General features: G+C 62.1%; 157 protein-coding genes, 6 tRNA genes, 2 rRNA genes, 1 other RNA gene, 4 pseudogenes and 1 riboswitch (2 of these 171 only partly in view). Of the genes and pseudogenes, 62 read left to right on the forward strand and 108 right to left on the reverse strand.

Translation table 11 applies throughout. The annotated features are described in order from the left end of the window. Positions 1–1,433: the 5' portion of an energy-dependent translational throttle protein EttA gene (gene ettA / locus BDD18_RS03415; RefSeq protein ID WP_044401746.1), read on the reverse strand. Its footprint begins 229 nt before the window's first position; only the first 1,433 of its 1,662 coding nucleotides appear in the window; the start codon lies at positions 1,431–1,433; its stop codon lies off the left edge, out of view. A 246-nt stretch (positions 1,434–1,679) separates the two neighbouring features. On the opposite strand from ettA, the gene BDD18_RS03420 reads away from it, so the two are divergent. The 7 genes from BDD18_RS03420 to BDD18_RS22255 all read left to right on the forward strand — a co-directional run bounded on the left by BDD18_RS03420 (position 1,680) and on the right by BDD18_RS22255 (position 9,364). After that, positions 1,680–3,434: a DEAD/DEAH box helicase gene (locus tag BDD18_RS03420; RefSeq protein ID WP_142081402.1), complete on the forward strand. Its 1,755-nt coding sequence runs from the start codon at positions 1,680–1,682 to the stop codon at positions 3,432–3,434. Positions 3,435–3,695: 261 nt separating this feature from the next. Next, on the forward strand, positions 3,696–5,564 hold the full coding sequence (locus BDD18_RS03425; RefSeq protein WP_142081404.1) for a M14 family metallopeptidase: 1,869 nt from the start codon (positions 3,696–3,698) through the stop codon (positions 5,562–5,564). Positions 5,565–5,753: 189 nt separating this feature from the next. Continuing rightward, positions 5,754–5,830: transfer RNA gene (locus BDD18_RS03430), tRNA-Arg, on the forward strand. A gap of 534 nt (positions 5,831–6,364) precedes the next feature. Then, positions 6,365–7,711 carry a tyrosine-type recombinase/integrase gene (locus tag BDD18_RS03435; protein WP_142081405.1) on the forward strand — a complete coding sequence of 449 codons (1,347 nt, stop codon included), beginning with the start codon at positions 6,365–6,367 and terminating at the stop codon, positions 7,709–7,711. Positions 7,712–7,767: 56 nt separating this feature from the next. Then, positions 7,768–8,046, forward strand: a complete 279-nt coding sequence (locus BDD18_RS03440; RefSeq protein WP_142081407.1) for a BrnT family toxin — start codon at positions 7,768–7,770, stop codon at positions 8,044–8,046. Next, complete coding sequence (locus BDD18_RS03445; RefSeq protein WP_142081409.1) at positions 8,033–8,314, forward strand: BrnA antitoxin family protein; 282 nt, start codon at positions 8,033–8,035, stop codon at positions 8,312–8,314. Before BDD18_RS03440 ends, BDD18_RS03445 begins: the two co-directional genes overlap by 14 nt. Positions 8,315–8,416: 102 nt before the next feature. Beyond that, positions 8,417–9,364, forward strand: a complete 948-nt coding sequence (locus tag BDD18_RS22255) for a hypothetical protein (RefSeq protein WP_211360659.1) — start codon at positions 8,417–8,419, stop codon at positions 9,362–9,364. A gap of 118 nt (positions 9,365–9,482) precedes the next feature. Here the strand turns inward: BDD18_RS22255 and tnpA (BDD18_RS03455) are convergent, their stop codons facing one another. Then, positions 9,483–9,914 (reverse strand): IS200/IS605 family transposase, encoded by a 432-nt coding sequence (gene tnpA / locus BDD18_RS03455; RefSeq protein ID WP_026437438.1) that lies wholly within the window; start codon positions 9,912–9,914, stop codon positions 9,483–9,485. 218 nt (positions 9,915–10,132) lie between these two features. Between tnpA (BDD18_RS03455) and BDD18_RS03460 the strand changes: the two genes are divergently transcribed. The 11 genes from BDD18_RS03460 (at position 10,133) to BDD18_RS03515 (ending at position 17,161) form a co-directional block, all read left to right on the forward strand. Further along, entirely contained in the window at positions 10,133–10,393 is a 261-nt protein-coding gene (locus BDD18_RS03460) for a hypothetical protein (RefSeq protein WP_142081411.1), read from the forward strand. Beyond that, on the forward strand, positions 10,390–10,791 hold the full coding sequence (locus tag BDD18_RS03465) for a hypothetical protein (RefSeq protein ID WP_142081413.1): 402 nt from the start codon (positions 10,390–10,392) through the stop codon (positions 10,789–10,791). The genes BDD18_RS03460 and BDD18_RS03465 overlap by 4 nt, the downstream gene beginning before the upstream one ends. Next, positions 10,788–11,243: a hypothetical protein gene (locus BDD18_RS03470; protein WP_142081415.1), complete on the forward strand. Its 456-nt coding sequence runs from the start codon at positions 10,788–10,790 to the stop codon at positions 11,241–11,243. The genes BDD18_RS03465 and BDD18_RS03470 overlap by 4 nt, the downstream gene beginning before the upstream one ends. A 1-nt stretch (position 11,244) precedes the next feature. Continuing rightward, the gene (locus BDD18_RS03475) at positions 11,245–12,477 is read left to right on the forward strand and encodes a plasmid recombination protein (RefSeq protein ID WP_142081417.1); all 1,233 of its coding nucleotides are present in this window, start codon (positions 11,245–11,247) and stop codon (positions 12,475–12,477) included. A 16-nt stretch (positions 12,478–12,493) separates the two neighbouring features. After that, on the forward strand, positions 12,494–12,943 hold the full coding sequence (locus BDD18_RS03480; protein WP_142081419.1) for a hypothetical protein: 450 nt from the start codon (positions 12,494–12,496) through the stop codon (positions 12,941–12,943). Positions 12,944–12,953: 10 nt separating this feature from the next. After that, positions 12,954–13,265: an HGGxSTG domain-containing protein gene (locus tag BDD18_RS03485; RefSeq protein ID WP_244938973.1), complete on the forward strand. Its 312-nt coding sequence runs from the start codon at positions 12,954–12,956 to the stop codon at positions 13,263–13,265. A 676-nt stretch (positions 13,266–13,941) separates the two neighbouring features. Then, the gene (locus tag BDD18_RS03495) at positions 13,942–14,373 is read left to right on the forward strand and encodes a hypothetical protein (protein ID WP_142081422.1); all 432 of its coding nucleotides are present in this window, start codon (positions 13,942–13,944) and stop codon (positions 14,371–14,373) included. Positions 14,374–15,113: 740 nt separating this feature from the next. Next, the gene (locus BDD18_RS03500) at positions 15,114–15,317 is read left to right on the forward strand and encodes a hypothetical protein (RefSeq protein WP_114654915.1); all 204 of its coding nucleotides are present in this window, start codon (positions 15,114–15,116) and stop codon (positions 15,315–15,317) included. A 2-nt stretch (positions 15,318–15,319) separates the two neighbouring features. Then, on the forward strand, positions 15,320–15,529 hold the full coding sequence (locus tag BDD18_RS03505) for a hypothetical protein (RefSeq protein WP_114654914.1): 210 nt from the start codon (positions 15,320–15,322) through the stop codon (positions 15,527–15,529). A 3-nt stretch (positions 15,530–15,532) separates the two neighbouring features. Beyond that, positions 15,533–16,321: a hypothetical protein gene (locus tag BDD18_RS03510; protein ID WP_142081424.1), complete on the forward strand. Its 789-nt coding sequence runs from the start codon at positions 15,533–15,535 to the stop codon at positions 16,319–16,321. 3 nt (positions 16,322–16,324) lie between these two features. Continuing rightward, on the forward strand, positions 16,325–17,161 hold the full coding sequence (locus BDD18_RS03515; protein ID WP_211360661.1) for a hypothetical protein: 837 nt from the start codon (positions 16,325–16,327) through the stop codon (positions 17,159–17,161). Between the two features lie 326 nt (positions 17,162–17,487). Here the strand turns inward: BDD18_RS03515 and BDD18_RS03520 are convergent. The 11 genes from BDD18_RS03520 to BDD18_RS03570 all read right to left on the reverse strand — a co-directional run bounded on the left by BDD18_RS03520 (position 17,488) and on the right by BDD18_RS03570 (position 28,994). Beyond that, positions 17,488–17,563: transfer RNA gene (locus BDD18_RS03520), tRNA-His, on the reverse strand. Positions 17,564–17,623: 60 nt separating this feature from the next. Then, a complete protein-coding gene (locus BDD18_RS03525) occupies positions 17,624–19,537 on the reverse strand; it encodes a SurA N-terminal domain-containing protein (protein ID WP_142081426.1) in 1,914 nt (637 codons plus the stop codon). Positions 19,538–19,598: 61 nt separating this feature from the next. Further along, positions 19,599–19,674, reverse strand: a tRNA-Val gene (locus BDD18_RS03530). A gap of 14 nt (positions 19,675–19,688) precedes the next feature. Then, positions 19,689–19,961, reverse strand: coding sequence for an HU family DNA-binding protein (locus BDD18_RS03535; RefSeq protein ID WP_044396762.1), 273 nt, complete (start codon positions 19,959–19,961; stop codon positions 19,689–19,691). A 315-nt stretch (positions 19,962–20,276) separates the two neighbouring features. After that, complete coding sequence (gene pgsA, locus BDD18_RS03540; protein WP_044396763.1) at positions 20,277–20,843, reverse strand: CDP-diacylglycerol--glycerol-3-phosphate 3-phosphatidyltransferase; 567 nt, start codon at positions 20,841–20,843, stop codon at positions 20,277–20,279. Between the two features lie 487 nt (positions 20,844–21,330). Continuing rightward, the gene (locus tag BDD18_RS03545) at positions 21,331–22,374 is read right to left on the reverse strand and encodes an IS110 family RNA-guided transposase (protein ID WP_066695817.1); all 1,044 of its coding nucleotides are present in this window, start codon (positions 22,372–22,374) and stop codon (positions 21,331–21,333) included. A gap of 256 nt (positions 22,375–22,630) precedes the next feature. After that, positions 22,631–24,628, reverse strand: coding sequence for an excinuclease ABC subunit UvrC (gene uvrC / locus BDD18_RS03550; RefSeq protein WP_142081428.1), 1,998 nt, complete (start codon positions 24,626–24,628; stop codon positions 22,631–22,633). Positions 24,629–24,739: 111 nt separating this feature from the next. After that, positions 24,740–25,720, reverse strand: coding sequence for a Bug family tripartite tricarboxylate transporter substrate binding protein (locus BDD18_RS03555; protein ID WP_142081430.1), 981 nt, complete (start codon positions 25,718–25,720; stop codon positions 24,740–24,742). A gap of 50 nt (positions 25,721–25,770) precedes the next feature. Then, entirely contained in the window at positions 25,771–26,748 is a 978-nt protein-coding gene (locus BDD18_RS03560) for a Bug family tripartite tricarboxylate transporter substrate binding protein (RefSeq protein WP_066697658.1), read from the reverse strand. Between the two features lie 42 nt (positions 26,749–26,790). After that, entirely contained in the window at positions 26,791–27,771 is a 981-nt protein-coding gene (locus tag BDD18_RS03565) for a hydroxymethylglutaryl-CoA lyase (RefSeq protein ID WP_142081433.1), read from the reverse strand. After that, the gene (locus BDD18_RS03570) at positions 27,768–28,994 is read right to left on the reverse strand and encodes a CaiB/BaiF CoA transferase family protein (RefSeq protein WP_067513379.1); all 1,227 of its coding nucleotides are present in this window, start codon (positions 28,992–28,994) and stop codon (positions 27,768–27,770) included. Before BDD18_RS03570 ends, BDD18_RS03565 begins: the two co-directional genes overlap by 4 nt. Positions 28,995–29,138: 144 nt before the next feature. Between BDD18_RS03570 and BDD18_RS03575 the strand changes: the two genes are divergently transcribed. From BDD18_RS03575 to BDD18_RS03590, 4 genes are all read left to right on the forward strand, one after another. Then, positions 29,139–30,023, forward strand: coding sequence for a LysR family transcriptional regulator (locus tag BDD18_RS03575; protein ID WP_067513376.1), 885 nt, complete (start codon positions 29,139–29,141; stop codon positions 30,021–30,023). A 120-nt stretch (positions 30,024–30,143) separates the two neighbouring features. Then, complete coding sequence (gene earP, locus BDD18_RS03580; protein WP_142081436.1) at positions 30,144–31,310, forward strand: elongation factor P maturation arginine rhamnosyltransferase EarP; 1,167 nt, start codon at positions 30,144–30,146, stop codon at positions 31,308–31,310. A gap of 140 nt (positions 31,311–31,450) precedes the next feature. Continuing rightward, positions 31,451–32,005: an elongation factor P gene (gene efp / locus BDD18_RS03585; RefSeq protein ID WP_066697648.1), complete on the forward strand. Its 555-nt coding sequence runs from the start codon at positions 31,451–31,453 to the stop codon at positions 32,003–32,005. Positions 32,006–32,179: 174 nt separating this feature from the next. After that, positions 32,180–33,511, forward strand: coding sequence for an IS4 family transposase (locus BDD18_RS03590; protein ID WP_125958944.1), 1,332 nt, complete (start codon positions 32,180–32,182; stop codon positions 33,509–33,511). Positions 33,512–33,590: 79 nt separating this feature from the next. Here BDD18_RS03590 and rimO (BDD18_RS03595) read toward each other — a convergent pair. The 7 genes and pseudogenes from rimO (BDD18_RS03595) to BDD18_RS03625 form a co-directional block, all read right to left on the reverse strand. Continuing rightward, positions 33,591–34,577, reverse strand: a pseudogene (gene rimO / locus BDD18_RS03595) (30S ribosomal protein S12 methylthiotransferase RimO); the annotation flags it as partial. A gap of 111 nt (positions 34,578–34,688) precedes the next feature. After that, positions 34,689–35,120: an IS200/IS605 family transposase gene (tnpA, locus tag BDD18_RS03600; RefSeq protein ID WP_026437438.1), complete on the reverse strand. Its 432-nt coding sequence runs from the start codon at positions 35,118–35,120 to the stop codon at positions 34,689–34,691. Positions 35,121–35,203: 83 nt separating this feature from the next. Beyond that, positions 35,204–35,647: pseudogene (rimO, locus tag BDD18_RS03605) on the reverse strand (30S ribosomal protein S12 methylthiotransferase RimO); the annotation flags it as partial. Positions 35,648–35,739: 92 nt separating this feature from the next. After that, positions 35,740–36,273, reverse strand: a complete 534-nt coding sequence (gene phaR, locus BDD18_RS03610; protein ID WP_044396772.1) for a polyhydroxyalkanoate synthesis repressor PhaR — start codon at positions 36,271–36,273, stop codon at positions 35,740–35,742. A gap of 198 nt (positions 36,274–36,471) precedes the next feature. Beyond that, positions 36,472–36,548, reverse strand: a tRNA-Val gene (locus tag BDD18_RS03615). Between the two features lie 77 nt (positions 36,549–36,625). Further along, entirely contained in the window at positions 36,626–38,836 is a 2,211-nt protein-coding gene (locus tag BDD18_RS03620; RefSeq protein WP_142081439.1) for a RelA/SpoT family protein, read from the reverse strand. Continuing rightward, complete coding sequence (locus BDD18_RS03625; RefSeq protein ID WP_142081441.1) at positions 38,833–39,801, reverse strand: alpha/beta fold hydrolase; 969 nt, start codon at positions 39,799–39,801, stop codon at positions 38,833–38,835. The genes BDD18_RS03620 and BDD18_RS03625 overlap by 4 nt, the downstream gene beginning before the upstream one ends. Before the next feature lie 155 nt (positions 39,802–39,956). Between BDD18_RS03625 and BDD18_RS03630 the strand changes: the two genes are divergently transcribed. Then, the gene (locus BDD18_RS03630) at positions 39,957–40,739 is read left to right on the forward strand and encodes a 3-hydroxybutyrate dehydrogenase (protein ID WP_142081443.1); all 783 of its coding nucleotides are present in this window, start codon (positions 39,957–39,959) and stop codon (positions 40,737–40,739) included. Positions 40,740–40,862: 123 nt separating this feature from the next. Here BDD18_RS03630 and BDD18_RS03635 read toward each other — a convergent pair whose 3' ends face one another. From BDD18_RS03635 to BDD18_RS03650, 4 genes are all read right to left on the reverse strand, one after another. Then, on the reverse strand, positions 40,863–44,015 hold the full coding sequence (locus BDD18_RS03635) for an efflux RND transporter permease subunit (RefSeq protein WP_142081445.1): 3,153 nt from the start codon (positions 44,013–44,015) through the stop codon (positions 40,863–40,865). A gap of 33 nt (positions 44,016–44,048) precedes the next feature. Continuing rightward, positions 44,049–45,368: an efflux RND transporter periplasmic adaptor subunit gene (locus BDD18_RS03640; RefSeq protein ID WP_142081448.1), complete on the reverse strand. Its 1,320-nt coding sequence runs from the start codon at positions 45,366–45,368 to the stop codon at positions 44,049–44,051. Positions 45,369–45,707: 339 nt separating this feature from the next. Further along, positions 45,708–46,154 carry a ribonuclease HI gene (rnhA, locus tag BDD18_RS03645; RefSeq protein WP_142081451.1) on the reverse strand — a complete coding sequence of 149 codons (447 nt, stop codon included), beginning with the start codon at positions 46,152–46,154 and terminating at the stop codon, positions 45,708–45,710. 76 nt (positions 46,155–46,230) lie between these two features. Next, the gene (locus BDD18_RS03650) at positions 46,231–47,049 is read right to left on the reverse strand and encodes a class I SAM-dependent methyltransferase (protein WP_142081454.1); all 819 of its coding nucleotides are present in this window, start codon (positions 47,047–47,049) and stop codon (positions 46,231–46,233) included. On the opposite strand from BDD18_RS03650, the gene gloB reads away from it, so the two are divergent. Then, the gene (gloB, locus tag BDD18_RS03655; RefSeq protein ID WP_142081457.1) at positions 47,048–47,824 is read left to right on the forward strand and encodes a hydroxyacylglutathione hydrolase; all 777 of its coding nucleotides are present in this window, start codon (positions 47,048–47,050) and stop codon (positions 47,822–47,824) included. The two genes, BDD18_RS03650 and gloB, sit on opposite strands and share 2 nt — an antisense overlap. Beyond that, positions 47,821–49,341, forward strand: coding sequence for a transglycosylase SLT domain-containing protein (locus tag BDD18_RS03660; protein ID WP_066693999.1), 1,521 nt, complete (start codon positions 47,821–47,823; stop codon positions 49,339–49,341). Before gloB ends, BDD18_RS03660 begins: the two co-directional genes overlap by 4 nt. Before the next feature lie 91 nt (positions 49,342–49,432). Here the strand turns inward: BDD18_RS03660 and BDD18_RS03665 are convergent, their stop codons facing one another. The 6 genes from BDD18_RS03665 to dnaX all read right to left on the reverse strand — a co-directional run bounded on the left by BDD18_RS03665 (position 49,433) and on the right by dnaX (position 54,868). Continuing rightward, positions 49,433–49,585 (reverse strand): DUF3096 domain-containing protein, encoded by a 153-nt coding sequence (locus BDD18_RS03665; protein WP_082758696.1) that lies wholly within the window; start codon positions 49,583–49,585, stop codon positions 49,433–49,435. Between the two features lie 62 nt (positions 49,586–49,647). After that, on the reverse strand, positions 49,648–50,661 hold the full coding sequence (locus tag BDD18_RS03670) for an ABC transporter substrate-binding protein (protein WP_244938974.1): 1,014 nt from the start codon (positions 50,659–50,661) through the stop codon (positions 49,648–49,650). Between the two features lie 250 nt (positions 50,662–50,911). Beyond that, positions 50,912–51,346 (reverse strand): MAPEG family protein, encoded by a 435-nt coding sequence (locus tag BDD18_RS03675; protein WP_142081459.1) that lies wholly within the window; start codon positions 51,344–51,346, stop codon positions 50,912–50,914. A gap of 102 nt (positions 51,347–51,448) precedes the next feature. After that, positions 51,449–52,039 carry a recombination mediator RecR gene (gene recR, locus BDD18_RS03680; RefSeq protein ID WP_142081462.1) on the reverse strand — a complete coding sequence of 197 codons (591 nt, stop codon included), beginning with the start codon at positions 52,037–52,039 and terminating at the stop codon, positions 51,449–51,451. Between the two features lie 234 nt (positions 52,040–52,273). Continuing rightward, positions 52,274–52,606, reverse strand: a complete 333-nt coding sequence (locus tag BDD18_RS03685) for a YbaB/EbfC family nucleoid-associated protein (protein ID WP_015013601.1) — start codon at positions 52,604–52,606, stop codon at positions 52,274–52,276. Between the two features lie 252 nt (positions 52,607–52,858). Next, positions 52,859–54,868, reverse strand: a complete 2,010-nt coding sequence (dnaX, locus tag BDD18_RS03690; RefSeq protein WP_142081464.1) for a DNA polymerase III subunit gamma/tau — start codon at positions 54,866–54,868, stop codon at positions 52,859–52,861. Between the two features lie 102 nt (positions 54,869–54,970). On the opposite strand from dnaX, the gene ffs reads away from it, so the two are divergent. Continuing rightward, an RNA gene (gene ffs, locus BDD18_RS03695) (signal recognition particle sRNA small type) lies at positions 54,971–55,067 on the forward strand. A 111-nt stretch (positions 55,068–55,178) separates the two neighbouring features. Here ffs and BDD18_RS03700 read toward each other — a convergent pair. The 4 genes from BDD18_RS03700 to BDD18_RS03715 all read right to left on the reverse strand — a co-directional run bounded on the left by BDD18_RS03700 (position 55,179) and on the right by BDD18_RS03715 (position 63,054). Further along, entirely contained in the window at positions 55,179–55,367 is a 189-nt protein-coding gene (locus BDD18_RS03700) for a hypothetical protein (RefSeq protein WP_142081466.1), read from the reverse strand. Positions 55,368–55,466: 99 nt separating this feature from the next. Continuing rightward, positions 55,467–56,888, reverse strand: coding sequence for a TIGR03862 family flavoprotein (locus tag BDD18_RS03705; RefSeq protein ID WP_276490455.1), 1,422 nt, complete (start codon positions 56,886–56,888; stop codon positions 55,467–55,469). A gap of 50 nt (positions 56,889–56,938) precedes the next feature. Beyond that, entirely contained in the window at positions 56,939–60,457 is a 3,519-nt protein-coding gene (locus BDD18_RS03710; protein WP_142081468.1) for a UvrD-helicase domain-containing protein, read from the reverse strand. Beyond that, positions 60,454–63,054 (reverse strand): PD-(D/E)XK nuclease family protein, encoded by a 2,601-nt coding sequence (locus BDD18_RS03715; RefSeq protein ID WP_142081470.1) that lies wholly within the window; start codon positions 63,052–63,054, stop codon positions 60,454–60,456. Before BDD18_RS03715 ends, BDD18_RS03710 begins: the two co-directional genes overlap by 4 nt. Before the next feature lie 110 nt (positions 63,055–63,164). Between BDD18_RS03715 and trxA the strand changes: the two genes are divergently transcribed. The 5 genes from trxA to BDD18_RS03740 all read left to right on the forward strand — a co-directional run bounded on the left by trxA (position 63,165) and on the right by BDD18_RS03740 (position 68,782). Beyond that, positions 63,165–63,497, forward strand: coding sequence for a thioredoxin TrxA (gene trxA / locus BDD18_RS03720; protein WP_066694851.1), 333 nt, complete (start codon positions 63,165–63,167; stop codon positions 63,495–63,497). A gap of 251 nt (positions 63,498–63,748) precedes the next feature. Beyond that, positions 63,749–65,011, forward strand: a complete 1,263-nt coding sequence (gene rho / locus BDD18_RS03725) for a transcription termination factor Rho (protein ID WP_044396828.1) — start codon at positions 63,749–63,751, stop codon at positions 65,009–65,011. A 159-nt stretch (positions 65,012–65,170) separates the two neighbouring features. Then, on the forward strand, positions 65,171–65,425 hold the full coding sequence (locus BDD18_RS03730) for a type B 50S ribosomal protein L31 (RefSeq protein WP_044396829.1): 255 nt from the start codon (positions 65,171–65,173) through the stop codon (positions 65,423–65,425). Between the two features lie 105 nt (positions 65,426–65,530). Next, positions 65,531–67,234, forward strand: a complete 1,704-nt coding sequence (locus tag BDD18_RS03735) for a hypothetical protein (RefSeq protein ID WP_142081473.1) — start codon at positions 65,531–65,533, stop codon at positions 67,232–67,234. Between the two features lie 159 nt (positions 67,235–67,393). Beyond that, positions 67,394–68,782 (forward strand): MATE family efflux transporter, encoded by a 1,389-nt coding sequence (locus BDD18_RS03740; RefSeq protein WP_142081475.1) that lies wholly within the window; start codon positions 67,394–67,396, stop codon positions 68,780–68,782. On the opposite strand, the gene phoR is transcribed toward BDD18_RS03740, so the two are convergent. From phoR to pstS, 7 genes are all read right to left on the reverse strand, one after another. After that, positions 68,774–70,099, reverse strand: coding sequence for a phosphate regulon sensor histidine kinase PhoR (gene phoR, locus BDD18_RS03745; RefSeq protein WP_142081478.1), 1,326 nt, complete (start codon positions 70,097–70,099; stop codon positions 68,774–68,776). The two genes, BDD18_RS03740 and phoR, sit on opposite strands and share 9 nt — an antisense overlap. A 165-nt stretch (positions 70,100–70,264) precedes the next feature. Continuing rightward, entirely contained in the window at positions 70,265–70,972 is a 708-nt protein-coding gene (gene phoB / locus BDD18_RS03750) for a phosphate regulon transcriptional regulator PhoB (RefSeq protein WP_044396835.1), read from the reverse strand. Positions 70,973–70,987: 15 nt separating this feature from the next. Next, positions 70,988–71,692, reverse strand: a complete 705-nt coding sequence (phoU, locus tag BDD18_RS03755) for a phosphate signaling complex protein PhoU (RefSeq protein WP_142081480.1) — start codon at positions 71,690–71,692, stop codon at positions 70,988–70,990. Positions 71,693–71,701: 9 nt separating this feature from the next. Further along, positions 71,702–72,487 (reverse strand): phosphate ABC transporter ATP-binding protein PstB, encoded by a 786-nt coding sequence (gene pstB / locus BDD18_RS03760; RefSeq protein WP_066694838.1) that lies wholly within the window; start codon positions 72,485–72,487, stop codon positions 71,702–71,704. A gap of 15 nt (positions 72,488–72,502) precedes the next feature. Beyond that, positions 72,503–73,384, reverse strand: coding sequence for a phosphate ABC transporter permease PstA (gene pstA, locus BDD18_RS03765; protein ID WP_044396838.1), 882 nt, complete (start codon positions 73,382–73,384; stop codon positions 72,503–72,505). After that, positions 73,381–74,307: a phosphate ABC transporter permease subunit PstC gene (gene pstC / locus BDD18_RS03770; protein ID WP_244938975.1), complete on the reverse strand. Its 927-nt coding sequence runs from the start codon at positions 74,305–74,307 to the stop codon at positions 73,381–73,383. Before pstC ends, pstA begins: the two co-directional genes overlap by 4 nt. Before the next feature lie 166 nt (positions 74,308–74,473). Further along, entirely contained in the window at positions 74,474–75,514 is a 1,041-nt protein-coding gene (gene pstS, locus BDD18_RS03775) for a phosphate ABC transporter substrate-binding protein PstS (protein WP_066690084.1), read from the reverse strand. A 300-nt stretch (positions 75,515–75,814) separates the two neighbouring features. On the opposite strand from pstS, the gene BDD18_RS03780 reads away from it, so the two are divergent. The 3 genes from BDD18_RS03780 to BDD18_RS03790 all read left to right on the forward strand — a co-directional run bounded on the left by BDD18_RS03780 (position 75,815) and on the right by BDD18_RS03790 (position 79,149). Further along, on the forward strand, positions 75,815–77,041 hold the full coding sequence (locus tag BDD18_RS03780; protein ID WP_082758750.1) for an ABC transporter substrate-binding protein: 1,227 nt from the start codon (positions 75,815–75,817) through the stop codon (positions 77,039–77,041). A gap of 78 nt (positions 77,042–77,119) precedes the next feature. After that, positions 77,120–78,598, forward strand: a complete 1,479-nt coding sequence (locus BDD18_RS03785; RefSeq protein ID WP_142081482.1) for a Ppx/GppA phosphatase family protein — start codon at positions 77,120–77,122, stop codon at positions 78,596–78,598. Further along, the gene (locus BDD18_RS03790) at positions 78,598–79,149 is read left to right on the forward strand and encodes a hypothetical protein (protein ID WP_338071780.1); all 552 of its coding nucleotides are present in this window, start codon (positions 78,598–78,600) and stop codon (positions 79,147–79,149) included. The genes BDD18_RS03785 and BDD18_RS03790 overlap by 1 nt, the downstream gene beginning before the upstream one ends. Before the next feature lie 122 nt (positions 79,150–79,271). On the opposite strand, the gene BDD18_RS03795 is transcribed toward BDD18_RS03790, so the two are convergent. The 11 genes from BDD18_RS03795 to BDD18_RS03845 form a co-directional block, all read right to left on the reverse strand. After that, positions 79,272–79,733, reverse strand: a complete 462-nt coding sequence (locus tag BDD18_RS03795; protein ID WP_066695212.1) for a SixA phosphatase family protein — start codon at positions 79,731–79,733, stop codon at positions 79,272–79,274. Between the two features lie 10 nt (positions 79,734–79,743). Next, the gene (ppk1, locus tag BDD18_RS03800) at positions 79,744–81,825 is read right to left on the reverse strand and encodes a polyphosphate kinase 1 (RefSeq protein WP_142082507.1); all 2,082 of its coding nucleotides are present in this window, start codon (positions 81,823–81,825) and stop codon (positions 79,744–79,746) included. A 125-nt stretch (positions 81,826–81,950) separates the two neighbouring features. Beyond that, entirely contained in the window at positions 81,951–83,036 is a 1,086-nt protein-coding gene (locus BDD18_RS03805; RefSeq protein ID WP_142081484.1) for a glycosyltransferase family 4 protein, read from the reverse strand. Further along, positions 83,033–83,866 carry a UDP-2,3-diacylglucosamine diphosphatase gene (locus BDD18_RS03810; RefSeq protein ID WP_244939022.1) on the reverse strand — a complete coding sequence of 278 codons (834 nt, stop codon included), beginning with the start codon at positions 83,864–83,866 and terminating at the stop codon, positions 83,033–83,035. Before BDD18_RS03810 ends, BDD18_RS03805 begins: the two co-directional genes overlap by 4 nt. Before the next feature lie 41 nt (positions 83,867–83,907). Then, a complete protein-coding gene (locus tag BDD18_RS03815; protein ID WP_082759243.1) occupies positions 83,908–84,747 on the reverse strand; it encodes a GNAT family N-acetyltransferase in 840 nt (279 codons plus the stop codon). Between the two features lie 175 nt (positions 84,748–84,922). Further along, a protein-coding gene (locus BDD18_RS03820) for an IS5 family transposase (RefSeq protein ID WP_125958937.1) occupies positions 84,923–85,677 on the reverse strand; the annotation gives its coding sequence in 2 pieces (ribosomal slippage) (positions 84,923–85,344 and positions 85,344–85,677; 756 coding nt in all). 210 nt (positions 85,678–85,887) lie between these two features. Then, positions 85,888–87,222, reverse strand: a complete 1,335-nt coding sequence (gene glmM, locus BDD18_RS03825; RefSeq protein ID WP_066788393.1) for a phosphoglucosamine mutase — start codon at positions 87,220–87,222, stop codon at positions 85,888–85,890. Positions 87,223–87,267: 45 nt separating this feature from the next. Beyond that, the gene (gene folP / locus BDD18_RS03830; RefSeq protein WP_066788388.1) at positions 87,268–88,110 is read right to left on the reverse strand and encodes a dihydropteroate synthase; all 843 of its coding nucleotides are present in this window, start codon (positions 88,108–88,110) and stop codon (positions 87,268–87,270) included. Positions 88,111–88,181: 71 nt separating this feature from the next. Then, complete coding sequence (gene ftsH, locus BDD18_RS03835; RefSeq protein ID WP_066788385.1) at positions 88,182–90,101, reverse strand: ATP-dependent zinc metalloprotease FtsH; 1,920 nt, start codon at positions 90,099–90,101, stop codon at positions 88,182–88,184. A gap of 248 nt (positions 90,102–90,349) precedes the next feature. Next, the gene (locus tag BDD18_RS03840; protein WP_011171689.1) at positions 90,350–91,387 is read right to left on the reverse strand and encodes an IS630-like element IS1471 family transposase; all 1,038 of its coding nucleotides are present in this window, start codon (positions 91,385–91,387) and stop codon (positions 90,350–90,352) included. Positions 91,388–91,447: 60 nt separating this feature from the next. Then, positions 91,448–92,110 (reverse strand): RlmE family RNA methyltransferase, encoded by a 663-nt coding sequence (locus BDD18_RS03845; RefSeq protein WP_066787099.1) that lies wholly within the window; start codon positions 92,108–92,110, stop codon positions 91,448–91,450. A gap of 32 nt (positions 92,111–92,142) precedes the next feature. Between BDD18_RS03845 and BDD18_RS03850 the strand changes: the two genes are divergently transcribed. Beyond that, positions 92,143–92,616 carry a YhbY family RNA-binding protein gene (locus BDD18_RS03850; RefSeq protein ID WP_066787103.1) on the forward strand — a complete coding sequence of 158 codons (474 nt, stop codon included), beginning with the start codon at positions 92,143–92,145 and terminating at the stop codon, positions 92,614–92,616. A 4-nt stretch (positions 92,617–92,620) separates the two neighbouring features. After that, the gene (locus tag BDD18_RS03855) at positions 92,621–93,370 is read left to right on the forward strand and encodes a glycosyltransferase (RefSeq protein ID WP_066695193.1); all 750 of its coding nucleotides are present in this window, start codon (positions 92,621–92,623) and stop codon (positions 93,368–93,370) included. Between the two features lie 78 nt (positions 93,371–93,448). On the opposite strand, the gene BDD18_RS03860 is transcribed toward BDD18_RS03855, so the two are convergent. The 21 genes from BDD18_RS03860 to rpsB all read right to left on the reverse strand — a co-directional run bounded on the left by BDD18_RS03860 (position 93,449) and on the right by rpsB (position 114,756). Next, positions 93,449–93,919, reverse strand: a complete 471-nt coding sequence (locus BDD18_RS03860; RefSeq protein ID WP_066787105.1) for a DUF4149 domain-containing protein — start codon at positions 93,917–93,919, stop codon at positions 93,449–93,451. Between the two features lie 10 nt (positions 93,920–93,929). Then, complete coding sequence (gene greA, locus BDD18_RS03865) at positions 93,930–94,406, reverse strand: transcription elongation factor GreA (protein ID WP_044396857.1); 477 nt, start codon at positions 94,404–94,406, stop codon at positions 93,930–93,932. 193 nt (positions 94,407–94,599) lie between these two features. Further along, on the reverse strand, positions 94,600–97,866 hold the full coding sequence (carB, locus tag BDD18_RS03870; RefSeq protein WP_066787106.1) for a carbamoyl-phosphate synthase large subunit: 3,267 nt from the start codon (positions 97,864–97,866) through the stop codon (positions 94,600–94,602). A gap of 10 nt (positions 97,867–97,876) precedes the next feature. Continuing rightward, complete coding sequence (locus tag BDD18_RS03875; RefSeq protein ID WP_142081488.1) at positions 97,877–98,290, reverse strand: hypothetical protein; 414 nt, start codon at positions 98,288–98,290, stop codon at positions 97,877–97,879. 28 nt (positions 98,291–98,318) lie between these two features. Further along, positions 98,319–99,491 (reverse strand): glutamine-hydrolyzing carbamoyl-phosphate synthase small subunit, encoded by a 1,173-nt coding sequence (gene carA / locus BDD18_RS03880; RefSeq protein WP_142081490.1) that lies wholly within the window; start codon positions 99,489–99,491, stop codon positions 98,319–98,321. A 240-nt stretch (positions 99,492–99,731) separates the two neighbouring features. After that, positions 99,732–100,505, reverse strand: a complete 774-nt coding sequence (locus BDD18_RS03885) for a TrmH family RNA methyltransferase (protein ID WP_142081492.1) — start codon at positions 100,503–100,505, stop codon at positions 99,732–99,734. Beyond that, a complete protein-coding gene (gene rnhB / locus BDD18_RS03890; RefSeq protein ID WP_044396863.1) occupies positions 100,502–101,143 on the reverse strand; it encodes a ribonuclease HII in 642 nt (213 codons plus the stop codon). The genes BDD18_RS03885 and rnhB overlap by 4 nt, the downstream gene beginning before the upstream one ends. Next, positions 101,115–102,272, reverse strand: coding sequence for a lipid-A-disaccharide synthase (gene lpxB / locus BDD18_RS03895; RefSeq protein ID WP_142081494.1), 1,158 nt, complete (start codon positions 102,270–102,272; stop codon positions 101,115–101,117). Before lpxB ends, rnhB begins: the two co-directional genes overlap by 29 nt. A 10-nt stretch (positions 102,273–102,282) precedes the next feature. Then, positions 102,283–103,071 (reverse strand): acyl-ACP--UDP-N-acetylglucosamine O-acyltransferase, encoded by a 789-nt coding sequence (lpxA, locus tag BDD18_RS03900; protein ID WP_044396866.1) that lies wholly within the window; start codon positions 103,069–103,071, stop codon positions 102,283–102,285. Positions 103,072–103,083: 12 nt separating this feature from the next. Beyond that, positions 103,084–103,524, reverse strand: coding sequence for a 3-hydroxyacyl-ACP dehydratase FabZ (gene fabZ, locus BDD18_RS03905; RefSeq protein ID WP_044396868.1), 441 nt, complete (start codon positions 103,522–103,524; stop codon positions 103,084–103,086). Between the two features lie 16 nt (positions 103,525–103,540). After that, a complete protein-coding gene (gene lpxD, locus BDD18_RS03910) occupies positions 103,541–104,521 on the reverse strand; it encodes a UDP-3-O-(3-hydroxymyristoyl)glucosamine N-acyltransferase (protein ID WP_066695209.1) in 981 nt (326 codons plus the stop codon). Positions 104,522–104,545: 24 nt separating this feature from the next. Then, complete coding sequence (locus BDD18_RS03915) at positions 104,546–105,058, reverse strand: OmpH/Skp family outer membrane protein (protein ID WP_066695178.1); 513 nt, start codon at positions 105,056–105,058, stop codon at positions 104,546–104,548. Continuing rightward, entirely contained in the window at positions 105,058–107,355 is a 2,298-nt protein-coding gene (gene bamA, locus BDD18_RS03920; RefSeq protein WP_142081496.1) for an outer membrane protein assembly factor BamA, read from the reverse strand. Before bamA ends, BDD18_RS03915 begins: the two co-directional genes overlap by 1 nt. A gap of 23 nt (positions 107,356–107,378) precedes the next feature. After that, positions 107,379–108,761 carry an RIP metalloprotease RseP gene (gene rseP, locus BDD18_RS03925; RefSeq protein WP_142081498.1) on the reverse strand — a complete coding sequence of 461 codons (1,383 nt, stop codon included), beginning with the start codon at positions 108,759–108,761 and terminating at the stop codon, positions 107,379–107,381. 25 nt (positions 108,762–108,786) lie between these two features. Continuing rightward, positions 108,787–109,965 (reverse strand): 1-deoxy-D-xylulose-5-phosphate reductoisomerase, encoded by a 1,179-nt coding sequence (ispC, locus tag BDD18_RS03930; RefSeq protein ID WP_142081500.1) that lies wholly within the window; start codon positions 109,963–109,965, stop codon positions 108,787–108,789. Next, positions 109,962–110,816 (reverse strand): phosphatidate cytidylyltransferase, encoded by an 855-nt coding sequence (locus BDD18_RS03935; protein ID WP_142081503.1) that lies wholly within the window; start codon positions 110,814–110,816, stop codon positions 109,962–109,964. The genes ispC and BDD18_RS03935 overlap by 4 nt, the downstream gene beginning before the upstream one ends. 8 nt (positions 110,817–110,824) lie before the next feature. Next, positions 110,825–111,556 (reverse strand): polyprenyl diphosphate synthase, encoded by a 732-nt coding sequence (uppS, locus tag BDD18_RS03940; protein ID WP_142081505.1) that lies wholly within the window; start codon positions 111,554–111,556, stop codon positions 110,825–110,827. Between the two features lie 32 nt (positions 111,557–111,588). Beyond that, positions 111,589–112,149, reverse strand: a complete 561-nt coding sequence (gene frr, locus BDD18_RS03945) for a ribosome recycling factor (protein ID WP_066695166.1) — start codon at positions 112,147–112,149, stop codon at positions 111,589–111,591. Between the two features lie 43 nt (positions 112,150–112,192). Beyond that, positions 112,193–112,915, reverse strand: coding sequence for a UMP kinase (gene pyrH / locus BDD18_RS03950; RefSeq protein ID WP_044396902.1), 723 nt, complete (start codon positions 112,913–112,915; stop codon positions 112,193–112,195). A 53-nt stretch (positions 112,916–112,968) separates the two neighbouring features. Continuing rightward, entirely contained in the window at positions 112,969–113,895 is a 927-nt protein-coding gene (tsf, locus tag BDD18_RS03955; RefSeq protein WP_044396877.1) for a translation elongation factor Ts, read from the reverse strand. 108 nt (positions 113,896–114,003) lie between these two features. Then, entirely contained in the window at positions 114,004–114,756 is a 753-nt protein-coding gene (gene rpsB, locus BDD18_RS03960; protein WP_044396879.1) for a 30S ribosomal protein S2, read from the reverse strand. Positions 114,757–114,929: 173 nt separating this feature from the next. On the opposite strand from rpsB, the gene BDD18_RS03965 reads away from it, so the two are divergent. The 3 genes from BDD18_RS03965 (at position 114,930) to BDD18_RS03975 (ending at position 119,192) form a co-directional block, all read left to right on the forward strand. Next, positions 114,930–116,276 carry an amidase gene (locus tag BDD18_RS03965; protein ID WP_142081507.1) on the forward strand — a complete coding sequence of 449 codons (1,347 nt, stop codon included), beginning with the start codon at positions 114,930–114,932 and terminating at the stop codon, positions 116,274–116,276. Beyond that, positions 116,273–117,553 carry an FAD-dependent oxidoreductase gene (locus tag BDD18_RS03970; RefSeq protein WP_338071797.1) on the forward strand — a complete coding sequence of 427 codons (1,281 nt, stop codon included), beginning with the start codon at positions 116,273–116,275 and terminating at the stop codon, positions 117,551–117,553. The genes BDD18_RS03965 and BDD18_RS03970 overlap by 4 nt, the downstream gene beginning before the upstream one ends. Before the next feature lie 91 nt (positions 117,554–117,644). Then, the gene (locus BDD18_RS03975) at positions 117,645–119,192 is read left to right on the forward strand and encodes an NAD(P)H-hydrate dehydratase (protein ID WP_142081512.1); all 1,548 of its coding nucleotides are present in this window, start codon (positions 117,645–117,647) and stop codon (positions 119,190–119,192) included. Between the two features lie 80 nt (positions 119,193–119,272). Here BDD18_RS03975 and rnr read toward each other — a convergent pair whose 3' ends face one another. After that, the gene (gene rnr / locus BDD18_RS03980) at positions 119,273–121,612 is read right to left on the reverse strand and encodes a ribonuclease R (protein ID WP_142081514.1); all 2,340 of its coding nucleotides are present in this window, start codon (positions 121,610–121,612) and stop codon (positions 119,273–119,275) included. 19 nt (positions 121,613–121,631) lie between these two features. Between rnr and BDD18_RS03985 the strand changes: the two genes are divergently transcribed. Both BDD18_RS03985 and BDD18_RS03990 read left to right on the forward strand, forming a co-directional pair. Then, positions 121,632–121,716 (forward strand) — tRNA-Leu (locus tag BDD18_RS03985). A 162-nt stretch (positions 121,717–121,878) separates the two neighbouring features. Beyond that, a tRNA-Leu gene (locus BDD18_RS03990) sits at positions 121,879–121,963 on the forward strand. A 78-nt stretch (positions 121,964–122,041) separates the two neighbouring features. Here the strand turns inward: BDD18_RS03990 and BDD18_RS03995 are convergent. Further along, positions 122,042–122,479 (reverse strand): GNAT family acetyltransferase, encoded by a 438-nt coding sequence (locus BDD18_RS03995; protein WP_142081516.1) that lies wholly within the window; start codon positions 122,477–122,479, stop codon positions 122,042–122,044. 15 nt (positions 122,480–122,494) lie between these two features. Further along, positions 122,495–125,224: a DUF349 domain-containing protein gene (locus BDD18_RS04000; RefSeq protein WP_142081518.1), complete on the reverse strand. Its 2,730-nt coding sequence runs from the start codon at positions 125,222–125,224 to the stop codon at positions 122,495–122,497. A gap of 990 nt (positions 125,225–126,214) precedes the next feature. Here BDD18_RS04000 and BDD18_RS04005 point away from each other — a divergent pair. The 3 genes from BDD18_RS04005 (at position 126,215) to nrdR (ending at position 129,096) form a co-directional block, all read left to right on the forward strand. After that, complete coding sequence (locus BDD18_RS04005; protein WP_142081521.1) at positions 126,215–127,081, forward strand: lytic transglycosylase domain-containing protein; 867 nt, start codon at positions 126,215–126,217, stop codon at positions 127,079–127,081. A 116-nt stretch (positions 127,082–127,197) separates the two neighbouring features. Beyond that, a riboswitch (ZMP/ZTP riboswitch) is annotated at positions 127,198–127,348 on the forward strand. Positions 127,349–127,384: 36 nt separating this feature from the next. Continuing rightward, complete coding sequence (glyA, locus tag BDD18_RS04010; RefSeq protein WP_044402743.1) at positions 127,385–128,629, forward strand: serine hydroxymethyltransferase; 1,245 nt, start codon at positions 127,385–127,387, stop codon at positions 128,627–128,629. A 17-nt stretch (positions 128,630–128,646) separates the two neighbouring features. Continuing rightward, a complete protein-coding gene (gene nrdR / locus BDD18_RS04015) occupies positions 128,647–129,096 on the forward strand; it encodes a transcriptional regulator NrdR (protein ID WP_044402746.1) in 450 nt (149 codons plus the stop codon). A 168-nt stretch (positions 129,097–129,264) separates the two neighbouring features. Here nrdR and BDD18_RS04020 read toward each other — a convergent pair whose 3' ends face one another. Genes BDD18_RS04020 through aroC form a run of 3 tightly spaced genes read right to left on the reverse strand, consistent with a single transcriptional unit; the run spans position 129,265 to position 133,369 of the window. Further along, on the reverse strand, positions 129,265–131,043 hold the full coding sequence (locus tag BDD18_RS04020) for a bifunctional metallophosphatase/5'-nucleotidase (protein WP_142081523.1): 1,779 nt from the start codon (positions 131,041–131,043) through the stop codon (positions 129,265–129,267). Beyond that, the gene (locus tag BDD18_RS04025) at positions 131,040–132,248 is read right to left on the reverse strand and encodes an MFS transporter (RefSeq protein WP_142081525.1); all 1,209 of its coding nucleotides are present in this window, start codon (positions 132,246–132,248) and stop codon (positions 131,040–131,042) included. Before BDD18_RS04025 ends, BDD18_RS04020 begins: the two co-directional genes overlap by 4 nt. Positions 132,249–132,271: 23 nt before the next feature. Further along, positions 132,272–133,369 carry a chorismate synthase gene (gene aroC / locus BDD18_RS04030; RefSeq protein WP_142081527.1) on the reverse strand — a complete coding sequence of 366 codons (1,098 nt, stop codon included), beginning with the start codon at positions 133,367–133,369 and terminating at the stop codon, positions 132,272–132,274. A gap of 189 nt (positions 133,370–133,558) precedes the next feature. Between aroC and BDD18_RS04035 the strand changes: the two genes are divergently transcribed. Next, the gene (locus BDD18_RS04035; protein ID WP_244938976.1) at positions 133,559–135,715 is read left to right on the forward strand and encodes a bifunctional diguanylate cyclase/phosphodiesterase; all 2,157 of its coding nucleotides are present in this window, start codon (positions 133,559–133,561) and stop codon (positions 135,713–135,715) included. Positions 135,716–135,739: 24 nt separating this feature from the next. Here BDD18_RS04035 and BDD18_RS04040 read toward each other — a convergent pair whose 3' ends face one another. Further along, positions 135,740–136,192, reverse strand: a complete 453-nt coding sequence (locus BDD18_RS04040; RefSeq protein ID WP_066691606.1) for a CBS domain-containing protein — start codon at positions 136,190–136,192, stop codon at positions 135,740–135,742. Positions 136,193–136,291: 99 nt separating this feature from the next. On the opposite strand from BDD18_RS04040, the gene BDD18_RS04045 reads away from it, so the two are divergent. The 3 genes from BDD18_RS04045 (at position 136,292) to BDD18_RS04055 (ending at position 138,935) form a co-directional block, all read left to right on the forward strand. Continuing rightward, on the forward strand, positions 136,292–137,602 hold the full coding sequence (locus BDD18_RS04045) for an O-acetylhomoserine aminocarboxypropyltransferase (protein ID WP_142081529.1): 1,311 nt from the start codon (positions 136,292–136,294) through the stop codon (positions 137,600–137,602). A gap of 2 nt (positions 137,603–137,604) precedes the next feature. After that, entirely contained in the window at positions 137,605–138,423 is an 819-nt protein-coding gene (locus BDD18_RS04050; RefSeq protein ID WP_142081531.1) for an alpha/beta fold hydrolase, read from the forward strand. A 164-nt stretch (positions 138,424–138,587) separates the two neighbouring features. Next, positions 138,588–138,935 carry an Mpo1-like protein gene (locus tag BDD18_RS04055; RefSeq protein WP_142081533.1) on the forward strand — a complete coding sequence of 116 codons (348 nt, stop codon included), beginning with the start codon at positions 138,588–138,590 and terminating at the stop codon, positions 138,933–138,935. 99 nt (positions 138,936–139,034) lie between these two features. Here the strand turns inward: BDD18_RS04055 and BDD18_RS04060 are convergent, their stop codons facing one another. Continuing rightward, complete coding sequence (locus tag BDD18_RS04060; protein ID WP_066698339.1) at positions 139,035–140,279, reverse strand: YihY family inner membrane protein; 1,245 nt, start codon at positions 140,277–140,279, stop codon at positions 139,035–139,037. A gap of 247 nt (positions 140,280–140,526) precedes the next feature. Between BDD18_RS04060 and BDD18_RS04065 the strand changes: the two genes are divergently transcribed. Continuing rightward, positions 140,527–140,943, forward strand: coding sequence for a DUF2069 domain-containing protein (locus BDD18_RS04065; RefSeq protein ID WP_142081535.1), 417 nt, complete (start codon positions 140,527–140,529; stop codon positions 140,941–140,943). Between the two features lie 48 nt (positions 140,944–140,991). Next, the gene (locus tag BDD18_RS04070) at positions 140,992–142,410 is read left to right on the forward strand and encodes an FAD-binding oxidoreductase (RefSeq protein ID WP_142081537.1); all 1,419 of its coding nucleotides are present in this window, start codon (positions 140,992–140,994) and stop codon (positions 142,408–142,410) included. A 14-nt stretch (positions 142,411–142,424) separates the two neighbouring features. On the opposite strand, the gene gcvA is transcribed toward BDD18_RS04070, so the two are convergent. Beyond that, the gene (gene gcvA / locus BDD18_RS04075; RefSeq protein WP_142082511.1) at positions 142,425–143,339 is read right to left on the reverse strand and encodes a transcriptional regulator GcvA; all 915 of its coding nucleotides are present in this window, start codon (positions 143,337–143,339) and stop codon (positions 142,425–142,427) included. 116 nt (positions 143,340–143,455) lie between these two features. Between gcvA and BDD18_RS04080 the strand changes: the two genes are divergently transcribed. The 3 genes from BDD18_RS04080 to BDD18_RS04090 all read left to right on the forward strand — a co-directional run bounded on the left by BDD18_RS04080 (position 143,456) and on the right by BDD18_RS04090 (position 146,514). Further along, positions 143,456–144,130, forward strand: coding sequence for a cupin domain-containing protein (locus BDD18_RS04080; protein WP_142081539.1), 675 nt, complete (start codon positions 143,456–143,458; stop codon positions 144,128–144,130). A 20-nt stretch (positions 144,131–144,150) separates the two neighbouring features. After that, positions 144,151–145,224: an FAD-dependent oxidoreductase gene (locus tag BDD18_RS04085; protein ID WP_066693320.1), complete on the forward strand. Its 1,074-nt coding sequence runs from the start codon at positions 144,151–144,153 to the stop codon at positions 145,222–145,224. An 84-nt stretch (positions 145,225–145,308) separates the two neighbouring features. Beyond that, positions 145,309–146,514, forward strand: a complete 1,206-nt coding sequence (locus BDD18_RS04090; RefSeq protein WP_066693316.1) for an MFS transporter — start codon at positions 145,309–145,311, stop codon at positions 146,512–146,514. 542 nt (positions 146,515–147,056) lie between these two features. Here the strand turns inward: BDD18_RS04090 and BDD18_RS04095 are convergent. From BDD18_RS04095 to BDD18_RS04140, 10 genes are all read right to left on the reverse strand, one after another. Further along, the gene (locus BDD18_RS04095) at positions 147,057–148,079 is read right to left on the reverse strand and encodes a PfkB family carbohydrate kinase (RefSeq protein WP_066693313.1); all 1,023 of its coding nucleotides are present in this window, start codon (positions 148,077–148,079) and stop codon (positions 147,057–147,059) included. A 59-nt stretch (positions 148,080–148,138) separates the two neighbouring features. Then, positions 148,139–149,656, reverse strand: a complete 1,518-nt coding sequence (xylB, locus tag BDD18_RS04100) for a xylulokinase (protein WP_142081541.1) — start codon at positions 149,654–149,656, stop codon at positions 148,139–148,141. A 317-nt stretch (positions 149,657–149,973) separates the two neighbouring features. Further along, the gene (gene tnpA / locus BDD18_RS04105) at positions 149,974–150,405 is read right to left on the reverse strand and encodes an IS200/IS605 family transposase (protein WP_026437438.1); all 432 of its coding nucleotides are present in this window, start codon (positions 150,403–150,405) and stop codon (positions 149,974–149,976) included. A gap of 324 nt (positions 150,406–150,729) precedes the next feature. Beyond that, complete coding sequence (locus tag BDD18_RS04110; RefSeq protein WP_142081542.1) at positions 150,730–151,662, reverse strand: helix-turn-helix domain-containing protein; 933 nt, start codon at positions 151,660–151,662, stop codon at positions 150,730–150,732. A gap of 39 nt (positions 151,663–151,701) precedes the next feature. Further along, positions 151,702–153,114, reverse strand: a complete 1,413-nt coding sequence (gene dalD / locus BDD18_RS04115) for a D-arabinitol 4-dehydrogenase (protein WP_211360663.1) — start codon at positions 153,112–153,114, stop codon at positions 151,702–151,704. Positions 153,115–153,143: 29 nt separating this feature from the next. After that, entirely contained in the window at positions 153,144–153,890 is a 747-nt protein-coding gene (locus BDD18_RS04120) for an SDR family oxidoreductase (protein ID WP_142081544.1), read from the reverse strand. Between the two features lie 5 nt (positions 153,891–153,895). Beyond that, the gene (locus BDD18_RS04125) at positions 153,896–154,939 is read right to left on the reverse strand and encodes an ABC transporter ATP-binding protein (RefSeq protein ID WP_142081546.1); all 1,044 of its coding nucleotides are present in this window, start codon (positions 154,937–154,939) and stop codon (positions 153,896–153,898) included. Between the two features lie 150 nt (positions 154,940–155,089). Next, complete coding sequence (locus BDD18_RS04130) at positions 155,090–155,929, reverse strand: carbohydrate ABC transporter permease (RefSeq protein ID WP_142081548.1); 840 nt, start codon at positions 155,927–155,929, stop codon at positions 155,090–155,092. A gap of 13 nt (positions 155,930–155,942) precedes the next feature. Beyond that, positions 155,943–156,803: a carbohydrate ABC transporter permease gene (locus tag BDD18_RS04135; RefSeq protein ID WP_142081550.1), complete on the reverse strand. Its 861-nt coding sequence runs from the start codon at positions 156,801–156,803 to the stop codon at positions 155,943–155,945. Positions 156,804–156,945: 142 nt separating this feature from the next. Continuing rightward, positions 156,946–158,277, reverse strand: coding sequence for an ABC transporter substrate-binding protein (locus BDD18_RS04140; protein WP_142081552.1), 1,332 nt, complete (start codon positions 158,275–158,277; stop codon positions 156,946–156,948). A gap of 461 nt (positions 158,278–158,738) precedes the next feature. On the opposite strand from BDD18_RS04140, the gene BDD18_RS04145 reads away from it, so the two are divergent. The 6 genes from BDD18_RS04145 (at position 158,739) to BDD18_RS22395 (ending at position 162,535) form a co-directional block, all read left to right on the forward strand. Continuing rightward, positions 158,739–159,593, forward strand: a complete 855-nt coding sequence (locus BDD18_RS04145; RefSeq protein WP_142081554.1) for a thymidylate synthase — start codon at positions 158,739–158,741, stop codon at positions 159,591–159,593. A gap of 115 nt (positions 159,594–159,708) precedes the next feature. Continuing rightward, positions 159,709–160,323 carry a DUF4337 domain-containing protein gene (locus BDD18_RS04150; RefSeq protein WP_044402785.1) on the forward strand — a complete coding sequence of 205 codons (615 nt, stop codon included), beginning with the start codon at positions 159,709–159,711 and terminating at the stop codon, positions 160,321–160,323. A 23-nt stretch (positions 160,324–160,346) separates the two neighbouring features. Continuing rightward, positions 160,347–160,850 carry a dihydrofolate reductase gene (locus BDD18_RS04155; protein ID WP_142081556.1) on the forward strand — a complete coding sequence of 168 codons (504 nt, stop codon included), beginning with the start codon at positions 160,347–160,349 and terminating at the stop codon, positions 160,848–160,850. A gap of 202 nt (positions 160,851–161,052) precedes the next feature. Continuing rightward, on the forward strand, positions 161,053–161,247 hold the full coding sequence (locus BDD18_RS22385; protein ID WP_244938978.1) for a hypothetical protein: 195 nt from the start codon (positions 161,053–161,055) through the stop codon (positions 161,245–161,247). A 36-nt stretch (positions 161,248–161,283) separates the two neighbouring features. After that, a complete protein-coding gene (locus BDD18_RS22390) occupies positions 161,284–162,057 on the forward strand; it encodes an FAD-binding oxidoreductase (RefSeq protein WP_244938979.1) in 774 nt (257 codons plus the stop codon). Continuing rightward, positions 162,023–162,535, forward strand: a complete 513-nt coding sequence (locus BDD18_RS22395; RefSeq protein WP_244938980.1) for an FAD-binding oxidoreductase — start codon at positions 162,023–162,025, stop codon at positions 162,533–162,535. Before BDD18_RS22390 ends, BDD18_RS22395 begins: the two co-directional genes overlap by 35 nt. 51 nt (positions 162,536–162,586) lie before the next feature. On the opposite strand, the gene BDD18_RS04165 is transcribed toward BDD18_RS22395, so the two are convergent. Beyond that, positions 162,587–163,921, reverse strand: coding sequence for a diguanylate cyclase domain-containing protein (locus BDD18_RS04165; protein ID WP_170207372.1), 1,335 nt, complete (start codon positions 163,919–163,921; stop codon positions 162,587–162,589). 185 nt (positions 163,922–164,106) lie between these two features. On the opposite strand from BDD18_RS04165, the pseudogene BDD18_RS22705 reads away from it, so the two are divergent. The 3 genes and pseudogenes from BDD18_RS22705 to xth form a co-directional block, all read left to right on the forward strand. Beyond that, a pseudogene (locus BDD18_RS22705) lies at positions 164,107–164,646 on the forward strand (IS630-like element IS1471 family transposase); the annotation flags it as partial. A gap of 115 nt (positions 164,647–164,761) precedes the next feature. Further along, positions 164,762–165,256 (forward strand): annotated as a pseudogene (locus tag BDD18_RS22710) (IS630-like element IS1471 family transposase); the annotation flags it as partial. 217 nt (positions 165,257–165,473) lie between these two features. Beyond that, positions 165,474–166,253, forward strand: a complete 780-nt coding sequence (gene xth, locus BDD18_RS04180; protein WP_142081560.1) for an exodeoxyribonuclease III — start codon at positions 165,474–165,476, stop codon at positions 166,251–166,253. Positions 166,254–166,372: 119 nt separating this feature from the next. Here xth and BDD18_RS04185 read toward each other — a convergent pair whose 3' ends face one another. The 15 genes from BDD18_RS04185 to BDD18_RS04260 all read right to left on the reverse strand — a co-directional run. Further along, on the reverse strand, positions 166,373–167,350 hold the full coding sequence (locus tag BDD18_RS04185) for a ferritin-like domain-containing protein (protein WP_142081562.1): 978 nt from the start codon (positions 167,348–167,350) through the stop codon (positions 166,373–166,375). 214 nt (positions 167,351–167,564) lie between these two features. Next, positions 167,565–169,178 (reverse strand): nitrogen regulation protein NR(I), encoded by a 1,614-nt coding sequence (gene ntrC / locus BDD18_RS04190; protein WP_142081564.1) that lies wholly within the window; start codon positions 169,176–169,178, stop codon positions 167,565–167,567. A gap of 310 nt (positions 169,179–169,488) precedes the next feature. Further along, complete coding sequence (locus tag BDD18_RS04195; protein WP_125958942.1) at positions 169,489–170,538, reverse strand: IS110 family RNA-guided transposase; 1,050 nt, start codon at positions 170,536–170,538, stop codon at positions 169,489–169,491. Positions 170,539–170,912: 374 nt separating this feature from the next. After that, entirely contained in the window at positions 170,913–171,944 is a 1,032-nt protein-coding gene (gene glnL / locus BDD18_RS04205) for a nitrogen regulation protein NR(II) (RefSeq protein WP_044402831.1), read from the reverse strand. 63 nt (positions 171,945–172,007) lie between these two features. Continuing rightward, a complete protein-coding gene (locus tag BDD18_RS04210) occupies positions 172,008–172,529 on the reverse strand; it encodes a hypothetical protein (RefSeq protein ID WP_044402801.1) in 522 nt (173 codons plus the stop codon). 186 nt (positions 172,530–172,715) lie between these two features. Continuing rightward, entirely contained in the window at positions 172,716–174,023 is a 1,308-nt protein-coding gene (locus BDD18_RS04215; protein ID WP_142081566.1) for an IS4 family transposase, read from the reverse strand. A 118-nt stretch (positions 174,024–174,141) separates the two neighbouring features. Then, complete coding sequence (glnA, locus tag BDD18_RS04220) at positions 174,142–175,557, reverse strand: type I glutamate--ammonia ligase (protein WP_142081568.1); 1,416 nt, start codon at positions 175,555–175,557, stop codon at positions 174,142–174,144. A 167-nt stretch (positions 175,558–175,724) separates the two neighbouring features. Beyond that, positions 175,725–176,546 carry a competence/damage-inducible protein A gene (locus BDD18_RS04225; protein ID WP_142081570.1) on the reverse strand — a complete coding sequence of 274 codons (822 nt, stop codon included), beginning with the start codon at positions 176,544–176,546 and terminating at the stop codon, positions 175,725–175,727. Positions 176,547–176,551: 5 nt separating this feature from the next. Beyond that, positions 176,552–177,451, reverse strand: a complete 900-nt coding sequence (locus tag BDD18_RS04230; protein ID WP_142081572.1) for an EI24 domain-containing protein — start codon at positions 177,449–177,451, stop codon at positions 176,552–176,554. Between the two features lie 41 nt (positions 177,452–177,492). Continuing rightward, complete coding sequence (locus BDD18_RS04235) at positions 177,493–178,506, reverse strand: sterol desaturase family protein (protein WP_142081574.1); 1,014 nt, start codon at positions 178,504–178,506, stop codon at positions 177,493–177,495. Between the two features lie 39 nt (positions 178,507–178,545). Next, positions 178,546–179,343 (reverse strand): polysaccharide deacetylase family protein, encoded by a 798-nt coding sequence (locus BDD18_RS04240; RefSeq protein WP_066695607.1) that lies wholly within the window; start codon positions 179,341–179,343, stop codon positions 178,546–178,548. Positions 179,344–179,355: 12 nt separating this feature from the next. Continuing rightward, the gene (locus BDD18_RS04245; RefSeq protein ID WP_142081575.1) at positions 179,356–180,342 is read right to left on the reverse strand and encodes a YncE family protein; all 987 of its coding nucleotides are present in this window, start codon (positions 180,340–180,342) and stop codon (positions 179,356–179,358) included. Positions 180,343–180,395: 53 nt separating this feature from the next. Continuing rightward, complete coding sequence (locus tag BDD18_RS04250; RefSeq protein WP_142081576.1) at positions 180,396–181,139, reverse strand: 16S rRNA pseudouridine(516) synthase; 744 nt, start codon at positions 181,137–181,139, stop codon at positions 180,396–180,398. Between the two features lie 106 nt (positions 181,140–181,245). Then, a 5S ribosomal RNA gene (gene rrf, locus BDD18_RS04255) occupies positions 181,246–181,358 on the reverse strand. Positions 181,359–181,499: 141 nt separating this feature from the next. Next, a 23S ribosomal RNA gene (locus BDD18_RS04260) occupies positions 181,500–183,078 on the reverse strand (it continues 1,300 nt past the right edge of the window).

The raw sequence follows: 183,078 nt of genomic DNA on the forward strand, positions 1-183,078 counted from the left end.
GTTTCCACGTCCAAGTCGTTCGATGGCTCGTCCAGCAGCAGCACGTTGCCGCCCTGGATCAGCGTTTTGGCCAAGTGCAGACGACCGCGCTCACCACCGGAGAGCATGCCCACCTTCTTTTGCTGATCTCCACCGTTGAAGTTGAAGCGGCCCGCGTAAGCACGGCTGGCCATCTGGAACTTGCCGATGTTGATGATGTCCAGACCGCCGGAGATGTCTTCCCAGACGGTTTTATCGTCCGACAACGAATCACGCGACTGGTCTACGTAGGCCATTTTCACGGTAGAGCCAATGATGACTTCGCCTGCGTCAGGCTGCTCACGGCCTGCAATCAGCTTGAACAACGTGGATTTACCGGCACCGTTGGGGCCGATGATGCCGACGATGGCGCCTGCAGGGATGTTCATGCTCAGGTTGTCGATCAGGACGCGATCACCAAACGACTTGGTAACGTTCTTGAACTCGATGACCTGGGTGCCCAAGCGGTCGGCCACAGGAATGAAGATTTCCTGCGTTTCGTTGCGCTTTTGGTATTCGAAATCGCTCAATTCCTCGAAGCGGGCAATACGTGCCTTGCTCTTGGCCTGGCGGCCCTTGGCGTTCTGGCGCACCCATTCCAGTTCCTTCTTCAGGGCCTTGGCGCGGGCTTCTTCACCCTTTTGTTCAGACTCCAAACGGGCCTGCTTCTGGTCCAGCCAGGTGCTGTAGTTGCCCTTGTACGGAATGCCGTGACCACGGTCCAGTTCCAGAATCCACTCGGCGGCGTTGTCCAGGAAGTAGCGATCGTGGGTGATGGCCACCACGGTGCCGGGGAAGCGGTGCAGGAACTGTTCCAGCCAGTCCACCGACTCAGCGTCCAAGTGGTTGGTGGGTTCGTCCAGCAGCAGCATGTCAGGCTTGGACAGCAACAGGCGGCACAGCGCAATGCGACGCTTTTCACCGCCGGAGAGCACGCCCACCTTGGCGTCCCACGGAGGCAGGCGCAGGGCGTCAGCTGCGATTTCCAGTTGGTGCTCGGAATCTGTGCCAGCGGTGGCAATGATGGCCTCCAGACGGGCCTGCTCTGCAGCCAGGGCGTCAAAGTCAGCATCGGGCTCAGCATAGGCGGCGTACACCTCTTCGAGCTTGGCCTTGGCAGCAAAGACCTCGCCCATCGCCTCTTCCACGCTTTCACGCACGGTGTGCTCTGGATTGAGTTGAGGCTCCTGGGGCAGGTAGCCAATCTTGATGCCAGGCATCGGGATGGCTTCACCCTCGATCTCCTTGTCCACGCCGGCCATGATCTTGAGCAGCGTTGACTTGCCCGAGCCGTTCAGGCCCAGCACACCAATCTTGGCGCCGGGGAAAAAGCTCAGGGAAATGTCTTTCAAGATCTGGCGCTTGGGGGGCACCGTCTTGCTGACGCGATTCATCGAATAAACGTATTGGGCCATTGCTTGTCTAACCTGCGAAAGTGGGCAGAAATTCTGCGTTCAAACCGAGATTATCGGCCCATGCGACAATAGACGCCGTAATGGGCTCCAGTTGCTCATCACATCAGCAGTTTGCTGGGGACGATGGAATCTCTCTTTCCGGGCTCCCACCTTTGAACCTCATCTGCCTGAGACTGGCTCGGCAACCCTCTCGCGGTTGCGACGACAGGCCGATACCCCGCGCCCCGGACGGGTGCAATCAATGACATGAAATTTGAAGAACTGAATCTGGCCCCTGCCATCCTGAAGGCTGTGCTCGAACAAGGCTATGAGACACCGACCCCCATTCAGGCGCAGGCAATCCCCGCCGTGCTTGAAGGGCATGACCTTCTGGCCGGGGCGCAGACCGGCACCGGCAAGACGGCTGCGTTCACCCTGCCGATGCTGCATCGCCTGAGCCAGGGCACAGCCCCCAAGAGCAAATTTGGCGGCAAGGGCATTCGTGCGCTGGTACTCACACCCACCCGTGAACTGGCCGCTCAGGTCGAAGAGTCGGTGCGCGATTACGGAAAATACCTGGACATCAACTCGACCGTGGTGTTTGGTGGTGTGGGCATGAACCCGCAGATCGACCGCATCAAGCGCGGGGTGGATGTACTGGTTGCCACACCCGGGCGTTTGCTCGACCTGCAGCAGCAAGGTTTCCTGGATCTTTCCACGGTTGAAATTCTGGTGCTGGACGAAGCGGACCGCATGCTCGACATGGGGTTCATCCATGACGTCAAGAAGGTGCTGGCTTTGGTGCCCAAAGACAAGCAAAGCCTGCTTTTCTCTGCCACGTTCAGCGATGAAATCCGCGAGTTGGCCAACACGCTGCTCAAGAACCCCCAAAGCATCCAGGTCACGCCCAGCAACACCACGGTGCAGCGCATCACCCAGGTGATTCACCCCGTGGGCCGTGGCAAGAAAAAGCAGGTGCTGTTGCACATCATCCAGCAGCACAACTGGAGCCAGGTGCTGGTGTTCACCCGCACCAAATTCGGCGCCAACAATGTGGCTGAGTTCCTCACCAAGAATGGCGTGAGCGCGATGGCGCTGCACGGCAACAAGAGCCAGAGCGCCCGCACCCAGGCATTGGCAGGCTTCAAGAGTGGCGAGATCCGCGCCCTGGTAGCCACAGACATTGCTGCCCGCGGGATCGACATCGACGACCTGCCACACGTCGTGAACTACGAGATTCCCAACGTGTCCGAGGACTACGTTCACCGCATCGGCCGCACGGGCCGGGCGGGCGCCACTGGCGAAGCAGTCAGCCTCGTCTGCATGGACGAGGAAGGCTTCATGATGGACATCGAGCGCTTTACCAAGCAGCAAATTCCCGTCCAGGTCATTGAAGGCTTTGGCCCTGAGCCAGGCGAAAAGGCCGAGCCTATCGCCATGGGCCGCCAGACGATCTGGGGTGGTGCAGGCAAGCCACCGAGCCGCGAAGTGATGCAGGCCGCAGCCAAGGCCGCTCGCTCTGAAATGATGGACCGCATTCGCACCAACAAGGCAGCCCAGGGCCAAGGCGAACGCAGCCCTCGCCAAGGCAATGGCGGCGGTGGACGGTCTGGGAATGGCAGCGGCCCACGCGGCCAAGGCCCGAACGCAGGCGGAGGCCGTGCTGGCCAAGGTGGTGGTGCAGGTCGCGGCAACGCTCAACCGGCATCTGCACGCAGCCGTGGCCCACGCCCAGACAATTCCCCTCGCTACGACGATGCACAGCCTCCACGGGCCAATGCGCATCTGGGAACCCACCTCGGACATAGCAACCCCGTCCATCGCAATGGAGGCCACGGCGCGGGTGGACAACCCGACCCCATGCGTACCAGCGTAGACAGCATGGCCGAACGCGGTCGCCGTGGCGGCGGAGGTGGATACCGTAGCGGCGGAGGCGGGTACGGTGGTGGCGGTGGCGGCGGCGGCGGCCGAGGCAACGGACCACGTGGCTCTGGCGGCCCTCGCGGTTCATTCAATCGTTAACCACTCCCCCCGATCAACGCGCCCAGCTCCCATTTTTGTGTGGGAGTTGGGCGCAGTTACATTGGGAGAGGCTTTCACACCAGTGCACTCAGAGCCTGCCTTCGTTCCACAGCAATCAAATGAAGCCATCCAAACCATGAGGCTCATAGCTGAATGGAGGAGCACAAGATAGTGAAGACGCGCAGCGAGGGCGCGCCCAGCGCCAACAGGTAACATCCACAAAACCATGACGACACCAGCGCCCACAACGGCCCTCGAACCATGACCTTGCGTGATCCCTCCCCCGCCCTCAACCAACAACCCGTCACCAAGGCTCCCTATCGCCTCAGCGCTAGGCGACTCAATGTCATGGCCGCGCTACTCGGGGCGGCGACACTCCTTGGTGCATGCAGCAGTACCCCGCTACCGCCCTGGCCTGCAAACCCTTCGTCGGCTCCACAAGCCCAGGCCCCCGCACCGCTTCCACGAACAGCAGCGAAGCCCGCACCACAGCCCTTGGGCGCACCTGCCCGCGTCGCAGAGCCAGTCGCAACGCCCGTTGCCCCCACGCCAGTCATCGTCAGCCGCAACGAAGATTCGCTGACGCCGCCGTACAACGCGGCAGTAGCGGCTCGTTTTCCTGAACCGACCATCCAATACAGCACCCCTGGCCTGGGCAAAGACCGCCGCGCTTTCACAACCAATGCCGAATTGGCCCAATGGCTGAAAGACTTGGCTGGCATGCGCCCAGCCAATGAGGCCCGCCCTCACCTGATCAATCTAGGTACCTCCCAACGCGGCACACCCATCCTTGGATTGCTGCTGACGCGAGCCAAAAGTCCCACCCCAGCGGTCCTGGAATCCGCCGGTCGTCCTACGGTGGTACTGGTGGGGCAGCAACACGGTGATGAACCCGCAAGCGCCGAGGCGCTGCTAGTTCTGGCCAGAGAGTTGGCACCAGGCGGTCTGATGGAAACACTGCTGGACAAAATCAATGTGATTGTTGTGCCACGAGCCAACCCTGACGGAAGTGAAGCGGGCACGCGCGTCACCGCCAATGGGATCGACATGAACAGAGACCATCTGCTCTTGCACACACCAGAAGCCAGAGCCATTGCGCGTCTGGTACGCGACTATCGCCCCATACTGGTCATCGACTCGCATGAATACACAGTGGTCGGCCGATTCCTTGAAAAATTCAACGGCATCCAGAAGTACGACGCACTCCTGCAGCACACCACCACAGCCAACTATCCAAAATTCCTGACCAAGGCCTCGCTGGAGTGGTTTCATGGCCCCATGGTTGCTGCATTGAAGGACCAGGGCCTGAGCAGTGAGTGGTACTACACAACCTCCACCAACCGGGACGATAAATCCATCTCCATGGGTGGTACCCAGCCAGATACCGGGCGCAATGTGCATGGTCTGAAAAATACCGTCAGCCTGCTGGTAGAAACGCGGGGAGTAGGCATCGGTCGCCTGCATGCCCAAAGACGTGTGCACGCCCAGGTCGTGGCCATGACAAGTGCTCTGCGCAGTGCTTCAGAAAAAGTGGGACCCTTGGAGCAGGTTCGCTCCTTTGTCGTCAAAGACACATCTGCCCAAGCCTGCCGCGACCAAATCATCGTGAATGCGGCGGCAACACCCACTCAACGAGATCTCACCTTTCTGGATCCCACGTCGGGCGAAGACCGAACTACACGCGTCGATTGGAACTCATCGCTGACGCTGCGAACCCTTCAAGCCAGAGCTCGGCCTTGTGGGTACTGGCTCGACGCCAGTGCGACTTCTGCAGTAGAACGCTTCAAGCTTCTGGGCATTCAGGTCATGCGCGTGGCAGAGGCTGGCTCACTTTTAGTTGAAAAATACGAAGAAACTGCCCGTGAAGTGAGCGAACGGCGCGATGTGCGTGGAGGTATCGCTGGAAACGGTGAAATCATCCGAGTCAAGGTCAACCCGGTGCGCGCAGCGATGGATGTTCCTGCGCAGAGCTATTACATTCCTCTGAATCAGCCCCTTGCAAACCTCGCTGTCGCGGCACTGGAGCCCGACACGCAAAACAGCTATTTCGCCAACCGCCTAGTGGACGACTTGAACCACACTGCCCGCGTGATGGCGACGCCAGCATTGGTGTTTGAGGAAATCGACTGAACGAAAGACTACCAGGCGCAGGTTCCACAACCTGGTGATCCATTGACGGATTGTTTAGGGCTGCACTCACCGCTGGGCTTGCTTCGGTGGTGCCTGTAGCGGGTTATCATCGCAGCTTGCGACGGTAGAGCAAACTTGCTCCATCTTGGAGAATTTGGATTATCCCCAAGTCCACCGCCACATCCCAAACTGCCCGTAGCTCAACCGGATAGAGCAATTGCCTTCTAAGCAATAGGTCGGGGGTTCGAGTCCCTCCGGGCAGGCCAAGAGCCTTCTACGCTTCAAACCAAAACCCGCACACCTCAGGCGTAGCGGGTTTTTTTTGCGCCTCACCATGTTCAATGTGATGACCGTTCACCGTTGGCAGAGCATGGAGAGACAACACGCAGGACCAAAGAACTGTGGCGTTGCGATTGGAACAACTCATGAAGCACAGTCACGCCAGTCGAGATGTCAGAAATTACATCACGCCCATACCCGACGATGCGATGAGCCCGTAAAGCGAAGCTAAAAACAAAAAAGCCTCTGTGGGGTACCACAGAGGCTTTTGATCGCTACATTTCACATCCTAGTGAAACAACATATTTTGGGGTGGCTGATGGGGCTCGAACCCACGACAACAGGAATCACAATCCTGACTTTTTAGTATTTCACCCCGTTGATTGATGCTGATAGAATCAATACAAATCAACAACTTAGACGTAAAGCACTGGACAAGTAAACAGCCTTATCGTTGATTGAAATTCGGTAATTTCTACTGAATTTGCCTACAGATTGCCTACAGATTTCAAGGGGGCACCATGAGCAAGCCACAAAACCGCGTGAGGCTTACCGCTGGCAGGGTTGACGCCTTCACCTGCCCGGCTGGTAAATCCCAGGCTTTTCTATGGGACACCGAAGCCCCAGCACTGGCGCTGCGTGTGACGCCTACGGGCCGTAAAACCTACGTGTTTGAATCGCGCTTGAACGGGGCAACCTTGCGCCTGAGCATCGGCACTGCCGCCGACTGGCCGCTTGAAAAGGCCAGAGGCGAGGCACAGCGTCTAAAGGTGCTGGTGGACAGTGGTACAGACCCCCGAGAGCTAGAGCGCCAGCAACAGGCCGCCCAGGCCGCCGAAAGGGCCGCAGCCGTTGCAAAGGTGAAAGCCGACAAAGTGGCCGCCGTAACCGTGGGCGAAGTCTGGGCGGACTACCTAGAAAAGCGCCGCCCGTTTTGGGGTGACCTGCACTACCGTGACCATATCGACAAGGCAAAGGCCGGTGGCCTGCCATCGGGCCGCCGTGGTGGTGGCAAGCAACTGACCAAGCCGGGGCCGCTGGCCGCACTGATGCCGCTGGCGCTGAAAGACCTTGACCAAGCCACGATAGAGCGATGGGCCGCCAATGAAGGCAAGACCCGCCCCTCATCGGCCCGGCTGGCATGGCGACTGCTGACGGTGTTTTTGACGTGGTGCGCAGAACAGCCGGAATATGCCAACCTGCTGCCCGACAAGAACCCCGCCAAAACCAAGAAGGCCCGCGAGGCATTGGGCAAGGCCGGGACGAAATCGGACGTGCTACAGCGTGAGCAACTGGCCGCATGGTTTGCCGCTGTGCAGCAGATACAGAACCCGGTTATTGCCGCCTGCCTGCAAATGATGCTTCTGACGGGTGCCCGCCCTGGCGAAGTGCTGGCGCTGCGCTGGGAGGACGTGAACACGCAATGGAAGGGAATCAGCATCCGCGACAAGGTGGAAGGCACACGCGAGATTCCCGCAACGCCTTATATGCTGCACTTGCTGGCCGCCCTGCCCCGCCGCAATGAATGGGTGTTCTCCAGCCCCACAAGCGCCAGCGGGTGCCTGACCGAACCAAACAACCCGCACACACGCGCCTGTGCCGCCGCTGGCCTGGAGGGCTTGACCCTGCATGGCCTGCGCCGCTCCTTTGCCAGTCTGACCGAGTGGCTGGAGGTGCCCGCCGGAGTGGTGGCGCAGATTCAGGGCCACAAGCCCAGCGCAACCGCTGAAAAGCACTACAAGGTGCGACCGCTGGAACTGCTGCGCGTACACCATGAGCGCATCGAGGCGTGGATTCTGGAACAGGCCGGGATTGTGTTTGATGCCAAGGCCGAACCGGGCAAGCTGCGCGTAGTAGGTGCTGCTTGAAATAACGCAACTACAAATAATCCTTGAACTTCAAATAAACGTAGCTACACTAAACCATGAATGTGACGTTCGACCCGGCAAAAGATGCCGCCAATATGGCAAAGCATGGCGTCTCACTGACCGAGGCAGCAGGCTTTGAATGGGGAACCGCCGTAGTGTGGCCGGACACGCGCCGGGACTATGGCGAGGCCCGCATGGTGGCGCTGGGGTACATCGGCCTGCGCATCATGGCGCTGGTGTTTGTTGACCGGCCCCCAGAGCAGCCGACCGAGCGCCGCATCATCAGTTTGAGAAAGGCCAACAGCCGAGAGGTGAAACGCTATGCCGAAACTTAAAGCCGGAACCATCCTGCCCACCCCTGCCGAGGATGCCGCAATTACTGCCGCTGCGCTGGCAGACCCTGATGCCGTACCTTTCACCGATGCCGAATGGGAGCAGGTCAAGCCGCTGGTGCGTCGTGGCCGCCCGCTGGGCAGTGGCACCAAAGCCCAGGTAACGCTACGCCTGGACGTGGAGGTGTTGGAGAAGTTCAAGGCATCGGGTGATGGCTGGCAAACCCGCATCAATGAGGCCCTGAAAAGCTGGGTGCGCACGCACGCCTGACCGTTTCGCCCCAGATAGGCCGGGCCGCAATCCTGCCGAAAAGCCAGTCCCCCCGCTGGCCTGCTGGGGCTCCTGATACCGGGGTGCATCGGGGGATGCTCAGTGGAATTGCAGTTCAGCAAAACAGACCTTGGACGCCTGGTTCGCGGGGATTGGGAGCTTGTTTGTGGTCGCTGGGAGCAGGCAGACCGCATCGGGAAGTGGCTGACCATCAAGAGCGACGGGCTGTACCTGAACGACTGCGAAAAGGCTCCCAAGCCTTGGGTGCATCCTGGCCGCGAAGGGCTGGTGTTGCCACTGCCAACCTTCACCTTGGAGCAGTTCAAGGCGTTTTGCGATTGGCACCCGACGTTTGAATGGGAAGCCATCGAATCGGTGTTTACGAACGACGACGGCACACTTGATGAGGGTGCGCTGAAAGAGCTGGCGAGTCGTGGCGAGGCTGCTGCTGCCATGGTTTGTGGTGTGCTGGCAGGCGCGGACGATGAGTACCTGACAGCGTGGGAAACAAGCTGCCAGATTGATGAATGCAGAGCGGAGATTGCCGAGCTGAAAAGCCTCAAGCCGACCACAATCACCGAGCGAGCGATTGCCAAACAGGAGTTGGAGAAACTGGAAAGCAGGCTGACTGCGCTGCTGAACCCCGATGCCGAGCCGAGCACAACCGAAAGCCTAGAACCCGCAGTACCAGCGCAGCAACAGCCCGAGCCCGCCGCAGTAGAGGCTTCGCCAGTGCAGCCCCAGGCCGCACCGCCCGCGCCAGTGGTGGCAGACAGCGCCAGCACTGCGCCCGATTGGACAGTTAGGAAGCCCCAGCGATACAACGGATATGCCGCACCCCTGCATCGCCTGCTTGCCGCCGCGCATCGGGACGGCAATCCGTGCCCGACCGCCCGCGATGTGGTGGAGGCGTGGCGCAACAACGCCCCCGCCGAAATTGCAAAAGTGCTGCCGGACGGGTTCGATTACTACGACGCCAAAGGCAACACAAAAACAGCCGACCTTGAAGCAATCCGTAAGGCAATCGGACGGATGAAAATCGCCCGGTAAGCGCCCGGTAACCATCCCCCGGCAAAGCCGGGGGCATTCGGGATGTGAGCCGCTCAAAGCGGCTGTAAGGGGTCGCTAACGCGGCCCCTCATTCTTGGGGCCACCTATCGGTGGCTACTCACCTCCATAGACCGAGTTGGTCCAACCTCTCGTCTTCCTTCTCCTGGTTTCGGATGTACTCCCGTATCACCGCTTCGTCGCGTCCCACCGTCGAGACGAAGTACCCTCGCGCCCAGAAGTGCTGACCCACGAAGTTGCGCTTTCGCTCTCCGTACACCCGCGCAAGGTGGATTGCGCTCTTGCCTTTGATAAAGCCCACCACCTGCGACACCGAGTACTTCGGTGGGATCGACAGCATCATGTGCACGTGATCGGGCATCAGATGCCCCTCTTCAACCCTGCATTCCTTTTGCGCGGCCAACTTTCTGAATACCTCACCCAGGTGTTCGCGTAGCTGCTTGTACAGCGTTCGCCTTCGACACTTGGGGATGAAGACCACGTGATATTTGCAATCCCAGGCCGTGTGACTCAAACTTTCATACTTGTCCATCGTGTTTCTTCCTTTCGTTTGCTTGGCGGCTCACGATTGAAAGTCTCTACGGTGGACAACCTCCTGAAAAGTCAAACTTCTACTGCCTCCCCGGCAGAGCCGGGGGGCCTCCTTTTGGTAGCTAGAGCCGATAAGCGCCCGCCAGAGCCGACAGGATAGGGGAAACACACACCCCAGAAAAATCATCGCTGCATACCAACTTTACGGAATGCAAAGCGATGAAAGCCAGCACAACCCAACACAGCGCAGACACCCGCAGCGCTGTCACTGAGCCCCAACAGTTCCCCCCGCTGGAACAGGTCAACCGCCCCACGGTGCCGACCGAGCAAGCCGCCCATTACCTGCTGCGCCGCCCGCAGACCTTGAGGGGCTGGGCCTGCGCCGAAACATTCCCTGATGGCCTGCGCCCGGTGCGCATCAATGGCCGCTTGGGCTGGCCGGTAGCTGGCATCCGCGCCGCGCTGGGGGTGGCAGCATGAGCACGACCACCATCTACACCCACCCGGACGGGCACGAAATCACCGTGGGCGATGGACTCCTGACCGCCTGCACAAGCGACGGGTTTGCACTGTCTATGCCCATTGGCCCGGCTGGCCTGCGCGATGTGGCTGCAAAGCTGCTGGCGCTGGCCGATGCAGACGAGGCCGATGGGGCTGAACGTGCCGGTGCAGCATTGGGCGGCGAGTTGCTGGCCGAACTGCTGGCGCTGCGTTGCAGCCCCCAGGCCGATGCACTGCGCCACGTTCACGGCAAGCTGCTGGCCCTGCACAAGCTGGAGCACTTCGACCGCGCCGCTGGTGGCTTCGCAGTGGCACTGGTTGCCGTGCTGGTGCTGGGCATTGCGAACCTGCCGAAGTTTGAAGGGGCGAAGCAATGAAAAAAGCCCCCGCTATGAAGCAAGGGGCCGCCGTGGCAGGCACTCCGATTTTCCCTCAAAGAACCAACACCGTTATCGCCGAAGTTTTGGCCCGGCTGCTGCGTGGCGAAGTGCTCACGTCACTGGATTCTGTTTTTGATTCCAGCACCACGCGCCTGAGCGCATTCATTTTCACCCTCAACGGGAACGGCTGGGAGATTGAATCGGAGCCCTTCGCCGCCGGTTGCAAAGATGGCCGGGTTTCGTGGCCGCACAAGTACTACCTGCGCACAGAGGTGATTGCGAAGGCTGGCCCAGGCGCTGCCGCATGGTGCGCCGCCGTGTTCAAAGCCCGGCGCGATTTACGTCGCAAGGCCGCCCAGGCCGAGCGCGAGGCCGCACGGCTGAACGCCATGCGACGCGCAAGCCGTGTGCATCCGGGGCAGCAGGGGTTGTTTGAGGCGGGCTTCTGACATGGCCGCAGACATTGCCTACTTCGCGGCAAAGACTGTCAGCATGAGCAAGGTCAACGGGCGCAAGCCCTGCGACCTGCTGACTGCCGCCCGCCACAACCTGCGCGAGATTCAGGCAGAGCTTGGCAGCGTGGGCCGGATTGACCCAGGCCGCAGCGCCACGAATGCCATCCTGGCAGGCCCAGCCGAGGCCGCCCAGGTTCAGGCCCTGGCCGTGGACTTGCTGGCCGCTGCTGGGCTCAAACCTGCTGCCATGCGCCGCGACCACGTTCAGGCGCTGGAGTTTGTTTTCAGCCTGCCGCCATCGTGTGGGGTTGACCCTGCCACCTACTTTGCCCGCTGCCTTGCGTGGCTGATGGAGGCTCTGCCGCTGCCGGTGCTGTCTGCCGTGAGCCATGCCGACGAGCTTGCGCCGCACCTTCACGTTCTGCTGCTGCCGCTGGCTGATGGCGTGCATGTGGGGGGCAAACCCGTGGAACGCCCCAAGCTGCTGCGATTGCGCGATGGCTTTTTCAACGTGGTGGCCGGGCCTGCCGGATTGCAGCGCGAGTCGGCCAAGCTGCGCGGACAGGCCAAACGCTGGGCAGTTACCGCCGTCCTGACCCGCTGTGAAGCGATGGGACTGCCTGCCGTCAATGGCCCGCTATGGCCGGTGCTGATGGCCGCCATCGAGCGCGACCCGACCGCCGCCGTGCGTGCGTTGGGGATTGAACTGAGCGCCCAAAAAGACCGCCAAACCCAGGCCGAGCCAAACCCTATAGGGATTGAAGGAACCACGATGAGCAGCAAAGCAAACCCTATAGGGATTGAAAAACAGGGCGAAAAAATCCAATCCCTATCCTGTGTAGGGATTGACTCAAAAACCCCCCTCAAAACAGCCCCTGCGTCCCGCCCAGGCCGAGCACCAGCGATGCCAGAACCGGCCCACAAAGACAGTTCGGGCGCTGGTGCTGATGGCATCGGGAAGCGCAACGTCATCGAATCGCTGGACGACCTTTGGCAGCGTGTCGGCATCCGTGCGATGGCTCTACCCAAGATTGGCCGCGCCGGGGCTCTGCTGGCCGACAAGACCGCCGCCGGACGCACCGACCGCCTGAGCGTGGCGCGGGCCGCCCAGCTTGAGGCCATCGCCCGGCAGACCCGCAAGCAGCCTGCGCCCGTGCTGGCCGACCCAGACGACGACCGGCATGTTGACCGCAGCGAAGCCCAAGACCTGCACGCCTGGAACGATTGAACCCGAGGACACCACCATGACCACCAAACTGACCCACCACCACTTGAGCGCCGAGCAGGTAAACGACGAGCACGGCACGGCCATCATGCTGACCCAGCAAGACGGGATTGAAGAACCGCAATCCGTGCTGGTGCATCCGTTCCAGCTTCGGGCAGTCTGTGAACAGTTCGGCATCATCGCCAGTGACACCCGTGCGGCAAAGACCATCGCCACATTGCAGCGCCGCATGGTGGGACTGCGCGACCGTATCGACAACTTGGCCGACTGGATGGCAAATCACAGCGACCACGCGCACGCCGACCTGAGTTATGAAACGACCCAGCTACGTGCGCTGCAAGACCTGGCGGGCGAGTGGTGTGCGGACTTCGAGGAAGGCTTACCCGAAGGCTTTGGCGAAGGCCCGCAACAACAGACCACGCCGCCCGAGTGCACCAGTGCACCCGCCGCCCAGGCTTCATTGCTCTGAGGAACTGGACATGACCGATGCAGAACGACGCCGCATGTGGCGCAGCTACGTGGACGCCTACTTTCGAGCGCAAGGGGCGTGGGAGGCCGCAGGAAGGCCCTTTCCGCGCCCGCCCATGCCTACCCAGCCAGAAGCGGTGCAGGGGCTCCAATGCGGTGCTACGACGCGTGCAGGCACCCCATGCAAACTGACCGGGCTCTACAAGTCGGGCCGCTGCAAGCTGCATGGGGGTATGTCCACCGGGCCGAAAACCGATGCAGGCCGGGAGCAATCGCGCATCAACGGGGCCAAGGGTGGCAGGCCGCGCAACCCAAGCCCGTGAAGGGTTATGGAAAGCTCACTTTGGGGTCACTGCTGCGTTACAGTGTCTGTGACGCTTAGTTTTCCTTTGCTTTTATGCCACTCCAACCAACCAGCAAAGGCCGTAGCCCTGAGCCCGCAGAGGCAGTGACTCATGGGAATTACGGCCCTGCGAGTCACAAGCCGCAAGTACCAGCAGGCGATACGCAATACGACTCTGGTTGGTACAAACGGAATACTGAAATAGAGACGCGCAAGTGTGGGTTGCTGAATAGAGCCATCGATGTGTTTTGTGATTTCATCGGCATTCACCGTGCTGGCGCACCGTTTAGAAACCGATTGCGGGATTGAAAAGACTTGCTTTAAGGGGCGGTATCGAGCCCAGGTATCCACGGAAAAACACTTTCCTGAAAACCGTAACTTCCGCTGTAGCAGCAAATGCGCTACTTGCGTATGTGTTTCCAGTCCTAGTTTCGAAGGTGTTTCCACAAAAAAATGATGTTCCTGCCGGTACGCATCGACCAAATACGCGAGGCCGGTACGCATGAAAGCATCACTTTGGCATCACCGCCCGGTCACCGCTTGGTTTCCCGTGGGTGCCACTGGGTTGCCACTGGGTTTACAGACTGCACAAAGCCTAAGCAGGAAATCACGCTCTGCTTAAAATTTAGGCACCCAAACCAACCCGAAGCAAAGCGATGCGCCTGAACCTGTCCGATGCTGTGGATGACCTGGCACCGCCGCCTCCGCCGTGCTTTTTCAACCGCAGCAGTTGGATGCTGTACCTCAAGAGCGCAGCCGCAGCGCAGAACCACAAGGGTAGCCAGCCCGTCATCATCGTGGCCGCTGATGGCGAACCGGCATTCAATACCCGCCTGAACTACTGCGCGGACTGCACCCAGGCAAAGAGCCTGGAGATGCAAGGCAAGGGCCGGTGCAACCCCTACCACCTGAGCGATGACCCCGAGCCGGTGCCTGCTGGAGGGTGGCAGGCCAGCGACACGGCAGCACCACCGCGCACCAAAACGCAACAGGCCCAAGACCTACCCGTGAGCCAAGCACTGCGCTGGCAGGATGCCTTTGAGCGGCTGGTGACGCACCTGCTGGCGCTGGGTGCCCGCACGGTGTGAGCATGTTCCGCGCATGGCCCAGGCATGATTCGAGCGTGGGGCAACAGTTGCCGCCGATGCCCAGCGCCCCTATCGAGGCTGGCTTTGCGCCCATAACACGCCGAGAACGATGATGTGGAGTCCGATGGTGCCACTGCGGGTAACGCAGACGGCACCTACGCACCTGAGTCCTCTGGTATTCGGAATCAGGAGGGAGCGGACCGCCCCAACTCTACCCCAGGCAACCACATATGTCAGATTGGGTTTCGCTTTTTGGCGCTGCCAGCAAAGCGGTAATCCAGACTTTGGGTTGCTCCGAGTGCGACGACTGGCACCACTCGGTATGTGGTCAGAATTCGCCTGACCGGCAAAGCAATGTGGTGTGCCCCTGGCGCGACGATGAACACCGCCAAGTATGTGAACCGGGTGACACAACTCGCCGGTTCGGCACGGCCAGCAGTTTACGAGGTTCGATATTGGCCGACACAACTTGCCGTGCTACAGTTCGCTCAAGCCGAAAGGCTCGGTGCGTTCAAACACCACATCCGAAGCGGTAGCAGCCCCCACCGATAAGCGGGGTTTTGTCATGCCCAAATTCTGGGGCCGGTGCGCCTGCACTTGTCTCCCATGGTTTCGGGCGGGATGGGCTTACCCGCAAGGATGGCCGCACGGCTTCGGACGTGTTTGAAACATCCCGCCCACCTGCTGCGCGTTCAAACGCAAACGGTGGATTCCTTGCCACTCCCGAAGGAGCCAAGACCATGACCGCAATCACTGAGCGCAAACCCGCGCCCAGCACGTCCACACCGGACACCATCCCCACCGCCAACCTGACCGCCGTTCTGGCCGCCTTCAACGCGGCAAACCTGGCATCCAACTACATCGAGCGCGGCAACTTCGCCGCTGCCCGCCGCAAGCTGGTGCAGGCGCTGGCATCCATCGGCCAACTGCAAGCGGGGGGCTGACCATGAGCAGCACTACCCACACCGCCCACCCCCAGGGCGAGGCCGCCGCATTGCGTGAAGCCCTGCGCCTGGCACTGGCCGCGCTGGAGAAGGCCCTTGATGACGGCTGCGCCATCGAAGCGCACGACCGGATGACGATTGACGGCGACACCTGGACTTTTGGCGGTATCTGCGCCCTGGCCCATGACGCCCTGACCAGAAAAGGGGATTGAGCCATGGCGTACTTCATCCCCGCAGATACCCCACTCAACCCGACCGAGGCCAGAGCCCCCGCAGCACCCGCCGCTGGGCCATGGACGCCCGCCAACCACATCAAAGATGGGGTGACCAAGCCCATTCGCTTGCTGGCGCTGGGCACAGGGGAATACGGAAAGACCGCGCTGCTGGAGTTCCCTGGCGGCTGGCAGCGCACGATTGACCTGCCCACCGAGGCAGACGCTTGGCACCCGTTGTTCTCTGAGCTGCCACAGGCAGATGTGCAGCGACTGCGCAAGCATGTGGCCCACCCCATCATCCGCCACCCAGACGGCACCCGCACGCGCCGAGGGGCTCTGTCCTTTGTCACCGAGGAAGTCGGCCCAGCAGGCGGATACAAAGCAGAGCGCTGCTTTGATGTTCCCCAAGAGGACTTCTACTCTGGGTGCGTCACGGGCTACCGCTGCGCCGCTGAACTGCTGGAGGCCCTGGCGCGTGGATACGGGCCGCACATCATCAAGCAACACGTCATCAAGGAAGCACTGCAAGCCAGTGGTGAACCCTACAGCAAGCCATCCCGGCGCGGTGCAGGTTCCGCTTTCATGGAGATTGTCGGTGAGGCCCTGACTTTCATGGCCCGACACTCCCTGCACGGGCAATACATGGCCGCAAAGATTGCCGAGGCCGAGCGCTTGCAAGCAACCATGGCGGAGCTGGACGCAAAAGAGAAGGCCGCTTTCGTGGAGCGCATGAAGGCCGTCAGACTCAGCAAAGCACAGCGTAGAGTCAGCACCACGGCGCAGCACTGAGCCATGGCGAACGGACGCAACAAGCTACGCCGGGGCGATGCGGGCCGGGACGCTGGCGGGTTCGTGGCCCTGCCGTGGTCGGTGCTGGACTCGCCCGCCTACTCAGGCTTGAGCCATCCGGCCAAGGCTTTGCTGCTGGAGTTCGCCCGCCAGTTCGTGCGTGACAACAACGGGAGGTTGCTGTGCAGCATGACCTACCTTGGCCCGCGTGGCTGGAAGTCCAACGACGTCATTACCCGCGCCGTGCGCGAGCTGGTGGCCGCTGGGTTCGTTCACCAGACCGCGCAAGGGCACCGCCCGAGCAAGGCGAGCTGGTACGCCGTGACCTGGCGAGCGCTTGACCGGCACCCAGGCTACGACGTGGGCACCATGGAGAGCTTCCAGCGTGGTGCGTACCGGCTTTGGGTAGCAGCCCAGCGCCCTACCGAAATTGCCCCGCCTACACCGTCTCCCGGTGCAGAGAAAAACGCGAGCCTTACACCGTCTCCCGGTGTAGAGAGGGCTTCGCGTGCACCGTCTCCCGGTGTAGGAGCGCTGCCTACTGCACCGTCTCCCGGTGCTGTAGAGGGGGGTTTTGGTACTTTCTCTACACCGGGAGACGGTGACCATCTAGAGAAACCATCTACAGCACAGCGCAGCGGGGATGTTCAGGAGGTTGAAGGGGTGCAAGAGAGGTGGGCCAACATTGAGCAGGAAGACGACGCCGCCAGCAGTAGGCGCGAGGCAGCACCGCGACCCACCAGACCCAGGAGAAAGCCAAAGGGGCCGGGGCTGGATGATGCCCAGCACGTACCGCAACCGCCCGACCCAACTGCGCAGCTTGAGTTGCTGTTGCCGTAGGGGCATCCGCTGGGTGACGGTTACGCAGGCCATGGTTACGGCGATGGTTACACCCTGGCGCTGCATTCAAACGGGCACTAAGTACCCGATTGCAGAGAGCAGCGCTGAGGGTGGGTACTGAGTGCCCACCCAGCAGAACGACCTACAGACCCGCCGCGAGCGGGTTTTCTTTTGCTGGCGCTGGTGGCCGAGTGCCTGCCGCCGTGGGGCTTTTTCTGTGCCGTGACCGGGGCTGGATTTGGGTAAGTTGCCTACAGATTGCCTACAAGCAACAGAAAAGAAAAAACCCCACTACCAAATTGATAGCGGGGTTTCCTTTGTTTACTTGGGGTGGCTGATGGGGCTCGAACCCACGACAACAGGAATCACAATCCTGGACTCTACCAACTGAGCTACAGCCACCGTAGACATAAATTATAACCCAAATTCCCGCACTAATTTCAACGCGAGAAACTTAAATGATCAAATATTGGAAGACTGGGGCCGGGCAGGTTTTATTTGAACCTTGAAACGCTCTTTGAGCATTTCGTAGTAAGCAAACCCTTCGGCTGTGGTCCACCACTGCTGCAACTGCTGACGTTGCTGAGCAGCTTGCTGGGCATCCACCCCTTCGCGAGGAATGATCCGCAACACCTTCACCACTGCGGTTCCCTGCGATCCCAGATCTGCACTCACCCAGGCGGGCAAATTGTCGGGCGAGGCACGCAAGGCTGCATCCACCACAGCACGAGGCAGGTTCTGCGTCTGATCGCGGGACACAACTACCGCCGGTGCCAGCCCTGCAGCAGGCGCGGCATTGCCCATCCACGCGGCCTTCTTGGCTTCTGCGTCCTTGCGGGCCAACTCTGCCGACTTTTCCGCGATCAGCAAAAGACGTACGCGATCGCTGACCTCTTGCAGGGCAAGCGTACGTGTAGGGGTGTAAGTCGAGATGCGCCCGGCTACCAGCTGGCTTGGACCGACTTCGATCGCACTGGTATTGCGCTTACCTTCCACGGAATCGTTGGCAAACAGTGCTTCCAAAAACTTGGGGTTGGCCAACGGGCCGCTGGCGCCAGGACCAGGAACGCGCGTGACACCTTCAGCCGTCTGGATTTTGAGCTTCAGGCTGTCAGCCACAGGCTTGAGACTGTCTGGTTGCTCGTACACGCTGTTGGTGAATGCCTCAGCCACTTCCGCAAACTTGCGTTGCGCTTGCTGCTGCTTGAGTTCAGCTTCCAAAGACGGACGCAGTTCTTCAAACGAAGGTTGGCGTGGAGTCTTGATATCCGTCAGCAAAATGATGTGGTAGCCAAAGTCAGACTCCACCACGTCGCTGATCTCACCCTTTTTCATCGCAAATACAGCATCTTCAAAAGGCTTCACCATCGCACCGCGGCCAAAGAAGTTGAGATCTCCACCCGCTGGCGCCGACCCGGAGTCCTGCGATGACTTCTTGGCAACCTCCGCAAATGACGCTGGAGACTTACGCACTTGCGCCAGCAACTCTTGCGCACGTGCCTTGGCTTGCTCGCGGTCAGCAGCCGGTGCGTCTTTAGCGGCGTTGATCAGGATGTGGCTGGCACGGCGCTCTTCTTTCGCGGCCAGACGCGTCAGATTTTCCTTGTAGTAAGTACGCAGGTCATCTTCGTTCACACGGATGCCCGAGCGGACGCTGTCCAGGTCGAGAACGACATATTCCACGGCAGCTTGCTCCTGCTGCTGGAAACGCTGGGCATTGGCCTTGTAGAAGGCTTCGATGTCCGCCTCGGTAGGGTTGACCTGCTTCGCGTAGTCGGTGGCATTGAAGCGAGCCACTTGAATTTCGCGGCGCTGGTAGAGCGAATCGAATGCCAGCTTGGCGGCAGCGTCGGTAGCGAACGCCGTACTCATCACGCCACCCATCACTTGGCTCACCGACAATTCGCGGCGGACGTTTGCTTCGAACCCTTCAGGTGTCAGGCCTTGGGCGCCGACCAATGAACGATAGGCTTCGGTATCGAGCGAGCCGTCGGGACGCTTCAACGCGGCGATGGCTGGGATATCTTGAAGGGCACGGGCCAGACGAGCGTCGCTGGTGATCAGGTGCGAGTTCTGCGCTGCCGCGGCAAACACGCGGTCACGAACCAGCCGCTCCAGCGTGGCATAACGCGCTTGGGGGGTGTCCAGCTGCTTGGGATCCACATTGGGGGATTGGGCGCGGATGCGGTCCGTTTCTTCCCTGTGGGCGTTATCCCAGTCCGCCTGCGTGATCTTGTGCCCATCAACGCGCGCCACCACTGGGCTCTTTTCAGAGAAGTAGTTGCTGTCGATACCCACCAGGACAAACGAAGGAATGACCAGCAAGAACAACAAGAACATCACGATCTTGGAATGCTTGCGGATGGCTTCAAACATGGTCTCGATCTTTCAGTGACAAAAACAAAAGGCGAACTTTCGTTCGCCTTTGTTTGTATGGTGGTGGGTCCTGACGGTCTCGAACCGCCGACCTACTCCGTGTAAAGGAGCCGCTCTACCAACTGAGCTAAGGACCCGCCTAAAACAATTTTCAGTTCACAGCATCTTTCAATGCTTTGCCTGGACGGAACTTCGGAACTTTAGCAGCTTTGATTTTAATCGCAGCGCCGGTACGGGGATTGCGACCTGTGCGAGCTGCGCGCTTGCCCACTGCGAACGTACCAAAACCAACCAGAGAGACAGTGCCACCCTTCTTCAGGGTCTTCTTGACGGCTTCAATGGTCGACTCCAGAGCGCGTGCAGCGGCTGCCTTGGAGATGTCGGCATTGTTAGCGATGTGCTCGATCAGTTCGGTTTTGTTCACAAGAAGCCTCTCGGGAATAGCGTTGATGGAATGTCTCGGGTATCTGGCCTTCACACGTCAAAGCGCTTCGCTGAAGAGCGTTAGCTTAGGACGGGGGAATGACTGGGGTACGCAGCAGGGTCTGCTGCGTCAGATTAAAGCCATCGACTTCCGGGGTGTCAATACAACACGCCGTTTTGCGGCGGCGCTGCGTGAATTCTAGTCTCATTTCTGCGCCCCGCCGGGCATGCAGCGCGTTTTTGTCGCCCCCATGCCGCATGAGCGGCTTCACCGATTGACACCTGCCAGACACTGTGAGGCTGCGCCAGATCGCGCTCAGCGAACCCGGGCGCGAATTTCAGGAAGGGCTTTTTGCAGGTAGTAAACCATCGACCAGACGGTGAGCACTGCAGAAGCCCAGATCAGCCAAGTTCCCCACACGCCCGTGTCGATCACGCCAAACAAGCGCCCGTCGTACAGCAGGAAGGGGATCGCCAGCATCTGCACCGTGGTCTTGACCTTGCCGATCATGTGAACGGCCACACTCTTGCTTGCACCGATTTGGGCCATCCATTCGCGCAGGGCCGAGATCGCGATTTCACGGCCGATGATGATGAGCGCCACGAACACATCGGCGCGCTGCAAGTGCACCAAAACAAGCAAGGAGGCGCAGACCAGAAACTTGTCAGCGACCGGATCCAGAAACGCACCAAACGATGAGGTTTGATTGAGCTTGCGGGCCAGAAATCCGTCCAGCCAATCGGTGGCGGCAAACACCACAAACATCACCGTGGCGATGAGATTGCGGGTGGCCGGATCGATGGGTGCGTAGAACACCCCCACGATCAAAGGTATCGCGACAATGCGCGTCCAAGTCATCAGGGTGGGGATAGTCCAAAACATGGGCGCAATTGTGTCATGCACCCGACGTCCCGGGCGTGATCTCTGGCGAGCGCTGGCTTTTTGCAAAGTCGGTGCCTGCGGGCGTCAAAGTCTCAACGCGGGCAAATCCACAGGAGGCGCATAGCCCAAGCCACTGACGGAACCAGCCCACCCCTCTGTGGCGGCGGCGCCACGGCCTCGACGACAGAGGAATCAACCCTAGGGATCCCCTTACATGGACGTCTCCAGAAGAGCAAGATTCGGCGGCGTGAAGGTCTGAAGGGTTTGCAGTCTTACATACGGCCTGTCGGTGCAGGGTGTTCGTCCTGCTGGCCCTGATGGCATTCGCGGGTGAGGCTCCTGTCTGCACATCGGGCTTGATGCCCTGTATCCCTATCGGATTGCCCCCACCCCGGTTTGACCTGTTGACCCATCACACAAGCTTCTTGCATGCTCTCCTTCAAAACGGTTTCCTAGCGTTTGGTGTTCTCAGTTCATTGTGGTGGTCTCAGGCTGCGGCGAGGTCGACCGGATTCCATCTCACCTGGTCAAAGGCCTTGCCTTTGACCAGGACTGCCCAGACTGTTCGGGCCAGCTTGTTGGCCAGCGCCGCGACCACCACGCTGTATGGGCGGCGCAGTAACAGTCTCTCGATCCAGCCGCTTCGCTGACTCCTGGCAATCACGGCGCGAGCGCCGTGCATCAGCATGGTCCTCACATAAGGGTCTCCGCGTTTGGATATCCCCAACTGCCGGGTCTTCCCTCCGGTGCCAGTCTGTCGGGGCGTCAGTCCCAGCCAGGCGGCGAATTGCCTGCCGGACTCGAAGCTGGACAGGTCGGTTGCAGTAGATACCAAGGCTGTCGCCGTCAACGGACCGATGCCCGGTATGGCTTGCAGTGCCAGCATGTGCTGGTTTTGCTTGACCATCGAGGCCAGCCGTTTGTCCAGCTGATCGATATCGCACTGCAGGCTGTCGATACGACGCAGTTGATCCTGAATGCTGACGACCACCACTTCTGGCAGCCGCTGTTCCTGGGCTTTGGCCAGTGCGTCCTGAACGAGCTTGAGCAATGCCCGGTGCCCCTCAGGCAGCACGATTCCGAACTCGTAGAGCAACCCGCGCAGCGCGTTGGTTTGCATGATGCGCACCTTCATGAGCTGAGCGCGCATACGGTGCAGTGTCAGGCAAGCTTGCTGCTGCTCGTTCTTGACAGGCACGGCCTTGATGTGAGGTTGCTGGGCCGCTACCCAGATGGCCTGGGCATCACGGGCGTCAGTCTTGTCGCGCAGCACAAAGGCGCGAACATGCTTGGCGGGCAGCAGCTTGACCTCATGTCCCAGCGTCTGCAGCGTTCTGGCCCAGTGGTGCGCACCGCCACAAGCCTCCATCGCGACGAGGGACTTCTGACGATTGGCAAAGAATGCGGTTACTCGATCACGCCTGAGCTTGTGCCGGGTGACCTCGCCTGTCTGGGCATCCACGACGTGCAGCTGGAACACGTGCTTGGCAATATCCATTCCGATGACTGGCAGCGTTGCAGTAAATTGCATGGTGGGGCCTCCGGTTCAAAGGTGGTTGCGACGAACTTCCACTTTGGCACTTTGATGCCGTTACCGCCAGGCCCCACCTTGTATCGGGTAACAGGCCGACGGCGCCAACGGCGGTGTAGGTGGAGACGTCCATGCCATCTGCACAAATCACCGCGCCGTGTGCATCTGCGGCCTCGGGCGGTCTGCTGCGTTTTGCGCCTGGCAGCCCATCCCGATCCGCAGCGCTCACTTGCCGCTCGATTCGTGCAGAGGATCCCTAGCGCAAGGCGCGGTAAATCTCTTCCGCCAGCTCGCGCGAAATGCCCTCCACCGTGGCCAGGTCTTCCACACTGGCCGCAGCCACGCCGCGCACCCCGCCAAAGCGCTGCAGCAGACGCGCGCGCTTCTTGGGGCCAACCCCCGCAATTTCTTCGAGCTGACCGCCACCCACCCGCACCTTGGCCCGCGCAGCCCGCATGCCGGTGATGGCAAAGCGGTGTGCCTCGTCGCGGATCTGCGCCACCAGCATCAGCGCGGCAGAGTCTTTGCCCAGGTAGATCTTTTCGCGCCCATCGGCAAACACCAGTTCTTCCAGGCCCACCTTGCGGCCCTCGCCCTTCTCCACGCCCACGATGCGTGCCAGGTCCAGGCCCAGGGTGGTGAACACCTCACGGGCCACACCCACCTGGCCCTTGCCACCGTCGATGAGCACCAGGTCGGGCAGGCGCGCGGCCCCTTTGCGCTGTGGCGCTGCGCCATCGGCCCCTGCCGCGGCAAAGTCGATACCGCCCTCTTCGCGCTGGGCTTCAACCACCTTGCTGTAGCGCCGCGTCAGCACCTGGCGCATGGCGGCGTAGTCGTCGCCACCGGTGATGCCTTCGATCTTGTAGCGCCGGTACTCGCTGCTTTGCAGCTTGTGGTGATGGAACACCACGCATGATGCCTGGGTGGCTTCGCCCGCAGTGTGCGAAATGTCGAAGCACTCGATCGTGAGCTGGTCCAGGTCCTCAGGCGGCAAGTCCAATGCCTCGGCCAAGGCACGCGTGCGGGCCTGTTGCGAGCCCTCTTCCGCCAAAAGGCGGGCCAGTTGCAAGTCGGCGTTCTTTTGCGCCATGTCGAGCCAGGCACGGCGCTGCTCGCGCGGCTGGTGGATGGCATGTACGCGCACACCGGTTTGCTCGGTCAATGCGTCCATCAGCGCCTTGTCCACCGCCACGCTGGTGACCAGCAAGGGCGGCACCGGCACGCCGATGTAATGCTGGGCGATGAAGGCTTCCAGCACCAGTGCCTCTACCGGGCGCGCGACAGGCGCGGGATGGGATGCGGCTTCGTCAGAGCCATCACCGCCCTCTTCCTCAAACACGGCGGCGGCATCCTCTACGTGCACGGGGAAGTAAGGCCGGTCACCCAGGTGGCGGCCACCGCGCACCATGGCCAGATTGACGCAGGCGCGCCCGCCTTGCACACGCACGGCGAGGATGTCCACATCCTTGTCGTCCACCGTTTCAATGGCCTGCTGGTGCAGCACCCGCGACAGCGCCTGGATCTGGTTGCGCACCTCGGCCGCCTGCTCGAATTCGAGCTTGTCAGAGTGCGCCATCATGCGCACCTCCAGCGCCTGCAGCAGCTCCTGCGTTTCACCACGCAGCAGCGCCTCAGCATGCTGCACGTCGGCGGCATAGGCTTCGGGCGAAATCAGGTCCACACAAGGCCCGGTGCAGCGCTTGATCTGGTACAGCAGGCAGGGCCGCGTGCGGTTGGCAAACACCGTGTCTTCGCAGGTGCGCAGCCTGAACACTTTTTGCAGAAGCTGAATGCTCTCCTTCACCGCCCAGGCGCTGGGGTACGGGCCAAAGTAGCGGTGCTTTTTGTCCACCGCCCCACGGTAGTACGCCATGCGCGGAAAGACTTGGCCCGGCGCGTCACCAGTGCCCCCAGCCGTGCCGGTGATCTTGAGGTAAGGGTAGCTCTTGTCGTCGCGGAACAGGATGTTGAACTTGGGGTTCAACGTCTTGATCAGGTTGTTTTCCAGCAGCAGCGCCTCGGCCTCGGAGCGCACCACCGTGGTCTCCATGCGCACGATCTTGCTGACCATGTGGCCAATGCGCGTGCCGCCATGGTTCTTCTGGAAGTAGCTCGATACCCGGCGCTTGAGGTTGAGCGCCTTGCCCACGTACAGCAGCGCATCCTGCGCGTCGAAATAGCGGTACACGCCCGGCAGCGCAGGCAGCGCAGCCACCTGGGCCAGAAGTTCTTCGGAATGCACATCAGACATGCAGCGTATTGTGGCCGCGCCACAACGGTGCAGCAGCAACGTGACTCCTATAGCTACATTTTTTATAGCTTGCAGCGCTTATCCAACAAGCGCTACAAGCCATTTTTATGCTTATTCCGCCTCGATCTTCGAGGTTTTCACCACCGTGGCCCAGTTGGCCAGGTCAGCACGCACCTTGTCACCCAGCTGCGCGGGCGTCTGGTAATCGGCCGTCGCGCCCTGCTCCTGCGCCTTTTGCTGGAATGTGGGGCTTTGCACCACGGTGCGGATGTCCGCTGTCAGCTTGTCCACCACGGCCTTGGGCACGCCGGCTGGGGCAAACACCGCAAACCAGGACGTGGCATCAACCTTGGGGTAGCCCGCCTCGGCCGTGGTCGGCACATCCGGCAGGCTGGGCAGGCGCTGCTTGCCCGTCACCGCCAGCACGCGCAGCTTGCCGCTGGCGATGTGCGGCATGAACGGAGGCGCGGTGCCAAAAGTCAGGTCCACCTGGCCGCCCAGCAGGTCCTGCAGCGCGGGGCCGGTGCCCTTGTAAGGCACGTGCACCATCTTGATGGCACCCTGCTGCTCCAGCATGGCACCCGTGACGTGCTGCAGCGAGCCGTTACCCGACGAGGCGTAGTTGAGCTTGCCGGGGTTGGCCTTGGCGTAGGCGATCAGCTCAGGCAGCGTTTTCACCGGCAGGTCGGCCCGTACCACGATGATCTGCGGGGCCGAGATGATGTTGGCCACAGGCTGGAAGTCGCCCTGGTCCCACTGCTTTTGCTTGGTGATGTGGGGCGAGATGACGTGGTAGCCCGAGTACTGCATCAGCAGCGTGTAGCCATCGGCCTCGGCGCGCTTGACGATGCTGGCGGCAATGTTGCCGTTACCACCGCCCTTGTTGTCCACCACCACCGTCTGGCCCAGCACGGGGCCCAGGGCCTGCGCCAGCATGCGGGCCGACAGGTCGGTGGTGCCGCCAGCGGCGGTAGGCACCACCATGGTCACGGTCTTGCTGGGGTAGGCAGATTGCGCTGTGGCGCTGCCCAGAAAGCCTGTGGCCAGGGCCGCCAGGGCGAGGGTGGTGAATTGCTTGCGATGTAGCTTCATGGGGTCTCCGTCGTTGATGTTGTGAATGGGGGACTGTGGTGCGGCAGGGTTCAGTCCACCGTGGCGCCGGTGTCTTTCACCACCAGGCTCCACTTGGGCAGGTCTGCCTGCACCAGGGCCGCCAACTGCGCCGCCGTGCCCTTGAAGGGCTCGCAGCCCACGGTGGCCAGTTTCTCGACCACGTCCTTGTGCTCCAGCGCGCGGGCCACTTCGGTTTGCAACTGCGCCACGATGGCAGCAGGCGTGCCTGCGGGCGCAAACAGCGCGTACCAGGGCGCCTGGCCAAAGCCCTTGATGGTTTCGCCAATGGTGGGCGTATCGGGCAGCGCGGCCACGCGCTTTTCGTTGACCACGCCCAGCACCTTGAGCTTGCCCGCCTTGATGAACGCAATGGCCGACGGCAGGCTTTGCACCGACAGCGGCACCTGCCCGCCCACCACGTCGGTGGCGGCTGCGGCCGAGCCCTTGTAGGGGATGTGTTGCAGCTGGATGCCGGCAGCCTTTTGCAGCATCTCGCCAATCAGGTGGTTCAGCGTGCCATTGCCCGCCGAGGCAATCGAATACTTGCCAGGGCTGGCCTTGGCCAGGGCCACCATTTCGGCCACGGTGTTGGCAGGGAACGATGGGTGCGCCACCAGAACATAGCCCGCTGTGGCCACCGGGGCCACGGGTGCAAAGTCTTTCACCGGATCAAAGCCGGGGTTCTTGTACAGCGCGGGGCCAATCACATGGGCGCTGTCGGCCGTCAGCAGCAGGGTGTAGCCGTCGTTGCGCGCGCGGGCCGTGGTGCCTGTGGCCAGCGTGCCACCCGCGCCAGGGCGGTTTTCCACGATCACGCTCTGGCCCAGTTGCTCGCCCAGCTTTTGCGCCACCACCCGCGCAATCGCGTCATTGGCACCACCAGCCGCCTGCGGCACCACCAGGGTGATGGGCTTGGAAGGGTATTTGTCCTGCGCGCCCGCGGTGAAAGCAGCAGAGCACAGCACGGCCACCGTGAAGATGCGGCGTGACAGAGTGGGGAAAGTCATGGCGTTGTCTCCTGGTGTTATGGATGAGAAAAAAGGTGCAGGTCAGCGTGCCAGTGCCCGCTGGCGAATCGCTTCAAAGTCGGCCGGTACCGGATGCAAGGCCAGGCGCGGCCCGGCCTTGGCGATCTGGCTGGGGATGTCGTGGCCGATCAGTGCGGGCAACTGCTGCGCCGCCGCCACCAGCTGGGCGAGGTCCACCCCCGTGTCATAGCCCATGCAATCGAGCGCATGCACGATTTCTTCGCTGCACACGTTGCCGCTGGCGCCCGGCGCGTAGGGGCAACCGCCCAGGCCACCCAGCGACGCGTCAAACCGGTCTGCCCCCGCGTCTATGGCGGCCAGCACATTGGCCAGCCCCATGCCGCGCGTGTTGTGGAAATGCAGGGTGAACTCCACCCCCGGCCAGCGCGCGCGCGCTGCTGCCGTGAGCCGGTGCACCTGCGTGGGGTAGGCCATGCCCGTGGTGTCACACAGCGTGATGCCGCGCACGCCCACATCCACAAAACGCTGCACCCAGCCGAACACATCGGCCTCGGGTACATCGCCTTCCATGGGGCAGCCGAACACGCACGACAGCGACACATTCACCGCTACCTTGGCGCCCTGCGCCAGGGCCACTACCTGCGACAGTGCGGCGAACGACTGTTCCTGCGTCATGCGCAGGTTGGCCAGGTTGTGGGTGGCACTGACGGACATGACCAGGTTCAGCTCGTCCGTGCCCGACTCAATGGCGCGCTCCGCACCGCGCAGGTTGGGCACCAGCGCGGTGTACACCGTTCCGGGGCGGCGCGTGATCTCGCGCATCACAATTTCAGCGTCTTTCAGCGCGGGGATGGCCGTGGGCGACGTGAACGAAGTCACCTCGATCTTGGACAGGCCCGCTGACGACAACGCATTGCACAGCGCGATCTTGTCTTCAGTGGGCACGAAGGCCTTCTCCATCTGCAGGCCATCGCGCAGGCCCACTTCCTGCATGTGGATGCGGCGGCCTGCGCCTTGCCAAACGGTGCTGGGTGCGTTCATTGCACGACTCCTTTGCTGCGCAGCAACGCAATCTGCTCGGCATTGAGCCCCATTTCTGCCAGCACGGCATCGGTGTCATCACCCAGGTGCGGTGCACTGCTGCGAATGGTGCCCGGCGTGGCCGAGAGCTTGGGCACGATGCCCGGCACTTCCACGCTGTAGCCATCGCGCGTCTCTTGCGTCAGCAGCATGTCGCGGGCTCGGTAGTGTGGATCTTCGGCAATGTCCTTGGCGGTGTAGACCTTGCCCGCGGGCACGCGGGCGGCGCCCAGCGCGTCCAGCACCTGCTGCACGGTGCGCTGCGCGCTCCAGGCGCCAATGGCCGCGTCGATTTCCTCCACACGCGCCACGCGGCCGGTGTTGTTGGCCAGGTCGGGCGCCGCGCCCAGGTCCGGCCGGCCGATGGCGTCCATCAACCGCTTGAAGATGCTGTCGCCATTGCCCGCCACCAGCACCCAGCCGTCGGTGCAGGGGTAGGCGTTGCTCGGTGCAATGCCCGGCAGCGCACTGCCAGCCGCCTCGCGCACCACACCGAAGGCGCTGTATTCGGGGATCAGGCTTTCCATCACGTTGAACACCGCCTCGTGCAGCGCCACGTCAATCACCTGGCCTTTGCCGCCGTTGACCTTGCGGTGGTACAGCGCAGTCAGCACGCCGATGGTGCCGTGCAGCGCGGCCAGCGTGTCGCCAATCGAGACACCGACGCGCACCGGCACGCGGCCGGGCTCGCCCGTCAGGTGGCGCAGGCCGCCCATGGCCTCGCCGATCGCGCCAAAGCCGGGCAGGTCGCGGTAGGGCCCTGTCTGGCCATAGCCAGAAATGCGCAGCATCACCAGGCCGGGGTTGAGTTGGTGCAACTCTTCGGGCGACATGCCCCAGCCTTCGAGCGTGCCGGGGCGGAAGTTTTCCACCAGCACATCGGCCTCGGCAATCAGCTGGCGGGCTATTGTCTGCCCTTCGGTCTGGCGCAGGTCCAGCGCCACCGAGCGCTTGTTGCGCGACTGCACTTGCCACCACACCGAGGTGCCTTCCTTGATCAGGCGCCAGTTGCGCAGCGGGTCGCCAGTCTCAGGCGCCTCAATCTTGATCACATCGGCGCCAAACTCGCCCAGCGTCTTGCCGCAAAACGGCCCGGCGATCAGCTGGCCCATTTCAATGACGCGCACGCCTTGCAGTGCGGCGGGGCTGGGTGGAAGGGGCGGTGCGGCGGGCGGCAAAGCCATGCGGTGGTTCTCCTGCAAACAATCAATGCGTTGGGGTTTGGCGGGCATCATGCGCAAGGGCGGGCGCACCGCAAAACGCTGATGCACGAAGCCGCCATCGCAAACGGGCATGGCTGGGTCGCTCGGCAGTACCATCGGCAGACCATGAAACTTGATCCCGTGTCCCTGCGGCTTTTCGTAGCCGTGATGGAAGAAAGCACCATCGCTGCCGCGGCAGAGCGCGAGCACATGGCGGCCTCGGCCGTCAGCCGCCGCCTGGCCGACCTTGAAGAGGCCTTGCGGGTGGAGCTGTTCACCCGCAGCAATCGGGGCGCCACCCCCACGGCCGCCGCCTTTGCCTTGCTGCACCTGGCGCGGGGCGTACTCAACGATCTGGACGGCATTGCCAGCCAGATGCGCGAATACGGCACCGGGGTGCGCGGCCATGTGCGGGTGGTGGCCAACATCTCGGCCATCACGCAGTTTCTGCCGGCCCAGCTGCAAAGCTTCATGGCGCTGCACCCGCAGGTAGATGTGCGGCTGCAGGAACAGATCAGCACGGCCATTGCCAATTCGGTGGCCGAGAACGCGGCCGACATCGGCATCCTGAACGATGGCGACTACGGCGACCGGGTGGCCCTGCTGCCTTACCGCACCGATGAGCTGGTGCTGGTCATCCCCTCTGAACACCCCCTGGCGCGGCGCAAGGCCGTCAAGCTGTGCGATGCACTGGCCTACGACTTTGTGGGCGCCCACCCTGGCAGCGCCATCAATAACCAGCTCACCCAGGCTGCCGCACAAGCCGGGCTGCCGCTGAAGCTGCGCATCCAGGTCACCAGCTACGACGCACTGTGCCTCATGGTCAACGCCGGGCTGGGCGTGGGTGTCATGCCCAGGGGCAGCGCGGCGCTGTACAAAGGCACGCTGGGCATCCGCACCATCACCTTGAACGAGCCGTGGGCGCACCGCCACCTCAAGCTGTGCGTGCGCTCGGAAGAGTCTCTCTCCAGCGTGGCGCGCCTGCTGGTGGACCACCTGCGCATGCCATGAAACGCCCCCTGAGGCCCTGCGGGCCATCCCCCCGCTCTCGCAGCGCCTTGCGCGGCGGCCCTGGCGTGGGCAGCACCAGTTTCATGGGCCATGGGTGTGCTCGCAACTTTAACCACTGATATGAGCCGAACCCACTTCCCCACTTGGACCACCCAGCCCACACTGCAGTGGGACGTGTTCTGCCGCGTGATCGACAACTTTGGCGATATTGGCGTGTGCTGGCGCCTGGCAACCCAGCTGGCCGGCCAAGGCCAGCGCGTGCGCCTGTGGGTGGACGACGCCTCGGCCCTGGCCTGGATGGCACCACAGGGCTGCCCCGGCGTGGAGCTGCGCGACTGGCACGCCCCGCCCCCTGGCGCGCAAGAAGCACCCACGGATGTGATGGTGGAGGCCTTCGGCTGCGAAATTACTCCTGAATTCATAGCTAGTGCCGCTTACCAGGCAAGCGTCAGAGGCCAAAAACCTGTATGGATCAACCTGGAGTACCTGTCGGCAGAGCGCTATGTGGAACGCAACCACCGCCTGCCCTCGCTCCTCTCCTCAGGCCCAGCCCAGGGCTGGACGCGGTGGTTCTTCTACCCAGGCTTTACCGCCGCCACCGGCGGCCTGCTGCGCGAACCCGACTTGATGCAGCGGCAAGAAGCCTACGACGTGGCCGCATGGCGCAACGCCCACGCGCACCCCAGCCTGCCAGTGCCAGCCGGCGCCGCCGGTGCGGCCGTGCGATGGATGTCGCTGTTCTGCTACGAGCCCGCCGCCCTGCCCCAATGGCTGCAGCTTTGCGAGGCCGCCAGCACGCCCACCCACCTGCTGGTAGCCCCTGGTCGCCCCGCGCACGCGGTGCGGCAGGCGCTGGGAATTTCAAGCAAAAATGTGCTCCAGGGCACGACAGATAAGCGCGGGCAGCTATATATTTCATACCGCACGCCGTGCCCCCAGGCGGTTTTTGATGAAATGCTCTGGGCTTGCGACCTCAATGCCGTGCGCGGAGAAGACTCCCTGGTGCGCGGCCTGTGGGCCGGCAAGGCGCTGATCTGGCACATCTACCCGCAGGACGACGATGCGCACCATGCCAAGCTGCAGGCGTTTCTGGACTGGCTGCAAGCCCCCGCATCGCTGCGCCAGTTTCACCACACCTGGAACGGCCTGGATGACTTGCCCCTGCAGTGGCCCGATGACGGCACGCTGCGCGAATGGACGGCCTGTGTGCAGGCAGCCAGGGCCCGACTGCTGATGCAGGACAACCTTGTTGCACAGCTTTTAGGCTTCGTAATGGAAAAACGGTAAAATCCAAGGCTTTGCGCAATTCCTACGCGGCACACCCGTGCCCCGCAACAGCGCACTTCCGCCGCGGAACATGCACCGGCGGGCCCCGCCTTCATCAGCAGCCCGTCCGCATTGAGCGGCCCCAACCCAAGCAATCAGCTATGAAAATCGCTCAAGAAATCCGCGCCGGCAACGTCATCATGCACGGCAAGGACCCCATGGTCGTCCTGAAGACCGAATACGCCCGTGGCGGCCGCGGTGCTGCCACCGTGCGCATGAAGCTCAAGAGCCTGATCGGCAACTTCGGCACCGAAAACGTGTTCAAGGCCGACGACAAGATCGACAACGTGATCCTGGACAAGAAAGAGTGCACCTACTCTTACTTTGCCGATCCCATGTACGTTTGCATGGACGCTGACTACAACCAGTACGAAGTCGAAGCCGAAAACATGGGCGACGCACTGAACTACCTAGAAGACGGCATGGCCCTGGAAGTCGTGTTCTACGACGGCAAGGCCATCTCGGTGGAACTGCCCACCAGCGTCGAACGCGAAATCACCTGGACAGAACCCGCCGTCAAGGGCGACACCTCTGGCAAGGTTCTGAAGCCCGCCAAGATCGCTACCGGTTTCGAAGTGGCCGTGCCCCTGTTCGTGTCGCAAGGCGACAAGATCGAAATCGACACCCGCACCGGCGAATACCGCAAGCGCGTCTAAGGTCTCGCTGGCCGCTGTGCCAGCCACCTCACTTGCGAGGTGGCGCAGACCATAAAAAAGGAGTCTTCAAGGCCAATGCCAGTAAGTTAAGCAAAGGCCCTTCGGGGTCTTTGTTGTTTGTACAGTGCAGGCTTGATCAATTGAGCTTTGGCCATAGAGGTCAAGCGATAGCCAATGCTGCTGCAAGAGTACCTGAACGATACCCATGAGTTTGCGAGCCCCGAACAATGGGGTGTCGTTCAAAGCAACATACCCCAGCAGTGGATTGAACAGGCCTTGCAGATGACGGGTGTAGCCACGCTGCGCAAGCGGCGACTGCCCATGGAGCAGGCACTTTGGCTGGTATTGGGTGTGGCCTTGCTTAGAGACCGCTCCATCGTGAACGTGGCCGAGGTACTGGAGCTGGCACTGCCTGGGCAGCACAATGAACCCATCAGCTCCAGCGCGCTGAGCCAGGCGCGCCAACGGCTGGGCAGTGAGCCCCTGCAATGGCTGTTTCGCCACACTGCTGCCCATTGGGCGCACCAGCAGGCCGCTCGCCACCGCTGGCAAGGCTTGGCGCTGTACGCATTGGATGGCGTGGTCTGGCGTACCCCCGACACACAAGACAACCGCCAGCACTTTGGTTGCCAGCGCAACCACGCAGACCACCAAAGTCCCTTCCCCCTGGTGCGCATGGCCTGCTTGCTCGATGCCAGAGCTCGTTTATTGGTAGATGCCAGCCTGGATGCCTACGACACCAGTGAGTACGCATTGGCTGAACGCTTGTGGCCGAAGTTGCCGCCTGACTCGCTGGTGATTGTGGACAAAGGGTTTTACTCGGCAAGTCTGCTGTGGCCGCTGCAACACCGCCAGGGACGTCACTGGCTGATCCCTGCGCGTGCCGGACTCAGGGGCGAGGTGGTGCAAACGCATGGCCCTGGCGATGTGAGCTTGCGCATGAAGGTCTCGCCCCAAGCTCGCAAGAAAGACCCCGGCTTGCCGCTCACGTGGGAGGTGCGCGCCATCACCCGTGAACTCGATGGCAAACCCAGAACCTTGTTCACGTCCCTGATGGATCCGGCACGCTACAAGGCCGAGGAGGTGTTCGCGCTGTACCACGAACGCTGGGAGATTGAGCTGGCCTATGGAGAGATGAAGACGGACATGCTGGGCCAGGCGATGACGTTGCGCAGCCAGCAACCCGATGGGGTCAAGCAAGAGCTGTGGGCAACCTTGCTGATGTACAACCTGATCCGCTTGGAGATCACGCGCATCGCAGACGAGGCCAAAGTGCAGCCCTGTCGCATCAGCTTCATCACGGCGCTGCGCTACATCGTGGATGAGTGGCTGTGGAGTTCAGGATCACACACCCCTGGGGCCATCCCGGCCAAGCTTGCGGCCATGAGAAAGAACATCCGCCGCTTCGTGCTGCCGCCTCGCAGATCCCACAGGCGGTATCCGCGTGAGGTTCGTATGACCAAGACCCAGTATCCCGTCAAAAAAATGCCGCTCAGACTTAACTGAGCGGCATTGGTCTTCAAGGCTCCTTTTTTATGTCCTGCTTGCTTTGACTGGAGGCCATCGCCCCCAGCCAAAGCAGTCATCAAATCGGCAAGGCCACCAGGTCGTGCCCCTGCACCGCCACGATGCGGGCCTTGGTGAATTCGCCCACCTTGAGCTGTTTGCTGATCTTCTCGGGCGGCAGCAACTGCACGGTACCGTCGATCTCTGGCGCGTCGGCGTAGGTGCGGCCCACCCCGCCCTTGCGGCCCATGGCCGGGGCATGGTCCACCAGCACCTGCATGGTGGCGCCCACGCGGCGTTGCAGCTTGGCAATCGACACTTCTTCGGCCACGGCCATGAAGCGCGCACGGCGCTCCTCGCGCACTTCCAGGGGCAGCATGCCGGGTAGCTCGTTGGCCACAGCGCCCGTCACGTCGCTGTAGGCAAAGCAGCCCGCACGGTCGATCTGCGCTTCGCGCACAAAGTCCAGCAGGTGCTGGAACTCTTCTTCCGTCTCGCCGGGGAAGCCTGCAATGAAGGTGCTGCGGATCACGATCTCAGGACAGGCCTCGCGCCAGCGCTGGATGCGCTCCAGATTGCGCTCGCCGCTGGCAGGGCGCTTCATGCGCTTGAGCACATCGGGGTGGCTGTGCTGGAACGGTACATCCAGGTAAGGCAGCACGCGGCCTGTGGCCATGAGCGGAATCACTTCATCCACGCTGGGGTACGGGTACACGTAATGCAGGCGCACCCAGGCGCCGTAGGGCTCGGCAATCTCGCCCAGGGTCTGCACCAGTTCCAGCATGCGGGTCTTGACGGGCTTGCCGTCCCAGAAGCCGGTGCGGTATTTCACGTCCACGCCATAGGCCGATGTGTCCTGGCTGATGACCAGCAGCTCCTTCACGCCGCCTTCAAACAGAGCCTTGGCTTCCTTGAGCACATCGCCCACAGGGCGCGAAACGAGGTCGCCACGCATCGAAGGGATGATGCAGAAGGTGCAGCGGTGGTTACAGCCTTCGCTGATCTTCAGGTACGCATAGTGGCGCGGCGTGAGCTTGATGCCCGCCTCGCCAAAGGCGCCGGGCAGGTAACCATCCCCCGGCAAAGCCGGGGGCATTCGGGATGTGAGCCGCTCAAAGCGGCTGTAAGGGGTCGCTAACGCGGCCCCTCATTCTTGGGGCCACCTATCGGTGGCTACTCACCTCCATAGACCGAGTTGGTCCAACCTCTCGTCTTCCTTCTCCTGGTTTCGGATGTACTCCCGTATCACCGCTTCGTCGCGTCCCACCGTCGAGACGAAGTACCCTCGCGCCCAGAAGTGCTGACCCACGAAGTTGCGCTTTCGCTCTCCGTACACCCGCGCAAGGTGGATTGCGCTCTTGCCTTTGATAAAGCCCACCACCTGCGACACCGAGTACTTCGGTGGGATCGACAGCATCATGTGCACGTGATCGGGCATCAGATGCCCCTCTTCAACCCTGCATTCCTTTTGCGCGGCCAACTTTCTGAATACCTCACCCAGGTGTTCGCGTAGCTGCTTGTACAGCGTTCGCCTTCGACACTTGGGGATGAAGACCACGTGATATTTGCAATCCCAGGCCGTGTGACTCAAACTTTCATACTTGTCCATCGTGTTTCTTCCTTTCGTTTGCTTGGCGGCTCACGATTGAAAGTCTCTACGGTGGACAACCTCCTGAAAAGTCAAACTTCTACTGCCTCCCCGGCAGAGCCGGGGGGCCTCCTTTTGGTAGCTAGGTCGAGGAACGGGTCGTGCGGCTTGGGCAGGTGGGCGTGTACCGCCTCCATCACCTCTTGCGTGGCGTGTGGGCCGGTGACGGCCAGCACGCTGGGGTGCACGTCTTTGACCAGATTGCCGCCGCTTTCGCCAGCGCGTGCACCCAGGCAGCCCGTGACGATGACCTTGCCGTTTTCGGCCAGGGCCTCGCCAATCGTGTCCAGGCTTTCCTTCACAGCGTCGTCAATGAACCCGCAGGTGTTGACGATGACGAGGTCCGCGCCCTCGAAGGTCTTGGAGGTTTCGTAGCCCTCGGCGCTGAGTTGCGTGAGGATGAGTTCGGAGTCCGTCAGAGCCTTGGGGCAGCCCAGGCTGACGAATCCGACTTTGGGTGTTTTTGTGGGGGAGAGTGCTTCGCTCATCCCCCTATTGTCCCAGTTCCGCGAGGCGGACGCCTATTGCCACCCCACATCGGGCCAGAAAGCACTGGATGCAGGTGCAAAAAATCGTGCGATCAGCGCTTGAGCCCGAATGCGCCCAGCATCTGCTCGGTCTGCTTTTGCATCTGCTCCTGCATTTGCGTGAGCATGGACTGGGACTGCTCCACGTAGTTGCCCATCATGCCCTTGAGCATGGGCGACTGCAGATTCATGAACTGCGCCCACATTTCGGGCGTCACGCTCTGGGATTGCTCTGCCAGCTTCTTTTGCACATCAGTGAACGCCTGCACATTTTTTTCGAGGTACGCCCCCATGAAACCCTGCATGGCATGGCCATAGAAGCGGATGATGTTGGCAAGTACCGCCTCGCTGAACATCGGCGCCCCGCCCGCTTCCTCTTCCAGAATGATTTGCAGCAGGATGCTGCGGGTGAGGTCTTCTCCCGTCTTGGCATCGCGCACCACCACGTTCTGGTTGTCGATCACCAGCTGCCGCACTTCAGACAGGGTGATATAGGTGGAAGTGTCGGTGTCGTACAGGCGACGGTTGGGGTATTTTTTGATCACGCGCTGCGTAGTCTTGTGAGCGGCGCTGGTGGATTCGGGCAAAACGGAACTCCTCGGGCAGAACACCCATGTGTGTATTGCAGTGCAACACATTCTAGAGAGCCGCAGGCAAGCCCCTCTCCGAGGAATACCCTGATGAATCGCCTGAACGCAAAGTCCACGACGCGCGACAGAGCGGCCCGGAAAATAAAAAAGCCTTCCAAGCGATTTGCTTTGGAAGGCTTTTTACCAATGGTTAGTTGGTAGGCGCGATTGGACTCGAACCAACGACCCCCACCATGTCAAGGTGGTGCTCTAACCAGCTGAGCTACGCGCCTGTTTGTATTCGAGAATGCGATTATAGCATCAGTTTTTACGCCGAATCAATAAATCCAAGTTCAAGATCGCCCGAAGCTCAGCGCCTGCGCGCCGAACGCACGCCGGCCACGCTGGCCACAATGCCCAGCACCTTGTTGAGACGGCCCGAATCAGCCACCTCCACGGTGAATGTCATCCACGCCGTACCCTTGACCGACTGGGTCTGCACCCCGATCACATTGGTTTTCTCACGGGCAAACACTTCAGAGATGTCACGCAGCAGGCCCTGGCGGTCGGCAGCTTCCACAGCCACATCCACCGGGTACACCGCAGCGGCAGCGGCCTTGGGGGTGCCCCACTCCACATCGATCACGCGCTCGGCACTGCGGGCGGCCATTTCGCGGAAGTTGCTGCAGTCGGCACGGTGAACGCTCACGCCCTTGCCCCGGGTGACAAAACCCCGGATGACGTCGGGTGGCGCGGGCTTGCAGCATTTGGCCAGCTGGGTCATCAGCGAATCGATGCCCACCACCAGCACCCCGCCTTTAGGTGCAGATTCATTGGTGCGGGTTTTTTTGAGCAGCAGATACTCGTCCGGTTGCAGCACAGGCTCTGGCGGGCGCAGCAGGTTTTCGATGTTGCGCAGCGAGAACTCGTCCTTGCCCACCACTTCAAACAGCGCATCGGCCGACTTGAAGCCCAGCTGGGTGGCCAGGTCATCCAGCTTCATCGCCGTCTTGCCCTCGCGCTGCAGCAGCTTTTCCACCGCCTCGCGGCCACGGGCCACGGTTTCATGCGTGGCCTGGGCGTTGAACCAGGCGCGTACCTTGGCCTTGGCCCGGTTGCTGGTGAGGTAGCCCAGCTCGGCATTGAGCCAGTCGCGCGAGGGGCGCCCTTCCTTGACGGTGGTGATCTCCACCGTCTGCCCGTTTTGCAGCGGGGTGTTGAGCGGCACCATGGCGCCATCCACGCGCGCGCCCCGGCAGCGGTGGCCCACGCTGGTGTGCACGGCGTAGGCAAAGTCTACCGGGGTGGAGCCTTGCGAGAGCTCAATCACCGCTGCGTCGGGCGTCAGCACGTAGATGCGGTCTTCAAACAGGCCACGGTTGGGCACGGCGCCTGCCAGGTCACGCTCCCACGCCAGCAGCTGGCGCAGCACGGCGATCTTGGCGTCGTACTCTCCTGCGGCAGACACGCCCGCGTAGCCCTTGCTGCCCGCCTCTTTGTAGGCCCAGTGCGCGGCCACGCCATGCTCGGCATGTTCGTGCATGGCCTGGGTACGGATCTGGATTTCCACCGGGCGGCCCTGCTCGTCGCGCACGATGGTGTGCAGCGACTGGTAACCGTTGGGCTTGGGCTTGGCGATGTAGTCGTCAAACTCTTCCACGATGGGGGTGAACTGCTCATGCACCCAGCTCAGGGCGGCGTAGCAGTCCTTCACGGTGGGCACCACCACGCGCAGGGCGCGCAGATCCAGCACCTGGTCAAAATTCAGCGACTTGCCCCGCATCTTCTTGACGATGCTGTAGATGTGCTTGGGCCGGCCCTGCACGGTGGCGCTGATGCTGCGGCTGCGCAGTTCAGACTCCAGCCGCAGGCGCAGCTGCTGCATGTACATCTCGCGCTCGCCGCGCTTTTCATCGAGCAGGCGGGCCACTTCCTTGTAGGTGTCCGGCTCCAGAAAGCGGAAGGACAAGTCCTCCAGCTCCCACTTCATCTGCCAGATGCCCAGGCGGTTGGCCAGCGGCGCAAACACCTGCAGTGACTCGCGGGCCAGGCTGGGCGACACAGGCCGCTTGCTGGCCGCATGAAAACGCAGCGTTTGCAGGCGCGACGCCAGGCGCAGCATGACCACCCGCAGGTCGCGCGAGAAGGCCAGCAGCATCTTGCGCACGTTCTCGGTCTGCACGGCAGGGTCGTCCACCTGCTCGGCTGCCAGGGCCTGGCGCTGCACGCGCATGAGCTTGGTGGTCTCGACGGCCAGGGCCGCAAAGCTGTCACCAAAGGCTTTGGCAATGACCTCTTCAGGCTTGTTCAAATGCACGCAGGCGTACACCAGATAACTGGCGGCCTGCATGGCTTCAGACCCGCCAATGCCTTTGAGGATGGCGGCCACGGCATCGGCATGGACCAGGGTGTTCTCGCCCGAATCCAGCGTCTCGCAGGCCAGCAACGGCTCGGCAAACGCGCGGGCGCGGGCCAGGGCATCAACCTGCTCGGGCAAGGCGTTGGCGGTGGCCGCAATCAGTTGCGGCAGCGGCTCGGTCTGCGTGAGGGCGGGGGCTTGGGTAGCGGGGTTTGTCTTCATCCTGCCAATGCACTTTCTGCGACAGGGGCAGCCAATAGGAAATTCTGGACGACGGCCACCTGGTCGGCAGCGATCAAGGTGGGGGCGTGTCCCACACCTTCAAACTCCACGCAACGCGCCTTGGGCCCACGGACCTGCATGGCCTGGGCCGTTTCGCGCGACAGCAGGTCGGACTGCGCCCCGCGCAGCAACAGCGTTTGGGCCTGGATCTGGTCGTACAGCTGCCACAGCACAGATTCGCCGGCGGCTGCGGCTTCCTGGGTCAAGGCCCGGAACGGCACGGCAATCGCTGGGTCGTAGTGCAGCGTCAAGCCGCCATCGGGCAAGCTGCGCAGCATGGGCTTAGAAAGCTCCAGCCACTGCTGCTGCGTGTGCGGCCCAAAGCTGGTGGAGATGGCCCACATCGCATCGGCCGCCTGCTGCAGCGAATCAAACCTAGCCGGGTAGCCCAGGTACTGGCCAATGCGCTGCAGCGCCTCCCACTGGATGACGGGGCCCACATCGTTCAACACCAGCCGACGCAAAGGTGCGGGCAGCGGCAAGCCGGGCTGCCCCGCCACCGCCATGCCGATGAGCCCGCCCATGCTGGTGCCCACCCAGTCCAGGGTGGTGATGGGCGCTTGCTGGTGCACTTGCGCCAGCAGGGCCAGCATGTCGGCAGCGTAGACGGGCAATTGGTAACCCAGGGGGTCGGCCAGCCAGTCGCTTTGGCCACGCCCCACCACATCAGGGCAGATCACGCGTGCGTGGGCACTCAGGCTGCGCGCCAAGGTGTCAAAGTCCCGCCCCTGTCGCGAAAGGCCGTGCACACACACCACCACATGGGGGTGGGCCGGGTTGCCCGTGGCATTCCATTCCCAGTAGGCCATGCGGTGCTGCGCAGCGGCGGCGTCGGCATGGGTTGCTGGTGCCGAGGCGGCCGCAGGGCCTGGGCACGGTACGTAGTTCAGCGTAGGTTCAATCATGGGTGCGAAATCCGGGAGCAGCGCTTGATAATGGCCGCGTTGCATCGTAATTCATTCGGACTTGCGCAAATCAGGATGCAACCAAAGCTTTTGCCCTGCCAAGGGGTGTCTGGCCCCCACGCTGCGCAAGTCATGCTCATTACGGAGAGACTCTCATGCTGAAAGGCAAAACGGCCCTCGTCACCGGCTCGACCAGCGGCATTGGTTTGGGCATTGCAAAAGCGCTGGCGCGCCAGGGGGCCAACATTGTGCTCAATGGCTTTGGCGATGTGGACACCCCCCGCGCTGAAGTGCTGGCCGCCGGCCAGGCCAGCGGGGCACAAGTGGCGTACCACGGTGCCGACATGAGTCGCACCGCAGACATCGAAGACCTGATGCGCTACAGCGAGGCGCAGTTTGGCCAGGTGGACATTCTGGTGAACAACGCAGGTATCCAGCATGTGGCCAATGTGGAGGATTTCCCCGTCGAGCGGTGGGACGCCATCATCGCCATCAACCTGACCAGCGCCTTCCACACCTCGCGCCTGGCCCTGCCCGCCATGCGCCGCGCCAACTGGGGCCGCATCATCAACGTGGCCTCAGTGCACGGCTTGGTGGGGTCTGCGCAAAAATCGGCCTATGTGGCCGCCAAGCACGGCATCGTGGGGTTGACCAAGGTGACGGCGCTGGAGACCGCCACCACCGGCATCACCGCCAACGCCATCTGCCCCGGCTGGGTGCTGACCCCGCTGGTGCAAAAGCAGGTGGACGCCAAGGCTGCCGCCCATGGCCTGACCAACGAAGAAGCCACGAAGCTGCTGTTGGGCGAAAAAGAACCCTCCATGCAGTTCACCACCCCCGACGAGCTGGGCGAGCTGGCGGTGTTCTTCTGCTCCACAGCCGCCAACAACGTGCGCGGCGTGGCATGGAACATGGACGGTGGCTGGGCTGCGCAGTAAGCCCAAACGCTATTAATTTAATAGCTACCAGCGCTTACCTATAAAGCGCCAGAGGCCAATTTCATCAAAAAGGCCCTTTGCATTGCGCAAAGGGCCTTTCTCATTCTGGAGGCAGTGTGGCGGTCAACCGTGCGCTGGTGCGGACCCTGCAGGCCCATCAGCGTGCGGGGCTGCCGAATCCACCGCCACCGTGGTCTTGGCACCCGGTACGGCTTTGCGGGCAAACAGCGTGTACATGGTGGGCACCACAAAAATGGTGAGCAAGGTGCCCAGCGACATGCCGCCCACAATCACCCAGCCAATCTGCGAGCGGGTCTCGGCCCCGGCGCCGGTGGCCAACGCCAGCGGCACCGCGCCCAGCACCATGGCACCCGTGGTCATCAGGATGGGGCGCAGGCGCTGGGCCGAGGCCTTGACCAGAGCATCCACCATCTCCACGCCCTCTTCACGCAGTTGGTTGGTGAACTCCACAATCAAGATGCCGTGTTTGGTGATCAGCCCCACCAGCGTGATGAGCCCGATCTGCGAATACACGTTGAGCGAGCCCCCGCTCCACTGCAGCGCCAGCAGCGCGCCAATCATGGACAGCGGCACCGACACCATGATGACCAGCGGGTCGATGAAGCTCTCGAACTGCGCGGCCAGCACCAGGAAGATGAACACCAGCGCCAGCACGAAGACCACGCCCAAGGCCCCTTGCGAGCTCTTGAACTCGCGCGAGGTACCGTTCAAGTCGGTGGTGTAACCGGGTTTGAGCACCTTGGCAGCCGTGGCGTCCATGAAGTTCAGCGCTTCGCCCAGCGAATAGTCGGGCGACAGGTTGGCGGTGATGGTGACCGAGCGGCGCTGGCCGAAGTGGTTCAGCTCGCGCGGGCTCACGCTTTCCTTCACGTTCACCAGGCTGGAGAGCGGAATCATGGCGTCGTTGCGGCCCCGCACGTAGATGCTGTCGATGTTCTCGGGCGTGGTGCGGCCCCGGGCCTCGGTTTGCACGATCACGTCGTACTGCTCGGCATCGCGCTTGTAGCGCGTCACGGTGCGCCCGCCCAGCATGGTCTCAATCGCCCGGGCCACCACGTCCACGCCCACACCCAAGTCGGCTGCGCGCTCGCGGTTCACGCTGATGCGCAGCTCGGGCTTGTTCAGGCGCAGGTCTGCATCAGGTGCGATGATGCCGGGGTTCTTGGCCATCTCGGCCAACATCTGCCGGGTCACGGCGTTGAGGTTTTCGTAGCTGTCCGAGGTCTGGATCACATACGTCAGTGGCCGCGACCGAAAGCCCTGGCCCAAGGACGGCGGCGTGATCAAAAAGGCATTCACCCCCGGCAGCGCGCCCACCTTGGGCTGCAGCTCGCGGGCCATATCGAGCGTGCTGCGCTCGCGCTGCTCCCAGTCCACCGTACGGTAGATCACGCTGCCTTGCGCCACGGTGGGGTTGCCAATGTTGGCGAAGATGCGGTCAAACTCGGGGTAGTCGCGCCCGATCTTCTCCAGCTCCAGCGCATAGCGGTTGGTGTAGTCCAGCGTGGCACCATCGGGTGCGGTGACGTTGACGAGAATGGTGCCCCGGTCTTCCAGCGGCGACAGCTCTTGCTTCATCTTGGGGTACACCAGCGCCAGCCCCACTGCGCTGGCCAGCATCACACCCACCACCAGCCAGCGGGCCTGGAACAGCGCGCCCCGCAGTCCGCCACCACGGCCCCAACGGGCCGTGACCACCCAGCGCAGCAGCCGGCCATAAGCGTCCGACATGGCGGTGAGCCAGCGTTCCATGGATCGGTCGAACCAGTTGGGCTTGGGGTTGTGCTTGAGCAGCAGCGAGCACATCATGGGCGACAGCGTCAGCGCCACAAAGCCGGACACCACCACCGCACCGGCCAGGGCCAGCGCAAATTCCACAAACAGGCGCCCGGTGCGGCCGGGTGTGAAGGCCAGCGGCGCATACACGGCCACCAGCGTGAGTGTCATGGCAACGATGGCGAAGCCGATTTCCTTGGCACCCTTGATGGCGGCAGAGAACGGATCGAGCCCCTCTTCGATGTGCCGGTAGATGTTCTCCAGCATCACGATGGCATCGTCCACCACCAGCCCAATCGCCAGCACCAGCGCCAGCAAGGTGAGCGTGTTGATGGAAAAGCCGGCCAGGGCCATCAGCGCAAAAGAGCCCACCAAGCTGACCGGAATGGTGATGATGGGAATGATGGACGCGCGCAGGGTGCGCAGGAACACAAAAATCACCAGCGCCACCAGCACCACCGCCTCGGCAATGGTCTGGTACACGCTCTTGACCGAGCGGTCGATGAACAGCGAGTTGTCGTTGGCGATGTCGATGGTGATGTCTGCAGGTAAATCAGCCTTCAGGGTGGGCAGCATCGCGCGCACACCGGCAGACAGCTCCAGTGGGTTGGCCGTGGCCTGGCGAATCACGCCCATCGAAATGGCATCGCGGCCATTGAGGCGCACGCGGCTGCGGTCGCTGGCGGCGCTTTCTTCCACGCGCGCCACATCGCGCATGCGCACGGGAAAGCCGTTCACGGTGCGGATCACAATGTCGGAGAACTGCGCCGGGCGGGCCAGTTCGGTCTGCGAAGTCACGCTGAACTCGCGCTGCTGCGATTCGATACGGCCCGCGGGCAGCTCCAGGTTGTTGCGGCGAATGGCGTCTTCCACGTCCTGCGTGGTCAGGCGGTAGCCCGCCATGCGCTCGGGGTCCAGCCAGATGCGCATGGCGTAGCGGCGCTCGCCGTAAATGGGCACATCGGCCACGCCGGTCACCGTCTGCAGCCGGGGCTTGACGATACGGTTGAGCAGGTCGTTGATTTCCAGCGGGCTACGCGTGTCGCTGCTGAAAGCCAGCCACATCACGGGCGAGGCATCGGCCTCCACCTTGGCAATCACGGGTTCATCCACCGCATCGGGCAGGCGGTTACGCACCCGCGCCGTGCGGTCGCGCACCTCGGCGGCGGCGTTGTCGGCATCTTTCTCCAGCCTGAAGCGCACGCTGATCTGGCTTTGCTCGGCACGGCTGATGGAGGTGATCACGTCCACCGCATCAATGCCCGCAATCGAGTCTTCGAGGGGCTTGGTGACCTGGGATTCAATCACCTCGGCCGAGGCCCCGGCGTAGCGCACGCTCACCGTGACCACAGGCTCGTCGATCTTGGGGTACTCACGCACCGTCAGGCGGGTGAAACTCACGGCCCCTACCAGCAAGACCAGCAGGGACAGGACGGTGGCGAACACCGGCCGGCGGATGGAGATTTCAGCAAGTTGCATGGCGAGCGTCGGGCAATGTCAGAAATGCAGAACTCAGGAAGACTGGCCGCCGCGCACCGGCGTCGGCTGCGTGGTGGCGCTCAGCGGACTCTGGCACGGATTGGCGCCCGGCAAAGGTGGCAAAGCGGCTGGGGCAGCTGCCGTGGCCGCACCCGATACTGGCTGGGACGCAGCGGAAGATGCCGTGGCAGGAGCTTCCGCGCCTGCGGCAGAGCGCCCGGCAGAAGGCTGGCCCAGCTCCACCACGCGCACCGCCATGCCATCGCGCTGCAAGCGCTGCTGCCCCGCCGTTACCACCACATCACCCGGTGCAAGCCCTTCCACCACCTCCACAAACCCTGGAGTGCGTGCGCCCAGCCGCACGGTGGTGCGCTTGGCCACCTGGCTGCCCTCTTCCGGGCCAGCCACCACTCGCAACACATAAGGCGCTGCACCATCGGGAACGATAGCCTCCTCAGGCACCACATTGGCGTCAGAGCGTTCACCAAACACCGCCGTGACGCGTGCAAACATGCCGGGGCGCAACTGCAGGCGGCGGTTGTCGATGCAGCCGCGCACGGCGAGCGAGCGGCCATCGGCATCGATCTGCGGGTTGATGGCCAGCACCACGGCCGAATACTGCACGCCCGGCAGCGCATCAAAGGCCACGCGGGCCGTCTGGCCGGTTTTCACCTTGTTCTGCAACCGCTCGGGCAGGCGGAAGTCCACGTACACCGCGTCCAGGTCTTCCACGTTGACGATGTCGGCGCCATCCTTGAGGTAGTCGCCCACGTTCACGCCGCGAATGCCTGCAACGCCATCAAACGGAGCCAGGATGCGCAGGCGCTGCGCTGTGGCTTCGGCCAGGGCGAGCTTGGCCTCAGCCACCTCAAGGTTGGCGGCACTTTCGTCCACCGATCGCTGGCTGATGAACCCCTGCGCCACCAGCTCCTGGTTGCGCTTGTGGTTGGCGCGGGCGATTGACAACTCGGCGCGGCTTTGCTGCACCTGGGCGCGGGGCAGCTGGTCGTCGAGCTGCACCAGCAGCTGCCCCTTGCGCACGCGCTGCCCATCGCTGAAATTGAGCTGCGTGATGCGCCCGCTGATTTCAGGCCGCAGCACCACGCTGCGCCGCGAACGCAAGCTGCCCACAGCCTCTGCATCGTCGCGCATGGTCATCTGGCGCACCTTGGTCGCTTCCACCATCACGGGTTTTGCAGGGCTTTGCGCACCAGGCTTGGCCGCTGCGTTGCCCTGCGGTGCGGGAGCACCGGCGCGAGAAGACCGCGCAGGCGATTGAAACCACCAGGCGGCGCCTGAAGCAACCGCCAAACCGAGAACAGCAAAAACGACGTATTTGTTCTTGAGCGCCATGAAATCACAGACCTGGGATGAGCGAAATGCAGCCAAACAATGTATCAGCGAGCTGTGGCCTGCGCAGGCGCCCCGCGCTTAACCCCGCCAGCCATTCCCTGAGATTTACGCAAGCTTTACACGAACGCTGTACGAGAAAACACTGCGCCGTCGCCTGGCCATCACCATGGGGACGGAAGGCGCGAGTGAGCCGCCGTCAGAAAGAGGGTGACGGGAGTCTGCACAAAGGCTGCCTCATCGCTATCAGCCGCCAATGAAAGCCGCAGGCAAGCAACCATGCCCACAGTCTGGCTGGCGGGCTTGGCACTGTGGCGAGATGCCAGGCAGGTCAGAGGCCTCTCAGCGCCCCATCGCCTTGTCAACGCCCAGGTTGGCCAGCGCGTCAGCACGCTCGTTGCCGGGGTGACCCGAGTGGCCCTTCACCCAGCGCCATTCAATGCGGTGCCCGCCCGTGTTCACCAAGGTGTCCAGCCGCTTCCACAGCTCCACGTTTTTCACAGGCTGGTTGGACGCGGTACGCCAGCCCTTGGCCTTCCAGCCGTGAATCCACTCGGTAATGCCCTTGCGCACATATTCACTGTCCAGAAAAAGCGTCACGGCACAAGGGCGCTTGAGGGCCGACAGCGCCTCAATCACGGCCATCAGCTCCATGCGGTTGTTCGTGGTGCCCAACTCGCCGCCAAACAATTCTTTTTCCAGCGCGCCAGAACGCATCAGCACGCCCCAGCCGCCGGGGCCGGGATTGCCTTTGCACGCACCATCTGTGTAGATCTCAACCTGATTCAAACCGGATTCCTGCCAATTGATTAAAAAGAGTCGCGAGCCGATGCTTGAGCGCGACGCGCAGCGCCGCCCGGGGTGATCATCGCGGCGGCATGGGGCCATGCGGCCCAGACTTTCGCGCCACCGGCACCGTGGCAGCCACCCGCTTGCGGCCCGAGCGCCATGCGGGCTCCAGCAGACGCATGCCATGCACACGCTTGACGGCCACCAAAAAGTAGCCAGCCCCAAGAATGGGCCACCACTTCTCGCCCAGGGGATCAACCCACGAAAAGCGCTCCAGCCATTCGGCACTGCGCACTGCTGGACGATAACAGCCAAAGCGGACGGTCTCGACCTCGAAGCTCAACAAACGCAGCCAGTCGCGCATGCGCCGAACACCGATGAACTCCCCCACATCGGGCAAATAAAGAGGTTCCTGTGTCCAGCGCTGGCACAGCCGTACACGCATCTGCCGCAGGCCCCACAGGCTCAGGGGGTTGAGCCCGGCAATCACCACCCGGCCCTCGGGCACCAGCACACGCTCCACTTCACGCAGCGCCATGTGCGGGTCCACGCTCAATTCCAGGGTGTGGGGCAACACCACCAAATCCAGACTGGCATTGGGAAACGGCAGGGCCTCGGGCTCAGCCCACAGGGCCGCCGCACGCGGCGCATGGGACGTGCCAGCGTCCGAGGGCTCTTCAGTGCGCGAGAGCATGGCATCCGCCCCCAGCGCCAGCCACTGGTGCGGCATACGGTTGGTGCGCAGACCTTCGATGCGCGGCATACCCAGCTGCAGCGCGTGGTAGCCAAAGATGTCGGCCACGGCGTCGTCCATGCAGGCCTGCTCCCAGGCAAGCAGGTAGCGGCCTGGGGCAGAGTCGAACCACTGGTGCAAATCTATAATTTCAGAGCTCATGAAACTGCTGCCGCTACCCGCCTTCACCGACAACTACATCTGGATGCTGCATGACGGAACGCATGCCGTGGTGGTGGACCCTGGGGATGCAACCCCGGTGCAGCACGCATTGCAGTCGCTGGGGTTGACGCTGCAGGCGATTCTAGTCACCCACCACCATGCGGATCATGTCGGTGGCGTAGGGGCTTTGCAGCAGCAAACGGGGGCGACCGTCTACGGCCCTGCAACCGAAAAAATCACGCCCCAACCCATCGGGCTCACGGAAGGCCTGCAGGTACAAGTGCTGGGTCTTACCCTGCAGGTACTGGACGTGCCGGGGCACACCGCTGGGCACATCGCCTACTACTGCGCAGACTCGCCCGAAGGCCCCTTGCTGTTCTGCGGCGATACACTGTTCTCCGGCGGGTGCGGTCGCCTGTTTGAGGGCACGCCTGCGCAGATGCATGCATCGCTGCAAAAACTCAGCGCATTGCCCGACCACACCCAGGTGTGTTGTGCGCATGAATACACACTCTCTAACCTGAAATTTGCCTTGGCGGTGGAACCCACCAACGAGGCATTGCTCAACTACAACGCCTGGTGCGCGGCACAGCGCGCCAGTGGCCGCCCCACGCTGCCATCCCACATGGCGCAGGAGCGCGCCATCAATCCGTTTTTGCGGGTTCAGCAACCGGCAGTCGCACAAGCCGCCCAGGCTTATGCACCGCAGACCGATGTCAACGACGCAATTGCCGTACTGGCGGCCTTGCGCAATTGGAAGAACGAGTTTCGATGAAATTTCTGCACATTGTCAGCCTGGTAGGCATGCTCTGGTTGACGGGCTGCGCCACCACCGGCGGAGCCCCTGGGGTGGTCAGCAACGCCCCTGACGACACACCCACCAGCAGTCGCCCTGCGCACACCCCCATCATCCCCAAGGGCCCCCTGCAGCCCATCAAGGCGGCCAATGCCAGTAGCCAGGAGGTCGCATCGCTCTCCACCCCGGCAGACCTCTGGGACCGCATCCGGCGTGGCTTTGCCATGCCCGACCTGCAGCACGAACTGGTGCAGGACCGCGAGCAGTGGTACGCCAGCCGCCCCGACTACATGCAGCGCATGACAGAGCGCTCCAGCAAATACCTGTTCCATATCGTTGAAGAGCTGGAGCGGCGCGGCATGCCCACCGAACTGGCCCTGCTGCCTTACATCGAAAGTGCCTTCAACCCCCAGGCGGTCTCCAGCGCCAAGGCGGCAGGCATGTGGCAGTTCATGCCGGCCACCGGCAGTTACTTTGACTTGAAGCAGAACGCGTTCCGTGATGACCGGCGCGACGTGCTGGCCTCCACCCGCGCCGCGCTGGACTACCTGCAAAAGCTCTACGGCATGTTTGGCGACTGGCACCTGGCCCTGGCGGCCTACAACTGGGGTGAAGGCAGCGTGGGCCGTGCCATTGCCCGCAACCAGAAACAGGGTCTGGGCACCAGCTACACCGACCTGAACATGCCGGCAGAAACACGCATGTACGTGCCCAAGCTGCAGGCCGTGAAAAACATTGTGGCCAACCCGGAAGCCTTCAAAACCGAGTTGCCGGTGATTGAGAACCACCCCTACTTCCAGACGGTGGACATCACCCACGACATTGACGTTGCACTGGCGGCCAGCCTCGCGGGGATTCGCGAATCAGACTTCCGGGCACTGAACCCCTCCTTCCACAAGCCGGTGATCCTGGCAGCGGGCACGCCGCAGATTCTGCTGCCCTGGGACAACGCCAAGGTGTTCCAGCGCAACCTTGAAGCCCACAAAGAGGGGCAATACGCCAGCTGGACGGTGTGGCCCGTTCCCACCACCATGACCGTGGCCGAGGCTGCGCGGCGCACGGACATGAGCGAAAGCGACCTGCGCAGCGTGAACAACATCCCACCGCGCATGATGATCAAGGCGGGCTCGGCACTGATCGTTCCACGCAGCGCCACCACCCGCCAGGACGTGTCTTCACACCTGGCCGACAACGGGCAGGTGGCCCTGGCGCCCGAGATCGTCACGCGCCGCGCCTCGGTGCGGGCGGGCAAGGGCGAAACCGTGGCCACACTGGCCAGGCGCTACAAGGTCAGCGCAGCGAACGTGGCCGACTGGAACGATGTGAAACTGAACGCAGCCTTCAAGGCGGGCCAGCAAGTCGTGATGTACCTGCCGGTGCGCCAGGCATCAGCGCCTGCGCCACGGGCACAAGCACGCAGTGCCCCTGGCAAGGTGGTCTCTGCATCAACCCCCAAGCGCCGTGGCGGTACGCCATCAAAGGTGCGGAGGCGCTGACACAGTCGTTCGGGCGGGCTGGCCAGTCACCAGCCTTGCCTTGATTGAGTGTGTGCGGAGCAACAACCCCCACACCGACACCTCTAGGTGCTCAGAGGCGCATGGACGCCATGCCCATCAGGCCCAAAATTCCCATGATGATCAGGTACAGCGCCACGATGGTGCTGAGCAGGCGTGGCATGACCAGGATGAGAATGCCGGCGATCAAGGACACCAACGGGCCGATGCTGATACTGAGCGACATGCGCGGTTCTTTCTGCGAGTGGAAAAACCGCTATCTTGCCCCAGCCCAATCGCCCGGCGGCATCAAACGTTGAATTTTTGCCGCGCCTTGCGCACCCAGTCGTTCGAGAAGGTGCGAGCCAGGTCCACCTTGGTGGCGGCAAGCTCCGGGTAGGCCAGCGTGAGGGCACGCAACGCCACTGCGGGGGCATCGTCCGGCATCATCCCGTTGGGCGAAAACGTTTCGCGGATACGGTGGAACGCTGCCAGATACAAAGGTCGGTCGGTGGCCAAATACGAGGCGGGCAATGCTTTGACGATATCGGCTGGCTCGGCGGTCTGCAGCCATTTGAGGGCGTGGACCATGGCGTTCACCAGGGCCTGCACCTGATCGGGGCGCTTGTGTACAAAAGGCTGCGAGGCGTACAGGCAGCTGGCCGGCATGGTGCCGCCAAACAGTTCATGAGAAGCCTTGATCGTTCGCGCGTCCACCACCACACGCAAGCCCTGCTTCTGCTCGGCCTGCGCAATGATGGGGTCGGAGTGGCACAGCGCATGGATCTGCCCTGCGCGCAGCGCGGCCATGGCCGCCGTGGCAGAGGCCATTGACACATACGTCGCACCCTGCGGGTTCAGCCCTTCCCGAGCCAGAATCCAGCGGGCAAACGAGTGGGTGGAGGAACCCGGTGCAGACACGCCAATGCGCTTGCCCGCCAGATCACGCACCGATTCATACTGGGGCAGCATGCGCGGCAGAATGCCCAGCGCAATCTGCGGCGCCCGTCCGTGCAGCACCACCGAGCGCAATACGTATCCATTCAGCTGCTGCCGGATGGTGTGCTCGTAAGAGCCCGAGACCACATCTACCGAGCCATCCTGCAACGCCTGCAGGGCCAGAGCACCGGCAGAAAAGTCGCGCAGCACCACATCCAGCCCCTCGGCCTTGAAGAAACCCAGCTGCTCTGCCAGCAGCACGGGCAAGTGGTACATCTCGCCTTGCCCCGCCACCGCCAGCGTCAGGCGATCACCGAGCGCCGCAGCGCGCGAACGGGCCGCCAGCAGGGGCGCGAACACGCCCGCTGCACAGGCGGCAGACATGATCCCGAGAGTACGGCGGCGAATCAAAGCACGCGGCATGAAGGTAAAGATGTGAAGGGAATGAATTGCTGCACCGCAACAATTGTGCAAGCACCCAGCAAACGAAGCATCAGGGAACACCCCTGAGGACTTTTACGTACTGCCGTGCTTTTTCAGCCAGTGAGGGCAAGTAACCATCCCCCGGCAGAGCCGGGGGGCCTCCTTTTGGTAGCTAGTGCCCATGGCATGCAAAAAACCTGCCCACCGCAACTCAGCGATAGCCCACGAACAAGATCGCGACATTCACCATGAACGCCCCGGCCCACACAGCGCTGCGGGCTGTGGGCATGTTGGAGACATACACCATGACGTAGAACATGCGCAGCATGACGAACAGCATGGCCAGCAAGTCCAGCAAGTCCAGCCAGGTCTGCCGCGCCCCAAGCTGGTGCGCAATGATGACGGCGCCAATGAAAAAGGGCAGCGACTCAAAGCTGTTGGCCTGCGCGGCGTTGGCGCGGGCGCGCCAGTCACCCTGGCGTGCAAGCCAGCTGCGCGGGTCACTGTTGTCATAGCCACCCTGAGCGGGCGGCTTGCCCAGGGTGCCGCTCTTGGCGATCCAGGCGCACACGATGGGCAGCAACGCCGCCACCAAAACGCACCAATAAGCCACGGTGAATCGGGCCACTTGCAGGGATGTATTCATTTGTAAGCCTTTTAGGGCCCAAAGCCCCTGTTTATCAGCGCGAGCCGCTATGATTTTGGGAGTATTCTACCTGCGACAAGCGGGGCCAAATGCCCTGCCAATTCAGCGGCGATCGACCAGCGCGTGCGCAATCGTGCCCAGGTCCACATACTCCAGCTCGCTGCCCACGGGCACGCCGCGCGCCAGCCGCGTCACATGCAAGCCCCGGCTCTTGAGGGCTTCGCTCAACACATGGGCCGTGGCCTCGCCCTCGGCATTGAAGTTGGTGGCCAGAATCACCTCCTGCACCACGCCATCGCTGGCGCGCTCCATCAGCTTGTGCAGGCCTATCTCTTTCGGGCCAATGCCATCGAGCGGGCTCAGCCGCCCCATCAGCACAAAGTAAAGCCCTTTGAACGCCCCCGTACGCTCCAGCGCCGACTGGTCAGCCGGGCTCTCCACCACGCACAGCCGCGATGCATCGCGCTCCGGGTTCAGGCAGGTGCTGCAGATATCGTCTTCGGTGAACGTGTGGCAACGCGCGCAGTGGTGAACGTTTTGCACCGCATCGTGCAGCGCCACCGACAAAGCCTCGGCCCCCGCACGGTCATGCTGCATCAAGTGAAACGCCATGCGCTGCGCAGACTTGACCCCCACCCCCGGCAAACGGCGCAGCGCCTGGATCAAGACCTCAAGGGCGTTGGTGGAAGACATGGGAGAAGATTTGAGAAAAAAGTGAGCGCAGTTAACAACCCGTTGTAGGCACGCCCGGCCCAAACGCAGACGCAAGATTGGCTTTTCCGGCCTTTCACACCCCACCCTCAAGGGCGTAGCGAGCGGGATGAGCTGCAAGGCGGCCGGAGCACAGCAACCGGAACGTACTTGAAGTACGTGAGGATTGCGAGCACCGCCCAACAACGCAGATCGCCCGCTCGGTAGCCAACCCCCTCAGAAAGGGAATTTCATGCCGCCGGGGAGGCCTGGCATCCCTGCGGTGAGTTTGCCCATCTTCTCCGCCGAAGTCTCTTCAGCCTTGCGCACAGCCGCATTGAACGCAGCCGCCACCAGGTCTTCCAGCATGTCCTTGTCTTCGGCCAGCAGGCTGGGGTCGATGGTGATGCGCTTGACGTCGTGCTTGCAGGTCATCACCACCTTGACCAGGCCCGCGCCCGATTCGCCTTCCACTTCGATGAAAGCCAGTTCGTCCTGGGCCTTCTTGAGGTTGTCCTGCATGGCCTGGGCTTGCTTCATCAGGCCGGCGAGTTGTCCTTTATTGAACATGGATGGTTTCCTTTGCTTTCTTTCTGGTTGATCGATTCCCACGTAGGGACGGAAATTCAGTATCCGAAATTCACGGTATTGTGCTTTGCGCCGTTAGCGGCCATCGAAACCGCCGCTGCCCAGACCAGTGCTCCCGCGCAAGGGCCGCCAAGCCGCGTAGGCGGCGCTTCGCTCGCGTGCGCTGGGAGCGTCCCCCTCCCGCGAAGCGAGAGAGGGGGAAGGCGCCGAAGGCGACTCAGGGGGTGTTTCATCTCACGCGGGCTTGATGCTGCCCGGCACGATCTTCGCGCCGTGCTCACGCATCAGCGTCTGCACATAGGGGTCGTTCATCACGATCTCTTCGGCCAGTCGCTGGCGCTCGGCAGCAGCGGCGGCGTTGCGGCGGGCGGGGCTGTCGATGACGCGGCCCACTTCCACGCTGATCTGCGTGGCGTAGCCCGCAGCCTCCAGCGCGGCGCGCAGGCGTTCGCGGGCGGTGGGCTGGTTCAGCGATTCGCGCTCCACCCGCAGCAGCCAGTGGGCGCCGTCGCGCGCCACCAGTTGGGACTGCAAGGCCAGCTCGCGCACCAGGGCAGTAATGGCCTCAGCCGCCACCAGCTGCTGCACCGTGGCGTGCCACACGTCGCCCTCTTCCGTGGGCGTGTAGCGCGCGGAAACCGGTGTGGGCGCCGACAGGGGCAAGGGCTGCAAACGCTCGCTGGGGTCGGACGCCTCGCGCACCGGAATTGCTACCAATTCAGGAGCTGCCTGCGCTTTTTCTGCTTGCGCTGGAGGCAGATTTTGCTCTACCTTTTCAGCCATACGCACAGGCGGCACGGCCGGGGTGGTGGGCACCGACCCATCGTCCGCGTCGGGCCATGGAGGGGGTTCGCTGCTGCTGTCTTCTTCCCAAGGCGGCACAGACTCTGCCACCGAGGCGGGTGCTGCAGCGGGCTGCACAGGCGCTGGGACCGGGGGAGCGGGTTCGGGTGGCTGCGCAACGGCCGGGGCCACAGATACCACTGGGGCTGCAGCAGCAGAGGGAGCTGGCGCCAGGGCAGGCGCCGGTGGCAGCGCCACTGGCGAAGGGGTCGCTGCAGGCTGCGCCGCAGCCACCGGAGCAGGTGCGGGCGCCGCCTCAGGCCGCGTCAGAGTTTTTTTTTCAGCCGGGTCTGCAGGGGCTTTGAAGGCCAGCAGGCGCAGCAGCACCATGGTGAGCGCCGCGTACTCGTCGGGCGCCAGGCCCAGCTCGGCCCGGCCGTGCAGGCACAGGCTGTAAAGCAGCTGAGTTTCGTCCGCGGGCATCTGGCTGGCCAGGCGGGCGGTTTCCATGGCTTCAGGGTCGTTCGCATCCACCGCCTGGGCCATCTGCGGCACGGCCTGGTACACGGCCATGCGTTGCAGCACGGCGCTCATTTCTTCCAGCGTCGATGCGGCCGACAGACCGTTCATGCGCAAGGCATCGGCGGTTTCCACCACCGTTTTGCCGTCGCCCTGGGCCAGCGCATCGATGAGGCGGAACACGTAAGAGCGATCCACCGCGCCCAGCATCTGGCGCACTCCCGCTTCCTGCAGCTGGCCGCTGCCAAAGGCAATGGCCTGGTCGGTGAGCGAGAGCGCATCGCGCATGGAGCCCCGCGCGGCGCGCGAGAGCAGGCGCAGCGCCTGTGGCTCGGCAGGCACGTTTTCGTTGCCCAGCACGCGGGTCAGGTGGTCCAGCACCGTCTCGGGGGCCATGGGGCGCAGGTTGAACTGCAGGCAACGGCTCAGCACCGTGACCGGCACCTTTTGCGGGTCCGTCGTGGCCAGTACAAACTTGAGGTATTCGGGCGGCTCTTCCAGCGTCTTGAGCATGGCGTTGAACGCCGTGTTCGTGAGCATGTGCACCTCGTCGATCATGAAGACCTTGAAGCGCCCTTGCACCGGCTTGTACACGGCCTGCTCCAGCAGGCTTTGCACCTCATCCACGCCGCGGTTGGAGGCCGCGTCCAGCTCGGTGTAGTCCACAAAGCGGCCGCTATCGATGTCGGTGCACGCCTGGCACACACCACAGGGCGTGGCGGTGATGCCGCCGTTGCCATCAGGCCCCTGGCAGTTCAGCGACTTGGCCAGAATGCGCGACACCGTGGTCTTGCCCACGCCGCGCGTACCCGTGAACAGGTAGGCGTGGTGCAGGCGCTGCTGGGTCAGCGCATTGGACAGGGCCTGAACCACATGCTCCTGCCCCACCATTTCGGTGAAATTGCGGGGGCGGTACTTGCGGGCGAGCACGAGATAGGACATGGGGCCGGATTCTACGGGCTGGGCAGGGGTCGCCCTTTTGACGGCAGCGATAAATCCCCGCGCTGGTCGATGGGGCCCGGCAACCGCAGTACAATGCGCAGTGACGGGCCTCCCCGCATGGCAAAGCAGCCAACCGGGTCAGGTGGGGAACCAAGCAGCCCTAACTGTAGAGTCAGTGCCGGGGGTAAGGCTCGTCACCTCATTGATCGGATGCCACTGCATCCACGCCAGAAGGCACCGACAGGTGTCGAATTTCTCCCCCCACTTCCTGATATCGCGGATACCGCACCTGGCTTCAGGTGCGCTGGGCTCAGCCGCGCCGCACGCCGGATTCGCGCATGAACTTCTCCATCTCCTGCAGCGTGGAGACGATGGTCTTTAGCTCGGTTTCCTTTTCACGCAACTCGGCGATGGCGACTTCGTGGGTGCGGATTTGCTCCTGCAACTGCGCAATCTGCGCCTGCATCTCGGCAATGGCGGGGCCGTTGGACGTGGTCATGCGAAAAATCTCTTTCCGTTGGGCCAGGGACATCGTACCCGGCCATTCTGCTCGTTTGGCTCACACGCTATCAAATCGATAGCTTCTAGCGCGCGCCCATCAAGCGCTGCGCCCCAAAAACGCTAAAACCCCCTGCCCCGCACGCACGCCGCTGGCCAAGCACGCCGTCAGCAGGTAGCCGCCGGTCGGGGCCTCCCAGTCCAGCATTTCGCCCGCACAGAACAGACCGGGTAAGGCCTGCGCCATGAGGTGCGCGTCCAGCGCCTCAAAGGTCACGCCCCCGGCGGTGCTGATGGCCTCGTCGATGGGCCGGGGGGCCACCACGGTGATGGGCAGCGCCTTGATGGCGTGGGCCAGGGCCACGGGGTTGTTCATGCCATCTTTGCCCAGGTGCTCGTACAGCACGCCCGCCTTGATGCCATCAAGCCCCAGGCGGCTTTTGAGGTGGCTGGAGAGTGAACGCGAGCCACGCGGGTGGCGCACCTCGACCAGCACGCGCTCGGGGCTGTGGTCAGGCAGCAAGTCGAGATGAAAGGTGGCGTGGCCGTGGGCCTCGATCTCATCGCGCAACAGATGTGACACGGCGTACACCAGGCTGCCCTCCACGCCCGTGGCCGTGGCCACAAACTCGCCCCGGCGTTGAAAGTGCTGGCCGGTGCTGCTGATAAAACTCAGCGCCACAGACTTGAACGGCTGGCCCGCAAAGCGTTCTGCGAAATGCGGCGTCCAGCCCACCGGCACGGCGGGCGTGCGGCCCAGCAGCTCTTGCAAAAAGGCGCGCCGCGTTTCGCCCGCAGGGGCGTTCATGCCCGCCACATCAAAGCCGCAGTTCGATGGGCGCAGCGGGGCCACGGCCACGCCTCGCTCGGCCAGCAGGGGCACCCAGGCCCCATCGGAACCGAGCCGCGCCCAGCTGCCACCACCCAGGGCCAGCACCACGGCGCGGCAGGTCACCTGGCACTCGCCCGCAGGGGTGGCAAAGCGCAGGACATGGGCTGACGATGGCGTGAAATCAAGCGCTTGCTGCGCAGGCTGCGCGGCTTGCGCGGCATCGTGGTCGTTGGCCCAGCCCAGCCAGCGGTGGCGCATGTGCAGCTGCACGCCCTGCCCGCGCAGGCGGTGCAGCCAGGCGCGCAGCAAGGGGGCGGCCTTCATGTCGGTGGGGAAGACGCGGCCCGACGTGCCCACAAACGTCTCCACCCCCAGGCCCTGCGCCCAGGCGCGCACCTCGGGGCTGCCAAAGGCGCGGATCAGCGGCTCAATCTGCGGCTGGCGCGCGGCATAGCGGCTGGCAAAAGGCTCGTGCGGCTCAGAGTGCGTGAGGTTGAGCCCGCCCTTTCCCGCCAGCAGAAACTTGCGGCCCACCGAGGGCATGGCATCAAACAGATGCGCGGCCACGCCGCTTTGGGCCAGCACTTCTGCCGCCATGAGCCCGGCCGGGCCACCGCCAATGATGGCCACATCGCAAGAGATTGCGGAAACGGCAGAAGTGGCGGGGGCGGAGGATGGGGCTTGGGACACGGGAGGCCTTTGGGTCAACGTCGAGAAGATGGCGAGAGCGGATGCGCGGATCAGAACAGGGAACCCTGCCTGGAATCGGGCACCGTTGGTGCAGCTTTGGCGGCACCAGGACGAGCGGCAGGCGCTGCGGGCAGCGCGGGCACATCCGTCGCCGCAGCGCCGGGGGCGGGAGTATGCCCCATAGCGGCGGAGGCGTCGGCCCCACCCACCATCACCATGCGCCCATCGCCCGTGAGGAACGCGGCATGCACCACCTCGCCGGGCATCAACACAGACACGGCCTCGCGGTAGCGCTGCAGCTGCGCCACCAAAGCCTGCTGGCGCTGGGGCTGCGTGGCGCTTTTGTAGTCCAGCACCCACCAGCCCGCCAGGGCGTCATCGGCCTGGACGGCGCGGCGCTGCACCAGCCGGTCAATGCGCAGGCTCTGGCCCTGGTAGTGCAGCGGGGCTTCGTTGATGGCGGTCTGGATCAGTGCCGCATCCCACGCCCAGGCGCCCTCGCCCGCCAGAATGGCCTGCGCCATGCGGGCGGCCTGCTCGGCGGCGGCGGGGGTGATGTCGTGGTCTGCAGCCAGGCGGGCCAAGCGCGCGGCGGGCCAGCCATGGGCACGCACATCGGCCAGCGGGGCACCGGCCACACCGGCCTGCTCCAGCAGCTGGTGCATGGCATCGCCCTGGCGCGACAGCGGGGTCGATTCCGCATCGCCCGGCATGGCCACGGGGGCATCGCCCTCCAGCCCGGCGGCGGTGTGCACGCGGGCGGTCTGCAGCGCCTCAGGCAGCGCGGGCAGGCTGGGGATGGTGAAGGTTTCCGGTGCATCAGTGGGGGCAGCGGCTTCTGCGCCATGCGCCGCCGGGGCCTGGGCTTGCAGATCGACTTCCGTGACCAGCGGAGCCAGCCGGTTCCACCAGCTGCCGGGGGCCGAGTTGCTGGGCTGCACCGACGACAGCGCCAGGCAGTGCTTGGCGCGCGTCATGGCCACGTAGAGCATGTTCAGCTCCTCGCGGCTGCGGGCCTGCTGCTCGGCGGCCAGCGTGGCCTCGGCACTGGGGGGCGGGTTGGACTCGCTGGCCAAAAAGATGAACGCTGAGGGCGCAGGCTGCTCGCCCGGCCAGTCCACCAGCACGCCCATGGTTTCGGCCTTTTGCGGGCGGGTGTCGGTGTCCAGCAGCAGCACGCAATCGGCCTCCAGCCCCTTGGCACCGTGCACCGTCAGCAGACGAATGGCCTGCGCATCGGCCCGGCCGGGGGCGCGCACGCCGCCCTTCTTCATGGCGCGCACAAACGCATAGGGCGTGAGGTAGCGCCCCCCGTCGTGCTGCAGCGATGCCGCCAGCAGCGCCCGCAGGTTGGCCTGCACGGCCTGGCGCTGGGTGGCGGGCGCAGCGGCGGCAAAGCGGGCCAGCACGTCGCCGTGCTCGTAGATGGCGTGCAGCGCATCGTGCGGCGGCAGGCGCTGCACCCAACCCTGGTATTGCATCAAAATAGGCCCCAGCGCTTGTAAATCGGGCGCAAGCAGCTCACTTTTCAATAGCAAATCAAACCAGCTGCAGCCCGCATGCTCGGGCTGGCGGCGCAGCACGGCCAGGGCCACCAGGGCATCGTCGCCCAGACCGAACAGCGGCGACTTGAGCGCACGGGCGAGCGACAGGTCGTGCGTGGGCGAGACCAGCACATCGAGCAGCGCCACCATGTCCTGCACCTCGGGTGCGTCGAACAGATCGGCCTTTTCCGGTTGCACGCAGGGCAGGTGCAGGGCGCGCAGGGCGTCTTGCATGCTGGCCAGGCGGTCGCGCTTGCGGGCCAGCACCAGCACCTCTTTGGGCGGTGTGCCGCTGGCGATTTGGGCGGCCACCCAGGCAGCGGCCTGTGTGCATTCGCGCATGCGCTGGGTTTCTTCGGCCTCGTGGCGGGGTTCGGTCAGGCTGTCGCGCCAGGCCAGCGGGTCGCGGGCGGTGCTGCTTCCATCGCTCGCATCGTCGTCATCGGTGATGGCGGGCAGGCGCAGCAACTGGCCTGGGTGTTTCGATTCGGTGGTGTGGTCGCGGAAGCCTGTGGTCTCGTGCTGCGCCTGGGCCTGCCCCATGACGGCGTTGACGGCGGCAATCACGCCCTGCGCGTTGCGGCGCGTGTGGTCGCAGCTGAGCAGGTCGCCGCCCAGCCCATCGCGCACAAAGGCCTGCGCGGCGATGAACACCTGCGGCTCGGCCCGGCGAAAGCGGTAGATGCTCTGCTTGGGGTCACCCACGATGAACACGCTGGGCGCGGCAGACCCGCCGCCCGATCCCGCGTAGCCCGCCAGCCACGCGTGCAGCGCCTGCCACTGCAGCGGGTTGGTGTCCTGAAACTCATCGACCAGCAGGTGGCGAATGCGCGCATCCAGCCGCTCTTGCACCCAGCCAGAAAGGACGGGGTCGGCCAGCATGACCAGGGCCGTGCGCTCCACGTCGTTCATGTCCACCCAGCCATGCTGCTGCTTGACGGCCACAAACTGCGCAATCAGGCAGCGCGCCAGCCGGGCCATGCGCTGCTGGTGCTGCCAGGCCTCGTGCTGGCGGCGGGCGGTGAGCAGGCGCTGCAGCTCGGGCTCGGCCTCTTGCGCGGCGGGGAACTTCTCCAGGTTCTTGGAGAGGCGGTCTTCCTTGGCGACGAACATGGCTTTGCGCAGCATGTCCAGGCGCTGGTTCAGGTCGGTGCAGGCCAGCGCGTCGATGATGGCATCTGCGGCCTTTTGCGGGGTCTTGTTGGACTCGGCCCCCAAAGCGCTGGCACGGCTGCGCCAACGCTGCTGGCAGGCTGCATCCTGCAAGGCCTCGGCAGGCTCGGCCCACGCGGCCAGTTCAGGGTAGGCCTGCTGGAACGGTGGCACCGAGGCATCGACTACGCCCGCGTCGTCGGCCAGATCAAACTCCACCCGCTTGGCCAGTGCCGCCGCCAGCGCCTTGTGCGTTTGCGATCGGCCATGGCGGGCCACCACGGCTTCGTAGTCGGCGCGCAGGCTGGCGCTCTCGGCCACGGCCTGCAAAAACGGGGGCCACACCTCACGCACGGCCTCGGCATCGTCCTCCAGCAACTCAAAGTGCGCGGGCAGCCCTTGCTGCTGCAACAGCGCCAGCGGGGCCGTGCCCAGCAGCGCGGCAAACCAGCTGTGGAAGGTGCGGATCTGCACCGGGCGGCCCGCCTCCAGCAACTGGCGGTATAAATTTTGTAGCGCCTCGCGCTTTTCCAGTGCGCCTTGGGGGCTGATTCCGCGTGCAATCAGCTCGGCAGTGAGTTCATCGAGCGGCTTGTGGCTGAACTGCTCCAGCCACTCTTGCAGGCGCTGGCGCATCTCGCCCGCGGCCTTTTTCGTGAAGGTGATGGCCAGGATTTCGTGCGGCGCGCAGCCATCGAGCAGCGCCCGCAGCATGCGCGAGACCAGCATCCAGGTCTTGCCCGCGCCCGCGCAGGCCTCCACCGCCACGCTACGGGCAGGGTCGCAGGCAATGGCGTAGAAGGCCTCGCGCGAGACGGGGCGGCCGTTGTGTTCGTAGGCGGCCTGGGTGGGCGATGAAATGCTCTCGGTCATGGCGTCTCTGGCGCGGGCAGTGCCTGTTCGGCATCTGCCCAATAGTCTTTGCGGCACAGGCCGCGCACGGCGCAGAACTCGCAGACCGAGCCCTCGCCCAGCGCGGGCAGGGGCGCTCCGGCGGCAATGCGGGCCATGTCGTGCTGTATGCCTTCAATCAGCACATCGCGCAGGTGCACCACTTCGTCCTGTTCGTGCAGTTGCGTCTCGCCGCGCTCGCCCACGTTGACGTAGGCGGCGCGTAGCGTGTCGTGGTGCAGCAGCGCAGCGTAGAACGGCAATTGCGTGTCCTCCGCACCACTCTTGATGCGCTGGCGGGTGACGCTGTCACTTTCGGTCTTGTAGTCAATCACCAGCACCGTGGGCTCGCCGGTGCTGGACACGCCGTCGATGCGGTCGATGGTGCCGATCAGCTCCAGGTCGCCCAGCGGTTGGCGGGTCTTGACCTCGGCCTCGCGGAACATTGCGCCCTGCTGCTCGTGCCCGGCCAGCCAGTGCAGGTAGCCATCGCGCAGTTGCGTCCAGCCTGCGGCAAAGGGCAAAAAGTCACCTTCTTGCAGGCGCTGCTGGCGCGTGACGGCTTCGGCGGCGGCATCCATACGGGCGCTGCGTTCGCCCGCGTCGTCAGTGGGCTGATCGCGCAGGTCTTCATGAAAGCGCTGCAGCACGGCATGCAGCCAGTTGCCAAAGTCGCGCTTATCTACTTCGGCGTCCAGCTCGTCGGCTTCACGCAGGCCGAGCTGGCGCTGGGCAAAGAAGCGATAGGGGCAGTGGCGCAGGTCAGAGTACGCGGTGGACGAAAGCTGCTGCACGGGCAAGGCCTGGCCCACGGGCAAGGGGCGCAGCGTGGGGGCGGCCTGCACGGTGCGGGGCGGGCGGGCGTCAGCACCCTGGTCTGCGTCGCCTTGCAGTTGCAGGGCCAGCACCAGGGCGCTGGCCAGCAATGGCTCCCCGCCCTCATCGCTGGTGCGCCACAGCACATCGATCACGGGTGTGCGCAGGGCGTTGGCCCAGGCGGCGCGCTGGGCAGCCTCCAGCGTCTGGCGTGTGGGCAGGCCCCAGGCCTCGCGCTGGGCCTGGGACCAGTCGCCCGAGGGTTCGGGCGCGGGTTGCAGGCGCTTTTCATCGCTGCCGGGCAGCACAGCGGCGGCAAACGGGCGGCCCAGCAGCTGGGGCATGGGCAAGACCACCACGGGCGCCTCAGCCGACTGCGCTGCCACGTAGCGCCCGGCCTCCAGCACATCCTTCACCCAGCGGGTGAACTCCGCGAGCGTCATGCGGCGGCCCGCACTGTCACCCCAGCTTTGCAGCTCCGCTTGCTGGCCGTCTTGCAGGCGCAGCGCCGCCAACACACGCATGCCTGCAGGGTCGGCCTGCAGGCCCTGCCATTGCCCCGCTTGCTCCAGCACCGAGCGCAACGCCAACAGCCACTGCGGCAGGGGCCGTGCGGTGCGCAGGGCATCCCGCCAGCCTTCCACCGTGGCCACGGTGCGGGCCAGGGCGGGCTGGGCGCTGAAATCACGCGCTGCGGCGGCGCTCCACTGCGGCACCACGTTGCGGCGCAGCCATTGCTCCAGACGGTTGACATCGGCAGGTGGCAGCGCGGGCGTGTGCTTGAGCCAGTCGAGCACGGCGTTGGACGATGCGTTCCACGCAGCCGCCTCCAGCGCGGCCATCAGCCTTGCGGCCGAACGGGTGGTGGAGAGAATCCAGCCGCTTTCATCGCGCACCAGCACGCCCTGGCTGTCCAGATGGGCCAGCACGCGACGGATCAGGGCCCGGTCGGTGGCGGCCAGCGCCACGGGGATGCGGCCCTGCTCGATGTGGCGCAGTACGCAGGCGGCTGCACGGTGGGCTTCGTCTTCGGCGTCTGCCGCCGCGTGCAGGGCCATCTGCGATGGGGGTTGTGCAGAGGCAGACTCCGCATCCCACAGCCCTACGCAGCAGGCGCTGGCACCCCAGTGCTGCACCAGGGCGAGGTTGAGGGCGTCGGACTGAAACCCCTCCAGCACCACCAGCGCATCCACTGCGGCGCGCACACCGGGCTCAAACAGCACATCAGTGGCGTGGCGCGATGCCAGCACCCATTCCAGTGCCAGGCGGGCTACCAGGGCTTCATAGTGCAGGGCACTGCCTTCGTCGGTGGTGGCCAGCAGGGCACGGGCCTCATCGCCCCAAGCGGCGCGGCGCTCGGGCGGCACAGCAGCCACCACCGGGGCCAGCTGGGCTGCAGCCTCTTGCAAAGGGGTGGCCAGCACATCACGCAAAGCGCCCTGCCCCACACGCTCGAGCAACGCCCGTGCCGTCAGGGTGTCACGCGCCACGTCGCCCGCAAAGTCATCACCCGTGGGCTCAGAGCCTTGCAGCTGCCCGGCCCAGTTGCGCGTGGTTTCAAAACGCGGGGCAAACCCCTGCGGAAACTGCTGCGCCCAGAAACGCTGGGCCCAAGGCATCAACTGGGCGTAGGGCACCAGCACCACGGTGCGCGCCAGATGCGCGCCCTGGGCCTGCGCATGGGCCGCCACCTGGGCCAGAGCGCGGTGCCATACAGCAGCGCACGGAGCGGTGTACCGATCACTTTTCGCTATGACAGTCATAGCATCGCGAGACCCGGCCACACCGGTGAACGTGGAATTGGTTTCTGTCACAATGCCTGAACTTTAAACGTACACCGGTCCCAACCCGCTGAAAAACAAGGAATCCCGCCATGGCCAGCGAACTCATCAAACATGTCTCCGACGCCAGCTTTGAAGCCGACGTGCTGCAACCCGGCACCCCGGTGCTGGTGGACTACTGGGCCGAATGGTGCGGCCCCTGCAAGATGATTGCCCCCATCCTGGACGAAGTCGCAGGCGCCTACCAGGGCAAGCTGCAAATCGCAAAGATGAACGTGGACGAAAACCGCGAAATCCCCGCCAAGTACGGCATCCGCGGCATTCCCACGCTGATGCTGTTCAAGAACGGCCAGCTGGCAGCCACCAAGGTGGGCGCCATGAGCAAGGCCCAGCTGACAGCCTTCATCGACCAACAATTGGCTTGATGCGCAGACGCCGCCCGAAGGCTCGGTCGGCGTCCGCTCTTTTTGTGCGAGCGCAATGCCATGGCAGGCATTGCGCAACAGCCCAGGATCCCCGCATTTTTTTCCTGTCATAATTTCGCCAGATCACCGGCTTGCACGCATTGGCAACCGGCCCGAGATCTCCCAGGCGCGCCCGGACTGCAAACAGCAGCTCCCGTGGCACCAGCCCCACTCCCCCAAGATACCTACTTACTCCGCCAAGGAGTCTTTCCATGCACTTAAACGAACTCAAGGCACTGCACGTGTCTGAAGTCCTGAAGCAGGCCGAAGAACTCGAAATCGAAAACACAGGCCGGATGCGCAAACAGGAGTTGATGTTTGCCATCATCAAGAAGCGCGCCAAGGCGGGCGAACAGGTGTTTGCGGATGGCGTGCTGGAAATCCTGCCCGATGGCTTCGGCTTTCTGCGCAGCCCTGACACCAGCTTCACCGCGAGCACGGACGACATCTACATCAGCCCCAGCCAGGTGCGCCGCTTCAACCTGCACACCGGCGACATGATTGAAGGGGAAGTGCGCACGCCCAAGGACGGCGAGCGTTACTTTGCCCTGACCAAGCTGGACAAGGTCAACGGCGGCCCACCCGAGCAGAACAAGCACAAGGTGATGTTCGAAAACCTGACGCCCCTGTTCCCCAAGGAACAGATGCGCCTGGAACGCGACATCAAGGGCGACGAGAACATCACCGGCCGCATCATCGACATCATCGCCCCCATCGGTCGTGGCCAGCGCGCGCTGATCGTTGCGCCGCCCAAGAGCGGCAAGACGGTGATGATGCAGCACATCGCCCACGCCATCACGGCCAACAACCCCGACGTGCACCTGATGGTGCTGCTGGTGGACGAGCGCCCTGAAGAAGTGACCGAAATGCAGCGCACGGTGAAGGGCGAAATCATTGCTTCGACCTTCGACGAGCCCGCCGCCCGCCACGTGCATGTGGCCGAAATGGTGATCGAGCGCGCCAAGCGCCTGGTCGAATTGAAGAAGGACGTGGTGATCCTGCTGGACTCGATCACCCGCCTGGCCCGCGCCTACAACAACGTGGTGCCGTCTTCCGGCAAGGTGCTGTCGGGTGGTGTGGACGCCGCTGCGCTGCAGCGCCCCAAGCGCTTCTTCGGCGCGGCCCGCAAGGTGGAAGAAGGCGGCTCGCTCACCATCATTGCAACGGCGCTGGTCGATACCGGCAGCCGCATGGACGAAGTGATCTTTGAAGAATTCAAGGGCACCGGCAACTGCGAAATCCACCTGAACCGCCGCCTGTACGAAAAGCGCGTGTTCCCCGCTATCGAGCTCAACAAGAGCGGTACACGCCGCGAAGAGTTGCTGCTGGCGCCCGAGATCTTGCAGAAGACCCGCATCCTGCGCCAGTTCATGTACAACATGGACGAAATCGAGTCGATGGAGCTGATGATCAAGAACATGAAGGCCACGAAAACGAATGTGGACTTCTTCGACATGATGCGTCGCGGCGGCTGATTTTTGGCTCCCCGCCTTGCCCCTAACTGGCTTCAAAGCGATGAACGGGGCATCTGAAAACAAGGCAAACAACAGTCTGTGCAATAATGGCGGGCTTTTTCTTGCGGAAAGTACATCGGACTGGCCGATGCGGCTCCCGCAGCTGACTCAAGGAAGATCATGAAAGAAGGCATTCACCCCAATTACCGCGAAGTGCTGTTCGTGGACCTGTCCAACGGCTTCAAGTTCGTGACCCGTTCCTGCGTGAACACCAAGGAAACCGAAACCTTCGAAGGCAAGGAATATCCTCTGTTCAAGCTGGATACCTCCTCTGAATCGCACCCCTTCTACACTGGCACACAAAAGTCGGTGGACAACATGGGTGGCCGCGTGGAGCGCTTCCGCAACCGTTTCGGCAAGACCGCAGCGAAGTAATTCGCCGCAATCCGCCAAAAAGGCAGCCCGGGCGACCGCGCTGCCTTTTTCTTTGGTTTTCCCTATATTCTTGGCAACCGCTCTGCCCGTTGCCCCGCACTCCCCGTGACTCCACCCAACCCCGCCATCGTCAGCCAAAAAGCAGTACAGGCATTGCCCCGCTGGGCGCTGTTGCTGCTGTGCCTGGCGTATGTGGTACCCGGTTTTGTGGGTCGTGACCCGTGGAAAAGCGCGGACGTCACCGCGTTCGGCTACATGCTGGAACTGGCCCAGGGCACAACCTCTTGGTGGAACCCTCTGCTGGGCGGCATGGCTCCAGAAACGGACGGGCTGCTGCCCTATTGGCTGGGAGCACTGGCAATCCAATGGGCGCCTGCAGGGCTCACCCCGGACATGGCAGCACGGCTGCCCTTCGCAGGGATGCTCGCCCTCACGCTCATAGCCACCTGGTACGGGGTGTATTACCTGGCCCGAAGCCCTGCGGCGCAGCCCGTGGCGTTTGCTTTTGGCGGCGAGGCCCAGCCTACCGACTATGCCCGCGCCATGGCCGACGGGGGGCTGCTGGCCCTGCTGGCCTGCCTGGGGCTGGCCCAGCTGTCGCACGAAGCCACCAGCTACCTGGTGCAACTGTGCGGCACCACGCTGGTGTTCTTCGGATTTGCCGCGCTGGGCTTCCATACCGTAGCCCCCGCCCTGGCGCTGGCCGCCGGGCTGGCCGGGCTGACCCTGGCGGGTGCCCCTGCCCTGGCGGCCATGCTGGGCCTGGGCGGCGCCTGGCTGGTATGGCGCAGTGCCAGTGTGGACATTGCCCACCAGCGCAGATGGGTTGCGGCAACTTTGATTCTGGTGGCAGCTGCGGCGCTGATGGCGTGGCAGCTCGACCTGTGGCGCTGGCGACTGGTGGGCTCGGATGCCGGCGGCAAAGAGTGGGCCAGCCTGGCCCGGCTGCTGCTGTGGTTTGGCTGGCCTGCGTGGCCCCTGGCCATCTGGACACTGTGGCGCTGGCGCAAACAAATTGCCAGCACCCAGTGGCACCGCCACCTGTGGTTGCCACTGTGGTTCTCGCTGGTATCGGTGGGCGCCACCATCAGCACAGCACCGGCAGACCGGGCTTTGCTGCTGGGCCTGCCCGCCATGGCCACGCTGGCAGCTTTTGCACTGCCTACACTGAGCCGGGCGGTGGCTGCGCTGATTGACTGGTTCACCCTGCTGTTTTTCAGCATCTCCACCTTGGCCATCTGGGTCATCTGGATCGCCATGCAGACCGGTGTACCGGCCAAACCAGCGGCCAACGTGGCCAAGCTGGCGCCTGGGTTCAGCCCATCGTTCTCGCTGTTCGCACTGCTGGTGGCGCTGGCAGCCTCGGTAGCGTGGTGCAGTTTGGTGTGGTGGCGTGCATCGCGCGACCGTGCCCCCATCTGGAAGAGCCTGGTGCTGCCCGCCAGCGGCGCTACCCTGGGTTGGCTGCTGCTGCTGACGTTGTGGCTACCCCTGCTCAATTACGCGCGCAGCTACGCACCGCAGGTGCAAAACGTGGTGCGCTTGATGAACAACGCGCCCCAAGGCTGCGTACAAACCTACGGCCTGAGCCGTGCACAGATCGCGGCCTTCCAGTACCACGGCGGCATGAACCTGCAAGTGGCAGACCCCCAGGCCCACTGCGACTGGCTTCTGGTGGATTTGAACGCCTGGCCCGCGCCCCCAGGCATTGCGAAGACCAGCGACTGGGCAGAAGTGGCGATCGTGCCGCGCCCCACGGACAAGAACGACCAGCTTGTGCTGCTGCGCCGCGCGCAGGCCCCGCAATAAGCCGGGGCAGCTGCCGATCAGTAATTGCGGTAGCCCCATGGGCGAGCCTGCACCGACATTGCGCTGAAAATCAGCCGCTGCCATTCGCCATTGAGAACACAACCAACGCGCGCCCTTCCGCAGACCAAGGGGCTGCCAGCGCAGCCATTGAACCAACGCATGACAACGCCCCATCCGCACCTCACCGACCAGTCTGCCGATCTGCCCAGCATTGCGCGCCATGCGGCCACCGTGCTGGCAGGCCAGTTGGCGGTGATGGCCTTTGGCGTGACGGACACCTTGGTGGCAGGCCGCGATGGAGAAGCCTCGCTGGCGGCGCTTTCGGTGGGATCGGCCATCTTCATCAGCATCTATGTCGGGCTGATGGGTGTCTTGCAGGCGCTGATGCCCGTGTGGGCCCAACAACGGGGTGCAGGGGATCTGCAGGGCATGGGTTTTTCGGTGCGGCAGTCGCTCTACCTGTGCATGGGGGCGTCGGCACTGGGCATGGCGGTACTGCTGTTTCCCGCACCGCTGCTGCGCTGGACAGAAATCCCCCCTGCCCTGCGTGCCGAGGTGGAGCAATACCTGGCCGTACTGGCCTTTGCGCTGCCCGCAGCACTGCTGTTTCGGGTCTACAGCACGCTCAACCAGGCGCTGGGCAAACCCCAGCTGGTGACCTGGCTGCAGGTCGCATCGCTGTTCATCAAGGTCCCTTTGTCCATCTGGTTCACGCTGGGCGGCGCAGGCTTGCCCGCACAGGGCGTAGTGGGCTGCGCCTGGGCCACGCTGTTGGTCAACTACACCATGCTGGCGTTGGCGGTATGGCTGCTGCGCACCCAAAGCATCTACCCCCCCTTGCAGCTCTGGCGCCCGCTGGAGCGGCCCCATGCCCCAACCCTGTCCGGCTTTTTGCAACTGGGCGTGCCTGCGGGGCTGGCCATCATGGTGGAAGTCACTTCCTTCACGCTGATGGCCTTGTTCATTGCACGCCAGGGCACCACGGCCGCCGCAGCACACCAGATCGCCGCCAACATGGCCGCATTGCTGTACATGGTGCCGCTGTCGCTGGCCATCGCCACCAGCACCCGCGTGAGTTACTGGCTGGGCGCTGGCCAGGCTCTGCGTGCGCAGCGCGTGGTTTATATAGGTTTTAGGCTTGCAGCGCTTACTGGAATTGCGCTAGCAGCTATATTATTTATAGCAAACCAGGAAGTTGCGTCTGTTTATTCCGACAGCCCCGCCGTGGTCGGTGTGGCGTCAGGGCTGCTGCTGTGGGTGGCGGCCTATCACCTGGCAGATGCGTCGCAAACGCTGTGCGTCTTCGTGCTGCGAAGCTATCGCATCACCGTCGCCCCCTTGGTGGTGTATTGCGTATTGCTGTGGGGGCTGGGGCTAGGCGGCGGCTACCTGGTGGCCTACAGCGACACGGGGGTGTGGAGCAGCATGGCAGCATCACCCGCTGCGTTTTGGGCGTGCAGTGCCTTGGCACTGCTCGTCACCGCAGCGGCGTTTATGGTGATGCTGGCCAAAGCAGCAGCGCGTTCAACGCACCACGCATCAGCGTAGGCGGTTGGCGGGGAAGGTGACCGTAAAGGTGGAGCCTTTGCCCAGCTCGCTGGTGATATCGAGCGATGCGCCATGGCGTTGCAGTACATGCTTCACGATGGCCAGCCCCAGGCCCGTGCCACCCGTTTCGCGGGAGCGGCTGCGGTCCACGCGATAGAAGCGCTCCGTCAAACGCGGAATGTGCTCAGGCGCGATGCCCGGGCCCGTGTCGCGCACGGAAAACCGCGCCGCTCCATCATGGGCCCGCTCCCAGACCACGGTGATGGTGCCACCCGCAGGTGTGTAGCGAAGGGCGTTGCTGATGAGATTGGACAGCGCACTTTGCAGCTCTGTTGGAACGCCAGCGATCTCTCCCAGCGCACGCAACTGTTCGGCTGGCGGAAATTCCAGCACATGCGGGCGCGCCTGGCTCTGTGTGAGCAATGCGGAAAGCCCACGCGCCTCGTCCTCGCAGCGCTGCATCAGCGCCAGCACGGGCGTCCATTCAGTCATGCCCGGCAACGGGCTACCTTCCAGCCGGGATAGCGTGAGCAAGTCCTGCACCACGCTTTGCATGCGCGAGGCTTGCTGCGACATCATGCCCAGGTAGCGGGCCCGCTCCTGCGGAGAGAGCGGCAGCGTCTGCAGGGTTTCGATGAAGCCGATGAGCACCGTCAAAGGGGTGCGAATCTCGTGCGACACGTTGGCCACGAAATCGCGGCGCATGGCGTCAGCCTGCTCCAGCGCAGTGACGTCGCGTGAGAGCAGCAGCTTGCGCCCGTCGCCATACGGATGCAGGTGCACCGAAATGCGCACGGGCCTGGAAGGCTTGCTGTCGCGCCCCTGCAGCACCACGTCATGAGAAAAATCATGCGCCGCGTAGTAGGCGCTGAAGTCAGGATCGCGCACCAGATTGCCAATGGACTGCATCACATCGCGCTGCGCGTCGATGCCAAACTGGCTGGCAGCAATCTGGTTGCACCACTCGATGTGGCCTTCACTGTCGAGCAGCACCACCCCGTTGGGCGTGGCCTGCAGGGCCGCCAGAATCTCCTGCAAGCGGCTGTGGCTGTCTTGCTCCTTGGCCTCGCTCTGGCGCAGCAAGCGGCGAGCGCGGTCTGCAGCCTCACCCCACATGCCGCGCATGGAGGGCGCCGTAGCCAAGTCACCCGTCCGCAGCCACCGCAGCACCCGGGCGCCGCGCGACAAGTCCCACAAAAACCAGGCCCATGCGGCCACGGCAGCCCCCAGGGCCGCACCCCAAGGCCCCGCGCGCCACCAGCCCAAAGCACCACCTGCCAGCTGCCAAGTCAGAAAAAATACGAAACGCCAGAACATGGGGGACGCACAGCTTTCTCAAAAATACGCACAACCTCTACAGGGGCGCTTCCACCGTCCAATACTCAGGCCCGCAAGCACCACCGCGCCGAGAGGCCATGCCCCTGGCAAGCCATGCGCCCAACCGTGGTGATGAAGCACCCCAACAAAGGCCGCTGGGCCTGCTCAGGCGCGCAATAACGCCTGGGGTTGGGCGGTCAGGCGGTAACCCGCGCCCCGCACCGTCTCCACCATGGCCCCTGCGGCACCCAGGGCCTCGCGCAGACGCTTGACGTGAACGTCCACCGTGCGCTCTTCAATGAAGACGTGGTCGCCCCACACCTTGTCGAGCAACTGTGAACGGCTGTGCACACGCTCGGAGTGCTTCATCAGAAAGTGCAGCAGTTTGAACTCCGTGGGGCCCACCTTGAGGGGCTGTCCCTGGTAAGTCACGCGGTAGGTGGCCGCGTCCAGCACCAGCTCACCAATCGTCACACTGTCGTTGACCTGCTCAGGCGCACGGCGGCGCAGCACGGCGCGAATGCGGGCAAGCAGTTCCTGCGTAGAGAACGGCTTGGTGATGTAGTCGTCCGCACCCGCATCGAGCCCAGCCACTTTGTCGGGTTCATCGCCGCGCGCGGTGAGCATCAGGATGGGAATGGGCTTGAGACGGCTGTCAGCACGCCACTTGCGGGCCAGTTGCAACCCGCTTTGGCCGGGCAGCATCCAGTCCAGCAGGATGACGTCGGGCAGCACGGCGTCCAGCTCGCGCTGGGCCGATTCGCCATCTTCCGACCAGATGGGCTGGAACCCGTTGTGCCGCAGGTTCACGGCAATCAGCTCGGCAATGGCGGGTTCATCCTCAACGATCAAGACCCGGGGCATTTTCTTCATGGCGACGCCCTTCCCTTACTGCAGCACAGCCGATTCAATATCGTTCATCGCGGCGTGGCGCACGTCCTTGCCCTTGACCAGATAAATGATGAGTTCGGCCACATTTTTCGAGTGATCGCCAATGCGCTCAATGGCCTTGGCCAAAAAGAGCAGGTCCAGGCTGGCCGAGATGGTGCGGGGGTCTTCCATCATGTAGGTGACCAGCTTGCGCACAAACCCGTCGAACTCCTTGTCGATGAGGTCGTCTTCTTTCAGGATGTCCAGCGCCGCCTTGGTATCGAGGCGAGCAAAGGCATCGAGCGCCTTGCGCAACAGGCCGGAGGCAAGATCAGCTGCCATGCGCAGGTCGCTGGAGGGCAACGAACGGGCGGCACCGCTTTCGATGATGGACTTGACCATGCGGGCCATCTTGTGCGCTTCGTCGCCCATGCGCTCCAGGTTGGCCGTGGCCTTGGAGAAGGCGATCAGCAAACGCAGATCGCGCGCTGTGGGCTGGCGGCGGGCGATGATGGAGGAGAGTTCGTGGTCGATCTCCACTTCCATCGCGTTCACACGCTGCTCCATGGTGGCCACTTGTTCCACGGCTTCCATGCTGAATTGGGACAAGGCGTAAATCGCCTGGCGAATTTGCGACTCCACCAGGCCGCCCAGCTCCATCACGCGGGAAGAAACGCTGTTGAGTTCGCTGTCAAACTGGGTGGAGAGATGTTTTTCTGGCATGGTGTCTCCTCAGCCGAAACGGCCGGTGATGTAGTCTTCGGTTTCCTTGCGCTGGGGCTTGAAGAACATCTGCTCTGTTTCTCCAAACTCCACCAGATCGCCCAGGTACATGTAAGCGGTGTAGTCGCTGCAACGCGCAGCTTGCTGCATGTTGTGCGTCACGATGACCACGGTGTAGTCGTTCTTCAGCTCGGCAATCAGCTCTTCCACCTTGGCGGTAGAGATCGGGTCCAGCGCCGAGCAAGGCTCGTCGAGCAGCAACACTTCGGGCTTGATGGCAATGCCGCGCGCGATGCACAGGCGCTGCTGTTGGCCGCCCGAGAGGCTGGAGCCGCTCTGGTTGAGCTTGTCCTTCACTTCATTCCACAGTGCCGCCTTGCGCAGGGCCCACTCCACGCGGTCATCCATGTCGGTGGCGTTGAGGCTTTCGAACAGCTTCACACCAAACGCAATGTTGTCGTAGATGGACATGGGGAACGGGGTGGGCTTCTGAAACACCATGCCCACCTTGGCCCGCACCAGAGCTACGTCTTGCTTGCTGGTGAGCAGGTTTTCGCCGTCCAGTACGATCTGGCCTTCAGCGCGCTGCTCGGGGTACAGCTCGAACATGCGGTTGAACGTACGCAGCAAGGTGGACTTGCCGCAGCCCGATGGGCCAATGAAAGCCGTGACCTTGTTTTCGGGGATGTCCAGGTTGATGCCCTTGAGGGCGTGGAACTTGCCGTAATAGAAATTCAGATCACGTACCGTGATCTTGGCGTTGGCGGGAGCGGATGCTTGGATGGTGGAGGGCATGAATGTCTTCCTTGTTTATTTCTGGCGGGTCAAGACGCGCGCCAGGATGTTGAGACCGAGAACCGCAACCGTGATCAGGAACACGCCGGCCCATGCCAGTTCCTGCCAGTTCTCATACGGGCTCATCGCAAATTTAAAAATCGTGACCGGCAAGCTGGCCATGGGCTTGGACAGGTCAGCATTCCAGAACTGGTTGTTGAGGGCCGTAAACAGCAAAGGCGCTGTTTCACCCGCAATGCGTGCCACAGCCAGCAACACCCCGGTGATCACGCCAGCGCGAGCGGCACGCAAGGTAACCATGGTGATGACGCGCCACTTGGGTGTGCCCAGGGCGTAAGCCGCTTCGCGCAGGCTGGCAGGCACCAGCAACAGCATGTTCTCGGTGGTGCGGATGACCACCGGAATCACGATCAGCGCCAAGGCGAGAACGCCTGCGTAGCCTGAGAAGCTCTTGAAACGGGCCACCACCACGGCGTAGACGAACAGACCGATCACGATGCTGGGAGCAGACAGCAGAATGTCGTTCACAAACCGGGTCGTGGCCGCCAGCCAGCTGCGCGACTCGTACTCGGCCAAGTAGATGCCGGCCATGATGCCGATGGGCGTGCCCACGAATGTGGCCAGCAACACCATGACCACGGAGCCGAAGATCGCATTGGAGATACCGCCGACCTCATTGGGGGGCGGCGTCATCTGCGTGAACAGCGCCACGCTCAGACCACCCAGACCCAGGCGAATCGTCTCCCACAAAATCCACACCAGCCAGAACACGCCGAACAGCATGGCGGCCAGCGACAAGGTCAAGGCGATCTGGTTGACACGCTTGCGGCTGTTATAGCGAGCCAAGCGCGTTTGCGACAGCTCTGCCGCAGAAATCAGGCGTTGAGAAGTACTCATGAGCGCGCCCCTTCACCCTTCTTGAGCTGCGAGAGCAACAACTTTGACAAAGACAACACCACGAAGGTGATGAAGAAAAGAACCAGACCCAGGTAAATGAGCGAGGCCTGGTGGAGGCCCTCGCCAGCTTCTGCAAACTCATTGGCCAGCGCCGACGTGATGCTGTTGGCGGCTTCAAACACCGACAAGGAATCGAGCTGGTTCATATTGCCGATGACGAACGTCACGGCCATGGTCTCACCCAATGCGCGCCCCAACCCCAGCATGATGCCGCCGAGCACGCCAGTCTTGGTGAAGGGAAGCACCACCTTCCACACCACTTCCCAGGTAGTAGCACCCAGACCGTAGGCAGATTCTTTGAGAAGCGCAGGCGTGACCTCGAACACATCACGCATCACTGACGCAATGAAGGGGATGATCATGATGGCCAGAATGATGCCGGCCGACAAAATGCCGATGCCCACCGGTGGGCCAGACACAAAAGCACCCAAATACGGAATGCCGCTGAAAGCGGCTTGCAATGGCTGCTGCACAAAACGCGCCAGAATCGGGCCAAACACCATGAGCCCCCACATGCCATACACGATGGAGGGCACCGCCGCCAACAATTCAATGGCTGTACCCAAGGGGCGCTTGAGCCAGGCGGGCGAAAGTTCTGTCAAGAAAAGCGCGATGCCGAAACTCACCGGCACCGCAATCAGCAAGGCAATGGCCGAGGTGGCCAGGGTGCCGTAAATCATCACCAGGCCGCCGTACTCATTTTGTACGGGGTCCCAGACGCTTCGGGTCAAAAAGCTCAGACCATATTTTTCAATCGATGGCCAGGCCCCAAGCACCAACGAGACAAGAATGCCAATCAGCAACAACAGGGTCAGCACGGCAGCGCCACGGGCCAACCAGCCAAAAATGCGGTCGGCCAGCATGCCGGAAATCAGGGGGCGTGGGCGGGGTGGAGTGGTCCGTTGAGCACCACGTTCCGCCTGAGACGGGGGGGTTTGCGGGACCGGCAAGATAGTGGACACGTTGAGAGCCTTCTATGAACGCAATCAAGGGACTGGCCGGGCTCAATGCCCAGCCAGCCCGCACAGATCACTTGTAAGCGATAGCCTTGCCAGAAGTATCCTGGATGGCCGTCCAGGACTTCAGGATGGCTTCCTTCACGCTGTCAGGCATGGGCACATAGTCCAGATCAGAAGCTGTCTTGTCACCTGTCTTGTAAGCCCATTCAAAGAACTTCAACGATGTAGCAGCTTGCACAGGCTTTTCTTGTGACTTCTGCATCAGAATGAACGTAGCACCAGTGATGGGCCACGATTCCTTGCCAGGCTGATTGGTCAGGATCTGATAGAAGCTCTTGGCCCAATCAGCGCCCGCAGCGGCAGCCTTGAATGCGGAGTCATCAGGCGAAACAAACTGGCCTTCAGCATTTTGCATCTGCACGTAAGTCATCTTGTTTTGCTTGACGTATGCGTACTCCACATAGCCAATGGAGTTGGGCAGACGGCCCACAAATGCAGCCACGCCTTCGTTGCCCTTGCCACCCGCGCCGGTAGGCCAGTTCACAGCCGTGCCCTCACCCACTTTGGACTTCCACTCAGCGTTTACCTTGCTCAGGTAGTTCGTGAAGATGAAGCTGGTGCCGGAACCGTCAGCGCGGCGAACCGGAGCGATCGAAGCGTCTGGCAGAGCCACGCCAGGGTTAAGCGCCTTGATCGCTGGATCGCTCCAGTTGCTGATCTTGCCCAGGTAAATGTCACCCAGCACTTGGCCGCTGAGCTTGATCTGACCAGGAGCAATGCCCTTGATGTTGACCACAGGCACAACACCACCGATCACCGTAGGGAACTGAACCAGGCCCTTCTTGTTCAGGTCTTCGTCCGTCAGAGGAGCGTCAGAGGCGCCAAAGTCCACTGTCTTCGCCTCGATTTGACGCAGACCAGCACCAGAGCCCACCGATTGGTAGTTGATCTTCACACCGGTGGCCTTGTTGTAATCAGAGGCCCACTTGGAATACAGAGGGGCAGGAAAGCTGGCTCCCGCGCCTGTTGCCTCTTGTTGCGCGAATGCGCTGGAAAAAGCTCCTGCAGCAACCACACCGGCAACCAGAACTCGAATCGCGGACAGTTTCATGGATAAACCTCTTGAGTAGGTAAGTTGGGATATCCGTACTCTAGGAGCGCTCTATGACAGTGTTGTGACACAAAAAATGGATGTCACAAACTTTCGCTGCCGCATATTGCCCTGCAGCCCCCTCCTTCGAAAGCTTGCATCCTATCCAACCGAGCACCGTCAGCCCTCTTCCACAGCCGGCAGGCGTCACGCTACTGACACAAAGCCTCACTAACCTGCCGCCTATAGCCAAGCCCTCCCGCAGCGGAAGGCGTTGTGCCCCCCCAACCCTCCTTCGGCTCTTCCAAAGCACGCCACCCCATGCCCCACGTTGAGCACCCTCTTCCTCGCGCCGTCGCGCAGAACACTGCATCGCAAAAAACCTTGAACAACCGGAACACCCCCGCACCCAAGGGAAAAGACGCAGGCACCCGCGCACCCCTTTGGGGACGACGAGACTGGCTGCGCAGCACTTTGGCGATAGGAACCACCACTTTTGGCAGCAGTGCCTGGAGCCAAAGCGATAGCACCCGCAGTATTACCGTGGCGCAGGTGGTGGATATGTCGGCCACCCAGCAGGACATCAGTCGTGACTTTCTGACGGGTTCGCGTGCCGCGTGGGTGGACCTCAATGCCCGAGGCGGGGTACAGGGCAAGCCCGTGCAGCATCTGGTGCTAGAAACCGACGGCACCACAGCCCAACTGCAATCGGCATGGAAAACGGCACACCAGCAAGCCTCATGCGTTGCCTTGTCGGGCTGCGTGGGTAACGCAGCGGCGCAGACGTTGGCACGCCATCAACTCGCGAGCGAAACCGCCTCCCCGCTGCCCTTGGTTGCCCCCTGGCTGCACCAGGCCGTGGAGGAAAAATCGACAGACACTGTTTTCGATGTCTTTGCCGACCTGAGGGCCCAAATCACCCATGCATTGAAGTCTCTGGCCTCCATGGGCGTACCAGAACTGGGCGTGGCCTATGCGACAGGCCAGGACACAGCCCTGGCGCAGGCAGCCGTTCGGCAGGCGGCGCAGGAGCAGTCTGTCAAGGTCCAGCGCGTCCACAGCGCAGCTCAACTGACGCAGCCCATCGTGCTCTTTGTCGGGGGAACCCCAGAACTGCATGCTTTTGTGGGGCAACTGAAATTGCCAGCAGGGCGGCAGTGTTACGTGATTGCGCTGGCCGACGTCAATCTGCAGGTGCTGGCACAGATGGGCAACCTGCCAAAGCGGGTGTCAATCATCGCCACGCAAGCCGTTCCTCTGGTCTCGGCCAGCCTGCCCGTGGTACGCGCCTACCGCGAAGCGCTGGCCAAGTTGTACGACGAACCCCCCTCGCCCCAAGGCTTGGCAGGCTTTATTGCAGCGCGGTACACGGCGGAGGTGCTGCAACAAATGACAGCACCTCTTACCAGGGCGAATGTTCTGGCTGCCTTGCAGCAGCGTAAAGCACTCAATGTGGGCGGGTGGATACCCCCTTACCAAGACAAAAAACGCTCGGCAGCATTTGTCACCCAAAGCATGCTGTCGTCTGACGGCCGCATCGTGGGCTGAGCCGGGGAAGCTCGTATAGCCCAGGTGCTATGCTGGCTGACATCAACGCCAGAGAGACTTCGCGCACTGCGCCACCCCATGCAAAACGGAACACTGCTCGCCGCTGTGGATCTTGGATCCAACAGCTTTCGCCTGGAAATTGGCCGCTTCGAGCACGGTCACATACAACGTGTGGAATACCTCAAGGAAACCGTTCGCCAGGGCAACGGACTGGATGAAAACCGCAACCTGACGCAAGAAGCCATGGAGCGTGGATGGGCATGCCTCGCAAGGTTCGCGGAGCGACTGGCAGGCTTTCCCCGGGAGCATGTCCGGGCCGTGGCCACGCAAACCCTGCGCGAAGCACGCAATCGCGAGGAATTTTTGACACGCGGCAGCGCCCTTCTGGGCTACCCGATTGATGTGGTTTCGGGTGTGGAGGAAGCACGCCTGATCTACCAAGGGGTGGCCCACATGCTGCCCCAGTCTGACGAACGCCGTCTGGTGGTGGACATCGGGGGACGCTCCACGGAGTTCATTCTGGGACAGCAGTTCTCAGCCAATGCCGTTGCATCCTACCGAGTGGGTAGCGTGGCATGGTCTTCGCGGTATTTTCCTGACGGAGCATTCACCCCGCAGGCCTTCCTGGCTGCAGAAATTGCTGCCAAGGCGGTAATGGACGAAGCACTTTCCGTTTTCCAAAGAGATGCCTGGGAGGTTGCTTATGGATCTTCGGGCACAGCAGGTGCGGTTGGGGACATCCTGACGGCCATGGGTGGCCCCAAAGGACTGATCACCCGAGCGGGGTTGAATGCTCTGCAAGAAAAGCTCCTGCGCGCCCAAAGTGCCGACCGCGTGCGCTTGGAAGGGCTAAAAGACGATCGACGCGCGGTGATTGGCGGGGGTATCAGTGTGCTCCGCGCCGTGTTTGATTTGCTCGAAATCGAAGAAATGCAAGTGGCTCAAGGAGCATTGCGCCAAGGCGCACTCTACGACTTGCTGGATCGCGAGCAACCGGAAACAGACCTGCGCACCGCCACCGTGAATGCGCTCATGCAGAGATTCGCAGTAGACACCGCCCATGCTGAGCGCGTGGCAGCCACGGCCTGCGCGCTGTTCAGGCAAGCCGCCGCCCCAGGCAGCGAAAGGGCCGAAAGAAAACTGGAGTGGGCAGCCAAGCTCCACGAAGTGGGGTGTCGTATTTCGCACAGCGACTACCACCGGCATGGCGCTTACATCCTGGACAACACCGATGCGGCAGGCTTTGCCTTGCCGGAACTGCACCGTTTGGGCATCCTGGTGCTGGGGCAGCGCGGCAAGGTGCGCAAGCTGGAAGCAGATCTTTCGGACGCCTCCTTTGCTTTGCAATTGATCTGCCTGCGACTGGCAGTAGCGCTGTGCCACGCCAGGCGCGCGCCCGACATCACAGAGATGCAGTTGCTCATGGAGCCAGGGACCTTCACCCTGAAGATACCTTCGCGATGGCCCCAGGCATTCCCGCAATCAGCGCATTTGTTGCAGGAAGAAATGGTGGCCTGGCAAAAAACGCCGTGGGAGCTGCGCGTGCAGGCTGATTGATGCGAAGCTTTAAACGGTATAAACTGTTTATACCGTTTAAGGAGAATAAGATGACTACTACGCCTGCGACAGCACCCGCAATTGCTGACAAGGAGCCCGTCAAGGTGGCGAAGCCCGTCGCTGCGGCCAAGCCAAAGCACATTTCACCGGTCACCACGCAGCCCAAAGTTACCAAAGCAGCAAGCAGCAAGGTGACTACCGCCAAGAAGCCGTCGGTAGAAGCCAAGGAAAGTCCTGCCAAGGATGTGAAAGCCAAGAAGCCCAAGCTAGTGCGGGACAGCTTCACCATTCCCAAAGACGAATACGCGGTCATCGATGCTTTGAAAGAGCGCGCAGTGCGTCTTTCCCGCCCCGTCAAAAAAAGCGAACTGCTTCGCGCTGGACTGAAGCTGCTGGCAGGCCTTTCAGACACAGCGCTGTTTACCGCACTGGAGTCTGTGCCATCCATCAAGACCGGTCGCCCTACCAAAGAGCCAGAGGCCACAGCGCAAGTCAAGCCTGGCAAGGCAGCCGCCAAAGCCAAGGCTACATCCAAAGCGCGCTCGAAGTAACAAGGGCTGGACTGGGCCAGTTAAAAAGCTGGCCCGGCACTCCAGTCCTGTTCACGCACTGACGGGCGTTGGGCGAAAAAGAGGACTCACCGGCCTTTGAGGTCTTTCCGGGCCCTTTGCACTCAAAGATACTCCGGCGACTGCACTGTCATCAGCACGGTCTGGCTCTGCTCAAGGCGCTGCCGCTGGCGCAGCCACCACACCGCCCCCTTTCGCACAGCGCATTCTGGCGCTTGCATGCCCAGCAACTGCGCAATCACCTGCCCGAGCATAGGCTGATGGCCCACGATGAGAATCGAGCCCCGGGCGTTGGGCCACTGGGCCAAGTCGAGCAGGTCTTGCGCGGTGCCACCTGGCAACAGTTCTGCACGCATTTTGAATTTACGGCCTAGTGCGGCCGCGGTTTGCTCCGTACGGCGTGCAGGGCTTGCAATGACCCTCAGGCCTTCTGGCAACTGCCGATCCAGCCAAGCCGCCACCTTCGCCGCCTGCTTTTCACCGCGAGGGGTCAACGCACGGGTCAGGTCATCCATGCCCTCACCCAGTTCTTCCGCTTCGGCATGGCGCCACAAAATCAGGTCCATTCGCGCTCCTTCATGCTGCAGCAGACGCTGCAGGGCCATAGCGCCCCATCAGCGCGTTCTGCGCCCCGCGCCCTGTCGTGGGATGTGGCGCCCGTTGGTACACACCATTGGCCGCCTGTGTCCAGGCATCGCGGTCATCGTGCAAATAGGCCACCAAACACTCGTCAATGATCTGCTGGCGCAAGGCTGGATCGTTGACAGGCCACGCCAGCTCCACCCGCCGCATCATGTTGCGGTTCATCCAGTCAGCACTGGAAAGGTACAGGTCTTCTTGCTGAGCCACCCTGAAATAGAACACCCGGGTATGCTCAAGAAAGCGGCCAATCACGGATCGCACGCGGATGTTTTCGGTCAGGCCCGGAACCTGGGCGGCCAGCATGCAGGCGCCCCGCACAATGAGATCAATGCGGACGCCGCATTGCCCTGCCCTCACCAAAGCACGGATCAAGGCCTCGTCCGTCAAGGCGTTCATCTTGACGACTATGCGCGCATCCTCGCCACGGCTGGCTGCCTGGGCCACTTGATCAATTTTTTCCAGCATGCGCCGCTGCAGATGAAAAGGCGCCAAGATCAGCTGGCGCAACTTGGGCGGACGATTCTGACTGGCCAGATGGCTGAAGACGCCATCCATGTCCGCAGTGATTTCCTCATCGGCCGTCAAGTAGCTCAGATCCGTATACAGACGCGCCGTGCGCACGTTGTAGTTGCCGGTAGATAGGTGCCCATACCTGCGTAAACGGTTGCCCTCGCGGCGGGTCACCAGCAGCATCTTGGCGTGCGTCTTCAACCCGACGACACCGTAGACCACCTGGGCGCCAACCGACTCCAACGCCTCCGCCCAGTTGATGTTGGCTTCCTCGTCAAAACGCGCCTTGAGCTCCACCACCGCCATGACTTCCTTGCCCCTGCGCACCGCTTCCGCCAGCAACTCCATCAGTTCGGAATCAGCACCCGTTCTGTAGATCGTCTGCTTGATCACCAGCACATGGGGGTCGTTCACCGCCTCGCGAAGGAACGCCAGCACCCCGTCAAAGCTCTCGAAGGGCTGGTGGATAAGCACATCCCGCTGACGCAATTGCTCCAGAATAGACACGCCCGATTGCAATTGGCGAGGCCATGAAGCGCTCCAGGGCGGGAACAGCAATGCTGGATCGTTGACCAAATCCACCAACTGACTCAGCCGCACCAGATTGACAGGCCCAGGGACGCGAAACAGAGTAGCTGGTGGCAGCGCAAATTGCTCTAGCAAAAAGTCTGACAAAAAGGCGGAGCAGCCTGCCGACACTTCCAGGCGCACGGCCTGACCGTAGTGCCGTTGCTGCAGCCCTTGCCGCAAGGCGGTTCGCAGGTTGCGCACGTCTTCTTCGTCCAGCGCCATGTCTGAATGACGGGTCACACGGAACTGTGAAAACTCGGTCACTTCACGGCCAGGGAACAAATCATCCAGATGGGCGCGCACGATGCTGGACAGACTGACAAAGCACATGCCAGTCGGTGTCACCTTGTCAGGCAGACGGACCAGCCGCGGCAGGGAGCGAGGCACCTTCACAATGGCGACCTCGTTCTCGCGCCCAAAAGCATCAGGGCCTCGCAGGCGCACAATGAAATTCAAGGACTTGTTGGCAACCTGCGGGAAAGGATGGGCGGGATCCAGCCCCACTGGAATCAGGAGAGGACGTACCTCTTTTTGAAAGTACTCCTGCACCCACCGCCGCTGCACTGCGCTGCGCTCCCCGTGGGGAACGATGCGAATTCCGTGGGCCGCAAACGACGGGCTCAATACGTCGTTGTACAGCGCATATTGACGCATGACCAGTTGGTGAACAGCTGCCGAAAGCGACTCCAGAGAAGCCGGGCTGTAGATGCCTTTGGTGTCACCGGTCTTGGCCGCCGTGACATGCGGGGCCACCCGCACCTCAAAAAACTCATCCAAGTTGGATGAAACTATGCACAGATAACGCAGCCGCTCCAAAAGCGGCACGTCGGCACGCGCTGCCCAATCGAAGACACGTTCATTGAACGCCAGAATGCTCTGATCCCGATCCAAAAGCACAGGCAAAAGATCGGAAGCTTTACGGCTGGCCGCCGGCATACCTCCATCGCTCGACCCCCCTGCTTCCACCTCACCTTTGTCTCTGGGTTTATTCAAGGGCTTGTCCAAGGGCAGAGGAAGCATGGCGAAGGTAATCGAAAGCAGTCAATCCAGTGCAGTATTGGCTATTCAGATGACAAGGGTGTGACAGGTTTTGTGACGAATTTTTTAGATGTCACAAAACCATTTGCTGGCACGAGATGATCCAAAAACTGCTCTGCCGCAGTCTCCCAGGTGAAATGCATGGCACGCTGACGGGCTTCATGGCGCGGTACTCGCAGCGCTTGTTGACATGCTTGAAGCAGGTCTTCGTCTAACACCCCACCCTGAGGCTTGGTGCCTTCGTGAGCACCAAGGACTTCCCTGGGCCCTTCTACGGGAAAAGCTGCCACGGGCGTTCCGCAGGCCATGGCCTCCAGCATCACCAAGCCAAAGGTTTCAGACCGACTCGGAAAGACGAAGACATCGGCGCTCGCGTACACCTCAGCCAGCGCTGTCCGATCAAGAATTCCCAGCCACCGGACGTGCGGGTATCGGGCACGCAACCCTGCTTCGAGCGGCCCCACACCACACACCACCTTCGTACCGGGCATCTCCATTTGCAAAAAAGCTTCAATGTTCTTTTCGTACGAAACCCGCCCGACATACAAACACACTGGATGTGCGAGCGGCCCAGTCAACGTAGACACCTTAGGGGCTGGCTCAAAAGGAAACAACTGGGTATCTACCCCATGCGTCCATGAACGCAAGTGGCGAAAGCCGCGCCGCGCCAACATGCTCATTACCTCCCGTGTGGGAACCATAACCCCTGCAGACGGGCGGTGAAAGTGTCGAAATAACGCATAGCCCCAGGCAAGCGGAATCCGCAAAGCAGCGTGCAAAATTTCGGGGAATCGGGTGTGAAAAGCCGTGGTGAACGAAAGCCCGTTGCGTATGCAGTACTTGCGCCCGGCCCACCCCAAGGGTCCTTCTGTGGCCAGGTGGATGGCATCAGGGCGCCATTCCTTCAATTGGATTGCCAATTTTTTGAACGGTCGCACGGCAAGATCAATTCCCGCGTAGCCTGGGCATGGGCGCGTACGAAAGAGACCCGGATGAATGACCAGCACCTCATGCTCACGCTGCTGTAGCTGTCGCACCAACTCCACCAGCGTGGTCACCACGCCGTTGACCTGGGGCATCCATGCGTCTGTGACCAGAGCGATTTTCATACCGACACCCCTTGCCCCACAGGGGCTGTGAATCCGCCCGCCAGGTGCTGATGCCAATGCACCAACTCCAGGCGTCCATCACGGTGCTCTACCAAAGCCGTACAGCTCTCGACCCAGTCACCATCATTGCAATAGAGCACACCGCCAATTTCGCGCATCTCCGCGCGGTGAATATGGCCGCAAACGACACCCTGGTGCCCTCGGCGAAGCGCCTCGGCAGCCACGGCTTCCTCAAAATCGGTCACGTAGTTCAACGCCTTCTTTACCTTGCCTTTGAGGTACGCAGACAAGGACCAATAAGGTAAGCCCGCCCTTGCTCGCAAGCTATTGAAATAACGGTTCAGCTTGAGAGAAAACTCGTACAGGTTGTCACCGAGATAGGCCAGCCACTTCGCACACTGGATTACCCCATCAAAATAATCGCCATGGATGACCCACAGGCTGCGCCCATCGGCAGTGGTGTGTACGGCTTCGTTGACCACCTGGATGCCGCCAAAGGAGTGCCCCTCGAACGCACGCGCAAACTCGTCGTGGTTTCCGGGCACAAACACGATGCGACAGCCTTTTCTAGCTTGCCTGAGCAACTTTTGTACGACGTCGTTATGCAACTGCGGCCAAAACCAGCGACGGCGCAACTGCCAACCATCCACGATATCTCCCACCAAGTACAGAGAATCACAAGTGTGGTGGCGCAAAAACTCAAGCAATGCTGCCGCCTGACAGCCAGGCGTTCCCAGGTGCAAGTCTGAGATGAACACGGCCCGATATCGGGGATTTGATTCGCACTCTTTGCTTGACTCTTCCGGGAGCTGGTGCTGCCGAAATGCCATGCCCGAATCCCAGCCACCCTGCAAATCCCAGGGCGCACGCATCAAGCACCCAGAAAGTGCTTGCGATACCGGGGATGCAGATCGCCCAAGCGCATTAGCATGGGCAAATCGGCGGTGTTGAAATCGGGGTCCCAGGCAGGAGCCCCCAGCACACGAGCGCCCAGACGCAGGTAGCCTTTGATCAATGCGGGGGGTTCTGTGGCGATGGAGCTGTCAAGCCGCTCCACCGGCAGAGGCAGGCGAGGCCGAACGTGGTATTCGATGGGGGCCAGATGCGTTTGGCGTAATTGGTGCCAGATGCTAGCGGCCACATCCCCACTGACCACACCGTTGTGCAGCATGGGAATGCTGGCGCACCCAATCATGGTGTCCAGTTGGTTGCGAACCATGAAGTCAGCCAGCGCACCCCACAAAGCCATGATGACACCCCCATGGCGATGGTCTGGATGCACACAGCTACGCCCGAGCTCTACCATCCGGGAACGTAGACTGCGCAAGCGTGTCAGATCAAACTCGGTGTCGCTGTAAGTGCTGCCTACCCGCTGAGCCTGCGCTGGAGTCAAGACGCGGTAGGTTCCAATCACCGCCTGGCTGGCTTCATCAAGCACCAGCAGATGCTCACAAAAGTCATCAAACAAATCAATGTCATGCCCCGGGACGGTGGTGGACAGCCGAGCCCCCATTTCCAAACCGAAGACCTCAAAACGCAGCTTTTGAGCCTGCCTCACCTCATCAAGGTGACGGGCCCACCGGACCTGGATGCCCGCAGACGCAGGCTTTGCGATACCCCATGTGGCACTACTGGATCCAGAGGAAGAAACGGAGCCACTGGTGGCAGTATCTGAAATAGACAATAAGCCTTTGAGTGAGGGCTCTTGCATGAGTAGGCTCCTTCGTTCGACCCAAGAATCTGAAGCCAGGCTGGAGCACCAACCTGACATGTCTGAACTTGAGTGTGAAAGAGCCTCGTGACATCGCTGTTGCAATATCGAGGCGGAATGATGACAGACTGAACCGTGAGCAGGAGGGAAACTGCCGACTAGGGCGTGTTGAGAATCAACGGGAGTTGATAACCCCAGCTGCGAGATAGATCATCGCTGCGAAGCTGCTATCCGTCTTGTCGCTGCGCATTGCGATACGTTTGAACTCCTTGAGCTTGCAAAAGAAGTTCTCGATCAAGTGGCGCCATTTGTAGACCTCCAGGTCAATCTCCAGTGGCGCTCTCCTGCGGGGCATCTGTGAGATCACCACCTGCGCCCCGCGCTTACCCAACTCCTGGATCAGCCAATTCACATCGAAGGCCTTGTCGGCAAGCAAGGCATCAAAGCGCACATCGGCAATCAGCTCTCTGACCCCTTTGGTGTCGTGGCGCTGCCCTGGCATCAAGACGAACTTCACCAGATTGCCCAATGCATCCGTCAGCGCCAGTATCTTCGTGGTCATGCCGCCCCTCGAGTGGCCTATGGCCTGGCCCGAAGTCCCCCTTTTGCCCCCTGGCCGTGCCGATGCACTTTCACAATCGTGGCATCCACCATCGCATATTCCATGTCCGGCTGCTCGCTCACTGCATCGAACAGACGTTGGAACACATCGGCCTTAACCCAGTCTCTAAAGCGTTTGAACACCGTGTTCCACTTGCCGAACTCTGGCGGCAGGTCTCGCCAGGGGCTGCCTGTGCGGGCAATCCACAGCACTGCCTCAACGAAGCGGCGGTTGTCTGTGCCGCTGCGTCCAGGATCACTTGGCTTGCCAAGGCATTGAGGCTCCATCTTGGCCCATTGCTCGTCTGTCAGTACCCATCGAATGCTCATGCGCCTATTGCATCACATCCTTTCACACCTCTCAGAATGATTCTCAACAGGCCCTACAGCAAGACGAGAATTTTCACGCGGTCGGTGGTCATCCCTGAAGCATTGCAATACTGCTTTAGCGGTAGATGGTCACCACGTGCTATGCGAGCGCGGCCGCGAAGTCCAACCGTCCAGCAGCGCATACCCAGTGCGTATCCCAGTCCAGCTCACTCACCCGGCCTTCGCCGCATCGGCGAGTTTCTGAGCGCAGCGGTTGGCCTGCTCCGCATCACGCGCCTCAACCATTACGCGCAGCAGGGGCTCGGTTCCACTGGCACGAATCAGAACCCGCCCTGACTCGCCCAATTCGTTTTCCACTTCTCGAATGGCAGCAGATAGCAATGGGTTGTTCTTCCAGTCCTGACCAGGCAAGAGTCGAACGTTGAGAAGCACTTGCGGAAAGAGGACAACCTCCCGCAAAAGCTGGGGCAGGCTGCTGCCGCTACGAACGCAGGCCTGCAGTACCTGCAAGGCACTCACCAAGCCGTCTCCGGTGGTGTGCTTGTCCAGAGCCAGCAAGTGGCCCGAGCCTTCACCGCCCAGAATCCAACGGTGTTTGGCCAACTCTTCCAAAACGTAGCGGTCACCCACCTTGGCTCGTTCCAAACGGACGCCACGTTGCTTTAACGCGACCTCAACCGCCATGTTCGTCATCAATGTACCGACAACCCCTGGCACGTGCTCGTCACGCCCCATACGGTCAGCAGCCATCAAGTAGAGCAGTTCGTCACCGTTGTAAAGCCGCCCCGTGGCGTCCACCATCTGCAGTCGGTCGGCATCTCCGTCCAGTGCCACACCGTAATCGGCATGGTTCGCGCGCACAGAGCGTACGAGTGCATCAGGGTGGGTGGCGCCGACTTCGTGGTTGATGTTCAAGCCATCGGGTGCACAGCCGATGGAGATCACCTCGGCACCCAACTCGTGGAACACCTTGGGTGCCACTTGGTACGCAGCGCCATGCGCGGCATCCACCACAATTTTGAGACCCTTCAGGGTGAGGTCTTGAGGAAACGTGCTTTTGCAGAACTCGATATATCGCCCTGCTGCATCGTCCAGTCGGCGCGCCTTGCCCAGGCTGGAAGAATCTGCCCAAACAGGCGCCTCATCCAGCGCAGCCTCTACATCCAGCTCCCAAGCGTCGGGTAACTTGGTGCCCTGGGCACTGAAGAACTTGATACCGTTGTCTGGATAGGCGTTGTGGCTGGCACTGATGACCACACCCAGGCTTGCACGCTGCGCACGCGTCAAGTAGGCAACTCCTGGGGTCGGCAACGGCCCCAGCAACACGACGTCCACGCCAGCGGAGTTGAATCCAGACTCCAAAGCACTTTCCAGCATGTAGCCAGAAATACGGGTGTCTTTTCCGATCAGCACCGTTGGGCGCTCTTCCGTACGGCGCAGTACACGGCCCACAGCGTGGGCGAGCCGCAATACAAAATCTGGGGTGATGGGGTACTGGCCCACTGTTCCACGAATACCGTCAGTGCCGAAATACTTGCGTGTCATTTTTTGCTTTCCTTGTGCTTGAAGGCATTGTGCAATGCCGTCCCCTCACCTCGCCAAACTCGCTGACGGACGCGCGGCCGAACATACAGACAGGGCAGCGACAGTCTCCCGAACATCATGCACGCGAACAATGTGCGCGCCACGCTCTACCGCCAGCAGGGCTGCGGCAACGCTGGGCACCATTCTCTGATCGACCTCCATGCCAGTCACGGCACCCAACGAAGATTTGCGCGACCACCCTGCCAGCAAGGGGTAACCGTCAGCCAAAAACTCCGCCTGGTGTGCCAGCAGCGAGAAATTTTGCTCTACTGTTTTACCGAAACCCACTCCAGGGTCCAGCACGATGCGATCTGGCTGTACGCCCATCGCGCACAGTGACTCCGCAGACTCCTGCAGGAAGCGCCGCACCTGAAGAACAATGTCGCCATCCATGGGCGAGGCTTGCATGGTCTGCGGATCGCGGTGCATGTGCATCAGGCAGACACCGCAAGCAGGGTGCGAAGCCACGACCGCCTGTGCACCCGGCTGACGCAGCGCCCAGATGTCGTTGATGATGTCGGCGCCCAGGTCAAGCACAGCCCGCATCACCTCAGGCTTGTAGGTATCAACGGAAACGGGAACGCCCATCGAGACCGCACCGCGCACCACAGGCAATACCCGCGACAACTCTTCTTCCAAACCCACTGCTGGACTGCCGGGGCGTGTGGACTCGCCTCCGATATCCAAGATATCAGCGCCGTCCTTGATCAATTGCTCGCAATGCTGCAACGCCCGAGCGGACTGCGCGTAACGCCCCCCGTCCGAAAAAGAGTCAGGCGTCGCGTTGACGATACCCATGACCAAGGGGCGATTCAGAGCAATGGAGAAGCGGGAAGTTTGCCAGTTCATGCGTTCACGACTGTAATGAAACAGTCAAAAAGAAACGGGGCAAAAGCCCCGTTCTTGGTTTCAGTAGCCTATCAGGCTACGGTGGGTGCCGTGTCTGCCGCTACGGCGGGAGTTCCGCCTCCAGATCCATCACCACCCGAGGAGGGAGTGCGGGGCGTCCAGTCCTTCGGAGGACGCGGTTCTTTGCCAGCCATGATGTCATCCAGTTGCTCGCTGTCGATGGTTTCCCAATCCAACAGGGCCTTGGCCATGGCATGCATCTTGTCGCTGTGCTCTTCAATGAGGCGGCGGGCAAGGTTGTATTGCTCGTCAATGATGCGACGCACCTCGCTATCAACCTTTTCCATGGTCTGCTCACTCATGCTGGTGGTCTTGGTTACCGAGCGACCCAGAAACACTTCGCCTTCGTTCTCGGCATAGACCATGGGGCCCAGCGCTTCCGTCATACCGTAACGGGTCACCATGTCACGCGCGATGTGGGTGGCTCGCTCGAAGTCGTTACTGGCACCAGTGGTCATCTGGTTCATGAACACTTCTTCGGCGATACGACCACCAAACAGCATGCTGATCTGGTTGAGCATGTACTCGCGGTCATAGCTGTAGCGGTCCTGAGCCGGCAAGCTCATCGTCACACCCAGGGCTCGACCACGGGGAATGATGGTGACCTTGTGCACGGGGTCGCACTTGGGCAGCAACTTGCCGATCAGCGCGTGGCCCGCCTCGTGGTAAGCCGTGTTGCGACGCTCTTCCTCTGGCATGACCATGCTCTTGCGCTCTGGCCCCATGAGGATCTTGTCCTTGGCCTTTTCAAAGTCCTGCATTTCCACCGTGCGCGCATTGCGACGCGCAGCCATGAGGGCAGCTTCGTTGCAGAGATTGGCCAAATCGGCTCCGCTCATACCGGGCGTGCCACGGGCGATGATGGCAGGAGCCACATCTTGGCCCAGTGGAATCTTGCGCATGTGCACGTTCAAGATCTGCTCACGACCCCGAATGTCAGGCAGCGTGACATAGACCTGGCGGTCAAAACGGCCTGGGCGCAGCAATGCAGCATCGAGAATGTCGGGGCGGTTGGTCGCAGCCACGACGATCACGCCGAGGTTGGTTTCGAAACCGTCCATCTCGACCAGCATCTGGTTCAGAGTCTGCTCACGCTCATCATTACCGCCACCCAGGCCTGCACCACGCTGGCGACCTACGGCATCGATTTCATCGATGAAGATGATGCAGGGCGCATTCTTCTTGGCGTTTTCAAACATGTCGCGTACGCGGGCAGCCCCCACACCGACGAACATTTCCACGAAATCAGAGCCCGAGATACTGAAGAACGGCACTTTGGCTTCACCGGCGATGGACTTGGCGAGCAAAGTCTTACCGGTGCCCGGAGGGCCCACCAGCAGCAAACCGCGTGGAATACGACCACCCAACTTTTGGAATTTTTGCGGGTCTTTCAAGAAGTCCACAACTTCTTTGACCTCTTCCTTCGCCTCGTCGCAGCCAGCCACATCCGCGAAGGTGACCTGGTTGGTGTTTTCGTCGAGCATGCGGGCTTTGCTTTTGCCAAAACTGAACGCACCACCCTTGCCACCGCCCTGCATCTGGCGCATGAAGTAGATCCATACGCCGATCAACAACAGCATTGGCCCCCAGCTGACCAGCAACGTCATCAAGAGGGAACCCTCTTCGCGAGGCTTCACATCGAACTTGACCTTGTGCTCAATGAGATCACCCACCAGTCCGCGATCCAGCACGGAAGCATTGGTGCGGATCTTTCGATCATCGGTGGTGGTGGCGATGATTTCGCCGCCGCTCAGCCCCTCGGGGATCACGGCACTCTTGATACGGTTATTGCGAACTTCATCCAGAAATTCGGAATAGCCCACCGTCGTCGCACCGGCGCTGCCTCGGGTATCAAACTGTTTGAATACCGTGAACAACACCATGGCGATGACCAGCCACACGGCAAATTTCGAAAACCACTGATTGTTCAAGCGGAACTCCAGTTACAAGGGAGAAGAATGGCCAGTTGCCAGTACGGCAGTAGCTTTGGGTGATTTTAGGTCTTTCAAGGCGCGGCCACCTGTTTATCCCCCCCTGGACCCATGGGCGCCGTGTGGAAATTGGGTGAAGTCTGCGCCCTGAATTGACCTGAGGCAAGTTGGAGCTCGATTTTGTTCCCAAGCCCCATGCCCCATGCCCCAAGACTGGAAACCCACTATTGATCCGGCCCTGTGAAGTATTAAGCCGCGTAGCGAACGTAACGATCTTGGAAGTAGCCAATAACGCGCTCAGGGTTTTGCTCCAGCATCGCCATGTGATCATTGGCAGCCTCGCGTAACTTGGCCTTGGTTCTTACCGGCACTCGCTTGCCTATCTCTTGCTTGAGATCCGCATTCAGACGCTCCTCTGGATTGAGCTGGGGGCTGTAGCTGGGTAAGTAAAACAGCTCAATCTGGTCTTGATGTTCGGCCACCCAAGCCTTCACAAGTTTGCTGTGATGCACGCGCAAATTGTCCAGAATCAAAAAGACTTTTTTCCCAGCATCCTTGATCAAGGCTTGCAGGAATTCAATGAGCTTGTCGGCGTCAAATGCTTCATCAATGATCATCCAGCGTGTCTTGCCCTGGTTGGTCACTGTTGCAATCATCGATAGCTTCTGACGCGTGCCACCGATAGCCATGGTCACCGGAGTTTTGCCTGTCGGCGCATAGCTTCTGCCGCGCACGTCGGTGTTAACCAACGCCGTCTCATCGCCCCAGTGAATTTCCGCCCCTTCAGCTCTGGCGCGCTGCTCGATACCGGGATACTCGCCCTCCAACCAAGCTTGTACTGCGGCAGGGCTTTGCTCATAAGCTCGCTTGATGGGCTTTTGCGGCGTGAAGCCCCAGCGGGTGAGGTACTTTCCGGTACTTCGAGTCTGTAGCTTTACGCCAAATTCTTGCTCGATCAATTGGCTCACGGCAGCTCGGCTCCACAGATGAAAGTCCATCTTGAGTTGCTCGGGCCGCTTGTCAATAATCATCCGCTGAATCGTCTCTTCTTGCGCTGGGCTGAGCACACGGCCATCCCCTGGGCTGCGCCCTCGCAAGGCTGGTCGGATGGCGCCCCAGCCACCAGCTTCAAACAGATCAATCGTGGCGCGCACTGGCGGGTAGCTCAGCCCTGTCATCTCCACGATTTGCATGATCTTGATGCCCTTCTTGTGCAGCCGAACGACTTGCTTGCGGCGCTCGTGAAGTTGCTCCAGCGTTTGCTTTCTTGCGTTTTCTTTTTCCATCAATCTCTGACCAGAAAACGCAGAGAAAATTCATACTTTATTGGGCCTTATCTATAAGTGCTATGACTTGGCTTTGAGCCCCATGCCCACCAAGAAAGTTTCGGAGGATTTATCCCGCGATGCTTTCGGCTTCAAGGGCTTCACCGCCTTGAAGGTCTGCTTGAACAAGTTCACCAGATCGCTGTACCCACTGCCATGAAACAGCTTCACCACCAATGCGCCATCGGGCTTGAGGTGGGCACAGGCAAATTCCACCGCCAGCTCCACCAGATGCGCAATGCGCGCCGCGTCTGCCGACTCGATGCCGGACAGATTGGGAGCCATGTCAGACACCACCACATCCACCACGCGCCCAGCCAGCGCCTGCTCCAGCCTTTCCAGGACTTCAGGCTCACGAAAATCGCCGTTCAGAAACGTGACGCCTTCAATGGGCTCCATGGGCAAGATGTCCAGCGAAATGATGCACCCATTGAGTTGCCCCGCTGCCGCACCTGACGGGGACAAGCGGCGGCGCACATATTGACTCCAGGCCCCGGGGGTAGAGCCCAGATCGACCACGGTGTACCCGGGTTTGATCAGGCCAAGTTGCTCGTCAATTTCCTTGAGTTTGTAGGCTGCGCGGGCACGGTAACCTTCTTTCTGGGCCAATTTGACATAGGTGTCGTTGACGTGGTCGTTGAGCCATGCCTTGTTGACCTTCTTGCTTTGGGTTTTTACTTTCATTGCATTTTTCTTCCTGCCTCGATAATACGGCCATGCCCCAAATTCAATTGACTCCCGCAGAGCGCCGGGAACACCGCGCCAATGCCCACCATCTGGACCCTGTGGTCCTTGTCGGTGGAGATGGCCTGACCCCTGCGGTCAAAAAAGAAATCGATGCAGCCCTGAATGCCCATGGTTTGATCAAGGTTCGCGTGTTTGGTGACGACCGCGCCGCCCGCGAACTGATGTACCAGGAACTGGCCGCTGAACTCAATGCCGCCCCCATCCAGCACATCGGCAAACTACTGGTGTTTTGGCGCCCCATTCCTCCCAAGGAACGCAGCGTGGACGAAGACCGCATGCCCGGCCCCCGCGATGTGAAGGTGCTCAAATTCAGCAAACGTGGCGGCCAGCGCCCTGAAATCAAACAGCTGCGCGTGCTGGGCAACCAACGCCTGACGTCTGGCGGCCAGATCAAGCGCGCAAAGCCCAAGCAAAAGTCCATCAAAAAGCGCCAAGCCGACTGACCCCATGCCAGGACACGGACAAGCGGGTCACGAGCGCCACATCATCTGCATGAAGTGGGGCAAGAAGTACGGCCCCGAATACGTCAACCGGCTGTACGCCATGGTTCGCCGCCACCTGAGCGGCGACTTCCGGTTTGTATGCCTGACCGATGATGCCAGCGGCATTCGCAGCGAAGTGGAATGCAAGCCCATTCCTCCTCTGGATTTGCCCCCCGGCATTCCAGAGCGTGGCTGGACCAAACTCGTCACCTTCAGCGCAGACCTTTACGGCCTGCGAGGCACCGCCCTGTTCCTGGACGTAGACGTGGTCGTCACCGGAAGCCTGGATGACTTTTTTACCCAGCCGGGCGAGTTCCTGATCATTCACGATTACAAGCGCCCATGGCGCATTACCGGCAATTCGTCGGTGTACCGTTTTGAATTGGGCGCGCACCCCGACGTTCTTGAATACTTTCGCGGCCACTTTGCCGAAATTCGCCAGAAGTTCCGTAATGAACAGGCCTACCTGTCGGACTTTTTGCACAAGCAAGGCAAGTTGCAGTACTGGCCTGCAAGCTGGTGTCCCAGCTTCAAATACCACGGCATTCCTGCCTGGCCCACCAATTATTGGAAGGCGCCGTTTGTGCCACCGGATGCGCGCATCGTGATTTTTCACGGTGAATGCAACCCGCCTGACGCACTGGCAGGGCGACGCAACCGCAGGTTCCGTTACATCAAGCCTGCCACCTGGGTTGCAGAGCACTGGAAAGAATGAGTTGATGAAACTCACCAAAAAAAACCGCCTGAACGGCGGTTTTTTTATGGTGCCAAGCCTACTTGGCCAAAGGTGTCTTCAAGCGCCTGCCGGTTCATCGGGGCTGCCCGATGGCAGCGCTGCACTGTCATGCGATACCGCACCCAGCAGTCGCATCTTCAGTAGCACCACCAAAGCACACATCCACTGCAAGCCATACAGCACCGAACCCACGGTGTGCCAAAGCCGTAAATCCTGCCTCGCCACGATGCGGGGGGCTACGCCGTATTGCGACACCAAGGCGAGCAGCATACCACCCACTATGAAAAGCATAGCTGCTTGCGCCCATGGATAGAGCGCTACAACCCCTTTTGGTCTTGAAAGCAGTAACAGGAGCAAAGCGCAGCAGACAGACACCCAAGTCTGCGCCGCAAACAGCTTGGCAGCCATGGTTCCCGCCGTGGCAGGCGTTGGCAGGTGTGCAAACAACATGGGCACCACCAGCAGCCCCACCGTGGTGAGGCTGCCCCACCACAAGGCGGCGGCAAGGAATGAAAGGCGCCCTGTCACAGCCCTAGCCTCACACGTAGCTGACCGCCACAACCTCGTAGCGGCGGATACCGCCGGGCGCCTGCACTTCAGCGGTGTCGCCCTCTTCCTTGCCGATCAACGCGCGGGCGATGGGGCTTGAAATGTTGATCAGACCCTGCTTCAGATCGGCCTCGTCTTCCCCCACGATCTGGTACTTCACCAGGTCGCCCGTGTCTTCATCTTCCAGCTCCACCGTGGCACCAAACACCACCTTGCCGCCGCCATCCACGGCACTGGGGTCGATCACCTGGGCGACCGAGAGCTTGCCTTCAATCTCCTGGATGCGGCCTTCAATGAAGCCTTGGCGATCCTTGGCGGCATCGTAATCGGCGTTTTCGCTCAAGTCGCCTTGCGCACGGGCTTCGGCAATGGCGGTGATCACGGCAGGACGCTCGATGGTTTTGAGGCGGTGCAGCTCTTCCTTGAGCTTTTCAGCGCCGCGCTTGGTAATTGGAATGGTGGCCATTCTTGTCACTCTCCATAAATCGAATGCAGCCCAATTCAAAGGGCTGCAGCAATAGGTTCCGCCCGCAAGGCCCAACAGCCTGTAGACATGGACGACCCTAAAAAGGAAACCGCCGCACGTTGCCGCGCGGCGGTGTTTGTTCAGCGGCGATTATGCCGTGTTTGCGGCGGCAAAAGCCACCGCGAAAACCCGGTCAGGCTGCCAGCTGAGCGTGCAGTTCTTGCACCGAATACACGTCGAGTTTGTCCATGTACTTCATGCCCTCGACAGCCGCCTCGGCACCAAAAATGGTGGTGAAGGTGGTCACGCGGGCCAGCAGCGACGATGTACGGATTGCGCGCGAATCCGCAATGGCATTGCGGCGCTCTTCCACCGTGTTGATGACCATGACAATCTCGTTGTTCTTGATCATGTCCACGATGTGCGGACGGCCTTCGGTCACCTTATTCACCACCGCCACGGGCACACCAGCCTCGGCAATCGCGGCTGCAGTGCCTTTGGTGGCCACCAGTTCAAAGCCAAGGGCCACCAGCTGGCGGGCGATATCCACCGCGCGTGGCTTGTCGCTGTTTTTCACCGTGAGGAACACCCTGCCTGAGGTGGGCAGCTTGGTGCCCGCGCCCAGCTGGCTCTTCACGAAGGCTTCACCAAAGGTTTTGCCCACGCCCATCACTTCACCGGTGGACTTCATCTCGGGGCCGAGGATGGTGTCCACGCCAGGGAACTTGACGAACGGGAACACGGCTTCCTTCACGCTGAAGTACGGCGGTGTGACTTCCTTGGTGATGCCTTGCGAAGCCAGGGTCTGGCCGGCCATGCAACGTGCCGCCACCTTGGCCAGCTGAATGCCCGTAGCCTTGGAAACGAACGGAACCGTGCGCGAAGCGCGGGGGTTCACTTCCAGCACGTAGATCACGTCCTTGCTATCCACTTCCTGGATGGCGAACTGCACGTTCATGAGGCCCACCACATTCAGGCCGGCAGCCATAGCTGCAGTCTGGCGCTTGATCTCGTCGATAGTCGACTGCGACAGGTAATACGGGGGCAGCGAGCAGGCGGAGTCGCCCGAGTGCACACCAGCTTGCTCGATGTGCTCCATCACGCCACCAATGAAGGTCACACCAGCGGAGTCACGCACGCAGTCCACATCGCACTCAATGGCGTTGGACAGGAAGCGGTCCAGCAGCACAGGCGAGTCGTTGCTTACCTTGACGGCTTCGCGCATGTAGCGCTCCAGGTCGCGCTGCTCGTGCACGATTTCCATCGCGCGGCCACCCAGCACGTAGCTGGGGCGCACCACGAGGGGGTAGCCCAAAGCGGCTGCTTTTTCCAGGGCTTCGGCTTCGGTGCGGGCAGTGGCGTTCGGTGGCTGCTTCAGACCCAGGTCGTGCAACAGCTTCTGGAAGCGCTCGCGGTCTTCGGCGGCGTCAATCATGTCGGGCGTGGTGCCGATGATTGGTACGCCTTCGGCTTCGAGACCCAAAGCAAGCTTGAGCGGCGTCTGGCCGCCGTACTGCACGATCACGCCGACCGGCTTTTCCTTGTCCACGATCTCCAGCACGTCTTCGAGCGTGACGGGCTCGAAGTACAGGCGGTCGGAGGTGTCGTAGTCGGTGGACACGGTCTCAGGGTTGCAGTTGACCATGATGGTTTCATAGCCGTCTTCGCGCATGGCAAGCGCGGCATGCACGCAGCAGTAGTCGAACTCGATGCCCTGACCGATGCGGTTCGGGCCACCGCCCAGCACCATGATCTTCTTGTTGCCGGTAGGTGCGGCTTCGCACTCCGCGGCGGCGCCGTAAGGCGCAGCCTCGTAGGTCGAATACAGGTACGCCGTGTTGGTAGCGAACTCTGCGGCACAGGTGTCCACGCGCTTGTACACAGGGCGCACTTGGTGTGCACGGCGTGCTTCACGCACCGCCTTTTCGGTGGTCTTGAGCAGCTTGGCCAAGCGGCGATCCGAGAAGCCCTTTTGCTTGAGGGTGAGCAGCGTGCCAGCGTCCAGTGCGGCCAGGGCGCCCTCACCCTTCTCGGCGACGAGCTTGTCGATATCGAGTTCGATCTTCACGATCTGCTCGATCTGCACCAGGAACCACTTGTCGATCTTGGTGAGGTCATGCACCTCGTCCACCGACAGGCCCATGGCAAACGCATCGCCCACGTACCAGATGCGCTCGGGACCGGGCTCGCCCAGCTCCTTTTCCAGCGTCTCGCGGTCCTGGGTTTTCTCGTTCATGCCGTCCACGCCCACTTCCAGGCCGCGCAGGGCTTTCTGGAAGGATTCCTGGAAGGTGCGGCCCATGGCCATGACCTCACCCACCGACTTCATCTGTGTGGTCAGGCGGCTGTCGGCCGTAGGGAATTTTTCGAACGCAAAGCGCGGAATCTTGGTAACCACGTAGTCAATCGATGGCTCGAACGATGCAGGCGTGGCGCCGCCCGTGATTTCGTTCTTGAGCTCATCGAGCGTGTAACCCACAGCCAGCTTGGCCGCGACCTTGGCAATCGGGAAGCCCGTGGCCTTGGAGGCCAGCGCCGACGAACGCGACACGCGCGGGTTCATCTCGATGACGATCATGCGACCGTCCTTCGGGTTCACCGAGAACTGCACGTTGGAGCCGCCGGTGTCCACACCAATTTCACGCAGCACCGCCAAAGAGGCGTTGCGCATGATCTGGTATTCCTTGTCGGTCAGCGTCTGGGCCGGGGCCACGGTGATCGAGTCGCCCGTGTGCACACCCATCGGGTCCAGGTTCTCGATGGAGCAGATGATGATGCAGTTGTCCGCCTTGTCGCGGACCACTTCCATCTCGTACTCCTTCCAGCCGAGCAGCGACTCTTCGATCAGCAGCTCGTTGGTGGGCGAGGCCTCCAGGCCGCGCTTGCAGATGGTCTCAAACTCTTCGGGGTTGTAGGCGATCCCGCCGCCCGTGCCACCCAGCGTGAAGCTGGGACGGATCACCGTGGGGAAACCCACGTTCTTCTGCACCGCCCAGGCTTCTTCCATGCTGTGCGCAATGCCTGAACGTGCAGAGCCCAGACCAATCTTGGTCATGGCGTCCTTGAACTTCAGGCGGTCTTCGGCCTTGTCGATGGCTTCTGGTGTGGCACCGATCAGCTCGACCTTGTACTTGTCGAGCACGCCGTTGCGCCACAGGTCGAGTGCGCAGTTCAGCGCGGTCTGGCCACCCATGGTGGGCAGGATGGCGTCGGGGCGTTCCTTGGCGATGATCTTCTCGACCGTCTGCCAGGTGATGGGCTCGATGTAAGTAACGTCGGCAGTGGCTGGGTCGGTCATGATCGTCGCGGGGTTGCTGTTGATCAGGATGACCTTGTAGCCCTCTTCGCGCAGGGCCTTGCAGGCCTGCACGCCGGAGTAGTCGAACTCACAGGCCTGGCCGATGATGATCGGGCCAGCGCCGATGATGAGAATGCTTTTTATGTCGGTACGTTTTGGCATGGTGCGGCGTTCATTGGCCCTGGGAGGCAGGGACCTCCGGGCTGGTGGTGGAGGCGGCGGCAATCGCGTCGCGCCGCAGTGTCAGCTTGTCGAGAAGGGCCTGCACGCGCTCGGGCGGCAGATTCTTTTGCATCAGCTGCAAAAGACCGTCGCCCTGGATCAGCGGGCGCAGCACCTCGGCTTCGGCCTCATAAAAGGTGACGTCCCAGTCCTGCATGGCTTCGGCAAACGTGGCGTCGTCCCAGGTTTTGCCTTTGGCCACCAGGGTCACAAGCGTCATGGCCTTGTTTTCCACAAACGCCTTTTTGTAGGGCTTTTGCGCCCAGCGTTCGGTGAACCACTCCTTGTGAGGAGAGGGCAAGGTCAGAATGCGCTTGTGGATCGCTTTTTCAAGCGACGCCGCCGGAAAACTGAACAACTTCATAGGACAGGACCTTCTCGGAGCGATCCGCTTACGCGGCTTTTGCAGCCTGCATCGCGCGGGTGAAGCGGTCAAACAGGTAGGCGATATCGTGCGGGCCGGGCGATGCTTCGGGGTGACCCTGGAAGCAGAAAGCGGGCTTGTCGGTGCGCTCCAGGCCTTGCAGCGTGCCGTCAAACAGGCTGATGTGGGTGGGGCGCAGCGTGGCAGGCAGCGAATCCATGTCCACCGCAAAACCGTGGTTCTGGCTGGTGATGCTGACGCGGCCGGTGTCCAGATCCTTCACAGGGTGGTTGGCACCATGGTGGCTATTGGCCATCTTGAAAGTCTTGGCGCCGGAGGCCAGCGCCATGATCTGGTGGCCCAGGCAGATGCCGAAGGTGGGCACGCCGCTGTCCATCAGCGTGCGAGCAGCTTCAATGGCGTAGTCGCAAGGCGCTGGGTCGCCAGGGCCGTTGGAGAGAAACACGCCATCGGGGTTGAGCGCCAACACATCGGCAGCGGGCGTCTTGGCAGGCACCACAGTGACCTTGCAGCCACGTTCGGCCAGCATGCGCAAGATGTTCTTCTTCACGCCAAAGTCGTAAGCGACCACGTGGAACTGGGGGGCTGTCAACTCACCGTAACCCGAGCCGAGCTTCCACTCGGTCTGCGTCCACTCGTAACGCTGGGCAGTAGTGACCACCTTGGCCAAGTCCAGGCCCGCCATGTTGGGAGCAGCCTTGGCTTTGGCAACCGCTTCGTCGATCAGCGCCTGCGTGACCGCCTGACCGGCAGCCAGGCCAACAATGGCGCCGTTTTGCGCGCCTTTGCTGCGCAGCAAGCGGGTGAGCTTGCGGGTGTCGATGTTGGCGATGGCGACGGTGTTCTCGCGCACCAGGTACTGCGACAACGTTTCCGACTGGCGGAAGTTGCTGGCCAGCAATGGCAGATCTTTGATGATGAGGCCTGCGGCGTGGACCTTGTCGGCTTCGACGTCCTCTGCGTTGACCCCGTAATTGCCGATGTGCGGGTACGTCAGGGTGACGATCTGCTGGCAGTAGCTGGGGTCAGTGAGGATTTCCTGGTAGCCGGTGATAGCGGTGTTGAACACCACTTCGCCGACGGTGGTGCCGGTGGCACCGATCGAATTGCCGATAAAGACCGTGCCGTCTGCGAGCGCCAGGATGGCGGGCGGGAAGGTTCCCTGGATAGACAAAAGCACTGGGTTCTCCGGATGGTTACGGTCGCCCGGCGCCTGCTAGCCACTCGCAGGGCGAGTGCCAATGGCTGCTCTCAGATGGGTTATTGCTTTGGGTGCGGTCGGGCGACGCTGTTGCGAGAAAAGCCCCCGATTATACCCGCACACCTCTAAACCACGATGCAAAATGATGCGCCGCAACATGGATTTCCGGTAACAAAACGGTGATTTGCCCCAGGGGCTGCCTGGGCAAGGGCCGTCACCTCAACGCGCAGCCCCGCTGGCGTGCAGGCAGATGGCCGCCGCCGCCGCCACGTTCAAAGACTCTTCACCGCCAGGTTGCGCGATGCGGATGCGCAAGGATGAGCGGGCCTCCAGCGACGGGGCCACGCCCTGCCCTTCGTGCCCCATGACCCAGGCACAGGGCCAGGGCAGATCGGCCTGGTGCAGGTAGCTGCCGCCGTGGGAGCTGGTCACCACCAGGGGCACCTGCAGCGCAGCCAGGTCTTCCTCGTCCACGCCTTCGACCAGGTTCAGTGCAAAGTGGGCCCCCATGCCGGCGCGCAACACCTTGGGCGACCACAGGGCCGCACTGCCTTTGACGGCCAGCACCTGCCGAAAGCCAAACGCAGAGGCGCTGCGCAAGATGGAGCCCACATTGCCCGCGTCCTGCACCCGATCCAGCACGACCGTGGCGGCCATCGCGTCCAGCGGCTGCGCAGCGGGCAGATCCCAAAGAAAGCCCATGCCCGCCGGCGATTCCAGCCCGCTGATGTCCTTGAAAAGCGCATCTGGCATCACTACGATTTTGATAGCTGCCAGCGCTTTCTCGTGCTGCCATTGCGGCCAATAAGACTCTGAAAATACGGCCATGGCCGGGCGCACGGAACGCTCCAGCGCGGCGCGGCAGAGGTGGTCACCCTCCAGCCAGACCCGGCCTTGCTTGCGGTAAGCCGTGGTGTCTTGCGCCAGGCGGCGCAGGTCTTTGACAAACGCGTTGTCGCGCGACTGGATCAGGGTGACGGCGGGGGATGTCATGCGGGCGTTCTTTCTGCGGCCGAAGCCAGTACCTTGGCCACCGGGGCAAACGAGCGACGGTGATAGATCGAAGCCCCATGGGCTTGCAGCGCCGCCATGTGGGCCGCGGTGCCGTAACCTTTGTGTCCGGCAAAACCATATTGCGGGTATTGCTCGTGCACCTGGCGGCACCAGCGGTCACGGTGCACTTTGGCCAAGATGGACGCCGCAGAAATGGACTGCACCAACGCATCGCCTTTGACGATGGCCTCGGCCGGAATATCGAGGGTGGGAATGCGGTTGCCATCGACCAGCACCATCACGGGCTTCAGGCGCAGGCCCTGCACCGCACGGCGCATGGCCAGCATGGTGGCTTGAAGGATGTTGAGCTGGTCGATTTCTTCCACGCTGGCCTCGGCAATGCTGCAGCACAAGGCCTTGGCACGGATTTCATCAAACAGCTTTTCTCGCCGGGCTTCGGTGAGCTTTTTCGAATCCGCCAAGCCGGCAATCGGACGCAGATCGTCCAGGATGACGGCCGCCGCGACCACGGGGCCCACCAGCGGACCACGCCCAGCCTCGTCCACACCCGCAACCAAGCCGGGCGGGTGCCAGGGCAAACTGACCTGCTCAGGCAGCGAGGACTTTTTCGATCGCATGGGCGGCTAGTTGGGAGGTGTTGCGTTGCAGGCTTTCGTGCAGGGCATCAAAGCGCTGCTCCAGGGCCAGGATTTTTTCGGGCTGTTGTTCACGGGCCTGCAGCCATTGCAGGGTGGCCGCGCACAGGGCCTCGGGGGTAGCAGCGTCCTGGATCAGCTCGGGCACCACGAATTCACCGCACAGGATGTTGGGCAAGCCCACCCAAGGCTGCAGTTGCTTGCGGCGCATGAGCCACCAGCTCAACGGGTGCATGTGGTAGCCAATCACCATGGGGCGCTTGAACAGCGCGGCCTCCAGCGTGGCCGTGCCGCTGGCAATCAGGGTCGCATCGCATGCCGCCAGCACCGTGTGGGACTGCCCGGTGACTACGCGCACGGCCCCCTCCAGCCCGGCAGAGCGCACCAATTCCTCGATACGCGCCTGCAACAACGGAACGGCAGGTACTATGAATTTTGTAGCTGGCCGCGCTTGATGGATAAGCGCTGCAGCCGAAAAGAAGGGTGGAGCAATGTACTGCACCTCGGCCGAGCGGCTGCCCGGCAAAATGGCCAGCACCTCGTCATCAGGGGCAAAGCCCAGCGCGGCGCGCGCACCAGCGCGGTCTGGCACCCGGGGGATGACGTTGGCCAGCGGATGCCCCACGTAAGTCGCCGCAATACCGTGCCTGGCCAACAATTCAGGCTCGAACGGGAAGATGCACAACACGTGGTCGGCGCTGCGCCGGATTTTCTCCACGCGCTCGGCGCGCCAGGCCCAGATCGAGGGGCACACAAAGTGCACCGTTTTGATGCCCGCAGCGCGCAGGTCTGCCTCCAGCCCCAGGTTGAAATCCGGGGCGTCTACGCCAATGAACACTCCAGGGCGTTCACGCAGCAATCGCTCGCGCAGTTGTTTGCGAATGCCCAGCAACTCGCGCAGGCGGCGCAGCACTTCCATGCTGTAGCCATGCACGGCCAGTTTTTCGCTGGGCCACAGGCATTCAAAGCCCCGGCGGGCCATCTGAGGGCCACCAATACCTTTGGCTTGTAGTTCAGGCCAGCGGGCCTGTAGGCCATCGAGCAGCAGGCCTGCCAGCAAATCGCCAGAGGCCTCGCCCGCCACCATTGCGATGCGAGGATGGGATGCCATCAACACCCCCTCAGCGGGCAATGCCTGCGCTGGAGCCTGCGATGAAGGCGTCCATCAACGCCACATCGTCCCGCGCCTGCGGCATCTTCTCGGGCAGCGCCATGATGGCGGCGCGCGCCTGCTCCAGCGTCAGCCCCTGGCGGTACAGCAGCTTGTGCATTTCGCGGATGGCCGCAATGCGCTCATCGGAGAAAGCGCGGCGGCGCAAACCCACCAAGTTGACACCGCGCACAGCCAGCGGGTTGCCGTCCACCACCATGAAGGGCGGCACATCTTTGCCCACGTGGCTTGCAAAGCCAATCATGGTGTGGGCGCCAATGCGCATGCGTTGCAGCACGCCCGTGAGGCCGCCCACCGTGGCCCAGTCGCCCACGTCCACATGGCCTGCCAAGGTCGTGTTGTTGGCCAAGGTGGTCTGGTTCCCCACCTGGCAATCGTGCGCAATGTGCACGTAGGCCATGATCCAGTTGTCGTCTCCCACCCGCGTGACCGCACGGTCTTGCACAGTGCCGGTATTGAACGTGCAGAACTCGCGAATGGTGTTGCGGTGGCCGATGACCAGTTCGGTCGGCTCACCTGCATATTTCTTGTCTTGAGGTTGAGCGCCCAGCGAAGCGAACTGGAAGATCCGGTTGTCCTCGCCGATGGTGGTGCGCCCCTCGATCACACAGTGGGCGCCCACCGTAGTGCGCGCACCAATGGAAACCTCAGGGCCGATCACCGCATAGGGCCCAATCGTCGCCGTCGGGTCAATGCGGGCGGCAGGGTCAACGATGGCGGTTGCGTGGATATTGCTCACGGTCGGTCAACATCAACCCACGGCACGCATGGTGCACATCAGCTCGGCTTCGCAAGCCACTTCGTCGCCCACGCGGGCCACGCCCTTGAACTTCCAGATACCGGCGCGCACGCGATCGATCGTGATCTCCAGGTGCAGTTGATCACCGGGCTCCACGGGCCGCTTGAAGCGCGCACCATCAATGCCAACGAAGTAGTAGATGTTGTTCTCATCCGGCACCTGGCCCATGGCATCAAACGCCAGCAGGCCCGCAGCCTGGGCCAGGGCTTCCAGAATCAGCACCCCGGGCATCACAGGGCGGCCTGGGAAATGGCCCATGAAATATGGCTCGTTGAAGGTCACATTCTTGATGGCCAGAATGCGCTCATTGCGCTGGAGCTCAAGCACACGGTCCACCAGCAAAAACGGGTAGCGGTGGGGCAGTTGCTTGAGAATTGCGTGAATATCCATCATCGAGTTGTTCTTCCGTTCATGCTGCTTTAAGAGCCTGCTCAAGCGCCTTGATGCGCTCGCGCAGACTGTGCAGTTGTTTCAGTGTTGCAGCGTTCTTTTCCCACTTCGCATTGTCGTCGATGGGGAACATGCCCGTGTACTGGCCTGCCCGCGTGAGCGAGCGGGTCACCACCGTTGCCGCCGACACGTGCACGTTGTCCGCCAGCTCCAGGTGACCCAGCACGATGGCGCCCCCACCCACGGTGCAGTGGGCGCCAATCGTTGCACTGCCCGCCACCCCCACGCACCCGGCCATGGCCGAGTGGCGACCGATGCGCACGTTGTGCCCGATCTGAATGAGGTTGTCGAGCTTCACACCATCTTCAATCACCGTGTCCTGCAGGGCTCCACGATCAATGCAAGTGTTGGCGCCAATTTCCACATCGTCACCAATGCGCACGGCCCCCAGCTGTTCGATCTTGACCCAAGCGCCCTGGTGGGGAGCAAAGCCAAAACCGTCTGCGCCGATGACCACCCCCGGATGCAGCAGGCAACGCGCACCGACCTGGCAGTTTTCGCCCAGCGTGACCCGGGACGTGAGCACCGAGCCTTCACCTACCACAGCGCCGCGTTCGACCACGCACAGAGGCCCGACAGTCGCCGTAGGGTGAATCTGCGCCGAGGGATCTACCACAGCACTGGGGTGGACCCCCGCGCTACGCGCAGGCATGTGCCGCTGCTTCCAAAGCTGCGTGACCCGTGCGAAATACACGTAGGGGTTGTCCACCACGATGCATGCGCCACGCGCCAAGGCGGCATCGCGCATGGCGGGCGCCACAATGACACAGGCCGCCTGTGAGGCGGCCAGTTGTTGTTGGTAGCGCGGGTGACTCAGAAAACTGATGTCACCCGGCCCCGCAAACTCCAGTGGCGCTATGCGGTGGATGGGGGTGTCATTTGCACCGCCCTCCAGCGAGCCCCCCAGCACATCAACGATGTGCCCCAGTAGCAAGCTCACGCCACCACCCGCAGCTGCATCCAATTATTTGGACGCATTCAAAGCCTTGATCACCTTGTCGGTGATGTCGTGCTTGGGGTTGATGTAGACGGCTTCCTGCAGGATGACGTCGTACTTCTCAGCCTCGGCCACTTGCTTGACAACCCGGTTGGCGCGTTCCAGCACCTGTGCCAGCTCTTCATTCTTGCGGGCGCTCAGGTCTTCCTGGAACTCACGGCGCTTGCGCTGAAAGTCGCGGTCTTGGTCCACCAGCTGGCGCTGGCGTGTCGTGCGCTGGCTCTCAGCCATCGTGGGGGCTTCGCGCTCGAACTTCTCGGTGGCGGACTTCAGGGAATTGCCGATGTCCACCAGTTCTTTCTCGCGGCGGGCGAATTCCTGCTCCAGCTTGGCTTGCGCTGTCTTGGCTGTGTTGGCTTCACGGAAGATGCGATCCGTATTGACAAAACCTGCCTTGAACTCTTGCGCCTGAACCGAGGTGGCCAACGCAGCAGTACCGATCAACAGGGCCAAAGATGTCTGACGGAAAAGGGATTTCATTAGAAAGACGTTCCAATCTGGAATTGCAGTTTCTGGATTTTATCGCCAGCGAACTTACGCACTGGCTGGGCAAAGGCAAGGCGCAGCGGCCCCAAGGGCGAGATCCAGCTCAAACCGAGCCCTGCAGAGGCCCGCATGTCGCTGAAAGTCACCTTCTGGTTTTCACCGTACACATTGCCCACGTCCACGAAAGTGAACACACGCAGCGTACGGTCATTGCCAGCGCCTGGGAATGGTGCGATCACCTCGGCATTGAGGGTCACCTTCTTCGGGCCACCCAAGGAAGCGCCGGTCACGTCACGCGGACCCAGGGTACCCTGGTCGAAGCCGCGCACCGAGCCCAAGCCGCCCGAATAGAAGTTCTTGAACACCGGGAACGGACGGCCATTCAGCCCCTTGCCGTAGCCCAGTTCCCCGTTGAACGCCACGGTGAAGCGCTTGTTCAGCGGGATGTACTGCTGGTACTGGTAGTTGCCCCGCACATAGCGCGCATCACCCGCCACGGACCACTCCGAGTTCAGACGTTGGTAACGCCCGGAGTTGGGAGCCAAGGCACTGTCACGGTCGTCGCGCGACCAGCCAACGGTCAGGGGAATGGAGTTGCTGGTAGCGCCATACGTATTGGCATAGGCCAGATAGGTGGCTGGGATATTGGTACCTGCCTTGATCTGGGTCTGCTCAAAGCCACCACCAAAGAAGACCGTGTCTGTCTCACTGAACGGGATACCAAAGCGCATCGACGCACCCGTGGTCACCAGCTCGTAGTTACCGCCCTGGTTTACATAAGGCTTGTCGGTGCGGTAGTACAAATCCACCGTGCGCGAAATGCCGTCCTGGGTGAAATAGGGGTTGGTGGTGCTGAACACCAGGGTACGGCGGTACTTGCTGGTGTTGACGTCGATACCCAGGTAGTTGCCCGAGCCAAAGAAATTTTCCTGCTTGATACCGAACGACAACGCAACCTTTTCGGCACTGGAGAAACCTGCGCCCAATTGCAGCGAACCGGTGGGCTTCTCGGTCACATTGACCACGAGATCCACCTGGTCGGGAGCGCCTGGTACATCCTGGGTCTCCACATTCACTTCGGTGAAAAAGCCCAAGCGGTCCACGCGGTCGCGGGACAAGCGAATGCGCTCACCGTCATACCAGGCTGCTTCATATTGGCGGAATTCACGGCGAATCACTTCATCACGCGTGCGGTTGTTGCCGCTCACGTTGATCTTGCGCACATAGGCGCGGCGTGAAGGCTCGGCCTGCAACACCAGCGTCACGCGGTTGTTTTCACGGTCAATTTCTGGCACCGCCTCGACACGGGAAAACGCAAACCCGAAGCGGCCGAAGTACTCCGAAAACGCCTTGGTGGTTTCTGCCACCTGGTCAGCGTTGTAAGGCTCGCCCGCACGGATGGAAACCAGCGACTTGAACTCGTCTTCACGCTCCAGGTAATTGCCTTCGAGCTTGACGCCAGCCACCACAAACCGCTCACCTTCCGTGACGTTGACGGTGATGGTAATGTCCTGCTTGTCGGGAGAAATCGCCACCTGTGTGGAATCCACGCGGAACTCAAGATAGCCGCGCTGCAGGTAGTAGGAGCGCAGCGTTTCCAGGTCAGCATTGAGCTTGGTGCGCGAGTAGCGGTCAGACTTGGTGTACCAGCTGAGCCAGCCGCCCGTATCCTGGTCAAACAAACCCTTCAGGGTGGACTCACTGAAGGCCTTGTTGCCGTTGACGCGAACTTCCTTGATGCGTGCGGGCTCGCCTTCCACCACCGTGAATGTCAGGTTCACCCGATTGCGCTCAATGGGCGTGACGGTGGTGACGACTTCAGCGCCGTACAGGCTGCGGTTGATGTACTGGCGCTTGAGCTCCTGCTCCGCTCGGTCGGCCAGCGCCTTGTCGAATGGACGACCTTCGGTCAGACCCACATCCCGCATGGCTTTCTTGAGGACTTCCTTGTCGAATTCACGCGTGCCCGCAAACTCTACGTCGGCAATGGTAGGACGCTCTTCCACCACCACCACAAGAACGTTGCCGGACGCCTCAAGGCGCACGTCCTTGAAAAGCCCCAGGGCAAACAGCGCGCGGATGGCCGCAGCGCCCTTGTCATCGTTGTAATCGTCGCCCACGCGCAGCGGCATGGAAGCGAAGATGGTTCCCGGTTCCACGCGCTGCAGGCCTTCCACGCGGATGTCCTGAACCTTGAAAGGCTCCAGGGCCCACGCAGCGTTGGCAACAAATACCATGGCTGCAACGGCAGAGGCGGTGCGCACGCCAAGGCGAGTGATGTGTTTTTTCATGAATGGAACTGAAGCCGATATGGCTAGGCAAATACGGCCAGAAGTTTGGCGAGGTATCGGGAGATATCGTTAAAAAGAGCGATAGACATAATCAAGGCAAGCACTGCCACGCCGCCACGCTGGAGGTATTCCATCCAGGTGTCGGAGACACTTTTGCCAGTGACTCCCTCCCAAAGATAATACATCAGGTGCCCTCCATCGAGCACTGGCAGAGGTAACAGGTTCAGCACGCCCAGGCTCACGCTGATGAGCGCGAGGTAGGCAAGGTACTGCATCAATCCCATCTCGGCGGAGCGACCTGCATAGTCAGCAATGGTCAAAGGGCCGCTGAGGTTCTTGAGGGATGCCTCGCCAGTCAGCATGCGCCCCATCATGCGCAAGGTGAGAGTTGACACATCCCACGTACGCTCAAAGCCCCGGGCCAGCCCCTCCCACAGCCCGTAGTCCACCTCGACCATCTCGGGGCTATCCCCCACATAGGCATTGATCCGCCCCACGGAGACGCTGCCGTCCGTGACGTTATCGGGCACCACCTCCAACTCCAGCATCTGCCCACTGCGCTCCACCATCCAGATCTGTGGAGCCACTTTGCCCTCTTGCACCGACGAGCGAATCAGCTCGCGCAGCTGCATTCCGTCCACCACATTGGTATTGCCTACCCGGCGCACCACGTCGCCGTTGCGCAGCCCTGCACGCTCAGCAGCTCCCCCTGGCATGACTTCACCAATGGATGGGCGCGTCCATGGGGCCATCACGCCAATTTTTCTAAAGAGCTGGGCATCGGCATCGCGCACATCCAGCACAGACAGATCCATCACCACTTCGCGCGGGGAAGCGCTGGGCGTGTTTTGCAGCTCCAGGCGCACACGCTCGCCGTCCAGGGCGCCCTGGGTCAATACCCAGCGCAGCTCTTCAAACGAACGCATCGGTACCAGCTCGTCGTCGCCCGTCGCAGCCCGGCGCACCAGCTCACCACCCACCAAACCAGCCTTGTCCGCCACCGAACCGGCAACAGGGCTCGATAACACGGCTTTGGGCTCCTGCACTCCACCCCAATTGACGATGGAATACAGCAACACAGCCAGCAGCAGGTTGGCCAGAGGACCCGCAGCAACAATCGCAGCGCGGGAGCGCAACGGCTGGGTATTGAACGCCAGGTGGCGCTCGTGAGGATCCACAGGGGCCTCACGCTCGTCCAGCATGCGGACATACCCCCCCAATGGGAACAGGCCAATGACAAACTCCGTATCGGAGCCCTTGCCCTTCCAGGTGAACAGCGGTTTGCCAAACCCCACCGAAAAGCGCAACACCTTGACACCGCATGCCACCGCCACCCGGTAATGCCCATATTCATGGATGGCGATGAGTAGCCCCAGAGCCACGAAAAAAGCAATAACGGTCAGCATGGGACGCTCCTGAAGAAACAGTCAGTCAAAGCGCCAGAGCCGCAGCCGCACGTTGCGCAGCCACACGAGCGGTGGCATCCAGCGCCAGCAAGGACTCCAACGAATCCGGCTTGGAGGGCTGCACCGCGTCCAAAGTTGCAAGGTTGACCGCATGGATATGGTCAAAACGCAGTTTGCCCGTCAGGAAGGCGTCCACAGCCACCTCATTCGCGGCGTTCAGCACTGCCGTGGTGCCTTCTGGGGCGTTCAACGCCTGCCACGACAGATGCAGTCCAGGAAAGCGCCGGACATCCGCTTCTTCAAACGTGAGGGCCGCCAGCGCTGCAAAGTCCAGTCGGCTGGCACCACTCTCGATGCGTTCGGGCCAGGCCAGACCGCAAGCGATGGGCACACGCATGTCGGGCGTGCCCAGTTGCGCCAGGATGGACGCATCTTTGAACTGCACCATGGAATGGATGATCTGCTGCGGATGGATCACCACCTTGATCTGCTCAGGCGCCAAATCAAAAAGCCAGCGGGCCTCGATGACTTCCAAAGCCTTGTTCATCATCGTGGCGGAGTCCACCGAGATTTTTCTTCCCATGGAGAAATTGGGATGCGCACAGGCCTGTTCGGGGGTGATCTGCGCCAAGGTCTCTGGCGCACGGGTACGGAACGGGCCGCCAGAAGCGGTGAGCAAAATGCTGTCCACCCGCTCGGCCCAACACGCAGGATCTTCAGGCAGGCACTGAAAAATGGCTGAATGCTCGCTGTCGATGGGCAGGAGGGTGGCGCCGCCCTCGCGCACAGCGCGCATGAACACATTACCACCCACCACCAGCGCCTCTTTGTTGGCCAGCAACAGGCGTTTGCCCGCGCGGGCAGCAGCAAGGCAGGGCGACAAGCCAGCAGCCCCCACGATGGCAGCCATGACGGCATCCACCTCTTCGTGCGACGCTATGATTTCAAGAGCGCCTTGCGCTTGCAGGACGGACGTTTGAAGCCCATTTTGCTTGATTTTTTCTGCCAGCAACTGCGCATGGGGAGCGCTCGCCATGACAGCGAAGCGGGGCTTGAATTGGGCGCACTGCTCCAGCATCAAATCGACCTGGGTCGCCGCGCTGAGCGCAAAGACTTCGTAGCGATCCGGGTGCCTCGCCACCACGTCGAGCGTGTTTTTTCCGATGGACCCCGTGGAGCCCAAAATCGTGATTTTTTGCTTCATACAGAAATAAGTCGGGTGAGCATCAGCGCCAGCGGAAGCGTTGGCAGCAACGCGTCAACCCGGTCAAGCACGCCCCCATGGCCGGGCAGCAGCCCACTGCTGTCCTTCACGCCCGCGCTGCGCTTGATCAGCGATTCGACCAGATCACCCGCCACACTCATGGCCACCATGAACACCACGGCGATGGCCAGGAACCACCAGCCCGCGGAATACAGGCGGGTATAAAAACTGGCGACGCCCGCCTGGAAATAACGGTCAGCTACAACCCAGGCCACGGCTAGGCACAACACCCCCGCCAAACCGCCCCAAACCCCTTCCCAGCTTTTACCTGGACTGATGGAGGGTGCCAGCTTGTTGCGGGTGAAGCGCAGGCCAAAAGCCCGGCCGGCAAAATACGCAAAGATGTCCGCCACCCACACCAGGGTGAGCACCGACAACAAGAAATTGATACCGAGAATGCGCGCCTGCACCACGGCAAGCCACGCCAGCCACAGCGCCAGCACACCCAAAACGATGCGCACAGGCGCGGGAATGAGCGGCCAGCCGGGTACACCGGCGCGCAACAACCAAGCAGTGCATGCCACCCACAGCCCGCAGCCCAGCGTCCACAACAGCGGCAACGGGCGATCCAGCCACCCAGCCCACCAACTGCCAGCACACAGGGCCAAGCACACAGCCGACAAGCCCAAGGCGGCTGCATTGCCACGCCCATTCAAGCGCCCCCACTCCCAGGCACCAGCCGCCATGAAGACCAGAACCACCAGGGCAAAGGGGGTGATGGAGGGATAGAACAACGCTGGCAGCAGGATGGCCAGCAGGACCAGGGCAGTGATGACGCGCTGTAGCAGCATGGGGCCTTTCAGCCCGGCATCGGATCACGATGCGCGGACGCTATTTGTTCAGAGGTTTTGCCAAAACGGCGCTCACGCGATTGGAAGGAGTCCAATGCCTCGTCGAGAGCCGCTTCGTCGAAGTCGGGCCACAGACGGTCACTGAAAAACAGCTCGGAGTATGCGGCCTGCCACAGCAGAAAATTGCTGATGCGCATCTCGCCGCCGGTGCGGATGATCAGGTCAGGGTCAGGCACATGGGACATGCCCATGGCGGCGTGCAGGCTTGCTTCGGTAATCGGCATACCCTTCGCGGCCAAGCCAGCTGCTGCTTGCGCGATGTCCCAGCGGCCACCGTAGTTGAAGCACACGTTCAGGATGAGGCGGTGGTTGTCAGCCGTGGCCGCCTCCGCCTGGGCCAGGCCCTCACTCACTTTGGCAGACAGACCTTCGCGGCTGCCGACAAAGTGCAACTGCACGCCATCCTTCTTGAGCTGGGGAACCTCACGGCCCAGGGCCATCGCGAGAAGCTCCATGAGGCCCGAGACCTCATCGGCCGGGCGGTTCCAGTTTTCAGAAGAGAAAGCAAAAACGGTCAGGACGGAAACGCCCCGCTGCACGCACGCACGTACGCAGCGACGAAGCGAATCCACCCCTTGCTTGTGCCCCGCCAAACGCGGCAGAAAACGACGTTTGGCCCAGCGGCCGTTGCCATCCATGACGATGGCAATGTGGTGTGGCACCACCGGGGAATCAGACATGTCAACGATCAGCCAGCTCCAGCGGTGGGAGCTCAGACCGCCATGATTTCTTGTTCTTTGGCCGCGACCAAAGTATCGATCTCGGCAATATGCTTGTCTGTGAACTTCTGAACGTCGGCTTCTGCGCGCTTTTGGTCGTCTTCAGAAGCGAGTTTGTCCTTGACCAGCTTCTTGACCCCTTCATTGGCGTCGCGGCGCAGGTTGCGCACGGCGATCTTGGCGCTTTCACCCTCATTGCGGGCCAGCTTGGTCATTTCCTTGCGGCGCTCTTCGCTCATGGGTGGCATGGGGACGCGGATCAACTCGCCCATGGAGGCAGGGTTCAAACCCAGATCGCTTTCACGGATGGCCTTTTCAATCTTGGCGCCCATGCCCTTTTCCCAAGGCTGGACGCTGATGGTACGCGAGTCGAGCAAGGTCACGTTGGCCACTTGACTCAGGGGCACCATGGAGCCGTAGTACTCGACTTGAATGCTGTCCAGCAAAGCAGGGTTGGCACGGCCCGTGCGGATTTTTTGCAGGTTGTTCTTGAACGCTGCGATGGACTGGTCCATCTTGGTTTCAGCGGTTTTCTTGATATCGGCAATCGTCATGATGGGTTCCTTGGGGCGAGACTGCTGGGGTTCTTGGGGAAGGTCAGGCGTACACCAACGTACCTTCGTCCTCGCCCATCACCACGCGCCGCAGGGCGCCATGCTTGATGATGGAGAACACTCGCACTGGCAGTTTTTGATCACGGCACAAGGCAAATGCGGTAGCGTCCATGATGCCCAGATTGCGGGACATGGCCTCATCAAAGCTGAGCTTCGTGTAACGCGTGGCAGTGGGATCCTTGTGAGGGTCGGCAGTATAAACGCCGTCCACCTTCGTTGCCTTGAGTACCACTTCAGCGCCGATCTCGGCACCACGCAGAGCGGCAGCCGTGTCCGTGGTGAAGAAGGGGTTGCCCGTGCCTGCCGCAAACACCACCACCTTGCCCTCTTCGAGGTACTGGAGTGCCTTGGGGCGGACATAGGGTTCCACCACCTGTTCAATCGCAATGGCAGACATCACGCGAGCGGTGAGGCCCTGCTTGTCCATGGCATCTGCCAGGGCCAGCGCGTTCATCACGGTGGCCAGCATGCCCATGTAGTCAGCGGTTGCTCGGTCCATACCGACTGAGCCACCCGCCACACCACGAAAAATATTACCCCCCCCAATCACCACCGCGACCTGGACACCCAGGCGGGTCACATCAGCAATTTCCTCCACCATGCGGACGATGGTGGCGCGGTTGATACCAAAGGAGTCATCGCCCATCAGCGCCTCACCGGACAGCTTGAGCAAGATACGCTTGTGGGCTGGCGCGGCGATGGTCATGGGCAATTTCTCCAATGGTTGATGGTGTTTGGGGGTTGAGCGGGGACGAAAAATTAGGCAGCAGCCTTGGCAGCGGCCACTTGTGCAGCCACTTCAGCTGCAAAGTCGTCCACCTTCTTTTCAATGCCTTCACCCACCACGTACAGCGTGAAGCTCTTCACGGTGGTGTTGGCGGCCTTGAGCATTTGGGCCACAGTTTGCTTGCCGTCAGCAGCCTTCACAAAGACCTGGTCAGCCAGCGAGACTTCCTTCAGGTACTTCTGCACTGCGCCGTCGATGCGCTTGGCGGTGATTTCAGCGCTTTGGGCAGGCTTGCCAGCAGCGATCAGTTCCTTGTTGGCTTCGTCAGCCTTGCCTTCGGCCACCGAGCGCTCCTTGGCGATCAGGTCAGCAGGCACGTCAGCGCTAGTCAGGGCCACGGGCTTCATGGCAGCGATGTGCATGGCCACGTCCTTGGCAGCCACTTCGTCGCCTTCGAACTCGACGACCACACCAATGCGCGAGCCGTGCAGGTAAGAAGCCAGCTTGGAGCCAGAGAAGTACTGGAAGCGGCGGAACGACATGTTTTCGCCGATCTTGCCGATCAGGCCCTTGCGCACGTCTTCCAGGGTGGGGCCGAAGCTGTCTTGCTCGTAGGCCAGAGCGCCCAGGGCTTCAATGCTGGCAGGCTTGTGCTTGGCGACCAGCTCCGCTGCGGCCTTGGCCATGGCGATGAAGCTGTCGTTCTTGGACACGAAGTCAGTTTCGCTGTTCACTTCCACCAGGGCACCCGTGGTGCCGTCGATGAAGCTGGCGACCACGCCTTCAGCGGTGATGCGGGAAGCGGCCTTGCCTGCCTTGGTGCCGAGCTTGACGCGCAGCAGCTCTTCAGCCTTGGCCATGTCGCCATCAGCTTCCGTCAGAGCCTTCTTGCATTCCATCATGGGGGCGTCGGTCTTGCCACGCAGTTCAGCAACCATGCTTGCGGTAATTGCAGCCATCTGTGTTCCTTCCGTATTCAGTTCAAAGTATTTAAAACTCGGGATAAAAAAAGGGGGCTAACCAGGAGCCCCGCTTTCCTTCGCGACCGCAGTCGCGCAGTCGGGTGCTTAGGCAGCCGACTCTTGCACTTCCACGAATTCGTCGGTGCTTTCCGAAGCAGCAGCCTTCACGACTTCGTTCACAGCGTTGGCGCGGCCTTCGATGATCGCGTCAGCAATGCCGCGGGCGTACAGCGTCACAGCCTTGGCCGAGTCGTCGTTACCGGGGATCACGTAGTCGATGCCTTCTGGGGAGTGGTTCGTATCGACCACACCGATCAGAGGAATGCCCAGCTTCTTGGCTTCGGCCACAGCAATCTTGTGGAAACCCACGTCGATGATGAAGATGGCGTCAGGCAAAGCAGCCATATCCTGGATGCCGCCGATGTCCTTTTCCAGCTTGGCGATTTCGCGGCTGAAAGTCAGTTGTTCTTTCTTGCTCAGGTTGTCCAGGCCGGTTTCCAGCTGGGCCTTCATGTCCTTCAGGCGCTTGATGGAAGTCTTCACCGTCTTGAAGTTGGTGAGCATGCCGCCCAGCCAGCGCTGGTCCACGAAAGGCACGCCAGCGCGTTGCGCTTCAGTAGCCAGAATTTCACGGGCTTGGCGCTTTGTGCCGACCATCAGGATCGTGCCGCGGTTGGCAGCCAGTTGCTTGGCGAACTTTTGGGCTTCCTGGAACAGTGGCAGCGACTTTTCCAGGTTGATGATGTGAATCTTGTTGCGATGGCCGAAGATGTAGGGGGCCATCTTGGGGTTCCAGAAGCGGGTTTGGTGACCGAAGTGGACACCGGCTTCCAGCATTTCGCGCATGGTAACGGACATAAAATACTCCAAAGGTTGGGTCTAAAATCCAGCCCCATAATTTGTTACTTCTGCTGAAGTGACAACACCTTGACGGGGCTGGTTTGCGATTGGCTTTGCCGCAACTGCTGCGCTCAGGCCGAAAGGACCACGCGCCACTGCATACAGCAAAACCCAAAGATTCTAGCACACCCATGCAAGCCGACCTGATCGCAACCCGGGCCTTGGTACAGGCGGGCGCCCTGACTGCCGCCCAGGCGATGGACGAATCCATGCGCCTAGCGCAAGCCCCCGCCGCCGCCCATGCCTTTGTATCCGAGCGCTTTGAAGCAGAGCGCGAGCGCCTTCAACACACAGAAACAGCACACCTGCCGCTGGCTGGGCTGGCTATTTCTGTCAAAGATCTTTTTGACGTGGCGGGGCAAGTCACTACGGCAGGCTCCCTCGCCTTGCAAGACGCACCCGCCGCAACCAGCGATGCGCCCGCCGTGGCGCGTTTGCGGGCCGCTGGCGGCAGCATCGTCGGGCGCACGCACATGGTGGAATTCGCTTTCTCCGGCATCGGCACCAACCCACATTTCCCAACGCCCGCCGCGTTCGACTACCGCTTTGGCCCCCTGCCCGGGGCAGCGCGGGCGCCCGGCGGGTCTTCTTCCGGCGCCGCAGTGTCGGTCGCCAGTGGTGCGTGCTACGCAGCGCTGGGCTCAGACACCGGGGGGTCGATTCGCATTCCTGCCGCGTTCAACGGCATCGTGGGTTTCAAAAGCACAGCCCGCCTGGTGCCCACCACTGGCGCCGTGCCACTGTCCACCACCCTCGACACCACCTGCGCCATGACCCGCAGCGTGCGCGATGCCATCGTGGTGCATGAGGTTTTGGCCGCGCGCCGCGTCACCCGCAGCTCGGCCCCCTTGTCTGCCTGGCGCCTGGCCGTGCCAACCCATACATTTCTCGATGGACTGGATGGCACCGTGAGCACAGCCTTCCAGCGCACGCTGGACCTGCTGCGCCAGGCTGGTGCACAGATCGAGTCGATTGATTTGCCAGAAACGGGCGAGCTGGGCCCCATGCAGGCGCAGGGCACCCTGGCTGCCGCCGAAAGCTACGCCTGGCATCGCCCGGTGCTGGCCCGGCATGCCGAGCAATACGACCCGCGCGTGCGCAGCCGGATCGAGCGCGGCGCAGCGATGAGCGCGGCCGACTACATCCACCTGCAGCACGCGAGGCAAGCGTGGATATCGCGAATGGAAGCGCGGGTTGCAGGCTTTGATGCCCTGCTCTCCCCCACCGTCGCCATCGTGCCGCCCCTGCTGTCTGACGTAGCCCCAGGGGAAGCGCGTGACGCAGCCTTCTTCCAGGCCAACGCCTTGGTTCTGCGCAATACCAGCGTGGTCAACATGCTGGATGGGTGCGCCTTGTCACTGCCCTGCCATGTGCGGGGCGAGTTGCCCGTGGGCTTGATGGTCTGGCAGGCCGCAGGGCGTGACGATGCCGTCTTGAACGTTGGCCAACGCATCGAAGAATTACTACAAAAACAATAGCTGCTGGCGCTTATCTACAAAGCGCTAGAGCCCCATTTCGCTATCAATCCATGAAGATCGCCATCGTGGGCGCCGGAATCATCGGCGTCACCACTGCATACGAGTTTGCGCACGACGGCCATGAAGTCACCGTGCTGGAACAACGCAGCGCAGCAGCGGAAGAAGCCAGTTTTGCCAACGCCGGCCTGTTATCGCCCTATCTGACCACCCCTTGCACCATCGCGGGCAAACCGAGCCCCACAGCGCAGCGCCCTTGGCACACGCACACCGGCATTCGGCTGGCCCAGGGGGCTGGGCTGCACGAACTGGCCTGGCTGTGGCGCTGGCGCCGCAGCCACACGCCCCTGTCCACCCTGGAGAGCCTGGCCCGATACAGCCGTGAACGCACGCAAGCGATTGCTGCGCGCCACGAGCTGGACTTTGAAGCCAGCACGGGCCGACTGCTGTTTTTCCGCACCACCAAGCAACGCGCGCAGTACCAGCCGCTGCTGGACTGGATGCGCGAGGCGGGCACGGCAGTGCAAGACATGGACGCAGATGCAGCGCGCCAAGTAGAACCCGGTCTCTCGCCCGAGGCCCCGCTGCACAGCGCAGTGTTGCTGCCCCATGCCGTGTCAGGCAACTGCCGGCTGTTCGCGCAAATGCTGCGCCAGGGCATGCAGGGGGCCGGGGTGCAATTTGTTTTCAATGCCCAGGTGACCAGCTTGTCGAGCCAGCCCACGGGAATCTGGGTGAATGGCGAGCCCGACATGCGCCGTTTTGATGCAGTGGTGGTGTGCGCGGGCGCAGCCTCGCACACACTGCTGCGCCCGCGCGGCATTCGGCTGCCCATGGCCCCGGTGTTTGGCTACTCGGTAAGCGCCCCTTTGCGCGAAGCCACCCATGCGCCGCTGACCAGCGCACTGGACGTACAAGAGCAAATCACCATCACCCGCCAGGGCCAACGCGTGCGCATCACCGGCGGCGCCGAGCTGGGCTCGCCCCAGGCTGCCCACCACCACGCCACGCTCCAAAAGCTGTACCGCACCGTCAACGACTGGTTTCCGGGAGGGGCGCAGTTGTCGGGCCCGCTGCAAATCTGGCGCGGCGCCCGCCCCACCCTGACCGATGGCGCCCCAGCCCTGGGCAGCACCGCCCTGCCCGGCATCTGGCTGAACACCGGTCATGGAGCGGGTGGCTGGGCACTGGCCTGCGGTTGCGCTCGTGCTTTGGCAGACATGCTGAGCCAACGCGCACCAGAGATCAGCGTGCAGGGGCTGGAAGCGCAGCGCTTCTGAACCCACGCTGCGCCCACCCCATGGGCGCAGCCAGCACGCACAATGTCGGATACAGCAGTTCCCGTGAACTGCGGGACTGCAAGACCTTGCCATGCAACGCATCACGCCCGACCAAACCTACCCCCTGTTCAACACCGAAGCCACACGCCGCCTGGAGCAAGCCATGGCGGCCCAGTTGGCGCCGCACACCTTGATGCAGCGTGCGGGCCTGGCTGTGGCGCAACTGGCGCAAGCCATTGCACCGCATGCCCGCACGATCTGGATTGCCTGCGGCCCGGGCAATAACGGTGGAGACGGGCTGGAGGCCGCGCACCATTTGGCCCGCGCTGGGCGCAAAGTCGTCATCAGCTGGCTGGGCACCACCGAGACATTACCGCCCGACGCACGCCAATCCTGGGAAAAAGCCCGGCACTGCACGAACATGGTGTGGGCCGGCACGCCCCCCACCGATCTGACGGAACAAGACCTGTGCATTGACGCCCTGCTGGGCATTGGGGTGCGGTCATCCACAAGGCAGACACCATCCGGTTCGGCACGTGGCACCGTGCTTGCGCATTGGCTGGCACAACTGCGCAGTAGCGCGGCCCCCGTGCTGGCGGTGGATGTGCCCTCTGGGCTCGACGCCGATACAGGCCAATACGCACCCGGACTGGAGCCTGCCACTCACCGTGCGTCGGCGAAACCCGGCACAGCACATTACACGCTGAGCCTGTTGACGTTAAAGCCCGGACTGTTCACCGCCCACGGCAGGGACGCCGCAGGGCAGGTGTGGCGGCATGACCTGGGAGCTACCGCCGAGACCGGGCTGAACCACGAGCCCCCCACCGCCTGGCTAGCGGGCCCACCCCCTCGCGGCAGCAGGCTGCATGCCAGCCACAAGGGCAGCTATGGCGATGTGGCCGTCGTCGGCGGAGAAGGTCTGGCCTTGCGCGGCATGGGGATGACCGGCGCCGCCTTGCTGGCGGGCTCCGCAGCATTGCACGGCGGAGCGGGCCGCGTGCTGGTCAGCCTGCTGGACCAAGACCAGGCCACCGAGATCCACACACAACCCGAACTGATGCTGCGCCGATTTGAGGCACTCGAACTGGAAAGCCTCAGCGTGGTGTGCGGTTGCGGCGGCGGGCAGGCGGTGCGCACCGTGTTGCCCGCGGTGCTGCAGCGGGCCCAGGCGCTGGTGCTGGACGCCGATGCACTGAACATCATCAGCACCGACGGTGCCCTGCAACAGGCGCTGACAGCGCGTAGCGCCAGGCAACGCCCCACGGTGCTCACCCCCCATCCGCTGGAGGCAGCGCGGCTGCTGCACACCACAGCCGCACAGGTGCAAGCCCACCGGCTCATGGCGGCCCGCGAACTGGCAGAAAAATTCCAGTGCACAGTGACTCTCAAGGGGTCCGGCACGGTCATTGCCCACCCCGACGACATTCCGCACATCAATCCCACCGGCAATGGGAGACTGGCCACTGCGGGCACAGGGGATGTGCTCGCAGGGCTCATCGGCGCAGGGCTGGCCGCAGGCATGCCACCATTACAGGCGGCTATCCGGGCCGTGTTTGCACACGGCGAAGCGGCCGATGCGTGGCCTCTCGATGAGCCTCTGACCGCCGGAGCTTTGGCGCGGAGGATCAGAATCGGGTAAGGCCAGGCGCCCAGCCAACTTCACCCATGCAGGGGCTGGCTCTACCAGCCCTCTCAGCGGCTTTCAGGCTTGCTGAGCATTCAACCTCGCCGGGGTTTGCGGGCCTTACCCCTGGATGATTTGCCCGAGGTCGCCGCCTGCTTGACCGCAGCCTTGAGCGACTGGATGGGAGAGCGCGCCGCGTGACTACGCCCCGCAGGCTCCAGATCAGTGGCCGCTTCCGGCTTGGACTTGCGCCCCTTGGCTGCCACAGTCTCTTTTCGACCAGTCTCCGAGCGACCTTTTCGCGCGCCGGAGTCGGCACTTACGCCTTTGTCCCTGAGTGCCCGCCCGAGCAGCTCCTCGTTCTCGCGCACCAATCGGAAGTCGATCTTGCGTCCATCCAGGTCCACACGGCTGACCTGCACACGCACGCGCGTGCCGATGGCATAGCGAATGCCAGTGCGCTCACCACGCAGCTCTTGTCGGGCCTCGTCGAACTTGAAGTATTCGCCACCCAGCTCCGTGATGTGCACCAGGCCTTCGACGTACATCGCGTCCAGGGTCACAAAAATGCCGAAGCTGGTGGCTGCACTGACCACGCCGCTGTACTCCTCGCCCAGATGCTCGCGCATGTACTTGCATTTGAGCCAGGCTTCCACATCACGGCTGGCTTCGTCGGCGCGGCGCTCATTGGCACTGCAGTGCAAGCCCGCAGCCTCCCACGCCTGGATTTCCCGGCTTAGGGGTTTGACGTCTTTTTTCGGTTTGGTTCCTGGGGCAGCAACGCGCCCCGCCAGCCGTTTGGCCAGCTTGGCATGGGCCTCGCCCGGGGTGGGCAACACGGGCAACTGGTACCGGGTGTTGCCCAAAATGGCCTTGATCACCCGGTGCACCAGCAAGTCTGGGTAGCGGCGAATCGGGCTGGTGAAGTGGGTGTAGGCCTCAAATGCCAAGCCGAAATGACCGCTGTTGATGGGCGTGTAAATGGCTTGCTGCATAGACCGCAGCAGCATGGTGTGAATTTGCTGCGCGTCAGGCCGCTCTTTGGTCGCCTCGGCAATGGCCTGGAATTCAGAGGGCTTGGGGTTGTCGCTGATCGACATGCCCACCGCCATGGCCTTGAGATACCCGCGCAGGATCTCCTGCTTCTCAGGCGTGGGGCCCTCGTGTACACGGAACAAGCCGGGCTGGCCGCCCTGCTCAATGAAGTCCGCGCTGCAGACGTTGGCCGCCAGCATCGCCTCTTCGATCAGCTTGTGCGCATCGTTGCGCGTGCGGGGCACGATCTTCTCGATACGGCCGTTTTCGTCGCACACGATCTGGGTTTCGGTAGTTTCAAAATCCACCGCACCACGCTGTTGGCGCGCCACCTGCAACGCGCGGTACACGTCGTGCAGGTTGAGCAGATCTTTCACGCGATCCTTGCGCTTGCTGGCCTCAGGGCCACGCGTGTTCGCCAGGATGGCCGCCACCTCGGTGTATGTGAACCTCGCGTGGCTGTACATCACGGCGGGATAGAACTGGTACGCGTGTACCTCCCCCTTGGCCGTGACCAGCATGTCGCACACCATGCACAGTCGTTCCACCTCAGGGTTGAGCGAGCACAAGCCATTGCTCAACTTCTCGGGCAGCATGGGAATCACCCGGCGTGGGAAGTACACACTGGTGGCACGGTCATAGGCATCAATATCGATGGCACTGCCGGTTTCCACGTAGTGGCTCACATCGGCAATCGCCACCAGCAAGCGCCAGCCCTTGCCTCGCCCCACCTTGGCAGGCTCGCAATACACGGCATCATCAAAGTCGCGCGCATCTTCCCCGTCAATGGTGACGAGCGGCACATCGGTCAGATCAATGCGGCGCTTCTTGTCGATGGCCCTGACTTTTTCTGGCAGCGCCTTGGCTTGGGCTAGGCACGCTTCAGAAAACTCATGCGGCACACCGTACTTGCGCACCGCAATCTCAATCTCCATGCCAGGGTCGTCAACCTCGCCCAGCACCTCGGTGATGCGCCCGACGGGCTGCCCAAACAATGCCGGCGGCTCAGTCAACTCCACCACCACAACCTGGCCTGGCTTGGCAGCACCAGTTGCACCCTTGGGAATCAGAATGTCTTGCCCGTAACGCTTGTCTTCCGGGGCGACGAGCCAGACGCCACTCTCTTGCAAAAGCCTGCCAATCATGGGCTGAGAGGGGCGCTCGATAATCTCTACCACCCGGCCTTCCGGACGGCCGCGGCGATCTTGCCGAACGATGCGCACACGAACGCGGTCTTTGTGCAGCACTGCTCGCATCTCGTTCGGGGGGATGTAGATATCTCCCTCACCATCGTCACGAATGACAAAACCATGCCCATCACGGTGCCCCTGGATGCTGCCTTCGATTTCGTCAGACAGGTGTGCGGGCGCAGCGCCGGGGGTGTTTTTTTTGATATACAATCTAAATCTTTCCTGAAATGCCCAGGTGGCGGAATTGGTAGACGCACTAGTTTCAGGTACTAGCGAGTAACATCGTGGAGGTTCGAGTCCTCTCCTGGGCACCAAGTTTAACGACAACCGATGACGGTTTTCGAAATAAAAAAGCCACTGCATGTTCAGTGGCTTTTTTGTTGGAGCAGGAGCTTCGCTGAGTCATTTTTTAAAAAATGACCGAGAAAGCCGAGAGCATCAAAAATTTGCTCTATAATTCAAATCTTTCCTGAAATGCCCAGGTGGCGGAATTGGTAGACGCACTAGTTTCAGGTACTAGCGAGTAACATCGTGGAGGTTCGAGTCCTCTCCTGGGCACCAAATTCAAAAACCGCTGCAAACGCAGCGGTTTTTTTTTCGCCCAAAGCATGGTGAGGGATTCAAACTACCCCCCAGCTTTCAGATATCAGGAATCAGACGCTTGCCTGACGAGAATGCATCGTCCCGCGCATAACCCAACTTATCGCAGAAGCTGAGCACACTGGCGTTACTGGTGCGTACAAGCACATTGACTTTGGGACAGCCCAGCGCCAGCAAGCGTTGTTCCACCTCCTCCATCAGGGCGCGCCCCAAGGACATTTGCTGATGGCCGGGAGCGACGGCCAGGTAATAGACAGATCCTCGATGCCCGTCATAGCCCGCCATGGAGGTGGCTACCAGAACATCAGCCCCTTGGCTATCGGCCGGCAAGTTTCCCACGAGGAAAAGCTCTGGCTGGCAATGACTCTTGCGCTCAATATCCTTGTACGGATCGTTCCAAGGCCGGATCAGTCCGCAGTCACGCCATAGCGCGACTGCGGCCGATGCATCGGTCTCCCGAAACGGGCGAATCTTCAACGCCCGTACCGCCACTTATTTGCGCAGCAGCGTCTTGAGCACGTTCTGCAAACGGCGGGCGCTGCCTGCATCACTGGCACTCGACAACACACGAGCGGTGTCGTCACCCCATGTCTGGGCTGGCGACGGATCATTGCGGCGCGTCAGCAATTGCAGTTGCAGCATGCGGCGGGCAGCGATGTGCTCTGCGGGGGTTGGCACTTCTGCGGCAATCTCCAAGCGCAACAACGCTTCAGCAGCGTCACCCTTCGGAGCAGCAGACAGCGCCTGCGCCCAGGCGGCACGGACGGACGCAGACACACGTCCACCCAAATCCTGAGCACTGGGTAGCTGGGTCGCGTCTCGCTTTTCCCAAGCCGTCAGCAAGTGCGTCAATGCCTCGCCATGGGCCTGCGCAGCCAGTTTTTTCAGCGTTTGCTGCGCGTGCTCCATGGCATCACGCTGGGCACGGAATGCCGTATCCCCCAAACGTGGGCCACGGTCTTCGCGTTCTGGGCGGTCGCCAAAACGACCACCCCGATCGTTGCGATCACCAAAGCGCCCATCTGCGCGAGGGCCGCGACTGCCATCCCGATCACCTGGGCGACCATCTCGGCGATCTCCGGGACGAGCACCACGCCCCGCCACTGCAGGGGCATCCTTCTTCATGCCAGGCCGGTCGTCACCACGCACCGCAACCACAGGGCGCGCAGCAGGCTTGGGAGCTGCGGGCGCTGGGGCCGCGGTCTCGCCAGAGGCATCCGACGGCTGCTCGGATGCTACAGTTTCTGTAGCATCTTGCGCTGACACAGCTTGGCTCTTCTCGGAATCTGCTTCACTTTCGGCAACCGCCTGAGCCGCCAGCGCTTGGCCACGCAAAGCCGCCTCAAGGGCTTGCATGGCGGCGCGAATCTGCTGGGCATCGCCACTGGCATTGGCAGCCTCCAGCGCTTTGGAAGCCTCCAGCACAACGCGGTCGCGTGCGCTCAATTCCGTCGTGGCGCGCTCACGCTCCGCCGATTTGCGATTGAATGCCTCATCAATCGGCTTGCGGAAGGCATCCCAAAGTTTTTGCTCCTGCTTGCGGTCCAGCGGCACCGACTGGGCTTCGGCTTGCCAACGCTGCTGCAAGGACTTGACGGCATCGATGCGCAACACAGCAGCAGCACCGAGCGCAGCCGCTTCTTCGATCATGGCATGGCGTCGCGCCAGGCTTTCCTTCTGCGCAGCTTCCAGAGGAGCAGCGGCAGCAGCAATCGCCTGCTTCCACAGGGGCTGCAACTCAGCAAACAGCTTTTCGCCCACATGTCCGCTTTCACGCCAGCGGTCACCAAACTGGTAAAGCGCACGGTGGATGCCCTTCCAGTCGCCAGAGGCAGCGTGCTCCTGGGCCCATGCCTTGACCTCTTCAATCAGCGCCAGACGCTGGGCCTTGTGCTCAGCAGCCTCGCTACGGATCTTGTCCAGCCAGGCCTCGACCACCTTGTGAGCCGCATTGCAGGCTTCGTCAAACTTTTTCCACAGCGCATGGTTGGGTGCGCCGCCTTGGTCCGTTTGCTTCCACTGCTCACGCAATTGACGCAGCGTTTCCTGCATCTTGCGGCCACCCAAGGCCTGGCCTTCAGGGCGATTGAGCAGCCCTTCGGCTTTGGCGACCAAGTCCTCGCGCACCTGGTCAGCGCTCCAGCGCTGCCAGCCCTCCAGTTCACCTGCAGCAACCAAAGCGGAATGGACTTGCTGCTCCAAAGCAGCATCGATGTGCTTCCCTTGGGTCTTGAGCACTGCGCGCAGCGCAGCAGCCGCGCCTGCACTGGCTTTGCCGTGGCCTTCAGCCGTTTCTTTTTCCAGCGTAGCCAACGCTTCGCGCACCGCCTGTACGGCTTTGTCACGCACTTCGGGGTCTACCTTGGGCTTGGCGGGGCGGGCTGACTTGGCCGCGGCAGCCGCTGCCTCAGAAGGCAAACCACGGGCTACGCGCAGCTCATCGGCCCACACAGGCACGGGGGGCAGAGGCGCATTGACGTCTTCAGCAGCCGCAACAGCCTGCGCCAGAGCGGGCTGAAACGCTTCCCACACCACCAGCAACTGGGCCTTGGAGCTTTCCAGCTGTTGCGGAAAGCGTGCTTCCACGCTCACCCAGCTGGCATCACTGGTCAGCCCCTGGGCTTGTTCTTGCCAGCGCGCAACGTCAGCACGCAATAACTCCAGAGCTGCCTGGGCATCGCGCCAGGACTTGGTGGAAAGCACCTCAATGCGCTGGGCCAGCAACACTGCGGCCTCGCGCTGCACCTGCACGCGGTGCTGCAGATCTTCGATGACTTTGACACGGTCAGCAATCTGTACCTTCAACAGCGACAGCGGCTCCCTCGACAAAGGCGCACCGGCCTTCGCTGCATCGCGCTGCCATGCCAGGGCATCGGCAATGTTGAGCTTGGAGGCAGACAGCAAAGCCTGGGCTTTGTCTGCCCATTCAGCCGCGATGGCCTCTTGGCCCTTGGCACGGCGGATTTCGTCCAGTCGCTCGCGGACCGCACGGGCAGCACCCTTGTCACGACCGCTCAACTCCTTGAACACTTCTTGCAACTGCTCCGGCGCAGGCTGTGTGGTCAACCACTCGCGGATACGCGACGCCCGTTCTCCGGACGTGGCTGCAGAGAACGCGCCACCGGTCAATGCATCCAGTGGATGCGGCTCATGGGTTTTGGCCGGGGCCGGATTCACTTCAGGTGCTTCAGACATTTTGCTGCGGGAAAAAAAAGGAAACATGGGTTCATTGAAAAACAGAGAAGGCCTCAATGGGAGTCCCTGAGAACCTTCCCGGCCCTACACAGAGGGGCCGCGATGACGAGAACAAATATCTGCAAGGAGCTGCGGCCTGACCTCAAGCGAGGAACAACTCGCTAATGATGCCGCTGCACTCAACCCTGGGGCATGACTTGACACAAAGACTCCCAATGCACTTCTCGTCATGCCTCGTGCGGGGCTGCACCTATGGCACCGCCCCAGGAAAGGCTCCCATTATCTATATATATGCAAGCGCAGTTGCATTGGCACCGTACGGTGGGACGAAAGCACGCAAGAGTTACCTGCATAGCAACGGCTGCGCCGCAAACAAGAAAGCCCGACCAGCACCACCACAAGGCAGGCTGACCGGGCTTGACGGCTGACACAACGGTCTTTGCCATCTATTCGCACGATGGAGGAAATCGTCCTGCGTGCGAGGGGGCAAGAGATTGCCCCCAAGGGGTTGCCTTGAAAGCCTTGCCTGCTGCACCTGGGCACTGAATGCCATCGGAGGGAGGCTTGGCTTCGTTCGGCGATGCCTGAAATCACAGGCAATTTCACCTTATCAAACCGGGCATCGAACTTCAAGCTGCAATTTAAATCGGACTCATGCCACCGATAGGTTCTTTGACACCGATGCTCGCTCCCTCAAGGGAAATTCAGCAATTTGGACTGTCACAACAGAGAAAAACTGGCTAAAACCACAGTTATTTTATAATTTTTTTGTCTTAAAACTATTTTTGATAGTATTGACCAAGCATTAAGTACCCTCCTAGAATCCGCCAGCCTTGAAAACCAAGGCATCCAAAGTCCCAATCCGCTGCCGAACCCGGCTAAGTCAACACTGTCTCCCCTGCACTACGCAGTCACCGCAGACAGCAGTTGATGGCGTACCAATCCAAGCGGAAGCTCGCTTCAGCACTGCGAACACCAGCAGTCACTCCAGAGCCTCCGCCTCAGAAAGGAAGAGCTATGACAGCGTCAGGAAAATTTGTCTCCGGCCTACGAACCTTCGTGACCGATGTGACCAATGGTTTTCTTGAAATCACCCACAACAGCTTTGCCCTCATCGGCCTGGCTGTTGCCTTTGTTGCGATCACCTTGACTGCGCGCCCTGATCTGCGCCAGGCAGGAGAGGAGCAACTCATGAACTGGCTGCAGGAGCGACAAGTCGCAGCCATCGGCATGCCCGTAGAGCCCGACGCCAGCGAACGCGCTACGGCAGGCAACCCGAAGGACCTGCCCAAAGAGCAGGCGGCTGTGGCCTTTTGGCTGAGCAAAAAGTACAAGGTGGCTCCAGAGCCCCTGAGCGTTCTGGTCGCTGAGGCGTATGACATTGGCACACGCACCAAGCTGGATCCGACACTCATCCTCGCCATCATGGCCATCGAGTCAAACTTCAATCCGTTTGCCCAAAGCGCGGTCGGTGCGCAAGGCCTGATGCAAGTGATGACCCGTGTGCATACGGAGAAGTACCAGAATTTCGGTGGGCACTTTGCAGCGTTCGACCCTGTGTCCAACCTTCGCGTCGGCGTGAAGGTGCTGCAGGAGTGCATTGCACGCGCAGGTTCGATCGAAGGGGGTTTGCGCTACTACGTGGGCGCCGCCAACCTACCAGACGATGGCGGGTACACCGCCAAGGTGATGGCAGAGCATTCGCGCCTGCGCCAGGTGGCCAATGGTCGGTCTGTGCCTGTCAATGCGCCCGTCATGCTCTCCACCCAAGCTCCTGCGGCCACACCGGCGCAAGCTATTCCAGCCGCATCGCGCAATGCTGGCGAACGCCCCTCGGCCGAAGCCGACAGCAAGGTCGCGTTGCTCGGCTCTGTGGGCTCCTGAAGCCAGGTGCTGTCACCCCGCGTGGCAGCACAGTATTCAGACCAGACACTTACCAAAACGCCCAGCGGACTCAAAGCGCCGCCACCCGGCAGGCCCATGAGTACCTCAGCTACACTACGGGGGTACGCGACTGGCGATAGGCGTGGCACTTTTCAGGTGTCACCGCTGACGTGGAAAACAACAAGATCCGTCATCTTGTGAACCACTGGGGAGCGTGCCGCGAAGGACCTGGGCCTGAGCGTTCCGCCGTTCGCCTGGGCAGCCCTTGTTTCAAGGGACATAAGTTCATAGGACTGCCATACCATGTACGACCGCAAAATTCTTGTCGAACAAACCGATCCCGAGCTGTTTGCTGCCATCCAGGCTGAAAACGCCCGCCAAGAGCACCACATCGAGCTGATCGCCAGCGAGAACTACGCCTCCCCCGCCGTGATGTGGGCGCAAGGCACCCAGCTCACCAACAAATACGCCGAAGGCTACCCAGGCAAGCGCTACTACGGTGGCTGCGAGCATGTGGACGTGGCGGAGCAATTGGCCATTGACCGCGTGAAGAAGATCTTCGGCGCCGATGCGGCCAACGTGCAACCCCACTGCGGCGCATCTGCCAATGAAGCCGTGTTCCTGGCCTTCCTGAAGCCCGGTGACACCATCATGGGCATGAGCCTGGCCGAAGGCGGCCACCTGACCCACGGCATGCCACTGAACATGTCGGGCAAGTGGTTCAACGTGGTTAGCTACGGTCTGGACAAGAACGAAGCTATTGACTATGACGCGATGGAAGCCAAGGCCCGCGAGCACAAGCCCAAGCTGATCGTGGCTGGCGCATCTGCTTACAGCCTGCACATCGATTTCGAGCGCTTTGCCAAGATCGCCAAGGAAATCGGTGCCATCTTCATGGTGGACATGGCCCACTACGCTGGTCTGATCGCCGCCGGTGTATACCCCAACCCTGTGCCCCACGCCGACGTGGTCACATCCACCACGCACAAGAGCCTGCGCGGCCCCCGTGGCGGCATCATCCTGATGAAAGCCGAGCACGAGAAGGCGATCAACAGCGCCATCTTCCCCGGCCTGCAAGGCGGCCCCCTGATGCACGTGATTGCCGCGAAGGCCGTGGCCTTCAAGGAAGCACTGACGCCCGAGTTCAAGGCCTATCAAGAGCAAGTGGTGAAGAACGCCAAGGTCGTGGCCGAGACGCTGACCCAGCGTGGTCTGCGCATCGTGAGCGGTGGCACGCAAAGCCACGTGATGCTGGTGGACCTGCGCGCCAAGGGCATCACGGGCAAGGAAGCCGAGGCTGTGCTGGGCGCTGCTCACATGACCATCAACAAGAACGCCATTCCCAACGACCCTGAAAAGCCGATGGTGACCAGCGGCGTGCGCATTGGCACCCCCGCCATGACCACCCGTGGCTTCAAGGAAGAAGAAGCGCGCCTGACGGCCAACCTGATCGCCGACGTGCTGGACAACCCACGCGATGAAGCGAACATCGCCGCCGTGCGCGAAAAGGTCAACGCCCTGACCGCACGCTTCCCTGTCTACCGCTAAGCAGGTAGCCAGCGACCATGAAATGCCCCTTCTGCAGCCACCTGGAAACGCAAGTCGTTGAAACACGGGTGTCTGAAGACGGGGTGTTCATCCGGCGCCGCCGCCAGTGCGGCGCCTGTGACAAGCGTTTCACGACCTACGAGCGGCCGGAAGTGAACTTTCCGGCCATCGTCAAGAAAGACGGTCGCCGCATCGAGTACGAACGCGGCAAGCTGCTCGCCTCTTTCAACCTGGCGTTGCGCAAGCGCCCGGTGAGCACCGAGCAGATCGATAGCGCCATTGAGCGCATTGAAGAAAAGCTGCTGAACCTGGGGCAGCGTGAGGTGAACTCTGGCCGCATCGGCGAGCTGGTGATGCGCGAGCTCAAGAAGCTCGACAAGGTGGCCTATATCCGCTTTGCCAGCGTGTACCGCAGCTTTGAAGACATTGACGAGTTCAGAGCGCTGGTAGACGAAGTGCGCAAATAGGCTGGTGTTGCCGGGGTTGTGCAGGCAAATACAACCAAGCTATCATTTTTATAGCTGCCAGCGCTTACCGTATAAGCGCTGCAGGCCAATTTGGCCGATATTTTTCAATCACCTGGGCATCAATCGCTTCAAAGCCCCCACGGGCAGATGCGCTCTCACCCCAGCCCACTACGGGGCGCGCTGGATGCGGTTGGTGAGCGGTGGCGCAATCGGGCTGTGTGCCAGCACGTAGGCCTCCAGCACATCCAGATCGAGATCACCACCCGTGGTGTCTCGCCCCTCCATGAACACTGTGAAGCCATCCCCGCCACTGGCCAGAAAGCTGCTGATGGCCACCCGTACTTCGGCGGTGTCCTCCAGCGGCTTGCCATGCAGGGTCATCTGGCTGATGCGCGAGCCAGCGGGTTGCGACAGGTCGTACCGGTAGCCAAATCCTTCAGACACCGACAGCACCCGAGGGGACTGCAGCGTGCTGGTGCCGCCGGCAAACTGTTGCTCCAGCACCGCGCGGATCTGCGCGCCGGTGTACGTGCGCACCATGATGTTGTTGCCAAACGGCTGAACGCTGAAAAGCTGCCCATAGCGCAGCTGGCCTTGCGCATCAGGTACCAGATCAGCCCGCAAGCCACCGGAGTTCATGAACGAGAGCTGGGCACCGCCTTTCTGCTGCGCGCGGGTCGCGGCCAACTGGGCATCTGCCACCAGATTGCCCAACGCGCTTTCCAGCGCTTCGTTGCGCACGCGCAGCAGCGGCGCGCTGGCCTGGCCCACGGGCCGCTGCGCCAGGGGTTCGGCTGCGGCCTTGTAGCGCGCCACGAGTTGTTGCACGAACGGGTCGGCCGGATAGGCCGGAACGGCAGCGTTCAGGGGCACCAGCCCCTGGCTGCCGGTAAATGCCTCGCCCTGCACGATGTGGTTGTGGGCACTTTTGCGCACTAGCTTGCGGGTGGCCGTATCCACCCGCAGTGACACCTCGGTCAGCAACGCGCCGTACTGCCCGGCGCTGGTCAGCAAAAACGGGCGGGCTGGATTGATGCGGCCGTAGTCACAGACATAGGCCTGGTGGGTGTGGCCGGAGACGACCACATCCACAGAGGGGTCCAGCCGCTCCAGAATCGGCACGATGTCGCCGTTGATGCCAGAGCATTCCTGCTCCAGCACCTTGGCATCGGTGTAGCCCCCTTCGTGGATGGCGACCACGATCACATCCGCGCCCTGGGCGCGCAACTGGGGCACCAGGGCATTGGCCGTGGCGGCCTCGTCTTCAAAACGCAGGCCTTTCACGCCCGCAGGGCTCACCATGGTGGGCGTGGCCTTGAGCGTCATGCCGATGAAGCCCACCGCCACGGTGGCATTGCCCTGCGTGAAACGTTTGATGCCCGTAGCTGGCAACAAAGGCTGGCCATCTTCACGCACGGTGTTGGCGGCCAGAAAGCGGAACTTGGCCCCTTCAAAGGGCTGGCTGATCTGGCAGGGCTCGCGCACCGTGAATTTCTCGCAACCGCCCTGCTGCAGGCGCAGCAGCTCTTGCCAGCCCCGGTCAAATTCGTGATTGCCTACTGCAGAGAAGTCGATCTGCATATGGTTCACGGCTTCGATGGTGGGCTCGTCCAGGAACAGGGCCGACACCAGGGGCGATGCACTCACCATGTCCCCAGCGGTGATCACGGCATGGTGCGGATGCCGGGCCTTGAGCTGCGCGATGGCGCTGGCCAGGTAGGCGGCGCCACCGGCGGGCACACGCTCCACGCCCTGCTGGCTGCGGATGGGTATCGCAATGTGGGGCGGCTCCAGGTTGCCGTGAAAATCGTTGAAGGCGATCAGCCCGATATCCACGAAGTTGGCCTGAGTCTGCGAACCGGGGGGATGGGCGCAGCCCATCAACGTGGTCAAAGTGAGGGTTGCCGCCAGTGCGGCGACCGCTTTGCTAGCTTTTTTCGCGATCATTCCAAGCTCCGTTCCTTGAGGGCGCTGTGCCCCACCTTCCAGGCACACAGGCAGGACAACACACTGGCCGCCATAGCCGCCCAGTACACCGACGCCAAGCCAGCAGCATCGCCCAAAGCGCCCCCTGCCAATGCCCCCACCACGCCAGGCAGGCCATAGGCCAGCACCGTGTACAAGGCCTGCCCGCGCCCGCGCAGACGACCTGGGAAGTATTCCGAAAGCAGCGCCATGCACACTGTATGGTGGGCCGCAAAGGTGAGCGCGTGCAGCATCTGCGCCACCACCAGCACCAGCAACCACGCACCTGCGGCAGCCGTCATGCCCATGCGCAGCGCCATGGCAGCAGCGCACACCAGCAGCCAGCGACTCAAGGGCCAGCGCGGCAGCCAGCGCCCCTGGGTGAAGAACCATGCGATCTCTACCACCACAGACACCGCCCACAGCACGCCAATGGTGGATTTGCGATACCCCAAGGCATCCAGGTACAGCGAGAAGAACACGTAGACCGCAATGTGGGCCAGCACGTGAAAGCAAGCCGATGCGAAAAACCACCGCACCTGGGGCCTGCGCAAGACGGGGGCCATGGCAGGCCTGGCGCCATGACTGGTGCTGGAAGAAGGCTGCCCCTCTTCCAGGCGGGGCAAGAGCCAGGTGCTGGCCACCACCGCCACCAGGGTGGCCAGCGTCCAGCCTGGGAAGTCGGCCATGCCAAACTTCTCAAACCACGCCCCGGCCGCAAACACCGTGACCAGAAAGCCCAGCGAGCCCCACAGCCGCACCCGGCCATAGCGGCGCGCATCGAAGCTGCCTTCCTGGCTTACCAAGTGGGCCATGGCAGCCTCGCTCATCGGCATCATGGCGCTGGTGTGGGTGAACATGAGCAGCAGCACGGCCGCAATCCACCAAGTGCCGCCGGGCACCCACAGGCCCGCTGAAATCACCAGCGCAAGCGTCGAACACCAGCGCAGCAAGGGCACACGCTGGCCGGTATGGTCGCTCAACACGCCCCAGCCATAAGGCGCAAACAGGCGCGTGAGGGATTGCAGCGACGTCAGCACCCCGATGGTGACCAGGGGCAGGCCCAGACTTTTGAGCCAGAGCGGCAGGTACGGGTTGAAAAACCCGATGTGTGCGAAGTAACTGGCCGACAGGGCAGCAAACGGCACCAGCGGCCGCCGCGCCCCCAGCGTGCGCAAGCGCTGCATGCGAGGCGACTGCCTGGCAGGGCTTACAGGAACGAGGCTTTGATGGGCGCCACCGCGTGCACCACATCGCCGCACTGGGCCCGGTGGCGCAGGGCATGGTCCATCACCACCAGGGCCAACAGTGCCTCGGCGATGGGCGCAGCACGAATGCCCACGCAGGGGTCGTGCCGCCCTTTGGTGATCACCTCGGTGGGGTTGCCGTGGACGTCGATCGATTCACGGGGGCTGATGATGGAGCTGGTGGGCTTGATCGCCAGGCTCACTTCCAGGTCTTGCCCGGTGCTGATACCGCCCAGCACCCCCCCAGCGTTATTGGACATGAAGCCGTTGGGCGCCATGGAATCGCCATGGGTGGTGCCGCGCTGGGCCACGCTGGCAAAGCCGACGCCAATTTCCACGCCCTTGACGGCGTTGAGCCCCATCATGACGAAGGCGATGTCGGCGTCCAGCTTGTCGTACAGCGGCTCACCCAAGCCTACCGGCACGCCAGTGGCCTGCACACGGATGCGCGCACCGCAGGAATCACCCGCCTTGCGCAAGGCGTCCATGTAGTCCTCGTATTCGGCGACGTCAGCCACCGGCGCAAAGAACGGATTGCTGCGCACGTGATCCCAGCTCTCAAAGGGGATTTGCAGCTCGCCCAGCTGCGTCATGCACGCACGAAACTGCGTGCCGTATTGCTGCTGCAGCCATTTCTTGGCCACGGCACCAGCCGCCACGGTGGGGGCCGTGAGCCGGGCAGACGAGCGGCCGCCACCGCGAGGGTCACGAATGCCGTATTTGTGCCAGTAGGTGTAGTCGGCATGCCCAGGGCGAAAACTCTGCGCGATGTTGCCGTAGTCCTTGCTGCGCTGGTCGGTGTTGCGAATGAGCAGGGCAATGGGGGTGCCTGTGGTCTTGCCTTCGTACACCCCCGAGAGAATTTCCACGGCATCGGGCTCGTTGCGCTGCGTAACGTGCCGGCTGGTGCCTGGGCGGCGGCGGTCCAGGTCGATCTGGATATCGGCCTCGGACAGCGGCATGCCAGGCGGGCAGCCATCAATCACGCAGCCGATGGCTGGACCATGGGATTCACCAAAATTGGTGACAGTGAAAAGGGTGCCTAGGGTATTGCCGCTCATGGCGAGGATTATCCCAGAGCAATTCAGTCCTACATGCGCATAGAGCGCTTGGCAGAGCGCCTGTGTAGGACTAGCATGGGGTCAGACTCTTGAGAAGCGCATGCCAACCTCCCCATCGCTCCATGGAGCCCCCGCCACGCCACGCACTCTGTTGCACCATGAGCCGCCCCCCTGCTGGCCGACAGCCCCTTGCGCCAAGCCCTGGATTGCAGCGACAACGCCATCGCGCTGACCAACCGCGACCGGCAGGTGGTGTATGTCAACCAGGGCTTCACGCGCCTTTTTGGCTTCACCATTGACGAGGCGCGGGGCCGTTACCTCAGCGACATGCTGCAGGGCCCGCACACGCACCAGGGCCTGACGGAAGCCATTCGCAGCGGATTGCGCCTGCAAGGGCATTACCACGGCGATGCGCTCATCTACAGCCGCGATGGCCAACCGCGCTGGGTATCGATGGTGGTCAACAAAGCGGATGAAGCACAGGGAGGTCCCGGCGGCTCCATCACGGTGCTCACCGACATCACCCTGACCAAGATGCATGAAGTGCTGCAAAAGCGCGTGCTCGAAAGCATGGTTAGCGAAACCAGCCTGCCCGAGCTGATGACCAGGGTGTGCAAAGAGGTGGAAAACATTGCCCCGGAGGTCACGGCCTCCATCCTGACGGTAGACACGAACGGCCGGGTTCATCCCCTGGCGGCCCCCGGTTTACCAGACCACACCTGCGCGGCACTCGATGGCGTGCAGATCGGCCCCAACGTTGGCTCCTGCGGCACGGCGGCCTATTTGGGCAAGCCTGTGGTCACCACCAGCATCGCCACCGACCCGCGTTGGGATGACTGCCGCGCTCTCTTCGAATCGACCGGACTGAAGGCCTGCTGGTCCAGCCCCATCAAAAACCACCAGGGGCAGGTGGTTGGCACATTCGCGTTTTATTTCAAGGAGCCGCGCGAACCCAATGCGCTGCACAAGAGCCTGGTGCAGGTCTGCCTGCACCTGTGCGCCCTGGCCATTGAGCGCGACGCTTCGCGCCAGCGCATCCACCAGCTGGCGTTCTTTGACGTGCTGACCGGCCTGCCCAACCGCGCCATGTTCCGCAACAACGCGGAAAGGGCCCTGTCCAGCATGGCACGTGACCACCAGACCGGCGCCCTGCTCTTCGTGGACCTGGACCGATTCAAGCAGGTCAACGACACCCAGGGCCATGCGGCCGGAGACATCTTGCTGCGGGTGGTGGCGCAGCGCCTGGGCGAATGCGTGCGCGCCCAGGACTGCATTGGCCGCCTGTCGGGCGACGAATTCGTACTGCTGCTGTCTAACTGCACCACGGAACAAGCGGTGCAAACGGCGCAGCGTGTACTGGGCAGCATCGCCATGCCGGTAGACATCCAGGGGCAGATCAACCTGCCCAGCGCCAGCGTCGGGATTTCCATTTATCCCTATGACGGCACTGACATCGACACCCTGGTGCGCCATGCTGACCAGGCGATGTACCAGGCCAAAAGCGACCATCGCCACAGCCTGCAACTTTTCAGCCAGGAGATGAACCGGCGCGCGCAGGAACGCGCTGCCATGGAGCGGGCCCTGCACCACGCACTGGAGCGTGGCGAGCTGACCCTGCACTACCAGCCCCAGATCACCTCGGACCCGGTGCTGGCGCTGCACGGCATGGAGGCCCTGGCCCGCTGGAGCCATCCCGAATGGGGCGCAGTCTCTCCAGCGCAGTTCATTCCACTGGCCGAAGAAACCGGGTTGATTCCGGCGCTTACCGATTGGCTGGTGAATGAGGTCTGCCAGCAAATCAACACCTGGCGCGCAGCCGGCGTTGAGGTGCCGCATGTGGCAGTGAATCTGTCCGGGCGCAGTTTTCACCAAAAAGGGTTTGCGCAGAACGTGAGCGACACCTTGCGCCAGCATGGCTTGGCGGCGCACGACCTGCTGCTGGAAATCACCGAGAGCGTGATGATGGATGCGCGCGAGATAACCCAGGAGAACATCGAGTTGCTGAGCCAGCAGGGATTTCGCCTGTCACTGGATGACTTTGGCACCGGCTACTCTAGCCTGAGCTACCTGCACCGCCTGCCAATCACAGAGCTGAAGCTGGACAAGTCTTTCGTGCAGGACCTGGAACACAGCGAAACGGCCCGAGCACTCACGATTTCCGTGCTGAGCATCGCGAAGAGTCTGGGCATGACCGTGGTGGCCGAGGGCGTGGAAACGTCGCAGCAGTGCCGCTGGCTGAAAGAGCACGGCTGCGAGGTGATGCAGGGCTACCTGCTGGGCCGCCCCATGCCGGCACACATGCTGCACGCGTGGTCTTTGGAAGCCAGCGCCGTTTGCTGCAGCTGAGCACCTGGGCAGCAGCCCCTGCGCTCAGGCCTTGGTATCGTCTTCCGCAGGCCAGTCGCGGATGTAGGCCTTGAGCATCTGGTTTTCGAAGTTCTGGCTGTCTACCACGGCCTTGGCCACGTCGTAGAAGCTGATCACGCCCATGAGCATGCGCTTGTCCATCACGGGCATGTAACGGGCGTGGCGGTCCAGCATCATGCGGCGCACCTCGTCCATGTCGGTTTCCAGCGTGCAGGTCAATGGCGCATCGTCCATCGCAGAGCGCACGCGCATGGTGCCCACCGAGCCCCCGTTGCGCACCATGGCCTGGATCACTTCGCGGAAAGTGAGCATGCCTACCAGGTCACCGAGCTCCATCACCACCAGCGACCCAATGTCTTTCTCGGCCATCACCTGGGCCGCTTGGGCCAAAGGCTCGTCCGGCGTCACGGTGTAGAGGGTGTTTCCTTTGACGCGAAGGATGTCGCTGACTTTCATGGTGCAAGGTCTCCGGGGGGCGCGCTGCGCTGTAGGCGTAATCGCATCAAATATAGCCCACAATTTACGCTCACATCGACAACATCGGAGACAGAACCCATGCCCGGTTATTCAGACCCCGGCTTCGACACGCTGGCGCTGCACGCAGGCGCCAGCCCCGACCCCGCCACCGGCGCACGCGCCACCCCCATCCACCTGACCACCTCGTTCGTCTTTGAGTCGAGCGACCACGCGGCCTCCCTCTTCAACCTGGAACGCGGCGGCCATGTGTACAGTCGCATCAGCAACCCCACCAACGCGGTGCTGGAGCAGCGCGTGGCCGCCCTGGAAGGCGGCGTGGGTGCCATTGCCACCGCCAGTGGCCAGGCCGCACTGCACCTGGCGATTGCCACGCTGATGGGCGCAGGCAGCCACATCGTGGCCAGCACGGCGCTGTATGGCGGCTCACAAAACCTGCTGCACTACACGCTGTCGCGCTTCGGCATCGAGACCACGTTTGTGAAGCCGGGCGACATCGACGGCTGGCGCGCTGCGGTGCGCTCCACTACCCGCCTGTTCTTTGGCGAAACCGTGGGCAACCCCGGCCTGGATGTGCTGGACATCCCCACCGTGTCGTCCATTGCGCACGAAGCGGGTGTGCCACTGCTGGTGGATTCCACCCTCACCTCGCCTTGGCTTATCAAGCCGTTTGAACATGGCGCAGATCTGGTCTACCACTCGGCCACCAAGTTCCTCTCGGGCCACGGCACCGTGGTGGGTGGCATCGTGGTGGACGGCGGCAGCTTTGACTGGGATGGTCCAAAGTCGGCTGGCAAGTTTGCCGAGCTGACGCAGCCCTACGATGGCTTTCACAACATGGTGTTCACCGAAGAGAGCACCGTGGGCGCCTTTCTGTTGCGTGCGCGGCGCGAGGGCCTGCGCGACTTTGGCGCCTGCATGAGCCCGCACACGGCCTGGCTCATCCTGCAGGGCATCGAGACCCTGCCGCTGCGCATGGCGCAGCACATGCGCAACACCGAGAAGGTGGTCGAATTTCTGGCCGCGCAGCCGTTTGTGTCGCGCGTGGGCCACCCCTTGCTGGAGTCTCACCCCAGCCATGCCCTCGCGCAAAAGCTGCTGCCACGCGGCGCGGGCTCGGTGTTCAGCTTTGACCTCAAGGGCAACCGAGAGCAGGGCAAGAAGTTCATCGAAACCCTCAGGGTCTTCAGCCACCTGGCCAATGTGGGCGACTGCCGCAGCCTGGTGATCCACCCTGCCAGCACCACGCACTTCCGCATGAGCGACGAGGCGCTGGCGGGCGCAGGCATCAGCCAGGGCACGATCCGCCTGTCCATCGGTCTCGAAGACGCCGACGACCTCATCGACGACCTGAAGCGCGCGCTGAAAGCCGCTGAGAAAGCGGGGGCCTGACCATGCATATCAACGTCAACGGTGCCGCCATCTACGCCTACACCGGCGGCAAGGCCTTCGATGCCGCCAAGCCTACCGTGGTGTTCATCCACGGCGTGCTTAACGACCACAGCGTGTGGGCCCTGCAAAGCCGCTACATGGCCAACCACGGCTGGAACGTGCTGGCCATCGACCTGCCCGGCCACTGCCGCAGTGGCGGCGATGCGCCCGCCACGGTGGAGCAAGGCGCGGACTTCATCGGCGCGCTGCTGGATGTCGCGGGCGTGCAGCGCGCGGCACTGGTGGGCCACAGCTGGGGATCGCTCATTGCCATGGAGGCGGCCGCGCGGCTCAAGGACCGCATCAGCCATCTGGTGCTGGTGGGCACGGCGTTCCCGATGAAGGTGTCGCCCGCACTCATCGAGGCCTCGCAGACCGACCCGGAGAAGGCGATGCGCATGGTCAATGTGTTCTCGCGCAGCACCTTGTCTGCGCCCCCATCGGCCCTGGGCCCGGGCACCTGGGTGTTTGGGGCGGGCATGGCGCTGGGGCGCAAGGTGCTGCGCAGCAATACGGCAGTCAATGTGTTCCACCGGGGTTTTGTGGCCTGCGACAGCTACGCAGGCGGCGAGGCGGCCATGGCGCAACTGACCTGCCCGGTGCTGTTTGCCCTGGGCAGCCAGGACCAGATGACCTCGCCCAAAGCGGCGCAAGGACTCATCAAGGCCGCCCAGGCGGCGGGCAAGCAGGTGCAGATCACACACCTGCCCGTGGGCCATAACCAGATGACCGAGGCGCCCGAAGAGACACTGGCCGCCATCCGGGACTTCCTGGCCCGGTGAGCCCCCAAACCCCGGCGCGCTGACAGTCCGCCGGGGTTTCAATCGCTGGTTCAAGGTGGCAGACCCGTTGGCGACAGCCCACCCGCACTGCCCCACTGGTGCGCGCCAGAACTGTGGCGTATAACGCGGGCAGAGGGGCTTTACCCCCGCCCGGAGACAACGCCATGACCAGCCAGACTGCCACCCCGCAACCCGCGCCCGGCACGGACCCTCGGGCCTTCAAAAGCTTTGCGGAGTTCTACCCGTTCTACCTGAGCGAGCACAGCAACCGCACCTGCCGCCGCCTGCACTTCGTTGGCTCCACGCTCAGCCTGCTCTGCCTGGCCATGCTGCTGGCCACGGGCAAGCCGCAGTACCTGCTGTATGGCCTGCTCTGCGGCTACGGCTTTGCCTGGGTGGGGCACTTCGGCTTTGAAAAGAACAAGCCCGCCAGCTTCAAGCGGCCGCTCTACAGCTTCATGGGCGACTGGGTGATGTACAAGGACATCTGGACCGGGAAGGTGCCGTTTTGAAGCACTGATTCGCGCACCTTCCGCCGTGAACAATTCAAGAAAAAACAGGCTCTAGCGCTTACCAATCAAGCGCTAGCAGCTATTATTTATATAGCAAAACTAAACCATCCGCTGCACGCCCAACGCAGGCTCAGTACGCGCGCTGGTCTGCAGCACATCCTCCAGCAGCAAGCCTTCCAGCCGGGCTTTTGCCCACAGCGGTTGCAAGCTTTCAGAGCGCTCCAGCAGCAGCCGCTGCACCAGCGGCGCCAGGGGGGTGGCACCCGGGTTGGCCAGCAGCACATAGCGGGACTCGGGCACATCCGCTTCGCCCACCGCCGCATCGTTGACCTGGCCCACCCAGTCCAGCGCAGTCAGCGCCTCCAGCACCGGGGCCAGCTGCAACCCATCCACCCGCAGCAACTGCGCGAGCTGGCTGGGGCGCAGGCCCTTGAGGGGCTGGTGGCGTACGCGGTGCAACTGCTGTAGCACCTCCACCGCCAGCTGAAACGTCCAGCCCGCCACCGTACCGCGCCGCGCCACGCCCGCCAGCAGGCTGGGCAAATAGGCTGTGACCACCGCACCCAGCAGCACAATGACCCAGGCCACATAGATCCACACCAGCAGGATGGGCAGCGTGGCAAACGCGCCATACACCACCGAATAGGTGGGCACCTTGCCCAGGTACACCGCCAGCACTTTCTTGGCCAGCTCAATGCACACGGCCACAAACAGCCCGCCCGTCCAGGCGTGGCGCCACTTCACCGGCGTGTTGGGCACATAGTGGTAAAGCGCCGCCATGCCGCCCGCCAGCACCACAAACTGGATCGAATCAAACAGCAGTTGCACCCCGTCGGGCAGGCGCTTGACCAGCCCACCCGATGCCGACATCACATACGACGTGAGCGCGAGGCTCGCGCCCATCAGCAGCGGGCCCAGCGTGATCGCGGCCCAGTAGATCAGCACCCGCTGCCCCAGCGGACGCAGGCGCTGCACGCGCCAGATGTCGTTGAGCGTGCGGTCGATGGTGAGTATCAACGCCAGCGCCGTGGCCAGCAGAATGCTGAACCCCGCCGCCCCCAGGCTGCTGGCCTTGGAGGCAAACAGCGTGAGGTAGCCCAGCACCTGGCGCGAGATGCTGTCAGGCACCAGGCTGCTGACCAGCCAGCCCTGCAGCGCATCTTGCAGCTTGCCAAAGATGGGGAAGGCGGTGAACACCGCCAACGCCACGGTAAAGAACGGCACCAGCGCCAGGATGGTGGTGAAGGTCAGGCTGCTGGCCGTGAGGCCCAGGTGGTCTTCACGAAAGCGCTCGCGCAATGTCTGGGCTGTGGTCTTCCACGGGAAGTGCGACAGCTCGGTCATGAGCGCCTCCACGCGCAGTGCGGCTGTCTGGAGCGTGCTATGCACTTTTACGTGCCCACGAAAGCCGGGGAAAGGCCAGGCAACTAGGCGCAGGACGCGCCGCGGTATGGATACCGCAAGCGTTCTGCAACAACGCGGCCGGGCCTTTCCCCGGCTTTCCCGAAGGGTTGGGCCACCAGGCCAACGTGGGTACGTAAAAGTGCATAGCACGATCTAGAAAGAACATGGCCGATATGATGCCACCCCAATGACTGCATCCCCCGCCATCCCCAATCCCCCCGCCGACCACGGCGTTGCCGCTACACGCTGGGTGGCCACGGGCAGCCTGCTGGCCCTGATCGTTCTGTGCCTGGCCTGGGAGCTGGTGCTGGCACCTGTGCGCCCCGGTGGCACCTGGCTGGCCATCAAGGCCCTGCCGCTGTGCATCCCGCTGGCAGGCATCCTCAAGAACCGCATGTACACCTACCGCTGGGTCAGCCTGGTGATCTGGCTGTATTTCACCGAAGGCGTGGTGCGCGGCTGGAGCGACAAGCCCCCATCACAGTGGCTGGCCTGGGCCGAAGTGGCGCTGTGCCTGGTGCTGTTCACCGCCTGCACGCTGCATGTGCGCCTGCGCCAGCGCAACGCCCGGGCGGCGGTCGATACCGCCGGGGCGTCTGTCTGACACGCCACCGCCAGTCCTCCTGTTTACCGATCTTGAAGACGCTCTGCCATGACCTCTTTGCTTGACACCCTGCGCTCCATCGTGGGCGATGCCCATGTACTGACCGAAGGCGACCTCACCGCCTGGGAACAAGACTGGCGCCGCCGCGTGCGCGGCAAGGCCCTGGCTGTGGTGCGCCCGGCCAGCACGCCCGAAGTGGCAGCGGTGGTCAAGGCCTGCGCTGCGGCAGGCACCGCCATCGTGCCGCAGGGCGGCAACACCGGGCTGGCCGTGGGCTCCACGCCCGATGCATCGGGCACGCAGATCGTGCTCAGCCTCACGCGCATGAACGCCGTGCGCAACGTGGACACCGACAACCTCACCATGACCGTGGAGGCCGGCTGCATCCTGCAAAACCTGCAGGAAGTGGCGCGCAATGCGGGCGCACTGTTCCCCCTGTCGCTGGCGGCCGAGGGCAGTTGCACCATTGGCGGCAACCTGGGCACCAACGCGGGCGGCACGCAGGTGGTGCGCTACGGCAATACGCGCGACCTGTGCCTGGGGCTGGAAGTCGTCACCCCGCAGGGCGAGGTGTGGAGCGGCCTCAAAGGCCTGCGCAAGGACAACACGGGCTACGATCTGCGCGATCTGTTCATCGGCAGCGAAGGCACGCTGGGCATCATCACCGCCGCGTGCATGAAGCTCTACCCCCAGCCCGCCGCCAAGCTCACCGCCTGGGCCGCCGTGCCTTCCATGGAACACGCCGTGCAACTGCTGGGCATGGCGCACCAGAAGCTGGGCGCGGGCCTGACGGGCTTTGAGGTGATGGGCCAGTTTGCGCTGAGCCTGGTGGGCAAGCACATGCCGCAACTGCGCGTGCCCTTCCTGGGCCAGGACGATGCGCCCTGGTGCGTGCTGCTCGAAAATTCCGACAGCGAATCCGAAGAACACGCCCGCGCGCGCTTCGAATCTCTGCTCGAAAAAGCGTTTGAGGTCGGCTGCGTCACCGATGCCGTAGTGGCCGAAAACCTCACGCAGGCGCACCAGCTCTGGCACATCCGCGAGAACATTCCCCTCGCCCAGGCCGAAGAGGGCCTGAACATCAAGCACGACATCTCGGTACAGATCTCGCGCATCCCCGCCTTTGTGGCGCACACCGATGCGGTGCTGCAGCGCGAGATTCCCGGCGTGCGCCTGGTCAACTTCGGCCACCTGGGCGATGGCAACCTGCACTACAACGTGCAGGCACCTGTGGAGGGCGACCCCAAGGCCTTCCTGCGTGACAACGAAGAGCGCGTACACCAGCTGGTGTACGACGCCGTGGCTGAGTTTGGCGGCTCGTTCTCTGCCGAGCACGGCGTGGGCGAGCTCAAGGCCGACAAGCTGGAGAAGTACCAGTCGCCCGTGGCGCTGTCGATGATGCGCGCCATCAAGCAGGCGCTGGATCCGCAGGGCATCATGAACCCTGGGCGCGTGCTGAAAGCCTAAACAGCGCTGGGAACCTACGCGGGGCCATGGGCCTCCCGCAGCAGCCAGTCCCGAAACGCGGCCACCTTGGGCTGTGCGATGCATTCGGGACGGTACACCACGTAATACGCCAGGGCCGATTCCAGCCGCACTTGCGGAAACAGCCGCACCAGCCGGCCCGCAGCCAGGTCGTCATGCGCCATCACGCTGCGCGCCAGCGCCACGCCTTGGCCATCAATGGCCGCCTGCAGCACGGCGGCCGAGTTGTTGATGCGCAAGCCCCGGTCGGTGGGCACCCCCTGCACCCCCGCATGGCGCAGCCAGGCCTGCCAGCTGGCAAAACCCGTGCTGGTATCAACAGACTGGTCATGGATGAGCACCTGCCCGCGCAAATCGCCCGGGGCCTGCAGCGTTGCCGTGGCCAGCAACGCCGGGGCGCACACGGGGTACACCTCTTCGTCCATCAACTTCTCTGCCGCCAACCCTGGCCACTGACCCCGGCCATAGCGCACGCCCACGTCGATGCGCTGGGCCACAAAGTCCACCGGCTTCAGGCTGGTGTCCAGCCGCAAATCGGTCTCAGGCCAGGCGGCCTGAAAGCGCTCAATGCGCGGAAGCAGCCACTTGGCGGCAAACGCCGGGCTCACAGTCACCGTGAGCACGCCGCCCGCGCTGCCACTGCGCAAGCGCTCCAGCCCCACAGCCAAGCGCTCCAGCCCCGCACGTATGTCAGGCAAGGCCTGCTCGGCCACCTCCGTGGTCACCAGCCGGGCGCGGCCGCTGGTGCTGCGCACGAACAGCGGGCTGCCCAGCCAGTCTTCCAACGTGCGCACCAACTGGCCTACCGCCGCAGGGGTCACATTCAGCTCTTGCGCCGCCAGAGAAAAACTCTGGTGCCTGGCACTGGCTTCAAAGGCACGCAGGGCGTTAAGGTGGGCTATTGATCGCATACCCATAAAGTTTTTCTTTGGTGGATTGCGACTTTATCTCAGTTGTTCAAGAGGCCTCCAGACCTAAAAATACGCGAGTCTTCAAGCCGCAACCGCCCCCAGAGGTGATCCCTTCCATGCAAATCAACGTCGACTTCACCCAACCTGCGCTCGTACACCCCCAGCAGCACCAGTGGGTGGCCTCACCCCAGGCGGGAGTGGAACGCATCATGCTCGACCGCACGGGCGCGGAGCGCGGGCGGGCCACCAGCATCGTGCGCTACGCGCCCGACTCGCGGTTTCCGCACCACCAGCACCCCGCGGGTGAAGAAATTCTGGTGCTGTCGGGTGTGTTTTCCGAAGGCGACCACCACTACCCCCAGGGCTGGTACCTGCGCAACCCGGCAGGCTCGGGCCACGCCCCGCACAGCACCGAGGGCGCCGTGATTTTTGTGAAGCTGGGGCATCTGCCGCCCGCCCCCAATGCCCCCGCTGGCGAGTCGCTGCGCATCAACACCCATGACACGGCTTGCTGGGCCACCGAAGGCGAGCACGCTGCGTGCGAGCTGTACCGCGACGCCGACGAGCACACCCGGCTGCTGCGCCTGGCACCCCAACGCCAGCTGCCCCTACTGGCCACACGGCAAACCGAAGCCTTCGTCATCCAAGGCAGCCTGCACAGCGCAACCGACGAGCTGCCCGAACGCGGCTGGTTGCGCCTGCCGCCGGGTTCTACGGCGGTGTGGCACGCTGGCGCGCAAGGCGCTACCGTGCTCCTCAAAAGCACTGCGCCCCACATCGCCACGGCTTGAGCCCCATGCTGCCAACCTCCATGACCTCTACGCGCATCGCCATCCTCGGTGGGGGCCTCAGCGGCCTGCTGGCAGCCCGTGCTCTGCATCGCCAAGGCATCCATGACTTTGTGTTGCTGGAAGCACGCAGCGCACTGGGCGGGCGCATCACCTCTTTCCACAGCCCGGCCAGCTCCACACCCGCAACGGCTGCGCTGCACCGCTTTGACCTGGGCCCAAGCTGGTACTGGCCAGACTTTCAGCCCGACTTGCACGCGCTGATCGAGCAGTCGGCCCAGAGCGCTCCCATGCGCGTGCCCGGCTACGCCCAATCGCCTGCGTCCATGCGCCTGCTGGGTGGCACCGAAGCCCTGGTAGATGCGCTGCAGGCCGAGGTGCCCCCGCACCAAATCCGCACAGGCCACACGGTGCGCAGCCTGCGGGCCGACGGCGCGCAGGTGCACCTGACGAGTGCGGACGCCCTGGGGCAAGACCACCACTGGCAGGCCGAGCATGTTCTGCTGGCCCTGCCCCCGCGCCTGGCCGTGGCGCAGTTGGATTGGCAGCCGCCATTGCCTGCAGATTTGCACAGTGCGTGGCAACGCACGCCCACCTGGATGGCGCCCCACGCCAAATACGTCGCTGTGTACGAAACGCCCTTCTGGCGCGAGCAGGGCCTGTCAGGCCAAGCCCGCAGCGCACGCGGACCCCTGGTAGAAATCCACGACCTGTCGCAGCCCGGCGGTGGTGCCGCGCTGTTTGGTTTTGTGGGTGTGCCTGCAGCTGTTCGAGCCACCGTATCTGAAGATGTGCTGCGCCAGCACTGCCGAGCCCAACTGGCACGGCTGTTTGGCCCGGCAGCGGCACACCCGGTGGCCGACGCGCTCAAGGATTGGACCCAGGACCCACTGACCGCCACCGCACAAGACCAAAGCAGCACCGGCCATCACGCAGCCGCCCCCGCTGCCTTCACCAGCGAAGGTGCCTGGGCGGAGCGCATTGTGGGCATCGGCAGCGAGTGGTCACCGCAGTACCCCGGTTACCTGGCCGGGGCACTGGACGCCACGCAACGCGGCCTGCACACCCTGGGCATCCCCGCAAGCGCAGCTCTGTAATCTGCCCACAGATGGCTGAGGCACACTGAGCACCTCCCTATTTGCGTGGGCGTCACACGCATCCACCTTCCTGATCGGCCCTGCATGACCCTGCACCCCTCCGTTTTGCGATTGGCGATTGCCCAGGCCCTGTCGGGCGCCAACACCACGGTGGTGTATGCCACGGCAGCCATCATTGGGCACCTGCTGGCACCGCGCCCCGGCATGGCCACGTTGCCGATTTCGGTGTTTGTGATCGGCATGGCCTTGTCCACGCTGCCGGTGGGCGCGGTGGCACGCAAGCATGGCCGCCATGCAGCCTTCTTTCTGGGCAATGGGTGCGGCGTGGTGTCGGGGCTGCTGGCCAGCCTGGCGCTGGTGCAAGCATCGTTTGTGCTGTTCTGCCTTGCCATGCTTTTTGGCGGTGCCTATGCGGCGGTGGTGCTCACCTTTCGCTTCGCGGCAGCCGAATGCGTGCCTGCGGCCGACAAGCCCCGTGCCTTGTCACTGGTGCTGGCCGGTGGCGTGTTTGCGGGGGTGCTGGGACCGCAACTGGTCACCGCCACCATGAACCAATGGCCACCGCACGCCTACGCCGCCACCTACCTGTGTGCGGCGGCCGTGTCAGTGCTGTCGGCCCTGGTGCTGCGTGGTGTGCGGTTTGCGGGCAGCCCCGTCGCGCCCGCTGCTACAGGCGCGGCGCCATTGGCCCCACCTGCCGCCGGTCGCCCCATCCGGGACGTGGTGCGCCAGCCCCGCTTTGTGGTGGCCATGCTGTGCGGCGTGGTCAGCTACATGCTGATGAACTTCATGATGACCTCGGCACCGCTGGCCATGGAACTGTGCGGCCTGCCGCGCGAATATTCCAACTACGGCATTGAGTTGCATGTGGTAGCCATGTACCTGCCCAGCTTTTTCACCGGGCGGCTCATCGCCCGCTTTGGCGAAACCCCCATCGTTCTGGCAGGCCTGGCGCTCACTGCTGCGGCCGCCCTGGTGGGCATGAGCGGCCAGACGGTGGCACATTTCTGGTGGGCACTCGCCCTGCTGGGCGTGGGCTGGAACTTCGGCTTCCTGGGTGCGTCGGCCATGGTGCTCCAACGCCACACGCCACAGGAAGGCCCGCGCGTGCAGTCCATCAACGACTTCGTGGTGTTCGGCACCATGGTCATCGGCTCGTTCGCATCGGGCAGCCTGCTCTCGGCCTACGGCTGGAGCACCGTGGCCGCACTGACGCTGCCGCCCGTGGTGGTGGCCGCCGCTGCGCTGCTGTGGCTGGGGCGCGCGCGGCAGGCTCAGCCTTCCATCTGAAAAATACCCACTCAATAGCCGGTTCCAGGGACAGCGCGAGGAGGATGCAACGGCACCAGACGCATAGCCCTGCTGACAAAGAGCCATCCCGCCCCCAACCCCAATAAGCATCCTGCAGCCAGCCAGACGCCGAGTGCGAAGGACCAGGATCCAAAGTACAGCGACAAGCCAGCGAGAAAAAGTACCTCTGCGATCACTGCAACGATGATCGACTTTGAGATAACCGCATGGACGTTCGACGACAGTGCCCAGCGGCAGTGGTGACATGTGAAAGCACTTTGCACGGCCCAAAGAGCGATTCAACCTCTGCAAATTGGGCACTGAAGGATGGGTTCCGCCGTGATCCTCTGACTCGATGTAGGCACCAGTGATCTTAGCGACGCGGGCATCCGGGGCCAGACTTCGTTTACACGCACCTGCGGGCATTAACTCGACCCGGCTTTTGGGCCCACCTGAAAATTTACGGAAGGCTTGTCGCAAGGTGAGCCAAGCGCCGCCCAAAACAAGCGCTGCGTGGCTGTATCGCTTGCAGCAGCCGTGGACTACGCCGTCTGCGCCGGATGCTTTTGCGCCCAATCCACCGCAGCCTCCCACCCCGGCGGTACACACCCCTGCTCTATCACGCAGAGGCTGGCACTCGCCAGGGCGTGGTGCAGGGCTTTTTGGCAGGCTGTGTCTGACAGCGTCTCCACACACTGCGCAAACGAGCCAGCACCCGCTGGTTGAGACTGGCGCAGCAGGTGGGTCAGCAGGCCTGCCAGAAAGCTGTCGCCCGCGCCCACGGTGTCGGCCACGGGCAAGGGCTGGGCCTCTTGCGCGAAGCACTGGACTCCGTTGCGATGCAGCAGCCATGCGCCATTGGCCCCTAGCGTCAGGGCCAGCAGATGGGCCTGGGGATTGGCGGCCAGCAGGTGGCGGGCACGGACAAACGCATCGGCGCCGGGGACTGCTAGGTGTTCCAGGTCTTCGTCGCTGGCTTTGATGATGTGGGCGTGGGCCAGGGCGGCGTGCACGGCGCTGCGGTAGGCAGCCAGGTCGGGCATGACGGAGGGGCGCAGGTTCGCATCGACCACCACGCAGTGCCCTGCAGCGCGCTGGGCAGCCAGCCAGGGCAGGTAGGTGGCGGCGTCGCGGGCATCGAGCGCCAGGGCGCCGGTGCAGACCACCTGCAAAGCGGGCAAGGCAGTGCAGGCATGGCCCAGGCCTTGCGCCGACACGGCGCGGTCGGCCACGCCTTCGCGGTAGAAGGCGTAGTCGGGGTGGCCGTGGGCGTTGAGGTTGACCACGGCCAGCGAGGTGACTTGCTGCACCGGATCGGGCTGCGCCAAGTGCACGCCATCGGCTGCCAACTGGGCCGCCAGCTCGCGGCCAAAGCGGTCGCGCGACAAGGGGTTGAGGTACTGCGTGCCCACGCCCTGGCGGGCCAGTGCACGGCACAGGTTGTACAGCGCGCCGCCCAGGCATGGCAGGTAGCCGCCATCGGGGCGGCGGATCAGGTCGATGAGGGCTTCGCCCGCGATGGCGACTTGGACAGGAGGGGGCTGATGGGTGGTGGAAACAGTCATGGCAGGGAGGACAAAGCGGGCAATAAAACGGCAACCACTGGCGCGTTGATCAAAGCCGATCAGAATTGCGCTTGCAACGCCGGATACAGCGCCACAAAACGGGCATAACGCTCGGCCAGCAGGGCTTGCTGGGCGGGCTCGGGTTGGAACGTGGCATCGGCCGCCAGGGGTTGGCTCCAATGGGCTTCGTCGCCGCCGCAGGCCATGGCGGCCAGGCGGGCTGCGCCCAGTGCGGCGGCGGCGTGGGCGCCCTCAGGGCGCTGCAGCGGGGTGCCCAGGGCGCTGGCCAGCAGCTGTGCCCAGGGGTTGCTGCGGGCACCACCGCCGACCAGGGCCAGGGGGCTGGAGTGGATTTCAGTGGTGGAACGGGGACGGGCTTCGACAGGCTCAGCCTGAACGGCTGGGGTGGAACCCGCAGCGCGCATGGCATTGAGGCCATCGAGCAAACCAAAGCCCACGCCCTCCATGACGGCATAGGCCAGGTCAGCGGCGTCGTGCTCGGCCCGCAAGCCCATGAAGACGCCGGTGGCCGCCGCGTTGTTGTGCGGGGTGCGTTCACCACTCAGGTAGGGCAAAAACAGCGGGGCCTGGGCCTGGCGGCTGGCGGGCAAGGCACCCACGGCGGCAGACAGCTGGGCCTCGTCGCCGCGGCCAGTCAGGCGGGTGACCCAGCCAAAGGCACTGGCCGCACTGAGCATGACGGACATGTGGTGCCAACGCGCTGGCAGCGCGTGGGCAAAGGCGTGCACGGCGCGCTCGGTGGCGGGGGCAAACGCATCGGTCACCCGAAACACCACGCCCGACGTGCCCAGCGACACAAAGCCCTGCCCCGCCATGCGGGCACCCACGCCCACGGCGCTGGCAGCGTTGTCGCCGGCGCCTGCGGCCACGACGACACCTTCGCGCAGCCCCCAGCGCCGCGCCACATCGCTGCGCAGTGTGCCGGTGGGTGCACTGCCCTCGGCCAGCGCCGGCATGTGCGAAACATCGAGCCCACAGGCTTGCAACATGGCCGGGCTCCAGGCGCGCGCCTGCACGTCCAGCCACAGCGTGCCCGATGCGTCGGACATGTCGCTCACTGCATCGCCGGTGAGCTGCAGGCGCAGCCAATCTTTGGGCAGCAGCACGGTGCGGATTTGCGCGAACACGTCGGGCTCGTGCGTGCGCAGCCACAGCAGCTTGGGGGCGGTGAAGCCGGGCATGGCGAGGTTGCCGGTGATCTGGCGCGAGGTGGGCACGGCCTGCTCGAGCAGCGCACATTCGGCGCTGGCGCGGCCGTCGTTCCACAGAATAGCGGGGCGCAGCACCTGGCCCTGCGCGCCCAGCACCACGGCGCCGTGCATGTGGCCCGACAGGCCGATGCCGCGCACTTGGGCCCAGGCTGCGGGCACCTGCACGCGCAGCTGGGCCACAGCGGCTTCGACGGCGGCCAGCCAGTCTGCCGGGTGCTGCTCGCTCCAGGTGGGGTGCGGGCGGTACTGGGGCACGGCGGCATCGGCCGTGGCGATGACGGTGTGCACTTCGTCCAGCAGCAATAGCTTGACGCCGGAGGTGCCTAAGTCGATTCCGAGGTACATGGGGTGGTGATGCGATGGGTCAGCCCAAGAGGGCCGAGGCGGTTTGAAAGCGAATGCGGAGGGGCGGCTTCGACAGGCTCAGCCCGAACGGCTGTGGCGATGGTCTTTTGAATAAAAATGGGGCTCTTCTAGCGAATAGTAGTGATGGAAATCGCCGCACGTCTGTAAACGACGATTTCGACGTACGACATTTATCGAGTGCATCAGTAACCATCCCCCGGCAAAGCCGGGGGCATTCGGGATGTGAGCCGCTCAAAGCGGCTGTAAGGGGTCGCTAACGCGGCCCCTCATTCTTGGGGCCACCTATCGGTGGCTACTCACCTCCATAGACCGAGTTGGTCCAACCTCTCGTCTTCCTTCTCCTGGTTTCGGATGTACTCCCGTATCACCGCTTCGTCGCGTCCCACCGTCGAGACGAAGTACCCTCGCGCCCAGAAGTGCTGACCCACGAAGTTGCGCTTTCGCTCTCCGTACACCCGCGCAAGGTGGATTGCGCTCTTGCCTTTGATAAAGCCCACCACCTGCGACACCGAGTACTTCGGTGGGATCGACAGCATCATGTGCACGTGATCGGGCATCAGATGCCCCTCTTCAACCCTGCATTCCTTTTGCGCGGCCAACTTTCTGAATACCTCACCCAGGTGTTCGCGTAGCTGCTTGTACAGCGTTCGCCTTCGACACTTGGGGATGAAGACCACGTGATATTTGCAATCCCAGGCCGTGTGACTCAAACTTTCATACTTGTCCATCGTGTTTCTTCCTTTCGTTTGCTTGGCGGCTCACGATTGAAAGTCTCTACGGTGGACAACCTCCTGAAAAGTCAAACTTCTACTGCCTCCCCGGCAGAGCCGGGGGGCCTCCTTTTGGTAGCTAGCATTCGCTAGAAGAGCCAAAAATGGCCTGCAGGGCCCGTCAATAAAGCGCTGGCAGCTATGGTTTTTGAGGATTCCGCGCCCTGGCTTCGACAAGCTCAGCCCGAACGGTGGGGGGATAGCTGCGAGCACAGGTTTGAACGCGGTATTGAATGTGGGTTGGAACGCAGGACGCAATGAAGCCCCGGAGCCCGCCAGACATCACACCTTCCCGAACCGGCCCGCGCCCTGCTTGCGGTATTCGCTGGGCGTCATGCCCTTGATGTCCAGAAAGCGGCGGTTGAAGTTGGCCATGTTGTTGAAGCCCACGTCGTAGGCGATGTGAGTGATATAGCGGTCGGTCTCCATCAGCAGCTGGCAGGCGCGGTTCACACGCACCAGGTTCACAAAATCAGTAAACGTGTTGCCCGTGGCACGGCGAAAGAAGCGGGAGAAGCGGCTTTCGGTCATGTCCAGCTCTTGCGCCAGATCGGCAGCGGACAGCGGCTCGGCCAGGTGGTCGGTGATGCGGCTGACGATGGCGTTGATCTGGTCGAGCTGGGTGTCGTTGTCTTCGCTTTGCAGCTGGGTGCTCGACAGCAGGCGAAAGTCGGTGCAGCAGGCCAGGTCGCTCATGAATTCGCAAAACGCGCCAAAGCGTGCCAGGCCCTGGCGCGCCTTGATGCGCTGCCAGTGCTCTTGCGCCTGCAACTCCATGCCAAAGAACTCGATGCCATGCCGCGCGCGCTCGAGCAGGGGCAGCACCTCGCGCAGCTCGGGAATGGTCTCGCTGCTGGCCACCAGGGGCGCGTGCGAGAACTGAATCACCAGGTCGCGCAGTGGCACGCCGCCTTCGGGCAGGTCCATGCTGATCCAGTTGTGCGGCAGGCGCGGCCCGGTCAACACCAACTGGCCGGGCTGGAACTGCCCGATCCAGTCGCCCACAAACACCTTGCCCGACGTGGCGGTGATGAGGTGCAGCTCGTATTCATCGTGGTAGTGCCAGCGCGCCAGCGGGGTGGGAAAGCCGTGCGACAGGCAGCGGATGAAGCCCGCCGTCTCGGGCGACTCGTAGCCCAGCGCGGGGGAGCGCACATAGTCGTGCTCCAGTTCGGGCTTGGTCTGGCGCGGGGCGATGGGCGTCTTCACGGTCATGGCGGGGGTAGCGGGCAATGTGCGGAAATTACACCAGCATCAGGCGTTGGCCCGGCCCGCCACAAATGCCTGCACGCGGGCATAGGCTTTGCGCAGGGCGGCCACCAGCTTCGGGTGGCCGGCCATCTCGCCCCACAGGGTGGCGTCAGCGGCAAAGGCGGCTACCGGGTCGGCGGCGCTGCATAGGGCATGCGCCACCGCAGGGTCCATGGCCTGGTCCTGGTAGGTGTAGGGGATCTGCCCCGCGTGCCAGCGCTGCAGGTACGCCAGGAACAGCGCAGGCAGCAGGGCCACGCTGTCGAACGACGCTTGGCGCGCCAGCTTGTCGCGGATGGTGGGCGCGATCATGCCGGGGATCTTGGAAAACGCGTCCATGGCCACGCGCTGGTTGGTGTCTGCAATGGCGGGGTTGCCAAAGCGGTCCAGCACCACGTCGCGGTAGGCCTCCAGGTCGATGGGGCATGGCTGCTCTGGGGTATGCAGCACGGGGATAGCATCATCGGTGACGTAGTCGTAGGCCATCTGGCGAATGGCGGCGTCGTGCGTGCCTTCGTGGATATACAGGTAGCCCGCCAGCGTGCCGGCCCAGGCAATGCAGCTGTGCGTGGCGTTGAGCAGGCGGATCTTGGCTTCTTCGTGCGCCTGCACCGACTGCACCATCTCCACACCCACCTTTTCCCACGCGGGGCGGCCGGCGATGAAGTCGTCTTCAATCACCCATTGGATGAAGCTCTCGCCCATCAACGCGGCCTTGTCATCCCAGCCCGTGGCTGCCTTCACACGCTCGGCCACGTCGGGCGTGGGGCGGGGGGTGATGCGGTCGACCATGGCGTTGGGACTGGTGGTGTGGGCCAGCACCCAGGCCTTCAGCGCGCCATCGCCCAGCGCGTCGATGAACTGCAGCAGCCCGCCGCGCGAGCGGTCGCCGTTGTGGCGCAGGTTGTCGCAGTTCATCAGCGTGACGGGGCCTGCGCCCGCCAGCATGCGTGCGCGCAGGATGCTGACCAGGCCGCCGTAGACGGTGTGGCCGGCCTGCCCTGCCCTGACGGCTTCGAGGTCGGCGCGCAGGTCGGCAAAGGTGGGCCAGTCGAGCTGGTTCTGGGCATTGAGGTAGTAGCCCGCCTCGGTCACCGTGAAGCTGATGATGCGCGTGGCAGGGTCTGCCCCCGCCGCAATCAGCGGGGCCAGGTCGTCTTGGTAGGGGATGACGCGCTGGATCGATTCAATGACGGTATAGCTGCGCTCGCCCTGGGGCGTGACGGTTTCGAGCGTGTAGCGCCCGCCCTGCGCTTGCAGCGCCGCAATGGTGTCGGCTATGTCGGGGCGCAGGTTGCCGGCTGCGATGGCCCAGTCGCAATCATCGGCGGTGCCTTGCTGGCGCAGCTGGTGAACGTAGACGGCCTGGTGGGCGCGGTGAAAGGAGCCCAGGCCCAGATGCAAGATGAAATTCATGGTGCGTGAATGCGGGAAAAGGGGGCGGTTCAAAGATCGAAATGGGTGGGCATCATCACGACGTCGCGGATGGTCATGCCGCGTGGGCGGGTGAGCATGAACAGCACCACGTTGGCCACTTCGGCCGCCTCGATCAGGCTGCCGCTGGCCTTGGCCTCAGCAAGCTTTTCTTCAGGCCAGTCGGCCAGTAGCGAAGTGATGACAGGCCCGGGCGAGATAGAGCCCACGCGGATGCCGTGCTTGAACACCTGGCGGCGCACGGTCTGCACAAAGCAGTTCACCGCCCACTTGGACGAGGCATACACCGGCTCCCACGGCGTGGGGAAGTGCGCGGCCAGCGAACTGGTGACGATGATGTCGCCCGTGCCGCGCTCGATCATGTGGGGCAGCACGTTGTGCACGTTCTTCATCACCACGTTTACGTTCAAGTTCAGCATGCGGTCGATGGCGTCGGGGTCGGCATCGACCAGATCGCCGCCCACATAGAGCCCCGCATTGGCGTGAAAAATATCGAGCGGCCCGGCCAGGGCCAGCGTGCGCTGCAGCAGGCTGGCGCATTGTTTGGCGTCGAGCAAATCAAGCACCAGTGGCAAGGCCCTCTCGCCTATCGCAGCGCAGGCCCGCGCCAGCGCCGCTTCGTCGCGGTCGATGAGCACCACGCGCGCGCCAGCGTCGGCCAGGGCCTGGGCGCTGGCAAAGCCAATGCCAGATGCGGCGCCGGTGACGGCGGCCACCTTGCCGTGCAGTTCTTGGCCAGGAGTGACGGAAGCAGTCATGGCGGTCATGCGGCGTAGTGGCCCACCACGCGGCCTGCGGGGTCAAACCAGTGGGCTTGTTCGGTGGCTACGTTCAGCGATACGGCATCGCCCGGCAGCAGCAGGGTGCGCTCGCTCAGGCGGGCCACCAGCTGCGCGCCTTCGGCGGTGCGCACGTACAGCAGCGTCTCTGCACCCAGCGCTTCCACCAGCTCGACCTGCCCGGTGATGGCGCCCTGCCCTTTGGGCACCACGGTCACCGCTTCAGGCCGCAAACCCATGGAGCCGCCTGCGGCTGCGGCGGGCGCCTGCCGCTGCACCGCAGCCGGCAGCTGGGCGCAGGGCACCACGTTCATCTGCGGGGTGCCAATGAACTGCGCCACGAACTGGTTGGCGGGCCGGTCGTACAGCTGCAGCGGCGTGCCCACCTGCTCGATTTGCCCGTCACGCAGCACCACCACCTTGTCGGCCAGCGTCATCGCTTCGACCTGGTCGTGCGTGACGTAGATGGTGGTGGCGCCCAGGTCGCGGTGCAGCTTGGCGATCTCCACGCGGGTCTGGCCGCGCAGCGCCGCGTCGAGGTTGGACAGCGGCTCGTCAAACAAAAACACCTTGGGTGCGCGCACGATGGCGCGGCCAATGGCCACGCGCTGGCGCTGGCCGCCCGACAGCTCTTTGGGCGTGCGCTGCAGGTACTGCGTGAGGTTGAGGATGCGCGCGGCGTTCTGAACCTTTTCGTCGATGACCTGCTTGTCCACCTTGGCGAGCTTGAGCGCAAAGCTCATGTTCTCGTAAACGCTCATGTGGGGGTACAGCGCGTAGCTCTGGAACACCATGGCCAGGTCGCGCTTGCTCGACGGCTGGTCGGTGATGTCGCGCCCGTCCAGCATCAACGTGCCACCGTCGATGCCTTCGAGCCCCGCAATCAGCCGCAGCAGCGTGGATTTGCCGCAGCCCGAAGGGCCGACGAAGACGATGAACTCGCCCTGGTTGATGGTGAGGTCGATGCCCTTGATGGCGCGGTGTTCGCCAAAGAATTTTTCGATGCCGCGCAGTTGAAGGTAGGCCACTCTAGTGCTCCGAATAACAGGTTGATTCCGATCCGCCAGCAGCGGTGGTTTGAACAGGGGCGCAAGGCGCGGTAGCCGCGCAACCGGCTTTGCCGGGCCGCTGGCTGCGCCCCCTGCAGGGGGAGGCGCCGAAGGCGCTTCGGGGGGGAGTCATTTCACAGCACCGAAGGTCAGGCCCTGCACGAGCTGCTTCTGGCTGAACCAGCCAAACACCACGATGGGCGCAATCGCCATGAGCGACGCGGCAGACAACTTGGCCCAGAACAGGCCCTCGGGGCTGGAGTACGACGCGATCAGCGTGGCCAGCGTGCCTGCCTTGGCGGCGCTGAGGTTCAGGCTCCAGAAGGCCTCGTTCCACGACAGCACCAGGCACAGGAGGCCGGTGGATGCCAGGCCGCCCATGCCCAGTGGCAGCAGCACCAGGCGCACCTCTTGCCACAGCGTGGCGCCGTCCATGCGGGCGGCCTCCAGAATCTCGCGCGGAATGTCCTTGAAGTGCGAGTACAGCATCCAGACCATGATGGGCAGGTTGGACAGCGCGAACACGATGATGAGTGCGAGCTGCGTATCGAGCAGGTGGCTCTTTTGCGCCAGCACGTAGATGGGCACCAGCGCGCCCACGGCGGGCATCATCTTGGTCGAGAGCATCCACATCAGGATGTCTTTGGTGTACTTGCCCTTGAAGAACGCCATGGCATACGCTGCGGGGGCTGCGAGCATGAGGCCCAGCAGCGTGGAGAGCACGCTGGTGATGACAGAGTTCTTGGCGTACAGCAGGTAGTCGCTGCGCTCTTGCACTTCGTGGAAGTTTTCGATCGTGGGCGTGAACAGAATTTGCGGCGGCACAGCAATGGCCTGCAGCTCGGTCTTGAAGGCGGTGAGGAACAGCCAGGCCAGCGGAAACACCAGCAGCAGGGCCACGGCCCAGGCCAGGGCGGTGCGCAGGGCCAGCAGGCCCAGCGGGAATCGTGAACGGCGTCGTGCGGTCATAAAAATGCGTGCCTTACTTGTCGAGGTTTTTGCCGACCATGCGGATCAAAAACACCGCGGCGATATTGGCCAGCACCACGGCAAACAGTGCTCCGGCCGAGGCCACACCTGCGTCAAAGTTGAGCAGTGCCTGCTTGAAGATGAGGAAGGTGACGTTGGTGCTCGCATCGCCCGGGCCACCGCCCGTGGTGGTGTAGATCTCGGCAAAGATGCTGAGCAGGAAGATCAGCTCGATCATCACGACCACAGCCACCGAGCGGCCCAGGTGCGGCAAGTACAGGTAGCGCAACTGCTGCAGGTAGGTCGCGCCGTCCATCCGGGCGGCTTCGAGCTGCTCATGGTTCATGCTCTGCAGCGAGGTCATGAAGATCAGCGTGGCAAACGGCAGCCATTGCCACGACACCATGACGATGACGGAGAACAGCGGGTAGTCGGTGAGCCAATCCACCGGCTGCGCGCCAAAGAACATCCACACCTGCGCCAGCACGCCGTAGATGGGGTTCATCATCATGTTCTTCCACATCAGCGCGTTCACGGTGGGCATGACGAAGAACGGCGAAATCAGCAACACCCGCACGATGCCGCGCCCCGGAAACGGGTCGTTGATGAGCAACGCAATCGCAATGCCCACCACCACCGTGATCAGGATGACACTGCCCAGCAGCCACACGGTGTTGAGCACCGCCGTGCCAAACGATGGGTCGGTGACGAAATACTCAAAGTTCTCCAGCCCCGCAAAGCCCGACTGGTCGGGCTGCATGAGGTTGTAGCGGATGAGCGAGAAGTAGATCGTCATCACCAGCGGCACGATCATCCACAGGAAGAGCGTGGCCATGGCTGGCGTGAGCAGCAGGCGGGGAAGCAGGCGGTTCATGGGAGTCTCAGAAAAGGTCAACCAAAATAGGCGTTCAGTCGGCACAGCGAGGGACTAGGCGGGGGTGCTGTACCGGAGCCGTACTCACGTACGACGAGGAACACCGGCCCCGTCTCGCCCCGCGCAGTAGCCGAATGAATGCCTATTTGTAGTAGCCGCCCTTTTTCATCTCGCGCTCGGCGGTCACCTGGCTGGCCTTGAGGGCCGCATCCACCGTCGTCTTGCCTGCCAGAGCAGCGCTCATCTGCTGGCCCACGGCGATGCCAATGGCCTGGAACTCAGGAATGGCCGCAAACTGCACGCCCACATACGGGCTCTTGGGCAGGGTCGAATCGTTGGGGTTGGCCGAGTCGATGGCGGTCTTTTCTGCGGCAGCAAAACGCGCAGCTTTCTGGAACTCGGGCGATGCGTAGGTGCTCTTGCGCGTGCCGGTGGGCACGTTGGCCCAGCCATTGGTTTTGGCCACGAGCTGGATGTAGTCCTTGCTGGTGGACCAGGTGATGAACTTCTGCGCGGCGTCGACCTTTTTGGAGCCCGCGGGGATGGCCAGACTCCACGCCCACAGCCAGTTGGCGCCCTTGGGCGTGTTCATGATGGGAGCCTGGGCAAAGGCCATGTGCTCAGCCACCTTGGACTGCTTGGGGTCGCTCACAAACGAGGCTGCAATGGTCGCGTCGATCCACATGCCGCACTTGCCCGAGTTGGTCAGCGCCAGGATTTCGTTGAAGCTGTTGGACGAAGAGCCAGGGGGGCCGTAGTTCTTGAGCAGGTCCACGTAGAAAGTGATCGCGTCCTTCCAGGGCTTGGATTCGAGCTGGGGCTTCCATTGCATGTCGAACCACTGGCCGCCAAACGTATTGACCATCGTGGTGATGAGGGTCATGTTGTCGCCCCAGCCCGGCTTGCCGCGCAGGCAGATGCCGTACACGCCGTTCTTGGGGTCGTGCATCTTGGCGGCCAGGTCCTTGATCTGCGGCCAGGTGGGGCGCTCGGGCACCTGCACACCCGCCTTGTCGGCCAGGTCCTTGCGGTACATGAGCATAGAGCTTTCGGCATAGAACGGTGCGGCAAACAGCTTGCCGTCCACCGACAGGCCGCTGCGCACGGCGGGCAGCAGGTCGTCTGCGTCGTAGGCCGCATCGGTCTTGAGCTCTTGCAGCCAGCCCTTCTTGCCCCAGATGGGCGCCTCGTACAGGCCGATGGTCATCACGTCGAACTGGCCGCCCTTGGTAGCGATGTCGGTCGTCACGCGCTGGCGCAGCACGCCCTCTTCCAGCGTCACCCACTTGAGCTTGATGTCAGGGTTGGCCTGCTCGAAGTTCTTGCTGAGCTTCTGCATCTCGATCATGTGGCCGTTGTTCACGGTGGCGATCACCAGCTCGGTCTGCGCCTGGGCGGCACCGCCGCACACGGTCAGCGCCAGGGCGGCAGCCCAGGCCAGGCGGGCGGGCACGGCACGAAGGGAAGAGGACATCGAAAGGTCTCCTGGATAGTTGGTATGGATTCCGGGGGTCAGCACCGCAGGGCGGCCGGAACCTGTGCAAACCCCAGGTTCCTGCGCTGAGGGGTTGAACGATACCGATCTCCGCTTGCCCAATTGGTACTCAAAACACCAACATCCATACTTCATTGCACCAAAAACCTAGTATTTATCCCTAGTGCCGCCAAATTTGTACGCACAGGTACCCACCCAGAGGTCTTTTGTGCACCGCAGCATCACCTGCACTATCAAAACAATAGCTGCCAGCGCTTGATCTGAAAGCGCTAGAGGCACTTTTGATGGGAATATGGCTTCTGCATGGCGCGGCCCCGCGTGGGCCGTCGCTTCGCCCGCCCTCCGGCTACTGAGAGGCTTCAACGCGCGGGGGCCAGCCCGCTTAAAATCGCCCGCTTGGCCCGGCCCCTGCCGTGTGCCGTTTCACCCTGCGAGCCCCCATGAACCAGCCTGCCTCCCCCACACTGCAACGCCCCGTCCGGTCTCAGTACGAAGACCTCATGCGGCTGGTGTTCACCCAAGGGGTGGAGAAGGCCGACCGCACCGGCACCGGCACCAAGAGCGTGTTCGGCCACCAGATGCGGTTTGATTTGCGTGAAGGCTTTCCGCTGGTCACCACCAAGAAGGTGCACCTCAAATCCATCATCGTTGAGCTGCTGTGGTTCCTCACGGGGTCGAGCAACAACAACTGGCTCAAGGAACGCGGCGTAACCATCTGGGACGAGTGGGCACGCGAGGACGGCGAGCTGGGCCCCGTGTATGGTGTGCAATGGCGCAGCTGGCCCACGCCTGATGGCGGGCACATCGACCAGATCAGCGATTTGATCCAAACGCTCAAGACCAACCCGGACTCGCGCCGCATCATCGTCAGCGCCTGGAACGTGGCCGACCTCAGCAAGATGGCGCTGATGCCCTGCCACGCGTTCTTCCAGTTCTACGTGGCCCCGGCGCAAGAGCCCGGTGGGCGCGGCACTTTGAGCTGCCAGCTCTACCAGCGCAGTGCCGACATCTTTCTGGGCGTGCCCTTCAACATTGCCAGCTATGCGCTGCTCACGCACATGGTGGCGCAGCAGTGCGACCTGGACGTGGGTGACTTCATCTGGACAGGTGGCGATTGCCACATCTACAGCAACCACTACGAGCAGGTCACCACGCAACTGGCCCGTACGCCCTATGCCTACCCCACCCTGCGCATCAAGCGCAAACCGGCCAGCATCTTCGAATACGCGTACGAAGATTTCGAGGTGCTGGATTACCAATGCCACCCGGCCATCAAGGCGCCTGTGGCGGTGTGACCCTGCGCCGGGGCAAGCAGCCGTAGCGCCCCAGACCAAGCGGCGTTTGCCCCTTTCTTTCACCGTAGCCCGGGCGCTGCGGTAGTGCTTAGCAACCCTCTGACCTCCATCCCATATGTCTTCCGGCGGATTTCACGTACACGGCCCCCACGACCACGCCATTGAGCACGCCACGCATGGCCACGGCGAGCACCCTGCAGAGAGCCACGGCACTGAAGGCCATGGCAGCAGCACCAACAAGATCGCAATGTTCACCGCCATCGTCGCCACGGTGGGTGCCATCTTTGCCTACATGGGTGGCGCCACGCAGGCCAATGCGGGGCTGATGAAGAACGATGCCGCCATCAAGAAGACGGAAGCCTCCAACCAGTGGAATTACTTCCAGTCCAAAAGCACCAAGCAGTCGCTGGCCGAACTGGCGCGCGACATGACGCCCAGCGAGCAGGAAAAGGCCAAGTACCAGGCCAAGATTGACCGCTACGAAACCGAGAAGAACGAGATCAAGAAAGCTGCAGAGGGCCTGGAAGCCGAAGCCCGCGCCTTTGATGAAAAGAGCGAAGCGCAGATGCACCAGCACCACCGCTGGGCGCAGGCCACCACGGCGCTGCAGGTTGCGATTGCCCTGGCCGCGATTGCGCTGCTCACACGCAAAAAATGGCTGGAATGGGGCATGTATGGCGTGGCCGCCATTGGCTTGGGCGTAGGCACACTGGCGCTGCTCCATATCTGACCCCTCTCACCGCACAGGCCACCATGCAACCGCTGCACCTGATTTACGCCCGCGCCGCCAATGGCGTGATTGGCAAGGACAACACCATGCCCTGGCACCTGCCCGAGGACATGGCGCATTTCAAGCAACTGACGCAGGGCTGCGCGGTCATCATGGGCCGCAAGACCTGGGATTCATTGCCACCACGTTTTCGGCCGCTGCCGGGGCGCACCAACATCGTGGTCACCCGCCAAAGTGACTGGGAGGCCGAAGGTGCGCTGCGCGCTGACAGCCTCGAAGGCGCGCTGACCCTGGCCCGCGCAGCCACCACCGAGCCCCACCGTCCGGTGTGGGTGATGGGCGGAGCCCAGATCTACGCCCAGGCCCTGCCCCTGGCCAACCGGGTCGAGGTCACAGAGATAGCGCAGGACTTTGACGGCGATGCGTACGCCCCCACGCTGGGCGCTGAATGGAAGGAAGCCACGCGCAGTTCGCATGTCTCCACCAACGGCCTGCCCTTTGACTTTGTGAGCTACGTGCGGGGCTGAGTGGCAATCTCACAAGGGATTGGGAGCCTGCTCTCAGGCCCCACCCAAATGCTCTTGATTTCATAGCTGCTGGCGCTTACCCATCAAGCGCTACAGGCATTTTTACCTCTAAACCGCAGGGCCATCCACTGTGCCCATTTTTTCATGGGCCTGACGTAACCCGCGCGCTACAACGGCGTTTTTCTCAGGAGGGAAAGCGTCCATGGCCCATAGAAAAAGTCTCACACGCGCGGCAAAACAACGCCGCATCGCGCACTTCTTGGCGCAGCCTCTGCAAGCGCCAACCCCTGGCCACAGCGCCACGTTGACGGGGGTACAGAAGGCCGACCTGGAAGCGCGCACCGTCGGGCGCGTGGTCTTTCCGTGGGATGCCGACTACGACGCGGACCGGCAGTAAACCAACCCTGCGTTCCAGTATTACCCCCTGGTCATCGTGTACTGCGCTTGCGAAACCGACGTGCTGGTGAGCATGGGTGTCGCCCGGGACGCGGGCCTGGCGGTATCAGTACGCTCAGGCGGGCACAGCACGGCAGGGTATTCGGTGAACAGCGGCGGCATGGTGATTGACCTGAGCGAGATGAAGGGCGTGGTGCTGGACGAAGACCGGGCGCTGGTGCATGTGCTGCCCGGCACGCCGTTTGAGGTGTTCAACGGCGCACTCAACGGCACGGGCTGGCATGTGCCCACGGGGGCTTGCGGCAGCGTGTGCGTGGCCGGTTTTGTGCAGGGTGGGGGCTATGGCTACACCTCCCGAACCTACGGCATCCAAAGTGACAAGGCAGCAGCGTTTCGCGTGGCGCTGGCCAGCGGAACGGTAGTGACCGCCAACGAACGCGCGAACGCCGACCTGTTCTGGGCCTTGCGGGGCGGCACGGGTGGCAACTTTGGCGTGGTGCTGCAGGTCAGCTACCACATGGTGCGTCTGCCATCGGTGTGGGGCTGGTCCATCACCTGGCAAGCCGAGCAGGCCGCGCAAGTGCTAGAGCTGCTGCAAAAGGACTACACCCGCCAAGGCGCCCCCCGAACAGCTGGGCTACATGATGAACCTGGGCTACTACAACGGGCAGGTGGTGTACATGGTGCAAGGCATGTACTGCGGCCCGCGGGACGAGGGCTACGCTGCCATCGAACCCCTGCTGCAAATCCCAGGCGCACAACTGGTGGTGGACAAGGTGGGCTCCTACCCAGAGCTGAACAACTATTTTGAAGACCACCCCTACCCCCTGCCGCAAGACCTGCCCGACGGCATTTGCGAGACCAAGGCCAGCGGGTATATCGACAAGCCCATTCCCCAGGCGGTGTGGCAGCAGGTGATCGACCAGTTCCACCGGGCCGTCAACCCCTGGAGCATGGTCTACACCGAGCCCTACGGCGGCGCGATTGCCCGCTACCCGGTGGAAGGCAGCGCCTTTGTGCACCGCCATGTGGACATGGACATCGTGATTGACGGCAGCTGGCGCAACGAGGAAGAACGCGTGAAAGTACAGGCCTGGATCGACGGGCTGTACGACCTGCTGAGGCCCTACATGAACGGGCATGTGTACCAAAACTACCCCGACCGGACTCTGAAGGACTTTGCCAAGGCCTACTGGGGCGATGCAACGTACCGGCGGTTGCGCGAAATCAAGACGAAGTACGACCCCACCAACTTCTTCTGCTACGAGCAGAGCATTGCACCGTTGTAAGCCGCGCCTGCGGGCTGGGCGTGGTGCCGCGCCTTGCGGGGCGCAGGGCACTCAGGCCGAGACAGGCACTGCGTAGTGCACGCTGCCCTTGCCGCGCCGCTTGGCTTCGTACATGGCGTGGTCGGCGCGGGTCAGCAACTCGTCCACCTGCGCGGGCAGCGGCGGGTGGGCGGCCACCCCGATGCTCACACCCAGTGTCACCTGTACACCATCGGTGTCGGGCAGCGCAAAGGGCGTGTCAAAAATCTGCAGCAGGCGGTCGAGGAACTGCTGGAGTTCCTGCGGGCTGTGTTTGCCACGCATCAGGATGGTGAACTCGTCGCCCCCCAGCCGCGCCAGCGTGTCGCCTGCGCGCACCACATGCCCCAGGCGCTGGGCTACCAGGCGCAGCACGGTGTCGCCCATGTGGTGGCCGTGCAGATCGTTCACATCCTTGAAGCCGTCCAGGTCCATGAACAGGATGACCACGCCCTCGGTGGCGTCACCGCCCTGCCCGTCCAGGCTGCCCACAGCCTCGTGCGCCCGCACCATGAAGGCACCGCGGTTCAGCAGCCCTGTGAGCGAATCGTGCTGCGCCAGATGCAGCAGTCGGTCTGCAGCGGCGACGCGCTCGGTAATGTCCTCGATCTGGCACATGATGGACACCGTCTCGCCGCGCAGATTGATGAGCGCAGAGTTGAACCACATGCAGTGCTGCACGCTGCCATCGGGCCGGATGAAAGAGGCCTCGACCCGGTTTTGGCGCTCAGCCCCGGCCAGCAGGCGGTGAAACGCCTTGCGCAGCGCGCTGACCCGTGCGCCATCGCCCACCAAATTCAAGAGCGATTCGCCCTGGTGGGCGGCGTGGTGCCAGCCAAACCACTCGGTAGCGCGACTGGAGCAATGCACAAGGCCCAACTGCGCATCCAGCTCCACCACGGCCAGCGGGCTGTTTTCCATGTGCGAAAGAATCTTTTGATTGGCTGCACGCAGCGCTTCCGTGGTCACCTTGAGCTCGTGCACCTCCAGCGCAGAATTGACCAGACCACCGACTTGCCCATCCTCATCAAGCCAAGGGTGCAGGCTGATGGAGAACCAGACCTCATGCCCCTCGAAGTTGCAAATCTGCCGCTGGTAGGTGACCTCATGGCCCGCCAGGGCGCGATCAATATGGGGGCCAAACTGCGCGCGGGCAGCCTCGCTGTACAGCGAAGTCAAAGTGCGGCCCAGCAGTTCCTTGGGGCGCACCTTGAACCAGTTGGCATAGGCCTCGTTGGCGTACAGGATGTTCAGACTGGTGTCGACCACGCAGATCGTCGCGCCTGTATGGCGAGTGACGATGTCCAGCAAGTGCGGTGCGGGCAATGACTCGCCAAGGGCTGCAGAGTGGGATAGACGTTCGTTCATAGAAAGCAGGCGACACCAAAGGACTCCAAAGCGAACGGGGTCCAACCCATCTGGGACCCTCATCCCAACGCCAGACAACAAGCCACTGAAAGCCACCAGGGGCTGAGCGGCCGCGTAGCGACACTAGGATATAGATGAGGCCCAATAAAGTATGAATTTTCTCTGCGTTTTCTGGTCAGAGATTGATGGAAAAAGAAAACGCAAGAAAGCAAACGCTGGAGCAACTTCACGAGCGCCGCAAGCAAGTCGTTCGGCTGCACAAGAAGGGCATCAAGATCATGCAAATCGTGGAGATGACAGGGCTGAGCTACCCGCCAGTGCGCGCCACGATTGATCTGTTTGAAGCTGGTGGCTGGGGCGCCATCCGACCAGCCTTGCGAGGGCGCAGCCCAGGGGATGGCCGTGTGCTCAGCCCAGCGCAAGAAGAGACGATTCAGCGGATGATTATTGACAAGCGGCCCGAGCAACTCAAGATGGACTTTCATCTGTGGAGCCGAGCTGCCGTGAGCCAATTGATCGAGCAAGAATTTGGCGTAAAGCTACAGACTCGAAGTACCGGAAAGTACCTCACCCGCTGGGGCTTCACACCGCAAAAGCCCATCAAGCGAGCTTATGAGCAAAGCCCTGCCGCAGTACAAGCTTGGTTGGAGGGCGAGTATCCCGGTATCGAGCAGCGCGCCAGAGCTGAAGGGGCGGAAATTCACTGGGGCGATGAGACGGCGTTGGTTATTGAGTCGGCACCTTTGAACTTGAACAAGCCGTTCGGGCTGAGCCTGTCGAAGCCTTGCGCAGAGCTTCGAACCGCATCAACGCATTCAAGTTGGTTGATGCCGACTCAATAACACCGACGTGCGCGGCAGAAGCTATGCGCCGACAGGCAAAACTCCGGTGACCATGGCTATCGGTGGCACGCGTCAGAAGCTATCGATGATTGCAACAGTGACCAACCAGGGCAAGACACGCTGGATGATCATTGATGAAGCATTTGACGCCGACAAGCTCATTGAATTCCTGCAAGCCTTGATCAAGGATGCTGGGAAAAAAGTCTTTTTGATTCTGGACAATTTGCGCGTGCATCACAGCAAACTTGTGAAGGCTTGGGTGGCCGAACATCAAGACCAGATTGAGCTGTTTTACTTACCCAGCTACAGCCCCCAGCTCAATCCAGAGGAGCGTCTGAATGCGGATCTCAAGCAAGAGATAGGCAAGCGAGTGCCGGTAAGAACCAAGGCCAAGTTACGCGAGGCTGCCAATGATCACATGGCGATGCTGGAGCAAAACCCTGAGCGCGTTATTGGCTACTTCCAAGATCGTTACGTTCGCTACGCGGCTTAATACTTCACAGGGCCGGATCAATAACCCAGGCCACCCAAGACAGCACCTTGAATCATGGGCAATCTATCAACTGCCCGCCTCCCAGTGGGGAGGCGGCCACAATGCAGCCTGACGCGGCGCCTTCAACCGCCCCGAACCCGCCACCTCACCTGAAGCTGGGCGCCCCAACAGGTTCTAATCCTCTCCATCTCTGGACCCCATCACACCACATCCACCCATGAAAATTGCCACCTGGAACGTCAACTCCCTGTCTGTGCGCCTGCCCCAAGTGCTGGCCTGGCTGGCCACCAACCCGGTGGATGCCTTGTGCCTGCAAGAGCTGAAGCTGACCGACGACAAGTTTCCGCACGTTGCACTGCAAGACGCGGGCTACCACGCCGTGGCGTTTGGGCAAAAGACTTACAACGGCGTGGCCATCCTGACCCGCACGCCGGTGCGTGATGTGGTGCGCAACATTCCGGGGTTTGACGACGAGCAATCCCGCGTGATCGCCGCTACGCTGGACACCCCCGAGGGCCCGCTGCGCTTGCTCAATGGCTACTTTGTGAATGGCCAGGAGCCCGGCTCGGAAAAGTTCGCCTACAAGATGCGCTGGCTGCAGGCTCTGCACGACTGGATTCAGGCCGAAATGGCCGTGCACCCGCGTCTGGTGCTGGTGGGTGACTTCAACGTGGCGCCCGAAGACCGCGACTCTTACGACCCGGAGGGCCTGCGCGAAACCATTCACCACACCACGCAAGAGCGCGACCATTTCAAGGCGCTATTGGCGCTGGGGCTGACGGATGCCTTTCGCATGTTTGAGCAGCCAGAGAAGTCTTTTTCATGGTGGGATTACCGTATGCTGGGCTTTCAGAAAAACCGGGGCTTGCGCATTGACCACATTCTGGTGAGCGAAGCGCTGCGCCCCCAGGTCACCGGGTGCGTGGTAGACCGCGCCCCGCGCAAGAACCCCCAGCCCAGCGACCACGCGCCGGTGGTGGTCACCCTCGGCGCCTGATCCACGCGCACGGCCCCCTACCAACGCACCACGCAAAAAAGCTGCAGAGCTTTCACTCTGCAGCCGCTAGCTTGATAACAGGCCGGGACACCCCCGGTTTGTTTCGCTTCAGGCGCCGCTTATCGCTGGGCGTAGCTGTCGCGCAACGCGCGCACTTCGTCGTGGTTGCGCTTGGCGCCCTGGGCCTGGCGCTCCAGCAGCGCGCGCACGTCGGCGGGCAACGTGGCGTTCAAGGCCTTGCGATAGCGGGCCACCGCAGCGTCTTCACCACGCTCGCACTCCTCCAGAACGGCCTTGTCGTCGCGTGATGACAGCGCAGCCTTCACCGACACCCAGCCCCGGTGCACCGCCCCTGCGATGGTGCCGCCGGAAGCGGGCTCGCCCCCAAAGCGGCGAATTTCGCGCTCCAGCTCTTGCGCTGCTGCGGCGCACTGCTGCGAGTGGCGCAGGAAGATACTCTTGAGTTCGGCCGAATCTGCATGGTCGGCGCAGGATTGGAAGCCGTACTCGCCGTCGCGGGCAGACTCCAGCACGTCGTTGAGGACTTCCACCACATCGTCACCGTCAGACGCATCCATGGCTCCCACGGCACTCGCAGCGCCCTGGGTGCCTGCGCTGCCCAGGCGGGTGTGGGCACGGGTGGAAGCGCGATCCCAGGCCGCCCGGGTCGCAGGCCGCACATCAGACCAGGCCAGGCCGCCCGTGGCGTGGCGGGCACGCCAGTCGTCCGCCAGTCGGGGTTCCACGGCATCGAAGTCGCCTTCATAGCGGCCCACGGCAGACCAGCCCAGCTCGTAGGCCGGACGGTATTGCTCGTAAGGACGGCCTGGCACGTGGTAAGGCTCGCGGGTGTAGTTGTCACGCCAGTAAGCGTCTTCTTCGGTGGGGTTCACCGCCTCGGCAGCCGCCTTGCCGGCCAGCCCGCCAGCAACGGCACCTGCCACGCCCCCCACCACGGCACCCACTGGCCCGCCAAAAGCACCAGCGGCTGCACCCGCAGCAGCGCCGCCCAGGGCTGCGCCTATGCCGGTGCCCACGGGGTGTGCGCCTGGCTCATCGGTAATGGGGTCACGGTTGGCATCTCTGTAATCCGACATAAAAAATCTCCGGTTGGTTGACAGTGATTTCATTATTGAAACCACCGCCCGCCACCGAGGTCGGAAGAAGGACCCCACCGGTGTAGGACAGGGTGCCCCTGTCTTGACCGTCACGCCAGTGCTGCAGCGCGGCCCGAGGCCGCACACAGACATCGTTCAGCAGCTATCAATTCAATAGCTGCTGGCGCTTATCCCATGAGCGCTAGAGGCCAATTCAGCCTTCATCTGCCGCATCCAGGCCCAGTTCCTGGATCTTGCGGGTGATGGTGTTACGACCGATGCCCAGGCGCTGCGCGGCTTCCATGCGCCTGCCGTGGGTGGCCACCAGCGCGGTGCGGATCAGCTGCGATTCAAACCGGCGGTTGAGTACATCCCACACATCTGGCTCGCCCGTGGCGAGCAGCTTTTGCGCTTCTGCCTCCAGCGCATGCTCCCACCCCAGGGGCGTAGCTACGGGCGGTGCAGCCACGGGAGCTACAGCGTCACCCAGGGGCCTGATGGATGCATCGGCTGGCGGGGCTGCCCAACCCGCAGACCCCTGGCTGGGCACAGCCACCGGCACCATGGCAGCTGCAGCGGGCGCGGGTTCAGGAAGGGGCACAGGTGCTGGGCTGGGCGTAGCCGCCACGGGCTCGGCGACCGGCACCAAGGGTGCCTCCAGCACTTCAGGGGGCAGGTCTTGCAGCGAGATCACCTGTGCAGGCGCCATCACCGTAAGCCAGTGGCAGATGTTCTCCAGCTGCCGCACGTTGCCCGGAAACGAAAACTGCTCCAGGCGGGCCAGTGCTGCATCCGAAATGCGCTTGGGCTCCACCCCCAGCTGCCGCGCACTTTGCTGCAGAAAGTGGCGGGTGAGCATGGGCACATCGGCGTGGCGCTCGCGCAGCGCGGGCAGCCGCAGGCGAATCACGTTCAGGCGGTGGAACAAGTCTTCACGGAACCCGCCTTCCTTCACGCGCTGCTCCAGGTTCTGGTGGGTGGCGGCAATCACACGCACATGCGACTTGACGGCAGCATGGCCACCCACACGATAGAACTGCCCGTCAGACAGCACGCGCAGCAGGCGGGTCTGCAGGTCAAACGGCATGTCGCCGATTTCGTCCAGAAAGAGCGTGCCGCCCTCGGCTTGCTCAAAGCGCCCGCGCCGCTGCGTCTGCGCACCGGTGAAGGCGCCGCGCTCATGGCCAAACAGTTCGGACTCCAGCAGGTCCTTCGGGATGGCCGCCGTGTTGATGGCCACGAACGGCCCGTCAGCCACGGGCGAATGTTTGTGCAGCGCGCGCGCCACCAGTTCCTTGCCCGAGCCCGATTCACCGGTAATGAGCACTGTGACCACGCTTTGGCTCAGCCGGCCGATGGCGCGAAACACGTCCTGCATGGCAGGCGCCTGGCCCAGCATTTCGGGAGTGGCAGTCTGGCGCTCTTCGGTCACCTCTTCGCGCTGGCTTTCTTCGACCGCGCGGCGGATCAGCTCCACCGCTTTGGGCAAATCAAACGGCTTGGGCAGGTATTCAAACGCGCCACGCTGGAAGGCCGAGACGGCACTGTCCAGATCGGAATACGCCGTCATGATGATGACGGGCAAGCCCGGCTGCATCTCGCGCACTTTCTCCAGCAGCTGCAGCCCTGAGCCGCCGGGCATCCGAATGTCGCTGACCAGTACCTGGGGGCCTTGTCGGGCTGGGTCACCCGCCGTCACATCGGCCAGGGCGTCGAGCACCTCGCGCGGGTGGGTGAAGCTGCGCGTGGGCAGGTTCTCGCGCGCCAGCGCTTTTTCCAAGACGAAGCGGATCGACGGGTCATCATCTACTAACCAGATCGGCTTCATGTGTGTTTACCTTCCCTGTGGTTGTTGCTTAAGAACCTTATATGGACGCCCCGAATAAGCCAAGCCCTCACTCACTGCTGCCAAGAAGGTAAAGATTGCACCCGTATATCCGGACTTGTTGTGGCGCGAGCCACGGTCCCTGATGGGAATCGCTGGTGGAGGTCCTATCGGTTCAACGCACTCCAAGTGCCACGTTCTTATCGGATTTCATCCACCACGGTCTGACCTGTCTTGCCATCACTTCATGATTGCTTGAGCAATCGGTTGGTTTTCTCCCGCTCCTCGTTCTTGTCGTGCCGGCGCTAGTTGCTCAGACCGACTCTCGTACGTAGCCCGGCTCGTAGCTCCTGTCATGCGCGAGCAACGCCCACACGATGCGGGCATTCTTGTTGGCCAGCGCCACCGCCGCTACGTTCTTGTTGCGCCGCTGCAGCACACCATTGAGCCAGCCACACTGCGCGCTGCCCTGGCCTTGGTGCTGGTCTTTTTTCTGGGCGTGATAGATCACCGAGCGCGCTCCGTGAATCAGCAAGGTGCGCAAATACGTGTCGCCCCGTTTGCTGATACCCAGCAGGTTTTGTTTGCCCCCGCTGGAGTGTTGGCGTGGCACCAGCCCTAGCCAGGCTGCCACCTGCCTGCCATCCTTGAAGTTCTTTGCATCCCCCAGAGATGCCACCAATGCGCAGGCCGTGATGGGGCCAATGCCGGGGATCTGCCCGAGTTTGCGACTCAAGTCGCTTTGGCGGTGCCAGGCCACGATTTGTGCCTCCAGCTCCTGCACCTGGCAGTCAAGCTCCTTGAGGTGCTCGAGCAGACGTTGTATCAACAGTCTAAACACGCCGGGCAACTCGTTGGCTGCATCCTCAATGAGCATTGGCACCCGTTGGGTAATGTGGCCTATGCCTTGGGGAACGATCACCCCAAACTCGGCCAGCAGGCCCCGGATCTGGTTGGCCTGTGCAGTGCGGGCCTTGACAAAGCCCTGGCGCACCCGGTGCAGGGCCAGCACGCCTTGCTGCTCCACGTTCTTGATCGGTACGAAGCGCATGCTCGGGCGGGTGACGGCTTCGCAGATGGCAGCCGAATCGGCTGCATCGTTCTTGTTGGTCTTGACGTAGGGCTTGACGAACTGGGGTGCCATCAGGCGCACGGTGTGGCCCATGCCCTGAAGCTTGCGCGCCCAGTGGTGGGCGCTGCCGCAGGCTTCCATGCCAATCAGGCAGGGCGGCAGGTTCACGAAGAAGGCAGCCATCTGTTCGCGCTTGAGCGGCTTGTTGAACACGGCTTTGCCGTGCTCATCCACGCCGTGGACCTGGAACACATTCTTGGCCAAATCGATGCCAATGGTTGTAATCTTCATGGTGGACGCTCCTGCTCGTTGAGGTGGAAAAACTGACATCTCCACTGTGGCACTTTCGATGCCGTTTAGGGTGGGGGCGTCCATCCCATTGGTTCAAAGTCTTTATGGAGTTGCACAAGCGTCTTGCCGGGATGGGCTGCCAGGCGCAGCGCGCAGCCCACATTCATCCAAGGTGGCCCGTGCTATTGGCAAGCGGTGCAACGCCGCAGACCGCCCGGCAAGGCACTTGCCCGAAGGGTTGGAGTGAAATCGGGCGATTGGAGGCCCCGGCTGCTTGCATGGGCACGAGCCCATGCGGCGCACCCGAAGCATCCACTCATCCCGATTGCACTCCAATGCAATCTCCAAAAAGACTTTGAACAGGTTCTAAGACCTCAGGGGAGCGGAATCAGGATTCGGAAATCGGTGCGACCCGGAACACTGTCGCACTCGATCAACCCGTGGTGTCGCTGCACAAATGTCTGTGCCAGCGTCAAACCCAACCCTGACCCTCCGTCACGCCCTGACACCAGCGGGTAAAAAATCCGCTCTTTGATGGCATCGGGCACCCCGGGTCCGTTGTCGATGACATGCAATTCCAGTGCCAGGCGATAGCGTTGGCGACCAAAGGTGACTTGCCGCGCCACCCGGGTGCGCAAGGTGATCACGGCATCGCCCTGTGCGATACGCTCGGTCAGGGCCTGCGCCGCGTTTTGCACCACATTGAGCAGCGCCTGGATGAGCTGCGCGCGGTCGCCCCGAAACTCTGGGATGGAGATGTCGTAATCGCGAACCACCTTGAGCCCCTGGGGGTACTCCACCAGCACCAGCGAGCGAACGCGTTCGCACACCTCGTGGATGTTCACGTCTCCCACCAGATGGGGGTGCCGGTGGGGGGCCAGCAGGCGGTCAACCAGGCTTTGCAGCCGGTCGGCCTCGTGGATGATGACCTGGGTGTATTCCTTGAGGTCTCGGCTTTCGAGCTCCATCTCCAGCAGCTGCGCGGCGCCGCGAATGCCGCCCAGCGGGTTCTTGATCTCGTGCGCCAGGTTGCGAATCAGCTCCTTGTTGGCCAGTGCCTGCTCGCGCAGGCGCTCCTCGCGGTCCTGGCGGGCCTGCTGCTCCAGCGGCCACAGCTCTACCAGCATCTCGCCCATGCGCTCGGAAGCTGCCACGTTCACATGCACCGGCACCGGGTCTTGCGTGGGCCGTCGCAGGCTGGCCTCAAACCGCAGCGCGGCAAAGTCTTGCACCTTGGCCCCGGTGAGCGCTGTTTGCAGCAGCGCAGGGTCGGTAAAGAAGGCGGAGAAATCAGCGCCTTCAAGCGTGCGACGCGACAGGCCCAGCGTGTTCTCCAGCGCTGCATTGGCAAACTGCACAGCCCCATCGGCGCGCAGCACGGCGATCAGCGTGGATAGAAGGTCCAGAGAATGAAAACGGCTGAGGCCCTGGTTGGCGTCAGCCGCAGTGGAAGTGCTCACGGGTCAGAATCAGTTGGCGGGCAAACGGCTCAGCTCACGCTTGATACCGGCAATATCGCTCTCGCTGCGCGCCACGGAAGCCTTGAGTTCTGCCGTGCGCTCCATATAGCGCTGGGGGTTGCGCAAATCCAGCGCATTGCGCTCTGGCTGGCCGCCGTTGTATTCCTTGACCAGCTCGGCATGGCGGGCTTCGGCTTTGCGCAGTTCGGCTTCCAAAATCGCGCGGGCATCGGAGTCGCGGGCGCGCTGGTCGTTGTTGGTCACCCGCGGTGCGCCAGCTGGGGAGGCAGACGTGGCCGATGACGATGATGCGGCAGACGCCCCACCACCGGACGCAGCGCCCCCGCCGCCCGAGGGGCGTGAGCCTTGAATCACCGTGACGTTGCCGCCCTCCACCAACTTGCAGCCACGTTCTTTGGCCTGCGTGGCGTTGTTGGTGTATTCATTTCCACAGCGATAGATTCGGTCTTGCGCAAAAGCGGCCACGGGCAAGGCCGCAATGATCCACAGGGTAAGTAGCGTTTTTTTCATAGAGTTCCTCGCACTGCTCATGCAGGATTGCCTTGGAGTATCCCCCAATCGCTGCTCATAGCCAATGCAGCGCCGCCCACGTCACGGAGGGATTTGTGTGAGGATGCAACGCTTGCAAACACCCGGGCAGGCGTCTCGAAACAGAGGCCCCAAGAAAAAAGGCGGCCGGAGCCCAATGCCAGTCAGTTAAGAGCTGACTGGCATTTTTTTCGTTGGGAATTTGGAAGCGCGTTTTTTGACGACCCTTGGGAAGCTGCGCCCAGTGCGGCGTGGCGGCAGCACGAAGTGTCGCGATTGCGCCAACAGGGCTGCCAACTGCTTGGGCAAGGTGCCCGCAGAGTCTAGGCTGGGGACCGCCAGTAAGTTCACGATGGCGTAGCTGGCTGTGTGGAAGCTGATGCGCTGGGGCTCGACCTGGACGTGCGCTGCCATCTCGCGCATCCAGCGGCGCAGCAGCGTGTAGGCGATCAGCACGCCCCACAGCTCCTGGCGCACCAGCGCGGGCTGCTTGCTGCGCAGCACCGGCTCACCCTCCTGCAGGGTCTGCTTGATCTCCCGGAACCCCAACTCGATCTCCCAGCGCTGGTGGTAGAGCTCGGCCAGCTCCTGCGCCGGATGCGTGCGGGGACACAGCAAGGATGTGATGAAGCGGCGCAGCCGTCCACCCACGCTCACCTCGATCAGGCGTGCCTGCCAGTGGCTGGGCAGATGCGGGTGTGCCTTGCGCGCTTGTGGGGACACCGGCATGCGGATCAGCGCATCGCCGCACGCCAGTTGCTGGACGATCTCATGGCGCAGATTGTCCCGCGCGCGCATCAACCAGTGGCGCTGCGTACCCGCAGCCTGCCAGTCCAACAAGAACGCTGCCGAGAAGTACGCTCGGTCAAACAGGGTCACGGAGTGATCCTCGCCGCGCAACTGCGCTGCCAGGCTCAATTCGCCGCAGTCCATGGCGCCGAGCTTGGCATCAAGCATTTCGTGGCTGTGTGTGTCCATCAGGCAAGTGGCGCGGATCTGCGGCCAGGGCGAGAGGCCATGCTGGTTGCTGCAGCTGCCCAGTTCGACTCGATTCTCAGGGGTGTCCGGCGCCGACCAGACCACACCATCCACAGCCAGTACGCGCAGTGGCTGGCGCACATTCACCGCAGGACGGCTCCAGGCTTGGGTCAGTAGAGCGAACAGCTCGGCTAAAGGCTCCTCGCCCAGGCGCTGGCGGGCTTGCACGCTGACACTCGGTGCAGGCGGCGCTTGTCCATCCAGGCTCAAATCCAGCTGCTGCACCACATGCCACAGTGGCCGGTCGCGAAACAGCGCCAGTCCGATCACAAGCCACACGGCATGTTCGGCAGGCAGCTTGCGCCGGCGGATGGAGGCCTTGCCGCTGGTCCCCAGCGCCTGTGCGATCCAGGCAGGGTCTATCAACGCGCTGAGCTGCTCGAGGCGATCAGGTACTCGGGGCAGGGTCTGGCGCAAGGCGTTTGCAAGCAGGCTCATCAAGCAAAAAAGGGAACGTGTTGAACACGCTCCCTTTTACTGGATCAAGCCGCCTGCGGGCTTAACTGACTGGCATTGGGCCGAAGCCGCCTTTTGGTTGATCACCCAAGACGGGCAATCACAGCGAGTAGTACATGTCGTACTCGACGGGATGCACGGCCATGCGGAAGCGGGTCACTTCAGCCATCTTCAGCTCAATGTAGGCGTCGATCATGCTGTCGGTGAACACGCCACCCTTGGTCAGGAACGCGCGATCCTTGTCCAGGTGCTCCAGCGCTTGGTCGAGGCTGTGGCACACGGTGGGCACCAGCTTGTCTTCCTCTGGGGGCAGGTGGTACAGGTCCTTCGTCGCGGCTTCGCCGGGATGGATCTTGTTTTCCACGCCGTCCAGACCCGCCATCAACAGGGCGGCAAAGCCCAGGTAGGGGTTCATCAGTGGATCGGGGAAGCGGGCTTCCACGCGGCGGCCCTTGGGGTTGGCCACGTAAGGAATACGGATCGAAGCGGAGCGGTTCTTGGCAGAGTACGCCAGCTTCACAGGCGCCTCGAAGTGAGGAACCAGGCGCTTGTAGCTGTTGGTGCCAGGGTTCGTGATGGCGTTCAGGGCACGGGCGTGCTTGATGATGCCGCCGATGTAGTACAGGGCGTAGTCAGACAGGCCAGCGTAGCCGTCGCCAGCAAACAGGTTCTTGCCGTCTTTCCACACGGACTGGTGCACGTGCATGCCGGAGCCGTTGTCGCCGTGGTAAGGCTTGGGCATGAAGGTGGCGGTCTTGCCGTAGGCGTTGGCCACGTTGTGGATCACATACTTTTGCAGCATGGTCCAGTCAGCGCGCTCGACCAGCGTGCTGAAGCGGGTACCGATTTCGTTCTGGCCAGCACCTGCCACTTCGTGGTGGAACACTTCAACCGGAATACCCAGGGATTCGAGAATCAGGGACATCTCGGCGCGCATGTCTTGCGTGCTGTCGACGGGAGGCACGGGGAAATAGCCGCCCTTGACGGTGGGACGGTGGCCGCGGTTGCCGCCTTCGAGCTTGGAGCCGGTGTTCCAGGGGGCTTCGTACTCTTCGATTTCGTAGAAGGTGTGGTTGGGCTCTGTGCTCCAGCGCACGCCGTCGAAGATGAAGAATTCTGGCTCAGGACCAAAGTAGGCGGTATCGCCCAAACCAGAAGCCTTCAGGTAGGCTTCGGCGCGCTTGGCGATGGAGCGTGGATCGCGGTCGTAGGCCTTGCCATCGCTGGGCTCGATCACATCGCAGGTCAGGATCAGCGTGGTTTCTTCAAAGAAGGGATCGATGTTGGCGCTGCTCGGGTCAGGAATCAGCTGCATGTCGGAGGCTTCAATACCCTTCCAGCCGGCAATCGAAGAGCCGTCGAAGGCGTGGCCCGAAATGAACTTGTCTTCGTCAAAGTGAGAGACAGGCACCGTGGTGTGCTGCTGCTTGCCACGGGTATCGGTAAAACGGAAGTCAACGAACTTGACTTCGTTTTCCTTCACCATCTTCATCACATCTGCAACGGTCTTGGCCATCAGGTTCTCCTGGGTAAAGCGCTTGTTGAAAAATATACTGAAACTAAGCAGGTTGCGTGCCAGCCGCACTCAATCCCGCACTACGGTGGCGCAGTGCACGCAGCCCCTGCGAGAAGCGCACAACACATTGCACCAAAAAGGTTCGCACGCGGTGAAGCCTGCAAGCACTACAAGGTTCGCACCAACTCGGGGCCCATATCCGCACCAATATCGTGCAGACCTTGCAGCAACGCAGTCCAGCCGGCAGGAACCAAATCCTGGGGGCCTTTCACCCCTAGTTCAATATGGCGTCCGTACTGGGGGTGATCCACACTGGGCAGGCTGAACACCCGCAGACCGGGATGGTTACGCTCCACCTGTTCCATGAGGGGCGTCAGGGCAGCCTCCATGGCACCCAGCACGATCACAGAATGCTCCACCTGCGGAGCCACGTGAAAAAGATGGCGATAGTGCTGGTCCAGCACCCACTCCATCATGGGCCACGCCATGACGGGGAAACCTGGGAAAAAATGCACCACTCCGCCCGCGGGGCTGGTGCAGCTGAACCCTGGAATCTTGTTGTACGGGTTAGGAATCACCTCTGCGCCCTGGGGAAATACACCCATGTTCAGACGGTGCACATTGTCGGCGCGCTCAGGCTCGTAGGCAACGCCTTGTTCTTTGGCCACGTCTTGCATCCGCTCGCGAATCAGGGCTGCAGCTGTGTCATGTAGCACCAGCTCACGGCCCAAAGCTTTGGCCGCGCACTGGCGGGTGTGGTCATCCGGCGTTGCCCCGATGCCTCCACAGGAAAAAACAACGTCTGACGATGCAAATCCCCTTTGCAAAGTGGCAGTGAGTCGCTCTGGGTTATCGCCCACGTAGTCGGCGTAAGAAAGCGCAAGGCCTCTCGCCCCTAACAGCTCAATGACTTTGGGCAGGTGCTTGTCCGCACGCTTGCCCGACAGAATCTCGTCGCCGACGATGATCAAACCAAAAGAGGGAGCCATAGATTTCAATCGAGTTGATGGGGGCTTGGTGGAGGCTGCGCCTGCCCTGGCGCGCCCGGTACAGCAGCACCGTTTGAGGCGCGCACAGGAGCGGCGGTGCCCACCGCAGAATTGGCGGCACGTAATTGCGCCAACGCCTGCAAGCAGAAGTGGGCAAACCACAGCGATGAAAACGCAAAAACCAGCGTGTAAATCCAAATGGCCAACGGCAAGAGAACCACAAACGCTGCGGCAAACACGACACCCGAGGCCCACACAATACTGGGAGCAGCCCCAAGGTAGCCCGTCAGGACCCCCATGCCCAGCAGGGTGACCCGATGGCGTCGCAGCACCTCTCTGCGCTCGTCCTTGCTGGCATGCTCAGTCAGCGCGTCAAAAGCCATCACCCGGTAAGTTAGCCATCCCCATATCAAAGGCGGTAATACCAGTACCAGGGGGGGAACCAGCCACAAAGGCACAGAAAACAACAATGCCAGGAGTGCCATCACCGTGGAAGCCAGCGACCACGAAATGCTGGCCAGCAAAGCACCGCCCTGCTTTCGCTCTAGAGACGGAAACCTCCGAACGGCCACCATATTCACCAGGGCGGGCGTCATCAGAAAGGCGACGGCCAAGAGGGAAACGACTACCAACACCGGAGAAGCGAGCAAGACCACCATCAACGGAGCGAGCCAATCCATCACATTGGCAAGGCCCCAAGACGCCAGCCACGACAGCATGCTTGCCAGCAGGGTGGAATCGTCCAGCCATGAAGCCATTCCCTGGACAGCGGCATCCCAATAAAAATGTTGCAACACCAGCGCCAGCAACGCCATCAACAGCAGCGGCACTACAGACAGCAGCATGACGCGCGGCCGCAAACAATATGCGGCGGCTCGCCAAAAAGAATCAAAGAGCAAACCCATGGCGCAAGCATAACGCGCAGATCTGGCGTGCACCTATCCACCTATGCCCGTCCCAACAATCGACAGATGCCGAGCCATTGTTGAGACCAAAAGCCTTTTCCGTAGTCACGTACGCGGCCATGTGCATCGGGCTCGACCTGGTCTCGAATACCGGTAGGGTCATATCTCAACTCAAAATTGGCCGTCCCCATCAGCATGTCCCACCAGGGAAGCAGCACACCAAAGTTGTGCCCGCCCAAGACAACCTTTCTGGCATCAGCGGGGTGGCCGAGCTTGCCACCATTGGGGGTCTGAACGGTTTCATGCCCTATGCCGATACTGTGGTGCCTGCGGTGAAATCGAGGGCTGATCCAAAGCCGCTCGCCGATGGAGCCAAACCACAGGCGAAGATTGGCATGCTGAAAACTCTCACTCAATTGGGTGATAGCCACAATGGCGATGAACTGGGTCGGAGCGACTCCAATGCACTGGGCTACTACGACCAAGATGATGTCGCGTAGGACGTCATCAAGCAAATGGTTGCGGTTGTCCGTCCACATCGTCATTTGCTGCTGAGAGTGGTGTAGCGCATGCAGCTTCCACCACCACTCAAAATGGTGCTGGCCTCTGTGAATCCAATAATCCACAAAATCAAAGACAACCAGGTAGATCAGCAGGCTAACCCAAGGAATATCCGTGACTCCGGGAAGCAAACCATCTAGCTGCAATGGACTGAAGCCGATGAGGCGAAGCGCACCAAACATCGAGTCCATGAGAGGTATCAGCAGAAAAAAGACTGCGACACGGAACACCCCCAAACGGTGAATGAGCGTGTAGAGCACATCCACCCGGACTGCAGCTTTATTCACTACGGGCTCCACTGGTTTCCACTTTTGCAGAGGCCCAATAACCAGACAGATCACCGCGATCTGAAGCGTACCCACCAGCAACCACCCAGCCGCCGCATAGCCGGACTCCAGAATTCCGCCCCAACCCAACATAAACAGTAGCGGCTGAATCGTATTTTCAAACACCCACTGCTGGGCGGCGTCAAAAACGCCGGCAACCCAATCCATACGACAGCATCCTTCTTTTGAAGTGGAAATTCCGCGGACTCAAAAAGCCTGCTCTATACCCAATTGAGGATGATCCTTGAGAGTCTTGAAGCAGAAGCCCTTTTGCTTGAGCCCAACGATAAGAGGCTCCAGTACTGCTGGAGCCCAAGGGTCTCGCCTGGACCATATACCCAAATGCGCCATCAAGATATCTCCAGACCGAATGCCACGCAGCGCCTTGTCGAGCAACATGGCATTACTGAACTTCTCGCTTGGTAGCTCATCGCCCAAAAAACCGGCTGCGGCCCATCCCACATGCCGGTACCCACATGACTTGGCCGCGAGTTCGAGAGATGGAGATAACCTGCCACCCGGTGCTCGAAACAATGGCAGAGGTGACTTGCCGGTGAGCATATGAAGCCTACGAGAAGATTGTGAAAGCTCTTCGCAATAGCCGTTACGGTCAAGAATGTAGGTCTCTCCCTGCCGTGAGCCCGCCGAAGGTTTCACCCGAAATGCATCCTTACCGGCATCCGCAACCCAGTAAACATGGTTAAAAGTGTGAGGAGCAAATTCATGCCCTTCTTTCGCCCGCTCACGCCACCAGCCCCCCCAATGCTCACCGAGGCTACCGTCACCCTCTTTCGTCTTTTCATTGGCGGCAAAAAAGGTAACCACCACTTTCTGCCTCGCCAAGATATCTGCGATCACCGGTGCAACGGCCATGTGCCCGGTATCGAAGGTCAAATAAACGGGCTTCTTGCAGTCTTGCGCAGGCGTGGCTGATGCTTGCGAGTGATACAACCCGGCAAGTGCGAAGCCTCCAGCTACGCAGAGCAGAAAGCGCATGGAGAGCATTTGGCCAGATTATTAACGTGGCGCGTGCTGCAAAGTCCAGACACCGTGAGGTGACTTACCTACCGGTACCTGCTTGATCACTTTTTTCTCCACAGTATCCACCACAGACATCTTTTTGGCCCAACGTGAACTGACAAAGATAAAGCGACCGTCTGCAGAGACGTCCATACAGTCAGGCCCTCCTGGAACAGGATAAGTGTCCACGACCTCTTGTCGCTGCATGTCCAGTTTGCTGATCGTATTGGCCACTCTGTTACTCACGTAGAGATGGCGCTTATCGCCCGCGGCGCGAAAAGCGTGTGCACCACTGCCTGTTTTTATTCTTTTGATGCTTGAAGGTTGAGCTCCGCTCACATCAAAAACCTCCACGCTGTCACTACCGGTCAACCCCACAAAAAGCCGTTTGTCATCAGGGCTGCCGTAAATATCGGCAGGCATGGCGCCTGTTTTCGTACGCCAGCGGATCGACTGCGTCGCAATGTCCATCGCAACCAGCTCATCACTGTCCTGCATCGACACATAAGCAGTGGTGCTTTTGCTATCAATCCAGATATGGCTCGGCGTGCGAGACGTGGCAACCCGTTTCGCCAAGGTCAGCTCTTTACCATCCCATTTATAAAAATCCACATGGTTCAGCCGATTGGCTGCAGTGACCAGCCACTTCATGTCAGGGGTAAATCGAAGATGGTAGGGATCGACGATGTCACGAACAGTTCGCTGGACCTCAGCGGTCCGCGGATCAATGAACGTCAATGTATCGCTGAGCGCATTGGCAATAATGATCGAACGCTCGTCCGGCGTGAGATACAGATGATGCGGCTCCTTACCGGTCGGTATTCTGCGAATCTCCTCCCATGTCACAGGATTGATCACACTGACGTTGGCATCCAACGAGTTCAGAACAAACAATGGCGTCGTCTGTGACGCGAATGCCGAACTAGAAAGCGCAACAAAAGCCCAAAAGAAGAAGAGAAATCGGGATGAGAGAAAGGAACCCACAAACGACCTTTTGATGAATGAAATCGTCGCCCTAATACCAACCAAGGCGTCTCTCAGCCTTGAAAGCCCAAATCGCGCAAATGCTCTTTCCCCAGCCACATCCACTCACCAGGTTTTAAGGACTCGGGTAATTCCAATGCGCCAATTTGTGAGCGGTGGAGCTGCTCCACCCTGTTACCCACGGCAGCCAGCATGCGTTTGACTTGGTGGTATTTGCCTTCGAGCAAGGTCAACTTGAGCTGATGAGAGCCAATCAATTCAGCCCCCGCCGCCTTCACAGCTGTTGGGTCATCATCCAGGACGACACCTTCCAACAATTTTGAAATTTGACGAGCATCCACGGGGTGTTTCGTAGTCACCTCATACACCTTCGGCACATGCTTCTTGGGAGAGGTCATCCTATGGATAAATTGACCATCATCGCTCAGCAACAACAGACCTGTGGTGTCTTGATCAAGCCGACCAACCGCCTGCACTCCTTGGATGGCATTCTTTGTAGGACGCTGACGCAATGGCGCAGGCAGCAGGGTATAGACACTTGGATAAGCCGATGGCTTCTGTGAACACTCCGTTCCAGCCGGCTTGTACAACAAGATATAAGCTTTTTCGCACCAAGGCCACTCCTGCCCTTGCACTAGCAGCCGAAGACCTTCAGGCTCGTACTCCGCACTTGAATCAGTGCACTTATCAAAAGGCTGTCCGTCAAGACTAACCTCTACCCAGCCTTGCTGAACCAACCCTGCACACACCCTTCGGGTTCCGAACCCTTGCGAAAACAGGATGTCTTGTAGCTGCATATCCGATGGCTTATGGGTATAAGCGTTACGTGAATGTGAATATCAAAGGCCCATAAGACAAACCCCCCCACTCCATAGGGAGAGGGGGGGTATGCGGGCTGTAAGAGCCTGACGATGACCTACTTTCACACGGGAACCCGCACTATCATCGGCGCAAAGTCGTTTCACTGTCCTGTTCGGGATGGGAAGGAGTGGTACCAACTTGCTATGGTCATCAGGCATAACTTGGTGCTGGGCTGTTTTTGTGAACAGCCTGGCGAATTCATAGAGTTTGGAATCAGATTTTGTATTTGACTGCGTCTAACTTGGCATAACAATCTTTGAGCTTTTGCACTGAAGTGCATTGGCTATCAAAGTTATAGGGTCAAGCCGCACGAGCAATTAGTACTGGTTAGCTTAACGCATTACTGCGCTTCCACACCCAGCCTATCAACGTCCTGGTCTTGAACGACTCTTTAGGGGGCTCAAGGCCCCGGCAGATCTCATCTTGAAACGAGTTTCCCGCTTAGATGCTTTCAGCGGTTATCTCTTCCACACTTAGCTACTCGGCAATGCCACTGGCGTGACAACCGATACACCAGAGGTGTGTCCACTCCGGTCCTCTCGTACTAGGAGCAGGCTTCCTCAAATCTGCAGCGCCCACGGAAGATAGGGACCAAACTGTCTCACGACGTTTTAAACCCAGCTCACGTACCTCTTTAAATGGCGAACAGCCATACCCTTGGGACCGGCTACAGCCCCAGGATGAGATGAGCCGACATCGAGGTGCCAAACACCGCCGTCGATATGAACTCTTGGGCGGTATCAGCCTGTTATCCCCAGAGTACCTTTTATCCGTTGAGCGATGGCCCTTCCATACAGAACCACCGGATCACTATGTCCTGCTTTCGCATCTGCTCGACTTGTCAGTCTCGCAGTTAAGCACGCTTATGCCATTGCACTATCGTCACGATGTCCGACCGTAACTAGCGTACCTTCGAACTCCTCCGTTACGCTTTGGGAGGAGACCGCCCCAGTCAAACTGCCTACCATGCACTGTCCCCGATCCAGATAATGGACCTAGGTTAGAACCTCAAACACACCAGGGTGGTATTTCAACGTTGGCTCCATGAGAACTAGCGTCCTCACTTCAAAGCCTCCCACCTATCCTACACAGATCTGTTCAAAGTCCAATACAAAGCTACAGTAAAGGTTCATGGGGTCTTTCCGTCTTTCCGCGGGGAGATTGCATCATCACAAACATTTCAACTTCGCTGAGTCTCAGGAGGAGACAGTGTGGCCATCGTTACGCCATTCGTGCAGGTCGGAACTTACCCGACAAGGAATTTCGCTACCTTAGGACCGTTATAGTTACGGCCGCCGTTTACTGGGACTTCAATCAAGAGCTTGCACCCCATCATTTAATCTTCCAGCACCGGGCAGGCGTCACACCCTATACGTCCACTTTCGTGTTTGCAGAGTGCTGTGTTTTTATTAAACAGTCGCAGCCACCGATTTTTTGCAACCCCTTTGGGCTCCCTCTGTACGAGTTCACCTACTTGGGGCATACCTTCTCCCGAAGTTACGGTATCAATTTGCCGAGTTCCTTCTCCTGAGTTCTCTCAAGCGCCTTAGAATACTCATCTCGCGCACCAGTGTCGGTTTGCGGTACGGTCGTCAATAGCTGAAGCTTAGTGGCTTTTCCTGGAAGCAGGGTATCACTCACTTCGTCTGCAAGCAGACTCGTTATCACCCCTCATCTAAGCCCGGCGGATTTGCCTACCAGGCACGACTACAGGCTTGAACCAACATATCCAACAGTTGGCTGAGCTAACCTTCTCCGTCCCCACATCGCACTATTGATCGGTACAGGAATATTGACCTGTTTCCCATCAGCTACGCATCTCTGCCTCGCCTTAGGGGCCGACTCACTCTACGCCGATGAACGTTGCGTAGAAAA

Source organism: Acidovorax temperans (assembly GCF_006716905.1).
GTDB lineage: Bacteria > Pseudomonadota > Gammaproteobacteria > Burkholderiales > Burkholderiaceae_C > Acidovorax > Acidovorax temperans.

Bases quoted from the DNA above. Each gene is read 5' to 3' on its own strand.
- BDD18_RS03420 (WP_142081402.1), top strand. From the start codon at position 1,680: ATGAAATTTGAAGAACTGAATCTGGCCCCTGCCATCCTGAAGGCTGTG.
- BDD18_RS03425 (WP_142081404.1), top strand. From the start codon at position 3,696: ATGACCTTGCGTGATCCCTCCCCCGCCCTCAACCAACAACCCGTCACC.
- BDD18_RS03435 (WP_142081405.1), top strand. From the start codon at position 6,365: ATGAGCAAGCCACAAAACCGCGTGAGGCTTACCGCTGGCAGGGTTGAC.
- BDD18_RS03440 (WP_142081407.1), top strand. From the start codon at position 7,768: ATGAATGTGACGTTCGACCCGGCAAAAGATGCCGCCAATATGGCAAAG.
- BDD18_RS03445 (WP_142081409.1), top strand. From the start codon at position 8,033: ATGCCGAAACTTAAAGCCGGAACCATCCTGCCCACCCCTGCCGAGGAT.
- tnpA (WP_026437438.1), bottom strand. From the start codon at position 9,914: ATGGACAAGTATGAAAGTTTGAGTCACACGGCCTGGGATTGCAAATAT.
- BDD18_RS03460 (WP_142081411.1), top strand. From the start codon at position 10,133: ATGAAAGCCAGCACAACCCAACACAGCGCAGACACCCGCAGCGCTGTC.
- BDD18_RS03465 (WP_142081413.1), top strand. From the start codon at position 10,390: ATGAGCACGACCACCATCTACACCCACCCGGACGGGCACGAAATCACC.
- BDD18_RS03470 (WP_142081415.1), top strand. From the start codon at position 10,788: ATGAAAAAAGCCCCCGCTATGAAGCAAGGGGCCGCCGTGGCAGGCACT.
- BDD18_RS03475 (WP_142081417.1), top strand. From the start codon at position 11,245: ATGGCCGCAGACATTGCCTACTTCGCGGCAAAGACTGTCAGCATGAGC.
- BDD18_RS03480 (WP_142081419.1), top strand. From the start codon at position 12,494: ATGACCACCAAACTGACCCACCACCACTTGAGCGCCGAGCAGGTAAAC.
- BDD18_RS03485 (WP_244938973.1), top strand. From the start codon at position 12,954: ATGACCGATGCAGAACGACGCCGCATGTGGCGCAGCTACGTGGACGCC.
- BDD18_RS03495 (WP_142081422.1), top strand. From the start codon at position 13,942: ATGCGCCTGAACCTGTCCGATGCTGTGGATGACCTGGCACCGCCGCCT.
- BDD18_RS03500 (WP_114654915.1), top strand. From the start codon at position 15,114: ATGACCGCAATCACTGAGCGCAAACCCGCGCCCAGCACGTCCACACCG.
- BDD18_RS03505 (WP_114654914.1), top strand. From the start codon at position 15,320: ATGAGCAGCACTACCCACACCGCCCACCCCCAGGGCGAGGCCGCCGCA.
- BDD18_RS03510 (WP_142081424.1), top strand. From the start codon at position 15,533: ATGGCGTACTTCATCCCCGCAGATACCCCACTCAACCCGACCGAGGCC.
- BDD18_RS03515 (WP_211360661.1), top strand. From the start codon at position 16,325: ATGGCGAACGGACGCAACAAGCTACGCCGGGGCGATGCGGGCCGGGAC.
- BDD18_RS03525 (WP_142081426.1), bottom strand. From the start codon at position 19,537: ATGTTTGAAGCCATCCGCAAGCATTCCAAGATCGTGATGTTCTTGTTG.
- pgsA (WP_044396763.1), bottom strand. From the start codon at position 20,843: ATGTTTTGGACTATCCCCACCCTGATGACTTGGACGCGCATTGTCGCG.
- BDD18_RS03545 (WP_066695817.1), bottom strand. From the start codon at position 22,374: ATGCAATTTACTGCAACGCTGCCAGTCATCGGAATGGATATTGCCAAG.
- uvrC (WP_142081428.1), bottom strand. From the start codon at position 24,628: ATGTCTGATGTGCATTCCGAAGAACTTCTGGCCCAGGTGGCTGCGCTG.
- BDD18_RS03555 (WP_142081430.1), bottom strand. From the start codon at position 25,720: ATGAAGCTACATCGCAAGCAATTCACCACCCTCGCCCTGGCGGCCCTG.
- BDD18_RS03560 (WP_066697658.1), bottom strand. From the start codon at position 26,748: ATGACTTTCCCCACTCTGTCACGCCGCATCTTCACGGTGGCCGTGCTG.
- BDD18_RS03565 (WP_142081433.1), bottom strand. From the start codon at position 27,771: ATGAACGCACCCAGCACCGTTTGGCAAGGCGCAGGCCGCCGCATCCAC.
- BDD18_RS03570 (WP_067513379.1), bottom strand. From the start codon at position 28,994: ATGGCTTTGCCGCCCGCCGCACCGCCCCTTCCACCCAGCCCCGCCGCA.
- BDD18_RS03575 (WP_067513376.1), top strand. From the start codon at position 29,139: ATGAAACTTGATCCCGTGTCCCTGCGGCTTTTCGTAGCCGTGATGGAA.
- earP (WP_142081436.1), top strand. From the start codon at position 30,144: ATGAGCCGAACCCACTTCCCCACTTGGACCACCCAGCCCACACTGCAG.
- efp (WP_066697648.1), top strand. From the start codon at position 31,451: ATGAAAATCGCTCAAGAAATCCGCGCCGGCAACGTCATCATGCACGGC.
- BDD18_RS03590 (WP_125958944.1), top strand. From the start codon at position 32,180: ATGCTGCTGCAAGAGTACCTGAACGATACCCATGAGTTTGCGAGCCCC.
- tnpA (WP_026437438.1), bottom strand. From the start codon at position 35,120: ATGGACAAGTATGAAAGTTTGAGTCACACGGCCTGGGATTGCAAATAT.
- BDD18_RS03620 (WP_142081439.1), bottom strand. From the start codon at position 38,836: ATGAAGACAAACCCCGCTACCCAAGCCCCCGCCCTCACGCAGACCGAG.
- BDD18_RS03625 (WP_142081441.1), bottom strand. From the start codon at position 39,801: ATGATTGAACCTACGCTGAACTACGTACCGTGCCCAGGCCCTGCGGCC.
- BDD18_RS03630 (WP_142081443.1), top strand. From the start codon at position 39,957: ATGCTGAAAGGCAAAACGGCCCTCGTCACCGGCTCGACCAGCGGCATT.
- BDD18_RS03635 (WP_142081445.1), bottom strand. From the start codon at position 44,015: ATGCAACTTGCTGAAATCTCCATCCGCCGGCCGGTGTTCGCCACCGTC.
- BDD18_RS03640 (WP_142081448.1), bottom strand. From the start codon at position 45,368: ATGGCGCTCAAGAACAAATACGTCGTTTTTGCTGTTCTCGGTTTGGCG.
- gloB (WP_142081457.1), top strand. From the start codon at position 47,048: ATGAAACTGCTGCCGCTACCCGCCTTCACCGACAACTACATCTGGATG.
- BDD18_RS03650 (WP_142081454.1), bottom strand. From the start codon at position 47,049: ATGAGCTCTGAAATTATAGATTTGCACCAGTGGTTCGACTCTGCCCCA.
- BDD18_RS03660 (WP_066693999.1), top strand. From the start codon at position 47,821: ATGAAATTTCTGCACATTGTCAGCCTGGTAGGCATGCTCTGGTTGACG.
- BDD18_RS03665 (WP_082758696.1), bottom strand. From the start codon at position 49,585: ATGTCGCTCAGTATCAGCATCGGCCCGTTGGTGTCCTTGATCGCCGGC.
- BDD18_RS03670 (WP_244938974.1), bottom strand. From the start codon at position 50,661: ATGTCTGCCGCCTGTGCAGCGGGCGTGTTCGCGCCCCTGCTGGCGGCC.
- BDD18_RS03675 (WP_142081459.1), bottom strand. From the start codon at position 51,346: ATGAATACATCCCTGCAAGTGGCCCGATTCACCGTGGCTTATTGGTGC.
- recR (WP_142081462.1), bottom strand. From the start codon at position 52,039: ATGTCTTCCACCAACGCCCTTGAGGTCTTGATCCAGGCGCTGCGCCGT.
- BDD18_RS03685 (WP_015013601.1), bottom strand. From the start codon at position 52,606: ATGTTCAATAAAGGACAACTCGCCGGCCTGATGAAGCAAGCCCAGGCC.
- dnaX (WP_142081464.1), bottom strand. From the start codon at position 54,868: ATGTCCTATCTCGTGCTCGCCCGCAAGTACCGCCCCCGCAATTTCACC.
- BDD18_RS03700 (WP_142081466.1), bottom strand. From the start codon at position 55,367: ATGACCACGTCCAACGGCCCCGCCATTGCCGAGATGCAGGCGCAGATT.
- BDD18_RS03710 (WP_142081468.1), bottom strand. From the start codon at position 60,457: ATGACCGAGAGCATTTCATCGCCCACCCAGGCCGCCTACGAACACAAC.
- BDD18_RS03715 (WP_142081470.1), bottom strand. From the start codon at position 63,054: ATGACTGTCATAGCGAAAAGTGATCGGTACACCGCTCCGTGCGCTGCT.
- trxA (WP_066694851.1), top strand. From the start codon at position 63,165: ATGGCCAGCGAACTCATCAAACATGTCTCCGACGCCAGCTTTGAAGCC.
- rho (WP_044396828.1), top strand. From the start codon at position 63,749: ATGCACTTAAACGAACTCAAGGCACTGCACGTGTCTGAAGTCCTGAAG.
- BDD18_RS03730 (WP_044396829.1), top strand. From the start codon at position 65,171: ATGAAAGAAGGCATTCACCCCAATTACCGCGAAGTGCTGTTCGTGGAC.
- BDD18_RS03740 (WP_142081475.1), top strand. From the start codon at position 67,394: ATGACAACGCCCCATCCGCACCTCACCGACCAGTCTGCCGATCTGCCC.
- phoR (WP_142081478.1), bottom strand. From the start codon at position 70,099: ATGTTCTGGCGTTTCGTATTTTTTCTGACTTGGCAGCTGGCAGGTGGT.
- phoB (WP_044396835.1), bottom strand. From the start codon at position 70,972: ATGAAGAAAATGCCCCGGGTCTTGATCGTTGAGGATGAACCCGCCATT.
- phoU (WP_142081480.1), bottom strand. From the start codon at position 71,692: ATGCCAGAAAAACATCTCTCCACCCAGTTTGACAGCGAACTCAACAGC.
- pstB (WP_066694838.1), bottom strand. From the start codon at position 72,487: ATGCCCTCCACCATCCAAGCATCCGCTCCCGCCAACGCCAAGATCACG.
- pstA (WP_044396838.1), bottom strand. From the start codon at position 73,384: ATGAGTACTTCTCAACGCCTGATTTCTGCGGCAGAGCTGTCGCAAACG.
- pstC (WP_244938975.1), bottom strand. From the start codon at position 74,307: ATGCTGGCCGACCGCATTTTTGGCTGGTTGGCCCGTGGCGCTGCCGTG.
- pstS (WP_066690084.1), bottom strand. From the start codon at position 75,514: ATGAAACTGTCCGCGATTCGAGTTCTGGTTGCCGGTGTGGTTGCTGCA.
- BDD18_RS03780 (WP_082758750.1), top strand. From the start codon at position 75,815: ATGCCCCACGTTGAGCACCCTCTTCCTCGCGCCGTCGCGCAGAACACT.
- BDD18_RS03785 (WP_142081482.1), top strand. From the start codon at position 77,120: ATGCAAAACGGAACACTGCTCGCCGCTGTGGATCTTGGATCCAACAGC.
- BDD18_RS03790 (WP_338071780.1), top strand. From the start codon at position 78,598: ATGCGAAGCTTTAAACGGTATAAACTGTTTATACCGTTTAAGGAGAAT.
- BDD18_RS03795 (WP_066695212.1), bottom strand. From the start codon at position 79,733: ATGGACCTGATTTTGTGGCGCCATGCCGAAGCGGAAGAACTGGGTGAG.
- ppk1 (WP_142082507.1), bottom strand. From the start codon at position 81,825: ATGCCGGCGGCCAGCCGTAAAGCTTCCGATCTTTTGCCTGTGCTTTTG.
- BDD18_RS03805 (WP_142081484.1), bottom strand. From the start codon at position 83,036: ATGAAAATCGCTCTGGTCACAGACGCATGGATGCCCCAGGTCAACGGC.
- BDD18_RS03810 (WP_244939022.1), bottom strand. From the start codon at position 83,866: ATGGCATTTCGGCAGCACCAGCTCCCGGAAGAGTCAAGCAAAGAGTGC.
- BDD18_RS03815 (WP_082759243.1), bottom strand. From the start codon at position 84,747: ATGCAAGAGCCCTCACTCAAAGGCTTATTGTCTATTTCAGATACTGCC.
- glmM (WP_066788393.1), bottom strand. From the start codon at position 87,222: ATGACACGCAAGTATTTCGGCACTGACGGTATTCGTGGAACAGTGGGC.
- folP (WP_066788388.1), bottom strand. From the start codon at position 88,110: ATGAACTGGCAAACTTCCCGCTTCTCCATTGCTCTGAATCGCCCCTTG.
- BDD18_RS03840 (WP_011171689.1), bottom strand. From the start codon at position 91,387: ATGGAAAAAGAAAACGCAAGAAAGCAAACGCTGGAGCAACTTCACGAG.
- BDD18_RS03845 (WP_066787099.1), bottom strand. From the start codon at position 92,110: ATGAAAGTAAAAACCCAAAGCAAGAAGGTCAACAAGGCATGGCTCAAC.
- BDD18_RS03850 (WP_066787103.1), top strand. From the start codon at position 92,143: ATGCCCCAAATTCAATTGACTCCCGCAGAGCGCCGGGAACACCGCGCC.
- BDD18_RS03855 (WP_066695193.1), top strand. From the start codon at position 92,621: ATGCCAGGACACGGACAAGCGGGTCACGAGCGCCACATCATCTGCATG.
- greA (WP_044396857.1), bottom strand. From the start codon at position 94,406: ATGGCCACCATTCCAATTACCAAGCGCGGCGCTGAAAAGCTCAAGGAA.
- carB (WP_066787106.1), bottom strand. From the start codon at position 97,866: ATGCCAAAACGTACCGACATAAAAAGCATTCTCATCATCGGCGCTGGC.
- BDD18_RS03875 (WP_142081488.1), bottom strand. From the start codon at position 98,290: ATGAAGTTGTTCAGTTTTCCGGCGGCGTCGCTTGAAAAAGCGATCCAC.
- BDD18_RS03885 (WP_142081492.1), bottom strand. From the start codon at position 100,505: ATGACATCCCCCGCCGTCACCCTGATCCAGTCGCGCGACAACGCGTTT.
- rnhB (WP_044396863.1), bottom strand. From the start codon at position 101,143: ATGCGATCGAAAAAGTCCTCGCTGCCTGAGCAGGTCAGTTTGCCCTGG.
- lpxB (WP_142081494.1), bottom strand. From the start codon at position 102,272: ATGGCATCCCATCCTCGCATCGCAATGGTGGCGGGCGAGGCCTCTGGC.
- fabZ (WP_044396868.1), bottom strand. From the start codon at position 103,524: ATGATGGATATTCACGCAATTCTCAAGCAACTGCCCCACCGCTACCCG.
- BDD18_RS03915 (WP_066695178.1), bottom strand. From the start codon at position 105,058: ATGAAATCCCTTTTCCGTCAGACATCTTTGGCCCTGTTGATCGGTACT.
- bamA (WP_142081496.1), bottom strand. From the start codon at position 107,355: ATGAAAAAACACATCACTCGCCTTGGCGTGCGCACCGCCTCTGCCGTT.
- rseP (WP_142081498.1), bottom strand. From the start codon at position 108,761: ATGCTGACCGTTATTGCTTTTTTCGTGGCTCTGGGGCTACTCATCGCC.
- ispC (WP_142081500.1), bottom strand. From the start codon at position 109,965: ATGAAGCAAAAAATCACGATTTTGGGCTCCACGGGGTCCATCGGAAAA.
- BDD18_RS03935 (WP_142081503.1), bottom strand. From the start codon at position 110,816: ATGCTGCTACAGCGCGTCATCACTGCCCTGGTCCTGCTGGCCATCCTG.
- uppS (WP_142081505.1), bottom strand. From the start codon at position 111,556: ATGTCTGATTCCCCGGTGGTGCCACACCACATTGCCATCGTCATGGAT.
- frr (WP_066695166.1), bottom strand. From the start codon at position 112,149: ATGACGATTGCCGATATCAAGAAAACCGCTGAAACCAAGATGGACCAG.
- pyrH (WP_044396902.1), bottom strand. From the start codon at position 112,915: ATGACCATCGCCGCGCCAGCCCACAAGCGTATCTTGCTCAAGCTGTCC.
- tsf (WP_044396877.1), bottom strand. From the start codon at position 113,895: ATGGCTGCAATTACCGCAAGCATGGTTGCTGAACTGCGTGGCAAGACC.
- rpsB (WP_044396879.1), bottom strand. From the start codon at position 114,756: ATGTCCGTTACCATGCGCGAAATGCTGGAAGCCGGTGTCCACTTCGGT.
- BDD18_RS03965 (WP_142081507.1), top strand. From the start codon at position 114,930: ATGCAAGCCGACCTGATCGCAACCCGGGCCTTGGTACAGGCGGGCGCC.
- BDD18_RS03975 (WP_142081512.1), top strand. From the start codon at position 117,645: ATGCAACGCATCACGCCCGACCAAACCTACCCCCTGTTCAACACCGAA.
- BDD18_RS04000 (WP_142081518.1), bottom strand. From the start codon at position 125,224: ATGTTTCCTTTTTTTTCCCGCAGCAAAATGTCTGAAGCACCTGAAGTG.
- BDD18_RS04005 (WP_142081521.1), top strand. From the start codon at position 126,215: ATGACAGCGTCAGGAAAATTTGTCTCCGGCCTACGAACCTTCGTGACC.
- glyA (WP_044402743.1), top strand. From the start codon at position 127,385: ATGTACGACCGCAAAATTCTTGTCGAACAAACCGATCCCGAGCTGTTT.
- nrdR (WP_044402746.1), top strand. From the start codon at position 128,647: ATGAAATGCCCCTTCTGCAGCCACCTGGAAACGCAAGTCGTTGAAACA.
- BDD18_RS04020 (WP_142081523.1), bottom strand. From the start codon at position 131,043: ATGATCGCGAAAAAAGCTAGCAAAGCGGTCGCCGCACTGGCGGCAACC.
- BDD18_RS04025 (WP_142081525.1), bottom strand. From the start codon at position 132,248: ATGCAGCGCTTGCGCACGCTGGGGGCGCGGCGGCCGCTGGTGCCGTTT.
- aroC (WP_142081527.1), bottom strand. From the start codon at position 133,369: ATGAGCGGCAATACCCTAGGCACCCTTTTCACTGTCACCAATTTTGGT.
- BDD18_RS04040 (WP_066691606.1), bottom strand. From the start codon at position 136,192: ATGAAAGTCAGCGACATCCTTCGCGTCAAAGGAAACACCCTCTACACC.
- BDD18_RS04045 (WP_142081529.1), top strand. From the start codon at position 136,292: ATGCCCGGTTATTCAGACCCCGGCTTCGACACGCTGGCGCTGCACGCA.
- BDD18_RS04050 (WP_142081531.1), top strand. From the start codon at position 137,605: ATGCATATCAACGTCAACGGTGCCGCCATCTACGCCTACACCGGCGGC.
- BDD18_RS04055 (WP_142081533.1), top strand. From the start codon at position 138,588: ATGACCAGCCAGACTGCCACCCCGCAACCCGCGCCCGGCACGGACCCT.
- BDD18_RS04060 (WP_066698339.1), bottom strand. From the start codon at position 140,279: ATGACCGAGCTGTCGCACTTCCCGTGGAAGACCACAGCCCAGACATTG.
- BDD18_RS04065 (WP_142081535.1), top strand. From the start codon at position 140,527: ATGACTGCATCCCCCGCCATCCCCAATCCCCCCGCCGACCACGGCGTT.
- BDD18_RS04070 (WP_142081537.1), top strand. From the start codon at position 140,992: ATGACCTCTTTGCTTGACACCCTGCGCTCCATCGTGGGCGATGCCCAT.
- gcvA (WP_142082511.1), bottom strand. From the start codon at position 143,339: ATGCGATCAATAGCCCACCTTAACGCCCTGCGTGCCTTTGAAGCCAGT.
- BDD18_RS04080 (WP_142081539.1), top strand. From the start codon at position 143,456: ATGCAAATCAACGTCGACTTCACCCAACCTGCGCTCGTACACCCCCAG.
- BDD18_RS04085 (WP_066693320.1), top strand. From the start codon at position 144,151: ATGACCTCTACGCGCATCGCCATCCTCGGTGGGGGCCTCAGCGGCCTG.
- BDD18_RS04090 (WP_066693316.1), top strand. From the start codon at position 145,309: ATGACCCTGCACCCCTCCGTTTTGCGATTGGCGATTGCCCAGGCCCTG.
- BDD18_RS04095 (WP_066693313.1), bottom strand. From the start codon at position 148,079: ATGACTGTTTCCACCACCCATCAGCCCCCTCCTGTCCAAGTCGCCATC.
- xylB (WP_142081541.1), bottom strand. From the start codon at position 149,656: ATGTACCTCGGAATCGACTTAGGCACCTCCGGCGTCAAGCTATTGCTG.
- tnpA (WP_026437438.1), bottom strand. From the start codon at position 150,405: ATGGACAAGTATGAAAGTTTGAGTCACACGGCCTGGGATTGCAAATAT.
- BDD18_RS04110 (WP_142081542.1), bottom strand. From the start codon at position 151,662: ATGACCGTGAAGACGCCCATCGCCCCGCGCCAGACCAAGCCCGAACTG.
- dalD (WP_211360663.1), bottom strand. From the start codon at position 153,114: ATGAATTTCATCTTGCATCTGGGCCTGGGCTCCTTTCACCGCGCCCAC.
- BDD18_RS04120 (WP_142081544.1), bottom strand. From the start codon at position 153,890: ATGACTGCTTCCGTCACTCCTGGCCAAGAACTGCACGGCAAGGTGGCC.
- BDD18_RS04130 (WP_142081548.1), bottom strand. From the start codon at position 155,929: ATGACCGCACGACGCCGTTCACGATTCCCGCTGGGCCTGCTGGCCCTG.
- BDD18_RS04135 (WP_142081550.1), bottom strand. From the start codon at position 156,803: ATGAACCGCCTGCTTCCCCGCCTGCTGCTCACGCCAGCCATGGCCACG.
- BDD18_RS04140 (WP_142081552.1), bottom strand. From the start codon at position 158,277: ATGTCCTCTTCCCTTCGTGCCGTGCCCGCCCGCCTGGCCTGGGCTGCC.
- BDD18_RS04145 (WP_142081554.1), top strand. From the start codon at position 158,739: ATGAACCAGCCTGCCTCCCCCACACTGCAACGCCCCGTCCGGTCTCAG.
- BDD18_RS04150 (WP_044402785.1), top strand. From the start codon at position 159,709: ATGTCTTCCGGCGGATTTCACGTACACGGCCCCCACGACCACGCCATT.
- BDD18_RS04155 (WP_142081556.1), top strand. From the start codon at position 160,347: ATGCAACCGCTGCACCTGATTTACGCCCGCGCCGCCAATGGCGTGATT.
- BDD18_RS22385 (WP_244938978.1), top strand. From the start codon at position 161,053: ATGGCCCATAGAAAAAGTCTCACACGCGCGGCAAAACAACGCCGCATC.
- BDD18_RS04165 (WP_170207372.1), bottom strand. From the start codon at position 163,921: ATGAACGAACGTCTATCCCACTCTGCAGCCCTTGGCGAGTCATTGCCC.
- xth (WP_142081560.1), top strand. From the start codon at position 165,474: ATGAAAATTGCCACCTGGAACGTCAACTCCCTGTCTGTGCGCCTGCCC.
- BDD18_RS04185 (WP_142081562.1), bottom strand. From the start codon at position 167,350: ATGTCGGATTACAGAGATGCCAACCGTGACCCCATTACCGATGAGCCA.
- ntrC (WP_142081564.1), bottom strand. From the start codon at position 169,178: ATGAAGCCGATCTGGTTAGTAGATGATGACCCGTCGATCCGCTTCGTC.
- BDD18_RS04195 (WP_125958942.1), bottom strand. From the start codon at position 170,538: ATGAAGATTACAACCATTGGCATCGATTTGGCCAAGAATGTGTTCCAG.
- BDD18_RS04210 (WP_044402801.1), bottom strand. From the start codon at position 172,529: ATGAAAAAAACGCTACTTACCCTGTGGATCATTGCGGCCTTGCCCGTG.
- BDD18_RS04215 (WP_142081566.1), bottom strand. From the start codon at position 174,023: ATGAGCCTGCTTGCAAACGCCTTGCGCCAGACCCTGCCCCGAGTACCT.
- glnA (WP_142081568.1), bottom strand. From the start codon at position 175,557: ATGGCCAAGACCGTTGCAGATGTGATGAAGATGGTGAAGGAAAACGAA.
- BDD18_RS04225 (WP_142081570.1), bottom strand. From the start codon at position 176,546: ATGGCTCCCTCTTTTGGTTTGATCATCGTCGGCGACGAGATTCTGTCG.
- BDD18_RS04230 (WP_142081572.1), bottom strand. From the start codon at position 177,451: ATGGGTTTGCTCTTTGATTCTTTTTGGCGAGCCGCCGCATATTGTTTG.
- BDD18_RS04235 (WP_142081574.1), bottom strand. From the start codon at position 178,506: ATGGATTGGGTTGCCGGCGTTTTTGACGCCGCCCAGCAGTGGGTGTTT.
- BDD18_RS04240 (WP_066695607.1), bottom strand. From the start codon at position 179,343: ATGCTCTCCATGCGCTTTCTGCTCTGCGTAGCTGGAGGCTTCGCACTT.
- BDD18_RS04250 (WP_142081576.1), bottom strand. From the start codon at position 181,139: ATGCAGCTACAAGACATCCTGTTTTCGCAAGGGTTCGGAACCCGAAGG.